The following is a 223,585-nucleotide window of genomic DNA, read 5'->3' on the forward strand; positions in this document are numbered from 1 at the left end:
CAGTGATCTACAACCGCGATGTGCCGCTCAACGAGCGCGTAATCTCCGGCATCGCCATCGAAATGGTCGACGGGGGCTGGGTGGACGGCGTCACCGTCAGCGACATCCGGATGCGCAACACCCGCACCCCTGTCTTCATTCGGCTCGGCAACCGGGGGTGGGGGCAGCCGGACCCGGTACCGGGCCGGCTGCGCAGGGTCCGCATCTCAGGGATCGACGCCACCGGAGCGATCCTCACCTCCTCGATCACCGGGCTCGCAGAGCAGCCCGTCGAGGACGTCGTCCTCTCGGGGATTCGCATCGACACCGACGAGGGTGGCCGGCGCGAGTGGGTGGAGCGGGACATCCCCGAGGAGATTGCCGAGTATCCGGAAGCCCGGATGTTCGGCCGCCTGCCCGCCTACGGCCTCTACGTCCGTCACGCCCGCGGGATACGGCTCTCCGGGACCGAGATCCGCTCCACGGTGCTCGATCCGCGTCCGCTGCTGGTCGCGGACGACGTGGTGGGTCTTTCGGTGGACACGCTGGACGGTACGGGCCCCGGCCCCGGTACCTCCCTGCTGGATCTGCGGGACACCCGGGACGCCTTCCTCAGCGGCTCGCGGGCGCCGCACGGCACCGATGTCTACCTCAAGGTCAGTGGGGTCCGCTCCGCGGACATCGCCCTGGCGGGCAACGAGCTGTCGCGGGCCACATCTGCGGTCGAGACCACCGGTGGGGCGGCACCGGACAGCGTGATCTCGGACGGCAACCCCGTTGGCCGGTGACCTGCGCAGCCGGTACCTGGGCGGCAGCCGCCGCCGGCGTCTGCCGCTTGACAACCGGTCGCGCCGCCGGCGTCACCGAGGAGCATGACTCGTCTGTCCCATGGGCGAGGACGAGCGGCGCAGTGAGGTGATCGCATACGAAATCTTGCCGTCATGTCAATCTTGCACATTCGGCAAGTTTTGCTACGAGCATCGATTGCCGGGGAGCTCGCTCAGTGGCACGACCAGGTGGACATCGTCATCGCACAACCCCGGTCCCCCGCTGTGGCCACTGCGCTACTGCTTCGCCCGGACTGCTATGTGGCATGGGCATCAGCCTCACCCCGTCCTGACCCGGCCGACCTGGACGCCCTGCGGACCGCCACGCAGCGGTGGTTCGGTGCTGCCGAACCCGCCCGAAACGGTTCGGGAAACCTGCGAACGACGTGAGGGGCGTTGAGCGCACAACCAACCGAGAAGTCTGAGCGCCCCCGGGGAAAGCCACACCACAGATCCTCATCAAGGTCGGACGGTCGCCGTGTCGCCGCGGACGGTGATTTCGGCGGCATTGACGCTGTCCGGCTCGGGGTTCGCGCTCAAGAGGTGTGGCCGGTGGGCGCACGGGTGCGCCGGGCGAACCGCCTTGGGTCGTTATCGCCGGATGAGGCCGAGTTCGGTGGCGGTGGCGACGGCAGCGGTGCGGGAGTCGACGCCGAGTTTGACGTAGATACGGGCCAGGTGAGACTTGACCGTTCCTTCGGTGAGGTGGAGCCGGTTGCCGATGGCCTGGTTGGACAGGCCCGCGGCGACCAGTGCGAGAACCTCGGTCTCGCGCCGGGTCAGGGTGGTACCGGGAGTACGCAGCCGGTTCATCAGCCGATCCGCAACGGTGGGTGCCAGCGTGGTGCGGCCTGCCGCGGCGGTGCGTACGCCGGCGGCCAAGTCCTCGGGTGGCGCGTCCTTGAGGAGGTAGCCGGTGGCGCCGGCTTCGATGGCGCGGAGGGTGTCGGCGTCGGTGTCGTAAGTGGTGACGATCAGCACGCGAGGGGCTTGGGGGCGTGCGGTGATGGCGGCCGTGGCCTCGGCACCGTTCATTCCCTTGCCGAACTGAAGGTCCATGAGGACTACGTCGATGTCGCCCTGGGCGGCGCGGGCGACGGCGTCCTCACCGGTTGGGGCTTCGGCCACCACTTCGATGCCGGCTTCGGTCTCCAGCACGGCGCGCAGCCCTGCCCGCACGACGGGGTGGTCGTCAGCCAGGAGCAGGCGGATGGGGGTGTCGGTCACGGGCGGGCCTCGGACTCGGTCTCGACGGAGGGGGTCAAGGGGAGCTGGGCGGCCAGGGCGGTGCCGTGGCCTGGCGTGGACTCGATGATGAGGGTGCCACTCAGAGCGTGGACGCGGGTGCGCATGGCGGCCAGCCCGAACCCGCCGGTCTCCGGGTCGGGGACGGGCAGGTGGTAGGGGTCGAAGCCGCGCCCGTCGTCGACGATGTCCACGGCGACGTGATCGCCGAGGTAGCTGAGGGTGACCTCGGCTGCGGTGGCCTTGGCGTGGCGAACGGTGTTCCCGAGGGCCGACTGCGTGATGCGCAGTAGTGCGACCTCGTGCGCGGTCGGCAGCGGTAGCGGGTCGCCGGTGAGGTGGAAGCGGGCGGCGATCCGATGGCGGGCACTGGTGGTGGCGCACAGGCGCTCCAGAGCATCGGCCAGGGTGGCGCCTTCCAGGGCGGGCGGGGCGAGGGCGGCGACGAAGCGGCGGGCCTCGGCGAGGTTGTCGACGGCGGCCTGGCGCGCCTGGTCGACGTAGCGGGCGGCGCTTTCAGGGGTGCCGGGCAGGGCTCGTTCGGCAGCGCGCAGCAGCAGCTGGATGCTGGTGAGACCCTGGGCCAGGGTGTCGTGGATCTCGCGGGCCAGACGTTCGCGCTCGGACAGCACGCCGGCGGTGTGCTGGGCGGCAGCCAAATCGGCGCGGGTGGCAGTGAGCTCCTCGATCAGGTGCCGGCGTTGTTCGCTCTCCAGGTACAAGGCCTGATACCCCCACACCACCGCCACCGCCACGGCGGCGCCGAGGGCCGGACCGATCGCCATCGCAGCGCTGAAAGTGCCTTGATGGGCGGCGAAGCCTGCGACAGCGGCCAGTCCGGTGGCCGCCACGGCGGCCAGTGCGGCGCGGCGGGCCAGCAGGTGGAGCTGGAGAAAGTACAGCGGGAAGGCCACCCACACCCCGTCGGCGGACAGCGCCAGCAGCACCAACCAGACGGTGCCTACGGCGCCCAGCCACAGGGCGGCGGCCGGCCGCGAGCGGCTGACGCGTGGCAGGAGCGGGCCGGCCGCGTAGACGAGGCCGCATGCCGCGGCCGCGGCGACGATCCATCCGGCGTGCGGGCGGTCATCGGCCACGGCCCGGCCGGCGGCCAGGGCGAGCAAGCCGATGACCAGCAGGTGCAGGCACCAGGCCAGGGCTCTGGTGGTGGGGGTCAATGCGGGGGCGGTGGTGTTCACAGTCCTTCCACCCTAAGGAGAAACCCTCTGCGCGGCTTCCATCGAAAGTTACAACCGGTCTGCCGCCTTTCGATGCGCCAAGTGCTGTCCTGGGCCGGATGCCCCTGGGGAGGGTTGGCAGCGACGGTGGGGACCTACCGATTCCGCCCATGAAAGAGCAGGTCCAAGCCGTGTTCGTCGCCTGGAGAGACCTGAAATTCGCCAAAGGGCGCTTCGCCCTGATGGGCACCGTCATCGTGCTGATCACCCTGCTGGTCGGGCTGCTGTCCGGACTGACCGCCGGACTGGGTCAGCAGAACATCTCCGCGATCACGTCCCTGCCCGCTGACAAGATCGCCTTCGGCACGCCGGGCGAGGACCCGTCGTACTCGAACTCCACCGTCACCGAGAAGCAGTGGCAACAGTGGGCCAGGACGCCCGGCGTGAGCAGCGCCGAACCGCTGGGCATCACCACCACGAAGGCGACCGCCGGGAACAAGAGCACAGGCGTATCCGCCTTCGGCGTGAAGCCCAGCTCCACACTCGCCCCCGACAGCAACAAGATCGACCGTCACGCGGTGGTCCTCTCGACCGCAGCCGCTGACGACCTGGGCGTCGCCGCGGGCGACACCATCACGCTGTCCGGTCAGAAACTGACCGTCGCCGCGGTGACCGGTGACGCCTCCTTCAGCCACACCCCCGTCATCTGGACCAGCCTCGACACCTGGCAGAGGAGCGCACCTCCCACGGGCGACGCAGACGGGCCCACCGCCACCGTCATCGCCCTGAACACCACCCCCGGCACCGACCTCAAGGCCGCCGACCAGGCGGCGGGCACCAAGACGGTCTCCAAGGACGACTCGCTGTCCGCGATCGGCTCCTACACCTCCGAAAACGGTTCCCTGCAACTGATACGTGGCTTCCTCTACGCGATCTCCGCCCTGGTCATCGGCGCCTTCTTCACCGTGTGGACCATCCAGCGAAGCGGCGACGTCGCCGTCCTCAAGGCTCTGGGCGCCTCCACCGCGAACCTGCTCACGGACGCGCTCGGCCAGGCCGTCGTCCTGCTGGCCGGCGGCACCCTGATCGGCACCGGCACCGCCGCGGGCCTCGGCGCCCTCGTCGCCGGCAGCGCGACACCGTTCCTCCTCACCCCCACTACCGTCCTCGTCCCGGCCGCCGTGACAATCGCGCTCGGCGCTCTCGGGGCCGGCCTGTCCATCCGCCGCATCACCTCTGTCGACCCACTGACCGCCCTGGGGAGCACCCGTTGAGCCTCGACCTGACCGACATCACCCTCACCTACCCCGACGGCGTATCCCGCCTGACCGCACTGGACCAGGTCACCCTTCAGGTGCCCGAGGGCAACCTGACCGCCGTCGTCGGCCCCTCCGGCTCCGGCAAGTCCAGCCTTCTCGCCGTCGCCGCCACCCTCATGGCCCCCGATTCCGGTACCGTCACCATCGACGGCACGCCCACCACCGGCCTGACCCGCGGTGAACTCACCGACCTGCGCCGCCACAAGATCGGCCTCGTCTTTCAGCAGCCCAACCTGCTGCCCTCCCTCACCGCCGCCGAACAGCTCCAGGTCATGGCACAGATCGACGGCCGCAACCCGCGCACCGCCCACAACCGGGCCATGGAACTGCTCGAAGCCGTCGGCCTGGCCGACCAGGCCGGCCGGCGCCCCCACCAGCTCTCCGGCGGCCAGCGCCAGCGCATCAACATCGCCCGCGCCCTGATGAACGACCCCACCGTTCTCCTGGTCGACGAACCCACCAGCTCCCTCGATCACGAACTTGGCGCCGCCGTCATCGACCTGATCACCCGCCTCACTCACCAACAGGCCACCGCGACTGTCCTGGTCACTCACGACCGCACCCACCTCACCGCCGTCGACCAGGTCGCCGAAGTCCAAGACGGGCGTCTCCTCCTTCCCTCCCCCGCCCGATAGCCGCCCTCCACGCGCCCTCCACGACCAGCACGCAACCTCAGGCGGGAGGTCGGCGCAGGCCCCGACAGCGTCGGTCCCCCTCGGTACCGGGCTCCCAGCGCGGGAAGATCGCTCTGTCCGCCCGCCGGGAAACAGCCGCCGTCGCCGACGAACGGCGCTGCGCTCCGAGTGGCTCGGCATCGACGCCGGGGAGTGCTCGCCATGCTCCGTCCGAGGGAATCGGCGGAGCCGCCCGTCGCGCCGCTCGCATGTAAAAATCGAACACGCGTACCATTCGCGTGTGCCCACGTACGACTTCCCCCAGGACCTGCGCGACGCCCAGCTTGCGCTGCACGAAACCCGTGCTCGGTACGAGCAGTACGCCCGGACGCTGCCGTGGTCGGCTGAGCCGATGCCCGGCTGGGAGAGCGAGAAGCAGCCCTACACCAGCTTCCGCTCCGGAAAATCGGACAGCCCTGGCTACACCGACGAGCAGGCCGCGGAGATCGCCCATCTCAAGGCCCGCATCCTCGAACTCGGCATCTTCGTGTCCACGCACCCGTTCTGGAGCAGCGTGGAGAGTGGCCTCGTCGATGCCCGTATGGCGCTGAAGCACGTCCACGAACAGCCGACGGAGGCGTAGCGGTGTCCGACTCCGGCGGCATATCCGACCTGGACAAGAACCGGGCTCTGGCCGACTGGCTGGAGTGGCAGCTGGGTCGGACCCGGAACCGGATCCGTGAGCTGGAGGTCAAAGAACGGCAGGAGCAGCGTGCCCACGAGCGGGCACAGGCGGAGCAGTCGTGGAAGATCCAACCGAAGCGCTCCAGGGACACGGCGAAGCTGCACCGCGGGGGCTGCTCCCTGTCACCCCAGCTCGGGTTCATCAACCGCGAAGAGGCGATCATCGCGTTGAACGAACCCGACATCGAGGCATGCCGGATCTGCCATCCGGAAACGGGCCTGAGGGCCGCATAGGGCTCGTTCGGACCGCCCGTGGCGCGGCAGCACACCGGCGACGGCACCGCCCTGCCGGCCTCTCGCCCCCGCCTTCCAGTCACCAGTACGACCGGGAATACGAACGAAAGGGGCCGGCCGGGCCGGCCGGGCGGGGTCAGTCGTCCAGGCCCCAGCTGTGAACGGTACGGGGGTGGATGCAGATCACCTCGGGGCTGAAGCCCGGGCCCAGGGCGTCGGAGCTGGTGAGTAGCTCAGCTGTTCCGCGGATCTCCACGAAGCGGGGCTTCCATGGCGTCACGCTCGCGAGGTCGTCGACGACCAGAGAGATCTTCGGGTTGGCCTGCAGGTTGCGCCATTTCTTCGAGGCGCCCATGCGGTGTCCGCCGATGAGAACGGTGTCGTCGTCCTGGAGAAAGAATCCGACCGGGTTGGCTTGCGGCTGGCCGCTGGGGTCGACGGTGGCCATGCGACCCAGCCGCTGGCCGGCCAGGTAGACGCGCTGAGCATCGGTGAAGGCAGTCATATCTGCAACTTTCCGCTGAGTTACGGATGCCGGCTTGTGGCACTGCCCGGCCGTAACTCGGGCAGGCCCGGAAGTCGAAGCCCAATGCGTGGGACAGCAGCTTGGAGACCGTGGAGACAGAGGAAAGTATGTGACCGGGCTTCGTCAGCAGTTGTAGTCGCCGTAACCCGAACGACCACGTACAGCTCGGAGCCTCCGGGCTCGCCGTCCTCGAACAGGGCACCGGCACAACGGAACTCGAAGCGGGCCCGCACGGCAGCCAGTTCCTCATCTGCGCCGGCCGCCCCTGCGCACAGCCGCGACCGCTCCGGAGCCATGTTGAGACGCTGTACCGCCGCAGGAGCGTGTGACCGCCCGAGGTCAATGCGTGCACACCCGTGGTCGCTGGGGATGAATGGTACGAGACGCCTTAGCAATACCGCTTCTCGGCCCGTCCGAAGCCACTGCTATGCCCACTGCCGTAACCAACCGCGTAGCCCTGGCTGTAGAGACTGGGAGTGGTCCTCAGGTACTGCCCGTAGCCTTGTTGGCCTGTCCCAGCCCGGCAGTCGGCCGCCACGGTGCCTTCTCGTCCGCCTCTTCCAGCCTGCGCGCCCGCTCAGGCGATGTCATGTCGACCGGGCGTTGAACCGCGTGCCTGAGGGGCTTGCGGAGCGCGGCTTGTGCCCTCGCGCACCTCGCTGTCGGCGTGTTCGCCCGCAGCGTCCCGAAGACCCGGCCGTCGGCCCCCCGGGCGGTCAGCCGCATCTCCGGTGCCATGATGATCGTCATCGGTGGTTTCCTGCTGATGGAACGCCTGGCCGGCTGAGGAACCCGCCCCCGCCCGGTTCACAGACCGTGATGTCCGTCGAAGGAGAGCACGTGGAAGACCAGACACAGCAGGAACAGGCGAGCCCCGAGGTGCAAAAGCGCATCCAGGACAGCTTCGACCGCCAGGGGCTGATGGCCCACCTCGGTGCACGGATGACCCACATCGCACCGGGACGCGTGCACATCGTGCTCCCAAGTCGGCCCGAAGTGACCCAGCAGCACGGCTACTTCCACGCCGGCGCCACCAGCGCCATCGCCGACACCGCCGGCGGCTACGCCGCCTACACGCTGTTCCCCGAGGACACCGAGGTGCTCACCGTCGAGTACAAGATCAACCTCCTCGCGCCCGCAGTCGGTGAGTACATCGAGGCGGTCGGGACGGTCCTGAAGGCCGGACGCACGCTGACCGTCTGCCAGTCGGCGGTTCCCATGCAGGTGGGCCCGGGTGACGCACACCCCCGATAGGGACGTCTCCCGCATCACGTCGGACCACATCGCATCGAGGATCAGCCTTTGACCCCGTACTCCCTGGCGTTCTACATGGACGTCGTCACCACCGGCACCGTGCTCGGCGTGGGCCCCGCGGCCTCCCCCGACCGCGTCACCCGGGCCCTGGGGTCGGACTTCGGTGAGAACACCTTCGGCAACCGCAGCATGTGCCGTGACTACGGCCTCGCCGAGTTCTTCTGGGACCGCGAATCCGCCCACCACCCTTGGTCGGGCCACCACTTCACACTGCAGGTGCACAGGCTCGCGTACCGGGACCGCACCCTCGTCAACGAGACACTTCGCGCCCGGTACGGACGATTCACTCCCAGGCTTCGGTTCGGAAAGCTGCAACGCCTACTGGAGCGGCGCGGGGTCCCCTTGCTGGAGATCCCGGAAATCCCGGCAAACGCCCCCTACTTCCGTACTTTCTGGCAGCCCGATTCCCATGTGGCCGTCTCCGTCATAGGCACCTACGGCGAGTACAGCACGCCGGACAATCTGCGGGTCGGCGACGTGTACCAGATCCAGGCCCCCATGGCCGCCGAGGAAGTGGAGTGGCGGAGGAGGCGGGTCGGGTAGCACGGGGGCGGCCGGGGGCTTGTCGATTTCGCGCGACTTTCTGGAGCCCTGTCCAATCGCACGGCCCGAGTCCCGACAGCAGGACTCGCTTTCGGGCGCAGGGCGGCCCCGCCCAGCAGTTCCAACACCATGGTCTGGGCGCGCCATTGGTGGGCTGGACGCTGCCGGGCTCGCCCATGCGCAGCTCCTACGGGGCAGGGGCTCGTCGAGCGTCACGGAGCCGTGGGCTCGACAGGTCAACCGGTGGTGGTGCCTGAGCCGGCGTCTGCCGTTCTTTCGTGCCGCCGGCGGACGCGGTTGGTGACGATCAGAAGGGCGGTACCCAGTAGGAGGATCCCCGCGACCAGCCCCTTGAGTGCGCCACCGCCGGACGCTTCGGCGTCCACCGCGGCCGCCGGGGTCATGCCCTGGGTGTGCGGGAATCTGATCTTCGCGTGGAACTTCTTGACGAGCAGCCCGCTTCTCAGTTCAAGGGTGGCGCGCCAAGGGCCGTCGGCCACTTCGTCGGTTACGGGAATGATCACCGGCTCGGACTGATGGGGTGCCAGGCTCGTACCCAGCTGTACCTGGTAGGGGCCCGCGCTCAGGCTTCCCGACACCGAGGCGAGCTTCAGGGTCCCGGACAGGTCCAGAGCGCGGCCCCCCGTGTTGATGATCTGGGCGCGCACGATCGCGCGCCCGTCCCGGCCGCGTTGAGCCGTCATCGTGCGCGCGGTGAAGTTCGGGGCCGGGGGGTTGTGGCCGCCGACTGAGAGATACATCCGGATGCCGGTGCGGCTCACCAGGGCGATACCGCCACCTCGCCCGCCCCTGACCTGCGCCCAGATCACGGCATAGCTCTCGCCGGGCGCCGCGTCCCTGGGCACCGCGATCGTCACGGTGTCGCGGAGGGTGTCGTGGGCGGGAACATCCAATGTCCTGCGTCGCAGCCTTGTCCAGGACGAAAGTTCGTTCCGCTTCCTGCCGGCTGCCCCCACGAACGAGCCGTGGGTGATCCTGGCGGCGGCCGGGTACACCTCGACGTGCAGGGTGGAATCAGTGGTGTTCAGTACTTCGATGCGGCGGTGCACGGTCGTGCCCGGTCTCAGGTTGTCGATGATGTAGTGCCGTGCTCGTGGATCGTCGGCAAGGTCGACCGGGATGTCGACGAGGCGTACGCCGACGCTTCCCTGGCCGGAGTCCGACGAACGTGGCGCCGCTGCTGCATTGGTCGCAGGTGAGGCGGCGCCGGTGACCGCGATGAGTGCCGCGGCCACCAGAGCCAGAACGGGAACGAAACTCCGCAAGGTGGAGAACCCCCCAGTGATTTCGGTGTGCTGGTCAGGCCACGGAATGGGTGATCGTCGAGCTGTAAGTGCCGGCCAGGGCGTCTGCCGGGACGGTGACGGAGATGGTCGGGTTCCACACAGCGCTGTTGATCCCGGACACGCTGGTGGCGGTCTGGACAGGACCTGGCGGGTACAGGGGTGACAGGTTGCTGGCGGTGACGATGGCGTTGCCGGTGACCGTGGCGGAGGGCGTGTTGTAGCTGCTGGAGCCAGGGGCGGAGACCGAGATGTTCTGCGGTCCCGTGAAGTCGGTCCCGTTCGCGGTGACGACCCAGCCGGTCGTACCACCCCGGTTGTCTGCCACGGTGACGTTCCCCAGCTGCGCGCTGACCGTCTGGGGGGTACTGCTGGCGGCTACGGTGCCCAGGCTCACCGGCCCCGTCGGCACAGTGATGTCGATGGTGCCGGTGGTGATCGAGAGCGTCACCGGCGTTGTCCCGCTCTGATCGGCCGAAGCCGGCAGGGGGACGGACAGAGCCGCCACCAGGCCGACAACGAGCGAAGCGGCCGCGATACTTCTGCGCATCTTGATCCTCAAATCGGGGGTCACAGGTGCAGGTGTAAGTCACCTCCCGCCTGCTATCGGCAGAAGACCGCATTCATGATCGCTTTCTTGGCCTTTTCCACCGGATCGGACCATTTGCTCGTTAGAATGGTTTTTATGAGACCCCGTTGCTTCGCCCAGGGGGCCGTGCCGTTGGCTGACCGCGAGGAGGGGCTGATTGATGCGTGAGCGTGCGGCAGCCGACGTTGTACGGACGCGACCGAAGCGGGTTGCCGGCAAGTCCGTTCGCTGACGGGCTTTGGCGTTCCGTCGGAGGCCGGAGAGGCGGCATGCCTCGCCGATCAGCGGCGGGCTGCGTCGAGCTGGGGTTGAACACGTCCAGCCGACTACGACCAGGACTGCGAACCGGCATCTGCCGCACAAACTCGCGGACTACCGGCGAGGCGTGCGCAGTTGCCCATCGGATCTCCTGGTCACCGGCCGTGGCGTCATCGCCCAGTTCAGCGGACGTGAAGGCGTCCTGCCATGAGTGTGGGATCAGCGCGTTCTGCGGGCTTCGCTCGCGGAAGTTCACGCTTCCGAATGGGGTCGTACGAGTGCCTGACCGACGCTGTGCTGTGCTGGGCTGTGCACGGAAGTGCGGTCGATTCCGGTCCCTCGTCGATCTCGCCTCGGCTCCTCAACACTGCTGATTTCATGGCTCGTTGCGGGGCGCCCTCGACGAAGGCCATATCGACGTCGACCCGCTCCGCCGGACCCTGGCCGGGCTGCCGTTGCCGGGGGTGGGTGACGGCCGCTTGGTCCTGACGGTGGATCTCACGGCGGCGATGGCCGGACACGGCGACTGGCCCCGTCGCGCGTAACGGGCGGAACGCCGCCGGGTGGGCCGCCGGCTGCGGCCCCACCCGGTAGGTGCTCCGTCGATGACGTCAGCGCAGACCGAAGGCCCGGGTGATCGTCTGGGAGACGCTGTTGTCGGCGCTGTCCCGGGCAGTGACCCGAAGCGTGACGAAGTCCGCGGACTTCGGCGCCTTCAGGGCCGTCCGCCATGCGTCACCCTGCCGGTTCAACTCGGACCGCTGCCAGGTCGCCCCGTCGTCGTACGAAACTTCGAGAGAGGGCTTCCGGATGCTCGCCGTCGTACCGGGCAGGTGGGATGCCGCCACCGTCAGCTCGGCACGCCGGTCCGCCCGGCCCGCCTTGTCGGTGTCCACGCCGTAGTCGAGCTGGATCAGAGGCAGGGACTCGGCCGCGTCGGCTCCGGTGGCCGCGGAGGTGAAGTTCCACTCGGTGAGGGTGTGCGTCGAGTACGGGTTGGACCAGGCTGCCCGGTCGTTGTCGACCACCAGCCGGTAGGGCAGCCGCTCCGCCGCGAGCCCCGGAACCGGCAGAAATTCCGCGTTGCCCCAGTTGAGCTGCCGGTCACCTTGGTACAGCGACATCCAGTCCTTGACGTCGAAGTTGCCGTGGGCTTCTCCGACATGGCCGGCGCCGGAGTCGCCCCAGCCGGGTGCGGGAATGTAGACGGTGTCGAGATAGCGCACCGGCTGGTAGCCGATCGGACCCATCCGGGGCCGCTGGATCGGCCCGAACCAGCTGACCTTGCCGGTCTTCCCTGCCCGGTAGCGAAGGGCATCGATCGAGTGCTGCCCGGTCTCGCCGACGATGAAGGCATCGTCCAGCCAGTCGGCGTCGGGGGTGACCCAGTCGGTCCGCTCGCCCTGCGCGGGAGCGGTGAGCTGGTTACCGACAGCCCAGCCCCGCCAGACATCGGAGCGGTACTCCAGCGCCTTGCCCGGCCGGTAGTTGCGGAACGAGACGTCCACCCGGGCCAGATCGCTCGGCTTCACCTGCCAGGTCGGGTCCGCCGGGACGGCGCCGGACCAGTGACGCACCACGTCGTAGAGGTAGTCGGTCGTGGGGTGGGAGGTGACCTTCAGCTCGACGCTGCCCCGCTGGAGCGAGTCGATCAGGTCACCGCCCTGGTCGGCGTTGAGTGTGGCCACCGTCAGCGGGGCCGGGCTCTGCGGGCTCCAGGGAGTCTCGTCCCACGGCCGCAGTCGGCCGATGCCGTCGTTGGCGATCACGAGTACCCGCGCGCCAGCTGCTGCGGCGGCTTTCGCCTGTTCCTCGATCGCCACGGTGTCGCTACGCCGTACCACCACGGCCTTGCCGCGGACGTTCTGCTGCGCCAGCGCGTCGGCGGAACCCTCGCCGGCGAAGACCGCTGTCAGCTTCCGTGACCCCGCAGGCAGCGGCGTGGCCGCGCGCTTGACCAGCAGGTCGTAGGTTTCCGACTTCGTGCCCACAGTCAGCGCCGGCTCCTCGAGACGGAAGCGGGCACCGAACTCGAACTCGCCGTCGGTGACCTTCTTGCCGGTCGGGAGCGCCCAGATGCTGTCGTACGTCTCGTTGGGCAGCATCGAGCTCTCGACGAGGCTGTCCGTGAACGACCGGTGGACGTCCAGCCGCGGCGCGACCGCCGTGGTCTGCTGCGGTACGTGCGCCAGGATCTGGCGGGTCTTGCGGCCGTCCAGGGTCACGGTGCGGTCCTGGTCCAACTGAACGTCGTTGAAGCTCATCAGCGCCATGCCGAGCGAGTGCGGCCCGTTGGCCCCCCGCACATCGGCGGTGAGCCATCCGCTGTAGCTACCGACGGGCAGCCGCCCGGTGCCGGTGCCGGACTCGTCGAGCTCGATCGTCGTGAAGAGGTTCTCCGCGGTGAGCACGACCCGCCCGGAGAGCGGCTTGCCCGACCGGTCCTTCGCTACGACGGTCAGATTCTGCCTACGCCCTTCCTTGGCGACGCCGATCAGAGTCCGGGCCCGCACCACTTCGGCGCTGTCCGAGCCGGTGATCACGCCGCTGATCTGCCGGTCGCCGGGGAGCAGGTCCAGTGCCGCGGTCAGGGTGACCGAGGTGGTGCCGTGCGCGGGAACGGTGACCCGGTCGGCGGAGAGTGTGAACAAGCCCGCCGGGGCGTCGGCATCGATCGCAAGGTCCAGGCTGACCGGAGCGTCGCCGACGTTGGTGTATGTCACCTTCCGGACGTCGGTCTCTCCCGGCTTCGCGGGCCACGTGTGGAAGCCGGAGAAGGCGCTGGCGGTCGCAAAGACCGACGCGTGCACGGCCGCCGAGGCGTCGAGCCGCCCACTGCCCGCCTCGTACGGGGTGTACGACGGGGTGGCCTTGGTGCTGCTAACCAGTGCCTCCTTCAGCTGCGGACCGCTCCAGTCGGGGTGCGTGGCGGCGAGCAGTGCGACGGCGCCGGCGACGTGCGGTGTCGCCATCGACGTGCCGCTCATCGTGGTGTAGTAGCCCGAGCCGCCCCGCCGGTAGTGGGAGCGGGCCGCGAGGATGTCGACACCGGGCGCGGTGAGTTCCGGCTTCAGCCCGGCGTCGCCGTCCCGCGGGCCCTGGCTGGAGAACTCGGCGAGCTTGTCCGCGGCGTCGACGGCACCGACGGTCAGCGCGGAATCCGCGGCCCCGGGACTGCTGATGCTGCGCGGCCCGCCGTTACCGGCCGCCACCACGAACAACGCACCGGTTTCGGCGCTGAGCCGGTCGACCGCCTGGCTCATCGGGTCGGTCGCGTCGCCGCCACCGCCCAGGCTCATGCTGATGACCTTTGCCTGTGCGTCCCGGGCGGCCCATTCCATGCCCGCGATGATCCAGGACTCCTGTCCCCCGCCCTCGCTGTCGAGCACCTTGCCGATCTCCAGCCGGGCCCCGGGCGCGACACCCCGCTCCTTCGCGTCGGAGGCGCTGCCGGTGCCGGCAATGGTCGAGGCGACGTGGGTGCCATGGCCGTTGAAGTCGGCGATGTCCTCCTCGTACGGAACGAAGCTGGTACTGGCGTCGATCTGTCCGACGAGGTCAGGGTGTTCGGTGTCCACCCCGGTGTCGAGGACAGCGACCTTCACGCCCTTGGCGGTGTTGCCCTCCGCCCAGACCTGCTGCGCGCCGATCTGTGCGGTGGACTCGGCCAGGTCGGCTTTCACCTTGCCGTCGAGCCAGACTTTGGCGATGCCGCCCGCCAAGGTGGGGCGTGCAGATCCGCGGCGTGTCTTTGCTGCCGTGGAACCGCCGGTGAGCGCGGACCAGAACGCCGGGGCCTTGTCGCGCTTCTGCGCGACCGCCGCGCCCTGCATGCTGTCCAGCCGACGGACGACGGTCGAGCCGGTCACATTCGGCGCGGTCCGCAACTTGGCGGCGGCGTCGGTGTAACGGACGATGAGCGGCAACCGTTTGGCGTGCGCGTCGTCGTACCCGTCGGCGATCAGCCGGGTCACGTTGAACAACTGCTTGTCCAGCAACCCCGCGCCGACATAGGGCAGGGCCGCATCGGGGTAGACGTACGTCGAACCGTCCATGACTGCGCGGTGGAAGCCGGCGGCGGTTCCGTTCGGGCTTTCGACGGACCGGATGACGGTGCCGTCGGCGGCGGTGCCGATCGTGACCTTGTCACCGGTGATCAGGGTGACGCTGTGGGTGCCGCCGCTTGTGGGTGGCTGCGACGCGGCACCGACGGGCGGCACCGCGTCGGGCGGGTCCGCGGGTGCCGCGGCGATGGCTGGTATGACCCCGATTGCCAGTGCGGCGACCACGCCGAGCGCGATCGGCGCAAGCCTGGGGTTGGGAACAATGGACAAGGAGACCCCTAAAGGGCTGCGAAGAGTGGGAGACCATCCGGAGCATGCGGTTGACCTTCTGCCCTGAGCAATAGGCTCAGGCTGGCGCCGTTTGGCCATGGCGCAGTTATGACATGTCGCCACCGGGATGGATCGCCCGGAAACCGCACGTCAGGTCGGCGGCGGGCAGTCCCCGCCCGGCCGCGGGAGTCGGACCGGCCCGGGACCCACCGCTTCGCCGTGAACGGTCCGACGTGGGCGGGCGACAGCAACGGCGCACCGGACAGGCTTGCCACAAGTTCTGCTGCAGAAGGTCGCCGCAATGCGGACCCGCCCGGACTCGGGAGGCCGCAGTTTCAATCACCGTTCTGTTGGCACGACTTGGTCCGGTGGGGCCACACACCGACCCATTGCGCAGCGTTCGAGGGATTCGTAAGGACAAGCGCTGCGTGACACCTCACCCGGCTCTGGCAGCTGCTCGTCGGCCGCACCGCCGCAGCTGACACGACGGTGGCCGTCGTCGGCAAGGACGGATACGTCAAAGGGGAGTTCCTGGCGAGGGAGATGCTCGCCCCCGCGTGTGGGCGCATCGACAGCACCGGGCTGTCACACCGGCAGACCGCCGCTCCCGAGACTGATCACCACCACCCAGCTTCGCCGACCGGCCGCCGGCAGAAGGCAGCACGTACCGCCGCGCCCGTTGTGCCGGGCGCGGCGGGTGTGCGTGGTGCGGTGGAGAAGAAGGTCAGAAGGTGAGGCTCCAGCTGTCGAGGTAGCCGGGGTCGACGGTGAAGATGCCGGGGGTATTGTCCTGGACCCGGAGCTTCCAGGTGCCGTTGGCGGGGACCGCCGACGCGTCGACGGTGTAGGTGGTGTGCAGCTGGCCTTCGCCGGTGTCCCAGTACCAGTTCTTGACCGGAATCTCCGTGCCGTTCTCGCTGACCAGGCTGACCACCTGACCGCCGATCCACGGGTGGTACAGGTCGATCGTGACCTTGAGGTCACCGGAGGCGTTGCCCTTGCGGCCGCTGACGATGAGCGGGGACTCGATGGTCTTCCAGTTGGGGATGTCGAACCGGGCCGGGTTGACGAAGAAGTCACCACCGGAGGCCAGGACGGTCCACACGAAGCGCACCGTGCGCTTGACCTTCGGGGAGTTCTTGATGGTGATGGCGGCCTTGAAGTCGCCTGCCTTCTTCGGAGTGCCGCTGATCAGGCCCGTTTGCGCGTTGATGGACAGGCCCTTGGGCAGCCCGTGCGCGGAATACGACAGGGGGCCCGGCCGGGAACTCGTCGCCTCGATCTGCCGGCTGGTCGGCTGGCCGACCGCCGACTTCCGCGTGGAGGGGCCGATCACGGCGATGTGGTTCACATAGCGGGCGCCGACGTTGACAGCCGCCCAGGCGTTGCCGACGGCCTCGTAGGCGTCGCTGGTCGGACCGAACAGGTCGGCGGCGGCCCGGAGAGTTGCGGCGCGGGCGCCCGCGTAGTCGGTGCTGGTGGTCATGTAGACAGTCAGCGCCCGGTACCAGACGGCGGTCGCGTCGCGCCGGCCGAGACCGACGACCGGCAGGCCGTCGTATGTGGGGCTGTCGTACGCGACGCCGTTGATGGTCTTCTTCCCGCTGCCCTCGGAGAGGAGGTAGAAGAAGTGGTTGGCCACGCCCGAGCTGAAGTGCGGGTCGAGCTTCCTGGTCTCGGGGGTCCAGTAGTCCTGAGAGGTGCCCTTGGCGGAGGCGTCCTTCGAGGGCTGGTCCATGTAGCGCAGCGGCTTGCCGGTGCCCCGGACGTCGGCGAGTTCGCCGATCATGTAGTCGGGGACATCTGCGGGGTTGTTCGCGGAGAACTCCACGGAGGTGCCCATGATGTCGCTGGTGGCCTCGTTCAGGCCGCCGGACTCACCGGAGTAGTTCAGGTTCGCGGTGGCATAGGTGACGCCGTGGGTCATCTCGTGCGCGGCGATGTCGAGTTCGGTGAGCGGCCTGGCGTTGTTCAGGCCGTCGCCGTAGGTCATGCAGAAGCAGCCGTTGTCCCAGAAGGCATTGGCATACCCGTCGCCGTAGTGGACCCGGGAGTAGGCGCCGACGCCGTCGTCAGCGATGCCGTTGCGGCCGAACCGGTCGTGGTAGAAGTCCCACGTCTGCCGCTGGCCGTAGGCGGCGTCCACGGCCGCGGTCTGGAGGTTGGCCGCCGTTCCGTCGCCCCAGACGTCGTCGTCGTCGGTGACCAGGACACCGTTGCCGCCGACGCCGGTCAGGTCGTACGTCTTGTGGCCGCCGCGCTCGGGGTCGGTCAGCTCATAGAGGCTGCCGTTGCGCGTGGTGCCGATCTGCACCTGACCGCTGTACTGGCTGTGGCCGGTGCCTGAGTGGACCTGTTCGACGCTCTGGAGCTGCTTGCCGGTCGTGGCGTCGGTCACCACGCTCAGGCTGCTCGGGGTTCCGTCCTCCTGCACACCGCTGACGACGGTCTGCCAGGCGAGCGTGGGCTTCCCGCCCCCGAGCCAGACGACCAGCTTCGGCGATGCGTCCGTGGCCGCGTCGACGGTCTTCTCGGTCTTCGCGGCGGCCAGGGCGGACTTCTTCGCCGTCGCGGCCGTGACAGCGGCCTTGGTGGTCGGCAGCGACACCTTGGCGTCCGAAGCCTCGGTGACGGTACGGGACGCGCCCCGCTCGTGGACCACCAGGTCGCCGCCGATGACGGGCAGGCCGGCGTAGGTGCGCTCGTAGCGGGTGTGCACGGTGCCGTCCGCGTCCTTGACGACATCCTTGGGTATCAGCTTCTCCCGATCGCTCAGCTTCAGCGAACGGGCGGTGGTGGCGCGTGTTTCGGTCGCGGCCTCGAGCAGTTCCTTGCGCTGCCCGGTGGAGAGCGGGACGGCCCTGGCACCGGGTCTGGGTTCCGCCGCCATCTGCCGTGGTGCTTGATCCGTGCCGACCGGGGCAGAGACAGCGCCCGAGGCGGGGAGGACCGAAACGAAGAGCGTGGCCATGGCGACGGCCGCAATTGCCGCGACGCGCCCGTAACCGGAGACTCCGTGATCGGATCGATGGGGTTTGTGAGGCGACGTGGCCTTGTTGGTACGAAAGTTGTTGGGCACTGCTGTAACTCCTTCTGTCCGGACGTGCGGTGACGACCGGTGGGGTGGGGAACCGGAGGCTGGGTGTGCCTCCGGCGAGAAGGGGTGCGATGCGGCGCGAGTCGTGGGTTCACGTGGTCGCGCCTGCGGTGGTGCGGCCCCGCCTCTCACCGCCCTCTGCGAGGGCCGCGAGAGGCGGGGCCGCGGCCGGCTGTCGGCTGAAGCGGCTCCAGCTGCCCCAGGACATCGCCGACGCTGTCGGCCTTCCGGCCTTCCTGCTGTCGGACGAGGCTGCGTGCGGCCTCTTGGCGATGCGGCGAAAGACATGGACTCTTGTGTCGCTGTGGCACCCACCCACTTGTTCCGACGAAAGGTCGGACGGTCGAAGTCGGGGGCGGCCGACGGGGGGGAGATCCGGCGGCCGCCGTAGGTGGTGCGGCTCAGCCGCAGTTCCCGGCGGCGCGGGACCGTGTCACCGGATCGGTGGCTGCGGCAAGCATTGCGACTACCCCGGAGGTCCGTCTCCCGCGCAGCGGTGCGGGGTTGAGCTGTGGCATGAACGTCTCCAACGTGCCGACATGTCTCGACTGGGTCCTGAGTGACCGAACGGGTTTCGACGCACTTCGCGTCGGCGGCTCGTGATCACCCTGTCCGGGGCGCGATCCGCCGGGCAAGGAGGTCCGGAGTGCGGGTCCGCGCAACTGCGCAGATGTGAACAGGAACAGACAGGAACGGAACGGGTCCGCCCCGGCCGTACGGGGATGTAACGAGCACGTGATCGCTCCGGCCGACTCCACCGCGTACGATCGGCCTCGCCAGCGCGCCGAAAGGGGGACAGTTGTGGCGGTGCCGTCGGATTTGCCGTGGGCCGGGACCGGTCTGGGCCTCTTGGCCGGCCGGGTACTCGAATGCCTGGTCACGCAGCCGGAGCTGAGCAGCGAGGCGGTCGCCGAAGCGCTCGGGGTCACCTCGGCAGCCGCCGAACGCGCCCTGCAGGCCCTGGAGAACGAACACCTGGTCGTCCGCGTAGGTGACCGGCCCACGCGCTGGAGCGCGGGCCCGCCCCGCTCCACCCTCGGTTCGCTGCTGGCCCAGAGGCGGCAGGAACTGGCGCGGGCGGAGCTGTACATGGAGCAGTTGCATGAGGCATACCGCTCGGCGTCGCATCGTCGGGTCACCTCCGACCTGTTCGAGGTGGTGGAGAGCGCCGAGCAGGTCGGGCTGCGTTACGCGCAGTTGCTCGCGTCCAGCCGGCAGGAGGTGCTCCACCTCGCCAAACCTCCGTACATCACCCGGTCCGCGCGGCTCGAGGACACCTCGGTTCCGACTGTCCCCGCAGCCGTTGCGGACGCACCGACTCCGGAGGTGCCCGTGCCCGACGGAGTGCGGCTCCGGTCGGTGTACGACACCGATGGGATGACCGACACCGTTTCGCTGCGCACCGCCGTGAGCGGCACGGCCCGGGGCGGGGAGCTGCGGCTGTTGGCCGGGCTCCCGATGAAACTGGTGGTGTTCGATGCGACGGTCGGCATCATGCCGCTGCGACAGGAGGACCCGTCTGCGGGTTCGCTCATCGTGCACTCGACCACACTTCTCGGAGTACTCACCGCGCTCTTCGAAAGCGTCTGGGAACGGGCGACCCCGGTGTCGCTGAACAGCGGCCCCGGTCGACCGCCGATCACTGCGGCGGAACCGGATGGCCAGCCTCCGGGGCGGATGCGCGACATCCTCACTCTGTTGCGCGCGGGTCTGACGGACGACGCGATCGCCCGGGTCCTGGGGCTGAGCCGACGGACGATCCAGAAACACATCAGCGAGACCGCAGAACTCCTCGGCGCGCGGACCCGCTTCCAGATCGCGCTGATGGCACGCGAACGAGGCTGGCTCGGGGACGCCCCGGGCGTGGTGGTGGCGGCCTCCGCCGAACGAACGGCCGGGTGACCGAGGCAGAAGCTCGGTCTGCCATTCGGCCGTCCCGGTTCGTCTGCTCGGACACGCTCGCGTGGTCGACCTCGGACAGGTGCGCGGAGATGTCGTCGTGCGTCAGTCCCCGCGCGAACAGGAAAGGGACATCTCGTCGACGCCGGTCAGTCGGTACTGCCGCTCCTTGACGGTCTACGGCTCGGCATCCCCACCGCGATCCCGGTGGGGTGTCGAAGCAGCAGCTTCGCGCGACTCCCGATGAGCCGATTGGGAGGCTGTGCCTCCCAGCAGGTAGTAAGCCGATCCTGGCTTCGGTACGGATCACGCGCGCATGATGAGCACACGGAATTCCGACGCAGGGGCTCTGATCCTCTGGGGCGCAGTCGCTGATCAGCGCATCGAGGGTCGGTTACAGCCCTTGGACCAGGGTCCTGCAGCCCGCGGCACCCATCAGGACACTCCGTGCCGCGTTCTGCAGGGACGTTCGACAGTGCGCACCGGGCAATCGAGGTCAAGCACTTCGGCACTCGGGCCATTCGTTCGTCTCGACCCTGAGGCGAAGTGGCGGCGGCACGCAGTCGCCGGCATTCCATCGATCCAGTGTCCGCACCATGCACGGCCCGGAGGTATCCGATGAAGCGCAAGCACCCTGGTACGGGTCCGCACACTGTGACGGTGTTCGTCTTTCCGGGGGTGCGGCTGCTCGATGTGACCGGTCCCATCGAGGTGTTCTCGACGGCGAACGAGTTCGGCGGGCGCTATCGGGTACAGATCGCGTCCGAGGACGGCACGGAGGTGATCACCTCCGCCGGGACCCGACTCAGCGCTGACCTTTCCGTCGACGATGTGCAGGAGCCGTGCGACGTTCTGGTGATCCCGGGCGGTCCGGAATGGGAATCGCTGATCAAGGACGACGCTCTTCTGGATGTCGTCCGGCAACTGAACGAGAAGAGCCGCTGCACCGCATCGGTGTGCACGGGAGCGTTTCTGCTGGCCGCGGCGGGACTTCTGAATGGCCGTCGCGCTGCGACGCACTGGCGGCATTCACGGGAACTGGCATCTCGTTTCCCGTCCGTGCGGGTCGATCCGGACGCCATCTTCGTGCGGGACGGGCAGATGATGACTTCGGCGGGTGTCAGCGCCGGTATCGACCTGTCCTTGGCCCTGGTCGAAGATCACTACGGTGCGGAGGTCGCTCGATCGGTTGCCAAGGACATGGTCGTCTTCATGCAGCGGCCGGGTGGCCAGTCCCAATTCAGCGTCCGCTCCCGGGCGCCGCACACCCACCAGCAGATGCTCCGCCGGGTCCTCGATGCCGTCGCCGAGAACCCCGGGGCCAACCACACGCTCACGGCCATGGCTCGCAGGGCCGGCATCAGCGTCCGTCACGTGACCCGGCTCTTCTACGAAGAGGTGGGAACCACGCCGGCCCGGTACGTCGAACAGGTCAGGCTGGAAGCTGCCCAGGGGCTGCTGGAGACGGGTGATGACCCCATGCCGGTCGTAGCGCGGCGCACAGGGTTCGGCTCACCCGAGTCGCTCCGCAGAGCGTTCGTGCGACACGTGGGTGTGACACCTGGTGCCTTCAGGGCCAGTTTCCGGACGGCCGGACGTGGACACGAGGGATCTGGTGTTCCCGGCGGTGCCGTGGTCGAGGCACAGCCCGATGACGATGAGCTGTCCGCTGCCTGAGGTCCGCTCGTCGGCGAGATCCCGTACATGGGATACAGACAGCGTTGCATCCGCATGCTCATGCCCTCGGCGCGATCGCGGGTCTGCACCCCTGACCGAACTGGGAGACCAGAGACAGGCCGCGACCGCCCTCACCGCGTAGTCCGAGCACAGCTGAGACGGGGGCGGGTATTACGGTCTCGGGGGAAATTGAGCTTCGGGCGTGCTGGCCTGGCAGCTCGGCTGGTGGGTGATCAGCGGGCGGTATCGCGGACGAGGGCCAGTTCGGTGCTTGTGCGGCGGTGGGTGGCCCGCTGCGCGGATCGGTCGGAGACGAGTGAGGCGATCGCGAGATGAGTCTCAGCATAGGTATCGCGGCGTCCGTACAGCCCTTCTCATGTCACGGCCCGAACGGGACGATCACGATGTCCGCCAAGGCCGTAAAGCGGTGGACAGCTCTCCGGCGCTGGGCGACCATCTCCGCGATGAATAGCGAACCTGTCCCCATTCCCATCCCCAATCGTGTCCGCTTCGTCGAGCTCAACGCAAAGGCGCTGCGGGCTCTTGCCGACGGTGACCTCGCTGGCGGCAGTGCCGAGGCCGGGGTCGACCTTGACGAACACTTCGTCTGCGACCGGGCCCGCTGGATCTTCGGCCATCGCGCTGACCAGCTCGCCGAGGACCCGTCTGCCGCGCCCTGGATCACGCGGGCCGTGGTGTCCGAGCCGGACGGGGCCGTCGTCGGCGACGCCGGGTTCCACGGGCCGCCGGATGAGGCTGGCATGGTCGAGGTCGGCTACACCGTCGTGCCCGGGTACCGCCGCCAGGGCTATGCCCGCGCCATACTGACGGCGTTGCTTACCAGGGCCGCCGCCGAACCCGGTGTCAGGACCGTGCGAGCTCGTATCGGATCCGACAACAGCGCCTCCTTGGCAACCATCGCGGGCTTCGGATTCACGCGCGTCGGCGAGCAGGGGAACGAGCGCGACGGGCTCACGGTCGTCTTCGAGGTCCCGGCAGGCGCGCTTCAGGCCGAGTAGTTTTGCGGCCTTGGCGGACATGGTGATCGTTCCGTTCGGGCCGTGACATGAGAAGAGCCGCACGGGTTGGGTGAGTTGTGAAGCTGACCTGGGCACGTGCGGCCTGTTCCCATCCTGCCCTGACGGGTGTCTCACGCGCACATTTCGGTGAGTTGTTCGCCGGTCTCGCCGGTGCGTGGGAGGCCGCCCGGCAGTCCGCGCTCCGCGAGGCCCGGGGCGGGAAACGTCGGCGGGCGGAGGGTGCCGGCCGAAAGCCCAAGCTGGTCTTCCTCGATCGGCTGCTGGTCACCCTGGTCCATCTGCGTCATCAGTTGCCGCACGTGGTGCTCGCCGAGCTCTTCGAGGTGGATCGCTCCACCGTCTCCGCGGCCATCCGGCAGGTCCGCCCGCTGCTGGCGGCCCGTGGTTTCGCCGTGCCCGACCGGCCGGGCCTGCGGCTGAAGACGCTGGAGGACGTCTTCGCCTATGCCGAGGCGGAGGGCGTTGAGCTGCGGATCGATGGGGTCGAGACCCAGGTCCGCCGCCCGCAGGCCGGCCGCCCCGGGCGCCGGGCATTCGTTTCCGGAAAACGTAAGCAGAACACCGTCAAGACCACCACGTTCAGCGACGGCCAGGGCCGCCTGCTGCTGTCCGGCCTGGTCCGCCCAGGCCGGATGCACGACCAGACCGCCCGGCGCACCGAGGGCATCGCCGAGCAGTTCCGTACCCGTCCCGGTGTGAAGGCGAAGGTCGATTCCGGCTACCTCGGGCTGGCCAAGGAGTTCCCCGGCCAGGTCAGCGCCCCGCCGAAGAAGCCCAAGGACGAGGCGTGCGACGGTGACAAGCGCGCCTGGCGCGAGACACGGCGGCGGCAGTCCTCGGCGAGGATCTGTGTGGAGCACACCAACGCCGAGCTCCGCCAGTGGGCGCCCTTGCGCCGATTCACCGGACGCCGCGATACCTATGCTGAGACTCATCTCGCGATCGCCTCACTCGTCTCCGACCGATCCGCGCAGCGGGCCACCCACCGCCGCACAAGCACCGAACTGGCCCTCGTCCGCGATACCGCCCGCTGATCACCCACCAGCCGAGCTGCCAGGCCAGCACGCCCGAAGCTCAATTTCCCCCGAGACCGTTACTCCCGTCGAACGCCTCGGACGCCGGTTCGTGGTCCCGGATCGGGCGCAGCCGGACAGGTTCCTTGCCGTACTGGATCGCGCTCGTGATCAGATCGCTCACCACTGACTCGGGGCGTTCCTCGGTCGTCTGCCGTACTTGGCCGGCTTCGCGATGCTGCGGTCTTTTCCGACAGCCCGAACCTCTGGACATCCGTCAACGGGGCGCGCTGCACAGGTTTTTCCATGTCCTCATGAGCAGTCGACGCCTGCAGGGAGGGACATCGAGGCGCCGCGTCGTGTGCTGTCCTCCCTCTTTGCCCTGCACCCCGGTGCGCCGCAGGGGGCTCGCGTACACCGGACTGCGAGCCGTCCTCGGACGAGGCCACCGTCGAAGGGCTGAATCTGCGCCTTTGCTGTCCGTAGCTGCGGCCATGCGTAGGCGGACCATGCCGGTTGAACGGGTCAGGAAATGTCCGACCCCCGGGCCGGCCTGAAGCCTCGCCTCGTACGAAGGCGTTTGAGGCGCACGGCGGCGGCCCCACCCGAACAGAAGGCGATCAACAATGGCTTCGATCGGTTCCACTCTCGAACCCGATCCGCGCAGGTGGCGCGCGCTCGGCATCATCTGCCTGGTGCAGGTGATGCTGCTGCTCGACGTGACCGTGGTCAATGTCGCGCTTCCCCCCATCCAAAAGGATCTCGGCTTTACGAGCACCGGCCTGGCGTGGGTCGTCAACAGTTACACCGTCACCTACGGCGGCCTGCTGATGCTTGGTGGGCGCCTGGGCGATCTGGTGGGCCGCAGACGCCTGTTCCTCATCGGTCTGGCGATCTTCGCGCTTTCGTCGGCGAGCGCCGGAGTGGCCCAGCAGGCCGGTGTGCTCGTCGCCAGTCGCTTCGTGCAGGGCATCGGCGCGGCACTCGTCAGTCCGGCAGCCCTGTCCCTGGTGACGCTGCTGTTCACCCGGCCGCAGGAAAGGGCGCGGGCGATGGCCATCTGGAGCGGCCTGGCCGGAGTTGGCGTGGCCCTGGGCGTCGTGCTCTCAGGCATCCTCACCGACCTCGTCTCCTGGCGCTGGATATTTTTCATCAACCTGCCCGTTGCCGCCTTCGCGTTTCTCGCCACCCCCCACCTCGTCTCCGAGAGCCGGGCCGTCAAGCGTGGCCGGCCTGACGTCCTCGGAGCGATCCTGGTCACCCTCGGCCTGCTGCTGGTCGTATTCGGCTTGTTGGAGAAGAGCGATCGCGCGTGGCTCTCGTTCCCCGTCCTCGGTCGCGTGGGGATCGGCGTTCTCCTCCTGATCGGCTTCGTGCTGGTGGAGGCCCGGGTGGCACAGCCCTTGATGCCCCTCGCGTTCCTACGCTCGCGCAACCGGAGCATCGCCAACGTGGTCCGCGTCTGCTACTACGTCGGATTCGCCACCTTCTTCTTCTCGCTGAGCCTGTACGTGCAGCACACACTGCATTTCTCCGCGCTGGCGACCGGATTCGCCTTCGTACCGTTCGGGTTGGTCATTCTGTTCAGCGCCACTGTGATCGCGCCGCGTCTCCTCCCCCGGTTCGGGCTGCGGACATTGAATGGAGGAGGACTTGCGATCTCCACGGTCGGCTACGTTCTCCTTGCCGGACTGAGCGCCCACGGCACGTATATGGCCGATGTGCTGCCCGGGCTGATCCTCGTGCCGCTGGGAGGCGGGCTGGTCCTCGTCGGATCCACCGTTGCCGGAGTGGACGGCGCCACGGGTGAGGACGCAGGCATCGCCACCAGCATGAACAATGCGTCCATGCAGATCGGCAGCGCCTTCGGCCTGGCCGCCCTGGTCTCCATGGGCACCAGCCACGCCACCGTCCTGCAACACGCAGGCGTCGACCCGATGACCGCCACCGCGCGCGGCTACGCCTTCAGCTTCGCCGTCGCCGCCGGTGTGACGGCCTTCGGCGCGTTGGTCGGCTTCCTTGGGATTCACCGTACGGCAGCCGAGGCCCGGGAAGTACGGGAGAACACCGGGCAGCGCGCGGCCTGACTCGCCGCCACCGGCGAAAGACCGAGCCTGCGGCCGGGGCATGTCGACGGTCGGCGGAGGCCCATCTCTCATGGGAGTGTCCGGCCTCGATCCTGCGTGACGGCCCGCCGGTTCTTCCGGCGGGCCGTTTCGGCTTGTTGTGCGCGTGATGGGCAGGACCATGGGCCCGGCTCCCGCATGGATCAAGGACCTCACACGCACCACCCCTCCCTCCTTGCAGCCGCGGCCGGACGTCTTGACGGCCGTCGGGCGCCCAGGCAGTGGTGCTGTGCCGGCATGGTGCTGACGTACAGGCCCCATGCAGCCGGACACCCCTCGGATCCGGTCCGAGGGGTGTCCGGGACAAAAGGGCCGTGGTGCGTGGGGCCCGTCTTCGGCGCTGTTGTAGGCGGCAGCGTCAGTGGAAGGCTGACTTCACGAGGTCCTTCTGTTCCCCGGCATGCCGCCGGGCAGACCCCACGGCGGGGGCCGGTGCCTGCGGTCGGCTGACGCATTCGACGGGACGACCCGCCAGCCGGTGCACGTAGGGCCCCACGAAGGACCATGCTCCTTGGTTCTCCGGCTCCTCTTGCACCCATCGCACCTCGGCTGCGGCGGGGAAACCGGCGAGTACCGCGCTGATCTCCTCCTCCGGGAACGGGTAGAGCCGCTCCAGGCGGACGATCGCCGTGTCCGACAGGTCAGCGCTTCGCCGATAGGCATCCAGGTCGTAGAAGACCTTGCCCGAGCACACCAGCACACGCCTGATCCGAGCGGTGTCCACCGTCTCGTCCGGTATGACTGGACGGAACGCGCCCGTGGTGAGCTCCGTCAGCCTGGAGGTTGCTGCCTTCGACCGCAGCATCGACTTCGGAGTGAAGACGACCAGTGGCCTTCTGTGCTCGCCGAGCGCTTGCTGCCTGAGCAGATGGAAGTAGTTGCCCGGCAGGGAGGGCATGGCGACGGTCATGTTCCCCTGCGCGCAGAGTTGAAGGAATCGCTCGATCCTGCCGGAGGAGTGGTCGGGCCCCTGCCCTTCCAAGCCGTGCGGCAGCAGCAGAGTCACACCGGAGCGCTGACCCCATTTCTGTTCGGACGACGAGATGTACTCGTCGATGACTGTCTGGGCCCCGTTGGCGAAGTCGCCGAACTGGGCCTCCCACAGCACCAGAGCGTCGGGCCGCGCCAGTGAGTAGCCGTACTCGAAGGCCAGCGCTCCCAGTTCGGACAACATCGAGTCGTAGGGTGCAAAGCTCGCGGCCCGCGAGCCGAGGGAGCTCAGCGGCGTGTGTTCCACGCCGGTGCGCCGGTCGATGAGCACGGCGTGCCGTTGGCCGAACGTGCCGCGGCGGGAATCCTGCCCGGCGAGCCGCACGGGGACTCCGTCCAGCAGCAGGGACCCGATGGACAGTGTTTCCGCGGTGGCCCAGTCGATCGTTCCCGCATCCAGCATCGTGGTACGCCTCCGGAGCTGCGGAAGAACACGCGCGTGCACGGTGAACCCTCCCGGCATACCGGTCTGGGAAGCGATGACGTGCCGGGCGGTCGCCTCCGTGATCGCGGTCGCCACCTGGGGGGCGGCTGCATTCTGAGCGTCCACGGGGTTCGCAGGCTTCGGGGAGTGGGGCACCGCCGGCGCCCGGGTCTCGGTGAAGGCGCGCTCGAGGTGTCCCTGATAGTCCCGCAATGCGCCTTCCACCTGCCGCTCGCCGATGTCCCCTCGGTGGACCAGTGCCTCGGCGTACAGCTTGCGGACCGAAGCCCTGACGTCGATGCGGTCGTACATCGCCGGCTGAGTGATGGATGGATCATCGACCTCGCTGTGCCCGTGGCGCCGGTAGCAGATCAGATCGACGACGACGTCCTTGTGGAACGTCCGGCGATAGTCGAAGGCCAGGCGTGCGACCCGGACAACGGCCTCGGGGTCGTCTCCGTTGACGTGGAAGATCGGGGCCTCGACCGACCTTGCCACGTCGGTGGCGTAGGTGCTCGAACGGCCGCTGGCGGGTGAGGTCGTGAAGCCGACCTGGTTGTTGATGACGATGTGGACCGTCCCGCCGGTGCGGTAGCCGGGCAGCTGTGACATGTTCAGCGTCTCGGAGACCACGCCCTGGCCGGCGAATGCGGCATCGCCGTGGACGACGATCGGCAATACGGGGAAGGCTTCGCCACCTTCGGCGGCCGACTCCTGCTTGGCGCGCACCACCCCCTGGGCCACCGGCCCTACGATCTCCAGATGCGAGGGGTTCGCCACGACGGAGACGGCGATGGTGCCGCCGTCCAGGGCACGGTAGGTCCCTTCCGCACCGAGGTGGTACTTCACGTCGCCGGTTCCCTGGACCGAGCGAATGTCCACTGCATCCTCGAACTCATGGAAGATCTCTGCGTAGGACTTGCCGATGGTGTTGGCCAGAACATTGAGCCGGCCTCGGTGAGCCATACCGATGACAGCTTCCCTCACCCCTTGCCTGATGGAGCGGAGCAGTAGGGCGTCGAGCAGCACGATCGCCGACTCGCCGCCTTCGAGCGAATACCGTTTGTGGCCCACATACTTGGTCTGCAGGAACGTCTCGAAGGCCTCCGCCGCGCCCAACCGGTAGAGAATCTGCAATTGTTCGGCGACGTCCGGCCGGGGCTGAGGCGACTCGATCCGCTGCTGGAGCCAGCAACGTTCCTGGGAGCTTTGGATGTGCATGTACTCGGTGCCGACGGTACGGCAGTAGAATTCCTGCAGGGCATTCAGCACGTTGCGAAGAGTCATGGTGGTCTGCCCGGTAAATCCGTCGACGACGAACTCTCTTTGCAGGTCGTCGTCTCGGAGCCCGAATGCCATGATGTCGAGCTCCGGGTGGCCGACCATCTGCCGTGTCGTGAGCGGGTCGGTATCGGCCACCAGGTGTCCACGGACTCGATACGCCTCGATGAGCGCGGCAACGCGGACCGCCTTGATCGCCGACTCGTCCGTACTGTCATGCGTGGTCGTCGCGCCGTTGCGTGCCTGTCGGCCGACCACGGGGACCTGGGAGCCGAAGAACTCCCTCCAGGTCGGGTCGACCGAGCCGGGGTCGTGCAGGTATCGCTCGTACTGCTCGTCCACGAGCCATTCGTTGATGCCGAAGCGTGATTGCGACGCCACTGTGTGGATCGCCTTCTTTCCTCATTCAGAACTACCGATGTGGACACGCCCGGACTTCCCGGTCATCGCTCATCGTGCCCGCGGACTTCGCTTCCACTGAGCATCCGTCGTGAAGGCGAAACCATCCGAAACCATCCGACCTTGTCGGACCACCGACGCTATGCCATCGCGGGAGCTGAAGGAGATACCCAGGAATGCCATAACGGCGTCACATCAGGACATTGCAGCAGCGAGGTGCCCTCCGTGTGGAATGCCGCCGGCGCACAGCTGAGGCCTTATTGCCGAGCGTCCTGATCCGAGGGCTTGTAGTCCGCGCGACCCGACATCACTGCGGTCCAGAGCCTGGTTGTTAGTGATGAGTCGCGACCTCACGGCGCCGCCCGGTCGACCCCACTGCCGGTCTCGCATGCCCGGTCCCCGGTCGGCAATCCGGCGACGCCGGCCTCGGATGGGACTCGTACCGGGTGAGTACAGCACGAGTACCGCTCACGTCACACGCGAACAGGCAGGACGACAGGCATGACAGCGAACGACCATCTCGACTGCTTCAAACCAGAACTCGTCGTCATCCCGTGCGGTAGCCGCAAACTGGGCCGGCGCACACGAGCGGCAGACATGTATGTCGGCTCCTATCACCGTGCGTGCCGTAAGGCGGCTGATGCACTGCAGCCCGACCAGCTGCTCATCCTCTCTGCACGCTACGGCCTGCTCGACCTCGACGACGTCATCGAGCCGTACGACACAGCCCATGGCGCTGCCGACGCCATAACGGACCAAGTCCTCCTGAAGCAGGCGACTCTGCGTGACATCGTGCGCCTCGACCCCGTTGTGGCACTCGGTGGCGCACGACATGTCAGCCTCGTCCGCAGCATCTGGCCGCACGCCCGCACGCCGCTGGCCGGGACACGCGGCATGGGTGAGCAGATGGCCCGACTCGCAGTGTTGCGCAATGGGCGGGATCAGCAGCTGATGTGACGCCGCATACGGCTGCTGGAACGTGGCTCGCCCCCGGCGGATATGGCTGTGTGGCCATACGAACACGTGCGCAGCGCCTGGCAGGCGGCGTGCTGGTGGCTGTGGAGCCTCGTGTTGGTGAGCAGGTTCCGCGACGCGCTCGGCGCTGGCCGTGAGCGCGTCGCGGAACAGCGCCCTCTTGGTGGCGAACGGCAGATGCCGGGGCGGGTGACCTCGCCAAAGCCACTGCGCCGGTGATCAGGCGAAAGCCACGACGGGGTCCGCCTCAAACGCCCTGTCAGTGACAGGAGTTGTTCATCCCTCGCCGTGTGCCGGTCTCGGATCGAAGGCGTCCTGGCCGGTCGACGGGCCGCCGGCGCTCGTGCCCGGCGACAGGCCGGCGGCGCACATGTTTGGCGGCGTGGCGCAGGGAGTGGCCGGCCACCACCACCCAGGCGATGACGAGCAGCGCATAGAGCACGACGGCCGTCCAGATGAACGGCTCCGAGCCGGTCCGCGCAGCAAGGGCGCCGGTAGCAGTCACGCAGGCGCCGACCGGGAAGATGAAAGACCACCAAGTGGGCGCGAAGGACAGCCCGGCACGGATTGTCCGCGCAGTCAGCCCTATGGCGAGCGCCAGCCACAGCATGGCGAAGCCCCACACCACGATTCCGCCGAGCAGTGCGAAAACCGCGGTGCCCCGCGCGTAGGGCGCGGGCAGCGCGCTCGGCGCCACCACGGCCAGCGCGCCGAGCGCCGTCACCGACTGACCCAACGCCCCTAGGCCGATCCACACCGTGGGCACCACCGTTCCGGTGGGTGCGTCATGGTGCACCAGGCGGCTGTAGATCATGGCCAGCACCAGCAGCGTCGCAACGAGGCCGAGCCCGAGCATCGCGTAGCAGCCCAGTAGCAGGGCGAGCCGCAGCTGCCCGGTGGGTGTGTACGGGACGAGCAGCGCGCCCGTCGCCGCGGAGACCATCGGCGGCACCACCGGCATCAGCCAGCCGCCGAACGCCGCGTCCGGCGCAAAGCGGTGGCGGGTGACCATCCGATAAGGCACCGCACAGGCAGTGACAAGACCGAGCACGGTACCGAGCGACCAGAGAACCCAGTCCACAGCCAGCGCTGCCTCGAGCCCGATCACCCATCGGCCGAGCAGCAGCGCCCCGGCACCCACCGTGAGCAGCGCCATCGGCGGTGCGCCGAAGAACTGGACCACCATCGGATCAGCCGCGTGTACGCGCAGTGTCCGTTGCCTGAGGTAGCGGACGGCCAGCAGCATCAGCAGGAGCGCTGCGCCCAGCCAGACCACCGTGGCCGCAGTCCGCAGTCCGTCGAAGCTCCGGGGCAGGGTGACCGCCGCGTTTGCGACGATGCCAGTGCCCATAACGGCCGCGAACCAACTCGGGCCAATTACCGGACGCGTCGTTCTGTTCGCCGTAGGAGACGAAGGACTGGCGGACGAGGAGGAATTCATGACCCGAACCCTATGACCGGGTTGGGTCAGCACTGTCGATCATGTCCAGATGTGAGGGGCTCAGAGCACATATCGAGCTACCTCGGATACCGACCATCAGATCGGTGGTCCGGTCTGTCGTCGACTGCCGCGCAGAGGGCGCGGACAGAGTTGTCGCCGGACGAGACAGCTGAGCGGGGCGGGCGGTGGCGCGACAGCCGTTACAACGAGTAACCGACCTGTCGGCTGTCGCAGAGTGACGACTGAAGCCGCCGAGAAAGGGGCTCCACTCATCGCACCTGGCAGCCCGGCGTGCTCAGCAAAGAGTGGTGACTGCGGTGTGGCGAAGGAAATCCTCGGCCCGGTCCCATGACCAGCCGTTTTCCACCACGATCGTGCGCCAGCCCGTCGGGCCGAACCAGAACCACAGGAGGTCGGCCGTCTCCTCCACCGGGCAAGGAGGCGGCGGCGTCAGGGTGTGCAGATGGCGGGCGGCGGTGCGGAGCGCGTCCCGGTAAGCCGCCGTGGCGCGCTCCCACAGCACCTCGCCGTCCTCATGGACGGGCAGAGCCTTGCGGATCGCCTCGTGCACTGTGAACTGCCCCTCGTTGCCCGCCCGCGTGCCGCGCGCCAGCGCTTCCAGGACCGACTTCGGTGTCCGCAGGGCGAGCACCTGTCGCATGGCCTGCTCGTAACCGGACGCGGCCACGCCCTGCCCAACGATCCGGTCCAGGATGTCGCCCTTGCTTCCGACACTCGCGAAGACGGTCTTCGGCGCGACGCCGGCCGCCGCCGCGATGTCCGCGACGGTCACCCGGCCATAGCCGCGGTCGGCGAACAGTTCGGCCGCCCGCTGGAGGATCAGTGCGCGGGTCTGCGCGGCGGCCTGCTCACGCAAGGGGGAGACGTAGACACGCTTGGACGACATGACGTCATCGTAATCAACATGGCCACATGGACGCACTATTCATTAGGTCGCTTGTAACCCTAATATGTGTTCCGACGGATCACACAGCGAGCGAAGGCGATGGACGTCATGGGAATGGACACCACGGAACTGGCCCACGGGCTTTTCCGGATACTCGAGACAGGGGATCCGGTCCTGGCCGCCGACGTGGTGGGCGAAGACTTCCGCAACCGCGAAGCGGCCGTTTCGCCCCCGGCCTGCGCGATCCCCGGCCCCGCAGGCGTTCTGGCATCGGGCGCGTGGATGCGGTCGGCCTTCAGCGACCTACGGTTTCCCATCCTCGGCCTCGCCCGCAACGACCACCAGATCTGGGTGCGGCTGCGCATGCAAGGACGGCACACCGGCCCGTTCGTACGCTTCAAGGACGAATCCCTCGACCAGGCCATCCCTCCCACCGGACGCAGAATCGATTTCGAGCAGATACACGTACTCGACCTCCGCGACGGCAAGGTGATCAGGCACGAAGCAGTACGCGACGACATCACCATGCTCGGCCAACTCGGCGTGTTCCCCCCGGCCCCGGCCACCGCCCTGCGCATGCTCGCATGGCGGATGACCGGGCGAGCCGCTCGCGCAGCCGCCCAGGTCGCGACCCAGGCAGCCGACGCGGCCGCCCTGCTCCGCGACACGGCTCACCCGAACCGCTGAAGTCTCCAAGAATCCGTCAACGGCGACCGCTGAGCCCTGCTGGACAGCAACGGCCACCACCCGGCGGCGCAGGCCACATCGCAGGGAGGCCCCCTGTCGGTACGCAGACCGCGGCCACGCCGCTCAGAGGACCTTGAGCAGCCGTTCGGCCAGGACGGCTGCCGAGGCGGGGTTCTGCCCGGTGAACAGGTTGCGGTCAACAACCGTGTAGGGCTTCCACATCTCTCCCTTGGTGAAGTCGACTCCCAGGTCGATGAGCTCGTCCTCCAACAACCAGCGCGCTTTCGGGCCGAGCCCGACCGCGTTCTCCTCCTCGTTGGTGAACGCCGTGACCCGGTAGCCGGCAAAGGGCGATGCGCCGTGGATCCTGGTCGCCAGCATCGCGGCCGGGGCGTGGCAGACGATGGCGAGGGGCTTGCCGGCGGCTAGGGCCTCGGTCAGCAACCGCCCGGCGTCCGCGTCGACGCACAGGTCTTCCATGGGGCCGTGGCCGCCCGGGAAGTAGACGGCGTCGTAGTCTTCCAGGCGGACGTCCGCCAATTGGAGCGGCCGCCGCATCACCTCTGCAGAGCGGATGATCGCCTCCAGATCGAGAGCGATCTGAGCGCTTCCGGCCATCTCGGGGCGCAGGCTCATCATGTCCACGGTCGGGACCACCCCGTTGGGGGTGGCAACCACAACCTGGTGGCCGGCCTCGGTGAGCGCCTTGTACGGGGCCGCGAATTCCTCGGCCCAGTAACCCGTCGCGTGCCTGGTCCCATCCTTGAGCGTCCAGTACGCCGCGCCGGTCATCACGAAAAGTAGCTTCGCCATCGGACAATCGACCCCTTGTCAGCATTTGATCTTATTGGCGGAGGTTCATTACAGGCGCACCTTATGTCTAATTATGATCCTTGCCGCATATCGCAACCGATCTATCGGGCTGCGCGCGCCGAGAATGTTGGGTTCATAACAAGATCTTGTAGGGATGGCCCGGTTGGGTGGGTGAGGGGTTCCGGCGCCGGTCCGTCGCCCGTGATGGCAGAGTCGTCTCACATGATCGATGATTTCGCGAAAGAGTACCTGCACGGCGATCTGCGAGAGATGCGCGAGGCGGTCCTCTGGAAGCTCGATGGGCTCGTTGAGTACGACATCCGACGCCCCCTGACCTCGACTGGAACCAATCTTCTCGGCCTGGTCAAGCACTTGTCGATCTGGGAGTCCAGGTACTTCGGCGAGGTCTTCGGCCGACCGTTCCCGGAACCCCTGCCCCAGTGGGACAACACCGGAGAACGTGGCGCCGACATGTGGGCGACCGAACAGGAGACGAGGAACGAGATCATCGACCGCTACCGTCGCGTGTGGGAGCACTCAGACGCGACAATCACCGCCCTCGCCATCGACTCCCCCGGCTACGTGCCCTGGTGGCCACGCCCCAACGTGAAGCTGTTCAACATCCTGGTCCACATGCTCACCGAGACCAGCCGGCACGCCGGGCACGCCGACATCCTGCGCGAACAGCTCGACAACTCGACAGGGACAACAGCCGAATATGCGACTCAGCAGCACGACGCAGCCTTCTGGGATGCCCACCGAGCGAAGATCGAGCGAGCTGCCAGAGCAGCCGTCGCCGAGCCTGATCACGCTAGTTCTACCAAGAGCTCGTAGCACGGGGCTCTGTAGAACTCGTCACACGATCACGATCCGGCCTTCTTGAGGCGCCTCCAGCAGATGTGGCTGCAGGCCAACGAACAGTGCGGTGCGCCAGAGCCTGCCCTGGATGAAGCGCCAGCGGAAGAACTGGCCGGATTCGGCACGGAGTTCGTCCAGGCCGATGCCCTGCACAACGACGGAGACGACATCCGGCCCCTCACGGCGTACATCGAGGACGCGCAGGCTGTGGCGCAACGCCTGGCGTACGGGCACGACGCCTCGGTACCAGAGCGCAACACGGCGACGGTGGCGTGCAGCATCGCCCACACCCAGACGGCGACGACACTGCCCGCGATGTCGGGTCCCACGAGCTGATGCGCGAAGGCGAGCGCGGCCGCCGAATAAGCGAGCAGGTGCACGGCCCGCCAGATCTCATGCCTGACCCGCCCGCGCACGGCAGGCGCGGAGGTGACTCCGACGGCGACCAGGAGTGCGGTGCCGAGAGCGGCTGCAGCGATCGCGCCGTATCCGAGAAGGTCCCTGGCGGCGGAGAAGAGATCGGTGCCGGTGTGGGCGGCGTATCCGCACAGAGCGAAAACCATGTGTGCCAGGCACAGCGTGAGGACATGCCGTCCGCCGCGACCGTGCCACCTCGCGAGCCGGTCGGCGCCGATGCCGTGTTCGATAGCGGGCACGCGCGCCATGAGCAGCAGCATGGCGAGCACGCCGTACCGGTCAGATGGGCGGCGGTCGCGAAGAGTGCGTCGAGCCGCGCCGACGGCCTTACTTGGGCGCCCCAGAGCGCGACGACGCCCGCGGCACCGCTGCCGAGCGTCGCCTTCAGACCGCGTGGCGACAGGCGCGCGGGTCCGGCACGCTGATGCGCGCCGGAACCTGTTCCTTCGGTTGCTGCGTCGCCAGATACGCCGCGAGCGCCGGGTGGCCCGCAAGCCGGGGATCGTCAGTGGCTTCGATCGTCACGCGGCGAGACTAGAGGCGCAGGGCGAGGAAAAGGGCTGTTCAGAGGCATATCCGTGATCCTTAAGGTCCCCTTGAGGATCCTCTGACCGCCGATTAAGCCGCTGGTTCGGCGGACCTCGTTCCGATCACGACGGCGGCGTACAAGTCCTCCGCAACAACCACCCCTCTGATCAGTCCGCTGCTACTGACAGCCGGTCTGACAATTGGCATGCCGTCGTGGTTGGGGTGCAGGCTTCGTGGTGCCGCCTGGCGCTTGATGCGATGTACGGCCTGCATGGCAGGAGCCGAGCAGCGGAGCGGTCGACCGGGTAGCTGAGGGCGGGGCACCGAAGTTGACCGACGGCTCCGGTGAAGCTGCTGCCGTTCAATGTGACGCCGCCTGCCACCACCCATTCCGACCGGGCCGAGAGAACGCTCGCGGTCGGGTCGGGGCGACTGGTCAGGAGGGTCGGGACCCCGGCCCGGGATGACTTCCGGACCGGGGGCCAGGGAGACGGGCGCGGTACCAGTGTGGTCAGCGCGTCCGCTCCGGGGTGGGACGACGGTCACCGGCGGTGGCCGACCCCTGAGGGGCGGTCAGATACCAGGTCCTGCGATGTAGGTGTAACCGTCGACGGCAGTCGCGCTGCCCGCATCGTTGGTCACGACGACGTCGACGGCACCGGCCGTTCCAGGGGGCGTGACGGCCGACACCGCGGTGTCGGAGAGCACGGTGAAGGGCGCCGGGTTCCCGTCGAAGGTGACCTCGCTCGTACTGGTGAGACCGGTACCGGCCACGGTCACGGTCGTGCCGCCCGTCGCCGGCCCCGACGCGGGGGTGACCGTCGTCACCGTCGGGGCGGCGACGTAGGTGTACGAGAGCCCGTTGTTGGTGCCGCCCGCAGTGGTGACGCTGACTCCCACGGAGCCCGCGGCACCGGCCGGTGCGGTAACCGTGATCTGGCCGTCGGACACGATCGTCGGCACCGCCGTGTTGGCGCCGAAGGCGACGCTGCTGGCAGTGGACAGGCCGGTGCCGTTGATGGTCACGGTCCCGCCGCCTGCCGTGGACCCGGATGCCGGGCTGAGGGACTGCTTGAACGGCGCTCCGACGTAGTAGAAGGGGATGGGGTTGCTCGTCCCTCCCGGGGTGATCACGGTGACGCCGACCGACCCGTTGCCGGACGGGGAGACTGCGGTGACCTGAGTGGGCGAGACGTTGGTGACGGCGGTGGCGGACCGGGTACCGAAGCGCACCGCGGTGGTGCCGCTGAGACCGGTGCCGGTGATGGTGACGAGTGTGCCGCCGCCACTTGATCCTTGATTCGGGCTGATTGGCATGAGAGGTTCCTCCTCGCTCGCAATGCGGTACATTGCGAGCAGTGATGGGACGTTCGGGTTCGCGTACGTCTCGAGTGGTTGCGACTCGGCTCTCGTGTCCACTGGCCAGGTCGTAGTTCGATGGCCCTGCACAGCTGTTTGCTTGGCGGTATGGGCCGCCTGCCTGATGCGCAGGGCCATCGACGAACACCGTTGATCCGGCGCCGGATCAACAACCTGCTCGCACCCGCTCGAAGAGTCATACATCCGTCGAAACGGACACTTCGAGTAACCCATTCGGGTGGCATGGCCACAAGGTCTGCGACAAGATGCCAGCCATTCAGTCGAGCGCTCAGAGGTGATATACGGAGCGTTAGCGGCGCTCGTACGAATAGCTGTTAGTACTATCCGTGGGATTGGGATTGACCGGCCCGCTCCATGGCGCAGCAGCTCCGCGACCTCGACAATGTCCACCCCAGACACTCACGCTCAACAGCCTCCAACCACCCACTCCCCCCTTTCGGGTGAAATGGCGCCCTGACCCTAGCCAGGGCCTCTCGCCAGTGGGCTACTCCGCGTAACGAACAGCTGTGATGGTCGATGGGACGGGGCGACCCGAAGTACTCCGGGACCGTCGACGCGATGAACCCCGCCCGGCGCGACCACGAGATCGAGATCGTCGGGCTCGTCCAGGGCACCGCGGCCTGGCAAAGCAGAAGTCCGCCCTGGCCATGGTCTTCACGGCCGCCGAATCCGCCCGGACTCGCTTGCGGGCCGTGAACACACCCCGCCTCGTCGCTCCCGTCCGCGCCCGGAGCCCGCTTCGAACACGGCTATGGAGTCGAACGCCCCGAAGCCCACGCAACCTGAACTACCCGACAATCCAGCGAACTTGACTACCGATCTCGCATCTCTCGAGGATCAGGCCGGGGCGGAGAGGAACCCTAGGGTCGTGGCAACGTTCGCCGACAGACCGGTCATCGTATCCAGCACCAACCGGTGATCGGTCCATGAGGCGAACTCCTCCCGCAGACGTTCCACCACCTCCCACGTCGGCTCAGCGAAGCCCTCGATCCCCCGGGACCGGCGCTCAAGCCGACGGCGGTGCACCACCGGATCCGAACACACCACCTCGACGAACACCGCCGGCACACCATGACGATCCGCCAGCGACCGCCACTGTCCCCGCGCCGCCGCCACGGCGTTGACCGCATCGACGATCACGGTTTGGTCCATGCCGAGCACACCATCGGCCACGGCCTCGGCCACGACATACGCCGCCAGGCCCGTTGGCTGGTCACGAGTCACCCCCGCACGCCACATCGCCGCCTCGATCGGGTCCACGGACACGACCGGAGCATTGAGCTTGCGCCCCAATGCCTCGGCGACCGAACTCTTCCCCGCACCGGGCAGCCCCACCATCGCGATCAGCATGACGACACCCTCGCACGATCCGCCGATCCGCCGACCAGCAACGCCGGAACGGCGCAGGCATCCACATCCCCAGTCATCAAGCCATGTGACGACATCCAACTGGACCGTCCGTCGACCGGAGCCGGCGCTGCAGTCGCCCTGGAACCACAGGGCCTAGAACGTCGCCCTCGACGAAGGGCTCAGCACTGTGCTCTTCGAGTCGTCAAAGCGTCCGGGCCTCGGGCATGGCCGCACTCAACAGGATCAACATCCCCCCGCGCGTTGAAGTGATGCGGGGCAGCCGCTGACGGATGCTGGAAGTTGTCCGACTGGTGTGGCCAACCGTTCGTTGTGGCCGAAGTGGGGCACGAAGGACGATGAGCAACGGCGTTTGGGTGAAAGGTGCGTGTGTATGAGCATCATTGCGTGGATCCTGATCGGCCTGCTGGCCGGTGCGATCGCCAAGGCGTTGATGCCGGGTAGGGACCCGGGAGGCTGCCTGATCACGATGCTGATCGGCATCGCCGGCGGTCTTCTGGGCGGCTGGCTGGGCAAAGTCATCTTCGGCGTGCACTCGATCAAGGGCTTCTTCCATCTCTCCACCTGGATCGCCGCCGTAGTCGGATCCGTCATCGTTCTGGCCATCTACCGACTCATCGCAGGACGACGCACCCACTGAGGCGCCGGGCCGACGGCGTCGCCGCAGACCCCTGGACCGGCGCGGACGGCGTCGGCAGTTCCGGCACCAGCGGGACGCCTCGGACCACCGGATCGTCCAGCATGCGGTGATCGGCATCGCCCTCCTGCACAACCTCCGTCAACCCCTGTCGGCGTACGAGGTTCTCTCCCCAGATGTGTACGGGCGAACGTCCCCAGGTGTTAGGCCACTTGGTTCTCGCGCTCGCTGGAGTGTCATGACGGATGAGGGGATGCTGGAGCGGATCGCCACGCGACGTGCCGAGCTGGACCTGCTGGAAGAGGAGCTGGTCAAGCAGCTGGCCGATGTGCGGGTCGAGCGTGATGAGCTGGTGGTGGCCGGGCGGGTCGTGCAGCGGATCAGCGAGCAGGGCTTCGGGGAGTACCTGTCGCTCGCGCCGCCGGCGCCGGAGGTCCAGGTGGACGGCCGGTCGGTGCTGCTGATCCCGGCCCGCGCCGCCGGTATCGACCCCGACGTGCTGCCGCAGGACTATCAGCGGCTGGTGGCCATCGTGCGGGAGGCGGCCGGGCCGGTCACGGTCCGGGCCGCCGGCGAGGTGCTCGGTCTGCCGGTCGAGGCGCGGGGCAAGCTGGAGCCGCTGCGGGCGAAGCTGAACCGGCTGGCCGACCATTTCCATAAACTATGAATATAAAAATGCTATGCTTCGAGCATGAGTCGTCAAGACACCGCTCCTGGCGCGTCCGCCGCCATCGGGGCAGCCCTCTACGGCCTGGCCACCAGAGCCGCGAGACGCCTGCCCCGGGACATGAGCCTGACGTCCGCCGCCACCCTGGCCACCCTGGACCGGACCGGCCCGCGGCGCATCACCGATCTGGCCGCGGTCGAGGGCGTCACCCAGCCCGCGATGACCGCCCTGGTCCGGGTGATGGAGGAGTCCGGCCTGGTCGAGCGGCGGGGCGACGCGTCCGACAAGCGGGTCACGCTGGTGTGCCTGACCGAGGCCGGCGCCTCCTATGCCCGGACGCGGCGCCAGGCGGGCGTCCACGCGTTCGAGCGGTTGATCGGCGAGCTCACCGGCGACGAGGTCGAGGCGCTGGTAGCGGCCCTTCCGGCGCTGAAGCATCTGGCAGAGCTCGAAAGCCAGGACCGCGAAGGGCCGAAGCAGTGACCGGGCAGCCGGTCGGCGGGGTCGCGGTGAAGGCGTTCCCGGTGGCGCGTTCCGAGGCGCGGCTGCTGGTCCCCGCCCTGACGTTCATCGCTCTGGTCGTGGCGGCGGTCGCCAGCCTCGGGACGCCGCTCATCACCAGCGTGGCGACCTCGTTCCACGTCTCGCTCGGCAGCGCGCAGTGGACGCTGACCGTCGCGCTGCTCAGCGGCGCCGTCGCCACGCCGGTCCTGGGCCGGCTCGGAGCCGGCCCGCGCCGGCGGGCCACGATCCTCGCCACGCTGGCGGTCGTCGTCGCCGGCAGCGCGCTCACCGTGCTGCCGCTGCCGTTCGCGTGGCTGCTGGCCGGCAGGGCGGCCCAGGGCGTCGGGCTCGGGCTGACGGCGCTGATGATGGGCGTGGCCCGGGACCACCTCCCCGAGGAGCGCAGCGCGGCCGTGATCGCCCTGATCTCGGTGGTCTCGATCATCGGGGCCGGCGTCGGCTACCCGCTGGCCGCACTGCTCGCCGAGCTCGGCGGGGTACGGGCCGCCTACGGCCTCGGCCTGGTCGTCACCGCCGCCGCCCTCCTGACCGCGTGGCGCTCCATGCCCGAAGCCCCCGAAGGCCGCTCCGCCCACGTGGACGTGGCAGGCGCGGTCGTCCTGGCCGCTGCGCTGCTCCTGGTGCTGTTCCTCGCCGGCGAACGGAATCTATGGAGCCGGCACCTCGCCGTGGCGGCGGGACTCGCCGTCGTCGCGGTGGTGCTGCTCTGCGTCTGGGCCGTCATCGAGCTGCGCAGCACGACGCCCCTGGTCGATGTGCGGGCGGTGCGGCACCCGGCGGTCGCCGGGGCGAACCTCGCCATGTTCGTCGGCGGGATCGGCATGTACCTCCTGCTCACGCTCATCACCCGGTACGCGCAGACGCCGCACGGCGCCGGCTACGGCTTCGGGCTGACGACCTTCGTCGCCGGGCTGGTCCTCATCCCGTTCTCGGTGCTGGGGTTCGTCGCCGGCAAGCTCACGCCGCGGGTCCGGACGCGGATCGCCGACCCCCTGCTCCTGGCCGGCAGCGCCGTCGTGGTCGGCGGCGGGTTCGCCCTGTTCGCGGCGGCCCGGTCGGACCTGGCCGAACTGTTCGCGGCGATGGGCGTGCTCGGCTTCGGCGTCGGCGGCTTCTCGGCCGCGATGCCCGGCGTCATCCTGGCCGTCACCCCCAAGAGCGAGACGTCGAGCGCCATGAGCTTCAACTACGTCGTCCGCAGCGTCGGGTACTCCCTGGGCAGCGCCATCGGCGGCCTGATCCTCGCCGCGGGCTCCGGCCCCGGCCACCTCTTCCCCGACGACAGCGCCTACACCACCGCGGCGCTGGTCGGCATCGGCGCCATGGCGATCACGACGCTGACAAGCCTCGCTCTCGCCCGCCGACGCTCGTCCGAGACCAACCCGTAAGTCAGATGCACTCATCCCAACACTGGAGGTTCCATGCCCAAGGGCTACTGGGTCAGCGCCTACCGCACCATTTCAGACCCTGAGAAGCTGGCTGCTTACAACAAGCTGGCCGGTCCGGCCGTCGAGGCCGGGGGCGGTCGGATCCTCGCCCGTGGCAGTCGGGTCGTGGCGCATGACGCCGGAATCGCCGAGCGCACCGTCCTGATCGAGTTCGACAGCTTCGAGCAGGCCGTCGCGGCGCACGAGAGTGCGGCCTACCAGGAGGCGCTGGTCGCCCTCTCCGACGGCGTCGAGCGCGACTTCCGCATCGTCGAAGGCATCGACTGACCGAGGTCCAGTCGGATCTTCACTGAAGATCCACCATCTTGGTTTTCGCTGGTGCGGCTGCTGGTGTGGCGGGGTTCGTGGGTGCTCGTGCTGGTCGTGGGCGGCTGTCTTCGGTCTTGATCGTCTGTCAGCGGTCGAGTTCGAGGTTCGTCAGGACGAGCAGGGCGCGGAGCAGGTTGGTGGCGCGGGCGGGGCTCGTGCGGAGTTTGGTGAGGATGCGCCAGGTCTTCAGGTGCGCGAAGCCGTGCTCGACGGGGGCGCGGCCGGCGGCTTTCAGGTGCTCGACGATGTGGTCGTGGCGGGCGGCGGTGATGTCGTGGGTGCGCCCGGGCCTCGCGGCGGAGATCCAGATCAGGCGTCCGCGTTCGTCGGTGAGCGCGAGGAAGTGCAGGCCGTGGCGCTTGTGCTTCCCCGAATAGTTCTTGCGGTTGTCCTTGCCGGTGCGGCGGCGGGTGGGGATGAGGGTGCCGTCGATCAGCACGGCCTCCCCGCCGCGTCTGGCGGCCTTGGCCAGGGCGCGGTCCAGGCGCGGTGCCCCGGCTGTCGGCGTACGAGGTTCTCTCCCCAGATGTGTACGGGCGAACGTCGTCAGCTGTTAGGCCACTTGGTTCTCGCGCTCGATGGCCTGGAGACGGTTCTTGAGCCGGTAGCTCGGGCGATCTCCGACAGGCTCATTGCCCCGGACTCCAACAGCCCCCGAAATCGCCGTAGTTCCGACCAGCGACGCGGATCCAAGACCATCGCCGACCACCCCCTGCCGCAGCACACCGACTACGCAGCAGAGTGCCGACCAGCCCTCCTCAACGCATCAGGAAGTGGCCGCGTTCGCCCGTACGTGGGTGGGGACGTTCAGGTGTACGCCGACAACCCCGGCCGAGCAAGCCGGATCGGGCTCGAGCGGGAGCGCGACGCTATGGGAGTGATTCCCGCGGGGCGGTCGGGTCTCTGTCCACGCGCCGCCAGAGGGCCGGGGGCGCTTTCTCGCTAGTGTCCAGGACGCCGCGCCTTCACGGGTAAAGAGGCGACGCCCCAGCTCTTCGATTCAGCAGCAGGAAGGACCGTCCATGGCCGTGTGCGAGGTATGCCACAACGACTACGAGCTGGCGTTCGAGGTGCGTGTCGCGGGAGGGGCGGTCCACGTCTTCGACAGCATCGAGTGCGCCGCCCAGAAGATGGCACCGACGTGTGTCAACTGCCAGTGCCGCATCCTCGGCCACGGCATGCAGGCTGATGGACAGTTCTTCTGCTGCGCCCACTGCGCGCGTGAGAAGGGCTTGTCCCGGTCCCAGCTCGTGGATCACGCCTGAACCACTCGGCCGGCAAGGTCGAGGTGCCCTGCTCCCCACACCGGCCCAGGGCACGGGGCATCGAGCCTGGGTGATCCACACCGTAGCGATAAGGCACAGGCCGCCTTCCGCAGACTCGGACGCCAACGCGTGTCATCGCGAGCAGATGGGCGGCTACTACAGGGTCCTGCATCCCTGACCGGCCTCCTCGGTTTCGTTCATCAGCCGCCGGACGCCGCTGCCGGAGCCATGGGCGTCGCCACTTCGGTGAGGGCAGAGTTCAACTGCTGCTCTGCCACAGTGAGGGCCGCAGCCGGCGTGTGCGTGCCTGTGGAGACACACAGCGTGTAGGTGATGTCTTCCAGCCGGCGTCGCGTCTCGACCGATCCCTGTTCCGCGTGCAGGACCTGCAGCGTCTCGTACTGTTCGACAAGATCCCGCAGTATCGCGGGGTGGGCCAGCAGCACAACAGTCCTTCTCTCGGATATGTCTGTCCATTTTCTTCCCGCACGGGCGGGCCTCCCTGCGGTCTCTGACGGTCGGTTCAGTCGTCAGTGAGCATCCCGGTGCGGAGCTTGGTCAGGGTGCGGGCCAGGAGCCGGGATACGTGCATCTGGGAAACGCCCAGTTCCGCGCCTATCTGGGACTGGGTCATCTCCTGGCCGAAGCGCATCTCGACGATGTGGCGCTCCCGGTCGTCGAGCTCTTCCAGGAGCGGAGCCAGAGCATGGAGGTCTTCCACGAGGTCCATGGCGGGATCGCGGTCGCCGAGGATCTCGGCATAGGTGGGGCCGGCGGCGGGTCCGTCGTCGTTCCCGCCGGGGGTGTCGAGCGAGCCGGCCGTGTAGCCGTTGGACGCCACCAGGCCCTCGATGACCTCTTCGTCACTCAGGTCGAGGTACTCGGCCAGCTCGTGAACGCTGGGCTGACAGCCCAGCACTACGGCCAGCCGCTCTTTGGCCTTGGCCAGTTCCAAGCGGAGTTCCTGCAGACGGCGGGGGACATGGACGGCCCAGCTGGTGTCACGGAAGAACCGCTTGATCTCCCCGACGATGTAGGGGATGGCGAAGGAGGTGAATTCGACCTCACGTGACAGGTCGAAGCGGTCGATGGCCTTGATCAGGCCGACCGTGCCGACCTGAAGAATGTCCTCCATCTCGCCGCTGCCGCGGTTACGGAACCTGCGCGCGGCGAAGACGACCAAGCTCTGGTTCATCTCGATCAGAGTGTTGCGGGCGTACTGGTATTCGCGTGTGCCTTCTTCGAGGACCTGAAGCTGGTCCAAGAACAACTTGGACAAGGCCCGGGCATCCTTCGGCGCCACTTTGCCCGCGTCCTCGACCCACGGCAGGTCACCCACGATCCGCTCGCTGCGCGCCGACGATGTCGCCTGCTCCAGTGCTACGGACACTTCTTGGGCCTGGATGGATCTCGTCACGTCGCCACCAATCCTCGATTGACTGCCACACGTCACCTGCCCCGGAAGCCCGTGACAAACCCCCTCCCCGAACGACGCAGGGCGGTCCACCGCCGTCCACAGCCGGCCGCGGTCAGGCACCGAAGGCCGCCGAGCGCGCCCGGAAGTGCACGCTCCAAAACGAGTCAGAGATACGGGAGTTGAGCTCGAACCCCCAGGTGGTCCGGCGTTTCACGGTGCTTTCTCTCCTTGGTCCACCGGTCCATTTCGTGGGGACACCGCGAGGGAGAAGGAGTGCCCCGCGGGGTCGGAGTAGAGGCGTACGCCGCGTGGCCCACTGCTGTCCTTGGTCTCTATCGGCATTGCGCCGAGGCTCACCGCCTCGCGTTCCGCCTCATCCAAATCACCGAGCGCAACAAGTATCCGAAGATGCGCCTGCTGGGCGTCTTCCGGCCGCGGCCAGCTGGGAGGGGCGTAGCCGTGATCCCTACGGATCGCCAGGTGTACGCCTTTGTGGCCGACGAGTTCCACGAAATCAGGATCGCTCATCACCTGGATTTCCGCATCGAGCAGTGAGGCGTAGAACTCCGCAAGGGCTTCGGGTTCCGCGCAATCCAGAACGAGAAAGCTTGTCTTTGCAACAGTCATGTGATTTCTGGTACCCGCCGGCGCTCGGAACACACAGGGGACGACCAGTGTTCACAGCCGGCAGGCTCGGCCTGTCCCCGTTTCAGGACGCTCCCCCCAGCCGCACAGAAGGCCTCAAGCTGCACGGGCATGTGCTGCCGGGGTGCCGCGCGACCGGCTGCTCCCTGACGTCGTACGGGTCTGACAGCTCCCAGCAGCGGGGGCTGCGTGGCCAAACGGTTGGGATTCCCGTACCTGGCCGAGACACCGGACGATGATGTGACTCCTCCCCCTCGTGAACGAGGGGGCTTCTCGCTATGCCGGTACGGCTTCGCGACGGACCAGCCCGGCCCGTAGAACGTTCAGGGCGCCCACCGTGTCCGCGTGCGCGCTGTGGTCGCACGAGACGCAGTGGAACTTCTCCTGTGTGGGCCGGTTCTCCGCTGCGACGTGCCCGCATTCGGGGCAGGTCCGGGAGGTGTTGCGGGGGTCCACAGCGATCACGTCTCGTCCGGCACTTTCAGCCTTGGCGTGCAGGATCGTCAGGAACACCCCCCATCCGGCATCCGAGATCGAGTGGTTGAGTCCGGCCTTTGCGGCGGCCCTGTTGGGCAGGAAGCTGGTCGGGGTCGGGCCTCGGTGCGGGGGCCTTGACCATGTTGCGGATCTTAAGGTCTTCGTGCGCGATGAAGTCGTGTTCGCGGACCAGGCCCAACGCGGTCTTGTGTGCGTGATCGAGGCGCTGACGGCGGACCTTGCGGTGTAGGTCAGCAACCTTCTGGACGGCCTTCTTACGCCGGTTGCTGCGGCGCTTGCACCGAGCGAGCCCCTGCTGTGCTGCTTCGAGCTTCGCGGCGGCCTTCCGCCCGTGCCGGGGATTCTCGATGAACTCGCCGCCCGAGTCGGCAAGAAAGTTCGCTATGCCCATGTCGATGCCGACCACTGAGCCGGTCGCGGGAAGCGGCTTGGGCGCGGTCTGCTCGGCGGTCAGGATCACGTACCAGCGCTTGCCCTCACGCTTGAGGGACACGGTCTTAACCTTGCCGACCACCGGCCGGTGCTGGTTGACCTTGACGTGCCCGACACCTTGGAAGCGGACGCGGGTGACCGGGTCGTGCGGGGTGGAGTCCCAGCGGCAGCCGTCCCCGTCCTTGGGGAAGTCGACCGTGTCGAACCAGTTCACGCCACGAAAGCGCGGGTAGCCCGGCCTTGACGCGGCGGAAGAACGCGGCGAATGCCTTGTCGAGCCGGCGCAGCGTCGCCTGCTGGGAGGAGAAGGACCACCGGCCCTGCCGCTCCGGGTCGTGCGCCCGGATCTCCTTGAGCTGCGCGGACTGCATCGCGTACTTGATGCTCGTCTTCGACACGTGCCGGTAGGCGTCACGGCGCTCCTGCAAGGCACCGTTGTAGAGGGAGCAGTGATCGCGCACCATCTCGCCCAGTGCGATCGTCTGACCTACGGTGGGCCGCATAAGGAACTTATACGCACGAATCATCCGACCCACCCCCTTCCACGTCGGCTCGCTTGATCATACTACCCTTGGCGTATGTCACCACGCTGGAAGCCAAACCCCGATATCCGCACCGGACGCCACGTCACCTACGACCTCCACGCACACTTGGTGTTTGTCACCAAGTATCGGCGTGACGTTTTCGATGACGCCATGCTCAAACGGTGCGAGGAGATCATGCGAGAGGTCTGCGCCAGCTTCGAGACAGAGCTACGCGAGTTCCACGGCGAGGCGGATCACGTGCACCTGTTGGTGCACTACCCGCCAAAAGTCGCTCTGTCCAAACTGATCAACTCCCTCAAAGGCGTCAGCTCCCGGTACCTGCGGGCCGAGTACACCGGCCGCATCAACCGGATCCGCATGGGGTCAGTGTTCTGGTCCCGCTCCTACTTCGCAGGATCATGCGGCGGTGCACCGCTGACCGTGATCCGCCAGTACATCGAAGGCCAGAAGCGGCCTATCTGACCGTAACGACAGAGGCGGAGCGAACTCCGGCGCTTCGCGCCTCCGGGCTTAGGATGCGTTTCCCTCCCCGGCTGAAGCCGGGGATACCCACGCAAGAACAGGGATGGAAACGCACCCCGTACGCGTTCAACTGGGCAACGACAACGCCCTGTTCGGACGCATGAGGTCGGTCACTGGGCTCCAGCCAGGTGGAATACCAGCCGTTGAAGCCCCGTCTGTGGGTTCAGGGCGACCCATTCGCGGGTGTCGAACCAGACCTGCACACCGGGGCGATTGTCTGGAAGAGGCAGAAAAATGCGGGGCGGCTCCAGATCTGAATGTCTGGAGCCGCCCCGCATTACCGGGCGAGGACTGCATCTCTACCAGCGGTACCAGCGGCCACGACGACCACCGGCTCCGACGGAACGCATGGCAAATCCGAGCAGCCAGACAGCCAGCACGATTACGGCGACGATCCACAAGGCCTTCAGTGCGAAGCCGGCACCGAAGAGAAGCAGGGCGAGCAGGAGAACGAGAAGCAGGGGAACCATAGTTATCAACCTCCAGAACATCGTGTGCCCTGGCACGACCCGGCCATGCATCCAATCTTTATGTGTTTCTTATTCATCGATATGGGCATGCGGTACTGTCCCCCGCGCCTCACACACCTCGAACGAAAGACAGACAACGGGCCGCATCCGCTGTCCCTCGCGCCCCGCTCCACTACGAGGCGACGGTCGCCCACCTGCCGTGCGGCACCGCCGAGGAACTCACCCGCTTCGTCGCGAGGCCCGGATCACTTTGCCCACAGCGATCGTCAACTCACCTATGGGCCACTGGCGATGGCGATGGCGATGGCGATGAAGCGTTCGAGTTCGCCGGGGATGTCGGGGCCGGTGAGCTGGTAGACGATTTCGGTGATGCCGTCTCGTGCGTAGACGCTGAGCTGCTCGCGGATACGGTGAGGGGTTCCGGTGACGGTGGTGGAGGTGATTGCCTGCCAGCTTCCCGCGTTCCAGGCAGCGGAGTCGGCCACGTTGAGGTCGGTGAGGTGCTGGTCGTGTACGGCGAGGTGTCGCTGGGTGCGGGGGTGGGCGGTGATGGCGTCCAGCCAGGTTTGGCCGCCGGGCAGGGCGGTGGGGTCGCCGCCGAATTCGTAGGCGGCGTGGTAGGCCAGAGCACTGCCGGGCCCGGCGGCGGCGCGGACGCGCGGGGAGTCGAGTGGTTCGTCCTCTCCCAGGACGGTGCCGTGGATGCCCAGGGCGGCCCAGGTGAATTCGTGGGCGTGAGCGGTTTCGCCGTTGACGCTGAACAGGCCGTCAGCGATCTCGTGGGTGACGGCGAGACCTTTGGGGCCAAGGGCGGATACCAGCACCGGCATATCGACGGGTCGCTGCGGCGCGTTCGTGCCGGGATGCATCATGCGCATGGGGGCGCCGTCCCATTCCACAGTGTCACCGCGCAGCAGACCGCGTAGCGTCCGGACGTAGGCGCTGAGGTACGACCAGGTTGCCGGGGGTGCGCGTGCCATTGAACCCGGTACCGAAGGCGAGGGCCACTCGGCCGGGTGCGAGAGCGGCGAGGGTTGCGGCGCCGGAGGCGTTGACCATCGGATGGCGCAGCGTCGGGACGAGGACACCGGGCGCCAGGCCGATGCGGTGGGTGCGTTGGGCGGCCAGCGCAAGCATCGCCCAGACGTCTGGGCTCTGGGCGGGGGTGTCGTGGAGCCAGGCGCGACAGTAGCCCAGCTGCTCAGCGACGGCGATGTGTTCGGGAGAGTGCAGCGATGTGGCGAACTGGCAGGACACGTCCAATGGTCAGGCTCCTTGGAGAGGAGAAATGGGTCTGTCTGATGCTCTACGCTGGCATGTGATCACCACGGACCTCGTGAACTGAACAACACTGTCGGATGCGCCGTAGGATTATTAGATTTGCGCTCTGCCACCGTCGACGAACAATTCGATTCCGGTGACGAAGCTGGAGTCGTCCGAGGCCAGAAAGAGCGCCGCCTTGGCGATTTCGTCGGGCTCCCCCATGCGGCCCATTGGAATGGTGGACGCAATCCGCGCGATGGCGTCCTGAGGTTGCGTCGCCACAAGTGGCGTTTCGACCGGGCCAGGGCTGAGGACATTGGACCGGATACGGCGGTCCTTCAGCTCCACCGTCCATCCTCGAACGAAGTTCCGGATCGCGGCCTTGCTCGCGCCGTAGACCGAGAACGCAGGGGTTCCCTTGACGCTCGCAACGGAGCCCGTGAGGATGATGGACGCGCCATCATTCAATAGCGGCAGGGCCTTTTGTACCGTGAACAGCGCCCCCTTCACGTTGATGTTGAAAACTTTGTCGAAGTGCTCCTCCGTGACATCTTCCAGTGAAGCGAACTCGGCTAGACCAGCATTGGCGAAAACGACATCGATTCGCCCCTTGGTCTTTACGGTCTCGTAGAGACGGTCAAGGTCGGCCAGCTCGGTCACGTCACCCTGAATGCCGGATACGTTGACGCCGATTTCCTTCACGCCTTCATCGAGTTCTTTCTGCCGGCGACCCGTGATGAAGACATAGGCACCCTCTCTGGCGAAGAGCTTCGCTGTGGCCAGCCCGATCCCCGTGGTGCCGCCGGTAATGACCGCTACTTTTCCCTGCAACTTACCCATGGTCACTGCTCCCGATAGTGGCAAACACGGTAGGCCGGGCCCGGATTCATCTCGGAGGCCGCTAACAGCCTAGTTCGGACAGATCAGGTCGACCCGATATATCCACGCCCAATGGCGGATTGAATCGCGACACACCTGGTCACGGCATGAGCGCCGGGATCGTTGGCTTGCTGCGTCCACCGGAGGTGGACAACAAGCACCTGGACGCGTTACGCAGCGGTTCGTGAGCGCGCCGAATTGGAACCGCTCGCTGCGAAGCATGCCGACGCTGCGCTTGGCACTGCTCCCGTTGCCGATGTCCCTGCCAGAGGCGTAAGTGCATCGGCCACCACGGCGCGCAGGCAGGTCCTGCGAGCAGCTCGGCGCGGGCTGCGTGACCGGTCCCGGACCCCAGCAGGCGCCACGGACCCATCGATGGCCCGTCGCCGAACTCGCCGGAGTCAACTATTGCTGCACGGTACACGTTTGTGCATAATAGGCTTATGAATAAGCGCGTTATGGATATCGATGCCCCGGTCGAGAGCTTGATGATCGCCGTGGAGCAGGTGGTTCGCTACGTGCGCCAGAACGCCATCACGGGTGGTCTGAGCACGGCGGCCTCTTCCGCGCTGGCCCGGCTGGGCCGCGAGGGCGCGCACCGTCTGACCGAACTGGCGCGGGCCGAAGGCGTCTCCCAGCCGAACATGACCCAGCTGGTCACCCGCATGGAGCGCGCGCGCCTCGTACGTCGCGTCGCCGACCGCCACGACGGCCGGGCCGTTCTGGTGGAAGCCACAGGCACCGGGCTGGAAGTCTTCCGGCAGCGACGCGCCGAACGCGCTCAAGCCCTCGACCGGCTCGTCGAGGAGCTCACCGATCCGGAGCAGCAGGCCGTGAGGATCGCGCTGCCCGCCCTGGCACGCGCCATCCAGGACAGCCAGGCCCGCTCCTGACCCGCCCGCAAGCCTGTCCGCTCTCCCCCATCACCTCTTCCTCGACCCTTTGGAGAGACCCGCACATGAGTGCATCGCTTGGAAAGGCCGCCAGTCCCTTCAAGCAGCCCAAGGCCGTCTGGGCCGTGGCGTTCGCCTGCGTGATCTCGTTCATGGGCATCGGTCTGGTCGACCCGATCCTGCCCGCCCTGGCCGACAGCCTGCACGCCTCACCGAGCCAGGTCTCCCTGCTGTTCAGCAGCTACCTCATCGTGACCGCGGTCGCCATGCTGTTCGTCGGCTGGGTCTCCAGCCATCTCGGCGCCAAGCGCACTTTGGTCATAGGTCTGGCCATCATCGTCGTCTTCGCGGCCCTCGCGGGCACGAGCGGCTCCATCAACGGCATCGTCGGCTTCCGCGCCGGCTGGGGTCTGGGCAACGCGCTGTTCATCGCGACCTCGCTGGCCGTCATCGTCGCCTCCGCCAGCGGCGGCTTCGGTGGCGCGATCATCCTGTACGAGACCGCGCTCGGACTCGGCATCGCCGTCGGCCCGCTGCTGGGCGGCGAGTTGGGCGGCATCAGCTGGCGCGGTCCGTTCTTCGGCGTCGCCGTGCTGATGGCCGTCGCGCTGGTCGCCACACTCGCCTTCGTGCCCTCGCTCCCCAAGCCGAAGCGCCCCGTCTCGCCCATCGCTCCGCTCAAGGCGCTCCGTCACCGCGGGCTGCTGACCATGGGCATCATGGCCCTGCTGTACAACTGGGGCTTCTTCACCATGCTTGGCTACGCCCCCTACCCCATGGAACTCAACGCCCATGAGCTCGGCCTGGTGTTCACCGGCTGGGGCCTGCTCGTGGCCGCCTTCAGCGTATTCTTCGCCCCGCGTCTGCAGGCGCGGTTCGGCACCGCTCCGGTGCTGTACGCCAACCTGCTCGGCCTCGGCATCGTGATGGCCATCATTGCCGCCGGCGTCAGCACGCCCACCGTGGTGATCGTCGCCGTCATCGTCAGCGGCGCCTTCATAGGCATCAACAACACCCTCACCACCCAGGCCGTCATGCTCGTCTCCCCCGTCGAGCGTCCCGTCGCCTCCTCCGCCTACGGCTTCCTGCGCTTCATCGGCGGCGGCCTGGCCCCCTTCGCCGCCGGAAAGCTCGCCGACGCCACCGATCTGAGCGTCCCCTTCTGGCTCGGCGCTGCCACCTTCCTCGTCGCGATCCCGGTCCTGGCCAGTGGCCACGGCCTGCTGCGCCAGGCCGAGGCGCACACCGGCGACGCCGAGGCCGCGACGCCGTCGCTCATCCCCGTGGGCATCCCGGCCCCCGCGAGCGAGGCGCCTCCCGTCATCGTCGCCGTGAGCTCCCACGACAAGGCCCCTGCCATCGTCGACGCCGCTGCCCGGCTCGCTCGCGACACGGGCAGCCCTCTCGAGGTCGTCCACGTCCAGCAGACCGCCGTGGTCGAGGAACTGGCCGTCGACACCGAGACCACCGACCAGGCACGCGCCGCCGTCACCGCGCACCTCGACCGGCTCGCCGCCCACGGCATCGCCGCCACCGGCCTGGTCCTCACCAGCATCGGCAACCACGCCGCCGCCGGCCGCGTCCTCGCCCAGCACGCCGCAGACGTTCACGCCCGCGCCGTCGCAGTCGGACACTCACCACGCGGCCCGCTCACCCAGTTCGCCGACGGCAGCTTCACCAGTGCCCTCACCCACGCCGCCACCTGTACGGTCGCCCTCATCGGGCCCGACCAAACGCCCCGGCACCTGACCATGGACACCCTGGCAGAACTGCGCAACAGCGCCGTCTGAGGGAGTTGAAGGTTGAGAGAGGGCGGGTGCACAGCACCGTGGCGGCCCGCCGACCGTGAGGTAGGCGGGCCGGCAGGGTGCCTATGCCGACGCTCAGGGAACAAGGGCATGCATGGTCAGGCGGTCAGCAGCAGCGACGACCGTGCGGCAACCTTGGCGCCCCGCCTGCGACGGTGCCGCCGCGACCGTTGTCCACGGTGCCCTCCGCGCGCTCGGGCCGGGGCGGTCCCGCGTCTCAGGGCAGCGTCGTCGGCAGGCAACCGCGCGGGATGAAGTACCAGCTCTGCAGCCCCGTGCCGTCGGTGCCGCCGGCGCGCGGATCACGGACCATCACGTAGTTGCCGTCCCTGGTCACATACCGCCACAGCACGGTCTGGCCGATGGCAACCTGGCTGTTCAGCGGCGCACTCGGGGTGGCGGGCACCTCCCACGGGCGGACGTTGCCGTACGCGGTGATGTGACTGCCGTCGTACGTGGCACAGCCGGAGCCGGCGACCGTCGTCACCGTCGCGCCGTCCGACGTGCCGCCACCGATCTGCCCGTTCGTGAACTCGGAGGTCGGCATCGTCACCGGGTCACCGCAGCTGGCGGCGATCGCTTCGTCGCCGGAGACGGCTCCGCTGTAGATCCACAGGCACTTGTTGAGGTTGCCGTAGACCCGGGCCCAGCGGTAGCCGTCCTGCTGGTCGCCGTGGATGTCGGCGGTCCAGTCGCGGTAGGCGGTGCCGATGACGTACGAGGCGGGGGCGCGGCGCAGGAGGGTGTAGTCGGTGTCGACGTGCTTGCGCACGGCGGCGTGCGCGGTAGGGGTGCCGCCGGTGGCCGGGACGGCGAGTCCCGCGGCCACCGCCGCCAGCACGGCTGTCAGTGCCCTTCTGCGGCGTGACCGGGTGTTCCGTGTCGTTCCCATGAGTTCTCCTGCGTATGTGGGGGCGTCAGGGCCGACTCGCCGAGGTCACGACGGCGGCTTCGCCGGCGGCCAGGGTGAGCGTCGTTCGATGTCCAGAAGCGTGGACGATGCTGGGGCGGAACCCCGGCCAGCCGCCGTCGGCGGCGACCTGGCGGCCGTCGATGCGGACTTGAGGGGCGTCGAGGGTGCGGCTGCCGTCCGGGTCGTACGGGGTCATGCGGTCGACGGACACCGTCGTCCCCTGAACGGGCACGGTGACGGTTGCCGGGCGATCGGCCTTGTTGATGACGAAGAGGCGGTGCTCACGGCCCTTCGCCTCGACCTGCCAAGCCTCGGGTTTGCGCTCGGCGTCCGTGGTGACGTACGCCGGGCGCAGGCCGTCGGTGTTCTGGGCGAAGCGGGCGAACAGGAGCAGCGCGTAGTAGAGCGGGGCGGCGGCCGGGGAGCCCATGGCCTCGGTGGGGTCGTAGTCGACCGCGTTGTAGTACGCGTTGCCCTCCTCGGGTGAGAAGAATGCACGGACTTCGGCGTTGTGGAAGTTCAGTCCCTGGGCGCCGGTGGTGCAGGCCGTGTTGGCGCCGGGCCGGTCCGGGGGCTGCGGGCAGGCGGTGTGGAACATGGCGGACAGTGCGTACGTGGCGGACGCGGCCACATTGCTGACGCCGTCCGCTCCGCGGTTGGCCGCGGTGCTGGTCTCCTCCAGCCGGTAGCCCAGCTTGTGCCGAGCGGCCTCGGTGGCGTGGGTGTAGACCTCGTAGTCGAGGCTCGCCAGGTGCTCGTCGGAGAGCAGGGCGGTGGTGCTGGCACAGCGGTAGGGCTTGTTCACGCAGGTGCGGGCCAGCGGGTAGAAGTGGTCGGAGGCGTACGCGCCGAACTCGCCGGCGCGGGGCCTCATGTACGGGGCGCCGGTGTTCAGGATCAGCGGCCAGTCGTGGAAGTAGCGGGTGGCGGCCGTCGGATCGGCGAGGGTGGTCCAGGGGAGGATGTCCTCGCTGGTGTTGGGCGCGATGACCGGGAACGAGCCGGTCACGGCCGGATCCGCGTACGCGGCCAGGTCGCCGAGGTAGCGGTCGAGGTTCGATCCGTACGACAGGTCCGGCTCGTTGCCGAGTTCGATGCCCGCGATCTGCTTCGCGGCCTGGCCCGGGAAGGCAGGCTCGACTCCCTGCGTGACGAAGGTTTTTGCGTGCTGCGGACCGACCCAGGGCTTGGTGTCGCCGGGCGGGGACATGGCGGTGCCTAGGACGGCGCCCCAGCGGGGCTTGCCACGCTCGTCGGCGTCCCCGGCCTCGTCGAGGGTGGCACGGATGTACGCCAGGTCCTCCGGCGTGATCACGCGGTTGGTGTTGGGCGCCGTCGCGTCGAACGGCATCTGGTCCTGGGACGATCCACCGATGCGTAGCACGCCTGTTTGCAGATTGCGCAGCAGGTTGACGAAGGCCGGCCGGGCGGAGGGATTCATGTACCGCTCGACCAGCGACCACTCGATGCTGAGGCCGACGAAGTGGCGCGGAATTCGGCCGCCTTGGACGTGGGGTGCGGACTGCTCGGGCGGTCCGACGGTGGCGTCGGCGGCGCTCGGGGGCACTGTGGCGAAGGTGGCGGACAGGGCGAGAGCGCAGGCGAGAGCGCGTGCGCTGAGGCGTTTCATGAGGGCTCCTTCCGGATGGGGCCGAGTCGGAGGCGTGGTGCGCACGAGCACGTGGGCGAGAGCACGGCAGCGGGCGACGTTAACCGGCCCGTGCGGGCATCGGCGCGGGCCGGCTGCGCCGCCGCGGGTCCCGGGAAGCGACCCGGGCCCGGGCGAGCCCGTGTCAGTCGGAAGCCACCGGTACGGCCGCCGGAGTCGCCCCACTCCGCGGCCCGTCCGAGCCGACCGCCGCGACGATTGCGTCCGCCTCGCCGGACGGCTCCGGCTTCAGCAGGCCGACGGCCACGTAGACGACGAGCGACGTCACCAGCGGTGTGGCCACCAGCCAGGTCTGGCTCGGCGGCTCGATGCCGTACTTCAGCAGGAAGTAGGCCCCGAGTCCCAGCGCCCACGAGCCGAGCGCCGCGACCGGTCCGCAGCGTCGGAAGGCCGGCAGCAGGCCGAGCAGCATCGGGATGGAGATCGGCCCCATCACGGCGGCGACCAGCGCAACGATGATCCCGAGGACGCCGCCGAAGTGATCGGCCTCGACCGCCACGATCATGCTGACCGCGATGAACAGGACCGTGCACACCCGTGCCGCCATCAGCCCCGCCTCGGTGCTCCATGTGCGCGCGTTGCGCCACACCACCGGCATGATGTCCCGAGTGACCACCGCCGAGATCGCGTTGGCGTCGGACGAGGCCATCGCCATGGTGTGCGAGAACATCCCGGCGAGCGTGAGGCCGATGAGCCCGGCGGGCAGGTACTTCTCCGCCATAAGCGCGTACACCTGCTGCGCGTCCACGACGTGCGGCATCAGCACACCGGCGGCGACGGACGGGAAGAGCAGCACGGGCGGCCAGATCAGGTAGAGCACCGCGGACAGCAGGGCCGAGCGGCGGGCGGAGTGCGCGGAGTCGGTGGCCATGTAGCGCTGGGCCAGGTTCCACATGCCGCCGTTGTACTCGAAGAGCTTGATGACGATGTACGCGGTCAGGAAGCCCGCGGTGTACGGGCCGACCAGCGGCTGCCCATGGTCCTCGGGCAGCTTGTCCCACATCGTGGCGAGCCCGGAGAAGCCGCCCAGCTTGACGATCACGGCGATGAGCATGGCCAGCGCCGCGACGCCTTGGATCACGAACTGCCCGAAGTCCGTGAGCGCGTCCGCCCACAGCCCGCCCACGGTGCAGTACAGCAGAGTGACGACGCCCGTGATGACGATGCCGGTGTTCATCGACATGCCGGTGAAGACGTTGAGCAGGATCGCCACCGACGCCCACTTCGCCGCGACATCGAAGACCTTGAGCAGTGCCCCGCTCCAGGCGAGCGCCTGCTGGGTCGGGACGTTGTAGCGCTTCGCCAGATACTCCAGCGGCGAGATCACGTTGAAGCGGGAGCGCAGGCGGTTCCAGCGCGGGGCGAACAGGAAGGCGCCCACGCCAGTGCCCAGGGCGAGCGGCACGAAGGCCCAGAAGTACACCGTCACGCCGTAGCTGTAGGCGACGGCCGCGTACGCCACGAACACAGCAGCGCTGTACCCGGACATGTGGTGGGAGATGCCGGACAGCCACCACGGCATCTTGCCGCCGCCGGTGAAGTAGTCGCCGACGCTGCTCACCCGGCGGTGGGACCACAGGCCTATCAGCAGCATCACCAGGAAGTAGCCGCCGAGGGCTACCCAGTCGAGCCAGGCCATGAGAACTCCTTACGAGGGGACTCAGTTGAGGGGGGCCGCCTACCAGCGCGGGGAGCGGAGCCAGTATTCGGGGTGGGGGCGTTGCAGGTATCCGGTGTCGTCCCGGTTGCGCAGCCCGCACGTCAGCAGCGGCGGGTCGCGCAACGCGACCGGGTTGACCGTGACGTGGTTGATCCGGAGCGCTTCCGTCATCGCGGCGCACCCGCTTCTGCGCACACGGCGAGGCCGGCTTCGGTGATCCGGTCCAGCTCGTCGAGGTGCTCCGGCGTCGGGTCGACGAGCGGCGGCCGCACCCCACCGACGTCCAGTCCGCGCCGGCGTACGGCGGCCTTGATGAGCGCGACCGCGTAGCCCGGCACCTGCTCGCGCAGGGCGACGAGGGGGTGGAAGAACCGGGTCAGCAGCGCGTCGACGAGGCCGTCGTTCCCTTCGCGTACGGCCGTGTGGAAGGCCAGGGAGATCTCCGGCACGAAGCAGAAGACCGCCGAGGAGTACAGCTCGACTCCGATACCGCGGTACGCCGGGACAGTGGTCTCCGCCGTCGGCAGCCCGTTGAAGAACTGGAACGGTTCCCCGTCCAGCGCCCCGCGGACCGCACTGACGACCCGGGATAGCAGGTCGAGGTCGCCGATGCCGTCCTTGAGGCCGGTGACCTGGGGCAGGCGGGCGACGGCAGCGGCCGATGCGGGGTCGAAGCGGGCGTTGTCCCGGTGGTAGACGACCAGCGGCAGGTCGGTGACGGCCGCCACCGCCTCGACGTAGGCCACCAGGCCCGCGGCGGGGGTGCGCACCAGGTACGGCGGCAGCAGGAGCAGCCCGTCCGCACCCGCGTCCCGGGCCGCGCGGGCGAACTGCCGGGCAAGCGGCAGGGGTCCGCCGGTTCCGGCGTAGACGGGTACGCGACCGGCGGTGACCTCGACGGTGGTGCGAACGACGTCGGCGTACTCACCGGGCTCCAGAGCGTGGAACTCGCCGGTCCCGCAGGCGCTGAACACGCCGCCGGGGCCCGCCGCGACGCCGGCGTCGACGTGCTTGGCGAGCACGGCCGTATCGACCGCACCGACGGCATCGAAGGGCGTCACAGGGAAGAACAGCACACCGTCGAGATTCTGCACGTCAGAGCTCCTCGGACTCAGCAGAACAGATATGTGAACGCAAATTATGTCCGCGAACTGAGCGTGGACTGTAGGGACTTGTTCCCGACCGGGTCAACCCCCTTGCACGTGCCTTAAGGTCCTCGCCATGTACGAGGTGATACGCAAGCCGACCATCGTCGATGTGGCGCGCGCGGCACGGGTGTCGACCGCGACCGTCTCCCGAGTGCTCAACGGCCGCCGTGTGGACCCCGAACTCGTCCGCCGGGTGCGGGCGGCCGCGGCGGAGCTGCACTACCGGCCCAATGGCACCGCACGCAACCTGCAGGCCGGCACCACCCGGCTCATCGGCGTCCTCGTGCCCGACCTGGGCAACCCGTCCTTCTCCGAGCTGCTGCGCGGGCTCGCCGACGCCACCGGCGCACACGGCCACCGGCTGCTGGTGGCCGACTCCAAGGAGAGCCAGGAAGAGGAGCGGGCCCTGATCCACGAACTCGCCCTGCACTGCGACGGTTTGGTCCTCTGCTCGCCGCGGTTGCCGCTGGAGGAGCTGGCGCGGTTCGCCGTCGGCCCGCTGGTGTGCACCAACCGCGAGGTCGGCGGCCTGTCGATGAGCTCGGCCGGGGTCGACTCATACGCCGGGATGACCGAGGTCGTCCGCCACCTCGCCACGCTGGGCCACCGCCACATCGGCTACCTCGCCGGTCCGCCCGACTCCTGGTCGAACGCGGAGCGCCAGCGGGCCCTGGGCGACTCGGCGGCGGCGCTGCGGCTCCAAGTGACGGTCGTGCAGGCCGGATCCACCAGTGACGACGGCCACCGGGCGCTGCCCGCGCTGCTGGCAGCCGGGGTGAGTGCGGTCGTGGCCTTCAACGACCTGGTGGCCATCGGCTTGCTGGCCGGGCTGCGCGAGCAGGGGCTCGACGTGCCGGGGGACGTCTCATTGGCCGGGTTCGACGACATCCCCGTCGCACAGTTCCTCGCCCCGCCGCTGACCACCGTACGGCTCCCGACCGAAGAGGTCGGGCGGCAGGCGTGGGAGCTGCTGCGCGAGCAGCTGCAGCGGGCCGGCCGGCACGGCACGGTGCGCCTGCCGACCGAGCTCGTGGTGCGCGGGTCGACAGGGCCCGCGCCCGCCACACCGTGACCGCGCATTTCTGTCACGGGCGTTGACAAGCACCGCTGTGGCGCTGCAGTGTCCACCGATCGAGAAAACGTTTACCACATCGATCTTGCTCATCGAGGCGTACTCAGCCCCGCTCAAGGAGCCCAGCCATGCGTACTCGCCCCAAGTCCGCAAGAATCGCCACACCCGCCGCCCTCGCCACCGCCGTCGCCTTGCTCGCCTGCAGCGGCGTTGCGCTCGCCGAGCCCGCGACCGGCGAGACGGCCCGGGCACAGACCGCCTTCACACTCGACGCCCACGGCTCCCCGGCCGGCGCCAAGCTCGACCCCGGCATGCAGGGCTTCTCCGTCGAGTCCGCGGACTTCGGCCACGGCTACTTGACCAAGGAGCTGCTCGCCGAGCGCCTGAAGGCCCTCGGCCCGCACGGCGTGCTGCGTCTTGGCGGCTACTCCATGGACCTGGTCTGGCCGGCTTTCGGACCGTACGCCGACGCCCCCGCACCGGCCCAGGCCATCGGCGGCACCGTGGACCAGGCGGACCTGGACGGCCTCAAGAAGCTGCTCGACGCGACCGGCTGGAAGGTCACCCTCGGCGTGCCGCTGAAGTCCCTCATCGACCAGGCGAAGTTGAAGAACCCGGCCAAGGACCCGGCACCACAGGTCACCATGGACCAAGTGGTCGAAGAGGTGAAGGCCGCGCACGACACCCTCGGCAACGACCTGCTCTCTGTCGAGGTCGGCAACGAGTACGACAACGTCACCACCCTCACCCCGGCCGAAATGTGGAACACCGTCAAGCGCTACCAGGCAGCCGTCGACGACGCGCTTCCGCACGCCCATCTGAAGATGACCGGCCCCTCGGCCAACACCGCGCTCACCAATTCCGTCATCGACGGCTTCGCCGACGCCGCCCTCGCCGACGGCGCCAACGCCCCCAAGCGCACCCTCGCCGAGATGGCCTCGCACCTGTACGCGGGCAGCCACTGCGGCACCTCGAACGCCACGATGCCCCAGCTGCTGTCGCCGGACACGTACATCAAGGCCCGCACCAAACTGCAGGGCATCAGGGCGGTCGGCGACAAGCTGCGCCACACCGTGCCGATGACCCTCAACGAGTCCAACAGCGCCTCGTGCAGCGGCCAGCCGGGCGTGAGCGACGCCTACGGTTCCTCCCTGTGGGCGCTCGACCACCTGCTGGAGACCGCCCAGAACGGCGTCAGCCGCCTGCTGTTCCACACCAACACCGCTGCGATCTGCGGCGACTTCAAGCCCCGCGACTCGGTCGACTACCCGATCTCCTACCGCTACTACGGCGCCTTCTGCGCCGCCGATCAGTCACAGCTCGACTCGCACCAGCTCTCCGCCGCCCCGCTCTACTACGGCCTGTGGGCCTTCCGCCAGTTGCCCGAGGGTCGCTTCGTCGACCTCGGCCTGCCGGACGAGGCCCTGGGCAAGCTGCGCGCGTACGGCATCCGGGGCGAGGACGGGAACCTGCATGTGGTGCTCATCAACATCCAGGACCCCGCGGCCGCGGACGCCACCGACGACACCGTCACTCTCAAACTTCCCCATGGCTTCCGAGGCGGCCGGCAGACAACCCTCGCCTCCTCGGCGGCGGGTGGTCTGTCCTCACTGGACGCTTCGGCCATCACCCTCGGCGGGGCCTCGGTCACCCCGGCGGGCACCGCCGACCGGGCCCCGCAGAGCACCCGCCTGCCCTCCGATGCGCCCATCACGGTGGCACCCGGCACTGCGCAGATCATCACCGTACGACCGTGATCCGTATGTGATCAGCGCCTCGTACTCTCCATGCCCAGGGGATTCGCGGGATGAGCGGTCAAGGCGGGGACAGTGATGACATACCGGCGCGCGGCGATACCGGCACTGGTCGGAGGGCTGCTGCTCACGGCGCTTCTGTGGTGGGCAGGGGCGAGTACGCAGGCACTGCACCTGCCGGGCACCACCGGCGTGATCGGCAGCCAGGCCGCTGCTGACCTCGAACGCTGGCTCACCCCCTGGTCGTACGACCCTCCGGCGTCGGTTCAGGTCGGCGCCGAAGTGCCCGGCGGGATCGGGGACACGGCCGAGGCCGACAGCACCCGCTACCTCGCGCTGTACGCCACCGCGCTGCAGATCCGGTTCTTCGCGGTCTTCGCCTTCTTCGTGCCCGTTGCGCTGCTCCTGGTCCGCAGGCTGCCGCCGGTGCACGGCCGGACGACGGCCGCGCTGCTCGCGGTGTGGGCCTGGGGCCTTGTCGCGGGGACCCTGGCGGTGACCGTCTCAGCGCCGTGGCTGATCGCCTCGCACGGGCGCGGCGGTTATCGCTTCCTGCCGCAGCTGGCGAGCACGATCTCCTCCGGGCGACAGGTTCTGGTGGCGACCGCGCTGGTCGCGGCGGCAGGGACAGTGCTCGCAGCGCGGGTCACCGCCAAGGGCGCCGGTCCGCTCCCGCAGGCCGTCGTCCCGGCTCGCGCCGCCCGCCTGGCAGCCACCGCCGGGACCGCGACGATCGCGCTGTCCCTGGTGGTCCTCTCGTACCAGCCGGTCGCCGCCGCCCTCCAGACGGTCTCGTCGGACGGCGGGCTGTTCGCCGAACCTGGCGAACTCCTGCGCCAGTGGCTGCTGCTCGGCGCCTGGGCGGGCCCGGCGGGCGCGCCGCTCGGCGGCTGGCTCCTGCATCGAGCCGGCGACGTGCTGCTGCTCGCCATCGTGTGGTGGGCACTGCGGCGGTTGCCCGGACTCCTCACGCGAGCCACTGTCCCGACGATGGCGATCGGCGCAGTCTGCGCGACCGTCCTCGGTCTGCTGGCGAGCCAACTGCTGAGGGTCACGCTGGATGGGGCGGACCCGCGCTGGGGACTGCCGTCCCTGTTCGCCGGCATTGGTGACGGCGTCCCGGCCGCCCTGACCTGCGGCCTGGTGGCAGGAGTCGCGACTGCCATCACGCTCCGAGTGGCCGTGGGCCGCGCGGAGACCACCGCGGCCACGGCCTCCGTCCAGGTCGCCGCCAGCCCCTGAGGCCACGTGCGATTTTCCGCAGCGTCCGCGCGCTGCCACGTATTGTCGCCCGGAGCACATCGAGCGAAGGACGGCGCACGTGGTGGACAGCAGCAAGGATCACGGCCGCACGTTCCCCGGCCGTTCGGGTGTGGAGGCGCCGGAGCGCATCTCGCTCGGCGTCCGGGCGCGGGATGCCGTCCGGCAGCGGATCGTCGACGGTCGCTACCCGCAGGGGGCGCGCCTCGTGGAGCGTGAAGTCGCCGAGGAGCTGCGCATGTCCCGGGTCCCCGTGCGTGAGGCCTTGCGCGCACTCGTCACCGAGGGTCTGCTCGAGCTGCTGCCGCACAGCGGTGTGCGGGTACGTCGGTTGGAGCGAGTCGACGTGGAGCACCTGTACGAGGTGTGGGAGCCGCTCGCGGTACAGGCGTCGCGTCTCGCGGCCCGCCGCGTGGCCCGGGCCGTGCCGGGTGAGCTGTCACCCCTGGCCCCGCTGCAGGCGTCCCTTGACCGGGCCGAGCGGGCTGCCGGCGACGGCGACGGAGCGCGCGAGGTGGCGGCTCACACCGCTTTCCACGAGGACATCGTGACACTGACCGGCAACCCACTGCTCGCCCGCACCATGGAGCAGCTGAGCTGGCAGCTTCAGCTGTTGTTCGGGATGCGCAAGGAGCCCGAGCACATGCGGGCACAGCACGAGGTGATGTTCCGGCACATCGCGCAGGGCGACGAGGAGGCGGCAGCGGCGAGCACGCTGCTGCATGTGCGCGACAGCCGGGCAGTGGCCATCAAAGCGCTGTTCGAAGACTGAGATTGGTATACAAACCTCCTTCTTGAGCATTATCGCTCTGTCTCCGTCGCGCATTTCGTGACGAATTGAGAGCATTTTTCGGAAAGAGAATCACCCCTTCCCTGCCATCCGCGTGTTCTGGTATACAAAAGGCTCCACGGTCGCTGAAACTTGATCCAAGGAGCCCCCATGTGCGTAGAGCCCGCCCCTCCCCCATCGAGCCGGCTGACCCGGCGAGGCGTCATCGCGGGAGCCGCAGCGCTGGCGGGGACCTCGGCTCTCCTTGCCACGGCAACGCCTGATGCGGCGGCTGCGCGCCGGGACCTGTCGTCGGGCGGCGACCTGGTCGTAGATGGCGGCGCCCTGCTCGACCCAGCCACCGGCGACGTCATCGAGGACGCGGTCGTCGTCATCAAGGGAGGCGTCGTCCGCGCAGCCGGGTCCCGGGAGCAGGTCGCCGCGCATGTCCCCGCCGACGCACCCGTCCTGCAGGCGCACGGCCGATGGATCCTGCCTGGCCTGGTCGACGCGCACATCCACCTCAACACGGCGGCCGAAGCCCGCGACGCGGTGCTCAGAGGTGCGACCACCGCGCGCAGCGGCTCGACGAACTTCTACCAGGACATCGCGGTACGGGAGTTGGCCCGACAGATGCCACAGCAGGCGCCCCGTCTCCGGGCCGCGGGCATCTTCGTGACGCCGGACCTGGGCGACACCATTCTCGCCGACCCGGACCTGGCTCCCCTTGCCCGGCTGCGGGACGGTGTGCGCTCGGCGGAGGCCCTGCGCCGCGTGGTCGAGGTGAATCTGGCGCGCGGCGTCGACACCATAAAGACCCGGGTGAACGAGCGCGCCGGGCTGCCCGAGCAGGACCCGCTGGTCCAGGTGTACACCCACGAGCAACTGTCCACGATCGTCGCGGCCGCCCGGCGCGGCGGCAAGAGCGTGCTGTGTCACAGCTACAGCGAGAAGGGCTGCCACGACGCGGTGAGGGCCGGAATCCGCTCGCTGGAACACGGAGCATTCGTCGGCGAGCACACGCTGCACGAAATGCGGCGCCGGGGAACATACTTCACGCCGACGCTCACCGCCATCGCCGGACTCATCGAATCCTCGGACCCGATTCTGGCTGAGCGTGGCCGTACGTACCTTCCTGTGCTCAAGCGGGCGGTGCTGGCCGCGCACGGACTGGGAGTTCAGCTTGCGGCCGGCACGGATTCCTCGGGCGGCAAGGTGCAGCCCATCGGCCGTGAAGTGGAGTTGATGCGTGCTGCGGGGCTGCCCGCCCTGGACGCGATCCGCACGGCGACGACCGGCGCGGCCAAGCTGCTCGGCCTTGAAGGAACGGTTGGCCGCCTGCGGCCCGGCTTCACCGGAGACATGCTGGTACTGGATGGCGATCCGCTCGCCGACGTCACTGTTCTCAAGAAGCCGGCGTGCGTGGTGCGGGCGGGCCTTGCGCTGCAGTGAAGGCCGTTCAAGGTCCGCGCTGCCTCTTCTCAGGGCGTGCATGCCCTGCGCGCCGCTCTACCTTCCTCCGATCACAGCTCTGAAGGAGCATTCGATGCATGCCGAGTCCTCCCCATCCACTTCCGGCAGCCTCTCCCGGCGGGGCGTGCTGGCCGGTGCCGCCGCCCTCGGCGGCAGCGTCGCCGCGCTGTCCGTGAGCGCTCCTGAGCCCGCCGCCGCAGTCCCGCACCCGGGAGCCGCGCCCCGTGCCGCCGACCGGATCTCCGAGCACGCGGGACAGCATGCGAAGGCCACGGTCTTCAAGAACGTGAAGCCGTACGGCGCGAAGACCCCCGTCGACCTCACTGTCGTGGACGGCCTCGTCGTGAGCGGTCCGGCGCCGAAGGACGCGACGGTCGTCGACTGCAAGGGCCGGATAGCCCTGCCCACCCTGGTCAACTCTCACGTCCACCCGGACAAGACGACGTGGGGCGAGCCGTGGGTGACGCGCAACCCCGCACACTCCATCGCGGAGTACACCGCCGAGGACGTGAAGCTGTACCACGCGCTGCGCACACCGCTGAAGGATCGTGCCCAGCATCTGATGGCGCACGCGGCAGCCCAGGGAACCCGGGCCATGCGCGCGCATGCCGACGTCGCCCCCGCGTACGACCTGGCGGGTGTCGAAGGCGTCGGGGCCGCCCGCAAGGCTCTGCGGCACGCCCTCGACGTAGAGATCGTGGCGTTCCCGCAGCACGGGGTCATTCGCACCCCTGGCACGAAGGAACTCCTGGAAGAGGCAGCGCGCACCGGTGCCATCGACCGGGTCGGCGGCATCGACCCGATCGAGTTCGACGAGGCGCTCGACGAGCAGCTCGACGTGGTCTTCGGCATCGCCGACCGGCACGGCGTCGGCCTCGACATCCACCTTCACGAGCGGGGCGGAAATGGTCTGAAGTCGCTCCGCGAGATCATCGCGCGCACCCGCGCGCTGTCGCTTCAGGGCAAGGTCACCGTCAGCCATGTCTTCTGCCTGCCGCAGCTGACGGCCCTCGAACTCGGCCGGATCGCAGATGACTTGGCCGAGGCGGGTATCTCCCTGACGACGGTGGCGCCCGACTCGAAGCTGGTCCTTCCCCTCGACCGGCTGCGGGACCACGGAGTCCACGTCGGCCTCGGTACCGACGGCGTACGCGACGCGTGGAGCCCCTTCGGCAACGCGGACATGCTGCACCGTTCCCACCTGCTGGCCTGGGTCCAGGACGTGCGCCTGGACGAAGAGCTGGAAGCCGCCTTCCAGGCGGGCGCCGACGGCGGCGCCCAGCTCCTTGGCCTGCCCCGGGTCGACTTCAAGCCCGGCTCCCCGGCCGACTTCTTCCTCGTGCGCGGCGAGTGCCTGCCCCAGGTCGTGGTGGACCTGCCCGCGCGAGACATGGTGGTGCGCGCCGGACGGATCATCGCCAAGGACGGCGAACTGACCCACTAGCGAGTCCCCCGGACGCAAGCCCGCTCCCGCCTCGGTCGCCGCGCTGCGGCCCGGGGCGGGAGCGTAGGAGATCACCGCGGCGCAGGATGCGTTCGGTATGGCGGTCCCGGCGCCTCCGGAGGTGGGTCGGCTTGTGCATGCGGGCGTCCGGGGTGGTGGTCCCGTGTCTCCGTAACCAGTGCCTCTCGTTCGGATCATGCTGGGCGAACTGAGTCGCAGCGCTCTGAGAGTGACTGTGAACGTGCCGGCCCGACGTGGCCCGTGCAGGCTCGGCAGAGGGCGCCCCCTGCCGCGATGAGTTCCGGCCGGATCGCGAGTCTGTTCTGGTGAGCGTCGTACGACGCTGTCCGGCACGAGACACCACGGAGGACACCATGACGACCACGCCTGACAACGCGAGCAGCAACTTCCCCGGCAAGCCGCCAGTCGTCGACCTGGCCACCTGGCAGGCGGCACGCGACAAGCTGCTGGTCCGCGAGAAGGCGCACACCCGTGAGGGCGACGCGATCGCCGCGGCCCGGCGGCGGCTGCCGATGGTCGAGCTCGACGGCGCGGTCGAGGTCACCGGTGTTGACGGTCCGGTCCCCTTCTTCGACCTGTTCCAGGGCCGCGACGAGCTCGTGGTCTACAAGCACATGTGGTACGACGGCGCGCCGCACCAGGGGCAGTGCGAGGGCTGCACCACCACGGCCTGGCACGTGAAGGACGCCGTCTACCTCAACGCCCGGGGTGTCTCGTTCGCCGTCCTGACCTCGGGCCCGTGGGACGAGGTGGCTCCCTACGTCGAGTTCATGGGTTACACCCAGCCCTGGTACTCGGTGCGGGGCGTGGAGGCGCCGGTCGGCGGGGACATGGGGCACATCGTCTGCTTCCTGCGCGACGGTGACCGCGTGTTCCTCACCTACTCCACGACGGGCCGTGGCAACGAGCCGGTCAACGGGTCCCTCAGCCTGCTCGACATGACGCCCTACGGCCGCGGCGAGGCGTGGGAGGACAACCCCGAGGGCCGGCCCGTGATCGGCGATGTCCGTGAGGGGCACCCGGCCGAGGGCCGCCAGGCCTGCTGGTACTGGCGCTCGGACGCCGACGGCGTCGCCACCTGGGGGCCGACCAGCCGGCCCGTGCCGCAGTGGACCCGCCCCGGCGCGACCCCTGTGGAGACCCTCGGCCGCCATGGCCACCACCACTGACGCGCCTTCGTCGACGGCGTCGGCAAAAGGTGTCGGGTGCCGGGCGGAAACTCCGGACGATGTGAACGGCCCCCGCGCGCTCGATCGGTGGGCGGTTCGCCCGGAAGGTGAAGGACGCCTGGCTGACTTCCCGCCACAGCGGACCGTCTACGCCCTGTTCCGCCGGTGGACCCGCACGTGAGGCTCGACGGGGCGTGGCCTTCCCTATGATGGTGCGCTGACCTACGCCGCCGCCGAATACCCGATCCGGCCCGGCATCGCCGCGTTCATCCATGCAGAGGACCTGCCCATGCCCATCCGCCGGATCGCCACTCTGGCCGCGATGCCCGCGACCCTACTGCTCCTGGTTGCATGTGGGAGCAGCAAGGTGCACGGCACCATAACCGAGAAGGAGTACAAGCCCGCCCGCACCACGTGGACCACCGAGTCGGTCACGAAGAAGCAGTGCACCACGTCTCGTAGCGGGGGCAAGACCAAGAGGTCGTGCCACACGGTGCAGACCGGTACCCATCGCGTCCCGCACCGCCATCCCGCGTGCTGGCAGATCGAACTGGACGACGACGCACACGAGCTGTGCATCGCCAAGGCCCGGTGGGACAAGGTGCGTGTCGGCGACCGGTGGTGAGCCGCCGCGATCGGTACCGGATGGCCGGCACGGTCCGCTTGCGACCTCCCCGTGGTCGTTTGCGCAATTGGGGCATGGCCACGCGGGCCTGACCAAGGTTCATGCCTCGACAACCTCGTCGGTCACCAGCACGTCACCGTGACGCGGTCACGCGGGTTGCCACAGCTCGACCCGATTGCCCTCAGGATCGGTGACCCAGCCGAATCGACCGACACCGTCCATGTCCTGCGTCTCTTCGGCCACGTCCGCTCCCTTGGCGCGCAATTGCGCGAGCATCGCATCCAGGTCGCGGACCCGGAAGTTGAGCATGGTCTGCTGGGCGCGGGACCCGAAGTAGTCGGTCTCGGACTCGAACGTCGCGAACACCGTCGGCCCGGCCCCCTGACGCCACAGACCGTTCTCATCGGCGTCCAGGCCGAGGCAATCGCGATACCACGCGCCCAGGGACACCGGGTCGGCCGCCCGCATGAAGTACCCACCGATTCCAAGCACACGTTCCATGCCGCTATCTTGCCAGGACGGCGATCGGGCGAGCCGGCACCACACCATCGCCAGCTTCACACCCCCTCCCGATCGCGGGGGAGCTCGTCAGCACTCCCCGCTCCAGGGATTCCGTGAGGCGGCCCAGCAGCCGGGCGATGTCTTGATCTGGGTCGGGAAAATCGTTCGCAACCTCTCGGCGCGGGTGGCTAACGTTCGTCGACGTGGACTTCGAAGATCCCAAAGACCTGGTCCGGCGCGGGTACGACGCGCTCTCGCTCCGCTATGACCAGGCGTACGGCTCCGAGACGAAATACCAGCCGTGGATCAGCGAACTGATCGGTCGGATCCCGGCTGGAGGCACGGTGCTGGATCTGGGGTGCGGGAGTGGGGTACCCGTCGCCCGGACCCTGACGACCGCAGGTCATCGCGTTACGGGCATCGATATCAGCGAGGTGCAGATCCGCAGGGCACAAGAGCTCGTGCCACAGGCCGATTTCATCCGCGCCGATGCTACGGCCGTGGACTTCGAACCGTCCTCGTTCGACGCGATCGTCTCCTTCTACGCACTGATCCACATCCCCCTTGATGAACAGCTACCGCTGCTGGAGAAGATCGCCGGATGGTTGCGTCCCGGCGGTTGGTTCCTGGGCACCACCGGCAACCAGGCCTGGACCGGCATCGACGAGGACTGGCTGGGTGCCGGCACGGCCATGTGGTGGAGCCACGCGGACGCCGCCACCAACCGAGCCTGGATCACTCAAGCCGGCCTGGTCGTCGAGCAGGAAGAGTTCGTACCTGAAGGCGATGGCGGGCACGCTCTGTTCTGGGCCCGCCGCCGCCACTGAGGTTGAATGCGGGGCGTCGTAGGGGCTGACGGCTCCAGCCGGGGGGCGAACCGCTGCTCGCTCGATCGCGGCGGCCGCAGGAACCACTCGGGCTCCCGATCCGGTTCTGTCACCGCCTGTGACGATCAAGGCGGCGACCGGACTGCTCGTCCGCAGCAGCAGGCGGCGGGGCAGTGCTGTCGCGGACCACGAGTTTCGTGGGTACGAGCGTTGTGCCGTGTTCCACCCCGTCATGGCGCATCCGCCGCAGGACACCCTCGACACACAGGCGCCCCACTTCGGCGAAGTCCTGGTGAACCGTGGTCAGGGGAGGCAGGAAGGAGCCGGCCTCGGGGATGTCGTCGAAGCCGATGACGCTGACGTCGTCGGGAATCTTCCGTCCTCGCTCGTGCAAGGCCCGCAAAAGCCCCAGCGCCATCTGGTCGTTGGCGGCGAACACAGCCGTACAGTCCTTCTCGTCGGCAAGTTGCACACCTGCCCGATAGCCGGACTCCGCCGACCAGTCGCCTCGCACGACGCGCGGCAGGACGCAGCCCGCCCCGGCGAGTTCGGCGCGCCAGGCATCGGCACGGCGTTGTGCCGCAAAGGACTCCTCGGGACCGGCCAGATGCCAGACCGTGCGATGGCCGAGATCCAGCAGGTGCCGCACAGCAGCACGGGCTCCCCCGGCCTGGTCGGTGTCGACCACGGTGTAACGGTCGCCCGCGTCCGAGTCGGCGACGACGACCTGGACATGAGGGGGCAGGGAGATGGTCGCCGCATCGAGCAGATGCACTTCCATGATGACGATGACTGCGTCGACGGCGAGCTCTCCCAGCCGGGAGAAGGCGCCACGCACCTCGTCCTGGGTGGGAACGGCGACGGGCAGGAGCGTGACGGCGTAGCCCTCCTGCGCCGCGGACGTGGCGATCGCCTCCAGGGTGCGCATATTGCCCGTGGTGGAGAGGTTGAAGGTGATGACTCCGATGGTGCGGAATTCACCGCGCTTGAGGGCCCGGGCGGCGCTGTTGGGCCGGTAGCCCAGTTCGTTCATGGCCGCCAGCACCTGCTGCCGGGTCTCCTCGGTGACGCCTTCGTATCCGTTGGACACCCGGGAGACGGTCTGCGAAGAGACGCCGGCCAGGCGGGCGACGTCCGCCATGGACGCGCGCTGTGTGCGACGCGCGGTCCGCTTGCCCGTTCGCGTGCGTGCCCGATCCTCGCCCGTCGAGGCGCTGTCCGCCGTGTCCACCCGTCTCCTTCATTACCTGAGTCGCAGTTTCAGCAGGCGACCCTTGACCACCAACATTGGCGCAGTGTAGACATGCCGCCATCGGATGTTTACGTAAACATAACAGCCCGGGGCCCTCTCCGGCGCGGCATGTTTACGTAAACATCGCGGCGGCGGGCGACGCCGGTTCCGAGAAGGACGAGCGAGGAACGACATGACGACGCTACAACCCCCTGCGGCCACACCCGGGCATCCGGCCCGGCCTGCGGCGAAACGGGACCGCCGTTCCTGGACAGGGTGGGGGTTCATCGGGCCCTTCGCGGCGGTCTTCGCCTTCGTCTTCCTGGCTCCGATCGCCTATTCGATCCACCTCAGCCTCTTCCGCAGCAAGCTCATCGGCGGCACGTCCTTCGTGGGCCTGGACAACTACCAACAGGCCCTGCACGACAGCCAGTTCTGGGACTCCCTGGGGCGGGTGTCGCTGTTCCTGCTGATTCAGGTGCCGATCATGCTGGGCATCGCCCTGCTCGTGGCGCTCGCCCTGGACAGCGGGCGGCTGTACGGCAGGGACTTCTTCCGGATCTCGATCTTCCTGCCGTATGCGGTGCCCGCCGTGGTCGCCACGCTCATGTGGGGCTTCATGTACGGCACCCGCTTCGGTCTGGTGAGCGACATCAACAACGCCCTCGGCGTATCGCTGCCCAACCCGCTCGGGCCCAATCTGATCCTGGCGTCGATCGGCAACATCGTGACCTGGGAGTTCGTCGGCTACAACATGCTGATCTTCTACTCCGCGCTCCGCGTCATCCCGGCATCGCTGTACGAGGCCGCGCAGATCGACGGCGCCGGGCAGATCCGCGTGATCACCGCCATCAAGCTCCCCGCCATCCGCGGTGCCCTGGTCATCGCGACGATCTTCTCGATCATCGGCACCTTCCAGCTGTTCAACGAGCCGAGCATCCTGCAGAAGCTGGCGCCGAATTCCATCACCACCGACTACACCCCGAACTACTACACGTACTCGCTGTCCTTCTCGGGCCAGCAGCACAACTACTCCGCGACGGTCGCCATCGTCATGGGCCTGATCACCATGGTCATCGCCTACGTCGTCCAGCTGCGCGGCATGCGCAAGGGAGCGTGAAGCGATGAGCAGCCCCGTCACCACCCTCGCCCAGCCATCAGTTGCTTCGGCCGGCTCCGCGCCCCGCCTGCGCACGCCGCGCCGGCACGGCCCCGGGCGCCCCCGGCGCAGCGTGCTGCTGACCGTGCTCACCGGCCTGGTCCTCCTCTACTCCCTGGTGCCGCTGGCATGGCTGATCATCAGCGCCACCAAGACCCAGGAGGGGCTGGCCCATTCCTTCGGGCTGTGGTTCAACGGCGACTTCGCCCTGTGGGACAACGTCCGTGAGACGTTCACCTACAGCGACGGCGTCTTCACCCGCTGGCTGCTGAACACCGTGCTGTACGTCGTGGTCGGGGCCGGTGGCGCCACCTTGCTGGCGGTCCTGGGCGGCTACGCCCTGGCGAAGTTCCAGTTCCCCGGCAAACGCGCCGTCTTCGCCGTCGTCATCGGTGCCGTCGCGGTGCCGGGCACCGCACTGGCCGTCCCCACCTTCCTGATGTTCAGCAAGATGGGGCTGACCGACACCCCGTGGTCGGTGATCATCCCGTCCCTCATCTCGCCGTTCGGCCTCTATCTGATGTGGGTCTTCGCCTCCGAGGCAGTCCCCGACGAACTGCTGGAGGCCGCCCGCATCGACGGCGCGGGCGAACTGCGCACCTTCTTCCAGGTCGTCCTGCCGCTGCTCGCACCCGGCATCGTGACCGTCTCGCTGTTCACGATGGTCGCGACCTGGAACAACTACTTCCTGCCGCTGATCATGCTCAAGGACCCGGACTGGTATCCGCTGACCCTGGGCCTGAACAGCTGGAACGCCCAGGCCGCAACCGCCGGCGGCACGCCCGTCTTCAACCTGGTGATCACTGGCTCGCTGATCACCATCCTGCCGCTGATCGCCGCGTTCCTCCTGCTGCAGAAGTACTGGCAGTCCGGGCTCGCCGCCGGAAGCGTCAAGGAGTAACCCCGGGCCCCGCACCGCAGCACCTCCCCCACACCTGGTCTCTCCCCCAGATTTTCAACCCTCATCAGGCACGGTTTCGGCCACGACGAAGTGGAAGCACTCCCATGCACATGAACCCCCGCCGCCTGCTGCGCGGCCTCGCCCTGGTCTCGGCCCTCGCCTTGGGGGCGACCGCCTGCGGCGGCTCCGAGGAGAACAGCTCCAGCACGAAGCCGGTCTCCTCCAAGGACATCGACGCGGCTCTGAAGAAGGGCGGCACCCTCACGGTGTGGGCCTGGGAGCCCACGCTGAAGCAGGTCGCCGCCGACTTCCAGAAGGAACACCCGGCCGTCCGCGTCAAGCTCGTCAACTCGGGCACCGGCAACGACCAGTACAAGGCCCTGCAGAATGCCATCTCCGCGAAGAAGGGCGTCCCCGACGTCGCGCAGATCGAGTACTACGCACTGGGGCAGTACGCGCTGACGAAGGGGCTGGACGACCTGACCCCGTACGGCGCCGACAAGCTCGCGAGCAAGTACTCCCCCGGCCCGTGGAACTCCGTGAAGTCCGGCAGCAAGAACGTCTACGCGCTGCCGATGGACTCCGGGCCCATGGCCCTCTTCTACAACAAGAAGGTCTTCGACAAGTACAAGATCAAGGTGCCGACGACGTGGGACGAGTACCTCACGGCGGCCCGCACCCTGCACAAGGCCGACCCCAAGGCGTACATCGCCAATGACACCGGCGACGCCGGTGAGACCACCAGCCTGCTGTGGCAGGCCGGTTCGCGCCCGTACAAGGTCGACGGCACGAACGTGAAGATCGATTTCTCCGACGCCGGCGCCCAGAAGTACACCGCCGTCTGGCAGAAGCTCCTCGCCGAGAAGCTCCTCGCGCCCATCACGGGCTGGAGCGACGACTGGTACAAGGGGCTGGGCGACGGCACCATCGCGACCCTGGCCACCGGAGCCTGGATGCCCGCCAACTTCGCCACGGGCGTGCAGGGTGCCTCCGGCGACTGGCGCGCCGCACCGCTGCCCGCGTGGACCGCCGGTGACAAGGCCAGCGCGGAGAACGGCGGCAGCTCCCTGGCCCTGCCCACACTGGGCAAGAACAAGGAACTCGCGTACGCCTTCACCGAGTACGCGAACGCCGGCAAGGGCGTGCAGACCCGGCTCGAGGCGGGCGCCTTCCCGGCGACCACCGCCGATCTCCGGTCCAGCTCCTTCCAGAACACCGCGTTCCCGTACTTCGGCGGACAGCAGGCCAACAAGATATTCGCCGAGTCGGCCGCGAACGTCGCCCCCGACTGGTCGTACCTGCCGTACCAGGTCTACGCCAACTCGATCTTCAACGACACCGTCGGCAAGGCCTACATATCCGGCACCAAGCTGACCGACGGTCTCAAGAACTGGCAGGACGCCTCCGTCAAGTACGGAAACGAGCAGGGCTTCACCGTCCAGAAGTAACCGCTCGGAAGCAGCCGCCCGGAGGCTGCCGCTGAGGAGCGAGCTCGCAGCGGCGGCCTCCCGGAAGCAACCACGCACCACCTCGCACCACCCCGTGCGGTACACCGGAAGGACCACCATGATCTCCACCCTCCTGTCCCAGTTGCAGCACGGGCCGGACGGTGATCCCACTCCGCGCCTCGCCTACGGAGCCGACTACAACCCGGAGCAGTGGCCACGCGAGGTGTGGGAGGAGGACGTACGGCTGATGCGTGAGGCCGGCGTCAACATCGTCTCCGTGGGGATCTTCTCCTGGGCCCGTATCCAGCCGGCCGAGCACGAGTGGAACTTCTCCTGGCTCGACGAGGTCATGGACCTCCTGCACACGGGAGGCATCGGAGTCGACCTGGCCACCGCCACCGCGTCTCCGCCGCCCTGGCTCACCACGGCACACCCGGAGATCCTCCCGGTGACCGCATCCGGTGAGACGGTGTGGCCGGGGGCGCGGCAGCACTGGCGTCCCACCTCGCCCGTATTCCGCAAGCACGCGCTGCGCCTGGTGCGGACGATGGCCGAGCGGTACGCGAACCATCCCGCGCTGGTGGCCTGGCACGTCTCCAACGAGCTGGGCTGCCACAACATCTACGACTACTCCGACGACGCCGCCCACGCCTTCCGCGACTGGCTGCGCACCCGGTACACCACGCTCGACGGACTCAACCACGCCTGGGGCACCGCGTTCTGGTCCCAGAGGTACACCGACTGGGAGCAGATCCTGCCGCCCCGGCTGGCCGCTTCGCACCCGAACCCGACGCAGCAGCTGGACTTCAAGCGCTTCTCCTCCGATGCGCTGAAGGAGTATCTGCGCGCCGAGCGGGACGTGCTGCGGGAGATCACGCCCGATGTTCCCGTCACCACGAACTTCATGGTCATGGGCGGCACCAAGGGGATGAACTACGCCGATTGGGCTGACGAGATCGACTTCGTCTCCAACGACCACTACGTCACGCCAGGCCCCCAGGACCGCGACGAACTGTCCTTCTCCGCCAACCTCGTCAGCGGCATCTCAGGCGGACGCCCGTGGTTCCTCATGGAGCACTCCACCAGCGCAGTCAACTGGCAAGCCGTCAACCTGGCCAAACGTCCGGGCGACCTCGCCCGGGACTCGCTGCTGCACGTCGCGCACGGCGCCGACGCCGTGTGCTTCTTCCAGTGGCGACAGTCGGCGGCCGGCGCCGAAAAATACCACTCGGCGATGCTGCCGCACGCCGGGCCCGACAGTGACGCCTTCCGCGCGGTGACCGACCTCGGCCAAACCCTCAGGACGCTGGCTCCGGTCGCCGGGTCCGAGCGCGAAACAGCACGCGTCGGGATCGTCTTCGACTGGGAGTCGTGGTGGGCGAGTGAGCAGGACTCCCACCCCACTTCCCTCCTCGATTACCGCAAGGAGGCGCTCGACTGGTACTCCGCCCTCCTCACCCTCGGCGTACGGGCAGACGTCGTCACCGCACAGGCCGACCTCGGCCGATACCAGCTCCTGATCGCGCCGGTGCTGCACGTCGTCCCCGCCGCGCTGGCCAAGGAACTCACCCGGTACGCCGAGAACGGCGGCCACCTGGTCACCACGTATTTCTCCGGCGTCGTCGACGAGAACGACCACATCTGGCTCGGCGGCTACCCGGGAGCCCTGCGCGATCTGCTCGGTATCCGCATCGAGGAGTTCGGCCCCCTGCTCGACGGCGACACGGTCGAAGTGGCCCTGGACGGAACCAGGTTGGGCACCCTGTGGACCGATCGGATCACCGTCACCGACCACGAGGTGGAGGTACTGGCCGAGTACCTCAGCGGTGCGTACGCCGGCCGCCCCGCCGTCACCCGCCGCGCCGTGGGCCCGGGTTCAGCCGCGTACGTCTCCACCCGGCTGGGGGCTGAGGGTCTCACCGCTCTGCTGCCGAGGCTTCTCGCCTCTGCCGATGTCAGCAGTGAACTGCCCGACGAGGCAAGGGGAAGTATCGAGTTGGTCGTACGCCGCGACGGCGACAGCCGCTACCTCTTCCTGGTCAACCGGACCGACGAGACGGTGCCGGTGACGGGACTCGCCGGGGATCTCCTGATCGGTCGGTCAGACGATGACGGCGCCCTCGTTCTGTCTCCCAGGGACGTCGCCGTACTGCGGCAGCCCGCGACCTGACGACAGGGTTCGTCACATACAGCACAGCCCCCTGACGCCCCTTGAACGGCCGGGCAACCCGTTCGAGGGTCACTCCGTCGCGCCCCCCGGCGGCTTGCTTCGCGGACGATGCGATCGGCGGTCTGGTCGGGGGTGAGGCCCGCTGTGTCGAACCACCAGCCGACATCGCCGAAATCGCGCTTCATGTCGGCGTCGAGGGCCTCGTAGCCGTCGAAGCCGAACCGGTCACGTGGATCCCTGATGGTGTTGCGGTACTGGCAGACCTCGATGCCCGGTGTAAGGACGACGAACAAGACCTGGCGAGGCGTGAGGAGATCGAGGAAGAGTTCCATTCGTCCTCCAGCGGTCGGCCCAGGGCTGAGCATCGTGCAGGCGCGGCCGGCGCGTGGCCGGGCGGCGAGGTGGACCGCTCAGCTGCCGCTGCTGCTCGGTTTACGGCGCAGCCACTCCGAGAGCTTCCGTCGCGGGGGTCGAGCGATGATGTCGCCTCCGCGGGACCGTCCGGTCAGTTGCACACGGAGGAGAGTGGCGGTGTCCGGGCCGGATGCGGGCCGGATCTTGATGTCGCCGCTGCCGCGCTCCAGGTCGTCCGTGTCGACGACGATTCCTGGCCTGGTCACCAGGGTGAGGTTTCCTCCGATACGCAGGTCCACATCGATGTGAAGGGTGTGGTGAGTGATCACCGCGTGGGTGAAGTCGAGCTTCGCTTCGCCGAACATCAGGCGGATTTCCATGCGCCGTGGAACCAGCCAACGGTCGGTGCGTGTGATGTCGCCGAAACGGTGGTCGATCCGGATCACATCTCTGGCTTGTGGGGGCATTCCATCCGACGGCAGGTCGGCGGTCAGTCGAGCCAGGTCGCCGGTGGTGCGCGCGGACAACGCGGCGTCCAAGCGCTCGTCCAGTTCGGCCGCGGTGAGCCGGCCGTCGCCTGCGGCAACCTGCAGAATCTCCACGACTTGGTCCCGTTCCCGGTCGGAGGCCCTGAACTCGGGCGTTGGACCATGCCCGGAAGAGTCGTCAGCCGGACTGAGTTCACCCGTCATGCCCGCATTCTGGTGGACAGCCGAGAGTCCCGCAACGACCGGTGATCGCGCGTGCAGACCGCCCGGGCGTAGGCTTCGCTCAGCATGGACGCGGCGGGGGGCGGAGCGCATGACGGCTGAGACAACACCGAGGTGGGGGTCGACCCTCGATTCGGTCGTGGTGTACGCACAGGGCGCGGTCTGCCGACGCCTGGCCCGGGGCAGCGTGTCGCCTGACGGCCGGGTGCGGGTGACGGGACTGCCCCGCTCGCTGGACCCGGGCTCGCTGCGGGCCCGTGTCCTGGGTGCCCCCGGGGTACGCGTCACCGAGGCCCGGGTGGAGGTCGAGGCCGAGCCGCTCGGCACGGGCACGCCCGACGAGTTGCGGCGCGAGGTCGAGCGGCTGCGCGACGAGTACGCGGCGGCGCAGGGACGCCGGGACCGACAGCTGATGCTGATCGAGGAGGTCGGGGCTCTCCACCCGGTCCCACCTGCCCGCAGGCGCGAGGACCCGCACCGCCGCACTCCGGTCGACGCGTGGCTGGAGCTCGCCGACTTCGTCGACGAGCGGCTGACGGGACTGCACAACCGCCTCGTCGAGCTGGAGGAGGCGCTGCGCAACGTCGAGCACGAGCTCACCGTCGCCACCGACAGGCTCGCCCGCGCCTCCACCGACGCGCCGTCAGCGCACGTGGAGACCACGGTCTGCGCGGTCCTGGCCCTCGACGGCACCGGTGATGCGGAGGTGGAGCTGGAGCTGGAATACGGGGTGCCGGGCGCCGTCTGGGTACCGGCCTACCGTCTCACTCACCGTCAGGGCGACGGCAGCGGCCGTCTGGTGCTGCGCGCCTCGGTCGCGCAGCGGACCGGCGAGGACTGGACCGGCGTGCGTATCGCCCTGGCCACCGCCGATCTTCGTCGCCGCGCCGACCTGCCGAGGCTCCGCTCGATCCGGATCGGACGCAGCCAGCCCGCCCCCGCGCCTTCTGGCTGGCGCGAGCCCCCGGCCGGGCTCGTCGACCTGTTCTTCGGATACGACGCGGCGGGCCCCGGCCCAGCCACGACCGTCGCACCCATGGGTGTCGCGGGCGGCTCCGCATCCGGGCCGGTTCCGCCACCCCCGCCTCCCCCGCCCCCTGCACCGCAGAGCTACGGCGGTCCGCCGGCCGCGCTCCCGGCGCCCGGTGGCGCTCCCCCGGAAGTCCTCGGTGGCGGGATGCCCGCCCTCGCGCAGCCGGCCGGGTCGGTACCGGGCAACAGGCCGCGTGCCGGCGGCAGGTCCTTCGCGGGTGAACCCATGGCGCCCGCGGCTCCTGGCCGGGCTGCGCCGCCACCCCCTCCGGCACCGGTGGCCGGTCCGCCGCAGCCGAGCGGCGCCGAGCTCGACTATGCCGCCCTGGTCCTCTGCGGCCCCGACGAACAGGCCGGTCGCAGAGGCCGGTTGTTTCCCGGCTCTCCGTTCGACCCGGTGGCGGCCGAGTACCGGCGCCGCGCCGAGGCGGTGGCCGCGCTGCCGTTGCCCGGACAGGCCGTGCGGCCCCGCGAGTCGGCGGGTTCCTTCGACCACCGCTTCGATGCCACTGCCCGCGCCGACATTCCGTCGGACGGCACCTGGCACACCGTCACCGTCGGCGAGATCCCGGTCGGCCTGCGTACCGAGTACCTCTGCGTGCCGTCCGTGGAGCAGACCGTGTACGCGACATTGGTGCTCTCCAATGCCACCGACCAGGCACTGCTGGCCGGCCCGGTGGAGGTCACCGTCGACGACGACTTCCTGCTGACCGCCGCACTGCCCACGCTTGCCCCCGGCGGTGTCCGCCGGGTGGGGCTCGGGCCGGCCGAGGGCATCCGGGTCACCCGCCGTACGAACCTGCACGAGTCGACCTCGGGCCTGCGCAACAACACCACCGTGCTCGACCACCGCGTCCACGTGGAGCTGGCCAACCGGCTCGCGAGGCCCGTCGCCGTGGAAGTCCGTGAGCGGGTGCCGGTCACTTCCGATCCGGACGTCCGGATCGAGGAACGGGCCGACTGGACAGCACCCGAGGAAGGCGCGGGGCCCGATCGCCATGCGCCGGGAACCCGCGTGTGGCGACTGGAACTGCCCGCAGGCGACACCGCCGCCCTCGACGGCGGCTACGAGATCCGCATCCCGACCGGCAAGGCCCTGGTCGGCGGCAACCGCAGGAGCTGACACACGCCATGTCCACGGCCCCGAAGGCGATCGCCCTCCCCGTCACCGCCGTCACGTGCCTCGAGGATCGCGCCCACATCGAGCGCGCCGTCGTGCTCGACCTGGAGGCCGGGGTCCAGCGGCTGCGTCTCGGTCCGGTCAGTGCGCTGGCCGTCGACCGGACTCTCCATGCCGAGCTGACCGCCGATCACCCCGCGACCGTGCTCGACGCGCGGATCGTCCGCAGCTGGACACCGCGCGGGCCACAGCCGTCCACCGGCGACGACTCCGCCCTGCGCCACCGCGTACACACCCTCGAAGACGAGCAGTCGGCCCTGGGGCAGCGACGTGACCGGCTGCAAGCGCGCCTTGACCTGCTCGGCCGCCTCGCCGCCGATCTGCTGCGGGAGATCGGCGAAGGCGCCGGCTCCGGGGAGACCGAGCGGTCCCGGTGGGCCCGCGAACTGGACCGGGTGGACGACGAGCGCGACGCGCACGGCGAGCAACTCCGCGCAGTCGACGCCCGGCTGGCTGCCCTCGCTGCCGAACTCGGCGAAGCCCAGCGGGCCATGTATCTCTCCGAGGAGGAGCCCGCCGAGCTGGTCGGCCACGTCGAGTTGACCGTGGAGGCCGCGGCCGCCGGGCCGGTCGGGCTGCGCCTGAGCCACCTCACCCCGTGTGCACTGTGGCGGCCCGCCTACCGGGCCGTGCTCGACGGGGACTCCTTGACACTGGAAACCGACGCGATGGTCTGGCAGCGCACCGGTGAGGACTGGTCGGACGTACGGCTGACATTGTCGACGGCCCGCTCGGCGCTGGCCACCGATCCGCCACGGCTGGGCGAGGACCGGCTGACGCTCAAGGACCGCTCCGCAGCGGAGCGCCGCACGGTCGACGTCGAGCTGCGCGAGGAGGAGATCGAGGCCCTCGGCCCGGTCCCGGTGCTGGGCCTGCCGGGGGTGGACGACGGCGGCGAGGCGCGGGTGTTGAGATCCTCCGCGTCGGTCTCGGTGCCCGGTGACGGCCGCGCCCACCGAGTGCTGCTCTCCGCATTCACCACGGCCGCGCGCAGTGAGTACGCCTGCTCACCGGAGTTGTCCCCCCTGGTCACCCAGGTGGTGCGGTTCGACAATCTGTCCGGCCACGCGCTGCTCGCCGGGCCCGTGGACCTGGTCCGCGGCAGCGGATTCAGCGGCCGCGGCACGCTGGACTTCACCGCCCCCGGCGCCCCCGTCGAGCTCGCCTTCGGCAGCTGCGACGACTACAGGGTGGTCCGGCATGCCGAGGAGTCACGCGACTCCGCCGGTATCACTCAGCGGACCGTGGTCACCCGCACGGTCCGGCTGCACCTGTCCCGGTTCTCCGCCCCCGGGGAGCACGGCGATCGGGTGGTCGTCCTTCGGGAGCGGATCCCGGTCTCCGAGGTCTCGGCGGTGGAGATACGCCTGCATAAGGATTCGTGCTCCCCGGCGCCCGACGTGGTCGACGCCGAGGGCATCGCCCGCTGGGACGTCACCCTCCCGCCCGGCAGCCGCCGCACGGTCACCCTGGTCTACGAGCTGTCGGCGAGCGCCAAAGTCACCGGGCTCTGAGTTCGGCAGAGGGGCGCTGGACCGGACCGGCCTCGCTGCACCTCACCGGCATCATCCGGGCCGCATGTCGATGCCCGGCTATGACCACCGACCGAGATCACACTCGCGGCCGATCGGCGACACAGGAGGGGCACCGCCCACGGTAGGTGATCTGGACCTCGGACACCGTGAAGCCGAACCGCTCCTCCGCCGGGAAGTCGGCCAACGGGTCGCCGGCCGGGTGGACATCGCGGATGGTGCCGCAGTCGGAGCACACCAAGTGCTGGTGGGGGCGGTGAGCGTTGGGGTCGTAGCGTTTGGCACGGCCGTCGGTGGAGAGCTCCATGACCTCGCCGAGGGAGACCAGTTCGCCCAGGGTGTTGTAGACGGTGGCCCGGGAGATCTCGGGCAACCGCTCCGCCGCGCGGACGAGCACCTCGTCGGCCGTGAGATGCACATGATCACCATCGAGGACCTCCGCAACGACACGCCGCTGGGACGTCATCCGCCAACCACGCCCTCGCAGTCGCTCCAGTAGGCCACTCATATCGGTTCACCTATTCGGGTTCGGTGGGACAACGGAAGTTCACCCGCCGATGTCCGGCTCTTGTCGGGAAGCGGATGAGGTGACCTTCTGGACCGGGCCTTCGACCTTAACGGCGATGGTGCCGGCCGTGCCAGCGTCACACGCGTTGCGGCGAGGGCGCCTCTCCCTCACTTGTCAGGCCGTCATATGACCTTCCCATTCCGCTCGTCACGTCGGCGGAGTGAGCAGGATGATAAGAAAAGGCCGCCTCTCTCACATTTCCCAAAGGCCGGGACAGCCATTAGCCGTTGATCGGACCCGACGAATTGGGTTTTCGATTTCTTGTTGCCAGGGATGCTCTGCGTGTTCTCGTAGCAGTGCGGTCCGCGGTGCGCGACCATACGGACGCCGAATCCACACAATCATCGGCGTCATACACGAGAAAAGATTCTTGTCGGCCGAAAGCCCACGTGGCCGGCCGCGGGCCCGGCAGGCGTCCGGTGGGCGGGCGTCACCAGCAGATGGAACACCGAGACAGGAAGAAGGACGGACGTGTCCGGCAGCGAAAGCGAGAACCCAGCGATCCCCTCCCCGGCCCCCACGCGGACCGGCCCCAGGACGAACCGGGACTGGTGGCCGAATCAGCTGGATCTTCAAGTGCTCCACCAGCACTCACCTCAATCCAATCCACTGGATGAGGATTTCGACTACGCAGAAGAGTTCGCGACCCTCGACCCCGACGCGCTCAAGCAGGACGTCTTCGAGGTGATGACGACGTCGCAGGACTGGTGGCCCGCCGACTACGGCCACTACGGCCCGCTCTTCATCCGGATGAGTTGGCATGCCGCGGGCACGTACCGGATCGCCGATGGCCGGGGCGGCGGCGGCTCCGGGGCTCAGCGCTTCGCCCCCCTCAACAGCTGGCCCGACAACGCGAGCCTCGACAAGGCGCGCCGTTTGCTCTGGCCGATCAAGCAGAAGTACGGACGGAAAATCTCCTGGGCCGACCTTCTGGTCTTCGCCGGCAACTGCGCCATGGAATCGATGGGGTTCAAGACGTTCGGGTTCGGCTTCGGACGAGAGGACATCTGGGAACCCGAGGAAATCTTCTGGGGCCCCGAGGACACCTGGCTCGGAGATGAGCGCTACACCGACGACAGGGAACTCACCGGTCCTTTCGGTGCCGTGCAGATGGGACTGATCTACGTCAATCCGGAGGGGCCCAACGGCAACCCGGATCCGATGGCTGCCGCCAGAGACATTCGCGAGACGTTCGGGCGTATGGCGATGAATGATGAGGAGACGGTCGCGCTCATCATCGGCGGCCACACGTTCGGCAAGTGTCACGGTGCGGTCGATCCCGAGTACATCGGCCCGGAACCCGAGGCCGCCCCGATCGAGCAGCAGGGCCTCGGCTGGAGGAACACTTACGGCAGCGGCAAAGGCGCAGACGCGCTCACCAGTGGACTTGAAGGTGCATGGACCTCCGAGCCGACGAAGTGGGACAACGGATACCTGGACAACTTGTTCGGGTACGAATGGGAGCTGACGACGAGCCCCGCCGGTGCGAAGCAGTGGACTCCCACGGATCCCTCGGCCAAGGACAGTGTGCCTGATGCCCACGATCCGTCGAAGAGGCACGCTCCCATGATGCTGACGACGGACCTGTCGCTGAAGTTGGACCCCATCTACGGCCCGATCTCGAAGAGCTTCCACGAGAACCCGGAGAAGCTCGCAGTAGCGTTCGCCAAGGCGTGGTACAAGCTGCTGCACCGCGACATGGGCCCCCGCTCGCGCTACCTCGGCCCGTGGATTCCCGAGCCGCAACTGTGGCAGGACCCCGTCCCCGAGGTCGATCACGACCTGGTCGGGGACGAGGACAGCGCCGCCCTCAAGGACAGGATCCTCGCCTCGGGACTGTCCGTCTCCCAGCTGGTCACCACCGCTTGGGCATCGGCGGCGAGCTTCCGCGGCACCGACAAGCGTGGCGGGGCCAACGGGGCACGGATTCGGCTCGCGCCGCAAAGGGACTGGGAGGTCAACGACCTGCCCGAGGTGGCTGAGGCGCTGCAGACCCTTGAGCAGATCCAGCAGGACTTCAATCGCTCGCAGGCCGGCGGAAGGAAGATTTCACTCGCCGACCTGATCGTCCTGGGCGGGTGCGCGGCTGTCGAGCAAGCCGCGAAGAACGCCGGGTACGACATCTCGGTTCCGTTCGCACCGGGGCGCACGGATGCCTCGCAGGAGCAGACGGACGTGGAGGCGTTCGCCGTGCTCGAACCCAGGGCGGATGGGTTCCGCAACTACCTCCCGGCGGGCGAGAAGCTGTCGCCGGAAACTCTCCTCCTGGACCGCGCCAACCTGTTGAATCTGACCGCTCCGGAGATGACGGTCCTGATCGGCGGCATGCGGGCCTTGAACACCGGTTTCGGGCGATCCCGACATGGCGTCTTCACAGACCGGCCGGAGGCGCTGACCAACGACTTCTTCGTCAACCTGCTCGACATGGGCACGGAGTGGAAGGCGTCGACTTCGGACGCGAACGTCTTCGAAGGTCGGGATCACGCCACGGGCGAAGTCAAGTGGACCGCCACCGCTGTCGACCTCGTCTTCGGTTCAGACTCCCAGCTCCGGGCCGTGTCGGAAGTCTACGGATCCGGGGACGCGGGAGAGAAGTTCGTCCGTGATTTCGTGGCAGCGTGGGACAAGGTGATGAACCTCGATCGGTTCGACCTGCGCTGAGCCTGAGGTCCCGGTCGGCCGCGCATCGCCGGCCGGGACATCCTCGGGATCCGGGCAGCATTGATGAGGGAAACTGCGTCGTCCACTCACAGGCACTGTTGGACAGCCTCCTGGACGTCGGCTCAGACCACCCGCTGTTCTCCGTCGATCACCCGTGCGATTCGATGATGAACTCTCCCCCTGGTTCGCCGAGTGCCCGAGCAGCGAGACCGATCGTGTGAAGATTGACTGCACTCTGCCACTCTCACGACGAGCGCGGGTCGTGCTCCCCGCGGCCGTCGCCGTCCGCCGCGGCGGGGACGCCGTAGTCGAAGTCGGGGAACGTGCTGTGTATCTCCACGACCCGGCCTTCCTCCGACGACCGCTTGGCGGCCAGCATCACTTCGAGTGCGTGGAAGGCGTGTTCGGGCCGGGTGACGGTCCGGATGCCCTTCTCCACGCACTCGACGAGGTGCCTCAGGCCGTCGGTCCACGGCCACTGCGGGTCCGTCTCACCGACGATCTCCCACGAACCCCGGTCGTTGGTCCACTGCTCGAAGCCGTTGGGAGCCCAGTCGTCGCCCATCAACTGCATCGTGCCGGCACTGCCGTACAGTTCCACCGCCGGCGAGCGGTACTTCTGCATCGTGAAGCCCGTGGCGATGGAGGCGTAGCGGGAGTTGCCGAAGTCGAGCACGATGTGCGCGTTGTCGTCGGCTCGGACCGTGACCTGTTCGCCCTCGGACTCGCGCTTGGGAACGGCGACGCCGACCATCGCGGTGACCCGCTCGACGGACCCGAAGAAGCCGCACAGGCTGGTCAGGTTGTAGACGCCGAGGTCGAACAGCGCGCCGCCGCCCTGCTCGTAGAACCAGCGGCCCCACCAGGGGCCCGACCAGCCGTAGCGCGACCGGGCCAGGTGGAGCTCGCCGATCTCCCCCTCGCGCACCCGCTTGTGCATCTCCCGGTACGTCGGCGACAGCGCGACGTGCGGCGCGCAGACCAGTTCCCCCGGCGCGACGGCGGCTGCCTCGAGGAGTTCGGTCGCCTCCTGCACCGACGTCGCCATCGGCTTCTCGACGAGCACGTGCCTGCCGGCTTCAAGGGCCGCACGGGCGAGGGAGCCGTGCTCGTTCATGCTGGTGAGGACCAGCACGATGTCGAGACCGTCGCGGTCGATCAGGTCTTGGGCACGCTCGAAGGACGTATCGATCCCGAATCGCTCCGCGGCTGCTGACCGCTTGCCGGGGTCCGGGTCGTAGCCGGCGGCCAGCTTGACGCGTCCTTCTTGTTCGAGCCGGGTGATCAGTGCGGCGTACGGGCCGGAGAACACACTGCCGAGTCCCAGGACACCGATGTTCAACGTCATCGTTTCAGATTCCTTCCGTAAGAAGATCCGTAGGAGAACGGTCGACGGCTATGCCTGTCAGGGCCTTTCGGGACGCTGCCAGGGAAACCGGCGCGGTACGGCGAGGGGTCTTGAAGGGCATGCGAAGGACATGACCAGGGCCCGCCGTGGTTCGCTCGTGGTGTTCGGCCCGGCGTAGTGCAGCGTCCGGGACCCGTGCACCGTCGCGCCGCCGGCGGGCAGTGGGCAGGCCACACTGCCGGAGACTGCGCCCGTGTCGGCCAGGACCAGACCCTGCGCGGCCGGGTTGATCCGCCGGTGCGGCAGCACCGGAAGCAGCTGGCTGCCGGGCTGGAACTCCATGCAGCCGTTGGCCGTTGTGGCCGCCTGCAGGGGCATCCAGATGCTGATCGCCCGGTGCTCATGGTCCGGGTTCCAGTACGCCTCGTCCTGGTGCCAGGGTGTCTCGGCGCCGTGGTGGGCAGGCTTGCGGATCGCGTGCATCCCTGTCGGGACGACCTCGGGGCCGAGCAGCCGGCGGGCGACGACGCCCGCATTGCGGTAGGCCTCGGTGTCGCGCAGTTCGGGCGCGTAGTGGTCCGGGTTCAGGATCTGGGGCAGCAGCGGCTCGCCGTCCAGCTCACCGGCCAGTTCGAGCCTGTCCTGCTCGGCGATGTCCGCATCGTCCTCGAAGAGACGGTCGTAGACCGCCTGCAGCTCCTCCACCTCCTCGGCGGACGTCAGCCGGTCCAGGGCCACAAAGCCCCGGCGGTAGAACTCCTCCCGCTGTGCGTCGGTCAACACCTCGGCATCACTCGGATTCATGGGCCGCTCCTTGTCAGTACCGGGTGTCCGCCGGGATCTCATCGTCGTCGTTCGAAGGCCTCGCGGCCTTGTCCCGGAGGCTCATCCCGTTGCCCACAGGTGCGGAGCCTGCCGCTCGCCCGGGTCGGAGCCCGCTCCCCCGCCGGACGCGGCCGACAGTCGACGGAACGACGTGGGCGTCAGACCGTAAGTGCGCTTGAACGCACGGGAGAAGTGGGCGGCGTCGGCGAAACCGTGCTCGACGGCGATCGCCAGGGCCGTACGCCGTGTGGTGGCGAGGGCCACGCGAGCCCTGCCCAGCCGGAGCGCCTGCAGATACGTCATCGGCGGCACCCCGACGACATCCTTGAAGCAGCGCGCGAAGTGCTTGGGCGAGAGGTTCGCCGTGCGCGCCAGGGTCGCGACATCGAGGGCGCCGGCGAGGTCACGCTCCATCAGTCCGAGCGCCGCCTCGATCTCCGGGCGACGGTCGCTGCCGCCTGCACCGGCGAGTGCGCCGACGGTGCCGTGCCGCTCGACCAGTTCGGCCGTGGCGAGCTCGGCGTAGCCACGGGCCCGCAGCGCGGCCCCCGGGCTCGTCGGTCTGCCGCTGCTCACCGCCTGAGTGACGAGCCCGAGCGTCGTCGGGTCGGGCGTGGGCAGGTGGAGCGGCAGCCCGAGCAGTCCGGACAGCTCGACCGCGCCGTGGAGTTCGACGCGGAAGCCGAATCCGGTGAACCTCAAGGGGCCCCCGCCGACGGCCTGGGTGGACCGGTCCTGCCCGGGCAGCAGGATGCCCAGGCCGCCCGGTCCGACGTCGGCGGTCCTGTCCCCCTGGACGAACCGGCAGCAGCCGGAGAGAACGTGCACGATCTCGCCGTACGGCTGGTGGTCGAGGTCGATCCGCCACTGCGCGTCGACGGTCACGTCATAGGTCTCGACGAGCCGGAACGACGCCTCGTGCCAGGTGCCCCCGTGGTCAATGTGCGTCACAGCACCGCTCCTTCACCTCTTCCACCGCTTCGGCGCCCCGCCTCTGTCAGACGATCCGCAGCCGGAGGCACTCACCGCCCGCACCGCCCGGCCAGGTCACCAGCACGCCGCCGCCTTCCGTGCGGACCACCTCGGCGTCACCGTCCACGACAACCTCCCGGTCGGTGTCGATGAGCGCCCTTCCCGGCCCGTCGCCGCGCCGCAGCACCACGGCCGAGCCGTCTGCGGGGCCGTCGAGTTCGGTCGTCGCCCAGCGCAGTACGGCACCGTCCAGGCGAATGTCCGCCGGCAGCATCAGCCCGCTGCGCGCGGTCAGTTCGACGGAAGCGCCGTCGGCGAACGGCTCGCCCGCCACCTCAAGGGTGAACTTCTGCGGCACCGGCGCCACATTGACCAGATGGACGAGTCGCTGGCCCGTGGCGTCCGCCGTGGTCGTGGTGACCAGGCCGGGTGAGCCACCGTGCGCGACGATGCGGCGGTGCACCCCGATGCGGGCGAACAGCGCGCGCCAGAAATCGAGGTGGCACGGGTAGTCGCAGGCCATCACGATCGCCCGGCCGCCACCTTCCACGGTGACGTCGACCGCGACGGGCGAGCCGTCGGCGACGTCCAGGGCGAGCGGTTCGGCCCGGGTGCCCGGCGCGCCCGTGGTGCGCAGGCGTTCCAGGTACCCCACCCGGACCTCGGGCTGTTCTCCCGCCCAGCCGGTGGCGCGCACCGAGGTGAAGTGGTCGGGGGCGCTCTCCACACGCGTATCGACGGCGAGCCCAAGGGTGTCGGCGAGCACCGTGCACGGGGTGCCGTCGTCGTCCAGGACCGGGAGTCGACCGTGCAGCAGCAGCCGCCCGCCGCCCCGCACGTACGCGGCGAGCCGCTCCTGGACCGCGCGTCCCAGAACGGGGGGTGTGCCCAGGGCGAGCGCGGGGCCCGCCGGATCGAGCTCGGCACCGGCCGACGTCGGTGCCCCGGACAGGTCGAGAGCCGCGAAGGAGTGGCCGCCGAGCAGCAGGGCGCGGGCGAGGATGTCTCGCGGGCCCATGCCCCGGAACCATTCCGTGTCACGCACCAGTTCGCGCCTGCGGGCGGCGTCAGGGTGGGCGTACTCGGTCAGGTAGTGGTCCGGTACGAAGCCGAGCGCGACGTCGTCGTGTTCCTCGTCCATGGCTGCCAGCAGGTGCTCACTGCCACGGACCGCCCGCACTGTGCTGCACAGTGCCGGATAGCCCTCGCTCAGCCCGCCCTCCGGGTCGACCGGGGCCGCGAAACCGTGCCGCTCACCGGTGAAGGCGATCCGGTCGTTGCCGTCGCCGGCAGGCGCGTCCAGCGGCGGGTTGTGTCCGCCGCTGAACAGGTAGTAGTTGATCAGGCGGTTGCCCTGGGCGACACAGAGCCGCGTCTTGAGCTCCAGCGCTTCCGGGGTGACCTGCCGGCTCATGTCCTCTCCGTAGTCGCCGGTGCCCGACTCGAACTCCAGCGAGGTGAGGGGTTGATCGGCGTCATGGACAGCCGCCATGAACGCGTTGATGACGTACAGGTCCGGGACGTTCTCGACGGTCAGCTCACCGAGATAGTGGTCGGAGCCGGAGGTGGTCTGCGGGATGCCCGCGTACGACCGGGACAGCTGGCTGATGCCGATCGGGAACGAACGGCCGCGGCCCTGCTCCGTGCCGTGCACGTTGACGAAGAAGGGCACGTCGATGCCATGACCTTGGGCGATCTCGCGCAGGTGCAGCAGATACGTCGCGTAGCGGTCGCGGTGGTGGTCTCCGAGGTCGTGATGGAGCGCCAGCTGCTGGGGCTCGGTACCTGCCCGGGTGCCGCCGGATCGCCACTGGGCCGCCCACGCCTCGGTGTCCTTCGGGTCGGCACCGTAGCGCAGGATGGCTCCCTCACGGCCCCACCGCTGCGTGGCTCCCCTCGCCAGGTCGGCGAGCGTACGGTCCGTCAGCTCGGGGGAGCCGGTGACCCACGACAGCATCCCGACCTCGTTGTCCAGTTGTACCGCTGCGACGTTGCCGCCGCGCGTGACCTGGTGGTCCGCCAGTTCCGGCATGATCGCGGAGTACCAGCGCTCGGCCTGGGCGAGGTATCCGGGCTCCAGGTAGTCGAGGGTCCGTGTGGGCGTCTGTACGCCGTCCCAGCCGGCCGGTACTGCCTCCGGGTGGTCGCGGTAGATACGGAACGGAATGCCCTCGTTCTTGAGCTCGGCCATCACGAAGGGGCCCGGACGGGCGATCACCAACAGGTCTCGCTCAGCGGCGAGTTGCAAGAAACCGACCAGGTCTCGGTACTCGCTCGTGGCGCCGGTCAGATCGGTCTCGCCGGAGGCGGTCTCGTGCACGAGCCACGGCATGTAACTGGCCACGGCCGTGCATCCGGCGGCCACGAGCTTGTCGAGCCGGTCGGCCCAGTCCTCGCGGCGCAGCCGGAAGTAATGCACCTCGCCGGCCATCAGGATCCGCGGGACACCTCCTACGAGGAGGCGGCGCCGCTCCAACCTGACGGTCGTGCCTTGCTGTTCGGGCTGTGCGGCATGCTGCACACCACGGGCCGGTGCCATGGAATCTGATGTGTCTGGAGTGCTCACGAATACGTCCTCACCGGGTGATCGTCGGGGTCTGAGGTCCGAACTCCGGGCACTCGCCACGGGTATTGCCATCCTGGCGAGGCCCTGGTTAAGGTCGTGAAATCGCTCTGAAACCGGTTTCTGGAAACCGGTTTCTCGAACTTATCGGGAGACGAGCAGATGGGCAACAGCCGTGTGAGTTTGCGATGGGTGGCGCAGCAGGCGGGCGTCTCGCCCGCGACTGTCTCACGTGTCTCGCGGGGCTCCACCCAGGTCTCCCCCGAACTGCGTGACCGGGTCCTTCGGGTCATCGAGGAGTCCGGCTACCGGCCGAGCTATCTGGGGCGTGCGCTGGCCGAGACCCGGCACGGCTCACTCGGTCTGGTCTTTCCCGGACTGTCCGGGCCCTACTTCTCCGGACTGCTCCAGGGCTTCGAGGCGGAGGCGCTGGAGACCGGGGACAGTGTGCTCCTGCTCGCCTCGCACTACCTCGCCGGCACGGACGCGAAGGTGATCGACCTCGCCGGCCGCGTCGACGGGATGGCGATCCACGCAGGGACCGTCTCCGACGCGGTCGTGGAGCAGGTGGCACAGCAGGTGCGCGTCGTGGTGATGTGCGGTCAGCCGAGCCCCACACACGCTTCGGTCAGCACCGACAACACCACGATGGGCGTCCTCACCCGGCATCTGCTCGTCGACCACGCGTACCGCCGGCTTGTGTTCGTCGGGCACCCGGAGGGTTCACCGGATGTGACGTCACGCTGGGAGGCCTTCCTCGCCGCGCACCACGCGGCGGGCGCGATCCCGCCCGAACAGCCGGTCCGCGTCGGGCTCCAGCAGTCCGACGGGGTGATCGCCGCCGGCCGGATTCTCGACGGAGGCGACCGGCCCGATGCCGTGGTCTGCGCCAACGACGAGACCGCTCTGGGCGTGATACTCAGCGCACTCGGCCGCGGCCTGCGGGTACCGGAAGACCTCGCGGTCACCGGCTTCGACGACATGGACATGGCCTCCCTTGTCCAGCCCGGCCTGACCACGGTGCGGCAGCCCGTACGCGAGCTGGCCACGACCACGGCCCGGCTGCTCGTCGACCCGGAGAGACGGCCGAGCGGCAACATCACCCTGGCCACCGAACTGGTGCTGCGCGGGTCGTGCGGCTGCAGCGCGGGCGGCGCGGGCCGGGCCGCAACCTGAACCGCTTCTACGAACCCGGGACCCCCGCCGTGCGCTTCCCGTACGCACCCGGCGCGCGTGCCCGGCCACCGAACACCGACAGGCACAGCGGATGAATTCGACGGAGGTTTCTCAATGACGAGGCGACCACGCAACATCACCGCGCTCATGGCAACGCTGACGAGCTCCTGCCTCCTTCTCGCCGGGTGCACGGGCACCGAGGAGTCCGGCGGCAGCGTCAGCACGGATGGCATGATCAGCCATATCAGCTACGCGGGCATCGGCGGCGGCAGTGCGCCGCAGGCCAATTACAACCCGTTCCTGGACGCCTCCCAACTGGTGGCGACGAACTTCGTGTACGAAACCCTGTACGTCATCGAGCAGAACAGCTGCAAGGAGGTCCCCTGGCTGGCGAAGTCCTACAGCTGGCGGGACTCCAGGACGCTTGTCTTCGACATCCGTGACGGTGTCCAGTGGAACGACGGCCAGGCCTTCACCGCGAAGGACGTCGCCTTCACCTTCAACATGATCAAGAAGCACGACGTTCTGGACACCAAGGGGGTCTGGCCCCTGCTCGACTCGGTGAAGGCCACCGGTGACGACCAAGTCACCTTCTCCCTCAAGGAACCCGGCGCCTCACCGTTCACGATCATCAACTCCGTGCGCATCGTCCCCGAGCACATCTGGTCGAAGGTCAAGGACCCGACGAAGTTCGCCAACGCCAAGAACCCGGTGGGCACCGGCCCGATGAGAGTGAAGTCGTTCAACCCCCAGCAGGTGGTGACCGAGCGCAACCCGCGCTACTGGCAGGCCGACAAGGTCAAGGTCAAGGAGGTCTGGTTCAAGGCGAACACCGGTACCCCCGAGATCGAGCAGCTCAAGATGGGCCGGGGCGAGTACGACACCAACGGAATGTTCATACCGAACGTCCAGAAGTCGTACGTGGACCGCGATCCGAAGCACCACCACTACTGGTACGCGCCGGGCATGGTGATGAGCGTCTACATGAACCTCACCAAGGCCCCCTTCGAGGACGTCGCATTCCGGCGCGCGCTGACCAGCGCCTTCGACCGAGGGTCGGTGGCAAGGAAGGCCCAGCTCGGCTATGTCAAGACGGCCAGCCAGACGGGTCTGGTGCTCCCCGGCCAGAGCGACTGGCTGCCGCCGGGCACCAAGGACGGCGGCCGTGTCGGCTTCGACCCGAAGGCCGCCGAGAAGGCGCTCACCGAGGCCGGGTACAAGAAGGACTCCCAGGGGCGGCGGCTCGGCAAGGACGGCAAGCCGATCTCGTTCAAGTTCAAGGTCCCCACCGCGTACACGGACTGGGTGGCGGCGGCGGAGATCCTCGTCAAGAACCTCAAGGCGCTCGGACTGCAGGTCGAGCTGGACCGCACGTCGCCCGAAGCCCACGACGAGGACCGTGCGTACGGCCGCTACGACATGATGTTCGGAGCGCACGGCGGCGACTGCAACATGTCCCTCGGTTTCGGCCACCCGCTCGGCAGTGACGGCACGGCCCCCATCGGCAAGCGGGCCTTCAGCAACGAGGTGCGCTGGAAGGACAAGAAGACCGACGACCTGCTTGCCGATCTGCGGACCGCCAGCAGCAAGAGGGACCAGAAGAAGGCCGTCGCCGGCCTCGTCGAGATCATGCAGACCGAGGTTCCGATGATCCCGATCTGGTACGGAGCCAAGTGGTTCCAGTACGACACCACCAGGGCCGTCGGCTGGCCGAACGCGAAGAATCCGTACGCCGCCGGGGGCGACAACCTCATCCTGCTGACGCATCTGCGTCCGGCCAGGGGCTGACCGGGATGATCTACTTCATCCGCCGTGCCGGCTTCCTCCTGGCCACCCTCTGGGCCGCGGTGACGCTGAACTTCCTGATCCCCCGGCTCCAGCCGGGGGATCCGGCCCAGGCGCTTCTGTCCCGTCTGGTGGGCAAGACCGGCGTGATCGATCCGGACCAGCTGGCAGCCGTCCGCAAGATGCTCGGCGCCCCGGACGGAAACCTGCTCGCGCAGTACTGGGACTACCTCGGGGCGCTCGCTCACGGGCAGTTCGGTATCTCGTACACCTATTACCCGTACAGCGTGGGCGACGTCGTCGCCCAGGCCGTGCCCTGGACCCTGATGCTGGTCGGCGTGACGCAGATCCTGTCGTTCGTGATCGGCACGCTGCTCGGAGCCTGGGCCGCGTACCGGCGCAACAGCCGGGTCGACACGGTGATCACGCTGGGCTCGACCTTCGTGGGCACGCTGCCGTTCTTCTGGATCGCGCTGCTGCTGGTGTTCGTCTTCGCGATCAGTCTCAACTGGTTTCCCGAGGGCGGTGGTTACGGTGGCGGCAGCAGTCCGGGCTGGACCTGGCTGTTCTTCTCCGACGCCTTCCAGCACAGTGTGCTGCCCGCGGTCGCCCTGCTGATCACCGGACCGATCGGCTGGATCATCGGCATGCGCAACAACATGGTGCAGACCCTCGGCGAGGACTACGCGCGCCTCGCCCGCGCCAAGGGGCTGCCGCGGCGCCGGATCGCCCTGACATACGGCGCGCGGATCGCCATCCTGCCGAACGTCACGGGCTTCGCGATCGCGCTCGGCAGCATCCTCGGTGGCACCGTTCTCGTGGAAAGCATCTTCAGCTATCCGGGCCTGGGGCGGCTTCTCCTCGAAGCGGTCACCAACAAGGACTTCCCGCTCATGCAGGCGCTGTTCCTGTTCACCACCGTCGGGGTGCTGATCGCCAACTTCCTCGCCGATATGGCGTACGGGCTCCTGGACCCGCGGGTCCGGCGGACGGAGGCGGCATGACCATCGCGAACACCCCGAGCGCCACGACAGCGGCCACCGCCGGGGACACCGAAGGCGTACAGATCGCCGCGATCACCGCGGGCAGATCACGGCGGCTGCCCGGCTGGTTCCTCATCCTGTGGCGCAACGGCAAGTGCCGCATCGGTCTGCTGCTCCTTGCCGCCTTCGTCCTGGTCGCGCTGTGTGCTCCGGTCATCGCCCCGTTCGCACCCCGCACGGACACCTTTGCCCTCTCCGAGGGACCGACAGCCGCCCACTGGCTGGGAACCACGGCACGCGGCGAGGACGTCTTCTCGCAGCTCGTCTACGGAGCACGGACCTCACTGATCGTCGGCGTGGTGGCGGGCACGCTGTCCACCCTGATCGCGGTCGTCGTCGGGCTCACCGCCGGCTATCTGCAGGGCGTGGTGGACGAGGTGCTGTCGTTCTTCATCAACCTCGGCCTCGTCGTGCCGGTGCTGCCCCTGATGATCACTCTGGCGGCCTACGCGCCGGTCAAGGGCCTCGGGCTCATCATCATCGTGATCACCATCACCGGCTGGGCGTTCGGCGCCCGCGTCAAGCGCGCCCAGATCGTCACACTACGGACCCGCGACTACGTGACTGCCGCCAAGTTCGCAGGCGACAGTACCGCTCGGATCATCGCGTTCGAGATCGCGCCCAACATGATCTCGCTGATCGTGGTCGACTTCATGGGATCGGCCCTCGGCGCGATCGGTGCCGAGGCCGGACTCGCCTTTCTCGGCCTGGGCGATCCCTCGACGACGAGCTGGGGCACCATGCTCAACCAGGCGAGCATGGGCGGCGCGATGACAACGGGCCAGTGGGCGTGGCTGATCGCGCCGGGGCTGGTACTCGCCCTCCTCGTCACCTCGTTCTCACTCATCAACTTCGGCGTCGACGCACTGAGCAACCCCCACCTGAGGGAGGACTGAGATGGCTCTGCTCCAGGTCAAAGACCTCACCGTCACCTACAGTCCGCGCGGCGCCCGCGCCGTACGGGCCGTCAACCGGGTCGGTTTCGAGGTCGCCGAGGGCGAGTTCGTCGGCCTGCTCGGCGAGTCGGGCTGCGGCAAGTCGACCCTCGGCAACGCGATCCTGCGGCTCCTGGAGAAGCCCGCCTCGATCACCAGCGGCAGCATCACGTTCGACGGACGCGACATCACGCACGCGGGCGAGGACGAGCTGCGGCCGCTGCGCTGGGCCGACCTGTCGACCGTCTTCCAGTCCAGCATGAACTCGCTCAACCCGGTGATCACTGTGCGAGAGCAGTTCGCCGACACCTTTGCCGCGCACCCCGAGGCTGCGGGCGAGAACCTGGACGTGGACGAACGCGCGGGCGAGCTGATGGAGTTGGTGTCGCTCGAGCGAGGCGTGCTGAAGCGCTACCCGCACGAGTTGTCCGGCGGTATGAAGCAGCGTGTCGCTCTCGCGCTCGCCCTCGCGCTCCGGCCCCGGTTCGTGCTTCTCGACGAGCCGACCACCGGCCTCGACGTGGTCGTCCAGCGCGACATCCTCGACCGGCTCCGGGAGCTGCAGCGACAGCTCGGCTTCGCCGTGCTGTTCATCAGCCACGACCTCGGTACGGTCATGGAGATGGCCGACCGCGTGATGGTGATGTACGCGGGCGAGATCGTCGAGAACCAACCCGCCGCCGACATGGTCGCCGCCCAACTGCACCCCTACAGCACCGGCCTGCTCGGCTCGTACGCCGATCCCCGCGACGAGGTCGTCCACGTCGCCTTCATACCCGGCCGGCCGCCGGACCTGTCCCGCGAGCACGCGGGCTGTCTGTTCGAGCCGCGCTGCGCAGTCGCCGTCGACGCCTGCCGCACCCGGCACCCCGAGCTGCTGCCCGCCGCACACGGCCAGGCCCGCTGCCTGCTCGTCGAAGAGTCCGCGGGCGCCGGGGCGCCGCCGGGGCAGGCAGCCTCGGCCGATCGCCCCACCTCGGTGTTCTCCGCCCCCGCGGGTGCCCGCGACCGGGGCGCCGTCGACGCCGAGCCGGTGCTGGTCGTGGAGCACGCTAGCAAGACGTACAGGACGAAACGCGGCCTGCGGACCACGACCGTCCAGGCCGTGGACGACGTGTCGTTCGCACTGCGGCCGGGGCGCGTCAGCGCCCTCGTCGGCCAGAGCGGCTCGGGCAAGACCACCATCGCCCGGCTTATCACCGGGGTGGAGCGGCCCACCACCGGAGCCGTCCGCTTCAAGGACGAGCGCGTGGACAAGCTGCGGCGTCGGGCCCTACGCGGCTACCGACGGCATGTGCAGCTGGTCTTTCAGGACCCGTTCTCCGCGCTCAACCCCACCCGTACGGTCGCCTACTCGCTCAGCCGGCCGCTGCGGAACCACCTGGGCATGGACCGGCAACAGGCCCGTACCCGCGCCGCGGAACTCCTCGAGACTGTCGGTATGAGCCCCGCCGAACAGTATCTGGACAAGCTCCCCAATCAGCTCTCGGGCGGGCAGCGGCAGCGGGTCGTCATCGCGCGGGCACTCGCACCGGAGCCGGAGGTGCTCGTCGCCGACGAGCCGATCTCGATGCTGGACGTGTCCATCCGCGCCGAGATCGTCGAACTTCTCGACCGGCTCGTACGCGACCGGGGCATCGCGATGCTCTACATAACGCACGACCTGCTCAGCGCCCGGCTCCTCGCCGACGAGGTACTCGTGCTCAACAAGGGCATCCTGGTCGAGCACGGGCCCACGCTCACCGTGATCGGCGAGGCCAAGGATCCGTATACGCGCAAGCTGCTTGCGGCGATTCCCCGGCCGGGCAGAACGCGAACGGAGACCGTCGGGGCGTGACAAGGGGGGCTCACCGCGTGAAACGGTGAGCCCCCCTTGTGGCGCTTGCGGCAGGGCACGAGCGGCGCAGCCGGTACCCGGGGAGAGCGGTGACGGCCGACCGCGTCAGCGTGGCCCCCTCGTCGCCCCGCCGGCCCCGTGCGCACGGACCGGCGGGACCGGAGCGGAGACCACGACCGTCAAGGACTCACCTGCACGAGGACCGCGGACGGCTGAGGCAGTTCGAGCGTGAGGAATACCGCGTCCCTGGTGTGCTTCAGCGCTGCGGGCTCGGCCACCAGCGCGTCCGCTGAACGCAGTTGGGCCCATTGCTCGTCGGTGGGCCAGTCGCTCACCCCGAGGCGCCCGGCCAGCGTGGTGACATCGCCGTGCTCCGCGTCGAGGCGGGTGATCCGCGCGGTGGCACCCTCGCCGAGGCCGTCGAGGCGCAGTCGGACCGTACGTGCCAGGGCGGCGTCGCCCTGGGCCTTCTGCTGGTCGAGTGTGTGGTTCCAGAGCAGGATACCGAGCGAGCCGTCGTCGTGCCGCGAAGCCCACGACTGTACGAGTCCGTCGGCGCCGTCGCCCTGTGCGGTCACCGGAAGCTGCGTGCGGCCGAGGCGGGAGAGCAGCCACAGTGCGTGGTAGCGCGCCTTGGCGATTCCGCCCACCGTGATCAGGCCGAACCCGCCGTGCAACAGCCTGGGCGGCCGGCCGAGCTCCTCGAAGTGATCACTGGCCACCCAGTACGAGAGCGCCTCCATCCGTCCCGCCGCGGAACGCATCCCGTGCAGCAGGAACGTAGCCGATGAGACGGTGTCGTTGACCGGGTTGAAGTGGGATGGCGTGACGCCCCACTCGGTCCACACGATGCGCGCCGTACTGCCGTATCGCTCCAGCGTGGGGCGCAGGTCCAGCGGCGCGTTGCCGTAGGTGTGGGTGGTGACGAAGTCGACCGGTGAACCGGAGCGGGCGGTGTGCTCCAGGAGCTCGTCCACCCAGGCCGCGGCCGCCGAGGACGGGCCGCCCACGGCAAGTCGCGGGTCGACCGACTTCACTGCGGATGCGGTCACGTCGTACAGGTGCATCCACATGTCGCGCGTACTGGACCAGAAAACCCCAAGGTTGGCTTCGTTCCACACCTCGAAGTCCCAGCCGAGCACCTCGTCCTCGCCGTAACGGTCCATCAGATGCCGTACCAGGGCGCTGATCAGGTCGTGCCAGCGGTCCCAGCTCTTGGGCGGCGAGACGATGGCGCCGTACTCGAACACGGTCTTCCCGTTGTCGCTCGCCAAGTCCTGCGGCATGAATCCGAGTTCGACACAGGGTCGCAGGCCGATCGCCGTGATCCGGTCGTAGACCTCGTCGACCAGGGTGAAGTCGTACACGGGTTCGCCGTCGACCTCGCGATAGACGCCCAGGTCGTCATGGAGGATCGCGTGCGCCCGCACCGCATGGACGCCGATCTCGTCGTGCACCCGGCGCAGCGCGGCCTCCAGCTCGGTGCCGATCGTCCTGCCGCCGGAGGTCTCGGTGCACAACAGCTGGCTCAGCCGCTCGCTTCCGATCATCGGCTGCCATGGTCGGGACAGCGGCTCACCGGCAGCCGCGGCGTCCACCGCCAACGCGACCTGGGGAACTGCGCCTTCGGGCTTCGCCGAGCCGCCGGTCACCACGTCGCCCGGCCGGCCGCATTCGGTCACGGTCGGAACGGATGCGACCGCGTAGTCGTAGACGACTCCCGGCTCGCCGGTGGTGTCGACGTACCAGACGTCCGGAATGGCCAGTACGTCGCGGCCGAGGTGGTCCACCGGCTTGAGTTCGTCCCGCGGTGCCCCGGCCGGGGCCCGGTGCACCAGGTAGCCGATGGCTTGCTCGACGGGCTGCCAGCGCAGCAGCACGTGTCCGGTGCCCTGCGTGAGGGTGAGTCCGGCCGGGGGCGGCAGATCGGGGGCGGGGGCCGTCACACGGGTGTCGGACCGGGTGGTGATCCGCTGTTCCCAGTCCTGGCGAGCCGTGAGATCGCGGCCCGCGCCGCTCTCGCAGCCGCTCTCCGCAACGCGCTCGATGCCGGTGCTCATCAGTCCTCCAGGCCGTCGTTCGCAGACATGTCCCTGGTCCCGGACGCTCACGGGACGGGTGGGTGTCCGGTCGTGAAACCGGTTTCAGGATCAGCTCACAGCACCCCAGGCCGCATGTCAAGACCGTGATCCCTTGGGGCCGTCGGACCGTACGGGGCTTATGAGCAACTGCAGTTGGGGTTCCCGTGAGCCCCGAGCCCGGATCCCACCGGAGCGTCTCCGCTCACGACGCCCGGTACGCGCGCGGCGGCATGCCGAAGTGCGCGCGGAACCGTCGGGAGAAGTGAAACTCGTCGGCGAAGCCCAGTGTCCTGGCGATCTCACGATGGGTCATGTCGGTGAGTCGCAGCAGCGTCGCCGCTGCCTGCAGACGCCGCACGCTGCGGAAGGCGGACGGTGTCTGACCGACCTCCGTGGTGAATCGGCGGCGGAACGTGTCGTACGTCAGGCCCGACTCCGCCGCGACGGTCTCCAGATCCACGCTGCCCGTGAGGTCGTCGGACAGCCGGCTCACGCCCTGGGCGACCTCTGGACTGAGGTCGGGTGCGGAACCGTCGGGCGCTCCGCCCGAGTCCGCGGCGTCGTGCAACCAGTCAACCAGCGCGAACAGTTGGTGCTCCGCGGCACGCTGCGAGCGCGGCGGCGTCCGCAGCACACTGCGTAGCGCCTCGATCGAGGGCACGGGGCGCGGGTAGCGGGGCCCGGCGACCGTGAGACCGCTCAGCTCGGCCACGGAGTCGAACAGCGGACCCGTGAAGACGACGAAGAGCTCCGTCCAGCGCCGCCCCGGGTCGGTTCCGTACCAGTGCGGGACGCCGGGCGGCACGATCGTGTGCGCGCCGGGCAGGAGCCGCTCCTCGCGCCCTTCGGCGTCTCGATAGGTACCCTCGCCCTCAAGGACGACTGAGAGAACGTACTGGTCCATGACTCGCAGGGTCGAGGGCATGATCGGTTCGTCGTCGACCACCTCGCCCGCGAGTACCACCTGACCGAGCCGTGTCACGGGCCCCTCCGCGACCGCGACGACCGTACGCACACCCATGCGAGCGACTGTACCGGCGCCAAAACGTTCATGTCCGTGCCGCCCACGTACATTCCACGGCCCTCGCCCGTCGCCCTAGCGTCGAGGGCGTAGGGATCACTCCCGTCCGAAGCACTCCCGTCCCGCATGGTCCAGGAGGCCCCCATGACAGCGACCCCCACCGTACGCAGCGGTCTGGTGACGCCCGAACTGCGCGAACAATACGAGAACGAGGGCTACTTCGTCCTTGAGAAGGCGCTCACCGACGAGCAGCTCCAGCTGTTGCGTAGCGGCGCGCAGTACTCGATCGACCGGCTCGATGCCGAGATGGACGCAGCCGGCGTCGACCGGATCGGCATCAACCATCGAGGCAAGCGCTACTTCAGCAACATGATCTACCAGCAACGACCGGAGCTTCGGCAGTTCCTGTTCAGCGACACCGTCGCCGAGATCTGCAGGGCCACCCTTGGCGAGGACGCCTACCTCTTCTGGGAGCAGTACGTCATCAAGGCGGGCGATCCGGCGACGGCGTTCGCCTGGCACCAGGACTCCGGCTACGTGCATGAGGATCACGAGCCCTACGTGACCGTGTGGATCGCGCTCGACGACGTCACCGAGGACAACGGCCCGGTCTATCTGCTGCCGTACTCGCGCTCCGGAATCAAGTCGTACGTGAAGCACATCACGGACCCTTCGACCAACGACCGGGTCTGCTACTTCGGCTCCGACCCCGGCATCCCGATGACCGCACCGGCGGGCTCCATCGTGGTGTTCTCGAGCGTCGTGATGCACCGCAGCGGCCCCAACTTCACCGACCGCAACCGGCGGGTGTACATCGCGCAGTACTCCAAGGAGATCATCACCGCCAAGGACGACGCGGCCACGCCGCAGGGAGCCGTCGAACGTTTCCTCGACGGCGGCGAGGTCGTGGCGGACATCTGAAACGGGAGGGAGCGGGAAGATGAGGAAAGATGCGATGAGCGAAGCCGTCCGACGACCGACACCGCGCCCCACCTACGACCACCCCACCGTCATCCGGCAGCAGGACGCGGTGCGCCATCTGTGGGGCGACCCGAACGGTTCGGGCCATGTCAGCGACCAGGTGTACGTGTCCTCAGCGGACCTGCATGTACTGCAGTTCACGCTCACCCCGCGCGGACGGTATGTGCACTCGGCGATGAACCCCACCGTGTTCGGCGCCGACGTGGCGTACGTCGTGCTCGAGGGGGAACTCGTCCTGATCGATCCGGAGCACGGCGAGGTTCGTCCGCTCACGGCGGGGGACGTCGGATTCTTCCGCCGCGACACCTGGAACCACGCGGTGAACCCCCGCCACGAGCCCGTACGCGTACTGGAGTTCTTCTCCCCGCCGCCGTCACGCAACACCGCTTCGCCCTATGCGCGCAGCAAGCCGCTCCTGGCGGAAACGCACTATCGCGACGCCCGTTGGGACAGGCGGTGGCCGGCCGCGCAGGCCGAGCGGGACGCTGCCGCCCGTCTTCACGTCGTACGCGACGAGGACCAGTTGCACTGGCTTCCCGAGGAGGACGGCGGCCATCTGGCGGGGACTGCGGTCGACACCGAGTATCTGACCGTCACGCGCGGGCGGCTCTCACCCGGGCACACGGGAGAGGTGCACACCACGCTCGACGAGACCGTGCTGTACGTCACGGACGGCACGCTGTATGTCCATCTTCCCGCGCACGACGGCCCGGCATGGCATCGCGTCGAACCGGACGACGCCGCCTACCTGCCGAAGGGGACCGCGTACCGGCTGGTGGACGTCGACGGCAGCGGGGCCCGCTACTGGGCGGGCGCCGGGCGCGTACCGGAGGGATGGCAGCCGTGAGCACGCTGCTGACCGGCTCCGAGGCCGAAGGCGCGCGCGTGGTGGTGGCCCTCGACATCGGGGGCACCACGCTCGTCTCCGGTCTGGTGACCGCCGACGGCACCGTGCTGCACTCGGCCGCACGCCCTGCCGTGCGGGACGGAAGGCGGGATCCGGATCTCGTCGGCACCGTCACCGTGGCGCGGGAGATGACCGAGGCGGCCGCAGCCATCCGCGCGCAAGTGGTCGGCATCGGTGCCGGTTTTCCCGAATATGTGGATGCGACAGGGAAGTTGACCAGTCGCGAGGTCCTCGACCGGGCCGTCCAGCCCGCAGACCTGCTCGACCCGCTGATACCCGGACGGCCGGTGGTCGTGGAGTCGGACGTGCGCTGTGGGGCACTGGCCGAGGCCCGGTTCGGCCGCGGCCGCGGGCTCGGCTCGTTCCTGTACGTCTCCCTGGGCACCGGACTGTCCGCCGCATTCACACAGGGCGGACGGGTGTGGGAGGGGCATCGCGGGGAGGCGGTGGCATTGGGCAACTGGGAAGTGCCCGCGTCCGTCGACCCGGAATTCTCCGCTGCCGTACGCGACGGTCGTACGCCGAACCTCGAGGAGTACGTTTCCGGCGCCGGCATCGCCGCCCGGTACGCGGCGGCCACCGGAGCCGACGTCACCGAGGCCCGCCAGGTCGTGCTGCGGGCCGCGGCCGGTGACGGCGCGGCGGCCGCGCTGCTCACCACGGCAGGCAGGGCCCTGGGCGCCGCACTGGGGTGGGCGGTGTCGCTGCTCGACCCCGAGGCGATCGTCATCGGCGGCGGACTCGGCACCGCCGGAGGGCTGCTCCACGAGGCGGCGTGGGACACCTACGCCGAGCGCTCCCCGCGCCCGGGCCGGCCCCCGATGCGCTACGCCGAGCTCGGCGAGCGGTCCGGGCTCCTCGGCGCAGCGCTGGGCGTGTGGGACCATCCGGCCGTGAACGGTAGCGCCCGGTGCGCCTCCCGCTCCCGGCCGCTCGCCCCGCACCGGACCCCGTGACCGTACGCGCCGCACGGGACGCCGTGACCGTGCGCGCCACATCCTCCACGACTTGGTGGCGCGCACGGCCGACAAACCCGTCACGTCCGCCCGTTCAGGTGCGTGATCTCACCCGTCCCAGCCCCCCTTCCCCCGTGCGGCGTCCGCCCCTAGGCTGAGCGCGCTTTCGGGCAGGTCAAACGGCTTGCCGGATGCGCAGGTCAAGGGATGCAGGAGAGGCAAGGCAGCACCATGAGTACTCCGACGGTGTACGACGTCGCCGAGCAGTCCGGCGTCTCCATCGCGACGGTGTCGCGCGTGTACCGCAATCCCGACTCCGTACGCGCCTCCACCCGGGAACGAGTGCTGGCCGCCGGTCGCGAGCTGGGATACGTGCCCAGCGGTAGCGCTCGGGGACTGGCCAGCCGTACGACGGGAGTCCTCGGCCTCTACTTCCCCGACATCCACGACGCCGTCGCGGAGAGCGTCCCGACGGTGGACGACACCGAGCTGATGCTCTATTCCGACCAGGTGATCCGTGGCATGGAACGCGCCGCCCGGCAGCACGGCTACGCGCTCCTGATCGCCGCGGCGCACGCGGAACGCGCGAGTGAGCAACTCGCCGAGGTCGCGGGGCGGGTGGACGGGCTCGCCCTGCTGGCCCAGACCGGGATAGCGAGCGAGGACCTGGAGGTCATTTCGAGACGGCTGCCCGTCGTCATGCTCGCCGGGGACCGGGACGCCGACCACGACCACATCGAAGTGGCCAACTTCGACGGGCAGTTGGAGCTCACCCGACATCTGATCGCCGACCATCGCCTGCGCAGACTGGCTTTCATCGGCGGCCCGGCGGACTCCCCCGACGGCGAGGCGCGCTTCCGCGGATTCCAGGCGGCCCACCTCGAGGCGGGGCTACCGCTTCCGCAACAGCCCGATGCGCGGGGCGATCTGACCCAGGATGCCGGCCGCCGTGCCGTCGAGGGGCTCCTCGACCTACCGGGGCAACGCCCCCAGGGGCTGGTGCTCGCCAATGACCAGATGGCTGTGGGTGCGCTGCATGCGCTGGCGTCGCACGGCATCGGCGTGCCGGGCGACATGACCGTGACCGGCTTCGACGGGATCCCGCTGAGCCGCGTGGTGCGGCCCGCGCTGACGACCGTACGACAGCCGATGGGCCGGCTCGGACAGGAAGCGGTCGAGCTGCTCGTCGCCAGGATCGCGGACCGTCAACGGGTCTCCGTAGCACGGGTGTTGCCGGTGACGCTGATGCGGCGGGCCAGTTGCGGCTGCGCGACGCAGTGAGCGCCGCAGCCGGCCGCACAGCGAGCGGTGCAGAACACCCTTGCAGCACACGGAATTCCGCACGTTTACGAAAGTGTTACCGACGCGCCCCTTGAGGCCACCCGAGGCATGCTGCAGGGTCATCCGTGCGCCAATCTGTAAGCGCATACATGAAGCGCATACATGAAACGCACACATGCACTCGAGGAGGAGTCACATGTCACGCATCGCCAAGTCCGTCGGCCTGGCCATGACAGTGGTCTCGGCCATCGGTCTGACCGCCTGCGGCAGCAGCGGCGGCAACGGGGTCGCGGCCGACGCCAAGCAGACCGTCACCGTTTGGGCCATGGGCGAGGAAGGTGCGCGACTCCAGTCCGTCACCAAGGAGTTCACCAAGGAGCACCCCAACATCACTGTCAAGGTGACCCCCGTCGGCTGGGACGTCGTCCACCAGAAGCTGGTGGCGGCCGCGGCTGCCGGCAAGCTGCCCGACATGGCGCAGATGGGCTCCACGATGATGGGCGAGTTCATCTCCCTAGACGCCCTCGAGCCGGTGGACACCCAGACCTTCGACAAGGACGACTTCTTCCCTGCCGCCTGGAACGGCAACGTCCAGGACGGCAAGGTCTACGGAGTGCCGTGGTACGCCGACACCCGGGCGCTCTACTACCGCACCGACCTCGCCGACAAGGCCGGCGTCACCAAGGCCCCGACCACCTGGAAGGAACAGAGCGACCTCGCCTCCGCGTACCAGCGCAAGGCCGGGGCCGACTGGGGCACGGCCCTCCAGCCCGGCAGTACCGGCGCCTGGCAGGGCTGGCTGCAGTACCTCTACTCGGCGGGCGGCGAGCTGCTCGGCAAGGACGGCAAGCCCGCCCTCGACTCCCCCGAGGCCATCAAGTCGTTCACGGAGTTCGGCCACTACTTCGACGCCGGGCTCGCCAAGAAGAACTTCGTGCCGGGTGAGGACGTCCTCAAGGGCTTCGCCTCGGGCAAGACGCCGATGTTCCAGTCCGGCCCCTGGATGGTGCAGAACATCGCGGACCAGGCGCCCCAGCTGAAGGGGAAGTGGAAGGTGGTGCCGGTGCCGGCCGACAAGACCTCCACGTCCTGGGTCGGCGGCGCCTCACTGGTCACCTTCAAGGACAGCGAACACAAGGCGGCCGCGGAGGAGTTCACCAAGTTCCTCAGCACGCCGAAGATGCAGGCGCACTGGTACGAGATAGCCAAGTCGCTCCCCGCGAACAAGGCCGCATGGAACGAGCCCGCCCTCAAGAGCGGCGGAGAGTCCCTCAGCGCCTTCAAGCAGTCCCTCGACACGGCCGAGGCGGTCCCGCCGATGGCCAAGTGGAACGAATTCGCCGCCCAGATCGAGAGCGCCCTCGAGAAGATCGCGCGTGGTGCCGACCCGGCCGCAACGGCGAAGCAGCTCCAGAAGTCCACCGAGGGCCTGGTGGGCTGACCTCATGAACAGCACCGCCGCCGAGGCCGGCGCGCCGGAACGGGCACCGGGATCCGCACAGCACCCGGCCGTCCAGGGCGCGCCGGCCGAGGAGCCAGGGGCGGCCCGGCCCCGCCGGGACCGGCTGTCCCGGCAGAATCTGGCCGGCTGGCTCTTCTCCACGCCGTTCCTGTCGCTCTTCCTCACCTTCATGGCGTTTCCCATCGTCGCCACGCTGGTGATGAGCTTCACGGACTTCGGCCTCCGCAATGTCACGGACCCGCTCTCGGTGAATTTCATCGGCTTCGACAACTACACGAAGCTCTTCGAGGACGAGAAGTTCGTCCGGGCACTGCTCAACACCGGCTACTTCGTGGTGCTCGGCGTGCCGCTGACCATCGGCAGCGGACTCCTGGCGGCGGTGCTGCTCAACTCCGGCATCGACCGGATGCGCACCTTCTTCCGTGTCGGCTTCTATGCGCCCGTCGTCACCGCCATCGTCGCGGTCGCCGTCATCTGGCGCTTCGTCCTGGACCCCGGCGAAGGACTGATCGCAGGGCTCGGACACCAGATCGGCCTGGACACACCGGACTTCCTCGGCTCCGAGGCGCTTGCCATGCCCTCCCTGATCGTGATGGCGGTCTGGCGCAACATGGGCACCGCAATGGTCCTCTTCCTCGCCGGGCTGCAAGCCATCCCGACCGACGTCCGGGAGGCGGCAAGGATCGACGGTGCGGGGGTCTTCCAGGAGTTCCGCAGGATCACGGTCCCCCTTCTGCGGCCGACCATGCTCTACGTCGCGGTGATGACCTCCATCGGCTTCCTCAACGTCTTCGAGGAGCCGTTCGTGATGACCGACGGCGGCCCGTCGGACAGCACGCTGACGATCTCCCTGCACATGTACCGGGAGGGCTTCAACTTCTTCCACATGGGTTACGCCAGCGCCATGGCGTACGTCCTGTTCGTGATCGTCCTGGCGGTCACGCTGCTCCAGCTCCGTCTGCTGAAGGACAAGACCGCATGAGCGCCACCGAGACCCGAGCCCATTCCGCACCCACGGTCCGCGCCGCGCCGCAGTCCTCGGGCGCCCGCGGCCGCAAGGCGCTCGTCTACGTCCTGCTCAGTGCCGGTCTGCTGGCCATGGCCGCGCCGTTCCTGTGGATGGCGCTGTCGGCCTTCAAGACTCCCCAGGAGCTGGGGGCCAGCCCGCCGGCGTGGATTCCGACCGAGTGGACTCTGCAGAACTTCAGGGATCTGCTGGCGAAGATGGACGTCGGCCGGGCCCTCTTCAGCTCGGTGCTGGTGGCGGTACTCGTCACGGTCTGCAATCTGCTGTTCTGCTCGATGCTGGGTTATGCCCTGGCCAAGCTGAACTTCGTCGGGAGGAAGCCGGTGTTCGGCGTCGTCCTCGGCGCACTCATGGTGCCGGGCAACCTCATGCTGCTCCCGCAGTTCGTGATGATGAGCCAGATGCGGCTGCTCGACACCTACACGGCGCTGATCCTGCCGTTCGCGGCAGGTGCCTTCGGGGTCTTCCTGATGCGGCAGTTCATGATGGCCATTCCGGACGAGCTTCTCGAGGCGGCCCGCATCGACGGAGCCCGCGAGTGGTTCATCTTCTGGCGGATCGTGCTGCCTCTGGTCAAGCCGGCCCTGGCGACGCTGACGATCTTCGTGTTCCTCGGCTCCTGGAACAACTTCCTGTGGCCGCTGATCGCCACCAACGACCCGGACAAGTACACGCTGCCGGTGGCCCTGGCCACCTTCGCCACCGATCCGACCAAGGCGGACGGCTCCAACGGCGTCCTGATGGCGGGGGCCTTCCTGGTGGTGCTGCCGGTGCTGCTCGTCTTCGTCCTCCTTCAGCGTTTCTTCACGCAGGGCATCGCCACGGCGGGTCTCAAGTAGTCCCCGGGCCACGATGCCCTGCCTCCCCTGAGCCCGTGCGGGGCCGGCCCTTCCTGACGACGGCCGGCCCCGCACGGCACCCACAGTCGTATCCACGCCTTTCGCCCCAGGAGTCGCCCCCGCACGGACCACCGCTCATGCCCCGCACTCGCACGTGGCGCAGGCCCCGCGCCGGCCTCCCCTGCAGGCCGCTGACCATCAAAAAGTGCTCCGGGCCGGGACCACGAACCCTGGCCATGACCGACAACCATGCGGTCCCGGCCATCGGCGCGTACGGCAGTGTCATCAACAGGACTCCGGCCGTCGGCCGCCTCGCCGCCGAGGCATGCGATTCGACAACGCCTTCTGCACCAACTCGACCTGCTCACCGGCCCGTGCGACCCTGCTCACCGGCACATACAGCCACATCAACGGAATGACCACGCTGGAACAGCCCGGGCAGCTCGGCGACGCGGCGGTGGTGGTGGCCGTCGAGGGCCGGGCGCACGGTGCTGAGCGTGCGGCGCGCGGAGTTCACCGTCCGCAAGGGCTGAGGCCTGCCCCACGACGACGGGCCCCTCCGCCGGATACGGAGAGCCCGTCGTCGTGCGAGGAGCCTCGGTCAGGGGTACGAGGATGCCCTGCGTGAGGAGCCGCGTTCAGAGCTCGAATATGCCGTATCCGAAGCCTTCGGCCCGGATCCGGTCGCCGGCCACAGTGACGCCGTGGGCCTCCAGAGGGGCGGCCCCGCCCGCGGGAGCAGCAGTCTCGGCGGCGTCGCGGCGCGGGTTGACCACCACGAGGTAGCGGCCGCCGCGGATGTACACCAGTGGATAGTCGGCGTGCAGGATCTCCGTGCTGCCGACGGCGCCCAGCTCTCGGATGTCCTTGCGCAGTGCGATGAGGCGGCGCACCAGGTGCAGGAGGGAGCCGTCGTCGGCGCGCTGGGCCGCGACCGTCGGACGGCCCGGGTCCGGGTCGACGGGGAGGTAGAGGCGGTCGGCCGGGGCGGTGGAGAAGCCCGCGTTCGGCGAGTCGTCCCACTGCATGGGGGTGCGGGAGCCGGCGCGGTTGTAGCGGGGGCCCAGCCGGCTGCCTTCGTGTCCGGGCAGGCCGGGCACGTAGCGCATGCCGATCTCGTCGCCGTAGTAGATCGCCGGCAGCGTGGGCCAGGTGAGCTGGAAGACGAAGGCGGCGGGCAGCTGTTCGGCGGTGCGCGGACCGCAGGCCAGGCGGGAGAAGTCGTGGTTGGCCGTGGGCAGGGAGATGAAGCCGGCGTCACCGACGGCGTCTGTCGCGTCGCGCCAGTCGGCGAGGAAGGTGCGCGGGGAGCCCTTGCCCTCGGCGTCGAAGTAGGGCGCCTGCGGCTCCCATTGCTCGCTGACGGTGCCCTCGAAGTTGTTCCACAAGGAGCGCAGTGCGAGCCCGTCGTCCTTGGGGCCGAACTGCAGGAAGAAGTCGGCGTGGAAGCCGGCCGGGACGGACGTTGCGGGGTCCCCCCATTCGGAGAGCAGCGCCGCCTGCGGGTGCTTGCCATCGAGCCAGCTGCGAAGTTCCCGCCAGACCGCGGCGGACTGTGCCTGGCCGGGGTCGTCCTTGACGAGGGAGGCCGCCATGTCGACGCGGAATCCGGACAGGCCGAGGGTCAGCCAGTGGTCCATGATCTCGCGCAGAGCCTGGCGGTTGGCGCGCGGCCCCTCGGCGTCGACGGGCAGGCGCCAGGGTTCCGCCTCGTTCATGCGGGCGTAGCCGAAGTTGAGGGCGGGCTGGGATTCGAAGAAGTTCGGCAGGTAGTAGCCGGGCCGGGTACCCGGCGAGGCCACGAATCCGTCCGGCAGTGCGGCAGGGTCCGTCGGGTCGGCCCAGATGTAGCGGTCGTCGGACGGGTCGTCGGCCGAAGCGGTGAACCAGGGGTGCTGGTCCGAGGTGTGGCCTGCGACCAGGTCGAGCAGTACGCGGATGCCACGGCGCGCCGCGGCATCGGTGAGCCGGGCGAGGTCGTCGTTGGTGCCGTAGCGCGGCGCGACGGTGAGGTAGTCGCTGACGTCGTAGCCCGCGTCGAGGAACGGCGAGGCGAAGCACGGGTTGAACCAGACGGTGTTGACGCCCAGCCAGGCGAGATGGTCCAGCCTGGCCTCGATTCCGGCGAAGTCTCCGATGCCGTCGCCGTTGGAGTCGGCGAAGCTCTGCGGATAGATCTGGTACAGGATGGCGTCGGCGAGCCATTCGGTGGCGGGGCGGGGGGACATCATGACGGTGGCGTCCTTCGCGGGTCGGGGTGACGGGGGGGGTTGGGGATCAGCGTGCAGTGCGCAGGATTGCCTGTACGGGCAGATGGTCGCTGGGGTAACGGCCGTTCGGTGCGAAGTCGTTGAGCATCGCCCGGCGCACGCGGGTGCCCCGGGACGCGAGGATCCAGTCGATGCGGTCGCCGCCGGGGACCGGCGGCCGGTAGTCGTGGAAGGTGCCGTGGGCCGGGCCGCGTTCGTCTGCGGCTTCCCAGGTGTCCACGAGATCCGCCTGGGTCAGGAGCGCCGCGTGGACGGTGCTGTCGCCCGCGGGAGTGTTGAAGTCACCGGTGACGATGCGCGGAACGTCGGGCGCGAGCGTGTTGAGTCGCTCGGCGAGGAGTTCGGCGGAGCGCTCCCGAGCGTGTGCGCTCGCGTCGTCGAAGTGGGTGTTGGCGGCGAAGAGCTCGCCGCCGCCGGACAGGTCATGGAAGCGCACCCATGTGACCATCCGGGTCCAGCCGCCGCCCCAGGTGTTGGAGCCGGGCTCCTGCGGGGTGCCGGAGAGCCAGAAGTGGTCGTACTCCAGAGGTCGGAGCCGTGTGCGGTCGTAGCCGATGGCCATGAACTCTCCGCGGCTGCCGCCCTCCCTGCCCTGGCCGATCCAGCCGTAGTGCTCCGGCCCCAGGTCGGCTTCGAGATCCCGCAGGGGTCCGTGGAGCCCCTCCTGAGTGCCGATCAGATGGGGCCGCTCCATCCGCAGCAGGTGAGCCACCACGTCCCGCCGTTCGCGCCAGGGTCGGGGCGACGCGGGCCAGTCGACATGCAGATTGAAACTCATGACCCGCAGCCAGGGCGGATCGTTGTCCGTCATGCGTTCGCCTCCGAAGCGACTTCGGGGTGGAGTCCGGCAATTCCCTCGGTATCCGCGAAACAGCTCTGCCCGGGGGCTTGTCCGCAGTTGATGAATGCGCTTTCATTCATGCCGCGCAAAACGTTAACTTCACAGGTAGCGATACGGCAACAGGTAAAGAGGTCACGACGTGCTTCGAGCGTACGAGGACAAGGTGAAGGACCTGCTCGGCCGGATGACGGTCCAGGAGAAGCTGGGGCAGATCCAGCAGTTGACCTGGACCGGTGACACCGGCCCGGGCGGCGGTCAGACCGAGCAGACGGAGGCCGCGGCCCGTGCGGGACTGCTCGGTTCGGTGCTCAACATCCACGGCGCCCGCAGCAGCAACTCCCTCCAGCGCATCGCTGTCGAGGAGTCCCGGCTCGGCATCCCGCTGCTCTTCGGCCTGGACGTCATCCACGGCTTCTGGACCGCCTTCCCGATCCCGCTGGCCCAGGCGTCCAGCTTCGACCCGGAGGTGGCGCGACGGGACGCCGAGGTGTCGGCGAAGGAGGCCCGGTCCGAGGGTGTGCGCTGGACCTTCTCCCCCATGATGGACGTCACCCACGAACCGCGCTGGGGCCGGATCGCGGAGAGCTGCGGCGAAGACCCCTGTCTCAGCGCAGCCTTCGCGGTGGCCAAGGTGCAGGGTTACCAGGGCCCGGCCGACGGCAGCGAACTGTCGCGCATGGATCGGATCGCGGCCTGCGCCAAGCACTTCGTCGCCTACGGGGGAGCCGAGGGCGGCCGCGACTACAACACGGTCGACGTCTCCGAGCAGCGACTGCGCAACCTCTACCTGCCACCCTTCAAGGCGGCGGTCGACGCCGGGGTGGCCACCGTCATGGCCGCGTTCAACACCATCGGCGGGGTACCCGCGCACGGCAACGCGCACACGATGAACTCCGTCCTCAAGGAGGAGTGGGGCTTCAAGGGCTTCGTGGTCAGTGACTACACAGGCGTCGAGGAGCTGATCGCGCACGGCTTCGCCGAGGACGGCGCCGAGGCGGCCAGGCTCGCGCTGACCTCCGGCCTCGACATGGAGATGGTCTCCACGAACGTCGCCGTCCACGGCGAGGCACTTCTGTCCGACGGCCTGATCACGATGGAGCGCCTCGACGATGCGGTGACGCGCATCCTGCAGCTGAAATTCGACCTGGGACTGTTCGACGACCCGTACTCCGACGAGTCGGCGGCTGTCGCCGAACCCACCGCCGCAGCACGGGCCGCATCCCGTGAGAGCGCCGCCCGGTCGATGGTCCTGCTCAGGAACGAGGGTTCCGTCCTCCCGCTGAACCCGGCCGCCGGCTCGATCGCGGTCGTCGGCCCCTTCGCCGACTCCACCCGCCTGCACGGCACCTGGGCGGGACCCGGTGCGTCCAGGTTCCCGTCCGTCAGCGTTCTGGACGCCGTGCGCGAGGCGGCGCCCGGCGCGAAGGTCACGCACGCCGGTCAGGACCTGACCCAGGCGGTCGCCGCCGCCGCGGCCGCCGAGGTCACCGTCGTGGTGGTCGGCGAGGACCCCGAGCTCAGCGGTGAGGCGGCCGTGCGAAGCGACATCGGTCTGCCCGCGGGCCAGGAGGAACTCATCGCGGCTGTCGCCGCGACCGGCAAGCCCTTCGTGGTGGTACTGGTCAACGGCAGGCCACTGGTGCTGGGCGACTGGCTGGACTCCGCGACCGCGGTACTGGAGGCCTGGCACCCCGGCATCGAGGCCGGTCACGCGGTGGCGGATGTGCTCTTCGGCGCGGTCAACCCGGGGGGCAAGTTGCCCGTCACCTTCCCGCGGGCCGTGGGTCAGATCCCCCTCTACTACAACCACGAGAGCACGGGCCGTCCGTACAACCCGGCACGGCCGGAGGAGAAGTTCGTCTCGAAGTACCTGGACCTGGCCGACGGACCGCGCTTCCCCTTCGGATACGGCCTCAGTTATACGACCTTCGCCGTCTCACAACCGCAGTTGAGCCAGGAGAGCATCGCAAGGGAAGCCCTGGAGCGAGGCGAGACGGTCGAGGTGTCGCTGACGGTCACCAACACCGGCGAGCGGGCGGGCGACGAGGTCGTCCAGCTCTACGTCCACGATGTGGCGGCCAGCATCGCCCAACCGGTGCGCCGACTGCGTAGCTTCGAGCGGGTCACCCTCGAGCCGGGCCGGAGCACCACCGTGTCCTTCCGTCTCGGTGCGCAGGACCTCGGGTTCTGGACCAACGACCCGGCGGGGACATTCACCATCGAACGCGGCCGCACCGACGTCTACACGGGTACGAGTTCGACGACGCGGGACTACTGCCCGCTGACCGTGGTCTGACCTGTGTCCGTGCACCGCCGCCGCACCGATCTGTACGGCGGCGGTCGCCCCTCCCCCTCTCAGCCCACCGGAGGCGCCCCCGAAGCCCACCCCGTCCCCTGGCCGCTCCCGCCCGAGGACCGCGCGGCGAGCCCGTACACCGGCTGGTCCCGAGCCCACTGGGAGGCCACGGCGGACGGACTGCTCGACTCGGTCGACCGCCACGCGTCGCCGGGCCGCGGGCTCATCCTGCTGCCCGGCAGGCACAGTTGGTCGGGGGCGCGCTCCGACGGCCTCGAAGGCAATGCCCGCACCTTCCTGCTCGCCGGCTTCCGCATCGCCGGAGCCGCGGGCGACGACCCGCACGGCATCCTGCAGCGGTACGCGGACGGCCTCGCCGCGGGCACGCGTACCGTTCCTGACAAGTGCCCGTAAGTGAGTCTTGGACCCACTGCTGCGTGCTGGGCGCATCCCGAACGGTTTTGGATGCGCTGGTCCCACGCTTTCGCTTCCCGTTCGGCGCTGGCCCTTCAGGGGGCCGGTCCGTTGTGGGTGGGCGGGTTCCCTCACGCCCCCGGGTGCCCGGTAGGTCCTGGACGTTCCGATGCCCGCACGATCACTCCGTTCGTGTGGGGGCGGTGCCGTCCTTCCTCGAGCTCTCAACTCCGTTCGAGCAAGGGAGACCCCATCCCGGATCAGCTGCAATCCCGATCTGTCAGACCTCAAGGGCAAGATCGAGCCATGGATCACAATGGCAAGGCGAGAACGCTGACAGGCCCGGCGGAGCTACAGAACGTCCTCTCACTGCTCCTTGATCAGGTCGATCCGGACGCCCTGGGGCTTGATTATCGGTTGGTCGGCACCGGCGCGGCTCTAGCGCAGGGCGTCCAGCTTCCTGTCAACGATGTGGACATCCTGATGATCCGGCGCGGCGATGTCGACAGGGCTGCGGCTGCTTTGTCTGGATTCCCGTGTCGGGATTCGCCGGTCTGGCTTCCCGACGCTCGGCAGTATTTTGCACGGTTCGAGGTTGCGGGCATCGAGGTGGAGATCAGCACCGTCGAGAGATCGGCCGACGCCGACACGCTCGAATGCGTGGGGCGTGGCCCCTGGGAGCACTTCGTCGGCGTCGGGGTGGGCAGGCACCTCGTTCCCGCGGTCGGCCTCGAGCTGCGGTTGGTCACTGAGCTTGTCCGGGACCGACCCGATCGGTATGAGCCGTTGATGGAGCATATGCGGCTGCACGGCGCCGATCTTCCCCTACTGCGGAAGGCTATGGGTGAGCGCGCAGTGGACCCGGCGTGGCGAGAGCACATCCTTGAGCAGCTGCAGCCGCACTGAGCCCTGTCCTCTCAGGCGGACGTGGCGAGATGGAGGGCCAGGACGACTTGGCCGATGCCGGTGATGAGGGTGGTGCTGCAGCGGAGTTTGCGTAGGAGGCGCCAGGTTTTGAGGGTGGCCATGGCCTGCTCGCCGAGGGCTCGGATCTTGTGTGGGAGACGTTGACGGCGCGCTGGCCATGGCCTGCCTCCCCGGCGGCCCTGCGCGACCCCCTACTGCGAACGGCGGTCGAAGAGGACCGGGTTGCGCGGGGTGTCGGGAATGGCGCCGACCTCCGCACCCGGCATCCACCCGCGGTCCGCCACCTGGTGGTCGTTGACAGGATCGGCGACCCTGATGTCCGCGTCCATGTAGATCACCGTCATGACGCGGCGCGGCACGGAGCCTCTGTTGGGCCCGGCGTGGTGGAAGGTCCACCCTCGATGGAAGCTGGCGTCTCCCAGTGCGAACGGCTCCACAACGTCCTCGAAGTCATGCTCGGCCAGCGCCTGCGCGACGCGGGCCTCCGACTCGTCGCTGATCGGCAGGTCGCGGCCGAGCGAGAAGGTATGGCTGCCCCGCGCGAAGGCCAGCGGCCCCATCTCCATCGGGGTCTCCTGCAGCGGCAGCCACAGCGTGCCCACCCGATCCGTCGACAGCGGCCAGTAGTACTGGTCCGCGTGCCAGGGCGTGATCCCGCCGCTCGGCTCCTTGTACAGCGCCTGGTCGTGGTACAGGCGTACCGACGCCACGCCGAGCAGGCCGGCGGCGATGGAGGCGAGCCGTCGGGAGAAGACGAGTTCCCTCACCTGCGCGCTGTGTTCCCACAAATTGCCCACCTGCAGGAACGCCTTGCCATAGGTGTCGCGCTCCGCCAGCGGACGGTGCTGCCTGTTCAGCCGGATGACTTCGCTGGTGACCGCCGGCTCGTACGTGGCAACCGTCTCCGCCGTCAGCACCGCCGGCAGTTGGACGAAGCCGTCACGTGCGAAGTCGTCGACGGCGCGCCGCGGGAGCGGGTAGGGCCGGTCCAGTTCGGTGACGGCCGTTTCGGACGTGGGGCTCATGGGACTGCTCCTTCGAAAGGGGAAGTCAGTTCGACGCCTCCCAGCCTCACAGGGCGATCAGTCGACAACTACCGTTCAGCCGGCTCCGTCAGGCGACCGAGGATCTGAGCCGTGCGCCGAGGGAGCGGGAGATGCCGCGCGCCGCGACCTGCACCAGAGGGGCGAGGGCGTGCGGGTTCACGGCATCCGCGTGGGCGACCACCGATACCGCGGCGACGACGGTGTTCTCCGGCCCGTACACGGGGGCGGCGACCGACACGGCATCCATCGTCACCTGCCGGTCGCTGACGGCGACTCCGGTACGGCGCACCTCGGCGAGGGCGCGGCGGACCTCGGCCGGGGCGCAGAGAGTCTTCTCCGTGTGCCGGACAAACGGTCGGGAGAGCACCTGTTCCTGGACATCCTGGCCGGCGTGGGCGAGGAGGACGAGGCCGACGCCGGTGGGCGCGAGGTCGAATCGCCCGCCGACGCGGGTGAGGACCCGGACCGCGTCGCGGCCCGCGAGGCGCTCCACATACACGACGGACAGCTCCTCGCGGACGGCGAGCTGCACGTTCTCGCGGGTGATGTGGCCGAGGTCGGAGAGGTGCGGCAGGGCCGCCTCGCGCAGGCCGAGGCCGCGCGGGGCGAGGGAGGCGATCTCCCACAGCCTCAGCCCGATGCGATATCCGCCGCCCGGCTCGCGTTCGAGCGCGCCCCAGTCGGCCAGTTCCTTCACCAGCCGGTGGGCGGTGGTGAGGGGCAGGCCGGTGTGGCGGGAGATCTCGGCGAGCCGCAGCACGGGCCGAGCCGGAGCGAAGGCTTCCAACACCTGGAGAGCCCTGGCTGTCACCGAACAGTTGCCGGTCGAGGCTTTGCGCTGCATGCCGGCCTCCTCGCCGTACGCCCTGCGCTCCACCGTGGACCCGGGCACTTCACCGAGAAGCTAGGCAGACATCTCCCGGCCGTCAACACTCTGTCAACGATTCGCCGTGGCGTGCCCTGCGGGAACCGGAGGCTTCGGGCGACTGCGGACATTCACCGGCGTCCGGACGCCGACATGCCCTGCCGTCGCCGATCCCAGCAGCCGTCACAGATCCAGGACGAGCCTTGGGCATGATGCCCGGGAAACGCAGATCATCATCGTGTCATGGCTGCTCTGCTCGGCGGGGGTGAGGAGCGAGTCGCGGTGGTCGACCGTGCCGTCCAGCACCGCGGTCTCGCAGGTGCCACAGGTGCCCTCCTGACAGGAGGAGAGGACCTGTACACCGGCCTCCTCGACCGCCTGGAGCACGGACTTGTCCGGCGGAACGGTCACCGTGATGCCGGACTGCGCCAGTTCGACAGCGAACGCCGCGTCCCGCAGGGGCGCCTGCAGCTCCTTGGGCGTGAACCGTTCGAGGTGCAGGGCGCCGTCGGGCCAGTCGGCGCACCGCTCCTCGACGGCCTTGAGCAACGGCTCCGGGCCGCAGCAGTAGATGAGTGTGCCCGGCTGCGGGGTAGCCAGGAGCGCGTCCAGGTCGAGGAGGCCGTACTCGTCCTCGGGGCGGACCCGCACCCGCTCGTCGTACCGCTTGACGAGTTCGTCACGGAAGGCCATCGACGCCAGGGTCCGCCCTCCGTACACCATCTCCCATGCGGATCCGAGCCGTTCGGCCTCAGCCAGCATCGGGATGATCGGTGTGACGCCGATCCCGCCCGCGATGAAGAGGTACCGTTCGGCGCGCTCCAGGGGGAAGTGGTTGCGCGGACCGCGCACCCTGACCGCGTCGCCTTCGGCCAGCGTGTCGTGCACGTGGAGTGAACCGCCGCGGCCGTCCTTCTCCAGGAGGACGGCGACGCGCCACACCTCCGCTTCTTCCGGCGAGGAACACAGCGAGTACTGCCGCACAAGGTTCGGTGCCGGCAGGAGGTCGATGTGCGCGCCGGGCGTCCAGGCGGGCAGGGAGGCGCCGTCGGGCCGCCGCAGGTCGAGCGAGACGACGCCGTCCGCCTCGTCGGTACGGCGGGCCACGACGAGTTCGAGTTCGGCCTCGGGCGCGGTGGTGTTTCTGGTCATCAGAGGATCCTTGAGTACGCGAGGTCAGGCGCCGACGAGTCGGCGGGGGTGGGGAGTTACTTCTGGGGGCGGGGCGGCCCCCTGGCCCGGGTGCCCGTCGGGGTGGGCGAGCAGCCACTCCCACAACTCCACCGGGTCCTCGGACTCCCGGTCCTCACCGCACCAGCACCAGCCGCGCAGCCGGTCCGTGCCGGGGACCCACACGATCCGGTAGACCGTCTCCCCGTCGAGCATCGTCGTGGGCTGCGTGCTCATCGGACGCCCACCGTGGAGCCGGCGGTGCCGGCCTCGACCATCCGCTTGAGGATGCGCCGGGCGGCCAGGCCACCGGTGTCGATGTTGATGCTGAGCTCCTGCGTCCCGGCCGGCTCGGAGGCGATGACCCGCTCCAGTTTGTCGAGTGCGACGACGTCCTGGAGGACGACGGTGCGGTTGTTCTCCAGCAGGAAGTCGGAGACCTTCTGGTCCTGCAGGGCGAAGTCGCGTGCCACGGCCCAGAAGTCGTGGGTGCTGTGCTCGGTCTCGGGGGTGATGGCGTAGACGACCTCGACGTGGAAGGCGTCCGGATCGCTGCCGTCGACGTGCGGGCCCGGCGTTCCGACCGGGGCGATGCGGGAGTGCAGAAGGTAGAGGCAGGGAGCGTGGTACTCGATGTCCTGCCATCGCGTGATGCGGCCGGTGATGCCGGTGGACTCGGAGTAGAACGGCGGGCAGGCCGCGTCGTCCATGTGCCGACTGACGTGGACGACGCCCGCCTTGTCGTCGACCTCGGTGGTGATCGGGGTCTCGGCGACCTCGGGCGTGCCGATGTAGCCGCCGTGCAGGTACGTCTCGTGGGACAGGTCGAGCAGGTTGTCGACGAGAAGACCGTAGCGGGCCGCGAGCGGCTCCATGCCGCAGACGGTGGTGTAGTCGGACGAGTCCAGCCAGGGGGCACGCGGGATCAGGGTCTTGTCGGCCTGGTCGTGGTCGCCGATCCACACCCACACGAAGGAGTCCTGCTCCGTGACGGGGTAGGAGGTGAGCCGGGCGGTGCGCGGCACGCGCTTCTGTCCGGGCACGCTCACGCAGACACCGTCCGCACCGTAGGTGAAGCCGTGGTAGCCGCAGACGACCGTGTCGCCGTCCAGTCGGCTCGGCTTCTCGGAGAGCGGGAAACGGCGGTGCACGCAGCGATCCGCCATGGCGGTGACCTCGCCCGCCTCGGTGCGCCAGAAAAGGATCGACTCGCCACAGATGGTGCGGGTGAACAGCTCCCGCCCGATCTCGCTGCCGTAGGCGGCCACGTACCACTGGTTGCGCGCGAATGACGTCGTCGTCATCGTCATCTCCCCTGCGTTCGGGCGGGCCCGAACGCGTAGACGGATTGCGGGATTTGGATACCGTTGCCCTGCTGCCTGCGGGCCGGGGCGGAGCGCTTCCCAGAGTGCTGCAGGCACGCGCCTGCGAACAGGGCGCCTTCCGTTGAACGGAAGTCCGGCGCCGGGTGGTTCGGGGCCTTCGCGGCCGCGATGACGTCCGTCCGCCCCCGCGATCGGCAGGCCGCCGGTCAGCGGGTCGGACCCCACCGGGCCGGCCGGGAGCGCAGCCCATGGCGCTTCGGCGCCCGACCCCGGCCAGGGAGAACGGACTTGCGGTCAGGTCTGGACCGCCGGCCTTGCCGTCGTCACGCCGGTCGCGGGCAGCTCCGCGGACAGTGCGCCCTCGGCCTCGGCCGGCAGCCTGCGCTGGACCCGGCCGAGCGCGAACAGCACGAGCACCATCACCGCCGGACAGACCGAGAACACGGTGAACGCCCCGCGTGCCCCGAGACCGGCGTCGAGGATGACGCCGCCGAGCCAGGGTCCGGCCATGGCACCGACCTTGGCGACGGAGGACGCCCAGGCGGCACCGTTGGCTCGGATCGCCGTGGGGTAGAAGGTGCCGGCGATGCTGGTGATGCCACCATGGCCGCTGTTGATGAACATCTTGGCGCCGATGACGAAGGCGACGTAGACGGCCGGACCGAGCACACCGGTGCCCAGAACCAGCATGCAGACGACGGCTGCGAGCGGCATCCACAGGATGGTGCCCGCGCCCTTGCGATCGACGAACCGGCTGATGAACAGCTGCCCGACGGCGCCCGCGACGCTCGCGCACGCGGCGATGGTGGCGGCGGCGCTCACGCTGAAGCCCATCCGCTCGTTGATCATCGGGGTCCAGAAGACCATGAAGTAGATCAGCGCCGAGGAGAGCAGGTAGACCAACCACAGCAGTGGTGTGATGCCCATGAGGTGGCCGCGGAAGAGCTGGGCAGGGGTGAACCGCTTGCCGTGATCGGCCTGTTGCGGATCGCCGGTGGTGAAGCGGGTCCCGGGCTCGATGGCCAGGTCCGGCTGGAGGCGGGCCAGGATGCGGGCGATGCGCTCATCGCTGCCGGGGCGGGCCTTCAGCGCCAGGAACTTCACCGACTCGGGCAACAGCGCCAGCATCGCAAAGACGGTGAGCAGGGAGCAGACACCGCCGACGACGAACACCGAGCGCCAGCCGTGTTCCGGAATCAGCCAGTTGGAGACGGGGCCGCCCGCGGCGCCGCCGAGGGTGTAGCCGGCCATGATGATCGACACAGCGGTCACCCGGAACCGCTTCGGCGCGTACTCGGCCGCCAGGGCCCAGGTCAGTGGTAGCACCCCGCCGAGGAAGAGCCCGGAGACGAACCGCAGGGCGACCAGGTGTCCGTACGTGCCCGCATAGGCGAAGCCGAGCATGAAGAGGCCGAAGCCGACGACCGAGACAGCGATGATGGGACGGCGGCCGATCCGGTCGGCCAGATAGCCCATGATCAAAGCACCGATCATGGTGCCGAACAGGCCGACCGTACCGAGGGTGCCGAGCTGGGTCTCGGTGAGCGCGAAATCCTTCCGGATGTAGGTGGCGGCGAACGACAGGATCTGGAAGTCGAAGCCGTCGAGGAAGGTGATCAAGCAGCAGACGGCGTACATCAGCAGCCATGAGCGGCTCGCGCGCTGCCGCTCGACGATCGGGGCCAGTTCCACAACGGGCGGTGCGGCGCTCATGGACAGCTCCTCGTCGCTGAGGTGTGCGGGATCGGTGCGGGGTGCACGGTGACGGTGCCGTGGTCGGCGTCGATGCGGACCCGGTCGCCTGTGCGGATGACGGTCAGCGGGTCCTGGTCCAGGCCGGTCACGGTGGGTACGCGGGTGACGACCGCGCCGAGGGCGGCCTTGGTGGTCGTCGTCACGAAGATCATGCCGAGGGGGGCGGTGCCGGCGAGCCGGGTCGCCTGGAAGAAGCCCGCCCAGCCGGAGGAACCCTTGGCGCCCGGGAACACCAGGATCTTCCCGGCGAAGGACTGGCCGTACAGCGGGTGGCGGCGTTCGATGACGACGCCGCGGGCCGGGTCGATGCCGCCCCATCCGGAGACGGTCTCGGCCGATACGAGTGCCTCGCCCTCCACTAGGCCGGGGACGACGGTCCGCCCCCGCAGGACCACGGCGTCGCTCATCGCAGGTCTCCTTTCCAGATGCCGGTGACAGCGGCATCGATGCAGTCGGCGAGCGTGCCGAACCAGGCCTCGATGCCGAGGATCGCGGGCAGGTAGTGGGCCTGCTTCGCCGAGTCGGTGGCGAAGACCTTCGTGCCGGGTGGCGCGGAGCGGGACATGGCGGGGCAGGAGTCGGTGAGCACGCGGCCGCCGGCGCGCTCGATGGTCTGCGTCCAGCCGTTGCGGTCCGCGGTCGTGCGCAGTGCTCGTGGCACCATCAGCCACAATTGGGTGCCGGAGTTGAGCCGCCGCCCCTCCAGCAGCCGCGCGGTGTCGCGGACCTGGTCGAGCGAGGCGTGCGGGCAGCCGAGCAGGACGAAGTCCACGTCCGGGCTTGTGCCCTGGGAGTTGAGGTCCTCATAGACGGCACGGCGCTCGCGTTCCCCGTACGGCACGGCCTCGGGGATCCGCCGGCCGCCAAAGGCTGCCTCGAGACTCGGGGCTTCGGGGGTGATGCCGGGAAGGTGGTAGATCTCGACCCCGCCGGAGGATGCGGCGGCCGCCCCGAAGTGCTTGAGGTCGAGCAGGTCGGGCTGGGCCAGCGCGCCGGTGACGACCGGGCGTTCCTCCTGGACGAGGCCTCCGGCGAAGTAGCCGAGCATGCCCCAGTCGAGTGGCCCCGCCACCGGTGTGCGGACGTCGACGTGGTGGGTGCCGATCCGGTTCTCGGTGCGGTGGTTGCCCCAGCAGGGGATGCGGCCGGTGAGCGAGGCCGCTCCGGTGGAGGCCGTGCCTTCGCAGTTGGTGCGTGCGCCCACCACCGAGTTGGCGTAGACGACCGCCGAGGACTCCATCCAGGCCAGATGTTCGCCACGTACGGGGATGTTGCCCACTTGGTACGGCGTGCAGGTGGCGAGGATGTTGACGCCCTTGCGGCTGTAGAACGCCTCGGCGTCGGACTGCAGCGCGACGAGCTCCTTCGGGTAGGGGGCGACGCCCTCGGCGTCGGGACCGAAGCTCTGCTGGAGCTGGCAGGTGGGTACCTTCATGTCGGGGATGGTGAAGTCGCCGTCGCTGTCGAGGTTGAGCACGGCGTACGCCTTGTGCCAGCCACCTTCCCGTGCGAGCTGTGCTTTGGCGGGCGACGGCTGGGTCATGGTCCCCGCCACGTTCCGCACGTCGCACAGCTCCTCGGCGTCCAACGCTTGCCCGTAGCGGACGAGGAGGTCCATAGCTGCCGCGACCGCGGGTCCTTCGGCGCCGTCGAGCATGGCCTTGTCGGTGTCGTTGAGCTTCATGCGCTCGTGGTTCCTTCCCTGGGCGTGCGCGGGGTGAGTACCGCGCCTTCCTGGAGCGGGCGGACCGTCCGCAGGTAGACGGACAGCCATCCGCGCTCGGCCTCCGCGCACGGGGTCCAGGGGATGCGGGTGGCCAGTTCCTCGTCCGGTACGAGGAGGTCGGCGCGCCGGGTCGTGAGGTCGATGGAGATCGTGTCGCCGTCCCGGACCAGGGCCAGCGGCCCGCCGTCGGCGGCCTCCGGGGAGACCTCGCCGACGACGATGCCCTTGTTGACCAGGCCGGAGAGTTGTCCGTCGGTGACGACGGCGACCTTGCCGGTCAGCCCGGCCCCGTCGAGCGCGAAGACGGGCCGCGAGGCCATGCCCATGCCGGGAGTGCCCTTGGGCCCGAGACCGCGCAGCACCAGCACCTGTCCCGGCAGCACATCTCCGGCACGCAACCCGTCAAGCGCGTCCTGCGGACTGTCGTACACCTTGGCCGGTCCGGTGAACGACGGCGGGCGCTCCTCGTCGACCGCCAGCTTGACGATTCCGGTGGCCGGCGCGAGCGAGCCGCGGACCAGGACGATCGTGGGCCTGCGGCCGAGCGCTCGCTCCGGCGGCCGGATCACCTCGGGGTCCTTGGGCTGTCGTTCCCTGAGCTCCTCACCGAGAGTGCGGCCCGTGATGGTCAGGGCCTCGGTATGCAGCAGCTCGCGCAGCTGCCACAGCACTCCCGACGCTCCGCCGGCCGCCTCGAACTCGTCGATGGAGTACGGTCCGTTCGGCCGTACGGCGGCCAGCAGCGGGACCTGGTCGGCGAGCCGCTCGTACATGCCGTACACGTCGATGCCGGTGTGCGCCTCCTCGGCGATCGCCTGCAGGTGCTTGACGGAATTGATGGACGCGCTGACGGCGAGCATGACCGTCACCGCGTTCTCGAAGGCCTCGCGGGTGAGCAGGGCGCGGGGGCGCAGGTCCTCGCGGACGACGTCGACGATCCGGCGCCCCGCAGCCCGCACATCGGCCCACATCCTCGGGCTGTTGGCGAGCACCGGTGTGGAGCCGGGCAGCGCCATACCGAGCGCCTCGCAGGCGATGTGCATGGAGTTGGCGGTGCCCATGCCGGCGCATACGCCCGGTCCCGCGACGGCGTTCTCGCTCATACCGGTCAGTTCGTCCAGGCTGATGCGGCCCTGTGCGTGGTGGCCCGCGGCGAGGAAGACGTCCTCGATGTCGCAGTGGCGCCCGGCGAAGGTGCCGCAGGCCTGATAGCCGCAGCCGACGACGACGGTCGGCAGATCGAGCCGCGCTGCCGCCATCAGCTGCCCTGGGGCGGTCTTGTCGCAGGAGGCGAGCGTGAGCATGCCGTCGAGCTGGGCGCCTTCGACGGCGGCCTCGATGTCATGGGTGATCAGGTCGCGAGCGGAGAGAATGTAGCCACCGCGGCCGCCCGCGCTGTGGATGAAGTCGCTCGGGGCAACGGTGCGGATTTCGAAGCCGATGCCGCCGGACTCGGCGATCGCCTCCTTGGCGGCCCTCGCGATGTCGTCGAGGTGGCTGTAGCAGGTGGCGAGCTGGGACGAGGAGTTGACGATGGCGATCTTCGGCTTGGCCATGTCCTCGTCGGTGAGGCCGAGGGCTCGCCACTGTGCGCGCCGGACGGCCCACGGAGACGTTCCGGGGGTGTAGTTGCTGCGGAGTGCGGTCATGAATCGGCTCCTCAGTCGTCGACGTTTGCGGCGAGGCGGGCGCGGAGGGCTGCGAGGTCGATCCCGTGCACGCTGCCATCGCGTCCGGCGAGATCCAGGGCGTGGGCGGCGCCCGCCCCCATGGCCGCGCAGGGACCCATGACGCGCACGCTGGAGAGGGCCGCCGCATCGCCGTCGGCGCAGCGTCCGGCGGCCACGAGGTTGTCGCAGTCCGGGGAGAGCAGGGAGCGCAGTGGTACGTAGTGGACGTGGTCGGCGTCGAAGGTCTCCCAGACGTACCCGTCCGCACGGTCGTGCAGCTCGATGGGCCAGGCGGTGCGGGCGACCGCGTCCTCGAAGCGGGTTCCGGCCCTCACCTCGTCGAGCGACAGCTGGTGGCTGCCCTTGATCCAGCGGGTCTGCCGCCTTCCCGGGAGACCGTACGAGCGGACTTTCGCCTCGCCGAAGGCCTTCGGGAATTCCGCACGCAGGAACTCGACCACCCGGTCGGCCTGTTCACGGCCGTCGAGCTGGGCGGCAGACGCCTCGACCGGGTCGAGCGGGGCCGGTATGTGGGTCATGTTGAGGACGGCGGTGTTCCGTCCGGGGAAGAAGAAGGCGAGCCCGTCGCGGCGGACCAGTCCCCATTCGGGCGCCTTGGCGTGGACCTGCTCGGCAAGCTCCTCACGGCCCGGCTGATGCTCCTCGTGCAGGTGCTCCAGGACGATCTGCTGCGATCCGTAGATGGTTCGTTCCGGCACGCGGCAGGCCAGCCCAGCCTCCCAGGCAAGCGCCGCGTCGCCGGTGGCGTCGACGAAGCCGGGCGCGGTGACCCGCACGGTTCCGTGCCGGGTGGCGAAGGACACCGCCGCGATGCGCCGACCGTCCCGCTCCACACCGGTGATCGAGGCCCCGAGGACGACACGGATGCCCAGTTCCCGGATCCGCCGCTCCACCCACCGGCCCAGCGCCACCTCGTCATAGGTGACGGTGATGGTGTGGCCACGGTTGGTGTGCAGATCGCCGGAAGCATCCAGGTCGGCGAAGATTCCGTCGAAGATGCCGTGGGTGAGCTGCCGGTAGCCGGGCCCGTTTCCGTACACCCCGCAGAACAGTCCGATCAGCGAGTTCACCATCTGCCCACCGAGCACGGGCAGACTGTCCACGAGGACGACGTCCCGCCCGAGCTGCGCGCTCTCGATCGCGGCGGAGATTCCGGAGACCCCCGCCCCCACCACGCAGACATCGGCGTCGAGTTGATGGCTCGCCGTACCGGTCTGCTTGGTGACGGTATGGACTTTCAGCTCGGTCAGGGCATGGGGCATGGAGATCTCCTGTGCGAGGGGGCTGTGCCGCAGTCGGCTCACTGCTTGCCCGGCACACTAGGAAGCCCTGTTCCGCGGAGGGAATGCCCAGGTCGATAGAGCGTTCGGCTGGGTGGCATCAATGGCGTTTATGGTCCGAGGCTGTCCGCTGCCCGGGCCACCAGTTCACGCAGCCAGCTGTGCGCCGGGTCCTCGTCGTGGCTCGCGTCCCACCACAGGTGCTCCTCGAGCGAATCGAGCGGTACCGGACAGTCGAGCGTGCGCAGTCCGTGAGCCGACGGCAGCCGCGCGGTGAGCCGCTCCGGGATGAGCGCCACCCTCCGCGTGCCGGCGATGAAGTCGGGTACGGCCCGATAGCTCTCCACGCGTACGGCGATCCGCGGCCGGATGCCCAGTGCGGTCAGCTGCCGGGTCGCCGGAGCGGCCGAGGGGTAGCCGTCGTCCCGGTGGTAGGGCACCACCCACGGCAGCCGTGCCAGGTCCTCGATGCCGAATGCCCCGGCCTCGCACAGCGGATGACCGGTGGACACCAGGCAGACCCACCGGTCGCGGAAGAGCGGAACCGACCCGACCCCCGGGGTGCGAAAGTGGCCGAGAGACGGGGACACCAGACCGTCGACGAGGCGAATCGTGTCGCCCGCACCGCTGCCCAGAGTCTCCCGGACGAGCTGGAGATGAAGCGCCGCGTGCGGTGCGTCGCTGTCGAACAGCCGCGAGAGCGCGGGGCCGAGAACGGTTGCCGGATAGTCGGCCATCAGCAGCGTGAACTCCCGCTGTGTGGTGGCCGGATCGAACGCCGTGCCCGTCGCGAAGAGCCGCTCCGCCGCAGCGCACACCGTCTCGACCTGACCGGCGAGCTGCGCGGCGAGCGGCGTCAGCACGTAGGTGCCCTGGACCCTGACGAGCAACTCGTCCGCGAAGTGCCGGCGCAGCCGGGACAGCGAGGCGCTGACGGCCGGCTGGGTGACGCCGAGGTTGCGGGCGGCACGGGTGACGTTCCGCTCGCGCAGCAGTGCGCGGAGCGTGACCAGGAGGTTGAGGTCGAGGTTGGCGAGGTGTGTGGGACGGGACTGCCGTGGGGTCATGAGCTCGGGATCCTGCCGCATACGCATCGCCAGGGCCAGCCATGATTCCGTTGGCCGGAATCCCGCGTCGACCGCCCGGCTGGAGTCACTGCGATCGAAGGCGAGAAGCCTGGTCGCGCGACTGACTGGCCGAGCCATCGTCGCCACATTCGCCGTCGGCATTCCCCGGTCGACGAGAACACCACACAGTTCGCCGTCACCGAAGTCTGCGACCAGGGCCTGCCCGATGGATCGCGTCACGACCCGACGTTCAGATCGTTCCGGCCGGTGTGGGGCGGGACGGTCACGCAAGATCGACAATGGCACAAGTAACTTTCATCCGACCGATTACTTCGCCTGTCGCTTCCGGTCATACAAGCAAAGCAGATCAGCACCTCAAGATCATTTTTCGCCGAGAGATGGGACACTGCGATATGACTGAAGCCGTGAAGGGCCCTGCCAGCTACTTCCCTTCGATCGAGAAGAAGTACGGCCGTCCGATAGCCGAGTGGAAGGACATCATCCGCTCCTCACCCTTGACCAGGCATATGGAACTCGTCTCCTGGCTCAAAACCGGGCACGGGCTCGGGCACGGTCACGCAAACGCCCTTGTCGCGCACACCCTTGCCGAGGACGCCGGGAAGTGAGCCGCTCCATCCTGGAAACATGAGAGCGCATCGCCACCGGTCGTGATCCCGGTGCTGAGCCTGTCTCAGCTCCGATGGGCCAGCGGGCCGGCCTGCCGGAACGGGCCTTCGAGGGCTGCCCATTGGAGCAGCATGATGGTTTTGGCGTCGACGATCGTGCCGTCGCGCACCATCGAGTGCATCGGCGAAGGGGAGTTCGACGGTGGAGAGGCCTTCGCCCTCGGCCGCGATTCCGGTCCTCCCGGTGGGGTTGTCCGCCGGATCGTAGTGGGCGGCGTAGAAGTGCAGACGCTCAGTGACGGAGCCGCCGGGGTGGCGTGATGCGTCAGGTACCGGACGCGACGGGTGGGATCAGCGGCCCGTGGGCGGTCTCCGCGGCCATCGGGGCGCCGAGCAGGAGATCCTCGCTGCGGTGAGGCGGATCGAATGGTGCGGCGGCCCGGTCCACCGGCACGAAGCGGCATGACGCCGGGGGTGCCCCGACCCTCCCGTGGGGAGGTCGGGAGGGGCGGTGGGTCCCGCCAAGTACGCAGCGCGCGGCGGGCCCCGAAACGAGGCCTCGGCCCAGGGGCTTCGGGGTCCCGCGCGATCAACGATGCACCTGAATCAGCCACTACGGAAGAGACCTGACCAGAAAACGTTGGAGCATGAGCGGTTCCGTTCCTCTAGCCCCGCACCGTTCAACAGAGCACGCGGGTCGGACGGTTGGCGCCCTACCCCGCCCGCACCACTCCACCCGCCCCGCACCATTTAGTCACAGCTTCGTCACTGCCGGAACAACCCACTCCCTCGTCACATCCCGCCCGCATACGGTCATTCCTTCATGAACCGCACCTTGGGGGGACAACTTGAACACCCGCACACTTACGGCCGCGCTCGGCTGTCTGGCCGCTGTGACCCTGGTCGGCTGTGACCCGGCCACCACAAGCCAGCAGCCCGCCGCTCCGACTCCTTCTGTCACCGCGGCGGAAACGACACCGTCGGCGAAGGACGACAAGCCTGCAGAGCGCAAGGCGGTAGCGAACTTCGTCGGCATGGGCCTGCAGTCCGCTCAGGACAAGGCCCAGGCTGACGGCTTCTACAGCCTGCGGTCCCACGACAGTGCAGGCCGGGATCGGCTGCAGGCGTTCGACCGGAACTGGAAGGTCTGCTCGCAGAACTACCCGCCGGGGAGGACCGTCCCGGTCGACACCGAGCTGGACTTCGGCACAGTGAAACTCGAAGAGTCCTGTCCCTCGAAGGATCAGAAGGAGCCGAGGGTCGAGGGCGGCAAGATGCCGAATCTGGTCGGCAAGTCCCTGAAGGCCGCGCGTGGGGCCCTCGACTCGGGTACCTCAATCACGGTGACCGATGCGGCAGGTGACCGCATGGTGCTGCTGGAGAGCAACTGGCAGGTCTGCACACAGTCCCCCAGTCCCGGAGTCGCCCTTCGCGGCCAGCCGGTCAAGTTCACCGCAGTCAAGTTCGAGGAGACCTGCCCGTAGAGACGCGGTAGCTCTGGCCTCGGACGCAACGATGCCGCCGCCGCCCAGGACGGGCAGCGGCGACATCGTTGCTCAGGGGGGTGCCCTCTGTGACGGGAGATAAGCCGGGTAGGTGCAAGAGTCCCTCGTACCGCGGGAACAGCTGTTTCTCGGCGGCTCCGAGGTCAACGAGCGTGCCCGCGCCTGCGGCGCCGCTGTCCCTGCCGCAGCGGAAAGTCAGCCATCGAAGCTCCTGTACGCCGAAGTTGCCGTGAAGGAGCCGAGCCCGAGCAGCTCGGCAGAAGGGCATGTCCCGACCTGCGAGGAATGGCACCCGGTGCATCAGAACGTTTGGGCAGGCACCCAAAGGAAACGCGAGAACCATGACTGAAGAGGCCAAGAATTCCGAGAAGGCAACAGGCACGTCCAACTCCGCGTCGTCTGCCACCGGACCTGGTGCGGGTCGCACGTCCCAGGCAGCCGGCAAGAAGACCACCGCGGCCGCTGGACGTGCGACAGAGGGAGACATCCACACCGCCGAAGCCGCGAAGTCGTCGGCCTCCGACGCTCAGGAGGCGACCGCCGCCGGCACGAGGTCCATCTCAACGGCCACTCAGCAGGTGAGCCGGGCCGCGACCGCTGGGGTGGAAAGCGGCAAGCGCGCCGCCGCATCCGTCGGCGGCAAGGTCACTTCAGGGGCGCTCACGATATGGACCGCGGTCAAGCATCGCAACGCCGTTGTAGCGGGCGCCGGTGCCACCGTCGTAGGCGTCGCCTTCGCCGCGGGGCGCCACACGGCCAAGCGGAAATTGGGGCCGGTGACTCGCCTCACCGGAGGCCGCATCTGAATGGCGCCTTGTGCGAAACGGGGGCTGTCCAAATGGTTGCTGCGCGGCTCGACTTGGCGAGCCGCGCCGAGGGAGCGGCGTACGCCGACGCGATGTCGGAGTACGCCGCTCCCTCTGGCAGGACGAGCCGCGGGAGGCCGTTCGCGCAGTCGTCGCGGCTACTTCGAATCGCGGTTGAAGACCGCCTTCGACCAGAAGTAGCCGAGCACCGCGAGACCCAGGCACCAGGCCACCGCGAGCCACCCATTGTTGCCGATCTCGCTACCGAGCAGCAGCCCGCGCAGGGTCTCGATGGCCGGGGTGAAGGGCTGGTACTCGGCGATCGGCTGGAACCAGCCCGGCATCGCGTCGACCGGGACGAAGGCGCTGGAGATGAGCGGGAGGAAGATCAGCGGCATCGCGTTGTTGCTGGCCGCCTCGGCGTTCGGGCTGACCATGCCCATCCCGACCGCGATCCAGGTGAGCGCCAGGGCGAAGAGCACGAGCAGCCCGAAAGCCGCGAGCCACTCCAAGGCCGTGGCGTCCGTGGAGCGGAAGCCGATGGCCACGCCGACAGCGCCCACGAGCACCACGCTCACGACCGACTGCAGCACGCTGCCGATGACGTGCCCGATGATCACCGACCCGCGGTGGATCGCCATCGTGCGGAAGCGGGCGATGATGCCCTCGGTCATGTCGTTGGAGACGGACACCGCGGTCCCGATCGTGGTACTGCCGATGGTCATCAGCAGGAGGCCCGGCACGAGGTAGGCGATGTACGCGGAGCGGTCGGCGCCGCCGATGCCCGCGCTCATCACATCGCCGAAGATGTAGACGAAGAGCAGCAGCAGCACGATCGGCGTGAGCAGCAGGTTCAGCGTCAGGGACGGGTAGCGGCGCGCGTGCAGGAGGTTGCGGCGCAGCATCGTGGACGAGTCGCGCACGGTGAGGGACAGGGAGCTCATCGGACAGCCTCCTTGGGCTGGCTGGGCAGGCTGGACTGGCCGGGCTGTGGGTCGGTGCCGCCGGTCAGGGCGAAGAACACGTCGTCGAGGTCGGGGGTGTGCACGGTCAGCTCGTCCGCCTCGATTCCGGCCGCGTCCAGCCAGTCGAGGATGGAGCGCAGTTCGCGCTGGCTGCCGCCGCTGGGGATCTGCAGCGCGAGCGCCTCGTCGTCCCTGGTGGCCTCGCGCAGCGCGGCGGCGGCGGACTGGTACGCGGTCGGGTCGGTGAACCGGAGTCGCACGTGGCCGCCGGGGACGATCCGCTTGAGCTCCTCGGCGGTGCCCTCGGCGGCGATCCTGCCGTTGTTGAGGACCGCGATACGATCGGCGAGCTCGTCGGCCTCCTCCAGGTACTGGGTGGTGAGGAAGACCGTGACGCCGTCGGAGACCAGCTCACGGATGATCCCCCACATGTTGTGGCGGCTGCGCGGGTCGAGGCCGGTGGTCGGCTCGTCGAGGAAGATGATCCGCGGGTTGCCGACCAGCGTCATCGCGATGTCCAGGCGGCGCTTCATGCCGCCGGAGTAGGTGGAGGCGGGCTTCTTCGCCGCCTCCACCAGGTCGAAGCGCTCGAGGAGTTCGGCGGCGGTGCGCCGCCCCTCGCTCTTGGACAGGTGGTGCAGGTCCGCCATCAGGAGCATGTTCTCCTCGCCGGTGATCAGCCCGTCGACGGCGGAGAACTGTCCGGTGACGCCGATCGCGGCGCGGACCGCCTGGGGGTCGGCGGTGAGGTCGTGGCCGCCGACGCGGATCTCGCCGGAGCCGGCGTCGGCGCTGATCAGAGTGGAGAGGATCTTGACGGCGGTGGTCTTGCCGGCGCCGTTCGGGCCGAGCAGGGAGAAGATCGTTCCTTCGGGGACGGTCAGGTCGATGCCGTCGAGCACGACCTTGTCGCCGTAGGACTTGCGCAGCCCGTTCGCCGTGATGGCCGGGTTGGTCATGGGGGTTGCTCCTCTTTAGAGGCTGCGGGCGACGATGTCGCCGTGGGCGGTGGTCGCGCGGATGTGCAGGCCGGCGGCGGCGCCGTCGGTGTTCTCGAGCGCGTTGTGAATTCGGCCGTAGGCGGTGCCGGCATCGAGGGAGGCGGAGACTCCGTGGGCGGCACCGACCGAGATCTCGCCGACCTCGGTGTGCAGCACGACCGTGCCGCCCACGGCCTCGGCGATCCGGATGTCGCCCTTCTTGGTGCTGATCTCAGCGGGGCCGCCCAGGCGGCCGATGGATACGTCACCGGCGGCGGCAGTCAGGCGGACTCTCGCGGCCTCGTCGATCTTGACCGAGCCGTGGGCGCCCTCAAAGGCGATATCGCCGAACCGTCCGACAGCCCGCAGTTCGGCGCCGGCCGCCTTCGCCTCGACGCGGGAACCGGCGGGCAGCTGGATAGCCACCGCGACGGATCCGGAGGGGCCGAGTATCTGGTTCTTCGCCGAGGCCGCGATCCGCAGCACGCCGTCGCCGTATTCGACCGTGGTCTGCTCCGCCGCCTTCACGTCGCGGCCCTTCGAGGCATCCGCAGGCAGCACCTCGACCACGGTGTCGGCCCGATCGGCGGCGATGAGCCGGATGCGTCCCGCAGGGATGTCCAGGACGGCTGAGATCGGGGTGGGGGTGTCGAACTTCTGCATCGTGCTCTCCTCCTGTGCTCGTTGTTTCTGACACTCGCTGGCCACAGCGCAGACGTTCATCGGGGCTCAGGGGAACTCACGGGGTGTCGCGCACTGCTCCAGCACGTCGAATGCCTCGGTGCGGAAATTCACCGCATATCCGCTCGGCTCACGGCGCCGGCGCCCGCTCCGCCACGGTGACCGCACAGCCGTTCCGGGCCGACCGGTACGCCAGCACCGGACCGGCCCGCTCGCGCCCGAGGTCAACTCCCGCTTGGTCATGCCCACTTCCCGTCCCACGCCGCAGCCGTGCCTGCGGCGCGGCTGGCAACAGCGTGAACGGTCGCCGATCGATGATCAACGGCGAAGTCGGCAAGGCTGCGTTACCCGCTGGGTCATCGATACGCATTGTGTCAACGCAGCGATGACCGATAGGTTCACGATCAGGAGGGGACATGGAACTGCGCGACATCGGGATATTCCTGACGCTGGCGGAGGAACCGCACTTCGGACGCACCGCCGAGCGACTGCACGTCACCCCGTCCCGGGTCAGCCACGCCATCAAGAAGCAAGAACGCCGCATCGGCGCCCCGCTCTTCGAGCGGACCTCACGCACGGTCCGCCTCACCCCGCTCGGCCAGCAGCTCCGGGACGACCTGCTGCCTGCCCACCAGCGGATCCAGCAGGCCGTCGACCGGGCCGCGGCCGAAGCGCGGACCGGCTCCGGCACGCTGCGCGCCGGCTGCACCACCCCCTGGTGCGCCGACCTGCTGCTGCGGGCCGCCGATATCTTCCGCGGCCGGCATGCCGGATGGACCGTGGGTGTCCGGGAGATTCAGTTCAACGACCTGTACGGCTCGCTGCACCGCGACGAACTCGACCTGCAGCTCATTGAATTCCCCGTGCACGAAGCCGGCACCGCGGCCGGGCCCGTGCTGTTCCGCGAGCGCCGGGCGCTGATGGTCCCGGCCCCCCACCCCCTGGCCCGCCGCGAGAGCGTGTCGCTGGAGGACCTGGCCGACGTGCCGCTGATCACCCTGGACCACAAGCTCCCGAAACCCGTGGCGGACATCCACTTTCCCCCTCGTACGCCGATGGGCCGCCCCGTCCCTCGCGGCCCGTCCTACACCTTCTGGCCCGAGGTCCCCGCCCTGGTCGCCGCGGGTCTCGGTGCCTCCATCGTGGCGGCCCGTGCCGCCCGCTACCACAACCGGCCCGGCATCGCCTTCATCCCCTTCCGGGACGGGCCGACCTTGGACTACGGCGTGCTGTTGCACGCCGACAAGCAGGCGCCGCTCGTTCCGGCGTTCGTCGACCTGCTCCGCGAGCTCGCCGACTCGGACGGCGGTGAGTGAGCATGGAACTGCGTGATATCGAGATCTTCCTGACGCTGGCGGAGGAGCTGCACTTCGGGCGCACCGCCGAGCGGCTGCACGTCACCCCGTCCCGGGTCAGCCACGCCATCAAGAAGCAAGAACGCCGCATCGGCGCCCCTCTGTTCGAGCGGACCTCCCGCACGGTCCGCCTCACCCCGGCCGGTGAGCAACTCTCCCTGGCCCTCCGGCCTGCCTATCGGCTGCTTATCGACGGGATCGAGGAGGTGTCGGTGTCCGTCCGGGGCTCGGGCGGCACGCTCACGCTCGGTACCATGGGCCCGCAGAGCTGGATGATCCGCGAGATCATCGAACACTTCCAGACCCGTCATCCGGCCGTGCGGCTGGTCCACAGAGAGCTGAGCACCGTCGATCCGCTCACGCCGCTGCGATCGGGCGAGATCGACGTGGCGCACGTGTGGCTGCCGGTGCGCGAGCCCGACATCACCGTCGGCCCGATCACCCACACCTCGCCGATCATGCTGTTCATGGCCGCCACCCACCCGTACGCCGACCGCGAGTCGGTCTGCCTGGAGGACTACGGTGAGCTGACCTTCCTGGCCCACCGGTCGCCGATCCCGGCCTCCATGGAGGAGGTCTTCCAGCCCTTCCGCACCCCCTCGGGACGCCCCATCGCCCGCGGCCCGGAGGTCGCCGAATGGGACGACATACTCAAGGTGGTCAGCGCCGGGCAGGCCGTCGCCGCCACCGCCGCCGAGGCCGCCCGCTTCTACCCCTGGCCCAACCTGGTCTACCTCCCCGTCCGCGATGCGACGCCCTGCCGCTGGGCGTTCGCCTGGCGCACCGACGACCACAACCCCCTGATTCGTGCCCTCGCCGATGCCGCCACCGAGGAATGACCACGGACTTGCACGTCGCTCCCACCGCCGAGCGGCTACAGCCGACCGCGCAGTAAGGACAGATGGAAGGAACCACCCGTTCGGCCGTGTCGGTGCGCGGCCTGAGCCGCTGTGTGTGTGCGGAGACGGCAGCCCGGCCACGCCCCAGCGGGTCGGTTCCGGTCAGCTGTCGGTAGACGGGCCAGTCGCTGACCCAGGTGCGCACACCCATCACGTGTCCTCTCGGGCGGCCGGACTCCTGCCGGCAGTCGCGGGCGTTCCTCCCAGCGTCACCCGCCGGGCCTCCTGCTGCGCGCGGAGCTTCAGGCGGACGGTTCGTCGGGCACGGGATGTCCGGGACGGTTGCCGGAGCGCGGGGCGCCCCTCCGCCCGGTGCCGGCCTCGTCCGTATCGGGAATCTTCGGGTCGGGCTGCTCGTCGGCGGTGGAGTGAATCGAGGCGCCTGGGACGTCCCAGGGGTCCTCGTCAGCGGTGACCTGCTGATCGGGCAGGTCCCTCGGTATCGGCTTCGGTGTCGGCCCCCCGCTGTTCCCAGGGGCTTCCGGGCGGTGCTCGCTCACTGCGTTCTCGCTTCCTCACAGGGGGTGGCGTGTGGCGCGAGTACCCGGGCGGCCCGCGAGTATGCCGGCGATCGGAGCCCCTACGCCGAGACTGGTCAGCTGCGCAACGTCGAGGGGCTCCCCCTCGGTCGTGCGCGACCGCCCTCGCCCCCGACCCTCTCTACGCCTCTGCGGGGAGGTCGTCCTCGGTGCGCTCCTCCTGCGCGCCTACCTGGCCGGCCCGGCGGCGACCGCACCTGTCAGGAAGCCGTCGCGCTGTTGGCGATCCTGGCCGCCTTCTCCTCGCTGCGCAGGGCCAGACAGGTCTTTTCATCCCCGATCCGAGGCGTGGGCACGGGCGTTCCTCCGCTCCCCTCCGCCTGGAACTGCTTTGCTTCCAGTTGATTCCCCCTGCGGCCGGGGAATGTGTGCAGCCCCACCGGGCACCGGATGAACACGAGCCATGCACGACCACCACGAGGAGGCACCTTGCGCATCACAGAGTTTCCTGCGGCGGCCCGCCCTCCGGCCCTCGCATGACGGGAAGACGGCTGGGTGGCCTGGTCGCCGAAATCCTCGTGTGGCAAGTGTCGCTGTCGGCACTTTGGTTGGTGCTCATCAGCACGCTCGAACCGCTGGAGGTGTTCGCCGGTCTGGGATGCGCACTGCTGGGGGCCGTCGCCGCCGTCGCTGCACGCAGGGCTGTGAGCGGCCGGTGAACGCATGGCTCGCGTGCGCATCCGTACTCCTGGTAGCAGGTCTCTTCCCTGTCGTGTGGGGTGTGGCGACCGGATCGCTCGGGCGCAGGGTCGTCGCCCAGAACTTCGGCACCTCGGTGGTCTGTCTGGTCATGCTGCTGCTCGCCCAGGGATACGACCGCCCCGCCTACACAGATCTCGCTCTGGTCCTCGCCGTGCTGGGCCCCGTCGGCACGCTCGTGTACGCACGGCTGCTCGCCGACGAACTGGGCGAGTCCCCGCCAAAGGCACAGCTGCCGACCGTGCTGGCGGCCGCAGCGACCGTGCCGGTCGTGATCGCGTCGTGCGTGGCCGCCGGCCCGGGGCGGGCGGCGGTGAAACTCGTGGTCGTGGGAGTTCTGCTCGTCGCCGGAAACGTGATTTCCTCACGGACACTGTCCGGCGCCTACGTGGAGCCGAGCGAGGCCCGACGTGACTGACGGCCTCATCGTGATCTCCCTGTTCCTGGTCGCGACCACCGCGACGGCCGCCGTGGCGGTCCGTGATCCGGCCCGTCAGGCTCTGGTTCTCTCGGTGCTCGGTCTGGCGCTCGCGGTGCTGTTCACCGTCCTCCAGGCGCCGGACGTCGCCCTGTCACAGCTGGCGGTGGGCTCGGCACTGACCCCGTTGCTGATCCTTCTGTCCGTCCGGAAAGTACGCCGCCGTGGCCAGCGCGACGAAGGCGGCCGATGAGCCGCAGACTACGGATGTGGATCCTGGCCGTGGGCTGCCTGGGCTTCGCCGCCATGTTCGGGGCGGCCTGCCTGCGGCTGCCGGGCTTCGGCGGTGACAGCCACCCCTACGGCGAGCGTGCCGTCCGGGCCGCGCTCGCCCACCGCACCGCCAATGTGATCTCGGCTGTCAACTTCGACCAGCGGGCCTTCGACACCCTGGGCGAGGAGACCATCCTCTTCGCGGCAGTGCTCGGAACCGTTGTGCTGCTGCGACAGACCCGCGAGGAGCGTCAGGTGCCTCCCGCGCCGGTCCATGTTGCGCTCCCCGTGAGGCGGTACGCATTGATCCTGCTGCCCGTCGCCCTCGTCGTCGGTCTCTATGTCGTCGCGCACGGCCAGCTCAGCCCGGGCGGCGGGTTCCAGGGCGGGGTCGTCGTGGCGACCGCGGTCCACCTGCTCTACATCGGGGCCGACTACCGCGCGCTGGAGCGGGTCCGCCCGGTCGGCGTGTACGAGGTCGGCGACGCGGTGGGCGAAGCGACGTATCTCGTGCTGGGCCTGGCGGGTCTCGTCGCGGGTTCTTCGTTTCTGGCCAACACTCTGCTGCCGTACGGAACGTTCAACACGCTCGCCTCGGGCGGATCCGTGCCCTTGTTGAACATGGCCGTCGGCATGGAAGTGGCGTGCGCCGTGGTGGTGCTGCTCGCCCGCTTCCTCGACCAGGCCGTGGAGATCGAGGAGGAAGGCGAGAATTGAGTAGGGGGACGAGCTCGTCATGATGTCGGTATTGCCGTATCTGGTAGCCGGCTGGATCTTCCTGGCCGGGTGTTACGGACTCGCCACCAGCCGCCACCTCGTTCATGCGGTGGGCTGCCTGGCGGTCTGCCAGTCATCCACCTATGTGCTGCTGCTCGCCGTGGGCTATCGCGATGGCGGCACCGCACCCGTCTTCTCCGACCTCAAGCCTGGATCGAGACCGCTCGTAGACCCCGTCGTGCAGGCACTGGCTCTGACCGACGTGGTGGTCGGCGCCACCGTGACCGCTCTGCTGCTGGCCCTGGTGATACAGGTCGCCAAACGCCACGGCACGGTGAACCCCGACGAATTGACCGAGCTGCGCGGATGAGCAATCTGCTGCCCCTGGTCGTCGCACTGCCGCTGATGGGAGCCGCCGTGCTGGTGGCCGCCGGACGGCGTCTGCCGCGCATCGCCGCCGAGTCGATCGGCTGCAGCGTGGCCGTGGCCACCGCCGGCCTGGCCATGGCGCTCCTCATCAGCGCCTCGCCGAATGCTGTCGAATGGGTCGGCGGCTGGCGCCCGAGCGGCGGCGAAGGTGTTGGCATCGTCCTGGTCGGCGACGTTCCCGGGGTGGGCCTGGCGGCACTGGTCTCTCTCCTGGTCGTCGCGGTACTCGTCTACTCCTGGCGCTACTTCGACGAGCCACCGCATCGGCACGCGGGCTCCTTTCCGGCTCTCGTGCTGCTCTTCCAGGCGGGCATGTGCGGCTTCGCGCTCACGGGTGACCTCTTCAACGCCTTCGTCTTCTTCGAGCTCATGAGCGTCGTGGCGTACGCACTGACCGGCTACCGCGTGGAGGAAGCGAAGGCCGTGCAGGGCGCGCTCACATTCGGGGTGATCAACTCCCTCGGCGCGTACACCACGTTGACCGGGATCGTCCTGCTGTACGCCCGCACCGGTGAGCTCGGCATGCGGCAGATCGGACAGCGGCTCGACGCACAGGGTGCGCCCGACGCACTGACCCTGTGCGCATTCGTCCTGGTGCTGACGGGTCTCCTCACCAAGGCGGCCGCCGTCCCGTTCCACTTCTGGCTGCCCGATGCACACGCCGTCGCGCCGACCCCGGTCTGCATGCTGCTGTCCGGAGTCATGGTCGAACTCGGCGCGTACGGCGTGTGGCGGGTGTACCACACGATCTTCGCCGGGCCCGGCGGCATCCCCGCACCGGACGCTGAACGCGCCCTGGTGACGCTCGGCGTGCTGACCGCGCTGATCGGCGCGGTGATGTGCTGGCAGCAACGGCACGTGAAGCGGCTCCTCGCCTATTCGACGGTCGCCCACACCGGACTCTTCCTCATCGGAATCGGCCTCCTGCGCCCCGAGGCAACCGGTGGGATCGCGGTCTACATCCTGGGCCACGCAGGGGCGAAGGCCGCCCTGTTCGCTTGCGTGGGCATCCTCCTCGACCGGTACGGGAGTGTCGACGAACACGAACTGTTCGGTCGGGCAAAGGAGTTGCGATGGGTCGGCGTCCTGTTCGCGACCGGTGCGCTGGCTCTGTCCGGGCTGCCCCCATTTGCCATGGCTCTCGGCAAAGCGGTCACGGAAGAAGCTGCGGGCGGACTCCTCGCCGTGGTGTTCGTGGTGGTATCCGCGGTCACCGCGGGAGCGGTGCTCCGGGTCGCCGCACGGGTGTTCCTCGGCGCCGGGAAGCGACCCGAGGCCGAACCGGCACACGAGACGAAGGGTGAGGACGAGGAGCCGGAGACCAAGGGACGTATCCACCGCGTGCCCATGACGATGACCGCGGTCCCCACCGCGCTGCTCATCGGAGCCGTCGCGGCCGGCCTGGCCCCATGGCTTGCCACGTCCGTGGGCGACGCGTTCGGCGCCCATCATGCACCTCACTGGACTCCGGCCGGGACGATCCTCGGGTTCCTCTCTGCCGCACTCGCCGTGGGCTTGGCCGCAGCGGCCGTACATGGCCCCGCCCGTCAGGAAGCTCAGAGCTGGACGACGCCGCTTCGGCGCATGCACTCGGGACACATCGGTGACTACGTGGTCTGGCTCCTGGCCGGCACCACCCTCATCGGCGCGCTCTCGCTTCCCGGCATCCTTACGGGGTGACCCAAGTCCAGCGGCATGTCGGCACAGCTCGGCGCGGCCGTCATCGAGGGCAGCGGACGCGCATTCATGAACGGCGTGCACAGCGTCGTACTCATCACGGGCGCGCTCTGTGTCGTAGGCGCGGCACTGGCCACGGTCGGCGTCCGGAGCACTCAGTCATCCCGCACCCGAACGGGAGGCACATCATGGGGTTCGGCCCGTCACCATCGAGACGCAGGCGCCCCGGAAGAACCGCGGCAGCCACACCTTCATCGTGGAAGTTGCACACGCGGGACGATCGATCCCGTCAGTGGCCGTGGCCACCGCCGTGGTCGCCACCGCCGTGGTCGCCGTGATCGAGGATCGTCCACGGGCGCATCAGGTCGTCGTCTTCGTGTTCGAGAATGTGGCAGTGGTGGATGTATGTCGCCGGGAACTCGGTGCCACTGCCCGGAATCGACGCGATCGTACTCGTCGGCGGAGTGAATTCCTGAATGATGATCCTGGTCACCGTCTCCGGATAGGACTTGAACGTGTCCTTGTTGGACCGTGCTTCGTCCGGGTCCGGCGGAATCGGTGGACCGGTGAAATAGTTCTCCAGCACCGGCAGATCCTCCGGTTTGCGGCCATCGTCAATCCATTTTTCGTAATCCGCCTGGTATTCGACCGCGTCGATCGGCTGCCTGTCCAGCACCTGGAAGTTGACGAGGTGAACATGCATCGGGTGGGCGTCATGGTTGGGATTGATGTACTCCCAGATCTCGGACGAACCCTCCTCGATGAAGTCCTGGGACGGCGCCTCGAACGGCATCGCGTTGAACGTCATGGTCCTGAAGAGCTTGTGCTGGTACGTAACCCATTGCCGCCGACGGGTGTGCGGTTTCGGCTTGACAGGCGCGACCGTCGGCAGCCTGAGTTCCTTGGGCGGCCTCGTCGTGTCCGTGCCTCCGGGTTCGGTGACCCGGAACTCCATGATTTCCCGGATTTCCGGTCCTTCGCCGGGCATACCGGGGTAGTGGACCGGCGCATGATAGTTCGTCAGTCTGACGTTCGTACCCACGGGCATCTGACTGAAGTCGACGATCAGGTCGTACCGCTCGGCCGGCGAGATCAGGAAGTTCAGCATTTGCAACGGAGCACGGAAGCCGCCGTCGGTGCCGATCAGCCAGAACGGCAGTGTCGGCTGAGGCAGTACGTCCCTGGGATAGACGTCGAACCTCAGCCGCCAGAAACGCTCGTTCGAAGCGTTGAGAACGCGCAGCCGGTAGCGTCGCTGCTCGACGTCCAGGAAAGGGTACGCCTTCCCGTTGACGACCGGGGTGTCCTCGCCTTCCCTCAGGGTCATGGTGTAGGCGAGCGAGCCGTCCGGGTTGAAGGTCCGGTCCTGCAGGATGAGGGGGACCTCGAATTCGCCTCGCGGCAGCCCGAGCCGCTCGTCGGCGGGGTCACTAACCCGCCAGAGACCGGCAAGGCCCGCATAGACGTTGAGGCTGGTCATCCCCATGCCGTGATCGTGATACCAGAGCATGCACGAACGGTCGTGGTTCGTGTAGCCGTAGATCGCTTCGTTCCGTTCGACCCGGCCCGGTTCCAGAGTGGTGTAGTGCTCGGCGTGGATGCCGTCCGGGCTAAACGACTGCATCGGCATGCCGTCGGACTGTGGCGCTGTGAAACCGCCGTGCTGGTGTACGACGTTCCACACGTTGACATTCGGGGGAAAGGGCAGAACCGGCTTGTAGGGAGGTGGAGGGGTCGGCGTGAGCTCGGAGCACCCGTTGCGAATGGCGTCGATCACGAACTGGAAGAGGTGGGTGGTCGGCAGCTCGTTGCGGTACTTGACGACCGTCGGGCGGTCCGTGGTCACGCTGACGGTCGGCCCGAGGTAACCCATGCCGGTCGGCTTGTCAGGATCGTGCGGGTTATTGGCCCAGTAACCCCACACGGTTGCCGGCTCGAGATCCTGGTGGAAGCTCCACGAGCCCTGCCGCATCGTGATCTCGTAGTAGTCGGCGCCCGGATAGACGGAAGGATCCGAGACGGCTGTCAACGGCGTGGGGAGCGGGTCGACATACCTCTTCAGCGGAGGGGTGTGCGTGACCGGGATGTCCGGACACCCTGTCTCTTGAGTCGTCGCCGCATACGCCCGCGCTCCCAGAACACCCTGTGGAAGCATGACCGCACCTCCCACAGCACCGGCCTTGAGAAATTTCCTTCGCCCGAACATCGTCTCCAGCCTTCCATCGCCTCACGTGACGTTGAACAGATACAGGGCCGGTTCGGAACGTTGCCGCAGCACACCGGTTGGGTCCGGGAAAGCCACTCATTGAGCCGATCTCAGCAGCAATTCGGCAGATATCTGAATTGGAATCGAATTACTACCATCAGTCTGAATGCCTGTAAACCGTCCTACCTGGTGCGGTCGAGCTCGTCCACCCCGTCCGCAGCCGCTCCCGCCGAACGGCGACTTCCATCCCTCCGTGAACCAGTACGACGGCGCACCATTTGTCAGCACCCTGAATGAGTCGACAATCCACCGAACATTCTTCTGGCGCGTCACATTCGACTGCGCGGCGGGCTGTGAGTCTAATTTTCACCGCTTCTCTGTGCGCCAATTCAATACGGCGGCGCTTTCGGGATACCGGCACAACCTGTTACCTCTCAAGTGGAGGGCGGGGCCGGCCGCCAGGGCACGGCGGTCCCCCGGCAGGCGTCGTGATGGCCGCATCAGGAACCGCTGAGCTGGTCTCCTTCATGGTCGCGCGCAGAGCCTGACTGTGTCGCGTCCGTCGCCGTGACCGTCGTGAACGGCAGCACGAGCCGGGAGGGCTGCGCGGCGTCGCGGTAGATCTTGTGGGTAACCGAGCGGCCCACCGGCAGGTGGAAGGCATCCGGCGGCAGCAGCGCGTTGTGCGCGTCGGCCAGCGGCTCGTTGTTCGACAACTCCACCACCAGGCGGTGACCGGGCTGGAAGGTGGCTGCGAACGGGTAGAGCCGCAGTACGTACTCCTCGATCTTCCCGGGCTCCACCGGCACCGTGTGGGTGTGCGGGCGGTAGGGGTTCCCCTCGCCGCGTCCGACCAGAAAGTCGATCTTGACCCCGTGGTCGCGGTCGATCCCCTTCAGCTTCCCGGCGGAAATGACCGTGCCTCCGAGCCGCTGAATCTCTACGCCGAGCGAGGAGATCCACGTATCGCTGGACCGCCCGCACCACCGCACCGGTAGTGCGGGCGGTCCATGGAGGGCGAACGACTGGCAAGTCGCCGCGTCAGTCGAGCCAGAAGCATGCCTTCTGCTTCGAGCCCTTGAACTGGGTACAGACCGTCGCCTTGGTCAGCTTCGGCCCGCCCGCCCGTCCGCTATGGCCCCACAGGGTCTCCACTGCAACCCCGGGTGCCCCGCCGTTGTCGCCGGTCCAGCTGGACTTCTTCCAACCGCTGACCTTCGAGCCCCCTCTGGACTTCCTGTACGTCCACCGGGCCCAGTAGGCGTGCCCCTTCTTGCCCGACACCTTGTGGGCGATGATCAGCGGTACCCGGTGGGGCGACGCCTCGGTGTATTTGATGACGATGCAGTAGTCCTTGCTCCGGGTACATCGGTGAGTTTCAACGGAACTGGCCTTGCTGTTGGCCTCCGCGAACGTCGGGGCCGACACGAGTAGTACGACACCGACTCACACCGCGGAGACCAGAGGCAGGGACCTGCACAAGCAGCAGCAGGCCGCTGCATCCGTGCGGCACGAGCCCGGCTACCAGCCGCCGGCACCGAGCCGCTCTGGACCGTCCCGAGGGCTATGACACCGCCAGCTCCGTGAAAGGCACCTCATGCTCAGTGCGGAGAAGGCCGACGAAGACGAACGCTGGGAATACTCCGCCACCGACGGCATCCGTCTCTGACAGCAGCAACCGGCCCCGGGAGAGCACTCGTCCCCCCGGGGCTACCGCGTGCCCGGCTGCTGTCCTGGGCCGAGCACTTCCCTGTAGCGCGGAATGGGTGATGGGTTAGTCGAGGGACGCGGGCAATCCCTTCCTGGACGGACCGCCGCTACGGCAGGATGTCTGACGGGTGGTACCTGCACACCGCGCGCCTGCGGGCCACGATCCAAGGCGCACAGACCGACGGACGGCTGCCCGCCATCGTCCGGGCAGGCGCAACGATGCTGACCTCCCGAGTTGGCCGAGGCATTCCCCGCACCCGCGCAGCCACGCGGCCAGCACTCCGGTAACTGCGGCCCCTCGGCCGCCTGCCGGGTCTCGCGTCCGGCAGGCCGAATCCGCGAGACCACAAACCGCTCGAAGCCACTGCGGCCGGTGCCGGGCCGGGAGCCCTCACGCCATTGCACCGGCTTTGCTGCCTTCCGGCCGGCCGTGGTGACCAGCTGCTTGACCAATTGCGGCTTGTCCGAGTACTCCGCCACCGGCGGGCTTCAGCCTACGAAGAGGCGCGGACAGCTGTCCCGTCTCACGCCAGCTACTCCGGTGCCGGTGAGGCCCTTGAGGCGTAATCTCACTGAATCCGCTCTGCGGCCTGCTCGGCCTCCCAGTCGGGCGCGCCTACGTCTCAGTGAACCTGCCTCGTTCGGGACGAAAAGTCATTGGCTTCCCGTTCCATCTGGCGAGGAGACTTCCGACGTGACGCTTCACGAGAATGAGATCCCAGTCGATGAGACGCTAGTCCGAGCACTACGGCGCTGCACGCCGTGGTGATGCGTTCCATCAGCCTGGTGGAGCGGCAGATCTCTACCGTGGACGCCTCGGTGACGTCGTCGGCGAGCCAGATGCGTCCGGCCAGGCCACCCGTCTCGGTGACGACCTCCACCAGGGCGCCGAGCAGCGCGACCGGCGCCGACACGGGCGTCACCAGCCGGTACCAGGCGGAGCCCTCGGACAGCCAGTCTTGGCCAAGGACCTGCCCGAGGACGATCTGGCAATGCGTGGCCAGCACCGCACCCGGCCCGTCGTACACCACGGTGGTCGGGGTCTGGCCGGGCTCTCCGGTCACCGGGTCCAGAACGGGCTGCCCGGCGGTACGGGAGATCCGCACCGTGTCGGTCAGCTGCGCCTCCAGGTCAGCCCTGGCCTGCAAAGATCAAGCGGCACCGGCTCACGCCCCGGTCGTCTGGGTGACCTCGTCCAGCCACGTCGTACGGACGACGGCGAGGCTGTTGGCGTCGGAGATGTCCATGACCCGCCACACCCTGTTGATCAGGCCCAGGTCCTGTGTGGCCACGGTGACGCGCACCCGGTCCTCACGCGACGCGAGCGGGACGTCCAGGGGAGTCAGGAGCCGGTAGCGGTTACGGGTGTCGTCGGCGTACGCCTGTCCTTCCAGAGACAGGACCAGGCCGGGACCACGGCAGAGAAGATCGCACCGGCCCCCGTGTAGAGGATCTGATCCGGGCCGGGGTGGTACTCGCCGGAGTCCGGGTCAAGAACCGGCTCCCCGGCACGGAAGATCTCGACAGTGTCCACGAGGATGCGCGTCTCGACGATGGGAGCGACGGCAGCAAGCGAAAGCCCCTCAGAGGGCGGAGGAGTGCTCATACGTTCGAGCGTAGGGCGGTGCACGGACAGCTCCCCCGGCCCGAGGTGCCCGTGGACGCATCCGAGTCGCCCAGGTGCACGACTCTCGGTCCGGCGTGACCATCGGTGCAGTGGTGATGGTGCGGCTTGCAGGGGTGATGGTGCGGGGGTCGGGGACGGTGCACTGTCACGGTCAGGGTGGCGGTCTGGGTGGTGGTGGTGCCGGCGGTGTTCGTGAAGACGGCCCGGAACTGGCTGCCGTTGTCGGCCGCGGTGGCTTTGGTCAGGGTGTAGGTGATGGTGGTGGCGCCGGGGATGTCGACCCACGCCGCGTTGTCGCTGGTTCGGCGCTGCCACTGCACCGTCGGGGCGGGGTCACCGGACGTGGTGGCGGTGAACGTGGCGTCCTGGCCGGGGTTGACCGTCTGATCCTTCGGCTGTCCGGTGATGACCGGTGGTGTGTTGACGGTGTAGGAGATCGTGACTGAGCCGTTGCCGGTGTTCGTAGCGATGGTGAACGATGTGCCGGCCGGGCCGAAACTCGAACCGCCACCACCACCCGTTGACGCCGCTTGTGCGGTGAACAACGGATTGCTGCTCGCGCCGCCGCCACCGCCTGTGAATCCGCCGCCGCCACCGCCGGCACCGCCGAGGCTGATCGGATCACCGTTGGCGCCCGTGCCGCCCGCGCCGGGCGTCCCGGCTGTCCCGCTGCTGCTTAGGCAACCGGGTGCGCTGTTGTTGAGTACCTGGCCGGCGGCTCCGCCGCCGCCGCCGGTCTGGCCGGTGCCGCCGGGACTGGCCGTGCCTGCCTGGCAGTCGATGTCGCCACCCGCGCCCGCGCCGGTGGTGGCCGATCCGCCCGAGGGCCCGCCGGCGCTGATCACCTGGTTGTCGGACCCGGCACCGCCGCCGCCTCCGCCCGCGACCACCAGGCGCGGGTCTCCAGGACCGGCGGTCAGGCCGCCGCCGGACGCGGTCTGGGTGCGCACGTCGGACGCACCGCCGCCGGCTCCCCCACCCCCGACCCCACAGCGGGCGCCTCCGCCGGGGCCACCACCGTTGACGCCGGCGCTCCCGCCCGCGCAGTTAGGGCCGTTGGTCCCGTTGCCGCCGGCGCCTCCGACCTCCACGTACAGCGTGCCGTGGCCCCCGACCGGGACCGTGGGTGCGGTCACGACCGCTCCGGCCCCGCCGGGCGCACCGGGCTGTCCTCCGCCGTAGTCGCCGCCTTTGCCTCCGGGTGCCCCGATAGCCGTCACGCTCACGCCGCTGACCCCGGGGGGCACCGTGAAGGTGTCCTCACCCGCAGCTGTATAGGAGCAGGACACGGTGGAGCCGGACTGCGAGAACACGCCGTTTGCTCCGCACGGTCCAGCGGCGATCGTGGTGACCGTCTTGCCAGTCAGCGACGCCGGCACGTTCGTCTGCCCCTCGCCGTTGTAGCCCCAGGCGATGACCCGGCCCCCCACACCCGATGCCGGCACCCCGACCGGATCCGCCACCGCGGGGCCCGCCGTGGCCGCAAATAGGGCCATAAGACCGGTCGACAGACCACCCACCACCCTCGCCGACCGCCACGCCGCAGCTGCCCTGTCCGCACGCAGACCCATCACGACCGGACCACCCAATCACTGGTGTTCGACTCTCCCACCGACGATTACGGAACGTAGCACTCTGGAAATGCTCTATAACTCACCGTGACGGTCGGCGTGGCGGATCCGGCGAGCTCTTCCAGGTTCGTCGGTAGAGCCCGAGCCGGACGGTCCGTCAGTGGGAACTGCGGGGACGGCTGGCGGCCGCCGTGCGGTGTCCTCAACAGCGGCGATGGTGGTGGTGATTGTGCCGGTGGCAGCGTCCGCTGCGGTTGATGGTGGTGGGGTCGGTGGCAGTGTGGGTAGTGCTGTCGCCGCCCCCGGTGACCGTGGCGGTGTTGGTGCGATGGGCAGAGGCGTTGCAGGAGACGTTGACCTTCAGTGTGATGGGCGGATAACTGTCCCGGCGGGCAGGGCGTGGCTGCGGGTGCAGGTGAGGGTGGCCAGCGTGCAGCTCCACCCGATGCCGGTGATGCTGGCGGCAGTGAGTCCTGCCGGGAGGGGTCGTGCACGTTGACCGTGGTGCCATCGGTTGCGCCGGGCCCGGTGTTGTCGACCGTGATGGTGTAGGTGCCCTGCAGGCCTTGGGTGAACTTCCCGGTGTGGCTCTTGCTGATGGTCAAGGAAGGTGCCGGGCAGATCGGGCTGATCGCGACACCATTCGGCTGGGTGCCGACGGTGACGGTGGCGGTGACCATGTTGCTGGCGGTGGCGATCACCGACACATTGCCTGAGCCTAAGTTGGTGACGTAGGTGTGCAAGCCGTCCGGGGTGATCGCCACACCGAACGGGATGCTGCCGACGGTGACCATGTTGGTGGCGGTGTCGATCACCGACACATTGTTCGAACCCAGGTTGGCGACGTAGGCGTTCGAGTCTGAGGCGGCCCAGGCGGGGGACGGGGCGATGGCCGGCAAGGCCAGCCCCGCCAAGATGGCCAGCCCCGCCATACAGACCCGCACCCACACCCATGGCCGATGTCAACTTTTCTCGGGCCCCGGACCGCGATGCGATCCAGTCTGCTTGCTCATGCGCCTGATCACCGACACCTCCGCCCTCCAGGCTGGCCCACGGTGACGTCAGGCGCAGGCCGACCGAGCTGCGGAGAGTCCGGCCCTCGAAAACGATCAATGTAGGTGGTGGTTCTGAGGTTTCCCGACCGGCGGCCTGGACCGCCACCGCTCATACGTTCGAGTGGGGGCGGCGCGCGGACAGGTCCCGGCCCGAGGAAACGGCGGACGCATCCGACTCGCCCAGCTGCACGGGTCTCGGTCCGGCGTGAGGATCGTTGTACCGGTGGTGGCTCAGATGTCCCTTCGACTGGACCGCCGCCGGACTCACCTGGGGGCGACGTAGTGTGTCCAGGGCCCGGGATAGTGGCAGGCGTGCCTTCCCGGCCCCGCCCCACTTTGGGCGCCCAGGGCCGGCGCCGAGCGGCTCGACGGCAGCCATCGGTGCGCGCTCTGCGGCAAGCTCGCCAGAGGGACCGTGAGCGTCGGCACACCCTGCCTCATCGCCACCACCCCACGCGGTAGTCCCCGCGCGCCGCTCGCGGACACGCTGGCCGTTCTGCGGGAGGCAGCCCGAGAGGCGGGCGCCACCGTGACCATCAGGACCGACGAGTCGTGGCGGCCCTGATCCAGTTGCGTGAAACACGAGCGGCCGCCGTTGCACCTTCGTTCGGTGCAACGGCGGCCGCGTCGGCGGGGGCCGCTACTACAGCTGCCGCTGGATCTGCTTCTCCTGGACCAGCTCTTCTTGCTGGTTCTTCTCGTTCTTGACGGTGTACTTAGCCTGTGACCCCTGGCCCTCGGCGCGCTCGATCCGGCCCTGCGCCTGCTCGCCTTGCTGGGTCTGGTACTCGACGCGCTGTCCCTTGGTATACGGCATGAACTCTCCAAGTCTCGTCGGTGGGAGGCTGGCCCCGCTCATTCGGCGAGGGACGCCCCTCCTTGCGCCCGTGACTATCGCTAGGCGCACTGACAGCTCACCCCCACCTCCACACCACAGCAACCACTACGGGCCGAATAGAGGACGTCGTAGTCTGCCGCCGTGGACCGCTATCGCGTGACCCTATCGATCGGAGCCCGCATCATCATGCGCGGCTGGTGGTCCGACGAGGCGGCGGCCGAGCGGAAATACACGCGCTGGATAGGCGAACGTGGCGGCGTCGACGGCGCCCGGATCACGCTGACCGACGAGGCGGACGGCGGGCGCGTGCTGCAGTCCTGGCCGCCCGAGAACCCCTGATGCTGCCCGGCCCGGTCGTCCTGCCGGCCCGCTACCGTTGAACCGTCCTTATCCCCGGGGCGCACGCTTTCCAACTCTGCACGGCCCTGTTCACCCTGGTTCGCGGTCGTCCGGAGGCCAGGCCACAGATGGGGTCGCTGGGAAGCCGAACGGCCACGAACTGCGACGAACGAGAATGTGGATGAGACTGAGCAGATGGCGTCCGGCCGGCGGAACAACGGTCTCTCGCGGCGTCTACCGCTTCTTGCGGATTTGGCGCTTCTTCGCCTTGGCCTCCTTCTCCTTGCGCTGTGCGACCCCGTAGGACGACCAGGAGCCTTGGTGCTTGGCGCAACGAGAAGTGCCGATCACTGCGAGGCTTCGGCACGCTGTTCCAGCCTTGGTGCGAGCGCCGCACTTGGACTGAGATGCCATTGCATACCTCCTACCGAAAACCTTGGTACCTCCGGACCTCACGCACACTCCCACTCGTCGCCCAGGGGCGGGAGGCGCATACGCGATGCACGGGCGCACACTCGCGCTGACTGTCTTTCCGCGGAAGCACAACAGAGAGTCGGCTGACCATCTGAGCTTGGGAATCACCGGCCGATCAAGCTCGACCAGGGACCTGACCTGCGCGTAAGCGCGCCTCTGCTCTTGTCGGTCATGATTGCGACTGACCCTGAGTGGGAGCGGCTTGAGCCGTTGCTGCCGGTGAGGTTCTCGGGCCGGTGTAGGCGGCGTTGGGCGCGGGCCAGTCCAGGCACAGGACGGTGGCGTCGTCGCGGGGGTCGTGGTTCGAGAATTCGAGGACGGCTTCGGTGAAGACGCGTACAGCGTCGCGTGGGTGCCACTCGCTGGTTTGTCGGATCAGGTCGCACAGGTCGGCTTCGGGCCCGTGGGGCTCCAGCATTCCGTCGGTGAGCAGGATCAGTCGGTCGCCCTGACGCAGGTCAAGGCTCTGGATGCGGTATCCCGGGTTCGGGGTGATACCGAAGGGCAGGTCGACCAGGGGAGCGATTTCCTCGACCTGCCCGTCGCGCAGGCGCAATGGCCAGACGTGGCCGGCGTTGACGAAGGTGGTCTGGCCGGTGTCGAGACTGACACGCAGCAGTTGACCGGTTGCCATGGCCTGTCCGCCGTGCTGGGCGACGGCCTGATGTACCTGGTCCGATTGGTTGGCGTACGCCTGATGTGCTTGGTGGGCGTAGTCGACGACGGCCTGATGGGCATCGTTTGCCTGGTCGAGGAGGCTGCCGCTCCCTCGGCGGGCATTGCGCAAGGCTCCGACGATCACGGTCGCCAGCAGTGCCGCCTGTACGTCGTGGCCCATGGCGTCGGTGAGGGACAGGTGCAGGGCGTGACGGTCGAGCGTGTAGTCGAACGTGTCCCCGCCAATGTCGGCAGCTGGTTCCAGTGCTCCCGCGACGATGAACCGGCCGGTGTCGCAGGTGAAGGAGTCGGGGAGCAGACGGTGCTGGATCTCGGCGGCCAGCGACAGCCGTGTGGTGCGCCGGCCCCATTCGTACAGATCGGTGAAGCGCCGGTTGACGATCACCACGTATGCCAGCGCGTGGGCGGCCTCCACGATGAGTTGCATCGTCTGGCGGTCGGGGCGGGCGGGCAGAGTCAGCTCCAGCAGGCCGATCGCATCCCCGCGGTCGGATACCGGCGCGATGACCTTGACCAGGCCCGGTCCGGTCTCTCCCGCCCGCTCGCCACTCGCCACGTGCGCTTGCTGGGAGCGGACCACTCCGTCGTAGATCGAGCCGCGCAACTCGATCCGCTGCGGCTGCTCCGGCCCACCCTCCCCCGGGGCCCCGGTGAGCCGTACGACGGCCTTGCCGCCAAGGTCCGTGATCAGAAAGGACACCTCGGTCGCGGCAAGCCTCCTCGTCAGCAGCTCGGCCAGTACGGCGACAGCCACCTCCGGGGGTGCTGACTCCACTGCTGCCAACAACTCGCCCAACCATGCCCGTTCATCAGCCACTCGGCACACCTCCTTGGCGACATCAACCGACCAGTCGACCGGTTGCCCTGGCCGGGACCGCTCGGACGAGTCATGAGGGAACAACGAACCACGTGATCAGACAGACACGCCCCTAGGCGTAAGGCCATGCGGCAGCCCGCAGTCCACGCCGGTGCTGTGGGTGACTTACAGCCGCCCCGCGCGTTGGACTTCCTATGACAACGCTGCCGATTACGCCGCAGCTCCTACCGATAGTGCCAGCCACCGCTGGGCATCTCGTGACGGGTGCCACCGACCGCGGGCAGGCTCGCCCGACCGGGCTACTCCGACGGGTCAGCCGGTGACCGGCGAGCCGTACGGGCCTTCACCGCCTCCAGCGACCCCCAACCACCTCGGCACGCTGATCGACCAGATCGTGGAAGCCGTGCAGACCGGAAACGACGCCGAGGTCCGCAGACAGCTCGCGCGCCTGACCGACGACGTTGCCCACACCCAGGCGCTCCTTGTGCTGCGCCAGCGCCTCAACGACGATCTGCACCCCTGACCACTCCGGCTACGCAAACTCGGCATCCCCGGCGAAAGAGAACTCTCCGGCCGCGGGCTGCCCTGGGGTGCCACCTGCAACGGATTCATCTTCCGCGACCGGACATCGTCGTGGTCGGAAGCGGCGACTCTGCCATGGAGGAAGCCACCTTCCTCACCTGCTCGCCAAGTCCGTGACCGTCGCCTACGGCCGCTCCGCCCTACGCGCCTCGAAGGTCCGGCAGAACCGGGCCTTCGCCGACGACAAAATCTCCTTCGCATTCGACACCGAGGTCGCCGAACTCAAGCAGGACGGTCTCATGCTCAGCGGCGTCGTACTGCGGGACGGTTTCCCCGGAGCCACGCGCGAACTCGCGGCCACCGGCCTGTTCATCGCGATCGGCCACGACCCGCGCACCGAGCTCTTCCACGGCCAGCTCGACCTGGACGAATCCGGGTACCTAAAGGTCGCCTCACCCACCACCCGGACGAACATCCCCGGCGTCTTCGGCGCGGGCGACGTCGCCGACCACACTTACCGCCAGGCCATCACCGCCGCCGGCAGCGGCGCTTCGGCGGCCCTGGTCGCCGAGCCCAACCTGACCGCACTCATTAGTCGTCGGTGGCGTCCAGGGCGCGCAGGGGCCGCAGGCCGCCGGGCAGGGCGGGGAGCTGAAAGGAGTAGCGGCCTAGCATGCTGATGTGACGGCGGACGAACGGGGATAGGCGGGCCACGTCCTCGTCGCGGACCTCGAACCCGTCCTCGCGCAGCTGCGTAATGGCGGCGTCCATGTACCTCGTGTTGAACAGCACGAGCGCATTCAGGACCAAGCCCAGCGCGCCGATCTGGTCCTCCATGCCGTCCTGGTAACGCTGGTAGAGCTGTCCGGCCTTGCCGTGGAAGATCTTCCGGGCGAGCGCGTGGCGGCCCTCCTGGAGGTTGGCCTGCACCTTGATCGTCCGCCGGTCGGCCGGTTCGTCGGCAGTGTCCTGCGCCAGTAGTTGATCGTTAGTTGGTGTGTGACTTCTGCTGCTGGTGCGTCCGTTCCTCGTCGGGTCCGAAGCTGGAGCCGTTGCTGCTGTCTGATGACGAGCGGGCTGAGTTGGAGCGGTGGACGCGTCGGGCGACATCGGCCCAGGCCCTGGCTCTGCGGGCGCCGGATCGTGCTGGCGTGTGCGGGGCCGAAAGTACCGCCGATTGTCGCGGTTGCCCGGGATCTGCGGGTGACCGCGGACATCGTCCGCAAGTGGCAGCGGCGCTTCCTGGCGGACTCGGCGCTACTCCCCTTCCGGTCGGGTGAGAATTTCGGCTCCGCTGTCGGTGATGGCGATGGTGTGCTCGCTGTGCGCGGTCCGGCAGCCTGTCGCGCTGCGCAGCGTCCAACCGTCGGCGTCGGTCACGAGTGTGGCAGTGTCGGCCATGACCCAGGGCTCCAGGGCGAGCAGCAGTCCGGGGCGCAGCTTGTATCCGCGGCCTGGCCGTCCGGTGTTCGCGACGTGTGGGTCCTGGTGCATGGTCGAGCCGATGCCGTGGCCTCCGAACTCGGTGTTGATCGGGTAGCCCGCCTTGCTGAGGACCGTGCCGATGGCGTGGGAGAGGTCGCCGATGCGCGCCCCAGGCTTGGCGGCGGCGATGCCGGCGGCGAGTGCACGTTCGGTCGTCTCGATCATCGCGACGCTCTCCGCTGGCCTGGCCTTGCCCACCAGAAAGCTGATCGCGGCGTCCGCGGCCACCCCGCCCCTGGCTACGGCGAGGTCGAGAGTCAGCAGATCCCCGTCTGCCAGCGTGTAGTTGTGAGGCCGCCCATGGAGCACTCCGTCGTTGACGGCCGTGCAGATGTAGTGCCCGAACGGGCCGCGCCCGAAGGAAGGCGCGTAGTCGACGTAGCAGGACTGCGCTCCCGCCTCGGTGATCATCTCCTTGGCCCACTGGTCGATGTCTAGCAGGTTCGTCCCGACCGTGCTGCGCTGCTTCAGCGTGTGCAGGATGTTTCCGACCAGGGCGCCGGTGTCCCTCGCCCGCTCAAGCCGCGCGGAGTTCAGGATCTCAATCATGGGGGCCTCTCACGTATGTCCAATAACTATCCCGGTCTAACTGTACCGGTATTAGAATGGGGTCATGGTCAGGTTGCCGCTCACCCCCGCCGAGGTAGAACGCGGACAGCGCCTTGGCGCCCTGCTCCGCCGAGCCCGGGGCTGCCGCTCGATGCTGGACGTGGCGCTCGCTTCGCACATCTCGCCGGAAACTCTGCGGAAGATCGAATCCGGCCGTGTGGCTACCCCCGCCTTCCCGACCATCGCAGCGATCGCCGACACCCTCGGCCTGTCTCTCGACGCCGTCTGGGCCGAGATTAGCCAGGCGGAGCGAACCGTCGAGGATCAGTCGGTCCTGCCTGTCACACGGCAGGCATTGCTGGTTTCGTAACGCCGCACTCAGAGAGTCAGCGGTTCACTGACCGTGCTGTGCCGGTACGCCTGCGCGCACGCTGATGACCTCGTCGACCAGCCCGAGCACCACCTCGGCGGCTACACCGACCTGACCGCCTGTCGGCTCCGTCGCTTCCTGCCCGAAGGGCGCGAGCGCCCGCACCCTCGCGGTGTGCCCGCACGCGGGGAAGGTGTGGGAGACCCAGTAGCCGACGCACTCGCGTCAGGCGGCGACATCGCCGTTCTTCCTACTTCGGCATCGCGGTGCGGTTGGAGATCCGCTCCTCCCGCTCGTGCCCGGCCGCACACCGCCACCACACCGCGACCTGCATCTTCGGCGTCGCCTTCTGCGGCGTCAGCCCGCCGTTGCGCTCCTGAAGCCACATCGCGGCGACCTGCGGATACGTTTCGACCAGCGAGACCCCTAACGCGCCATGGTCCCCTTCCTCTGCTCGGTCAGGTCGCCTGACCGAAGCCCTCGCTGGTGAGGTTCTCCTCCCGCAGTCGTGTGAAATCCATATTCAGCTTCGGGTCATACGCCTCCGGCTGGATGCCGAGCTCATGGGTGCTGTACTCGCCGAACCGCTTGATGTGCTCGGTCAGGTACTCCGAGATGTGAGCCAGGTCCTCGGGGTCGATGGCGTAGCCCTCCTCCTGGAGCTGGCGCACGATCTCGGCGATGTCCAGGGCATGGCGGAAGATCACCGCGTTCGTGAGCAGAGCGTAGAATTTCGCGCTCTTCTCCTGCTCGACGGGGTCGTTGTCGGTGATGACGCCGCCGTTGCCGAAGCCGATCCACTGGGAGAAGCCGTTGAACGCCTCGACCTTGTTCGTGGCGGCCACCCACCGGCGCAGCGGGGCGTCCGAGAGGTAGCGCAGCAGCTGAACGGTACGGATGACGCGGCCGACCTCGCGGAAGGCCGTGTACGTCGCGTTCTTGCGCGAGCCGGTTCCGCAGGCGCCGCAGCAGCAGCGTGGAGGAGATGACGCCCTCGCGCACGGAGACAGCCGCCCGCATCAGGTGCCGGAACTGGGACTCGATCAGGTCGAAGTCGATGCTGTTGCGGCCGCTCTCCCCGAACAGGGCGTCGATATGTACGTACTCGGTCCGCTTCGTGGCGGGCATCGCGGCGGCGGCCTTCCTGAGCCGCTCGTGCGCGGCGGGGAAGACGCCTTGGGCCCACGCGTCCTGTTCTCGGACCCGCTTGCTTCCCTCCTCCATGTTGATCTGCGTGATCGCCAGGGCCGGGCAGTCGGGGGTGTGCCAGGTCTCGCTGATCCCGCCGCCGGTCCTCACGTATGCGACGCGGGTGTTGTCGGGGCCCGGCAGGGCGAACCAGTCGGTGCAGTCGACGCGTTCCGTCTCAGTCATCGCGGAGCTCCCTTCAAGTGGAGGCAGAGCCTGCCGCGCGGTCACGGCAATAGCATGCTCGGATGCCTGCCGAACCTGCCCCCGCCGCGCTGGCGGACCTGGCCCGACGGCTGGTGCGCACGACCTTCGGGGTGCGCGCAACCGAACCGCAGCCGCTGGCGGCCGGCGCCTGGTCCCAGGCGTTCGAGCTGACCATCGACGGCATGGAGGTGGTACTGCGCATCGGCGCACATGGTACGGACTTCGCCAAGGACGAGATCGCCGCCCGCTTCGCCGGACCCCACCTGCCCGTCCCGCCGGTACTGGCGAGGGGCGTGGTCGACAACTGGCACTTTGCGATCTCGGCCCGCGCGCACGGGACCGGGTTCGACGACCTGTCCGCCGCCGACGTGGCGCTGACGCTGCCGAGCCTGCTGACCACGCTCGACGCCATCGGCAGCATCGACCTTGCCGGCACCGGCTACGGCATCTGGCCCCCGGACAGGCGGGCACCGTACGACTCCTGGGCAGATGCGCTGCTGGCCATCGGTACCGAGACGGCCCGGGTACCTGGCTGGCGAGCAGCGCTGACCGACTCCGAGATCGGGCTCGGGCCGGTGGAAGCCGGGCTGGCCGCACTCGCCACACTGGCGCCGTACCTGCCCAACGAGCGCCGCATGGTCCATGGGGATCTGCTCAGTCGCAACGTCCTCGCTGCTGGCGGCGATGACGGACCACGAACAGCAGCGCAGACGAGAGCAGTTCCTCCAGGGCAGCCGGGACGCGCAGGAGATGTGGGAGCGGGAGACCGCCTCCCCTGCCGGGCCACTGCCGGGCGCGGTGCTCGATGTGCTGGAGCACGGCAACGGCTGCTGGTCAGTGCCTGATCCTGAGCGGCAGGCCAGCCTCGGCCGCCCGGCGGAAGACGTCCCCACACGTGGGTAACCGTATCGGCGCGCGTTCGGCGAGGACGAGCAGTGCATGCCGCAGTTCCGTGCTCAGCTGGGTGAGTCGATGGCTGGACTGGCTGCCCCTGTATATGTGCAGGCGGAAGACGTTGACGGCGTGTCCGTCACGGTCGTCGGCGAAGGTTTTCGGGAGCCCGGCAAGCAGTTCGTAGTCACGCTTGCCGGTCGCCGCGTCGGCCACGGCTTTGAGGGACAGATCATCAAATTCTGCGGCGGACAATGAAGTGTCGACTGCGACAGCATGGGTCACCAGAGCCGCGAAGAGCTCGATCAGTCGCTCGCCTGCCGTCGTGTCGATGCCCCAGGCCTGCAGGTTCTCGTGGCGACGAGCCTGCCGCCATGGCTCCTGGTCTACCAACGGCAGCAGAACACGGCCCAGATGAGCGCAACGACGCCACAGCATGTCGTGGTCGGGGGGCACGGTCGATCCTCTCGACGGCGAGTGGAAGGCCTGGGGCCGAGGGGTGTATGCGGGACGTCAGGTCACGTCGAGTCCACAGCCGAGCCGGAGCCGCGGTTGTCCCGCCTCTTCTGCTGGGTGGCCACCACGATCCAACCGGCGGCTATCACGACGCCTACCGTGCTCGCCGCCGTCACCCAGGCCCCAAGCGGGAATCTTGTCGTCGCCGCCCGGATACCTCTGGCCGCACACCCGCACCGATTCCGGGTGCTCGGCAGAGACTTCGAGGCACACCGCAGTGCCAACCGTGGGAGTCGTTCGCCCGACCCCCTGCAGCACCGGCAGATCCTCGGTGGCGAACCGCTGACCGCCAACCTGATAGGACACCCGGATATCGGCCCCACCTTTGACCTGAACCACCCGGTCAACGACACCGTGGACCCGCACGGGCGAGGCGTCGATCTGCCAGCTTCTGAGATCTCGACAGCCAGAGAACAGCCTCCCGCCAGTGCCACCCCAGGCACCCCACGGCGACCGCAAGCGGCACCAACCTCTTCCACTCGAAAGCACCCCACCCCATACCGACGTGGTACCCGCCCACCTTCAGCCGAACCAGACGTCCTGCAAGGCCGGGGTGTTGCCGTAGTAGTGCGCGCCCCAGCCTGTGTGCAGGGTCAGGCTCAATCCGTGGCGGGCGGCGCGGGCGTCTGCTTTGCAGAGCTCGCGCAGCGGGACGTCGTAGGGGTACCAGACGCAGGCACGCGTTGAGCCAGCAGGAACAGCCCTGGCAGCCGGGCCCGCACGATCTGCCCTTCACCACCCACCTGATCAGCACGGCACCTGCGGCGTCCTCGCCCAGCCGCAGGGCGTTGAAGTCGCCGTGCGGTACCCGCAGCAGCTCGGCCTGGCCGCCCTGGTAGGGGCCCATCTCATCGAAGCCGTAGGCGGCGAGGGCGGCCTCGGGCTGCATCGTCAGGCAGTAGTTCGTCAGGCCCTGCTCGCACTGCTTGCTGAAACCGCACGCAATGTTGAACGGCAGGCGCACGTACTCGCCGACCTTGACACTGCGGAGCCGACCTCTACGACCTGCCCCAGGTTCTCGTGGCCCAGCGTGCGGCCGGTCTCGAACGACGTGCGGCCTTCGTACATGTGCAGGTCGGAGCCGCAGATGTTGGTGCTCGTGATCTTCACGAGGATGTCGCTGGGGTGCTCGATCTTCGCGTCCGGTACGTCCTTCACCCCAATTATGATGTGGCCTTCGTACACCGCTGCCTTCGTGATCAATCCCTCTTCGCCGCTACGCGCGAGCGCTATTGCTACTTGCGCTTGGCGACGGGTAGTCGACGGCACCATCGGCAGCCGTGCTCTGCCGTCCGGCGCGTTTTGAGCGGAGCGTCGGCGCGCCCCCTTCTCTTCCTCCACCTCCCACTCGCCCTGGCCGGGCGCGATTCTCCGACAGGCGCCGCAGCGAGGGCAGCGAGGCGGCCCCGCTCGTAGCGGGACTTCGAGCGGGCGCGGGTCAGCGGGCGCACCACGGCCTGGTCCTCGATCTCGCGCGGGTACAGCACTGCGGGCCATCTGCCAGGAGCAGGCACTCGCCCGCCGCTTTCAGCGACGGAGCCCCGGGAACGCGGCACCGCTCCCCGCTACGCGCGGCGGCGGGCGAGCAGGCGCAGACTCGCCCGTCGAACCTCTGCTGACGCTGAGTGCCGGGACGTCGACGGCCAGGAGACGGAGCGCCGCTCACGGTAGGGCTGCCGCAACAGCGCTCTACCCGAGACCTTCCGTCAGTCCATCGGAGGTAGACGGTTTGAGGAATCCCGGACTTGCACACTCGTCCGCAGCTCTACCCCTGTGGGCCGGGGCAGAGGGTGCACGGATGGTGACGATAGGCTCACGCGGTGGGCTGGAATCCCCGTCGCGCCGTCCATCGGGGCTCTCGGAAGATCGGGGAAGGAGCCGGTCCGGTCGAGGGCGGGGCCAGAGGAGGCGATGGGATGCGGCAGGCAGGTGTGCTCGATGTCGGGTGCCACAGTGCGTTGCTGACGGTGGTGCGACGGCGCCCGGGTACGGTGCTGGAGCCGGTGTTCTCCCGCAAGGTGCGGCTGAGACTGCACGAAACCCTCGACCGCAAGGGACGGATGGACAAGGCCGGCGTGAAGAGCATCGAACGGGCAGTGGCCGAGGCCGTCGCCACCGACCGGCGTCTGCGCAGGCCGGAAGTCTTCGCGTTCGCGACCTCCGTCATCCGGGACGCGCCCAACCGCGACGAGATCATCGCGCGCGTGGCACGCACCACCGGCACCCGCCTTCGCGTGCTGACCGGCGAGGAGGAGGCCCGGCTGGCCTACGTGGCCGCCCGCCAGTGGGCAGGCTCGACGCCCGGGCAGCTGCTGGTCCTGGATATCGGCGGGGGTACTGTAGAGATCGCTTCCGGCACCGGAGACCGGCCCCGCGTCGTCTACTCGCTGCCGCTGGGCGCCCGCAGGATCACCCGGGACTGGCTTCCCGGCGGCACCGCCCCATCCCCACGCCGACTGGCCGAGGTCCGGCAGCACCTCCGCCGGTCCCTGGAAGCCGTCCCCGGCCTGCCGCAGGCCGAACCGGGCGGGCGGGTGCTGGCCTGCTCCAAGACCTTCGAACAGCTCGCCCGGCTCGCCGCCGCTCAGGGCAAGACACCGCGAGCCGGACGGCAGCTCGCGCTACCCCAACTGCGCACGTCAGTATCCCTGCTGGGCGCCGCAGGACCGTCCCACCGTTCCAAACTGCCGGGCATCTCCCCGCACCGCGCCGAACAGTCCCTGGCCGGAGCCCTGATCGCACAGACCCTCATGGAAGCCTGCGGGGCCAAGAACGTCGAGATCTGCCCCTGGTCCACCCGAGAAGGACTGCTGCTCGAACGCCTCGGCGTGCCGCACACCACAACCACAACCGTGCACCCCCGCCTGGCCGGCTGAACCCAACGGACGTCGAAAGCGTCGACACCCGGACCATCACGGAGGCCAGCCATGAATGGGCATGAGTCAACGGAGATCGAGGCACGCCTCGCTTGGGCTGCCCGATTGGCCCCCGTGACAAGGACGAGATCACGGGCCGAGTCCGACCGAGAGCGGCACATCGGTCACCACGCTTGGATGACCACGCACGACGCCGCCGCCCCCTGCCTCGGCCGTAGCAGTGGCCAGAGACAGGGGGCGGAGTGCTCGGGGGCGAGTTCTAACCTTGCTTGAGTCCGCCCCCTCCCGAGTGTCGGGGGCGGATTCGTCGTCCGGCCGCGGGTGGGGTGAGGGTTCCGTGGACCGGACGACTCATCTACTCAACCAGCACACATCCCCCTGACTCGAACCCCATGTAGACCATCCGGCGGTACCGCAGTACGGCGAGGTCCGTCTGATCCCCGTCGGTGGCAGTCCAGGCCGCCGCCAGGAGACATCAAGACCACCGCCTACACCAGTTTTCCTACCGGCCCGGCCAGCCGGGTGCGCCCGGCGTCGCCGTCGGCCACTTTCGAGAGATGAGCGCCCCGATAGTTGTCCACGTCCTCTCCCTCACTGGCGGTCGGGCGGTCACATCAACGATGAGTCGTCGGTGTCATCTACGACGACCAGGGCTTGGTCGAACTTCTTCGGCGGGCCGGCTTGAGGGCCCGCACTGGATCGAGTGGCGCGGCGGCTGGCCTCATCGATACCGATGGGCATATTCCTAGGAGCTGCGCTCCCGTGGGGACATGAAGACGGTGTGTGATCCACGACCGCACCATGCTCGTCCCCAACAGTGCGCCGACTGCAGCTCAGGTTACGTACGGGGCACCGGAGTTGCACACCAGTGCCGTTGACGCGCCAGCCGCCATTCACGCGCTCCCCGATGCCCGTCAGCGCCGCCACACAGGTCACCCGCGCGTCAGGGTCTGCGCGTCCAATCCAGTCGCTGTGAGGGCTCGACTCCTTTCCTCGCGATGCGGTGCTGTATGCCGTGCTGGCATAACCGTCCCGGTGAGTGAGCCTCTCCTCACGCTGATCACCCCCCGGAGCATCGATTCTCTGGCGGAAGTTGGCCGTTGCAAGGCGGGGAACACGCCCTGCTCGATTTTGGGAAGGGTTTGTCGCGGGCTTCGGGGGCAGGCGACGCGTGGCAGTCAATCGAGGATTGGTGGCGATGTGACGATTTCCATCCAGGCCCAGGGAGTGTCCGTAGCACTGGAGCAGACGACATCATCGGTGCGCAGCGAGCGGATCGTGGTGACCTGCCGTGGGTCGAGGACGCGGGAAAGGTAGCGCCCAAGGATGCGCGGGCCTTGTCCAAGCTGTTCTTCGACCAGCTTCAGATCCTTGAAGAGGGGACACGCGAATACCAGTACGCCCGCAACACTTTGATCGAGATGAACCAGAGCCTGGTCGTCTTCGCCGCGCGCAGGTTTCGTACCCGCGGCAGCGGCGAGATGGAGGACATCATTCAGGTCGGCACGGTCGGCCTGATCAAGGCCATCGACCGCTTCGACCTGTCACGCGAGGTCGAATTCACCTCCTTCGCCATCCCCTACATCGTCGGCGAGATCAAGCGTTTTTTCCGTGACACGAGTTGGGCCGTCCACGTCCCGCGCCGTCTGCAGGAGCTCCGGGTGGAACTGGCCAAGGCCCAAGAGCGACTGACCGTCGTCCTGGGCCGCCAGCCCACCGTGCGCGAGTTGGCCGGGGACCTCGACCTGAGCGACGAGGAGATCATCGAGGGCTTGGTGGCGTCCAACGGCTACACGGTCAGCTCTCTCGACATCCCCGGCGGGAACGACGACCGATCCGACGGCGGCCTCACCTATGCCGAGATCCTCGGCGACCGCGATCCCGCCATGGACCTCGTGGAAGACCTCCACGCTCTGGCTCCGCTCCTGGAAGAGCTCGACGACCGGGAGCGCCACATCGTCGAGATGCGTTTCGGCCAGGAGATGACCCAGTGTCAGATCGGTGCGGAACTGGGCGTTTCCCAGATGCACGTATCCCGGCTCCTGGCCCGCACCGTGACCAAGCTCCGCACCGGCATGCTCACTGAGACCTGAACCGACCGCCAGAGGCTGTATGAGACCCCCAGACGTTGCAGGCTGCGGAGAGGTGTGTGCCCGCCACGGGGTGCTGGAACACGTCTTTCTGTTCCAGCTTCGGGCGCCGGAACACGTACACGTGTTCCCGGGCTCAACACGCTCCCTGGCCGCCACGTCACACCACCGAACGGAGGATCCGGTCCCCTATCCACCTGCGCGTTCTCGGATGAGAGGGCACGGACCGGTGTAGCGTCAAGGCCAGCTGTCATGGTTCCGAAGTATCCGTCGCCCGTGAGCGCGAGTTCACGGGCGGCCCTGCTGTTCACAGTCTCCGAGGGCCAGGGCGATCACCTCCGGTCCCCGCATGGTGCGGGCCGGCTTCGAGCCCCCTTGGAGGACAAAATGGCCAGCGGAACCGTCAAGTGGTTCAACGCGGAAAAGGGCTTCGGCTTCATCGAGCAGGACGGCGGCGGCCCGGACGTCTTCGCCCACTACTCGAACATCGCCGCCCAGGGTTTCCGTGAGCTCCAGGAAGGCCAAAGGGTGAAGTTCGACATCACCCAGGGCCAGAAGGGCCCCCAGGCCGAGAACATCACCTCCGCCTGAGCCCTGACGCACGACGCCCGCCCCGCGACAGGCTCGCTGGGGCGGGATTTGTGAGCCGCTTGCCTCCCGTTGCCCCCACAGCCGAGCTACACACCACGACGGCCTTCACGCTTCGTCGCCCTCTCCCGCACTGCGCTGCCTTCCCCGGTAGCCCGGCCCGCCCGGCCAGGCGAACCCACAGCGACTGCCGTCAGGTGCCCAGGCGCCGCGCTCGACCCTCGTCTCCCAATGGGCGCCGCGTCACGGTGAGCGCGGCTGATCACGAACGAATGGGGCGGCCCGGATGGTGACGTTCCGGGTGGCGCCGCTGCAGAGCGCTGTGCCGCTCACGACCACGAAGCGGCTGCCGGCGTACGTACGGCCGGCCCTACGTCAGGCCGATCTGGGGGTTACATGCCTGGCACGCCTCGATGTCCGGCTCGGCCAGCGCGATGATCGCTTCTTCGCGGTTGATGAACCCCAGGTCCGGGCACAGGGTGCAGCCGCCGCGGTGCAGCATCTCGGATGCGGCAGGAACCGCCGCGGGGCCTGGTGGCCCCCGGCTCGTGGGGAGTTGGATTGACCCGAGCCGTCCGGCTTGCGCTCGCCGGACGGGTAGCAGCGTGGACGGTGTCACTGTTCCCCCGCTCCGAGCACGGGCCGGGGAGCAGGGGTTTTGCGGGAGCCACGAACTGTCAGTCGTCGGCGAAGCGTGCTTCGTAAAGCATCTCTCGCGCTTCCCCCTTCGGCGATCGAGGAGCTTCGTTCGTAGTGGCAGACCAGGCACTGGCCAATGCCAATCTGCACGCTCAGCTCGTCGCCGCCCTCTGAGCTGAACGTCGTGTAGTTGCAGACCGGGCAGTCCTGCAGGTCCAGGATCGGCCGCTTCCTTGCCCAGACGTCTCAGTCTCTTGAGCGCTTATGCCCGAACGGCTCACCTATCACGTTCGAGCAGATGGCGGCTTTCAGGTCGTTTCTCTGTGCGCCGCACGGTTACCTGTTGTTCATGACTGAATCGCCAGATTTCGACGACCGTGGCCCTGCTGCTGGATCTGTGCGGCGGGCACTGAAACGCGTACTGCCGTCGGCGTCGGGACCCGGCAGGATCATCCAGGGTATGGACCGGCTGGAAAGTGCTGCCGCCCTGGACGGGCTCGTCGAGCACGTCCGCAGCACGGTTCGAGCGGTTCCCCTTGGCCGTGCGAGGGATGTGCTGCACGGCCGCTGGCTGGGCCATCCCGTTCACCCGCTGATGGTGCAGGTGCCGATCGGCACCTGGTTCTCGGCGGCCGTGCTCGACCTGCTCCCCGGACAGCGACGGGCAGCGAGCACGTTGATCGGCGTCGGGCTTGCTGCCGCCGTTCCGGCGGCCGCCGCGGGCTGGGCCGACTGGGCGGAGCTGCAGCACCGGCAGATGCGGGTGGGGCTGGTGCACGCGGCGGCAAACGTCACGGGAGCGGGACTGTACGCGGGATCTATCACTGCTCGGCTACGGGGGCGCACCGCCCTGGGAAAGGCGCTCGGGTTCGCCGGCCTGGCGGTCGTCGGTCTCGGCGGGGCGATCGGCGGTCACCTGGCCTACCGGCAGGCTTCTGGCGCCAATCACGCCGAGGTGGTGCCGGAGTTGGTAAAGCCGGGGTGGCACGATATCGGGGACGTCGCCGACTTCCCCGTCGACAGAGCAGTCCGGCGGCACGTCGACGATGTGCCCGTCCTAGTCGTGCGAGAGAGCGGCAACCGTGTGCACATTTTGGCGGACTCGTGCAGTCACATGGGTGGCCCCCTGTCCCAGGGCGCGATCGACGACGGCTGCGTACGCTGTCCCTGGCACGGCAGCGTCTTCCGCCTCCAGGACGGCTGGAACGTGCGAGGACCCGCGACCGCCCCTCAGCCCGCCTTCGAAACCCGTATCACCGGCGGCCATATCGAGGCGCGGCTGCTCAGCACGGAAGCGGCAGGCACAACCGACCCGTCGCACGACGCGGCTTGACGTACTGGAAGGCAAAGACCATCAATGCCATTCAGCGAAGGCAGCTGTGGATCACAGCGTGCGTGAAGCTCTTCTCAGGCATTGCGCACGGCCTGCTCGAGGTCGTTGCGATCAAGGGCCTCATTCTTCGCGTACTGCGTGATCGCTTCCTGCAGATCGCGCTCGAGATCACGCCAAGCCCGCCATGCCGTCTCGTAGGTCGTCGTCTGCGCCTCGCTCCACGGCTCAGTGGCCGGCGGCCCCAATCGCTCGCGCAGTTCCATGACGCGAACGTGCGCCTCGTCCGTCGCGCGCCGCATGCCGACCAGCTCTTCGATGGTGTCTGCCACGCCCGAACCCTAGAACGATACGGCCGGGCGCGCCCGCGCGGACCCGGACGGGCGGCCAGAGGAGTCACTCCGGTTCCCCCTGAGTGGCCGCCGTCTGCTGGTCGCCCCAGGGGCCCAGACGTCTGCGACTGGCGAAGGTCACCGTGTCCGCTTGGCCGAGGTCGCCTTCTTGGCTGCTCGCTTTGTGCCCGTGGTCTTCTTGCTCGTTGTCTTGCGTACGGGAGCCGTCGCTTCGGCTGCCTCTGCCTCGCTGCTCGCGCCAGCCTGAATCAGAGTGCCGGAGCCGTTCTCCAGATGTGCGCGGATGAACCACTGGAACTGCTCCAGGGAACGTAGGTGCCCGATGAGCAGATCCTCGGTGACGGGGTCGATGGAGGCGACTTTCGCGGCGGCACTCCGGTGGTCCTTGATGACGCCGGAGTAGACGAGGTCGAGTGCACCGAGGTGGGCCAATGCGTCCGCGCGACCGATGCTGTAGTCGTCCCAGGTGCGCTCGGATACGAGAGCTCCGGGGGTGCCGTGCGGTTCGCCTCCCAGCGCGGAGATGCGTTCGGCAGTGCCATCGGCCATGCTCCGCACTGCAGCGGTCTGCGGGTCGAGCATCTCGTGCACGGCGATGAAGTTGGGTCCGACCACGTTCCAGTGAATGTGCTTGAGGGTGAGGGCGAGATCGTTGAGCGCGTGCAGACGCGGCTGCAATAGTTCGATCGCCCGTCCGCCCTGTCTGACGCCGAGGCCGGGGACGCTATAGCGGGGGGTGGTGTCGCTGGGGGACATGAGGCTCCTGTGACTCAGTGAAGATCTATCCGCTCTCATGTGCACCACGTCGGGGGTCCTCCTACGCCCAACTGCGAAGACACCACCTGACTGGCCCTTCGCGAAGGCTCGGTCGGCCTATGCGTGCGGCCTTGCAGCCAGTGCCACACAACCGCCAGGACGCTGGGTACCACTGATCTGCTTCAGCCACCTTGCCCCGATCGCCGCCGGCGGATGACCGCCAGGTCGAGCACCGCTACGAGGAGGAGCACCCCGCAGACTGCCGCGAGCACGCCAAGGACGGTCGAGCTGGGAGAAGAGTCCCTGCTTGAGGAGGTCGCCCACCACGCGAACCCAGCGGTCGCCAGGGCGAAGACGACCAGTGCGGCTGTGGACAGGATCGTGCGCAGGACCAGGTCGCTGCGTGCGGTGAGGGGTTCGGTGCCCGCGCGACGGTGGCGTGTCGGGCTGCGGGATTGGCTGTCGTCCCTCGGTTCGCGCGGGGGCATCTGGGACATCGAGCTCACCTCTGACCTGCTGATGACTGACCGGACCGGGGGCAAATGCGGTACCCGGCTGGATTGTCGGGCCGCCGGGGTGCGGCCCGACAGGTTCGAAAAAGCTGCACTACCTCGTCCTAGCAATCACCTCTGCGCGGCATACAAGGGCGAGGCGGCGTCGCGAGCGCAGATCTGACTTGATGCGATGAGCAGTCACGCAGTTGACCGGAGTCAGGGCGGGCCAGCAGTTGACGATGCATTACGACCGTCTCCCGTCCGCCCTGACGGGCCCCACTGAGCGGGCTCGTCAGCGCCCACGGTCATCTCTGACCATCCTGCTCGATGGGCTCGACCGTATGCAGAACCTGGCAGCACTCCGGAGCTGGCGGCCGTCTGGGCCGGTCATGCGGCTGGATGAGTTCCACCCACTGGCATCCAGCGGGTTTTGGGCGGGACCGTGCGATCTGGTTAGCTTCCGCTGCCGTCCGGTCTACGCCCCCGTGACCGGGCGGCAATTTCCGCCCCCTCCGGGGAGGGGGCGGAAAAGCCAAGCGGGATCGCGGGGGCCGGCGGGTGGCCGTGTCAGCGGTCGCCGGGCATGGTGCGGTGCTCTCGTGCGCCGGGGCGGGTGCCGCGAGGGTTGTCGGTGCGGTCGCGGGCCGCGGAGGCAGCGGCGAGGGCGAGGAGGGTGGCGATGACGCCGGTGATGAGGTTGCTGGTGATGGATCGGGTGTGGGCGACGTCGCCTGCGACGACCCAGGGGGCGACGCAGGTCCAGATGCCGATGGCGGCGGCGGCCCAGGCCATGGAGTGGGTGCGCTCGTAGGAGGTGCCCAGGCCACCGAGGAGCAGCATGTAGGCGATGCCGGCGATGAGGTTGTTGACGGCGAGGGTGGTGAAGCCGTTGAAGCCGGCTATCCAGGGGGATGCCGCGAGGTAGAGGCCGGTGATGAGGGCCAGGGCCTCGATCATCTGGGCTCGTGGGGTGGCGGCGGCGCGCTCGTGCCGGGCACGCAGTTCCATCAGGTCGGGGTGCTCCTCGATGGGTGCGCGATGGGTTGACGCCATGATGGCCTCCGAATGAGAGCTGTTTAGCCACCATCTAGCCTAAAACTGACATAAAAAGAGGCAAACTGGGGCAGCCCCGGTTCCGGCCCTCGGGCCCGCCCGCGCCGGATGCGGCCGTCGGTGAACCCCGCCCCGGGCCAGGTCAGCTCTTGGCGATGGCCATGCCCAGGAAGATGCCGACGACCAGCCGCGGCGCGGCGGCCATCACGGACCAGGTGCCGCTGTGGGCGACGGCCTGCGTGGCCTGCGCGCCGGCAAGGCTGGCTCCCGGACGGCCAGGGCCGTCTCCAGCCCGTGAATCTCGCTCTTCAGCTCTGCTGTCTCCACGATCACGTAACTCACGTGCCTCATCCGAGTCCCCGAGCGGTGCCATCCACCCGTTCGTCGTAGACCTACCAGGCACTCTCCTTCGGGCAGACCTCGGCCAGGAGCTCCAGCAGGTGAGCGGAAACCGGATTGAGTTCGCCGCGCCGCACCCAGGTGTAGACGGCAGCCCGCGTCGGCGCGTCGACGTGCTGCAGCACATATCCGTCCACCAGGCCGTGGCCATCGGGGCACTGCCGGACCAGGATCTGCCGGGGCCTCCCGTCCTGTTCGGCCAGGACCTCGACGACCTCGCGCTCCGGGCCGTCACGGAACTGATACACCCAGCATTTCCGCATACCGACCATTCTCTCCACCACCCTCAGGAACCCGGCGCCGGACACGGCCACAGGCCCCTCATTGGATCACCACCCGTTCAGATGGCGACGCCGATCCGTCGTCCAGAGAGGCGCTCGTTGCGCCGGCACCCGCACGGCGTCGGGGGCGCGCACCCACACCCCTCAGGCCCTGTGCGCCGACCGCGTCGGGGGGTCATCGCGCGGCCGACCCCCAGGCCCCGCAAGCGCTCTCGGCGCCACCCAGGGCTCGACCCGTTCGGCATCGAATCCGGGGCCGACGCCACCACGCCCTGCCCCAACCCACCGCGCGACCGCCGACCCCCGGCGAGGGCGCCCGTCGTCGGCAACGGTGCACCGCAGACAACCAACGCGGCTGTGTCCGCGCAGTGGGGAAGCGATGGACGGTGATGCCGGAATCGGCCGGCACACCGTGAGAGAGGAACCGCACGATGGAACGGTCTGAGCTGGAGAGCAAGGTTCAGCAGCTGGAAACGGGTATGGCGCCCAGGAGGCGTTATGGCCGGGGCGCAGGCCACGCAAGCGGCGGCGGCGCAGGCCACGGTCAGCGGTGTCGGGGTGAACCTGACCGTCGCCTACGGCTCCAGCCTCGGCTCGTGCGAGGACCTGGCGCGCACCATCGCCGACCGCAGCGAGCGCTCGGCGGTTTCCAGGGCGGTGTGCGAGACAGGCCGGCGCGGAAGCAGCCCGCGTTGCAGTGCCGCGGCCACGGAGTGCTCTCGCGTGTAGCGGCGGGCGTTCTCGATGCACAGGGCCGTGTGGGCGGCCGCCGCGAGCACGACCTCTACGTCCGCCTCGTCGTACGGATCCGACTTCCCGGTGCGGTAGAGGCTCACCAGGCCGAGCACGGTGCCCTGCAGCGTCAGTGGCGCCGCAAGAAGAGAATGGGCGCCGGACGCGTGGATCGCGTCCGCGCGGGCCGGGTCGGTCTCCAGCCACGGCAAACCCGGATGCAGGGTGACCACCCGAGGGCGCAGATCCGACAGTGCCTGCGAGTATGGGGTCGGCGACGGCAGGCTGCGCACGCCCCCCGGCGGATACGCCTGCGGTGGATCGCCGTCGACGCTGCTACGGAAGGCGACACGGCGCAGCGGCACGTCAGCCGGCAGCGGAGCGAGCGGGGCGTCATCGCCCCGCACCGTCGAATCCACCACCTCCACGACCGCGATGTCCGCGAACCCCGGCACCAGGGTGTCAGCGAGGTCCCGACAGGTCACCATCACGTCGAGGGTCCGGCCCACCCGCTCGCGCACCGCACCGCACCGCACCGACTACGCCCACACGGGCACGTGCCTTTTCACGATCCGTGACTTCGACGCCCATCAGGGCAATACCGAGCACCTGCCCGCGCGGATCGTGCAGACGGAATGCAGAGACCTCGTAGGCACGCTCGCGCCCTGGATCGGCCGCGAGACGTCCCCACACGACGTGCCCCTGCGCGGGGACACCGCTGTCCCGCACCCTGCGGACGATGCGGGCGAGTTCCTCGGGATCCACGGGCCCCCGGACGGAATCGGGGAAGGGGCGCCCGACGAGGTCCCCCAGTGCCACGCCATGCTTGGAGGCTGCGTCGACCCGCACCACCCGCAGATCGGCGTCCAGCAGGCGCAACCCCACGGACGACTGGGTGAACAGGGCGTCGAGCATCGCCACCTCTGTCTCACTCAAACGCCTGGCCGCGTCACCCTGAGTCATAGAAATCGCCTCCACACAGTCAGCAGGCTCCCTCCACCCAGGATGGGAGTGACGGCGACAATGCACTACTCACGACCACAACCCCCAGACGTCCACAGCCCTCAGGAAAGATCGCACTGACGGCAACGATGGACGACAGCAGGACTCCCAGCCCCCTGCAGTCGGGGGCACGCCCCTCTGGCAGGGCTACATGGCTGTGCCCGCATCTTCTAGTGGGTTGAGAGGGTCGGACGCTGCGGATCGAAGCCGATGATTCGTGACCTGAACTGGTCTGCGGTGAGGTCGTCCGCACGGTAAAGGGCGGGACCCGGGGTGCGGAAACCGCCCGCTACCGCCGACTCGGCGAGGCGGGCATGACCGACCGCTCGTCCCGTCCGCACACCAGCCCGCGCCGCACCCCGACCCGCACCGAACGCCGGATCATCAAGGTCCGCGTCCTGCGCCGGTGGGGACCGGCCCGCATCGCCTACCTCCTGGGCCTGAACCCGGCGACCGTCCACCGGGTCCTGACCCGCTACCACCTGGCCCGCCTGACCCACCTGGACCGTGCCACCGGCCGCGTAATACGCCGCTACGAACGCGAACAACCGGGCGAACTCGTCCACGTCGACATCAAGAAACTCGGCAACATCCCCGACGGCGGCGGCCACAAAACCCTCGGGCGTCAGGCGGGCCGCAAAACCCGCTCCGGCGCCGGCTACAGCTACCTCCACAACGCCGTCGACGACCACTCCCGCCTCGTCTACAGCGAGATCCTCACCGACGAGGAGAAGGAGACCGCCGTCGCGTTCTGGCAGCGTGCCCACGCCTTCTTCACACAGGTCGGGATCACCATCGAACGCGTCCTGACCGACAACGGCGCCTGCTCCAAGAGCCACCTGTGGCGCAATTCCCTTGCCGATCAGGGCATCACACGCAAACGGACTCGCCCCTACCGGCCCCAGACCAACGGGAAGGTCGAGGGGTTCAACCGCACCCTCCTGGACGAATGGGCCTACGCGCGGCCCTACCGGACCGAGACCGACAGACGTGCCGCCTACCCGGCCTGGCTGCACACCTACAATCACCACCGCGGACACACCGCCCTCAAGGGCCAACCACCCGCCAGCCGCGTCCCCGACCTCACGGGTCAGTACACCTAGCCCGTCCCGACCCGTCTCAAGCCGTTTCAGCCTGCCCCCGTGCTCCCACGGGAGCACCACGGATGAGGCGCCCTGACCTGCGGGTATCCCTCCAGTGCCCCGTGAGACCGCTCCGGTCGCCAAATTGACCGAATGCGCCAGTGGCTGCCGGAACTACGAAAGGAGATCGGCAATGCCGCCCGCTGCGAGCAGCACAGCGATGAATAGGAGAAACCCGAAGCAGCTCGGCTGCGCGAGCACATGCAGGCACCCCGGCCGGTCGGTCACCAGGCAGTTGAGTACCCCGTCGGTGTCATGCTGATCCACTTTTGGCAGCGCCGTTCCTCGGTACCGCCGGGAGGCCCTGGCCCTCGGCCGGTATTCCGGGCGATGGATGGACCTTCCCGACCCGGGCCGCCGCCAGCCTCAGGTCGGGAAGGAATCTCAGGTGATCTTGCATCGGCCGGTGCCGTCGCTTGCGCCTTGAGAACCCGCCCGCGACCGATCGGCGAAACGGTCGCGGGCGGGAGTCGCGGGAGTCACTGAGAGCGCGCCGACACGTCAGCGAACTCGTCCAGGACGACGGTGCAGTCCGATAGGGCGCGGACCAGTTGACTGGCGAGCACCCACCGCCCAGCAGGGTCGCCGTACTCGACAACCGTCGCCGTCGGCGACGGGACGAGGTGCGGTCGGCCCGGTAGATAGCGGACTCCGTACACACCGCACACTTGTGACGCCCCGACTCGGACAGCGACATGCCCAGCAAGCAGGTTGGGACAGAAGCGGACAGCCTCACGGGCGCACGGCACACAGACAGGCGGGTGCGCCGTCAGCAAACCATTCGGCCAGCCGTCCCAGTCCGCGCGGTGATCTTCCAGCAGCCAGAGCGTGCCGCGCTCGTCCTTGTCTGCCGGCCCGCCACAGACCTGACACAGCAGACGGCGCATCACCCAACGCTGACGCAGAGGATGCACCCGGCCGAAGTCGGGGCGCCCGCCCCCCGTATTGATCAGCGTCCGAAGCCACAAAATGCCGTCGGCGTCCCGGTCGTACGGGGTCTCGTCCGGGTAGGCGATACCGCCGCGAGGCCCGACCACCAACCTCGTTGGTCTGCCCTGCTCTTCCGACCATGACGTGATGTGCGGAACGACAAGCGAGCGTGGGACGGTCATCGCCGGAAACGCCGCCATACCCGGCCGAGGACGCTCGCGGTCACACACGGCGCCCCGTCACGACAGGACGCACACCTGTAGGTATGGCCCACGAAAGCCTGGTAAGCCCACTGCCCGCGAGACAGGCGCTTGGCTCTCTGCAGCGTGATCACGTCGACTCCTTCGGACAGGTACGACAACGTCGCGGAAAGATGAAGACGGACGACCCCGGGTGCTCGGGACGGGCACCAAGGTCCACAGCCGTCGTGGCGGACAGCGAGACCGCGCACCACACGCAATTGGCACCGCGGCGCTGCGGCATCGAAAGGGATTCGAGGGGCGGCACCTGCGCCGCCAGAGGCGTGGTCAACAGAACGCCCCCGCCTGCAAGCGGTGACCGCCGGGTCCGAATGCCGCGCCCAGCGCTGCGGGGTCGGTGAGCCGGCCGGAGCCGTCCGGTTTCTCCAGCCATCCGAGGCCGTCGATGTACCGATCGGCCGGCGGGCACCGCAACATCCACCCCTTGGAACGGACAGTCAGCCGCGGAAGGTCGGCCAGCAGCTCCCCACCGCCAGGGGGCACGAGCCACCAAGCAAGTTCTGCTGACGGGTAGACGAGCACGGGGCCAAGACCGTCCGGCCCGATGCGCTGCATCGCGTCGACAGACCGCATGAGGCCGACCTCGACAGCCAGCCACAGCCGTCCCGACGGAATAGGGGCGAGTTGCTCCCGCGCCCATAACCGATGAATCTGCAACGGATCCGGGGCCGAGAGAGCCAGCCACTCCGAGCCCGGATTGCGTGTCCGTGGGGCCATGACCAGGACGGTAGGCGCCCCTGTTTCTCAAGACCCGCTGTGTTTCTCGCTGTTTCTCAAGAGGTCAGCCGCGTTGCTCAATGTTGCTTACGAGAGGTCGAGCGAAGCGCGGGCGCGGGCGATAATCCGGTGAGCCGACCGGCCGTCAACAGCTGCTGTCGCGAGGGCATCCCACACCTTCGCGTACAGGGCAATGTCCTCGGCGGAGTCCAGCCACATCTCCGTGTGCCACGTCTCGGCAATGACCATCCGGTCGTCATGTATCCAGAAGTCATCACCTGCCGCGATCCTGACATCGGCCGTGAGCGGAATGATCCCCAGCTCGACGGTCGACAGACCGTTGACGGACATCAGCCGGTCGAGCTGGTCGGCGAGTACAGACCGCGGGCAGATCCGAACATGCAGCGCAGACTCTGCCACCAACACCCGGTACCGCTTCCCGGGCGGTACAGCCCTTCCTGCCGGCGCATTCGGGACACCACCCCCGCCTCGACATCCCGTGTCACGCCATGCAGTTCCGCGTACCGGGAGAGGACACTCCGCGCGTACTCCGGCGTCTGGAAGATCCCGGGAACAACGGTCGCACTGAAGCCCCGGAACATCGCCGTCCTCTCGTGCTGCGCCCCAAGGGCGTCTTGCACGGCTCGGTGCCCGCCCGCTAGCTGGCGGCGCCAGGAACGGTAGGTGGATTCCAGCCCCGCGAGGCGCCCTTTCAGCTCGGCCGCGGTCTCAGGTCGGCCAACCCCGGCCGCCCACGCATCGAGGTCCGACGTGGTGGCAGTCTGCTTACCGTTCTCCAGCTTCGAGACCTTCGACGGCACCCAGCCGCACTCTGCCGCCAAGCCTCGGACAGTGAGTCCGGCCTCGGTGCGCAGCTCACGCAACCGCGCACCGAGGGCCGTCCTGGCCTGCTGGTAGTCGGTGCTCACATACGGGACGGTACCCGCGCACTGAACTCCGCGTGCCTGATGGCAAAATGCCAGGCCGCATCGCGGGCCTGGCACGCTCGGACAACCAGCTCTGGGGCAGTTGTCAGCTCCAGGCGGCGACTGCTGTCCTCCCAGTTGAACGTGGCGAGGACACGGGAGTCGAACAGCCAGAAGTCGAACCTCGGCAGCTTCAACTCCTCCGCGTCCGACCGCAACATGTACCGGATGTCCTCGCCAGCGGCCAGGTTGTCCGGCGTGGTGGCGAGGAGGTAGCGCTGATTGTCCGTCGCTGGCTCATCGACCAGGCGCACGCGCTCGATCCGCTTGCCCTGTGCGGTCTGTTCCCGCGCGTTGACGAACCACGGTCCGTCCTCGTCACGGGGCGGAACGATGCCGTTCAGGAACTGCTCGTACTCGTCCGTTTCCTGGTCGGCTGCGTAGCCGCGGCGCGTCTCCAACCGCCAGGCGGTGTGCTCGAACCCCTCCTGGAAGAAGTCGAGGATCTGCGAGGCGGGCACGGCATCCTGCATGTCACTCCTTGGGCGAGAAGTTGATCAGGAGAGCGCGATCGACGACGACCATCGTCTCGCCTGACAGCGGGTTGACCATCTGGGCGATGTCCTCGGGGTCAGCGAGCTTCCCTTGGACCAGGACTTCGCCAGTGTCCAGATCCTCGTACAAGGTCGGGCATTCGCCGGTCTTGCTGTTGGTGCCGAGCATCCGCAGCCTGCGGGCCATGGTGGTTCCCCTCTCGGTCGTGATCCGGCCTGGCGGCCGGCTGCTGTGACGGTAGCCCGGCGGGCGAGAAACACACGAGACCGCCCGAACGGACGAAAGCACCCTCCGTCCGGGGGATTTGGCGAAGGCTTGACCGCACGGGTGTGGTCCACGTACCAGCAGCAGGGCCGTCTGCATCACCAGGTGACCGGCCACCGCCCGGCCGTGTGGCGCCCCACGACGACCAGGGCTCAGCGCCGTACTATCCGGACCCGTGGCCATCGAACTGAGCGACGAACTGCGGCCCTGTCGTCGCTGGGGTCGCGAATCGCGGGCGCTGCGCAGCCTGCGCCTGTGCACCCTTCGCAGCCTGCACCTGTGCGCCCTTCGAGGGCCTGCGCGAGCGGCTGCGAGACATTCGACGCCCTCCTGGTGGGCGACGAGCCGGCGAGGAAGAGGTTGCGCGACCACCAGGGGAAGACGACTTCCAGCGAGATCGAGTCACAGAAGCTGTGGCGCTCGATCATGTCGGCGGCCTGGAGGGCGACGGCGGCGAACACCGGGGAGAGCGCACCGAACGTCGCGGGCAGGGTGACCGGGGTGGCCGACGCGATGGCTTGGGCGAACAGGACCTGTCGGAGCCGGATTTCGTGGGCGACCATGGAGTTGCGCAGGTACCAGGAGACGAGCTCGGGGAAGTGTCGCTGGGTCAGGATGCCTGCTTCGAGGCAGACGCCGACCGCGTCGCAGCGGACCTCGACCGGGTCCGGGCAGGGGATCCGGAAGCACGGCTTCGTGGCACCGGAGATGTCGTCGGCTTCGGTGTGGAGCCATGTCATCGCCGCGACGTCCAGGGACGGCGTCTTGTAGTAGCGCAGACCGCCGCGCGCCAGCTGAATCTCGGGGGCGTCCCACAGCATGTCCGGGCAGGACACGGACGTGAGCTCGTAGACCGTCTCGGAGGGGGCGCACCAGCCGCCGGAGGCAACGAGGTTGCCCTGCGGCAGGCGGTTCTGGTCCGACGCCCGCAACGCTACGTTCGTGCCCTCGGGTGCACTCGAGGAGTCCGTGACGATGAGGTCCTCGGGGTACGGGTGCCGGTAGCTGATCACCTGGCCGACACCGCCGCCGGCCGTCTTGAGGGCGTTGGCGCGGCTGATGATGCCCGCGGTGATCTCACCGAAGCCTAGCGGGCTGCCCGGGGTGTAGCCGGGCACGTCGACCGCCGCGGTGACGGACGTGGTCGGTGCGGGCGGCTCGGGCAGGACGCGCGGCTGGTGCCGACGCACGTTGGACAGGTTCAGGGCCGGCCGGGCGACCAGAGAGGCGGTGGCGGTGGCCGGCTGCGCCGGTGCCTCGACCAGGGGCTCGGGCTCCGGGTCGGCGGCCGCGGTCGGCTCTGCCGGGGGCTCCTCGACCGGCTCGGCAGCGGGGTCATCGCCACGTACCTGGGCGGCGAGCTGCTCGATCTCGGTGGCGGCCTGCTGCGCCGCCTGGAGGCGGTTGGCCTGCTCCTGCCGAATGTCCTGGACGCCGGTGGCCAGGGCGCGCATCCGCGTCATGCCCTGATCGTCGATCGTGTTCTCTGCGGAAAGCTGAGCGAACGCGGCACGAGCCTGGTCGAGAGTCTCGGCAAGCTCGTCGTCATTGAGGGATCGAATGTCCTCGGGAAGCTCAAACTCGGCCATGGGACGGATCTCCAGTGATCGATCTCGGAGTGTCCGGCCCAGAACCAGCGACGCTGCCCCAAAGCATAGCCAGATAGCAGCTTCACGGGTTCGTGGCTACGCCAGGTCTGCGGGTAGCCATGCGGTTCAGAAGGCGTCAGAGTGGGGTGCAGCTCACAAAGGTAAGTTCGAGCGTTTCGTCCACCGCCGAGGAAGCACCTGGCGCCAGGTCCGGGGCGCTCCAGCTCGAAGCACGGGCGCCATCGAACTGAAAGTGCCAGAACCCGAATTGCGGCAGCGCTGGCCAGTCTTCGGGCGCTGAGCGTTCCCAGGGTTCGGTCGGCGAACGGATGTGTCTGCCTCGCCGAAGTGCCGAAACGAGCGTGGCGGGGACGGCACTCGCGTCGCCTGCCCCAACCTCGACACGCAAACAACCAGACTCGGGCCTGGAGGCCCGTGGCCGGGACCCACCTGCGGTGAAACGGCGCATGTTGTGCCCGGCCGGTCTCGCCATCCGCTCTTCAGCGAAGTCCCACGTCAACGACCTGGTCCTACTCGGGTTCGGGCGTGGTGGCGATGAGGATCTGAGCGGCCTGGGTGATGTTGTCGGCGCGGACGGCGCGGGCCATCGCTTCGCGGGCGGCGTCGGCGGTGGTGTCCGGGGGAACCACCAGCAGGGCGAAGAGGTCGTTGTCGCCGCGGGTGATGAGGACGGTGTCGTCGCCGACCGGGTCGGAATCGAGGTGCACGACCTGGTCGTCGATGACCAGGCGGGTGGGGAGGCCGTTCCAGGCGGACGCGTCCAGACCCACCCGGGTGATCGGCCCGAGATGCCCGGTCAGCACGCTGATCAGCGCGGGCAGCTCGGTCTCGATGTCGCGCGTGCGCGGCCACCACGCGCCGTCCAGGAGCCCCTCCCGAGACCGCGTGGTCTCCAGCCGCAGCAGGGCCGTACCCGGTTTGACCGCCTGGTGGATCGCATCCGGCAGGAGTAGTGGGGGCGTGTGGGGGATGTCGGAGTCAGCCATGTGAGTCCGCCCGTCTACGGGGTGCGGCCGTGCGTCGTCGCAGGTCGGCGCCGACGCCGGTGCCCGGTCGGCGACGTGCGCGAGCCCGCCGTAGCTTCACGATACTCCCGCCGCCCGATCCAGCGCCCGCCGGAAAATGCCTGGTCACGGCGGTCAGAGTCCGCTGAACAGGCGTAGAATGAAAGCACTGGGAGTACTTCGCACACCGGCTTTCACGCGGGTGTCATTTCCGGCGACCACGAAAAACCGGGCTGCCGACGGGCAGTCCGGGGGCAGGTCCGCAGCATGAGCACCATCCTCGACCGGACCGCGCCCCGCGACTTCGCCGCAAAGTACCCGGCTCGCTTGTCCCTCACCCCGAAGACCACGCTCGCCGGCCAGCTGGACGGGGCCTGGTGGCCCTTCTCCCGCGACCTCGAAGCCGAGCTTCCACCGCTCGCCGCCGCCCTGGAGGAACCCTGGGGCCGCGTTACTCGCGTCACCGTGAACCCCACCCGCTGGCTCGTCGTACCGCACACGGTTGCCGTGGACGGGCGCATGCTGCACGTGGGCTGGTTCACCGAACAGGACCCCGACAAGCTGATCCTGCTCTCCTACACCGCCGGCCGCTGGGACCTCCTCGTCATCTCGCCCGAGACCGAACCCGCCGCTGCGGCCCGCCTGATGGCCGCCGCAGCGATCCCGGGCAGCGTCCTCACCGCAGGCGTCCTAATGACCAACGAATCCGTCATCGGGCGCGGCATCCGTGATGCCGTGCGCCGGGAAGCCACCTGGGAGGGCGAAGGCGGGGCCTGCATGCCCCCCTTCGGGAACCCGATGGGACGAAGCGCCCTGCCGCTGCCCGAAAACGGCTGGAGGTGAGCTCCGTGGAGACCTTCGTCCTCATTGCGGTGATCGTCCTCGCGATCGGCATCGGAATGCGACTGATCCACCTGCTCAACGCCCAGCACGACGCACGGATCGCGGCTCACCACTTCAGCGACCCCCTGCCGAGACCTCCCGGCCTGCCGGACGACACCAGTCGTCGAGCCCACCGCACGGATGTCGACCGGTGAGGAACAGACCTTCCTCCGACCGGGGGCAGCGGGCGGGGCGCCACGGCGCCCCGACCCGTCGGCTTCTCTCCCACCCCGAAGGGAACACGCCCACGTGAAGTACATCGAGACCCAGACACTACCGTCGCTCGGGCACGCCGAGGTACGGATCATCGCGCACACGCCCGAAGCCGCCCGAGCGGTCGCGGAAGCCCTTCGCGGCTGCTTCGCCGGCGCGGAACAGCGCAGCTATCCCGGCATCGACGGCGACACCCGCCTCCACCTCACCGTGGACACCGCAGCACCCGCCGGCCCCGCCCGCTCCTGGCTGGCCGCCAGCCGGACCCCCGTCGGCACCGGCGCCCACTCCGACGAGACCTAAGAGCCCCGACGGGCCCCGGAACCCACCCCCGCCCACGAGAGGACGCGGTCATGGCCACACTGCGCGAACGCAAGACCTACCGCGATCAGGTGCTCCGAGTCCTGTACGAAGCCGTCGAAGGCAACCGCCTCCTCGGCATCACCGGGGCACAGCTGCGGCGCGACCTCCACGTACCGGAACAGGACCTGGCCGCCGCCTGCACCTACCTGGCGGGCGAAGGCCTGATCACCGTCGACTGGGAACCGGGCAACACCCCCGCGATGGTCACCCTCACCCACGAGGGAATCCGGCGCATGGAGTCCGAGGAGGAAGAGCACTGCTGAATCCGCTTGCACACGTGAAGGGCCTGGCACCGTGGGTACCCGATGCTTCAGCTCCGCGTCCCCGACGCGGCCACAAGGCTCCACAACGTCAAACCCGACAGGCCCGTGCCCCATACATGCCCTTGGGGACGGCGAACATCGGTCAACACGAGTACGGCAGAGTCCCCGCGCCGAGTCGCTGGCACCCGATAGGCCCAGGTCAGACGCCACATTGAAGCCTGGCAGGAAAAGATTCTTCAGCTCCGCGTTCAGCCCCTTGCCGACCTTCCGCTCCGCCCGGGTATTGATCTTCAGAACGAGCTTTTCGAGTCCCCAAGACCAAGATCAAGTGCAGCGTTACTGGCTGTTCCCCTGGTCCCCACGGCCGGGTGAGGAGCACCCGTTTGCTCAGGAGACCATGCATATCAACGGTTCTGACGGGGTGTGACATGCCGTCTCTGGCGTAATCGGCTCATTGGGGCGGTTGGCGGTGCCAGGCTGTACGGGGCGACCACTGTCGTGGCCGGAGCCCCGTGTGTACGGGGCGTGTGAGCGCTCTTGGAGCGGATCGCCCTTGTGTGCCCGATGGATCCGGGTGCGTCGGGTCGGGGCACTGTGAGCCGGAATGCGTGGCCAGGGAGTTGAAGGCGCCGGCGTCGAGGGGCGGGAGAAGGTGATCTCCATCCTGGCCAGCACCACCTCGTACCGGCGCCTGGCCACCGAAAGTGAGCGCCAGGTCGCCTGGCGAACACCTCGGGCAGACAGCCGCCCGGTGTTTTTTTCCCCGAGGCCGCGGGATGAAGGGATGCAAGCAGCGATGACCGAAGGCGGGCGGAACCCGAGCAGCTTCGGGGTGGACCGGTCGGAGGGATTTGGTGAGCGGTTGCTGGGCGTGCTGCTGGACCGGACTCACGAGATGCCGCCGCAGCTGATCGCCCCACTCGTTGCGGAAGAGGTGGCCAGGGTCGGTGGCCGGGACCTCTCGATCCTCTTGCAGGACTACGAACAAATGCGGCTGGTACCGCTGCCGGGCCGGCGGCTGACGGTCGGTGACCCCGAACCGGTCGAGGACTCCCCCGCCGGCGAGGCGTTCTTGAGCCGCAAAGCGGTAGAGGTGCCCCAGGACGGCAGCGTGCGGATGTATCTGCCGCTACTGGACGGCAGCGACCAGATCGGCGCGATGGCCGTCACCCTGGACAGCGTCGATGACGACGACCGGCGGCTGCTGCGCAGACTCGCCGGGTTGGTCGCAGACATGATCGTCGCCAAGGACGCCTACACCGACCTGTTCTTCCAGACCCGACGCAGCGCCCCGATGAGCGTGGCCGCGGAGATCCAGTGGTCGTTGCTGCCCCCGCTCCGCCCGCGCGAGCCACAGCACCCGCGCCTCATGCAGTTCCTCCACCGCCCGCACCAGCGCGTCCGGGTCCCCCTCCAGCCGCCGGGGGATCGCGGCGCTGAGCGTGAGGTGGTGGTACGTCGCCCGGAAGCCGTACGGAGCAAAGAGGGTGATGCAGGTCCGCAGCGCACTGTGCCGGCGGCGGAGAGGAAGGCGGGCGTCGTGCACGTGCGCTCGATGGGTCAGGAAACTGGTCATTGTGTGGGCGCCAGGTCCAGTGCCCGTGCCAGGGCGGCAGTGACGGCCGCAGCGTGTGCCGGCAGGTGTTGTTCAGCCCAGCTTCCGCCAAGGCTGAGGAAGTCCTGCAGATCCTGCTGGGCGCCCGCGACGAGCCTGCGTACCTGGTCTACCGACAGCTCGATCACCGGGCTGCCATCCGTCCCATGGGCGTCGAGCGTCAGCCGGACGATGTCGCCGACACGTTCGGCCACCGAGAACGGGTCGTGGCCGAAGTAGGAGCAGCCGGTGCCGTCCAGCACCTCCAGCCAGTCCCGCCAGGTCTCCAGGCCGTTGCAGCAACCCGGCTCGACGAAAACGGTATCGGTGGCGTTGTCGGTCACCCGGAAGCCGCCGGCGGCGAACAGGTCAGGCATGGTGAGCAGCCCGTGCAGGAATGTGCCGAGTGGGTCGGTCGGGCACGGCCTGTGCTCCTCCTCCGGCTCGAAGTCGTTGCAGTCGGCGATTCGCATAACGGCCGTGCCGACCTCCGCCGGAGTCAGCTCCCCGTTCAGCACGAGGTGGCCATATGGCTCGTGCTCGCCAACCGGCCAGAGCTCGAAGTCGTCGGCAGCAGAGATCTCCAGAACGGGTTGCATCACAATCACATGGGGATGATGCCGGACCCACTGCTACGTCGCCACGGCTTTCAGCTGCGGCATTGGGCTAGGAGGGGGCCCGATACCTGGGCAGTTTCGCGGTGCGCTGACGACGAACTCCGGGGCGGGGGCGTGGCGGTCATGAGGTGTCCGGATGGCTGTCCGGACACCGGCCGGACCGTTGTCCGGCCGGTGTCCGCGTGCTGGCGTTCGTGCAGGTCGGCGCGCGTCCGGACGTGTCCGGACACGCTGTCCGGGGTCAGGCGGCTGCGAGTTCGGCGCCGAGGTCGGCGATGAACGCGGCGGCCGTGTCGCGGGTGGGCTGGGCGGTCTTGATGAGCTGCCAGATCTCGCCGGGGGTGATGTCGAACGGGACGGCCAGCTCGCTGAGGATCCGGCCGCCGTCGAACACGGTCAGGTGGCCCGGCAGGTGGGCGGCCGTGCGCGCGCCTTCGTGCGGCCGGTAGGTCGTCGGGGCCTGGTCGGCGCGGCCGTGGACTTCGACCTCGGCGGCCAGGTGGTCGTAGTCGCTGTGCAGGCGGATGAGGGCGACGAGCACGGCGTTGGCTACGTCTTCGTCGCGGCAGTCGAGGTGCCGGGAGAGGTCGAGGAAGCGGGCGCGCAGCTCGTTCTCCTGGCGGACGTGCTCGGGGTCGGCGGGGAGCAGGTCGGGCAGGTCGGGCGCGTAGCCGATGGCGGGCGCCGAGACGTAGTCGATGACCGCGGCCGGGATGCCGGTCACCGCGCGGGCGGCGGCCATGCGGGCGCGCCACAGCGCCTGGTCGGCCGCATCGGGGAGGCGGTCGGCGTCGGCGGCCTCGCGGAGCTCCTTCGCCGCGCGCGTCAGGTTCCGGGCGATGTTGCGAAGCGCGTTGCCCTCGGGGTGGTCCTGGGCGCGGCCTCGGACGATCTTCGCGAGGAGCTGGGCGCGGGTGGCGGCCGTCAGGTGCGTGTTCATCAGGGAGTCCTCTCTCGGTGGCTTCAGTGCTTGCGGGCGCGGCGGGCCCGGCGCTTATCGCGGCAGGCGATGCAGACGCGCCACCCGTTGCTGTCGCGGCCGGTGTTCTCGGCGGTGAACCTGTGTCCGTTACGGCAGTGCGTGCTGGACGGGGGCCGACCGCCGCGCCGCTCCTCGTTCCACGCCTCGTGGTTGGCGTTCACGCAGGTGACGCAGGTGCGATTGCCTCGGCTGTTGCGGGCGGTGTTCTCCGGGGTGAACTCGTGACCGTTGGAGCAGTGGGTCTTGCTGGCATTGGCGGCCACGACCGTCTCGCCGCGCAGGACGTTCGCGCCGTTGGTCACGACCTCCAGGTGGCCGACGTTCACGCACGGGTGGACCCGGCACCTGTGGTCGATGACGGCTCGCTGTCCGTCGATCTCGTCGGGGATCTCACCGTGAACGGCCTCGTAGGCCAGGCGATGGGCGAGGACCGACTCGCCTTGCCAGCTGAACTTGCCGTAGCCCGGCTTCTGGGTGGCGCGCGTCCAGATCAGGCAAGGGGTCTCGTAGCCGCGGTCCTCCTCGCGGGTCTTGGACCAGAACCGGGCGGGCAGTTCGAACGACATTGGGTGACTTCCTTTCAGCTCGCCAGTTCCAGGGCGATCACGGCGATTCGGTGCTTGCACATGTGCGCGGCCTTGAGGCCGGCCGGGCAGTTGCAGGCGGCTCGCGCGGTGCGGTAGTTGCTGCTGCCGTCGCTGCTGACCACGAGGAAGACCCGGTTCTTCTTGGTGGCGCGGAGGGGGATGACCGCGCCCTGCTCAAGGAGCTCGACGGCCTTTTCGACCAGGTGCGGCTTGTACTGGGTCAGCTCGGGGGCCTTGGTGGCGCGGCGGACCTTCCTGCCGCACTTCGGGCCGAGCCCGTCGGGCGAGGGGCGGCGGAGGATCCTGCGGCACTTGAGGCACCGGACGGGGTGAGTGGTGCCGACCGATGCGCTCATGCCTGCCTCTTTCTTGGTGGTTTGTGGTTACATCCACCATTCTTCCCCAAGACGATTTGGGAAAATCAGATTGGGCATCCGGAATAGGCGAGGGATTGGCAAAGTGTCCAGGTCGGAGGCATGCTTCGGATGCGTCCGGGCAGCAGGAAGCCCCGCCTCCCACCAGGGGAGAGCGGGGCTCGCCGCTGCGCCTGGACTACTTCCGGGCGGGCGCGACGGCCGGGCGCACGGGGCGGGGGCGCCTTCCGCGAATTCCCGCAGGCCAGAGCCACCAACTCCACACGGCTAACGGGTTTGCCCAACTCCTCTTGTGGAAGACTCGCCCGCATGACCACGCGAAAGAGCGCCGAGCCTCACGAGCCCAGCCAGAACCTCACCGACGCCCTCGAAGAGCTGGCCAAGGCCGAGGCGCTGCTGGAGGAGAAGCGGCAGACCGCGCGGAAGGCTGTCGCCGACGAACTGCGTACGTCCGGCCTGTCTCACGCCAAGATCGCGGCGCTGACGCCGTGGACTGAGGAGACCGTGCGTGGCATCGCCAAGGAGCATGGCGTCGCCCCGAAGCGGAAGCCGACTGTGCGTTCCATCAAGGACTGACGTCGGTCAGCTTCGCCGGGCCGATTCGCGGCCGCCGGTCTTCGCCTGAATGCGGGCGACGTCCACCTTGGCCCGGGCGACGACCGTGACGACTGCGACACCGCAGCCACCGAGGAGCACCCACACGAACGCTGTCGTACCCGCCATGCCGCCACCTTCCGAATTCACCGGCCGGGGAGCATACCTCCACAGAACGCACCAAGGGCCGCACAGGAGCTGACTGCCGTGTGCGGCCCTCGGCGCGTGCCTGTCCTGTGCCACTGATCCTTGACCGATTGCCACTGAAGTTGGACCACCGTGTGGTTCGTGCCATCGATTCCTTGACCAACTTGGTCAGGACGATTCCCTACCTGCCGATGGTCCGTCTCGCCAGACGGCTCGGATGGGTCTCAGGAACTGGGGCTGAACCGGGCGGCGATGTTGGGTCCGCGGGTGGTGCGCCGGTGGTGCTGCTTGACGCGAAGCGCCGAACGCGCGTGCGTTGCGGGCGACATGGGGTCCTTGAGCTATTGACACCGGGTTAGACCGGTGTGCTACTTGATGTATTCGCACCGCTATGTCGTCGGAGGAAGAGCTGGTTTGAGACGCGCCCCGTCCGTCGGCGATGGACTCAGGGGAGCTCCTATGCCAGTCTCGCCGAACCAAGGATCCACCGGCGGGGGCGACGCGGTGACCCTCACCGGCGGCCACTTCACCGGCACCACCGCCGTGCACTACGGCACCCGCCAGGCGACGAGCTTCACGGTCGTCAGCGACACCACGACCGACACCATCACCCCTTCCGGTCACGGCGCCGTCCCGGTCTCCGTCACAACCGCCGGCGGAACGGGGATTGTGGGCACCTTCTTCTACCTGCCGCCGCCCTCCTTCCGCATCGACCCGCCTCCCGCGGGCCCTCTGGGAGGCGGCAATACAGTGATCTTCACCGGTCTCGGCCTCTCCACCACGAGCGAGGTCAGATTCGGCACGCAGACCGCCGCGTTCACCGTCGACTCCGACGGCCAGCTCACCGTGACCGTCCCAGCGGCGGCCTCCGCGGGTCCGGTAGGGGTCACCGTCACCACCAGGGGCGGAATCGCCAGCGGAGTCGTCTATACCTATCTCAACTCGCCTTCCGTCACCGTCATCACCCTCGACTCGGGACCAGTGGACGGCGGCAATCTCGTCGTCATCACCGGGACCGCGTTCTCCTACACCACCAGCGTCACCTTCGACGGCACCCCCGTCCTCTCCTTCCGGGTCGCCTCCGACACCGAGATCGACGCCGTGGTGCCCGCCGGGGCGCTCGGGCAGGCCGATGTCTCCGTCACCACCCTCGGCGGCACCACCACCGCTTCGAACGCGTACACCTATCTGGGGCTCTTCGCGGTCCTGGGCGGAGCGTCGGTCACCAACACCAGCCTCTCCAACGTCACCGGAGATCTCGGAGTGAGCCCGGGAGTGTCCATCACCGGATTCCCGCCCGGCCAGGTCAACGGAAGCATCCACAACTCGGACGCCGTCGCCGTCGCAGGCCATGCCGACCTGGTCACGACGTACAACGACGCCCTCGGCCAGATCCCGGACGGCAGCATCACCGGAGACATCGGCGGCCTCACACTGACCCCCGGCGTCTACAACGCCGCCTCTTCCATCGCGCTCACCGGCACGCTCACGCTGGATGCCCAGGGAGACCGCAACGCCGACTGGATCTTCCAGATCGGATCGACCCTGACGACGGCAACCGCGAGCCACGTGCTCCTCATCAACGGCGCCACAGCCAGGAACGTCATCTGGCTGATCGGCAGTTCAGCCACTCTGGGCACCGGCACCGACTTTGCAGGAAGGGTCCTGGCCCAGACCTCGATCACCGTGACCACCGGCGTGACGGTCAACGGCCAGGTCCTGGCCATCGACGGCTCTGTCACTCTGGACACCAATACCGTCACTCGCCCGTGGTGAAGTTCGCCGTGCAACCGAGGCGCACGCCAGCCGCGTCCCCCAGAGACTCGAACACGCCGGCGGCAGCGAACGCGAGGATGCCGTTGGCCAGAACGAGCATCGGTCCGCGGCGCCGAGCCGGTCGGCCGGGCGGCCAGCGTGCCATCATCCGGTGCCGGATTTTGGTGGTGAGGGGCTGGCGGGTGCGTTTCTGGTACTGGTCGGCGAGTTCTGCCAGGCGCTGCATGGTCGCGGTGTTGCGGGTGGCGGCCCAGTCGATGAGCTTCTCGGAGATTCCCGCGAGTTCCGACGACTCGACCACTCATTGGGATGCGCGCGACAAGATCGCTCGGTAAGGACATGCTGGCGAAGTCGTCTGCTGGGACAAATACAGGCAACGATTTCGGAGGTGACCGTGCCTGAGCTTGGGCCGGTACGGACGCGGGCAAGGCCGAGCATCACTGCGTGGTGATCGACACCGACGCCGAGCGGAAGCTGTCGCGGCGGGTGGCCAACGACGAGGCCGCACTGCTCGAACTGATCGCGGACGTTCTCGCGTTGAGCGAGGGCGAGCCGGTGACCTGGGCGATCGATCTCAACGCCGGCGGGGCCGCTCTGATGATCGCGCTGCTCACCGACAACGGGCAGCGGGTCCTGTACGCGACTGGCGGGCTGTCGACTTCGTGGCCGACTGGGCAACTACCGACGCAGCAGCCAAGGAGCGGCTGGATGAGGCGTGGAGCCTGGCCAGCCGCCACGTGATGCATCTGAGCAAGGAGCGGACGCCCGACCTGGACGACGTCAACCAGGTGACCGCCGAGCAGTACCAGCAGGTCGCGCAGGACTGCAGGGCGGTCTACAACGAGTTCCTGGCGACGCTGGCCTGACGGTCGGCGCACCGTAGCCGGGCCCGGCGCCACCGGTCTGGCGCCGAGCCCACCAGCGATGCCACGCCGCCGATCAGTGTTGCCTAGCGCGGTAGATCCTTCAGGGCCGCCTCGTACTCGGCGGCCTGACCCGGAGTAAGTTCTCGGCTCACACGTACCACCATCGTGCCCCGCAGATAGTCATACTCGGCGAACATGCTGGACGCCTCCGCGATCGCCTTCACGTACTCGTGACGAGTCTTGGCCGCCTTCTCAGTGTCAAACACCTCGACGGACCCGCCACGGCGGATGTCGTCATCCTCAAGCCCCTGAAGGTCGCCCTTGGCGATACGCATGTCGTAGAACGCGGTCTTCGACGTGTAGCCGCCCGGCCGACCCATCAGCTTGTTAGGGTCGTCCCGCTCGGTGTACACGCGGAACGTCTTGAACGACGGGATAACCTTCGCAAGCTCGTCGCTGACCTGCTCCGCGGCGAGCACCGACTTGGCATCGGACGTGCCCTCTGACGGCGCCGTCTTGGACGTGGCCGCCTTGGACGCGGCCGCTGAGTCCTTCGCCGGCCCCTCGGCGCTGCACCCGGCAAGCATCAGGACGGCCAGAGCTGAGCAAGCAGGCCACTTCATGGAACGCATCGTTCCCCCCTTGGTTGAATCGGTGCCAGAGCCAACCTTGCTGGCATCCGCCACAGATAGATACCATCCGCTTCCTCCACAGACGATCGGTATGCCCTGAGAGGTGCCATGAATGCTGTGAAGGCCCGCGAGATCATAGATCGCACCGGCTGGCAGACGTGCACCAGCGCCAGGTGGCCCGGGCCGCCTCACCGGCGTGCCGCCGTCGTGACGCGGTACAGACTGGGCGGCGCCTCACTGCTGGGAGGCGCTGCGGTCGGGGAACAGTGGCACGGGCGGAATTCCCGGGTCGGCCTTAGCCAGCCCCAGGTACTTGCGGACTGCCGCGTTGTCGCCGGTGGCGTCGGCGAGGCGGGCGGCCTGGTCGAAGGAGCGTCGCTGGATGCGGTCGATCTCCTCAGTGATGTCCTCGATCGAATACCTGGCGTCCCTGAAGCACGCCGTCTCAAGGCTGAACACCGTGCGCGTCGTAGCCCGCCGTCACGTCCGTCAGGACCGCGGGACGGTCCATGGAAGGAAACCCCGCGCCACTTTCGTGCGTGCGATCACGGCCCCGACGCGGCGGCCTTGCGTTGCCCTTCGTCCATGTCGACGCGCCGCATCAGGAAGCTAGCAATCACCCGCATCTCCTCCGCCTTGTCGCGGGCGTCCTCCTCGTCCGGCCCGTGCATGCGAGGGTTACGCGGCGGTCCTACTTTCGATCAGGGAGCTGCTTGCCGTCTGAGAACAGAGCTGCCTCGACTTGATCCGGCTGAACTCCTCGGGCCTGCGCGTACTCGTGCACTCCGCCCACGTACTGCCGATATTGGTTCGTCGTCCAGCCGTTCTCCGGCCAGTTGGCGTTCGCAGCGTCCGTGGCCTTGAGGGCTCGTGAAACGACGCTGTCCAGGATGACTGGTCGGTAGACAGCTGAGCTTGCGCTGTTGTTGTGCCCGGCGAAGTAGAGCACCTTGGTGAAGAAGGCCGGCCCCAGGTGCGGGATCCTCTGGTCATTGTTGAAAGCCCAGTACCCGTCGGCAGCGCCTCGCTCCCGGAGCACGTTGAGTGCCTCGTCGAGTCGGGCGTCAATGTCTGCTGGTGAGGAGTGCTCAAAGATGCGTGCGCGCCGATTCACCGACTGAGCCTTGGTCCCGGTCCCCCAGACCAGGGCGGCTACGAGCAGGTGGCGTCTGCCTTCTGCGGTGTCGGCCTGGCTGGCGATGCGGAACACGGTCCGCCGGTCCATCCGCGGCCAGCGGCCCGCGTGTGGGCACTCGTCGAGAACGGTCGGCCACCAGCTGGAATCCGGGAGCAGGGGTATCCAGCGGGCTCGATCGAAGGGAATCGCCTGTCTGAGAACGGTGTCGCGGTCTGGGAGCTCCGCGTGTGGCCGGGCATGCGAGTGTCCTCCCCGTCTTAGGGCATGTCGTCAATGGCGAACAGATGCTTCGCGTGATCGACCCCGATACCGGGCGGCTGGTCGAGCGGCGGATTGGAGAGCTGCCGTGGGAACTGTTGTCCGGCGCCCCAGCCTGGGTGGGGATCTCCAAGGCGTCGGCCGCCGCCCTGCGTGAGCACGCCGCGCTTGCCCGGTCCGTCTGCGAAATCGCCAACGGGGTTGCCATTCCGGGGCAGGTACCTCGCTCACGGCCGAACACGGGCCTGCTCCTGGTGGCCTCGGTCGCCAGGACCGTCCCTTGGAAACGCCTCGACCACTTGGTGCGCGCGGTCGCCGATCCGCGCCTGTCCGCCGATGTGCGGCTCGACATCTACGGGGAGGCGGGCACCCACCACCAGGACCTGCAGGCGCTGGTGCGCAACCTCTCCGCACCCGTCAGGTTCATGGGCTACCACAGCGATCTGCCCCAGCGATTGGGCGGGTACGACCTGCTGGCGACTGCCGCACTGCAGGAAGGGTTCGGACGCGGCGTCATCGACGCCGCCGGTGCCGGCGTCCCCTCTCTGGTCCCCAACGCGGGAGCGACGCCTGAGCTTGTGGTGGATGGGCTCACGGGCATCGTTTACGACCCGGCGGACCCGGGCGGCCTTGTGAACGCACTCGTCGACGCGCTGGTGAACCGTGCCGAGTTACTCCGGATGGGGCGCGCTGCCCGAGCCCTGGCTGAGGCCTGGTACACCCCCGGACGCTGCGCGGCCCAGTACCTGTCCCTTGTGATGGAGCAGTCCCGTCCGCGGCCCCTGGCGGTGGCACTGTGAACGCCTCCGGCCGCCTGCTCGGCGACGTGACGCGCCTCGGCGACGACACCTTCCTCAAGGAGTGGGGTGCGGACGCACTCGACGGCAAGCCCATCGCCGCGATCGGTGACCTGTCCGGCGCCATCTACGACCTTGTATGCGCAGGGCTGGGCGACAGGCCTCGGATCCACCCCAGCGCCCGCGTATCGCCGCTGACCAACGTGGGTCGCGATGTGGTCATCGGGCCCGGCGCCGTGATCCACGAGTACTCAACTGTCCGCGCCCGGACCGTCATTTCCCAGAATGTCCAAGTCGGCTACGGCTGTGAGGTCTCCCGCAGCGTCATCGGCCAGAACAGCGAACTCGCCCACCGGGCGACGGTTTGCTGCTCCGTCATCGGCCGGGGGTCCTACTTCGCCGTCGGCCTGGTCACTGCCTGCTGTCTGCTGTCCAACCCCGACACTGCGCCCCTCGGTCCCCGTGCACTTCACTCTGCCGGACGGGCAGCGCATGAGTACGGGCCAGCCGAAGCGGGGCGCGCTGATCGGGGACGACGTACGCGGCGGCATCGGTGTGACGGTCGGGCCCGGCGCGATCGTCGGCGCCAGGACCGTGCTGCATGCCCAGGTGAACCGTGGCAACCGCCTGGATACCGCCCCACAGCATCCTCAACCAGCCGGCTACCGGCTACCGGCTACCGGCTACCGGCTACCGGATCGAACCGAGTCCCGAAGGAGTTCCCTCATGATGTACCAGAGCCATCGGCAGCACCTGCTCACGATCCTCAACGAGCTCAGGGCGTGGGGAGCGCTGAATCCGGCCGGGGGCGCAGTGTCTGTGCGCCTGCCGGACGGCAGGATCCTGATATCCACGACAGCGCTCGCCTTCAACCGCTGGCACGCCACGGTGCACGACTTCATCGTGCTGGATGCGGACGGCCGGATCATCGAGCAGACGGCAGGCCTCGGAGCCACCGGCACCCCCATGCACCTGGACCTGTACCGGATGCTGCCGCGCGCAGGCGCGATCGTTCACACCCACGCGCCCTACGCACGCCGACGACTGGGCGGTGAAGGCGGACTATCTTGCCGACCCGGTGGAGCTGGATATGCCGGAGGGCATGGTGCAGCGTCCGGAGGTAGCCGCGGTCACCCTCCTCCACTACCGGCCCCAGCTCGAGGAGCTCATCGCTCCCCGCGCTGAGGAGCTGGAGCGCAGCGGACTCGCCTTCACCCTCTACCGCCACGGCGCCTTCACCGTGGGGCGGGAGTTGAACGGGACGGCCGACGTGATGCTGCGGCTGGAAGAGACGGCACAGACGGCATACCTCCAGGCCGGTCTGACCAACGGCAGCGTCTACCCGAACCGGCTCTACCGGCCGAAAGAACGTCTGGACCTTGGAACTGCAACCGGCACCCCACCAGTATCGTTCCATTTCATGAGGCGGGTTTCTCCGTAGCGAATACGGCGGAATTGTCGCCAAAGCCCAAGACTTCAACACTGAGGAATACCACCAGATGACTATGTCCAGCCTGCAGGGGCAGTCCACGCCCATGGCCGCCGACCGGCACACCTACCGCATCACCGGTGGTGTGCCACTGAGCGGGGCGATCACAGCATCCGGTGCGAAAAACTCGGTGACCAAGCAACTCGTCGCCGGCCTGCTGACCGACGAACCCTGTGTCCTGCACGGAGTCCCGCGCATCGTTGAGGTCGATCTCGTCCTCGGCATGCTCGCCGAGCTGGGCACGGAAGTCGCCTGGATCGATGAGCACACGGTCAGCGTGCACACGCCCAAGGTGTTCGGCGCGTCCCTGTCCGCGATGTACTCAGGGGTCAACCGGATCCCGATCCTCATGATGGGGCCGCTGCTGCACAGGCGCGGAGAGACCATCGTCCCTCTGCCCGGTGGATGCACCATCGGCAAGCGCCCCATCGACTTCCACCTGGAAGGCCTGCGGCAGATGGGCGCTGACATCGTGGAGCGCCCCACCTCCGTCAAGGTGCACGCCGACCGTCTCATCGGCGCGCACATCGACCTGCCGTTCCCCAGTGTCGGCGCCACAGAGAACCTGCTCCTGGCGGCCGTACTCGCCAGCGGAACCACCGTGATCCGCAACGCGGCGGTGGAACCCGAAATCGTGGACACGATCCTGATGCTCCAAAAGATGGGAGCGCTCATCACCATCGACACCGACCGCACCATCACTATCGAGGGTGTCAGCACCCTGCGCGGAGTCGAGCACCACACGATCGCGGACCGCATCGAGATCGCATCCTTCGCCGCGGCGGCCGTCGCCACCGACGGACGCATCGAGGTAAAGGGAGCCCGGCAGGAACACCTGGTCACCTTCCTCAACACCCTCCGGCACATCGGCGGCGAGTTCGCCGAGACGAAGGACGGCCTGGAATTCTGGAGGGCCCGCCCGCTGACCGCCATCGACATCGAAACCGGAGTCCACCCCGGGTTCATGACCGACTGGCAGCAGCCCCTCGCGGTCCTGCTCACTCAGGCCGAGGGCACCTCCATCGTCCACGAGACGATCTACGAGGACAGGTTCGGCTACACCGAACAACTACGGAGCATGGGAGCTGCGGTCGAGCTCACGACCCGATGCCTGGGCGCGACCGGCTGCAGGTTCCACAACCGGGACTTCCTGCACACCGCCAAGATCAGCGGCCCCAACCACCTCACCGGCGCCGACCTCGAAATCCCGGACCTGCGGGCCGGCTTCGGGTACGTACTCGCGGCACTCGTCGCCGACGGTACGAGCACCATCAGCGGCACCCGCTACCTGGAACGCGGCTACGAGAACCCCGTCGAGAAGCTGACCGCAGTCGGTGCCCGCATCTCCACCCAGCCCCTCTAAGCACTACCCGCATCGCTGCGCCCCGGGCGAGGGCGAATTCCAGGGGTCGTTGCAACACAGTGATCAATTGGCTAGTGCCAGGAGCTTAGTGAGGCGCTCGGCTGGGGTTTCCCAGCCGAGCGTTTTGCGTGGTCGGCTGTTGAGTTCGGCGGCGACGGCGTCCAGGTGCTCCCTGGTGTGCTGGGACAGATCCGTGCCCTTGGGGAAGTACTGGCGCAACAGGCCGTTCGTGTTCTCGTTCGATCCGCGCTGCCAGGGGCGGGGGTTCGGCCCCGTTCATCGACCTCGGCGGCCAGCGCGGCGGAAGCCTGTGCTGCCAGGGCCGCGGAGTGGAACTTGGGGGTGCCGCCGAGGCTGGTGACGATGCGGTCGTAGAGGCCCCGCATGCCGACCTCGGGGTTGGGCTGGTAGTCACGGTGTATCGGGCCGGGTCGAGCATCGCGACGGCGCCCTTGAGAGCAACGGTCTTGCCGGCGCCGACCTCGCCGATGGCCCGGTTGTTGATGCACCAGGCGATGCGGGCGGCGGCCTCTTTGTGGGAATGGTGCTGGTGGAGCATCGAGGGGGCCAGACTGCGGCCGAACGGGATCCGCGTGAACCCGTCCGTACTCGGCCGGGAGGTGCACCCATTGCGACCCGGTCTGGAACTTCCAGGCGATGGCATCGATCATCTGCCGGTGATCACGCCACCGACCGCCTCGTCTCAGCGTCCGATCAGGTAACAACGGCTCTACCGCGCCCACTGCGCATCAGTCAACGGCACGGCCAGACCAACGATCCGATGATCGGAAGGAAACGCCCTAGGCATCCGCGAACCAGGAGCGGCCCTGGGTCCAGTGGGTCACCCACCCCGCGAAACCGGGCGTGCCCGGCATCAGGGAGGTGCCCGGCCGGGTACCGAAGGGCATCGCGCCGTTCTCGTCGATCAGCCAGACGTGACCGCGCTGCGGGCCGGTGACGATCAGGTGCCAGTACATGCCGCAGCCGTCGGTGCCCAGCAGCAGTGAGCCGTGGTCGAACACGGAGTCCATCCGGTCTTCGAACTCCTGCTCAGACAGCGCCGCCTCGTCGCCCTCCGCCTCCCACAGCCATGCCGCCGTGAGCGGAAAAGGCTCGGCAAGCAGGCGCTCGGGGCGGTCCGAGCCCCAGTCCGAGGGCGTTTGCGCGAGGGGCAGCAGACCGTAGTAGGGCGGCCCCGCGCGCAGTCCGTCGCAGATCTCTGCCACGAATGTGCGGTACGGCTCCGGGAGCACGATGCCGTGCTCCGCCTGGAAGGACCGCACCGCCTCCGAGCCGACTGGCGGCACCGCCTCGGGACGGGACGCGAAGATCTCGCGGAGGGCGGCCAACTCGGCTGGGTCGCAGGCTTCCGTGTTCATGCCTGCCGGTGGGTCAGTGCTGCAGCAGCCTGCGGTGACGATGCCACCGACCGAGGCACCGGTCTCGGCGAGTTCCCGCCCCGAACGTACGGTGATGATCCCTGTTCGTTTCATGATCGAAATTGGGAGAAGTACGAAGGGGGTTCCCTGTCCGGGAGCTCGGCACGCCAGCAACGCACAAGCACACAAGCGCTGCTGACGGGGCGACAGGGTATGGGTGGCCGGTGACTGCAGCGCAAGGCGATCCTGCGGGACTGCGACACCTACGACTACGCCTTCACCGAATGGATCTACGTCCCGACAGCGCCGACACCCGAGGAGGGGCCGCCGATGTTCTCGAAGATTCCGCTGGCCTCCCTCGATGTGTCCGACCTGACCGACAAGGCAGAGGTCTCCTCGGAGCTGGCGAGTGCCCGCTAGGTGTTCTGTCCATGGAGGTTGGTGACGGGGGTCACGCTTGAGTGATCTTGAAATGGGTGAGGGCCTTCTGGCCTGGTGTGGATTGCGACATCTGCACCGGCGACCGGAAAGGCCCTCGTGCCTCACCGTAATGCCCCCCTGACCGAGACTGGACGTCTGGTCTGGCCTGTTGTGTCGTCGAGGACGGCTGGCCTCTGCGGCGGGCGGCCGAGCGCTTCCAGGTCTCACCAACGACAGCCCAGCGTTGGGCGGACCGTTACTGGCTGTCCGGCGAGGCGAGCATGGCGGACCGGCCAGCCGTCCGCACACCAGCCCACGCCGGACCCCGACGCGGACCGAACGACGGATCATCAAGGTCCGGATCCTGCGACGGTGGGGCCTTGCCCGCATCGCCCACCTGCTCAGCCTTAACAGCCGCCCTGAAGCGAGCTGTTCGCGCAGTGTCCGGCGGCGCTCGGCGGGGGTCGCGCGGGTGTGCAGCGTCAGAACAGGCCCTTCGGGCGCTGTGCGTCGTACGCGGCGACCGCGGCAGTGTCGACGGCCGGACAGAGTTTCGCGAGCCAGGTGCGTCCACCTCAGTCAAACGGCCCGCCGCGTCCAGGAACGTGTCCTGCGCGGCGATGATGCCGCGCACAGGTCGGCACCCCGAAGCTACGGCGAAGTGACAAGTAGCTCTCCGATCACCAGCATGAACGCGCCTATGGAGCCATCCGAACTCCTCACGCCCTCGCCCGCGATTCTCACCGACGTCCGGATCGGGTACGCCCGGCTCTCGACCGGCGGGCAGAAGCTCGACCGCCAGGCTGACGCGCTCACCGCGGCGGGCTGCCGCCGCATCTTCGCCGACAAGAAGTCGAGCAAAAACAACCTCCGCGCCGAGCTCATGGCGTTCCACGCCTTCCTCACCCCTAGCGACACCCTGGTCGTCCCCCCTCGACCGCTACGGCCGGTCACTCCAGGACCTCGTCAACATGGTCGCCGAACTCCGTGAGCGCGGCATCGGCTTCCGGTCCCTGCACGAGGCGCTCGACACCACCACCCCGGGCGGGCGCCTGATCTTCCACGTCTTTGCCGCCCTGGCGGAGTTCATCCGCGCACTCATCGTCGCCGACACCCACGAGGGCCTGGCCGCCGCCCGCGCCCGCGGCCGTACGGGAGGGCGCCCCACCGTCGTCAACGAGGACCTCATCCGCGCGGCCCGCGACATGCTGCCCGACCCGGCCAACAGCGTCACCACCATCGCCAAGATCCTCGGTGTCTCCGTCGGCACGCTCTTTAACTAAGAGCGTCCGCCAGCAGGTCATCGGATGCGTGGGTTTCGGGGTCGGGTGTTCCAGCGGTAGAGCGGCCAAGAGCGTCGGATCAGGCAGCGGACGGTGAGGACGGCGGCGGCCAGGGCGAGGAAGAACTCGATGGCCGCTCTCCGACGTTCGGTGCAGCGTCGGAGTTTGCCGAAGTTGTTCATCCAGGAGTTCGTGCGCTCTACCACCCAACGGCCGCCGGTCTGGATCGGGGTCTTCGCGCCGCGCGCGGCGATGCGCGCGGCGATCCCGCGGGCGGCCAGGTCGTCGTGGAACATGTGGTAGTCGTATCCGGCATCCAGAGCAAGACGCGGGTGGTGCCTGGGCAACGGCCCGAGGGTCGGCTCCAGGGCGGTGAAGCGGTCGAGGGTAGCGGGCAGCAGGGTGTGGTCGCGGGTGTTGGCCGGTGCGGGCTCGGTGACCAGCGGTATGCCGGTACCGTCGGTCAACTGCGAGCGTTTCGTGCCGGGTTTGGCTCGGTCGACCGGGCTCCTGCCTGCGCACTCGCCACCAGAGGGCGCCTTGGTGATGCAGCCATCGGCGCTCAGGTGGTCGAGTTCGAGGCCGATCATGCGGTCGTAGGCGGCGAGCGCGATCAGCCGCAAGGTCTCCATCACACCAGCGGCGATCCACTCGTCGCGGCGCCGGCGCAAGGTGGTGGCCGAGCAGTGCTCGTCGGCGGCACGTTCGTATCCGCAGCCGAAGACCAGGACCTGCACCAGGCGGTCGAAGACGAGCGCATCGCTGATCCTCGGGTTGTGGCAGCAGCGGGTGCCGGTCCTCGCGCACAGGCACAGGCAGCAGCGCGAGGAACTGGTCGCGGATCGGGGCGAGAATGCATGATGGGAAAGCAGGCACGGATCCCCCGGTGATCATGAAGCGTAGAGAGCTCCATGATCGGGCGAACCGTATCTGCTCTGCTATCGCCTACTCGCGTACACCTTGGGGAAGTTGGCGCACTGTCGCTGGTTTGCGCCGAACCCGGGCTCAGGGTGCTCGGCAGCAGTGGGCCCCGGTTCATCCCCGCCGTCAGCGGTTGAGGAAGGAGTAGATGCGGCCGAGCTCGGTGAAACCGCGGCAGGAGTACCACTCGCGCGGCCAGTCGGTCACGTCCGCGATGAGGAAGAGCTGCGGGATCCCGGCAGCGGCGGCCAACGCCAGACCTGTGGCGAGCAGGGTGTCTCCGTGGCCCTGCTTACGGTGCGGCACGGCGGTGACGAGGTCCTCCAGCTGAGCCAGCCCGGCGGTTCGGTCGAGGTAGAGGTCGGCCCAGGCCGCGATCTCCCCATCCGGTGTCCGGGCGGCCAGGAAGAATACCTTCTCGGCGCCGCGCAGGCGGGCGGTGCGGCGCTCGGTGAGCTGTCGAGCGAGATCCTCGTCCAAGCCCCAGTCCAGCTGCTGGCGGAACACCGCTGCTCGCAGCTCGGCCAGCTCGACCGGGTGCGCGGCAGGTTCGGGCAGCGCGCAGCCTGCCGTGTCCCGGGCCAGTATCAGCTCGGTGTCCCGGTCGTAGCCGGCCGCCGCCAGCACCGGGGTGGCCCGCTCCCCGAGCGCCTCGTCCAGCACCGTGATCCGGTACTGCTGGCGCGGTCCGAGGCCCTGTGCAGCCAGTTCGGGCAGTGCCGCCGGGTCGGCGTCTGAGGCGTGGACGATCAGTTGGTTGTGCTCCTGGGATTGGGAGAAGTCCGAGTCGCGGACGGCGAAGGCCCCGGGCAACTCGACGGTCTCAGAGGCCTGGCGGCGGGCGAAGGCGGCGCGGAAGGCGGTCACGCGCTCAAGCAGATCCGACATCTTCGTCATGATCGTCCCGCCCACTGCCGCGGGCAACAACTTTTCCCTACCGGCGGACGCTCTAAATCCCGGAGCTGAAAGAGCTCCGGAACTCCCGCTTCCCGCGCCAGTTGGAGGGAACCAGCCAACCGACCCCCACCGCTCCTTGCGGTGGGGGTCGGAGGCACGAGCTCTGAACCTGACCTCCTATTCGGTGCGCAGGGCCGTGGCGGTTCGGGCTCTGGCGGCCCAGCCGGCGGGCAGGAGCGCACGCGAGGCCGCCCAGCCCACCGAGCAGACATAGGCCGAAGCCGAGACTTGGGATCAGCAGCCGGAACTGCGCTTGTCCCGGTAGTTCATGTGGGCGAAGGCGAAGCCGACGATCGAGGCGCCGTGCGTGTCGATGTACTGCCGGTCGATCTCCTCACGGTCAGGCCTGGAGGTGGGCCAGGACTGCGTCGTGGGCGGCTGCCACGGCGTGGCGGGAGTCGTCGGTGTGGTCGGCCGCGTCGAAGCCGTGGTGGCCGGCCGGGACGTCGATGGTCTCGATGCGGGCGTCGACGGCCTTGGCGGCGGCCAGGAACTCCTCGACGGTGGCCGCGAACTCGGCGTGTTCCAGGCCGGCCCGGGTGAGGACGATCGGCAGCTCCCCGGCCGTCCGCACCGCGGCCACGGGACTGAACCGCGCGTCCACCGCGCTCCAGCCGGGGAGCGGCGCGAGGACCGGGTAGTTCGCGGCGACGCAGCGCAGCCACGGTGGCGGCGCGGCGAGCCAGTCGGCGGAGAGCAGCCCACCGGCGGAGAAGAACCACAGGGCGATGCGGTCGGCGTCCACCCGCGGGTCGGCCCGCACGAGTTCGACGGCCGCGGCAATGTCCTCGGCGGCCTGCGCGTAGTCGGTGAGGGCGTACAGGCCGTGGTAGACGGTCACGCCGACGACGCCCCGGCTCGCCGCGTACCGGGCGTGGCCGGTGTAGACCGGCCAGTCCCGCGGCGTGGGCCGCAGCTCGGCAGCTACGGGGCCGCCGTGAACGAACACGACGGCGGGCCTGGGCCCGTCGGCGTCCGGCAGATGGAGGTCGACCGAACCGATCCGCTCGCGCGGCCGCTCAGGGACGTCCAGCACGAAGGGCTTGAGGTAGAAGGGCTGTTCGTCGCCGCTCGCGGTGATCCGGTGCCCCTCGCCGACGGCCGCCCGGAGCAGGACGGCGGCCAGCTCGTCGGGGGCGGAGAGCATCGGCCAGTGTCCCGTGGCGAGTTCGAAGAAGCTGACCCGGGGGTCGGCGAGCGCCCGGAACTGCGGCGGCCCACTCCGAACCAGCGTCTCGACCATGGCGATGGTCACCCCGCCGGCCGTGCAGAAGACGCCTGTGGTGGGCACTCCGGCGAGCGCCCCGGTCAGCCGCAGCGGCTGGACGAGGGTGCCGGACGGCTGCGGCGCGGCGTACCGGTCCAGCTGGGCCAGCGCCTCCGCCGGGAGGCCGGCGGTGCTGCCCCAGCGCTGCCACTCGTCGGGCTGCGGCACGGGGATCCGCCAGTCGTGCTCGGCCGGCCCGTCCCGGCGCTGCAGCCGCTCGCGAACCTCCTGGTCCGGGACAAGGGCGAGGGCGGCGTCGCCGTCCTGCGGCAGGCCTGCGTCCAGGTGAACGACCCGGCTGATCCGCTCCGGGCGGCGGTCGGCGGCACCCAGCACCGGATGGATGGCGTAGTCGTGGCCGACCAGCACCAGTTCCGGCGCGTCGAGGTGGTCGATCAGTTGCACCACGTCATCGATGTGCGTCTCCAGGTCGGTGTCCCGCCCGGCCAGGTGGCGGCGCTCCCCGAGGCCGGTGAGGGTCAGTGGGTGTACCTCCGCCCCGGAACCGCGCAGCCGTTCGGCGGTCTCCCGCCAGATCCAGCCACCGGTGAAAGGTCCGGAAACCAATACGAATGCCGACATGATCGCCTCCTTGCGTGCCGCGGTCCGCGCGGCCGGCCGTACCGGTCGTCCGCGCTCGCAGGTACGGTAGGAACTCCCCCTGAGGGAGGTTCAAGCCTTGTCCCCTGACGGAATGTGGAGCATCGGCGAGCTCGCCGAGCGGGCGGGCGTCACCGTGAAGACAGTCCGCTTCTACTCCGACTGCGGTCTGCTGCCCGAGGCCTCCCGCAGTTCCGGCGGGCACCGGCGGTACGGGCCCGACGCGTTGGAACGGCTGCGGCTGATCCGCTCGCTGCGCACCCTCGATCTGCCGGTGCCGGAGGTGGGCCGGGTGCTCGACCACGGCGACGGTCTGGCGGACGCTCTGGAGGACGCCATCGACGGACAGTTGCGCGAGCTCGGCTCCCAACTGACCGCGCTGCGCTGGCGGGAGGCGGCCCTGCAGGTGATCCGGGACTGCCCGGCCGAGGAGCGCGCAGACCGCCTGCGGCTGGTCGGCAGGGTTTCCACCCCGCCCAGTACGGCGCCGCTGGCACGCTTCTGGCGGGGGGCGCTGCCGGTCCGGCTGTCGTCCCGGCTGGTCTCCTCGATCCTCGAGTACGCGGTACCGCAGCCGCCGGCCGATCCGACGCCGGACCAGGTGCTGACCTTCGCCCGGCTGTACGCCATCGCCACCGCGCCCTGCCCGGCCGTCGACCCCCGCCGGCCGGCGGGCAACCGGACCGACGAGGTCCGCCGCCCCGACGTGCTGTACGACGGCCTCTTCGATGCGTACACGCTGGCCGCGGCTGAGCTGAAGACGAACCGGGCACCGGAGCGGGGGCAGGCACTCGACTGCTTCGTCGCGGCCCACGCCGACTCGCGCGGCCTGCGGGACAGCCCGGAGTTCCGCCGCAGGCTCAATGGGCTGCTGGCGCTGGCCGCCGATCCAATGGTCGACCGGTACTGGGAACTGACCGGCGAGCTGACCGGCTCGCCGGAGCCGACCCTCGGGGCCGCCCACGAGTGGATGCGGGCCTCGCTGGAGACCGACGTCGCCGCAGCCGCCGGCTGAGCGGGGCACGCCCGCTCGGCCGACCGCTCTGGGGGTCGACGTGGAGGCCGCCGCCCGGGTGAAGCCGACGAACATGCGCATCGACCGTGCCTGAGCGGGCCGGGCGGCAGCCTCCAATCACTTCACCGATTCACCGGGTCACCGAGTAGGAGTGGGCGCCGGTTCCGGCCAGGGCTCCTCCATCGACGATCTGGTACTCGTCACGGATCGGACGGCCCGCGAACCAGGACTCCAGGATCTCTCGGGTACCGGCCGCGTACCGGGCCTGCGCGGAGAGCGAGGACCCGGAGATGTGCGGGGTCATGCCGTGGTGCGGCATCGTGCGCCAGGGGTGGTCGGCGGGGGCCGGCTGCGGGTACCAGACGTCTCCCGCGTAACCCGCCAGCTGTCCACTGCGCAGCGCGCGTTCGACGGCGTCCCGGTCGACGATTCGCGCCCGGGCCGTGTTGATCAGATACGCGCCACGCTTCATCGTGGCCAACAGCTCGTCGCCGAACAGCCCTTCGGTCTCGGGGTGCAGCGGCGCGTTGACGGTGACTACGTCGCAGTGCGGCACCATGTCCGCCGCGCTCTCGTGGAAGACCAGCCCCAGCTCCCGCTCGACGTCCTCGGGCAGCCGGTAGCGGTCGGTGTAGTGCAGCTTGACGTCGAAGGGAGCGAGACGGCGCAGTACGGCCAGCCCGATGCGTCCGGCGGCGACCGTGCCGACATGCATGCCCTCCAGGTCGTACGACCGGGCCACGCAGTCCGCGATGTTCCACCCGCCGTCCAGGACCACCTGGTGGGAGGGCAAGTAGTTCCGCACGAGCGACAGCGTCATCATCACCACGTGCTCGGCGACGCTGATGCTGTTGCTGTACGTGACCTCGGCGACCGTCACGCCGTGCGCGATCGCCGCGTCGAGGTCGACGTGGTCGGAGCCGATGCCCGCGGTGATCGCGAGCTTGAGGTTCTTGGCGGCGGCGATGCGCTCCGGGGTCAGGTACGCGGGCCAGAACGGCTGCGAGATCACGACATCGGCGTCGGCCAACTCCCGGTCGAAGACCGAACCGTCGCCGTCCTTGTCCGAGGTGACGACAAGGGTGTGCCCGGCCTTCTCCAGAAAACCGCGCAGACCGAGTTCGCCGGAGACACTGCCGAGCAGACGACCCGGCGTGAAGTCGATCGCCTCGGGGGTCGGAGTGGTCTGGCCGCTCGGGTAGTTGTCGATGGCGGGGAGATCGTCACGGGCGTACGAGGTCGGATATCCGTCGGTGGGGTCGTCGTACAGGACACAGAGCACCTTGGCCATGGTCACGGCTCCTCAACTACGTTTCCAGTAGGTGAAGTTCACGATCCTCGGGGTCGAACACCCTAGTCAAAGCGAACCTCGCTATGCCCGTATAGCCGACAGCTATCACCGTCGGGCACCGGCCGGCCCGCCCGTCGTCATCCGTGTCCGCCGAGGTAGGTGCGCAGGAGCTCGTCCAGCGCCTGTCGTACGTCAGCCGCCCGGGCCACCGCCGGCAGGGCCGCGGCGAGAACCGAGGGCGGGTCGGGGCCGGTGACCAGCCCGACCCGTGGTCCGTACGCGGGCCCCTCCAGCGGAACCACTCGCATGCCGTCCGGTACGCCGAACATGTGCAGCCACGCGTGCGAGATCACGCTGGACCAGTGGCCACCGGGCAGGTGCGCGTACAGCCCGGCAACGCTGTCCGACTCGATCGCCGGAGCGGCGGTGGCACCGTCGGCGGCGAAGCACTCGTCGATGATGCGGCGGTTACGCATACGTGGGCCGAGCAGGCACAGCGGGAGCGCGGCGGCCTGCGCCCAGCGGGCCGTGGCCGCGGTGGCGAGCGGGCCGTCGACCGGAGTGAGCAGGACGTACCGCTCCTCGTACAGGGGCAGCCGGCGCAGACCGCCGCCCCGGGTGTCGTCGTCGAGGTATGTCATCGCCGCGTCCAGCTCGAACTCGGCCAGCCCGTGCCAGATCTCGGCCGAGGACAGCGACTCGATGCTCACCCTGGCCTGCGGGTGATGCTCGCAGAAGGGGTTCGTGAGCAGGGAGGCGGTGGGCAGGGCGGTCGGAACCACGCCCAGGCGGAGGGTGCCGGTCAGGCCGCCTCGTAACGCCGACAACTCCTGCTGCAGCCCGTCCCGTTCGGCGAGGATGCGGTGCGCCCACGCCAGGACCACCTCGCCCTCCGGTGTCAGCCCCTCGTACCGTCGCCCCCGGCGCACTATCGGCACCCCGAGTTCGTGTTCGAGACGGCGGATCGCGGCGGACAGCGACGGCTGGGAGACGTAGCAGGCGGCCGCCGCGCGGACGAAGTGGCGTTCGCGGGCGAGGGCGACCAGGTATTCCAGCTGACGCAGCAGCATGCACGACCTCCGAGGGGGCTGCGGGGTAGGGCCCAGGGTTTCCATATGCCGACCTACAGCATGGGGCAGGCCTCGCCGCCGGTCCCGGTGTCGGTCGGGCTGCGGCACATGCTGTTCCGGTTCGCGGAGGAGACCCGCAGGCGCGCCTGCTGGGGGTGGGCCCGGAGACCGCGCACCGGAGGGCGGATGGTGTCGCGGCAAACCCGGTTACGCCATCACTCGTGGTGAAGCGGCAGTCTGTGCATGTTGCCGTCGGCCATGGTTGCAGCGCACCTCGGTCGAGGAGAGACTTCTGATGAGTCCATTTTCTCCCATTTATTCTTGAAGCGGGTGAGAAAGGCGGCACTGGTCGTGGCATCCGTAACCGAATTCGACTACCTGGTCGTCGGGGCCGGATCTGCTGGATGCGTGGTCGCTGCGCGTCTGTCGGAGGACAGCGACGCGCAGGTGTTGCTGCTGGAGGCAGGCGGAAGACGGCCGCTGGAAGCCATGGCGGTTCCGCCTGCCTGGCCAACCCTGCTGGGGTCGTCGGCGGATTGGGCAGATGAGACGGTGCCGCAGACCACAACCGGCCTCAGAGTGCCGTGGCCCCGCGGTCGCGGCCTGGGTGGATCTTCGTCGATCAACGCGATGAACTTCCTGCGTGGTCACCACACCAGCTACGACAGCTGGAACGAGGCCGGTGTGGAGGGCTGGGGCTACGACGATCTTCTCCCGTACTTCAAGCGGAGCGAGGATCTCACGGGCGTCGCGGGCCGGGACGCCACGGTACGCGGGCTGGACGGTCCGTTAAGGGTGGGCCCCGCTGTCGAACGCCATCCGGTGGCCCAGGCATTTCTGGCAGCAACCCTGGAGGCCGGGTACACCGAGGCGGAGGACCTCTCCGGTGGACTGCAGGAGGGGTTCGGCTGGACCGATATGAGCATGCCGACGGCACGCGGCAGGACGGCGCCACGGCCTACCTCCGGCCGGTCATGGACCGCTCCAACCTCCACGTCGTGACCGGCGCCCTCGTGCACCGGGTGACGCTGGACGGCGACCGTTGTACGGGCGTGGAGTACAGCACGGAGGGCGACAGCGTGACCGTGCGGTGCTCCGGAGAAGTCGTTCTCTGCGCGGGAGCAGTGGGGTCACCTCAGTTGTTGATGCTGTCCGGCATCGGGCCGCAGGACCACCTCGACCAGGTCGGCATCGCCACCGCGGTGCACCTGGCCGGTGTCGGCACCAACCTTCAAGATCATGCGATCTCCGGCATCGTGTACCAGTCGGCGCGCCCCCTGCCCACCACGTTGAACAACCACGCCGAGATGCAGGGCCTGATCCGCAGCAGCTCACGGATCCCCGGCCCTGACCTGCAGCTCACGCTCGTGGATCTCCCCCTGCGGGAGAACCACCTGCCCGGTCCCGATGTCGGGCAGGGTTACACGATCATGGTCGCCCTCATGACCCCTTTCAGCCATGGCACGATACGCCTCGCGGGCCCCACGCCGGGCGCGTCCCCGATCATCAACCCCCGCTACTACAGCGACGACCGGGATACCGATCGCATGGTCCATGGCCTTCGCGTGGCCCGCGAGATCGGAAGCGCCCCCGCACTCGCCCACTGGCGGGGAAAAGAGGCCCTCCCAGGCCCGGACGTCCACGACGACGAAGGACTGCGCGCCTATCTCTTCAGGAATCTCCGCTCCTACAGCCACTACGCCGGCACATGCCGGATCGGTGTCGATGAGACGGCCGTGGTCGACCCCGCCCTGCGCGTACGCGGGGTGAGCGGACTGCGCGTGGCGGACGCCTCGGTGATGCCCTCGGTCATCTCCGCCAATACCAACGCCACTGTCTATGCGATCGCCGAACGAGCAGCAGAACTCCTGCGCACCCACCGATCCGGATCCCGTGGTTCACCGTGACACCCCGCCCCGTCGGGCACGGCTGCCGTCGGGTCGGTAGCTCCAGCCGGATCGGTCGATGACGGTCATGCCGGTCGCGTCACGGCCTTGGAATGGGAGACCGTCTACGAACGACACAGCCGCTGGTCCGCGAAAGGCATGTGGGACACGAACCTCCGGGCCGTCCAACGTCTTCCACGGCACCGTCGCCGCGATCCGGCTCGGCGGTGAGGCGCTCGAAAACCGGTGGAACAGAGCCGCTGTCCGCCATTACCGTGCTGCCGCACCGAGTCGTCTAGTCAAGGACCTGCCGTTGTACACCCTGTGAGACCTCCCGAGCGCTGAATCGTCGCGCGTCGCGCCTGTGCGCCGCGCTCCTTTTTGCTGCGGACTTCTCACTGAAACCGGTGTACTTCTGTGCTCAACAACTGGGTGGTCGCGCCCGCCTGCCTGCCGCTCGTTCTCCGCCGTTGCCACGCGTGCGCGTCCGAACGTTTCCGGGCAAGCGGCAAATTTCGCGTCAACGCAAACCACAAACTCCTCGACGCCTGGCTCCTCGTGCTCTGTACCGCTTGCGGGGTAACTGCAAAGCTCACGGTCCTGGAGCGGATGAATGTGCGCTCCGTACGACCTGAGCTGCTGGACCGGCTGCATGACAACGACCCTGGCCTGACAGCTGAGCTGCTCCAGGATCCGGTCGTGCGGCGCCGTAATCGCATCGCCCTCGACTGGGACAACGCCTGGCATCTCGATACCGGTGGATCGGATCACCTGCACCGCGAGGTGATCGACGTCTCGGTCCGTTTTGCGGCGCGGATCCCTGTTCGGCCGGTGCGATTGATCGCTGACGGTTGCGGTCTTTCGCGGGCCGAGGTCGAGAGACTCATCACGGAGGGGAATCTCGTTTCGGCAGTCCGGCTGACCGGCAAGCTCTCCGGCGACTTCACCTTCACGCTCAAGCGCTGAGCCCTCCTCGGGACCAGGGACCTGTCCGGCAAGATCCGCCGGACAGGCCCCATAACCTGAGTCCGGCTGATGCCGTACAACTCACTGGCGAACCAACGCTCGGTCGACCGGACCGGGTTGTCGCTCGAGCCGAGCCGGGGTTGGACGGCAGGGTGCTGCTTGCCTGCCACACTGGTCTCGTGCGCACTGCGGTGGACTGCCCGATCACCCTTGGTACACGAGGACATATATGTGGGCCTCGCTGAAGCCGTACCTCGATAGGAACGCCTCACGCCCTAAGGGCTGTCCCGTAATCCCTGGTGGATCAGCGCGCGGCGTCAGATGCGGTGCATCGCAAGGCGGAGGAGCGTCCTCATACTGGGCGTATTCGGGCGTTCCGACAACGCGGCGAGGTGCCCGTAGCTGTCGTCGCGCGCCCGCCAGGGATTACGGGACAGCCCTTACGACCTTGGGAGCGATACCAGCTCCGGATCTGCCTGGCGGTCTGGGCCCCTGCGCGATCAGGACGCCGCTGAGGAGGAGTGGTGCCGTCAGGCGGATCGCGGTCGCCGCTGTCTTGACCGGCGCGTCTTGGTCAGGGAGTGGACCGCAGCGGCGGCGCCTGCCACGTCATCCCCGGGGGCTGGAGTAGGGGCGAGGGCTCGGGGCCGGGGTCATCGGTGTCGACGACTCCGGCGGCCGTGTGGTCGAAGTCGGCGGGCCAGCGGGTGTGCTCGCTGGCCACGGCGCCGGTCAGGCGTGCTTCGACAAGGTTGGCGGTGCTCAAGTCGGTGCCGCGCAAGTCGGCCATGCGGAGATCGGCGCGTTGGAAGACCGCGCCGTGGGCGACGGCCTTGCGCAGGTTCGCCTCGCGCAGGTCGGTCTCAGTGAAGTCGGCGTCACGCAAGTCGGTTTCGACCAGCTTCGCGCCCCGTAGGTCGGCCAGAATGCAGCGAGCCCGACGGAGAATCGCAGTCGTGAGGTCGGCGTGCCGCAGGTTGACCGAGACCAGGGACGCCTGGGTCAGATTGGCGTGGTACAGGCCGGCGGCCTCCAGGCAAGCGCGGTCGAAGTTGACCTCGGGGAACCAGAGTCCGTCGCAGTCGGCCCGGCGCAAGTCGGTGATGCTGAGATTGACCCAGGACTGCTCCCGGTGCTGGCACAGCACGCCGAGCGCGGTCAGCGCCACCTGGGCGTCGGCGGCGCGAGTCTCCAGGGGTGCGATGTCATTGATGGGCACGTCTGCCGCCGGTGATTCCGGCCCGGCGGGTGGCCAGGGCAGGTGCGTACGCAGATACGCGGCCTGGATGGAGATGATGGCCTCCCGGTCGCGGGCGGACTGCTCCGCGATCCGCCACAGCGCGTGCAACCCGCCGATGCGCACATCCAGCTTGTCGCTGCCGAGCTGGTCGACGGCCCGGCTGAATCGGTCGGTGACGTAGCCCTCCTGGGTGGCGCGCAAACCGTCCTGACTCACCCGCAGTTGCCGCCAGGTGGCATACGCGCCGAAGAGCACGACCAGGCCGCCGACCACCTGCAGAAGCGTCGTACGGACATCGTTCACCGCCTTCAGTCGATCCTGTGCGGCGACGCTCGCCCCGGCGAGATCGTGGTCGACCACCACACCCGGCAGTAGGACGAACACTGTGCCTAGAACGACCAGCCCCGCCGCCCCGGCCAGCAGAGCCACGGCTGTACGACGCCTGACCAGCCCGTCGCGCCATGCCCGCCGCCCGCGGTCCGGTTCCCCCATCTCCATGGGCACAGGAGCTTAGGCTCCACTTAGTAAACGATCAAGAGTGCTGTGGCACTGGCCCGTGACATGAGAACGGCCGTATGGGTTGAGTGAGTTGTGAGGTTTACCTGGGCCCGTGCGGCCTGTTCCCATCCTGCCCTGTCCGGGGTCCCGCGCGCACACTTCGGCGAGTTACTCAAAGAACTCGCGCCCCGGTGGCAGGCCGCGCGGGAGTCGGCGCTACACGAGCGGCGTGGCGGAGACCGGAGGCGGGCGGCTGGCGCCGGGCCCAAGCAGCGCCTGGTCTTCGTCGACCGGCTCCTGGTCACGCTGGTCCACCTGCGGCTTGGGATCCCGCACGCCGCTCTGGCCGAGTTGTACGCAGTGGACCGCTCCACCGTCTCCGGAGCGATCCGCGAGGTCCGCCCGCTGCTGGCGGCCCGCGGCTTCGCCGTCCCGGACCGGCCGGGGGTCCGGCTGCGCACGCTGGAGGACCTGTTCGCCTACGCCGGCGCGGGGGGCGTTGACCTGCGCATCGACGGCACCGAAGTGCAGGTCCGACGCCCCCGCACCCACCGCCCCGGCCGCAAGGCGTTCGTCTCCGGCAAGAAGAAGCAGAACACCATCAAGACCACCACCTTCAGTGACCCGCAGGGTCGCACCCTGTTCAGCGGTGTGGTCCGGCCGGGCCGCATGCACGACCAGACTGCCGTGCGCACCGAGGGCATCGCCGAGCAGTTCCACCGGCACCCCAAGGTCAAGGCCGAGGTCGACGAGGGCTACCGGGGCCTGGCCAACGAGTTCCCCGGCCAGGTCAGCGCCCCGCCGAAGAATCCGAAGGACGACGCGCCGCTGGGCGAGCACCACGCCTGGCGCGAGCAGAGACGCCGCCAGTCCTCCGCGCGGATCTGCGTGGAGCACACCAATGCCGAGTACAAGCAGTGGCGGCCCCTGCAGCGGTTCACCGGCCGCCGCGAGACCTACGCCGAGACCCACCTCGCGATCGCCACCCTGGTCTCTGACCGCTCCGCCCGGCGGGCGACCCGCCGCAAGGCGAGCACCGAACTGGTGCTCAGCCGGCAGGCCGCCTGCTGATCACTCACCAGCCAACTCGCCAGGCCAGCACGCCCCGAACTCAATCGCTCCCAAGGTTGTTAGGTTCGATCACGGCCCGGAGACGACCGCGTCCTACCGCTGCTGTGCTTTGAACCAGCGGATCGCAGCGATGGCTAGCCCGACGACAGCGATGATCACAACAGCAGCGGCGATCTTGGCGCCCAGGGGCATCACTCCGAACACGTGCGTCTCCCTCGTTGAGTGGCTGCATTCGCCTGCAGATACGCGCTCGGACTCTCGCGTGGGATGACCATGCCATGCCGTTCAGTACTCGTAGCATCCAAGGCGAAAGCCTTGAGGATCTTCTGAGCTTGAGCTTGTTCCGCTCTGACGGACTCCCTTGGACCACCCGCGAACAATCCATCGAGTCCGCCTTCGCCACCGTCCGCCTGCTCACGAAGGTCACCAGGGGCGCCAGCTCCCGCGCCGCCGGACTGGCGGTGGCCTTCAAGTTGGTCGAGTCCGCTCGGGCCCACACTGGCGAGCGGTCGACGGCGCCCGCCTCGTCCCGTCGGTCCGTGCTGTGGCCGTCTTCGAACACGGCAGTTGGTCGAACGTTCCGGAGAACTCGCAGCGTGATGGACCCATTGACCTGCGGTTTCCGCTAGCGGGGCTGATCTGGATTACGCGTAACGGTCGAAGAGGGCCTGGATGTATTCCTCCAACCTATTCGTCAGCACGGTAGGGGTCAGATCAGCACGGCCCAGTTCACGCCAGGGGACGGCAACTTTCTGAGCGTCCGGAGCAAAGGCCAAGGCGTCCAACAACCGCCAATACAGATGTGCGGCCTGCTCGTCGGCCAAGGCCCCTCCCGCTGCGGCGTATCGGTCGGCGAAGGTCATGCCCGCAGGGACACCGTGCAGCAGAGCCAGGGCGGTCGAGCAGTGGGCCACATCCAGGTCGGCCGGCCCCCAAGAGGTTTCCACCCAGTCGACGACGCCGCTGATCCGCAGATCGCCGCTGGTGCCTTCGAAGAGGACGTTGCCGGGGTGGAAGTCCCGGTGCAGAAAGCAGGGCAGGTAGTCGGGCGGCTCACGTCGAATGACGTCCACGGCCCGCTGCCACAGCTCGGGTCGCTCGGTGGCTCCGGGCGGGCTTACCCGCTCGGGCCCTGTCCACGCCTGATAGGTGCGCGGCCGGGTCTCAGCAGTCACCTGCACCCGGTGGATTCGCGACAGTTGGCGAGCCAACAGGTCGACACGTCGGTCGGACTCCTGGTCGGCCAGGCGAACGGTCCCAGGCAGTAGGGACATGAGCAGGGACGGGTGGTCGCAGTACTCCGCCGCCGCGTCCACGTCGATGAGCGTGGCCGCGGGAACATCCGTGACGTCGAGCTGACGCAGAATGCGCGCCTCCCGCGTCAGCAGACCCTCCGCGTGCTGCACGAAGAACGACTTGACGAAGGACCGAAGGACCACCGACCGCCGGCCGCCCGGCCGGGAGATGTCCAGACGGCGCATCTCCGACGTCCACCCACCACGCAACCGCGTGACATCGTCGATGTGCTCCGACTCGAGCAGTCCCTTCTCGACCCAGGCACGCGTCGCGGCCCAACCATGGCCATCGACATCTCCACCGACGCGCCCTGCACCCTCACCCATAGCCATGAGAGACAGGCTATCGACCACCCACCGGACACACCCCGTGGGCTTCCCACCCACAGCTTTTGACAATCACTCACGCCGCAACGACGTGTGTTGACGCACCGATCCGGACAGCTGAGGCGGAGCGGCGCCTGGGCCGAAGCTTGCCGGCGCAGCTGACCGCGCTGCTGATGAAGACCGACGGGATGGTCGGTGAGTACGGGACTGGCGTCGTGTGGTCCCTGGATCGGATTCTGGAACAGAATTTGCTGTTCCGGGGCCCCGATACGTTCCCGGGCCTCTACATGCCATTTGATCCGCTGCCGTCCTGACGAGGGAGCAGCCATAGCCCACTCCACCCTGGAATGGGGAGCGAGACCCGGCCGGTCGCCAGCACCGCAAGCAACGCCCCCGGGCCCCGGCGAGGGGCGCCCGGGGGCGTGTGCTGATGCGGGTGCGGGGCACCGGCGGTCGTGGCCAGGCACTCCTGGTTATGCGAACTGGCCGGGCTGGTAGCCCCCGGCGGGCTGCTGGACGATGACGTTGCCGCGGTTGAAGGCGTTGATGAGGGCGATGGTGCACACCAGGGCGGCAAGCTGCTCCTCGTCGTAGTACTTGGCAGCATTCGCCCAGGCCTCGTCCGTGACGCCGCCGGCCGCGTCGGCGATGCGGGTGCCCTGCTCCGCCAGCTCCAGGGCGGCGCGCTCGGCGTCGGTGAACACCGTGGCCTCGCGCCAGGCCGCGACCAGGTTTAGTCGTGTCGAGGTCTCCCCTGCGTGCGCAGCGTCCTTGGTGTGCATGTCGGTGCAGAAGCCGCAGCCATTGATCTGGCTGGCGCGAAGCTTCACCAGCTCCTGCGTCGCGGCCGGCAACGTCGAGTCCGCCAGTGCCTTGCCCGCAGCGACGATGTGCTTCCCGAACTTGGCTGCGACCGGGCTGGCGAAGAGGTTCAACCGAGCTTCCATGGTGCACTCCTGTGTCGTTGTCGGTGGATACACCTCTTGGACGGAACAGCCCCGGCAAGTTGTGACATCGACGAATGTGACCTGTGTCTCCCCTCCCTCACCCCGGCAGGGATCCCCAGGAAGAGTGTTGGCCGGACCGCCGCGGCGCAGGTCCTGAGCCCGAGGCGGTCCAACACCGTCACGACCCGTGACGGGCGGCGGCGTTCCCGCCCGCGCCGCCGCCCGTCACATCACGCCCCTGCCGGAGCCGTTCCCGCTGGTCCGGAATCCACGGTACGTGCCGTACCCGGATTGGCCTCCGGCACCGTGGCCACGGGAGCCGTCACCGACTTCGTACGAATCCGGTCATTGCGCCCACCACCTCGCACCTTCAGAACGCTCAACGCGGCCAGGAAACCGACGACCGTCAGGCCCACCAGCCCTCCCTTGGTCGAACCCGTCGCGTCCTCGATCAGTCCGAAGGCGGTTGGCGCGACGAAGCCGCCGAGGTTGCCGATGGAGTTGATGAGCGCGATGCCGGGCGCCGCGGCCCGTGCGTCGAGGTAGCTCTGGGGGATCGTCCAGAAGATCGGCGAGGCCGGCTTGAAGCCGATGGCGGCGATGCACAGGGCGCCGAGCCCGACCCACGGCGACACGAACACGGCGAGCAGGGTGCCGCAGCCGCCGATGAACAGCAGCGTCACCAGGATCGGACGCCTCTTGCCGATGCGGTCCGAGATCCGCCCGCTCACGTACACGGCGACGATCGCGCACAGCCATGGCACCGCCGTCAGCAACCCGACCTGGAACTCGCTCAGCCCGCCGATGTCGTCCACGATCGACGGCAGCCAGAACGTCACCGCGTACAGGGCGACGTTGATCGCGAAGTAGATCCACAGGAACAGCAGCATCTGCGGGTCGGCGAGCAGCTTCCACCGGGACACCTGCGCGGTCGCGCGGTCCCCGGCTCGCTCCTCCTGCTCGACGTCGATGACGGCGACGAGCCCGCGCTTCTCCTCGTCCGTGAGCCAAGTGGCCTGCTCGATACCGGAGTCGAGGAACCGGTAGACGACAAATCCCAGCACCACGGAGAAGAGGCCCTCGATGAAGAACATCCACTGCCAGCCGGAGTGCCCCCACAGGCCGTGCATTTCGAGCAGTGCGCCGGAGATCGGACCGACGATGACGGTCGCCGTGCCGGAGCCCATCAGGAAGATGGATGTGGCCCGTCCTCGATGGGAGTCCGGCAGCCAGCGTGAGAAGTAGTAGATGACGGCCGGGAAGAATCCGGCCTCCGCGACGCCGAGCAGGAACCGCAACGCGTAGAACATCTCCGCGCTCGACACGAAGGCCATCGCGGTGGCCACGATGCCCCAGGTGATCATGATCCGGGTGAGCCAGATCTTCGCCCCGAAGCGCTCCATCATCATGTTGGAGGGCACTTCGAAGATTGCGTACGCGATGAAGAAGATCCCGGCGCCGAGCCCGAACGCTGCGGCGGACAGGCCGACGTCCGCGCGGAGTTGGTCCTGGGCGAAGCCGAGGTTCACGCGGTCCATGTAGTTCGCGACGAACATCACGAAGAAGAGAGGGACGACGCGCCGGAAGATCTTACGGATGGCGGACTGGACGGCGGGCGGGTGCTCGATGACGGGGACTTGTGCTGGTGGTACTGCGGACACGAGCGGCTCCGATCGTGGGCAGGGCGGGGAGAGAGGGGTGAGCGGGACCGGGTCGCATGAACTCCGGTCCCGCGAGTGCAGTTACCAGCGAGGGACGGTCGGCGTGACCCACTCCGGGTCGGCGATCCGCATCGCGGCCGCGTCGTCGCGGTCCCGCAGGCGGCCGTCGTCGTCGAGCCACCGCTGATGCAGGAACGCCAGCTTGTCGCGGTCCAGTTCGACGCCGAGGCCGGGCGCGTCGGACACCTTGACCGACCCGTCTTCGAAGGTGAGGCGTTCGGTGAGCACGTCCTCGGACTGCCAGGGGTAATGGGAGTCGCAGGCGTGGTGGAGATTCGGCACGGTCGACGCGACATGAGTCATCGCCGCAAGGCTGATTCCAAGGTGGGTGTTGGAGTGCATCGACACCCCGACCCCGAACGTGCGGCACATGGCGGCCAGTTCACGGGTGTTGCGCAGCCCGCCCCAGTAGTGGTGGTCGGACAGCACGACCTGTACGGCCCCCTGGGTGAAGGCCTCCTGGATCTCGGCGAAGGTGGTCACGCACATGTTGGTGGCGAGCGGCACGTCCGTCTTCGCGGCGACCTCGGCCATCGCCGACGTACCGAGCGCCGGGTCCTCCAGATATTCGAGTACGTCGCCAAGTTCCTGAGCGACCTTCAGCGAAGTCTCCACGGACCAGGCCCCATTGGGGTCGAGCCGCAACGGATGCCCGGGAAAGGCCTCGGCGAGTGCCCGTACGGCGGCGATCTCCTCCTCGGGTGCGAAGACTCCGCCCTTGAGCTTGAACGAGGTGAACCCGTACCTCTCGGTGAACTTCCGCGCCTGCTCGACGACGCCGGCCGGATCGACGGCGGCCCCCCAGTCATCCTTCTCGCAGGCGACCCCCGACGGGTGGTCGGCCCACTTGTAGAAGAGATAGGCGCTGTACTCCACCGCGTCCCGCAGCTTGCCGCCGAGCAGCGCGTGCACGGGCAGCCCGAGCGCCTTGCCGAGCGCGTCAAGACAGGCGACCTCGAAGCCGGACACCACGGACAACCGCAACTTGTCGGCGGTCTGCACTCCCCGCAGCCCACCCACGTCGACCTGGTTCTCGACCCGCCCCCGATCGACGGCAACCTCGTCCGCCACGACGAACAGTGCATTGAGATCGGAGACTTGACGCCCGACGAGCTTGTCGGCGAAGGGCCGGGCGAGCTCCAGATACTTGCTGTCGCCGTACGTCTCCCCCACCCCCGTCACACCACCCGCCGTGACGACCTCCACGATCAGTCGCGGAGTGTACGGCTGGTGCACTCCCTGGGTGTTGAGCAGTGGCGGGTCGGCGACCAGGATCGGGGTCAGCCGAACCTCGGTGATGGTCAGATCGCGAGTCACAGGGCGGCTCCTACGGGAGTGAGTGCGGATGCGAGGTCGAGGCCGGTGGCGAGCAGGCGCTCCAGGTCGGCGAGGTCGGCGGCCGAGGGATCGGTGAGCGGGGCGCGTACGGGCCCGACAGGACGCCCGCGCAGCCGGGCAGCTGCCTTCACGAGCGAGACGGCGTATCCGGGCTGACGGTCCCGGAGTTCGACGAGCGGGACGTAGAACTCCCGCAGCAACCGATCCATGACACCGTCGTCGCCCCGCCTACGGGCCTCGAAGAAGACGTCGGCGATCTCGGGTGCGAAGGCGTGAACGGCCGACGAATACGCGGGCACTCCGACCGTGGTGTACGCGCGGGCCTGGATCTCTGCGGTGGCAGCCCCGTTGAAGAACAGGAAACCGTCGGGCGCGGCGAGCGTGAGGCGCTGCAGCCGGTCGAGGTCACTGTGCCCGTCCTTGAGTCCGACGACCCCGGGAATCCGGGTGATCCTCCTCAACGACTCGACGGTGAAGGTGACTTGATCGCGCTGGTACGCGATGAGCGGCAGCCGGGTCCGCGCCGCCAGGTGCTCCAGCTGCGCGACGAGCCCGTCCTGCGGCGCGGCGACGAGGTAGTGCGGCAGCACGAGCAGGGCATCCGCCCCGGCTTCCTCGGCGATCCGCGCGAACCTGGCGGCCTGGGCCCATCCGTAGCCGACGCCGGCCACGACGGGCACCCTCCCCGCCACCACCTCCACCGCGGCGGTGACGACGTCCCGGTACTCGTCCTCGTCCAGGGAGAAGAACTCCCCCGTGCCGCAGGCGGGAAAGACGGCGCCGGGACCGGCGTCGATCTGCTCAGCCACGTATGCACGGAATCCATCGAGGTCGAGGGAGCCGTCGTCATGGAAGCTGGTCAGCGGGAACGACAGCACGCCGTTCGCCATCCCGCTCCGCAGCCGCCCGACGACGGCCTCCGTTTCCGTGTCCGTGCTCATTACTGCCACCATCTCCGTATGTAGATGCCATCTACGTATGAAGATGAAGGTTAGATACGCAGACCAGGGCCGTCAATGGTTCGGCGGCCCTCGCTTACGATCAGCACATGCCGGACCCCATGAACACGGACGAGGAGCGTGGAGTGCGCGAGGTGAAGTCCGCCGCGCGCACGGTCGAGCTGCTGGAAGTACTGGCGGAGCGCGGCGATCGCCCCGCCCGGCTCCAGGAACTCGCGGCCGAACTCCAGGTCCCCCGCAGCTCGATGTACGCCCTGCTCCAGACCCTGATCAGCCGGGGCTGGGTCCGCACGGACATGACAGGCTCCCTCTACGGCATCGGGATCCACGCCCTGCTCACGGGCACGAGCTACCTGGACACCGACCCCCGCGTCCGGGCCGTACGCCCGTACCTCGACGTGGCGTCCGAGGCACTCGGCGAGACGATCCACATGGGCCGCCTGGACGGCGGAGACGTGGCGTACCTGGCAACACGCGAATCACACGAGTACCCGCGCACGATCAGCCGGGTCGGCCGCCGCCTCCCGGCCCACGCGGGCGCGCTGGGCAAGGCACTCCTGGCCGAACGGCCGGACTCCACGCTCCCCGAGGGCCCGTACACCCCGGCCACCCCCAACACCCACACGGACCGCGACTCCCTGGCAGCCGACCTCGCGGAAACCCGCACCCGTGGCTACTCCATCGACCACGAGGAGGGCGTCCTCGGCATCATCGGCTTCGGCTTCGCCCTCCGTTACGACGCCCCCGCCCAGGACGCCATCAGCTGCTCGGTCCCCGTGGCCCGCCTCACCCCAGCCCATGAGTCCCAGATCATCAGCGTCATGCGCGAAATCCGCACAAAGATCGAGGCGACGACACCAGGCGGTGCGGGCGCCCCGCACTGGCGCTGACCTCGTCCCGGGGAGCGGCCCCCGAGGCTGTCCTATCGAGCCAAGCAGCTTGGAAAAGATCTCCGGGGACGGCGACGACCAGGAGCGCGGGCCGGCGCTCCGGGCGGGGGCCGTGACACGCCCCGCACGGAGCATTACGGGAGTCCGCGCGGAAGTGCCCCGGAGAGAGTGCTTCAGCGCGCTCCTGTCAGGACCTTCCTGCCCAGGCCAGGGCGTTGTCGGCCTGGGCGGCCAGTGCGGCGACGAGATCGGCTGCGGGTGGTAGGTCGTCGATGAGGTCGACACCCTCGCCGGCCCACACCGGCAGTGGTGGCACATCACCTCGTGCCACATCGATCTGGTAGTCACGGCGAGCCTGGGAATCCGCGGCAAGCTCAGCCTCCCGGCCCCGCCAGCGGTCGAGGTAAGGATGGCCGAGGGAACGAGCCGTGTACTTCGTCGTCTGCCATCGGGCCCCCCGGGCGATGTCAAGGACGCCGCTGCGTTCCGTATCCTCCCCGCGCCCCTGGACGATCGCCTCGGCGATCGAGCGATCGACCAGCGCCTCTGCCGTGGCCTGGAATCGGGTGCCGATGAGCGCCCCGGCGGCCCCCAGTGCCAAGGCGGCGGCCACGCCACGACCGTCGGCGATCCCACCGGCCGCCAGCACCGGCACCGGTGCCGCCAAGTCCACCACGACCGGTACGAACGGTAACGTGGCCCTCCCGCGCCGCGCCCCGTGCCCACCTCCCTCGCTCCCCTGCGCCACGATGACATCGGCCCCCAGATCCACCGCCGCCTGGGCCTCCTCCAGATCGGTGACCTGAACGATCACCGCAGCACCGGTTGCGCGGATTCGTTCAACGAACGGGCGCGGATCTCCGAAGGAGAGCATCACAGCCCTCGGGCCGTACTCCAGTGCCTGCTCGACCGCGCTGACACCGGCCGCCCAGCTGAGGAACCCAACTCCCCACGGTCTCCCGCCTCCAGCAACGATCGGTAGTTCGCGAGCCAGCCAATCCCGATCCCCGTACCCGCCGCCCAGCAACCCCAGCCCACCGCCGCGGGAGACCGCCGCAGCCAGCACGCCGCCGGCCGACCCGCCCATGGGCGCCAACGCAATCGGATGCTGCACCCCGAACAACTTCGTGAACGCCGTCGACAATGCCATGGCTGACATCATCGACTCTTCCGGCTCTCTGCGGGCATCAGTCAGGAATCCCTGTCACGCGGCGCACTCCGAACTGCCGTGGCAACGCAGGGCGGAAGCCCTCGCCCGGCATCACCGCTCCGGCATGGGCGGATTCCCTGCGGCAGCCCACCTCCGGCAGTCAGCCCTGAGCCAGTCGACGACGGCGACGGGAAGTCCGAAAGCAGCAGGCTCCACACATCAGAGCCCGCTTCCGGTGGTTGACGTGCACGAGCTGGTAGAAGCGGGTGTCTACGTGATCATCTCGGCATTGCGGGTCAGCCAATGCAGATCGTTCGCCCGGGCTTCGAGGCTCGTCTCCGGATCGAGGATGCGACTGAGGAACTCGGCGATGTCATCCAGGCTGCGCTCCTGGCGATAGAACGTCAGAAGCTCCTCGTTGATCTGGAGCGGCCCGTAGCCCTGACGCAAAAGCGCCTCCTGGCGAGGGTTGACCGGATGCTCACCGAAGCCCTGTCCGAGGACGAACACCAGGTCGCGCTCACGCGGCGCCATGATCGGCGCATCCCAGTCGACGACATGTAGCGGGCCGTCGCCGTCGGCGATCAGGTTGCCCGGATGGATGTCGGCGTGGCAGATGACATGCGGACCGGCCGTGGCCTTGGCGGCGAGCTCGTCGACCGTCTCGCACAGCCTTGTGATCGCGGCACCGTACCGCTGCCAGAAGGCGCCGAGCACGTTACTCACCGCCGCCTCGGCGCTGCGCGCGTGCACCCTCGCCGGTGCGGTCGTCGAGTAGTTCTCCACCGGCAGGATCGATTCGATCCGCGGGCTCGGCACAGTGCTGTGCAGCTTGCCCAGGAACGCCCCGTACTCGATCCACTGTCGGTCGGTCAGGATTCCCGCCGCCGTGAAACGGATACAGGAGCATTCGGTAGCCGCCCATGGCGTGCCCCGCTTCGCCGGACCGTGTGCCCCTCGGTGCCACCACGTGGGTCAGACCTTGCTCGCGCAGATATTGCGGCAGCGATACGGCCGCCGGCGCGAACTCCCCGCGCCGCACTTTCATGAAGTAGCCATCCTCACCGGCGGTGTTGATCCGGTACGCCCACGCCTGGCCGTCCAGACCGATCGGCAGGAAAACGAGTTCAACGCCGTCCAGGCCCCACGCCTGGGCTACTTCTGCGGTCAGTGTCCGCTCGTCGATGGGGGGCCTGTCGATCACGGCCATCAGCATTCCAGAGCCTCGTCCGGCCTGACCATCAGGTTTCGCTCGGGGGCGCCTTCGCGAGCCCGGCACACCGGCCACACCACCTGCGCACTGCATGGGAAGGAAGAAGCCGCACGCCTCCCGAGCCAGTCAGCTACCGGTTGCCCGATGCGGCGAAACGCGCCACGGCGGGCCCCACCGCGGCCGACGAGCCAGGCATGCTCGAGGCGACCCCGCACTCCCTTCGAGCCCGGGGTCGCCTTGAATCCGACTGGAAGCCTCGTCAGGGGGTGACGACCACCCGGCTGATCACCGGGAGGTGGTCCGAAGCCGTGGGGTCGGCGTGCAGAACGCGGGTGACCACCGGCTTGACCTGGTCGGTGGTGTAGATGTCGTCGATCCGCTCGGTCGGGCCCTCGGCCGGATAGGTCATCCCGTCCCCGTGACCGGCCTTGGTCCATGCGTCTGTGTAGCTGGCCTGCAACGGCTGGGACTCGGGCGCGGACGGGACCGCGTTGAAGTCGCCCACGAGGATCGACGGATCGGTGTCACCTATCAGGTCGACGAGCTGCGGGGCCTGGTGGAGACGGTCGGTCTGCGAGCTGGCGGCGAAGTGGGTGCAATAGAAGTGCACGGCCTTTCCACGGACATCGAGCGTGGCGTGCAGCAGACCGCGCTGCTCCTGACCGGGCGACTTGAACAGCCAGGTGTTGTCCCACTCGGTGATCGGGTATCGGGAGAGGATCGCGGTGCCGTACTGGATCCGGTGCCCGCCGACAGTCGGCGGGTTGTTGTCGATGTTGGCGCCGAACACCACGTGATATCCCAGCATGGCGGCCAGCTCGGCAGGCTGGTCCGCCCAATTGCTGCGTCCGGAGTAGTGGTTGTCGACCTCCTGCAGCCCGATCACGTCGGCGCCGCTCTCCTTGACGACGTCGGCGATCCGCTGGAGGTCGAGTGCATCATCGGTGCCCTGGGCGTGGTGGATGTTGAACGTCATCACATCCAGCACACGGGCACCGGTGCGTTCGGCGGCCGAGGCCTGGGCGATCCCCGTGGTGGCGAGCACGGAGACGACGGCGAGTGCGGACAAGGTACGACGCAACATGGTGTGGTCCTCCTGCGACAGGTATCAAAGACGATCACGATCATGATCCGGCCCCTTGGCGGATTCGTGGCCGGAGGGTGAAGAGCCGCCTCCCTCCCGATGTCGGGCATCGGACGCGCACCGGGGCCGGCCGAGGCCTGACGGTACGCCGGCGCCGTCCGGCGGGGCGCGCCCGCACGGCCGTGACGTCACCGGGTTCGGCCACCGGCCGATGACTGCGGGCCACCTCCGCGCGACATTCCCGACTCCTCAGAGCGGGGAATGTCGCGCGTGCGAGCAGGTCCGCACGGAGCGGTCACGATTGGGCGGGCCGACCTGAGAATGACCCCCGTTTCTGCCGACGGCACCCGCACGTGCACGACGGCCGCCGCTCACAACACGTCCTCGGAACACCGGTGTTGTTGGGGAGGCATTCCCTGTCAGGTTGGTCGGTCTTCGTTTGATGACCATGAGCACCGGCGAGGGTGTGGGTCATGCGTATACGTCAACTTGCACTCATCGGCGCGGCAGTTGTCCTCAGCCTTGGCACGCTCGCTTCGGGCGCGGACGCCAGCGACCACGCCCCGGTCCGGATGAACCAGATCCAATTGCTGGGCACGCACAACAGCTACCACCGCGAAGTATCCTTCGCAGAGAAGAAGATTCAGGGCGAATCCGACCCCGACAATCTGTGGTACTCGCACGCGTCGCTGCCGGTGCAGCTCGACCAGCAGCCGGTGCGCCAGCTCGAACTCGACGTGATGCCCGACAGCGACCAGGGTGGGCTCTACACCAACCCGCTGATCCGCCGGCAGGCCGGGCTCCCTCCGCTCGACGACCCCGACCTCGCGGGACCCGGCCTCAAAGTCATGCACTGGGCGGACCACGACTACAACACGACGTGCTCGACGCTGGTGAAGTGCCTGCGACAGGTGAAGACCTGGTCGGACGCGAATCCGAGGCATGTGCCGATCCCGATCCTGCTCGAGCTCAAGGCGACGGACCCGAAGATGGAGCAGCTCGGAGGCCCGAAAAGCCCGCCTTGGGATGCTAAGCAGTTCGACCGGCTCGACACCGAGATCCGCTCGGTGTTCGACGCCGACGAGCTCATCACACCGGACACTGTTCGTCACCGGGGGCTGACGCTCGAGGAGTCGGTACTGCGCCACGGCTGGCCGAGCCTGGCCCAGACGCGCGGCAAGTTCGTGTTCCTGATGGACAACAAGGACGCCAAGCTGCAGGCGCCGTACCTCAGCGGTCGGCCGAATCTGGAAGGGCGTGTGCTGTTCACCGACTCCGCGCCTGGGCGCGCTGACGCCGCTTTCCTCGAGGAGAACGACCCGACCGGCGCGAACACCGCGAAGATCCAGGACTGGGTGCGCAAGGGTTACTTCGTCCGGACACGCAGCGACGTTCCGTTCGGTGCGGCCAGGACTGGCGACACCAAGCAGCTCGAGGCTGCGCTGGCCAGCGGCGCGCAGATCGTCAGCACCGACTTCCCGGTGCCCGGGCTCGCCCCCCGCTACGGCAGCGACTACGTCGCACAGCTCCCCGGCGGCGGGCCTGCCAGGTGCAACCCCGTCGATGCACCGAGGTCCTGCCACACCGTCGAAGACTGACGGGCCGCGCCGACCTTCAGCAAGATGCGGACCCGGCGGCTCACCGATCTCGACGTTGACGTCCGGTGTAGCCGCCGGGCAGCCCTGGTGTCGGGTGCTACCAGCCTGCGCTTCGCCGGCCGCAACACCACATGGCGGCCGGCAGATACGCCGACGGCGGATCCAGCCCGGCCCGCGTCCGCCGGGCGCCCTCGCTCGAAGAAGTCCGAGCAAACGACCTGCGGGCTGCGCCACCCCGCCCATCCGGTCGGCCGGCTACGGGGTCGCCGCGCGGAAGAGGGCCAGGAGGGCCTGGGCCGACGGGGTGTCCGCGTCGAAGAACTGCGTGGCCGACTCGGGTGGCACGGCCGTTCCGTGCATGCGGACCTCGTGGCACCTGAAGCAGAACGCTGCCTCGAACAGCGCCAGGTCGAGCGAGTCCTCGTAAGCCCGGATGCTCCAGCCTGGCGAGAAGCCGCAGCGGTGCTGTTCGCTGCCGGGCAGCATCTCGATCAAGGTCAGGGCTTCGGCGGCCTCGCTCCCGGTCCAGTGGGCGACCACCCTGCCGGGGTATGGGACGCCCCGCTCGGTCGGGAGGGCGGAGATCCGTACGACCTCGATCAGCACGGTGGCGGCGACGGCTTCGGCGGGGAGCTGCATGTGCGCAGTCTGCCCGCCGGGTCGGCGCCCGGCTGATACTCCAGTGCAACATCAGGGAGAGGAAGACCGGAGCTTCAGGGAGAGGAAGACCGGAGCTATCGAGGGCCGAACCTGCCAGTATTGCCGCGTGGAGATCCGTCGCATCACTCAGGTCGAGGCCGTCATGGCGGCCGGGCACCTGTTCGATGACCCCCCTCGACAGGGAGCGACTGAGCGTTTCCTGGAGGACGAGCGTCACCACCTGCTGATCGCCTACGTGGACAACGTCCCGGCAGGCATGGTCACCGGTGTCGAGATGATGCATCCGGACAAGGGGACCGAGATGTTCCTGTACGAGCTGGGTGTGGACGAGGCGTTCCGCGGGCAGGGCGTCGGCCGGACTCTGGTGGCGGCACTCGCGGACGTGGCACGCGAACGCGACTGCTACGGCATGTGGGTGATCACGGACGCGGACAACGCGGCGGCACTGGCGACGTACAGACACGCCGGAGGCGTACCTGAAGAGGAGCAAGTGGTGCTCGTCTGGACATTCGATCAGACGTAGATCCACAAAACGGACCCGCTTGCCGCATCCGGCAGTTGGGACGCGCGGCCTGGGTCCCACACCTGGCGCACGTCCCCGCCGAACTTGGCCGGCTGAGGGCAGGCGGTGTCAGTAACCGTCGACAAAAGTGACCGTCTCTTCGAGCGGCGCCCGCCCCGTACGGGTGTAACCCACCGTGACGTCCTCGAACCCGATCGACATACCGCAGAAGAGGATGAGCCCGTCCGGGGGTGACAGGACCTCCGCGACGGTCTTGCGATACTTCGCCCATGCCATCTGCGCGCAACTGTGCAGCCCTTCGGCGCGGAGCAGCAGCATGACAGTCTGCAGATACATGCCGACGTCGGACCATTGGGCCGGGCCCAGGTCGCGGTCGATGTAGCAGAACAGGGCGGCGGGCGCGCCGAAACAGTCCCAGTTCGCGGAAGCGGCCCTCTGGCGCGCCTCCAGGTCCTCGCGCGGAATACCGAGTGCGCCGTAGCGCTGCTCTCCGAAGGCGGACCGGCGTTCGCGGTACGGGGACTTCAGTGCGGGCGGGTACTGCTCGTACTCCGGCTCGTCCCAGGGGTCGCCTGCGGCTATGCGCTCGCCGGCACGTTTCTTCAGTTCGGCCAGCGGCGCGCCGGTGAGCACGTAGACACGCCACGGCTGGAGGTTCGATGCGGACGGCGCCCAAGCCGCGGCGGACAGCACGCGCTCCAGCACCTCCTTCGGGACAGGCCGGTCGGTGAATCCGCGCACTGCCCGTCGGCTTGTGACCGCTTCATAGACGTCCATGAACGCGCATCTCCCTGCTCGACCTGGGCGGCTTCGTCATACTCACTATTGTATTACTCACGACAGTATCATTCAATACGATCTTGTGTTTGACTGTCGTCGAGTACGAATCCTCAGCCCCCGGCCCGCGCCTCGGGCACTGCTCTTTGGAGAACGTCCATGGCCACGCTGCTGCACATCGACTCGTCCGTGTTCCCAGGCGAGGCGTCCTCGTCCCGTTCGGTCGCGGACGCCTTCCGCAAGGCCTGGGAGGAGCAGCATCCGGAAGGCACGGTGATCTACCGCGACGTCGCCGCCGAGCCCGTCCCTCACATCACCGTCGAAGCCCACACCGCCGGTTTCGCCGACCCGTCCGAGCACACCCCGGAGCAGTCCGCCGCATTCGCCGCGCGAGTGAAGCTCATCGAAGAGCTGGAGCGTGCGGACGCCGTCCTGATCGGCGCCCCCATGTACAACTACTCGATCCCGTCGACCCTCAAGGCGTGGCTGGACAACGTGATCCTGCTCGGCCGCACCGCGGGTGAGACCCCCTCCGCCCAGGGCACCCCGGTCACCGTCGTCGCCAGCCGCGGCGGCTCCTACGCGCCGGGCACCCCGCGCGAGGGCTACGAGTTCGTAAAGAACTACCTGGAGGCCGTCCTCAAGGGCACCCTCGGCCTGGACCTCGACTTCATCGTCCCCGAACTCACCATGGCCCCCCGCAACCCGGCCATGTCGGAACTGATACCCCTCTACGAGGCCTCCCGCGAGCGCGCCTTCAAGGATGCGATCACCAAGGCCAAGGAACTCGCGGAGCGCATCGCGGCGTAACCCCCGGGCCATGGACGCCGTGTGACACCTCGACCCAGGACGTCACACGGCGTCCTCGTCGCTTGTGTCCGCTGCGCCGGTGACATCGGCGCTCCGTCCCTGGAGGCCGGTGGCCCGGGCTCGGGGCGGCCGGGAAGTTCGGCCTGCCGGCGGGCCGCACAACCGGTGCGCGGACCCGCTTACGCCTCTCCGCCTCCGGGATGGGCGAAACGGGTCAGCAGATCCGTCAGCTGCTCGGGCTCGCCGGGCCGCAGTCCGGCAACCAGGCGCTCAGCCAGCGGCACCGCCGCCACATGAGCTGCATCGAAAAGCTCGAGGCCCTGCGGCGTGATCTCCACCGCCCGCACCCGCCGGTCCCCCGGAACGGTCTTGCGTACGGCCAGCCCTCTACGCTCCAGGTCGTCCACGACGCGCATGATTCCCGCCTTGTCCGACCCCGTAGCCGCCACCAGGTCCCGCTGCACCGTGGGTCCGCGGTCGACCAGCACGATCAGCACAGCGAAATGCCGCAGCTCGATGCCGAGCGGTCGAAGCGCCCCCTCCATCACTGCGGCCGCGTGCCAGTGCGCCCGGCGCAGAAGCAGGCCGAGAGCGAAAGGCGAGGCATCCCCTGGGCGGTCGGTCACGCGCGAGGCGGTGGTTCCGGGAGGAACGTCGGCGGTCATGAGGCCACATTACAGCCATCGATTCGTTCAATACGGTCTCATTCGAAACTAAATGCGCCAATAGAGGCCGTCACCGGTCAGCAGTCCACCCCGGGACCGTCGGCAGCACCTTCTCGGCGACACGGAGCAGCACCGCGTCGTCCGGCACCACGCCGTCCGCGCGCCACAGGACCACCTCGAAGGAGCCGCCGCTGTCCTTTGCATCCCGGGCCACGGTGAGGGCTCGGGCCGGGACACCGGGCCCGCTGTCGGCGTCGCCCCCATCATGTCGGCTGTCCGCTACGAAGCCACGGTGCTGGTCGCTGCCATCGATGAATGGTTGTCAGTGCTTGAGCAACAGGCCTCCCGATGCGCCGCCGGCGACCCGCCGATATATACGCAGTCTTATTTGCGCAGTCCAGCCTGCGCAAGTTAGCCTGAACGTATGAACGAGGTCACCGGCACCACCGACGGCGTGTCCGAATCGGCCGCACGCGCGGCCCGCGAGGTCCGCGTGGTCTACAGCCGACTACGGCGCCGGATGCGCGAGACCTACGACCCCGGGGACCTCACGCCCTCCCAGACGTCCGTCCTCAGTCGACTCGACAAGGACGGCGAAGCATCGGTCAGCGACCTGGCGGCCGCCGAACGCGTCCGACACCAGTCGGTAGCCGCCACCGTCGGCGTCCTGGTCGAACGCGGTCTCGTCGCCCGCCGCCCGGACCCCGAGGACGGCCGACGCCAGCTGGTCTTCGTCACCGACAGCGGCCACGACTTCCTCGAGGACCGCCGCCGAGCCGGCGAGGGCTGGCTCACCCGCGCCCTGGAGGACAAATGCACGGAGGAGGAACGGCGCACCCTCCTCGATGCGACGGCCCTGCTGGAACGGATCGTCCGGTCGTGACCGGAAACCTGCCCCGCGTCCTGCGCCGACTACGCCCCGGCGGAGCCAAGCTCTCTGCGGACACCTTCGACCGGCGCCTGCTGGCCCCGATGATGCTGGGATCGGTACTCAACCCGGTCAACTCCTCCATCCTCTCCGTCTCGCTGGTACCGATCGGCGCCGCCTTCGGCGCACCGCCCTCCCAGACGGCCTGGCTCATCTCCGCCCTCTACCTGGCCACCTCCATCGGCCAACCCGTCGTGGGACGACTGATCGACCTCTTCGGGCCCCGTCGCCTGTTCCTGGCCGGGACGGCACTGACCGGCGTCGCCGGCATCGTCGGCATGCTCGCCCCCAACCTCGGCGTGCTCATCGCCGCACGCGTACTCCTCGGCTTCGGCACCTGCGCCGGCTATCCGGCCGCCATGTACCTCATCCGCAGCGAGGCCCGACGCACCGGGCAGAAGAGCCCCGCCGGCGTCCTCACCGCCCTCGCCGTCACCACCCAGACCATCGCCGTCATCGGTCCCAGCCTCGGCGGCCTGCTGATCGGTGTCGGCGGCTGGCGCGCCACCCTGGCCGTCAACATCCCCCTCGCCCTCGCCGGCCTGTACCTCGGCGCCCGTCGCCTCCCCGCGACCCCCACCCCCCGCCGCGACGACGGCCGCCACCCCGTGGGCGACCTGGACCTGCCGGGCATGGGCCTGTTCGCCGCGGCCCTCGTCTGCCTCCTGCTGTTCCTCATGAACCCCGGGGGCGGCACCTGGTACCTCCCGGTCCTGACCGTCGCCGCAGCAGCCGGCTTCACCTGGCGCGAACTACGCGCCCGACAGCCCTTCA

General features: G+C 68.6%; 212 protein-coding genes and 23 pseudogenes (2 of these 235 running past the window's edge). 107 read left to right on the forward strand and 128 right to left on the reverse strand.

Going from position 1 to position 223,585, the window contains the following annotated elements; genetic code table 11:
- Both OHB49_RS01580 and OHB49_RS01585 read left to right on the forward strand, forming a co-directional pair.
- A protein-coding gene (locus OHB49_RS01580) for a glycoside hydrolase family 28 protein (RefSeq protein WP_329157242.1) crosses the window boundary here: on the forward strand, positions 1 to 767 show its 3' portion. Its footprint begins 895 nt before the window's first position; only the last 767 of its 1,662 coding nucleotides appear in the window; the start codon falls outside the window, past its left edge; the stop codon is at positions 765 to 767.
- Positions 768 to 920: 153 nt separating this feature from the next.
- Positions 921 to 1,196 carry an aromatic-ring hydroxylase C-terminal domain-containing protein gene (locus OHB49_RS01585; RefSeq protein ID WP_329157244.1) on the forward strand — a complete coding sequence of 92 codons (276 nt, stop codon included), beginning with the start codon at positions 921 to 923 and terminating at the stop codon, positions 1,194 to 1,196.
- Positions 1,197 to 1,397: 201 nt separating this feature from the next.
- On the opposite strand, the gene OHB49_RS01590 is transcribed toward OHB49_RS01585, so the two are convergent.
- Both OHB49_RS01590 and OHB49_RS01595 read right to left on the reverse strand, forming a co-directional pair.
- A complete protein-coding gene (locus tag OHB49_RS01590) occupies positions 1,398 to 2,033 on the reverse strand; it encodes a response regulator transcription factor (RefSeq protein ID WP_329157246.1) in 636 nt (211 codons plus the stop codon).
- The gene (locus OHB49_RS01595) at positions 2,030 to 3,250 is read right to left on the reverse strand and encodes a sensor histidine kinase (protein ID WP_329157248.1); all 1,221 of its coding nucleotides are present in this window, start codon (positions 3,248 to 3,250) and stop codon (positions 2,030 to 2,032) included. Before OHB49_RS01595 ends, OHB49_RS01590 begins: the two co-directional genes overlap by 4 nt.
- A gap of 170 nt (positions 3,251 to 3,420) precedes the next feature.
- Between OHB49_RS01595 and OHB49_RS01600 the strand changes: the two genes are divergently transcribed.
- From OHB49_RS01600 to OHB49_RS01615, 4 genes are all read left to right on the forward strand, one after another.
- Positions 3,421 to 4,503, forward strand: a complete 1,083-nt coding sequence (locus OHB49_RS01600) for an ABC transporter permease (protein WP_329166314.1) — start codon at positions 3,421 to 3,423, stop codon at positions 4,501 to 4,503.
- Complete coding sequence (locus OHB49_RS01605; protein ID WP_329157250.1) at positions 4,500 to 5,183, forward strand: ABC transporter ATP-binding protein; 684 nt, start codon at positions 4,500 to 4,502, stop codon at positions 5,181 to 5,183. The genes OHB49_RS01600 and OHB49_RS01605 overlap by 4 nt, the downstream gene beginning before the upstream one ends.
- A 280-nt stretch (positions 5,184 to 5,463) precedes the next feature.
- On the forward strand, positions 5,464 to 5,805 hold the full coding sequence (locus OHB49_RS01610) for a hypothetical protein (protein ID WP_329157252.1): 342 nt from the start codon (positions 5,464 to 5,466) through the stop codon (positions 5,803 to 5,805).
- A 2-nt stretch (positions 5,806 to 5,807) separates the two neighbouring features.
- On the forward strand, positions 5,808 to 6,140 hold the full coding sequence (locus OHB49_RS01615) for a DUF6233 domain-containing protein (protein ID WP_329157254.1): 333 nt from the start codon (positions 5,808 to 5,810) through the stop codon (positions 6,138 to 6,140).
- 136 nt (positions 6,141 to 6,276) lie between these two features.
- Here the strand turns inward: OHB49_RS01615 and OHB49_RS01620 are convergent, their stop codons facing one another.
- Positions 6,277 to 6,645 carry a PPOX class F420-dependent oxidoreductase gene (locus tag OHB49_RS01620; protein WP_329157256.1) on the reverse strand — a complete coding sequence of 123 codons (369 nt, stop codon included), beginning with the start codon at positions 6,643 to 6,645 and terminating at the stop codon, positions 6,277 to 6,279.
- 861 nt (positions 6,646 to 7,506) lie between these two features.
- On the opposite strand from OHB49_RS01620, the gene OHB49_RS01625 reads away from it, so the two are divergent.
- Together OHB49_RS01625 and OHB49_RS01630 are read left to right on the forward strand one after the other, a co-directional pair.
- Positions 7,507 to 7,920, forward strand: a complete 414-nt coding sequence (locus OHB49_RS01625; RefSeq protein ID WP_329157257.1) for a PaaI family thioesterase — start codon at positions 7,507 to 7,509, stop codon at positions 7,918 to 7,920.
- 48 nt (positions 7,921 to 7,968) lie between these two features.
- The gene (locus OHB49_RS01630) at positions 7,969 to 8,523 is read left to right on the forward strand and encodes a hypothetical protein (RefSeq protein ID WP_329157259.1); all 555 of its coding nucleotides are present in this window, start codon (positions 7,969 to 7,971) and stop codon (positions 8,521 to 8,523) included.
- A gap of 236 nt (positions 8,524 to 8,759) precedes the next feature.
- Here the strand turns inward: OHB49_RS01630 and OHB49_RS01635 are convergent, their stop codons facing one another.
- Together OHB49_RS01635 and OHB49_RS01640 are read right to left on the reverse strand one after the other, a co-directional pair.
- Positions 8,760 to 9,809 carry a hypothetical protein gene (locus tag OHB49_RS01635; protein ID WP_329157261.1) on the reverse strand — a complete coding sequence of 350 codons (1,050 nt, stop codon included), beginning with the start codon at positions 9,807 to 9,809 and terminating at the stop codon, positions 8,760 to 8,762.
- A gap of 34 nt (positions 9,810 to 9,843) precedes the next feature.
- A complete protein-coding gene (locus tag OHB49_RS01640) occupies positions 9,844 to 10,377 on the reverse strand; it encodes a hypothetical protein (RefSeq protein ID WP_329157263.1) in 534 nt (177 codons plus the stop codon).
- 683 nt (positions 10,378 to 11,060) lie between these two features.
- Between OHB49_RS01640 and OHB49_RS01645 the strand changes: the two genes are divergently transcribed.
- Entirely contained in the window at positions 11,061 to 11,219 is a 159-nt protein-coding gene (locus OHB49_RS01645) for a hypothetical protein (RefSeq protein ID WP_329157264.1), read from the forward strand.
- Between the two features lie 66 nt (positions 11,220 to 11,285).
- Here OHB49_RS01645 and OHB49_RS01650 read toward each other — a convergent pair whose 3' ends face one another.
- Both OHB49_RS01650 and OHB49_RS01655 read right to left on the reverse strand, forming a co-directional pair.
- Positions 11,286 to 15,008 carry a S8 family serine peptidase gene (locus OHB49_RS01650; protein WP_329157266.1) on the reverse strand — a complete coding sequence of 1,241 codons (3,723 nt, stop codon included), beginning with the start codon at positions 15,006 to 15,008 and terminating at the stop codon, positions 11,286 to 11,288.
- A gap of 724 nt (positions 15,009 to 15,732) precedes the next feature.
- Entirely contained in the window at positions 15,733 to 17,979 is a 2,247-nt protein-coding gene (locus OHB49_RS01655) for a M4 family metallopeptidase (protein ID WP_443079630.1), read from the reverse strand.
- 933 nt (positions 17,980 to 18,912) lie between these two features.
- Here OHB49_RS01655 and OHB49_RS01660 point away from each other — a divergent pair.
- The 5 genes from OHB49_RS01660 (at position 18,913) to OHB49_RS01680 (ending at position 25,821) form a co-directional block, all read left to right on the forward strand.
- A complete protein-coding gene (locus OHB49_RS01660) occupies positions 18,913 to 20,007 on the forward strand; it encodes a helix-turn-helix transcriptional regulator (protein ID WP_329157270.1) in 1,095 nt (364 codons plus the stop codon).
- A 615-nt stretch (positions 20,008 to 20,622) separates the two neighbouring features.
- Positions 20,623 to 21,681 carry a GlxA family transcriptional regulator gene (locus OHB49_RS01665; protein ID WP_329157272.1) on the forward strand — a complete coding sequence of 353 codons (1,059 nt, stop codon included), beginning with the start codon at positions 20,623 to 20,625 and terminating at the stop codon, positions 21,679 to 21,681.
- Between the two features lie 464 nt (positions 21,682 to 22,145).
- Positions 22,146 to 22,700, forward strand: coding sequence for a GNAT family N-acetyltransferase (locus OHB49_RS01670; RefSeq protein ID WP_329157274.1), 555 nt, complete (start codon positions 22,146 to 22,148; stop codon positions 22,698 to 22,700).
- A 152-nt stretch (positions 22,701 to 22,852) separates the two neighbouring features.
- Positions 22,853 to 23,755, forward strand: coding sequence for a transposase family protein (locus OHB49_RS01675; protein ID WP_329157275.1), 903 nt, complete (start codon positions 22,853 to 22,855; stop codon positions 23,753 to 23,755).
- 605 nt (positions 23,756 to 24,360) lie between these two features.
- Positions 24,361 to 25,821 carry an MFS transporter gene (locus tag OHB49_RS01680; protein ID WP_329157276.1) on the forward strand — a complete coding sequence of 487 codons (1,461 nt, stop codon included), beginning with the start codon at positions 24,361 to 24,363 and terminating at the stop codon, positions 25,819 to 25,821.
- A 397-nt stretch (positions 25,822 to 26,218) separates the two neighbouring features.
- On the opposite strand, the gene OHB49_RS01685 is transcribed toward OHB49_RS01680, so the two are convergent.
- Entirely contained in the window at positions 26,219 to 28,936 is a 2,718-nt protein-coding gene (locus OHB49_RS01685; protein ID WP_329157278.1) for a multifunctional oxoglutarate decarboxylase/oxoglutarate dehydrogenase thiamine pyrophosphate-binding subunit/dihydrolipoyllysine-residue succinyltransferase subunit, read from the reverse strand.
- A gap of 519 nt (positions 28,937 to 29,455) precedes the next feature.
- Between OHB49_RS01685 and OHB49_RS01690 the strand changes: the two genes are divergently transcribed.
- Positions 29,456 to 29,911: a DUF6884 domain-containing protein gene (locus OHB49_RS01690; RefSeq protein ID WP_329157280.1), complete on the forward strand. Its 456-nt coding sequence runs from the start codon at positions 29,456 to 29,458 to the stop codon at positions 29,909 to 29,911.
- A 277-nt stretch (positions 29,912 to 30,188) separates the two neighbouring features.
- On the opposite strand, the gene OHB49_RS01695 is transcribed toward OHB49_RS01690, so the two are convergent.
- Complete coding sequence (locus OHB49_RS01695) at positions 30,189 to 31,370, reverse strand: TDT family transporter (protein WP_329157281.1); 1,182 nt, start codon at positions 31,368 to 31,370, stop codon at positions 30,189 to 30,191.
- 295 nt (positions 31,371 to 31,665) lie between these two features.
- Positions 31,666 to 32,277: a TetR/AcrR family transcriptional regulator gene (locus OHB49_RS01700; RefSeq protein ID WP_329157282.1), complete on the reverse strand. Its 612-nt coding sequence runs from the start codon at positions 32,275 to 32,277 to the stop codon at positions 31,666 to 31,668.
- Between the two features lie 108 nt (positions 32,278 to 32,385).
- Here OHB49_RS01700 and OHB49_RS01705 point away from each other — a divergent pair, with 108 nt between their 5' ends.
- The gene (locus tag OHB49_RS01705) at positions 32,386 to 32,964 is read left to right on the forward strand and encodes an ester cyclase (protein ID WP_329157284.1); all 579 of its coding nucleotides are present in this window, start codon (positions 32,386 to 32,388) and stop codon (positions 32,962 to 32,964) included.
- Between the two features lie 123 nt (positions 32,965 to 33,087).
- On the opposite strand, the gene OHB49_RS01710 is transcribed toward OHB49_RS01705, so the two are convergent.
- The gene (locus tag OHB49_RS01710; protein WP_329157286.1) at positions 33,088 to 33,777 is read right to left on the reverse strand and encodes a type 1 glutamine amidotransferase domain-containing protein; all 690 of its coding nucleotides are present in this window, start codon (positions 33,775 to 33,777) and stop codon (positions 33,088 to 33,090) included.
- Between the two features lie 222 nt (positions 33,778 to 33,999).
- On the opposite strand from OHB49_RS01710, the gene OHB49_RS01715 reads away from it, so the two are divergent.
- Positions 34,000 to 34,611, forward strand: a complete 612-nt coding sequence (locus OHB49_RS01715; RefSeq protein ID WP_329157288.1) for a DinB family protein — start codon at positions 34,000 to 34,002, stop codon at positions 34,609 to 34,611.
- A 21-nt stretch (positions 34,612 to 34,632) separates the two neighbouring features.
- Here OHB49_RS01715 and OHB49_RS01720 read toward each other — a convergent pair whose 3' ends face one another.
- The 5 genes and pseudogenes from OHB49_RS01720 to OHB49_RS01740 form a co-directional block, all read right to left on the reverse strand.
- Positions 34,633 to 34,869 (reverse strand): hypothetical protein, encoded by a 237-nt coding sequence (locus OHB49_RS01720; RefSeq protein ID WP_329166823.1) that lies wholly within the window; start codon positions 34,867 to 34,869, stop codon positions 34,633 to 34,635.
- A 170-nt stretch (positions 34,870 to 35,039) separates the two neighbouring features.
- Positions 35,040 to 35,312: pseudogene (locus OHB49_RS01725) on the reverse strand (ferric reductase-like transmembrane domain-containing protein); the annotation flags it as partial.
- 124 nt (positions 35,313 to 35,436) lie between these two features.
- Entirely contained in the window at positions 35,437 to 35,577 is a 141-nt protein-coding gene (locus OHB49_RS01730) for a hypothetical protein (RefSeq protein WP_329157289.1), read from the reverse strand.
- Between the two features lie 576 nt (positions 35,578 to 36,153).
- Positions 36,154 to 36,897 carry an IPT/TIG domain-containing protein gene (locus OHB49_RS01735; RefSeq protein ID WP_329157291.1) on the reverse strand — a complete coding sequence of 248 codons (744 nt, stop codon included), beginning with the start codon at positions 36,895 to 36,897 and terminating at the stop codon, positions 36,154 to 36,156.
- Positions 36,898 to 37,797: 900 nt separating this feature from the next.
- Positions 37,798 to 38,310 carry an AAA family ATPase gene (locus tag OHB49_RS01740; RefSeq protein WP_329157293.1) on the reverse strand — a complete coding sequence of 171 codons (513 nt, stop codon included), beginning with the start codon at positions 38,308 to 38,310 and terminating at the stop codon, positions 37,798 to 37,800.
- A gap of 391 nt (positions 38,311 to 38,701) precedes the next feature.
- On the opposite strand from OHB49_RS01740, the gene OHB49_RS01745 reads away from it, so the two are divergent.
- The 5 genes from OHB49_RS01745 to OHB49_RS01765 all read left to right on the forward strand — a co-directional run bounded on the left by OHB49_RS01745 (position 38,702) and on the right by OHB49_RS01765 (position 41,872).
- The gene (locus OHB49_RS01745; protein WP_329157295.1) at positions 38,702 to 38,968 is read left to right on the forward strand and encodes a GlsB/YeaQ/YmgE family stress response membrane protein; all 267 of its coding nucleotides are present in this window, start codon (positions 38,702 to 38,704) and stop codon (positions 38,966 to 38,968) included.
- Between the two features lie 250 nt (positions 38,969 to 39,218).
- Positions 39,219 to 39,632 (forward strand): hypothetical protein, encoded by a 414-nt coding sequence (locus tag OHB49_RS01750; protein ID WP_329157296.1) that lies wholly within the window; start codon positions 39,219 to 39,221, stop codon positions 39,630 to 39,632.
- Positions 39,633 to 39,752: 120 nt separating this feature from the next.
- Positions 39,753 to 40,115 (forward strand): MarR family winged helix-turn-helix transcriptional regulator, encoded by a 363-nt coding sequence (locus OHB49_RS01755; protein ID WP_100599479.1) that lies wholly within the window; start codon positions 39,753 to 39,755, stop codon positions 40,113 to 40,115.
- The gene (locus tag OHB49_RS01760; protein ID WP_329157297.1) at positions 40,112 to 41,545 is read left to right on the forward strand and encodes an MFS transporter; all 1,434 of its coding nucleotides are present in this window, start codon (positions 40,112 to 40,114) and stop codon (positions 41,543 to 41,545) included. Before OHB49_RS01755 ends, OHB49_RS01760 begins: the two co-directional genes overlap by 4 nt.
- 33 nt (positions 41,546 to 41,578) lie before the next feature.
- The gene (locus OHB49_RS01765; RefSeq protein ID WP_059130497.1) at positions 41,579 to 41,872 is read left to right on the forward strand and encodes a DUF1330 domain-containing protein; all 294 of its coding nucleotides are present in this window, start codon (positions 41,579 to 41,581) and stop codon (positions 41,870 to 41,872) included.
- Positions 41,873 to 41,999: 127 nt separating this feature from the next.
- On the opposite strand, the gene OHB49_RS01770 is transcribed toward OHB49_RS01765, so the two are convergent.
- Complete coding sequence (locus OHB49_RS01770; protein WP_329157304.1) at positions 42,000 to 42,353, reverse strand: transposase family protein; 354 nt, start codon at positions 42,351 to 42,353, stop codon at positions 42,000 to 42,002.
- A 583-nt stretch (positions 42,354 to 42,936) separates the two neighbouring features.
- Here OHB49_RS01770 and OHB49_RS01775 point away from each other — a divergent pair.
- Positions 42,937 to 43,179 (forward strand): hypothetical protein, encoded by a 243-nt coding sequence (locus OHB49_RS01775; RefSeq protein WP_329157306.1) that lies wholly within the window; start codon positions 42,937 to 42,939, stop codon positions 43,177 to 43,179.
- Between the two features lie 200 nt (positions 43,180 to 43,379).
- On the opposite strand, the gene OHB49_RS01780 is transcribed toward OHB49_RS01775, so the two are convergent.
- The 4 genes and pseudogenes from OHB49_RS01780 to OHB49_RS01795 all read right to left on the reverse strand — a co-directional run bounded on the left by OHB49_RS01780 (position 43,380) and on the right by OHB49_RS01795 (position 46,698).
- Entirely contained in the window at positions 43,380 to 43,625 is a 246-nt protein-coding gene (locus OHB49_RS01780) for a DUF5133 domain-containing protein (protein ID WP_329157308.1), read from the reverse strand.
- Positions 43,626 to 43,702: 77 nt separating this feature from the next.
- Positions 43,703 to 44,569 (reverse strand): RNA polymerase sigma factor SigF, encoded by an 867-nt coding sequence (locus OHB49_RS01785; protein WP_329166315.1) that lies wholly within the window; start codon positions 44,567 to 44,569, stop codon positions 43,703 to 43,705.
- A gap of 237 nt (positions 44,570 to 44,806) precedes the next feature.
- The gene (locus OHB49_RS01790; protein ID WP_329157309.1) at positions 44,807 to 45,223 is read right to left on the reverse strand and encodes a VOC family protein; all 417 of its coding nucleotides are present in this window, start codon (positions 45,221 to 45,223) and stop codon (positions 44,807 to 44,809) included.
- A gap of 294 nt (positions 45,224 to 45,517) precedes the next feature.
- A pseudogene (locus OHB49_RS01795) lies at positions 45,518 to 46,698 on the reverse strand (RNA-guided endonuclease InsQ/TnpB family protein).
- A 51-nt stretch (positions 46,699 to 46,749) separates the two neighbouring features.
- Between OHB49_RS01795 and tnpA the strand changes: the two are divergent.
- On the forward strand, positions 46,750 to 47,178 hold the full coding sequence (tnpA, locus tag OHB49_RS01800) for an IS200/IS605 family transposase (RefSeq protein ID WP_329157311.1): 429 nt from the start codon (positions 46,750 to 46,752) through the stop codon (positions 47,176 to 47,178).
- A 359-nt stretch (positions 47,179 to 47,537) separates the two neighbouring features.
- Here tnpA and OHB49_RS01805 read toward each other — a convergent pair whose 3' ends face one another.
- The 4 genes from OHB49_RS01805 to OHB49_RS01820 form a co-directional block, all read right to left on the reverse strand.
- A complete protein-coding gene (locus OHB49_RS01805) occupies positions 47,538 to 47,708 on the reverse strand; it encodes a hypothetical protein (protein ID WP_030932556.1) in 171 nt (56 codons plus the stop codon).
- A gap of 275 nt (positions 47,709 to 47,983) precedes the next feature.
- A complete protein-coding gene (locus OHB49_RS01810) occupies positions 47,984 to 48,688 on the reverse strand; it encodes an LLM class flavin-dependent oxidoreductase (protein WP_329157313.1) in 705 nt (234 codons plus the stop codon).
- A complete protein-coding gene (locus OHB49_RS01815; RefSeq protein ID WP_329166316.1) occupies positions 48,612 to 48,965 on the reverse strand; it encodes an LLM class flavin-dependent oxidoreductase in 354 nt (117 codons plus the stop codon). Before OHB49_RS01815 ends, OHB49_RS01810 begins: the two co-directional genes overlap by 77 nt.
- Positions 48,966 to 49,082: 117 nt before the next feature.
- Positions 49,083 to 49,811: a glucose 1-dehydrogenase gene (locus OHB49_RS01820; RefSeq protein WP_329157315.1), complete on the reverse strand. Its 729-nt coding sequence runs from the start codon at positions 49,809 to 49,811 to the stop codon at positions 49,083 to 49,085.
- Positions 49,812 to 50,293: 482 nt separating this feature from the next.
- Here OHB49_RS01820 and OHB49_RS01825 point away from each other — a divergent pair, with 482 nt between their 5' ends.
- Positions 50,294 to 50,743: a MarR family winged helix-turn-helix transcriptional regulator gene (locus OHB49_RS01825; protein WP_329157317.1), complete on the forward strand. Its 450-nt coding sequence runs from the start codon at positions 50,294 to 50,296 to the stop codon at positions 50,741 to 50,743.
- A gap of 65 nt (positions 50,744 to 50,808) precedes the next feature.
- Positions 50,809 to 52,533: an MFS transporter gene (locus tag OHB49_RS01830; RefSeq protein ID WP_329157318.1), complete on the forward strand. Its 1,725-nt coding sequence runs from the start codon at positions 50,809 to 50,811 to the stop codon at positions 52,531 to 52,533.
- A gap of 235 nt (positions 52,534 to 52,768) precedes the next feature.
- Here OHB49_RS01830 and OHB49_RS01835 read toward each other — a convergent pair whose 3' ends face one another.
- The 5 genes from OHB49_RS01835 to OHB49_RS01855 all read right to left on the reverse strand — a co-directional run bounded on the left by OHB49_RS01835 (position 52,769) and on the right by OHB49_RS01855 (position 57,887).
- A complete protein-coding gene (locus OHB49_RS01835) occupies positions 52,769 to 53,443 on the reverse strand; it encodes a hypothetical protein (RefSeq protein ID WP_329157320.1) in 675 nt (224 codons plus the stop codon).
- A 25-nt stretch (positions 53,444 to 53,468) separates the two neighbouring features.
- The gene (locus tag OHB49_RS01840; RefSeq protein ID WP_329157321.1) at positions 53,469 to 55,094 is read right to left on the reverse strand and encodes a hypothetical protein; all 1,626 of its coding nucleotides are present in this window, start codon (positions 55,092 to 55,094) and stop codon (positions 53,469 to 53,471) included.
- 163 nt (positions 55,095 to 55,257) lie between these two features.
- A complete protein-coding gene (locus OHB49_RS01845) occupies positions 55,258 to 56,772 on the reverse strand; it encodes a sodium:solute symporter family protein (protein WP_329157323.1) in 1,515 nt (504 codons plus the stop codon).
- A 39-nt stretch (positions 56,773 to 56,811) separates the two neighbouring features.
- Entirely contained in the window at positions 56,812 to 56,964 is a 153-nt protein-coding gene (locus tag OHB49_RS01850; RefSeq protein WP_329157325.1) for a hypothetical protein, read from the reverse strand.
- On the reverse strand, positions 56,961 to 57,887 hold the full coding sequence (locus OHB49_RS01855; protein WP_329157327.1) for a 5-dehydro-4-deoxyglucarate dehydratase: 927 nt from the start codon (positions 57,885 to 57,887) through the stop codon (positions 56,961 to 56,963). The genes OHB49_RS01850 and OHB49_RS01855 overlap by 4 nt, the downstream gene beginning before the upstream one ends.
- Positions 57,888 to 58,014: 127 nt before the next feature.
- Between OHB49_RS01855 and OHB49_RS01860 the strand changes: the two genes are divergently transcribed.
- The 8 genes from OHB49_RS01860 to OHB49_RS01895 all read left to right on the forward strand — a co-directional run bounded on the left by OHB49_RS01860 (position 58,015) and on the right by OHB49_RS01895 (position 67,528).
- Entirely contained in the window at positions 58,015 to 59,013 is a 999-nt protein-coding gene (locus OHB49_RS01860; RefSeq protein ID WP_329157328.1) for a LacI family DNA-binding transcriptional regulator, read from the forward strand.
- Positions 59,014 to 59,141: 128 nt separating this feature from the next.
- Positions 59,142 to 60,770 carry a hypothetical protein gene (locus tag OHB49_RS01865; protein WP_329157329.1) on the forward strand — a complete coding sequence of 543 codons (1,629 nt, stop codon included), beginning with the start codon at positions 59,142 to 59,144 and terminating at the stop codon, positions 60,768 to 60,770.
- A gap of 75 nt (positions 60,771 to 60,845) precedes the next feature.
- On the forward strand, positions 60,846 to 62,009 hold the full coding sequence (locus tag OHB49_RS01870) for a hypothetical protein (protein ID WP_329157330.1): 1,164 nt from the start codon (positions 60,846 to 60,848) through the stop codon (positions 62,007 to 62,009).
- Between the two features lie 79 nt (positions 62,010 to 62,088).
- Positions 62,089 to 62,799, forward strand: coding sequence for a GntR family transcriptional regulator (locus OHB49_RS01875; RefSeq protein WP_443079473.1), 711 nt, complete (start codon positions 62,089 to 62,091; stop codon positions 62,797 to 62,799).
- Positions 62,800 to 62,967: 168 nt separating this feature from the next.
- Positions 62,968 to 64,248: an amidohydrolase family protein gene (locus OHB49_RS01880; RefSeq protein WP_329157332.1), complete on the forward strand. Its 1,281-nt coding sequence runs from the start codon at positions 62,968 to 62,970 to the stop codon at positions 64,246 to 64,248.
- Between the two features lie 94 nt (positions 64,249 to 64,342).
- On the forward strand, positions 64,343 to 65,713 hold the full coding sequence (locus tag OHB49_RS01885) for an amidohydrolase (protein WP_329157334.1): 1,371 nt from the start codon (positions 64,343 to 64,345) through the stop codon (positions 65,711 to 65,713).
- Between the two features lie 374 nt (positions 65,714 to 66,087).
- Complete coding sequence (locus tag OHB49_RS01890) at positions 66,088 to 66,903, forward strand: DUF899 domain-containing protein (protein ID WP_329157336.1); 816 nt, start codon at positions 66,088 to 66,090, stop codon at positions 66,901 to 66,903.
- 289 nt (positions 66,904 to 67,192) lie between these two features.
- A complete protein-coding gene (locus tag OHB49_RS01895) occupies positions 67,193 to 67,528 on the forward strand; it encodes a hypothetical protein (RefSeq protein WP_329157338.1) in 336 nt (111 codons plus the stop codon).
- A gap of 147 nt (positions 67,529 to 67,675) precedes the next feature.
- On the opposite strand, the gene OHB49_RS01900 is transcribed toward OHB49_RS01895, so the two are convergent.
- Positions 67,676 to 68,029, reverse strand: a complete 354-nt coding sequence (locus tag OHB49_RS01900; protein WP_329166318.1) for a VOC family protein — start codon at positions 68,027 to 68,029, stop codon at positions 67,676 to 67,678.
- Positions 68,030 to 68,232: 203 nt separating this feature from the next.
- Here OHB49_RS01900 and OHB49_RS01905 point away from each other — a divergent pair, with 203 nt between their 5' ends.
- Positions 68,233 to 68,856, forward strand: coding sequence for a class I SAM-dependent methyltransferase (locus OHB49_RS01905; protein WP_329157340.1), 624 nt, complete (start codon positions 68,233 to 68,235; stop codon positions 68,854 to 68,856).
- Between the two features lie 109 nt (positions 68,857 to 68,965).
- Here OHB49_RS01905 and OHB49_RS01910 read toward each other — a convergent pair whose 3' ends face one another.
- On the reverse strand, positions 68,966 to 69,997 hold the full coding sequence (locus tag OHB49_RS01910) for a LacI family DNA-binding transcriptional regulator (RefSeq protein ID WP_329166319.1): 1,032 nt from the start codon (positions 69,995 to 69,997) through the stop codon (positions 68,966 to 68,968).
- Positions 69,998 to 70,280: 283 nt separating this feature from the next.
- Between OHB49_RS01910 and OHB49_RS01915 the strand changes: the two genes are divergently transcribed.
- The 4 genes from OHB49_RS01915 to OHB49_RS01930 all read left to right on the forward strand — a co-directional run bounded on the left by OHB49_RS01915 (position 70,281) and on the right by OHB49_RS01930 (position 75,765).
- A complete protein-coding gene (locus OHB49_RS01915; RefSeq protein ID WP_329157342.1) occupies positions 70,281 to 71,207 on the forward strand; it encodes a carbohydrate ABC transporter permease in 927 nt (308 codons plus the stop codon).
- Positions 71,208 to 71,211: 4 nt separating this feature from the next.
- Entirely contained in the window at positions 71,212 to 72,147 is a 936-nt protein-coding gene (locus tag OHB49_RS01920) for a carbohydrate ABC transporter permease (RefSeq protein WP_329157344.1), read from the forward strand.
- Positions 72,148 to 72,251: 104 nt separating this feature from the next.
- On the forward strand, positions 72,252 to 73,595 hold the full coding sequence (locus OHB49_RS01925) for an ABC transporter substrate-binding protein (RefSeq protein ID WP_329157346.1): 1,344 nt from the start codon (positions 72,252 to 72,254) through the stop codon (positions 73,593 to 73,595).
- Positions 73,596 to 73,713: 118 nt separating this feature from the next.
- Positions 73,714 to 75,765, forward strand: a complete 2,052-nt coding sequence (locus tag OHB49_RS01930; protein ID WP_329157348.1) for a beta-galactosidase — start codon at positions 73,714 to 73,716, stop codon at positions 75,763 to 75,765.
- A 410-nt stretch (positions 75,766 to 76,175) separates the two neighbouring features.
- Here OHB49_RS01930 and OHB49_RS01935 read toward each other — a convergent pair whose 3' ends face one another.
- Positions 76,176 to 76,811 carry a DUF1707 SHOCT-like domain-containing protein gene (locus OHB49_RS01935; RefSeq protein ID WP_329157350.1) on the reverse strand — a complete coding sequence of 212 codons (636 nt, stop codon included), beginning with the start codon at positions 76,809 to 76,811 and terminating at the stop codon, positions 76,176 to 76,178.
- 109 nt (positions 76,812 to 76,920) lie between these two features.
- On the opposite strand from OHB49_RS01935, the gene OHB49_RS01940 reads away from it, so the two are divergent.
- Complete coding sequence (locus tag OHB49_RS01940; RefSeq protein WP_329157352.1) at positions 76,921 to 78,984, forward strand: DUF4139 domain-containing protein; 2,064 nt, start codon at positions 76,921 to 76,923, stop codon at positions 78,982 to 78,984.
- An 8-nt stretch (positions 78,985 to 78,992) separates the two neighbouring features.
- Positions 78,993 to 80,555: a mucoidy inhibitor MuiA family protein gene (locus OHB49_RS01945; protein ID WP_329157354.1), complete on the forward strand. Its 1,563-nt coding sequence runs from the start codon at positions 78,993 to 78,995 to the stop codon at positions 80,553 to 80,555.
- Positions 80,556 to 80,652: 97 nt separating this feature from the next.
- On the opposite strand, the gene OHB49_RS01950 is transcribed toward OHB49_RS01945, so the two are convergent.
- Positions 80,653 to 81,081, reverse strand: coding sequence for a Fur family transcriptional regulator (locus OHB49_RS01950; RefSeq protein ID WP_329157356.1), 429 nt, complete (start codon positions 81,079 to 81,081; stop codon positions 80,653 to 80,655).
- 531 nt (positions 81,082 to 81,612) lie between these two features.
- Here OHB49_RS01950 and katG point away from each other — a divergent pair.
- Positions 81,613 to 83,802, forward strand: coding sequence for a catalase/peroxidase HPI (katG, locus tag OHB49_RS01955; protein WP_329157358.1), 2,190 nt, complete (start codon positions 81,613 to 81,615; stop codon positions 83,800 to 83,802).
- Between the two features lie 244 nt (positions 83,803 to 84,046).
- On the opposite strand, the gene OHB49_RS01960 is transcribed toward katG, so the two are convergent.
- The 4 genes from OHB49_RS01960 to OHB49_RS01975 all read right to left on the reverse strand — a co-directional run bounded on the left by OHB49_RS01960 (position 84,047) and on the right by OHB49_RS01975 (position 89,513).
- Complete coding sequence (locus OHB49_RS01960; protein WP_329157360.1) at positions 84,047 to 85,150, reverse strand: Gfo/Idh/MocA family protein; 1,104 nt, start codon at positions 85,148 to 85,150, stop codon at positions 84,047 to 84,049.
- Between the two features lie 57 nt (positions 85,151 to 85,207).
- Complete coding sequence (locus OHB49_RS01965) at positions 85,208 to 85,954, reverse strand: phytanoyl-CoA dioxygenase family protein (protein ID WP_329157362.1); 747 nt, start codon at positions 85,952 to 85,954, stop codon at positions 85,208 to 85,210.
- A gap of 81 nt (positions 85,955 to 86,035) precedes the next feature.
- Positions 86,036 to 86,926 (reverse strand): AraC family transcriptional regulator, encoded by an 891-nt coding sequence (locus tag OHB49_RS01970; RefSeq protein WP_329157364.1) that lies wholly within the window; start codon positions 86,924 to 86,926, stop codon positions 86,036 to 86,038.
- A gap of 46 nt (positions 86,927 to 86,972) precedes the next feature.
- On the reverse strand, positions 86,973 to 89,513 hold the full coding sequence (locus OHB49_RS01975) for a beta-galactosidase (protein WP_329157366.1): 2,541 nt from the start codon (positions 89,511 to 89,513) through the stop codon (positions 86,973 to 86,975).
- Between the two features lie 159 nt (positions 89,514 to 89,672).
- On the opposite strand from OHB49_RS01975, the gene OHB49_RS01980 reads away from it, so the two are divergent.
- From OHB49_RS01980 to OHB49_RS02000, 5 genes are all read left to right on the forward strand, one after another.
- Complete coding sequence (locus OHB49_RS01980) at positions 89,673 to 90,686, forward strand: LacI family DNA-binding transcriptional regulator (RefSeq protein WP_329157368.1); 1,014 nt, start codon at positions 89,673 to 89,675, stop codon at positions 90,684 to 90,686.
- Between the two features lie 114 nt (positions 90,687 to 90,800).
- Entirely contained in the window at positions 90,801 to 92,474 is a 1,674-nt protein-coding gene (locus OHB49_RS01985; protein WP_329157370.1) for an ABC transporter substrate-binding protein, read from the forward strand.
- A gap of 5 nt (positions 92,475 to 92,479) precedes the next feature.
- Positions 92,480 to 93,475 carry an ABC transporter permease gene (locus tag OHB49_RS01990; protein WP_329157372.1) on the forward strand — a complete coding sequence of 332 codons (996 nt, stop codon included), beginning with the start codon at positions 92,480 to 92,482 and terminating at the stop codon, positions 93,473 to 93,475.
- The gene (locus OHB49_RS01995; protein WP_329157374.1) at positions 93,472 to 94,410 is read left to right on the forward strand and encodes an ABC transporter permease; all 939 of its coding nucleotides are present in this window, start codon (positions 93,472 to 93,474) and stop codon (positions 94,408 to 94,410) included. The genes OHB49_RS01990 and OHB49_RS01995 overlap by 4 nt, the downstream gene beginning before the upstream one ends.
- 1 nt (position 94,411) lies before the next feature.
- Positions 94,412 to 96,286, forward strand: a complete 1,875-nt coding sequence (locus tag OHB49_RS02000) for an ABC transporter ATP-binding protein (protein ID WP_329157376.1) — start codon at positions 94,412 to 94,414, stop codon at positions 96,284 to 96,286.
- 179 nt (positions 96,287 to 96,465) lie between these two features.
- Here OHB49_RS02000 and OHB49_RS02005 read toward each other — a convergent pair whose 3' ends face one another.
- Both OHB49_RS02005 and OHB49_RS02010 read right to left on the reverse strand, forming a co-directional pair.
- Complete coding sequence (locus OHB49_RS02005; RefSeq protein WP_329157378.1) at positions 96,466 to 98,346, reverse strand: GH39 family glycosyl hydrolase; 1,881 nt, start codon at positions 98,344 to 98,346, stop codon at positions 96,466 to 96,468.
- Positions 98,347 to 98,569: 223 nt separating this feature from the next.
- Positions 98,570 to 99,388 (reverse strand): helix-turn-helix transcriptional regulator, encoded by an 819-nt coding sequence (locus OHB49_RS02010; protein ID WP_329157380.1) that lies wholly within the window; start codon positions 99,386 to 99,388, stop codon positions 98,570 to 98,572.
- Positions 99,389 to 99,532: 144 nt separating this feature from the next.
- Here OHB49_RS02010 and OHB49_RS02015 point away from each other — a divergent pair, with 144 nt between their 5' ends.
- The 7 genes from OHB49_RS02015 to OHB49_RS02045 all read left to right on the forward strand — a co-directional run bounded on the left by OHB49_RS02015 (position 99,533) and on the right by OHB49_RS02045 (position 106,841).
- Complete coding sequence (locus OHB49_RS02015) at positions 99,533 to 100,309, forward strand: phytanoyl-CoA dioxygenase family protein (RefSeq protein WP_329157382.1); 777 nt, start codon at positions 99,533 to 99,535, stop codon at positions 100,307 to 100,309.
- 34 nt (positions 100,310 to 100,343) lie between these two features.
- Positions 100,344 to 101,216 carry a hypothetical protein gene (locus OHB49_RS02020; protein WP_329157384.1) on the forward strand — a complete coding sequence of 291 codons (873 nt, stop codon included), beginning with the start codon at positions 100,344 to 100,346 and terminating at the stop codon, positions 101,214 to 101,216.
- On the forward strand, positions 101,213 to 102,232 hold the full coding sequence (locus tag OHB49_RS02025) for an ROK family protein (RefSeq protein WP_329157386.1): 1,020 nt from the start codon (positions 101,213 to 101,215) through the stop codon (positions 102,230 to 102,232). The genes OHB49_RS02020 and OHB49_RS02025 overlap by 4 nt, the downstream gene beginning before the upstream one ends.
- 231 nt (positions 102,233 to 102,463) lie before the next feature.
- A complete protein-coding gene (locus tag OHB49_RS02030) occupies positions 102,464 to 103,513 on the forward strand; it encodes a LacI family DNA-binding transcriptional regulator (RefSeq protein WP_329157388.1) in 1,050 nt (349 codons plus the stop codon).
- 196 nt (positions 103,514 to 103,709) lie between these two features.
- Complete coding sequence (locus tag OHB49_RS02035; protein WP_329157390.1) at positions 103,710 to 104,954, forward strand: extracellular solute-binding protein; 1,245 nt, start codon at positions 103,710 to 103,712, stop codon at positions 104,952 to 104,954.
- Positions 104,955 to 104,958: 4 nt separating this feature from the next.
- Positions 104,959 to 105,957 carry a carbohydrate ABC transporter permease gene (locus OHB49_RS02040; protein ID WP_329157392.1) on the forward strand — a complete coding sequence of 333 codons (999 nt, stop codon included), beginning with the start codon at positions 104,959 to 104,961 and terminating at the stop codon, positions 105,955 to 105,957.
- Positions 105,954 to 106,841, forward strand: coding sequence for a carbohydrate ABC transporter permease (locus tag OHB49_RS02045; protein ID WP_329157394.1), 888 nt, complete (start codon positions 105,954 to 105,956; stop codon positions 106,839 to 106,841). Before OHB49_RS02040 ends, OHB49_RS02045 begins: the two co-directional genes overlap by 4 nt.
- Positions 106,842 to 107,479: 638 nt before the next feature.
- Here OHB49_RS02045 and OHB49_RS02050 read toward each other — a convergent pair.
- The gene (locus tag OHB49_RS02050; protein ID WP_329157396.1) at positions 107,480 to 109,072 is read right to left on the reverse strand and encodes an alpha-amylase family glycosyl hydrolase; all 1,593 of its coding nucleotides are present in this window, start codon (positions 109,070 to 109,072) and stop codon (positions 107,480 to 107,482) included.
- Between the two features lie 46 nt (positions 109,073 to 109,118).
- Complete coding sequence (locus tag OHB49_RS02055; protein ID WP_329157397.1) at positions 109,119 to 109,922, reverse strand: endonuclease/exonuclease/phosphatase family protein; 804 nt, start codon at positions 109,920 to 109,922, stop codon at positions 109,119 to 109,121.
- 214 nt (positions 109,923 to 110,136) lie between these two features.
- Between OHB49_RS02055 and OHB49_RS02060 the strand changes: the two genes are divergently transcribed.
- The 3 genes and pseudogenes from OHB49_RS02060 (at position 110,137) to OHB49_RS02070 (ending at position 113,568) form a co-directional block, all read left to right on the forward strand.
- Complete coding sequence (locus tag OHB49_RS02060) at positions 110,137 to 112,248, forward strand: glycoside hydrolase family 3 N-terminal domain-containing protein (RefSeq protein ID WP_329166320.1); 2,112 nt, start codon at positions 110,137 to 110,139, stop codon at positions 112,246 to 112,248.
- Between the two features lie 30 nt (positions 112,249 to 112,278).
- Positions 112,279 to 112,641: pseudogene (locus OHB49_RS02065) on the forward strand (DUF2264 domain-containing protein); the annotation flags it as partial.
- Between the two features lie 327 nt (positions 112,642 to 112,968).
- Complete coding sequence (locus OHB49_RS02070; RefSeq protein WP_329157399.1) at positions 112,969 to 113,568, forward strand: hypothetical protein; 600 nt, start codon at positions 112,969 to 112,971, stop codon at positions 113,566 to 113,568.
- An 11-nt stretch (positions 113,569 to 113,579) separates the two neighbouring features.
- Here the strand turns inward: OHB49_RS02070 and OHB49_RS02075 are convergent.
- From OHB49_RS02075 to OHB49_RS02130, 12 genes and pseudogenes are all read right to left on the reverse strand, one after another.
- A pseudogene (locus OHB49_RS02075) lies at positions 113,580 to 113,746 on the reverse strand (IS5/IS1182 family transposase); the annotation flags it as partial.
- A gap of 34 nt (positions 113,747 to 113,780) precedes the next feature.
- A complete protein-coding gene (locus OHB49_RS02080; RefSeq protein WP_329157400.1) occupies positions 113,781 to 114,614 on the reverse strand; it encodes a phytanoyl-CoA dioxygenase family protein in 834 nt (277 codons plus the stop codon).
- An 88-nt stretch (positions 114,615 to 114,702) separates the two neighbouring features.
- Positions 114,703 to 115,479, reverse strand: coding sequence for an IclR family transcriptional regulator (locus OHB49_RS02085; RefSeq protein ID WP_329157401.1), 777 nt, complete (start codon positions 115,477 to 115,479; stop codon positions 114,703 to 114,705).
- Between the two features lie 204 nt (positions 115,480 to 115,683).
- Positions 115,684 to 116,652, reverse strand: a complete 969-nt coding sequence (locus OHB49_RS02090) for a PDR/VanB family oxidoreductase (protein WP_329157403.1) — start codon at positions 116,650 to 116,652, stop codon at positions 115,684 to 115,686.
- A gap of 24 nt (positions 116,653 to 116,676) precedes the next feature.
- Positions 116,677 to 116,907 carry a hypothetical protein gene (locus OHB49_RS02095; protein WP_329157405.1) on the reverse strand — a complete coding sequence of 77 codons (231 nt, stop codon included), beginning with the start codon at positions 116,905 to 116,907 and terminating at the stop codon, positions 116,677 to 116,679.
- Positions 116,904 to 117,974 carry an aromatic ring-hydroxylating dioxygenase subunit alpha gene (locus tag OHB49_RS02100; RefSeq protein ID WP_329157407.1) on the reverse strand — a complete coding sequence of 357 codons (1,071 nt, stop codon included), beginning with the start codon at positions 117,972 to 117,974 and terminating at the stop codon, positions 116,904 to 116,906. Before OHB49_RS02100 ends, OHB49_RS02095 begins: the two co-directional genes overlap by 4 nt.
- Positions 117,975 to 118,289: 315 nt before the next feature.
- Complete coding sequence (locus tag OHB49_RS02105) at positions 118,290 to 119,708, reverse strand: MFS transporter (protein WP_329157409.1); 1,419 nt, start codon at positions 119,706 to 119,708, stop codon at positions 118,290 to 118,292.
- Positions 119,705 to 120,157, reverse strand: coding sequence for an aconitase X swivel domain-containing protein (locus tag OHB49_RS02110; RefSeq protein WP_329157410.1), 453 nt, complete (start codon positions 120,155 to 120,157; stop codon positions 119,705 to 119,707). The genes OHB49_RS02105 and OHB49_RS02110 overlap by 4 nt, the downstream gene beginning before the upstream one ends.
- Positions 120,154 to 121,434 (reverse strand): aconitase X catalytic domain-containing protein, encoded by a 1,281-nt coding sequence (locus tag OHB49_RS02115; protein WP_329157412.1) that lies wholly within the window; start codon positions 121,432 to 121,434, stop codon positions 120,154 to 120,156. Before OHB49_RS02115 ends, OHB49_RS02110 begins: the two co-directional genes overlap by 4 nt.
- On the reverse strand, positions 121,431 to 123,125 hold the full coding sequence (gene ilvD, locus OHB49_RS02120) for a dihydroxy-acid dehydratase (RefSeq protein WP_329157413.1): 1,695 nt from the start codon (positions 123,123 to 123,125) through the stop codon (positions 121,431 to 121,433). The genes OHB49_RS02115 and ilvD overlap by 4 nt, the downstream gene beginning before the upstream one ends.
- An 11-nt stretch (positions 123,126 to 123,136) precedes the next feature.
- On the reverse strand, positions 123,137 to 124,429 hold the full coding sequence (locus OHB49_RS02125; protein WP_329157415.1) for an FAD-dependent oxidoreductase: 1,293 nt from the start codon (positions 124,427 to 124,429) through the stop codon (positions 123,137 to 123,139).
- Positions 124,430 to 124,557: 128 nt separating this feature from the next.
- On the reverse strand, positions 124,558 to 125,754 hold the full coding sequence (locus OHB49_RS02130) for a LysR family transcriptional regulator (RefSeq protein WP_329157416.1): 1,197 nt from the start codon (positions 125,752 to 125,754) through the stop codon (positions 124,558 to 124,560).
- Positions 125,755 to 125,927: 173 nt separating this feature from the next.
- Here OHB49_RS02130 and OHB49_RS02135 point away from each other — a divergent pair, with 173 nt between their 5' ends.
- Positions 125,928 to 126,140: a DUF4287 domain-containing protein gene (locus tag OHB49_RS02135; RefSeq protein ID WP_313941024.1), complete on the forward strand. Its 213-nt coding sequence runs from the start codon at positions 125,928 to 125,930 to the stop codon at positions 126,138 to 126,140.
- Positions 126,141 to 126,205: 65 nt separating this feature from the next.
- On the opposite strand, the pseudogene OHB49_RS02140 reads toward OHB49_RS02135, so the two are convergent.
- Positions 126,206 to 126,446: pseudogene (locus tag OHB49_RS02140) on the reverse strand (NUDIX domain-containing protein); the annotation flags it as partial.
- Positions 126,447 to 126,988: 542 nt separating this feature from the next.
- On the opposite strand from OHB49_RS02140, the gene OHB49_RS02145 reads away from it, so the two are divergent.
- Positions 126,989 to 127,624, forward strand: a complete 636-nt coding sequence (locus OHB49_RS02145) for a hypothetical protein (protein ID WP_329157418.1) — start codon at positions 126,989 to 126,991, stop codon at positions 127,622 to 127,624.
- Between the two features lie 362 nt (positions 127,625 to 127,986).
- Entirely contained in the window at positions 127,987 to 128,451 is a 465-nt protein-coding gene (locus OHB49_RS02150; RefSeq protein ID WP_329157420.1) for a hypothetical protein, read from the forward strand.
- Positions 128,452 to 128,609: 158 nt separating this feature from the next.
- Here the strand turns inward: OHB49_RS02150 and OHB49_RS02155 are convergent, their stop codons facing one another.
- From OHB49_RS02155 to OHB49_RS02165, 3 genes are read right to left on the reverse strand one after another with little or no spacing between them, the layout of a single operon-like run.
- Complete coding sequence (locus OHB49_RS02155) at positions 128,610 to 129,395, reverse strand: ABC transporter permease (RefSeq protein WP_329157422.1); 786 nt, start codon at positions 129,393 to 129,395, stop codon at positions 128,610 to 128,612.
- Positions 129,392 to 130,375, reverse strand: a complete 984-nt coding sequence (locus tag OHB49_RS02160) for an ATP-binding cassette domain-containing protein (protein ID WP_329157423.1) — start codon at positions 130,373 to 130,375, stop codon at positions 129,392 to 129,394. The genes OHB49_RS02155 and OHB49_RS02160 overlap by 4 nt, the downstream gene beginning before the upstream one ends.
- 15 nt (positions 130,376 to 130,390) lie before the next feature.
- The gene (locus tag OHB49_RS02165) at positions 130,391 to 131,059 is read right to left on the reverse strand and encodes a DUF4097 family beta strand repeat-containing protein (protein ID WP_329157425.1); all 669 of its coding nucleotides are present in this window, start codon (positions 131,057 to 131,059) and stop codon (positions 130,391 to 130,393) included.
- 434 nt (positions 131,060 to 131,493) lie between these two features.
- Between OHB49_RS02165 and OHB49_RS02170 the strand changes: the two genes are divergently transcribed.
- Positions 131,494 to 132,393 carry a LysR family transcriptional regulator gene (locus tag OHB49_RS02170; RefSeq protein WP_329157428.1) on the forward strand — a complete coding sequence of 300 codons (900 nt, stop codon included), beginning with the start codon at positions 131,494 to 131,496 and terminating at the stop codon, positions 132,391 to 132,393.
- Positions 132,394 to 132,395: 2 nt separating this feature from the next.
- Positions 132,396 to 133,271: a LysR family transcriptional regulator gene (locus OHB49_RS02175; protein WP_329157430.1), complete on the forward strand. Its 876-nt coding sequence runs from the start codon at positions 132,396 to 132,398 to the stop codon at positions 133,269 to 133,271.
- Positions 133,272 to 133,302: 31 nt separating this feature from the next.
- Here OHB49_RS02175 and OHB49_RS02180 read toward each other — a convergent pair.
- A pseudogene (locus tag OHB49_RS02180) lies at positions 133,303 to 133,482 on the reverse strand (hypothetical protein); the annotation flags it as partial.
- 91 nt (positions 133,483 to 133,573) lie between these two features.
- Positions 133,574 to 133,831, reverse strand: coding sequence for a hypothetical protein (locus OHB49_RS02185; protein ID WP_329157432.1), 258 nt, complete (start codon positions 133,829 to 133,831; stop codon positions 133,574 to 133,576).
- A gap of 515 nt (positions 133,832 to 134,346) precedes the next feature.
- Between OHB49_RS02185 and OHB49_RS02190 the strand changes: the two genes are divergently transcribed.
- The 6 genes from OHB49_RS02190 to OHB49_RS02215 are packed head-to-tail and all read left to right on the forward strand — an operon-like array spanning position 134,347 to position 138,086.
- The gene (locus OHB49_RS02190) at positions 134,347 to 134,529 is read left to right on the forward strand and encodes a hypothetical protein (protein WP_329157433.1); all 183 of its coding nucleotides are present in this window, start codon (positions 134,347 to 134,349) and stop codon (positions 134,527 to 134,529) included.
- Entirely contained in the window at positions 134,526 to 134,987 is a 462-nt protein-coding gene (locus OHB49_RS02195; RefSeq protein WP_329157434.1) for a monovalent cation/H+ antiporter complex subunit F, read from the forward strand. Before OHB49_RS02190 ends, OHB49_RS02195 begins: the two co-directional genes overlap by 4 nt.
- Positions 134,980 to 135,240, forward strand: coding sequence for a Na(+)/H(+) antiporter subunit B (locus tag OHB49_RS02200; protein WP_093771008.1), 261 nt, complete (start codon positions 134,980 to 134,982; stop codon positions 135,238 to 135,240). The genes OHB49_RS02195 and OHB49_RS02200 overlap by 8 nt, the downstream gene beginning before the upstream one ends.
- On the forward strand, positions 135,237 to 135,977 hold the full coding sequence (locus tag OHB49_RS02205) for an MnhB domain-containing protein (RefSeq protein WP_329157438.1): 741 nt from the start codon (positions 135,237 to 135,239) through the stop codon (positions 135,975 to 135,977). Before OHB49_RS02200 ends, OHB49_RS02205 begins: the two co-directional genes overlap by 4 nt.
- Positions 135,978 to 135,996: 19 nt before the next feature.
- Complete coding sequence (locus OHB49_RS02210) at positions 135,997 to 136,347, forward strand: sodium:proton antiporter (RefSeq protein WP_030932398.1); 351 nt, start codon at positions 135,997 to 135,999, stop codon at positions 136,345 to 136,347.
- On the forward strand, positions 136,344 to 138,086 hold the full coding sequence (locus tag OHB49_RS02215) for a complex I subunit 5 family protein (RefSeq protein WP_329157440.1): 1,743 nt from the start codon (positions 136,344 to 136,346) through the stop codon (positions 138,084 to 138,086). Before OHB49_RS02210 ends, OHB49_RS02215 begins: the two co-directional genes overlap by 4 nt.
- A gap of 286 nt (positions 138,087 to 138,372) precedes the next feature.
- Here the strand turns inward: OHB49_RS02215 and OHB49_RS02220 are convergent, their stop codons facing one another.
- The 10 genes and pseudogenes from OHB49_RS02220 to OHB49_RS02260 all read right to left on the reverse strand — a co-directional run bounded on the left by OHB49_RS02220 (position 138,373) and on the right by OHB49_RS02260 (position 147,069).
- Positions 138,373 to 140,238 carry a multicopper oxidase family protein gene (locus OHB49_RS02220; protein WP_329157442.1) on the reverse strand — a complete coding sequence of 622 codons (1,866 nt, stop codon included), beginning with the start codon at positions 140,236 to 140,238 and terminating at the stop codon, positions 138,373 to 138,375.
- Positions 140,239 to 140,789: 551 nt separating this feature from the next.
- A complete protein-coding gene (locus tag OHB49_RS02225) occupies positions 140,790 to 141,281 on the reverse strand; it encodes a CocE/NonD family hydrolase C-terminal non-catalytic domain-containing protein (protein WP_329157444.1) in 492 nt (163 codons plus the stop codon).
- A 49-nt stretch (positions 141,282 to 141,330) separates the two neighbouring features.
- Positions 141,331 to 141,717, reverse strand: a complete 387-nt coding sequence (locus OHB49_RS02230; protein WP_329157446.1) for a hypothetical protein — start codon at positions 141,715 to 141,717, stop codon at positions 141,331 to 141,333.
- Between the two features lie 555 nt (positions 141,718 to 142,272).
- A pseudogene (locus OHB49_RS45705) lies at positions 142,273 to 142,485 on the reverse strand (IS701 family transposase); the annotation flags it as partial.
- Between the two features lie 137 nt (positions 142,486 to 142,622).
- The gene (locus tag OHB49_RS02235; RefSeq protein ID WP_443079474.1) at positions 142,623 to 143,147 is read right to left on the reverse strand and encodes a DUF6093 family protein; all 525 of its coding nucleotides are present in this window, start codon (positions 143,145 to 143,147) and stop codon (positions 142,623 to 142,625) included.
- Between the two features lie 18 nt (positions 143,148 to 143,165).
- On the reverse strand, positions 143,166 to 143,405 hold the full coding sequence (locus OHB49_RS02240) for a DUF6093 family protein (protein ID WP_329166321.1): 240 nt from the start codon (positions 143,403 to 143,405) through the stop codon (positions 143,166 to 143,168).
- Complete coding sequence (locus OHB49_RS02245; RefSeq protein ID WP_329157451.1) at positions 143,342 to 143,605, reverse strand: DUF6093 family protein; 264 nt, start codon at positions 143,603 to 143,605, stop codon at positions 143,342 to 143,344. The genes OHB49_RS02240 and OHB49_RS02245 overlap by 64 nt, the downstream gene beginning before the upstream one ends.
- A complete protein-coding gene (locus OHB49_RS02250; protein WP_329157453.1) occupies positions 143,602 to 145,122 on the reverse strand; it encodes an immunoglobulin domain-containing protein in 1,521 nt (506 codons plus the stop codon). The genes OHB49_RS02245 and OHB49_RS02250 overlap by 4 nt, the downstream gene beginning before the upstream one ends.
- Before the next feature lie 122 nt (positions 145,123 to 145,244).
- Positions 145,245 to 146,129 (reverse strand): YncE family protein, encoded by an 885-nt coding sequence (locus OHB49_RS02255; RefSeq protein WP_329157456.1) that lies wholly within the window; start codon positions 146,127 to 146,129, stop codon positions 145,245 to 145,247.
- Positions 146,130 to 146,895: 766 nt separating this feature from the next.
- A complete protein-coding gene (locus OHB49_RS02260) occupies positions 146,896 to 147,069 on the reverse strand; it encodes a hypothetical protein (protein WP_329157458.1) in 174 nt (57 codons plus the stop codon).
- A gap of 162 nt (positions 147,070 to 147,231) precedes the next feature.
- Between OHB49_RS02260 and OHB49_RS02265 the strand changes: the two genes are divergently transcribed.
- Positions 147,232 to 147,429: a hypothetical protein gene (locus OHB49_RS02265; protein WP_329157460.1), complete on the forward strand. Its 198-nt coding sequence runs from the start codon at positions 147,232 to 147,234 to the stop codon at positions 147,427 to 147,429.
- A gap of 234 nt (positions 147,430 to 147,663) precedes the next feature.
- Here the strand turns inward: OHB49_RS02265 and OHB49_RS02270 are convergent, their stop codons facing one another.
- Positions 147,664 to 147,843: a hypothetical protein gene (locus OHB49_RS02270; protein ID WP_078853193.1), complete on the reverse strand. Its 180-nt coding sequence runs from the start codon at positions 147,841 to 147,843 to the stop codon at positions 147,664 to 147,666.
- A 229-nt stretch (positions 147,844 to 148,072) separates the two neighbouring features.
- Entirely contained in the window at positions 148,073 to 149,398 is a 1,326-nt protein-coding gene (locus OHB49_RS02275) for a PP2C family protein-serine/threonine phosphatase (protein ID WP_329157464.1), read from the reverse strand.
- Between the two features lie 319 nt (positions 149,399 to 149,717).
- On the opposite strand from OHB49_RS02275, the gene OHB49_RS02280 reads away from it, so the two are divergent.
- On the forward strand, positions 149,718 to 149,921 hold the full coding sequence (locus OHB49_RS02280) for a hypothetical protein (protein ID WP_329157465.1): 204 nt from the start codon (positions 149,718 to 149,720) through the stop codon (positions 149,919 to 149,921).
- Between the two features lie 12 nt (positions 149,922 to 149,933).
- A pseudogene (locus tag OHB49_RS02285) lies at positions 149,934 to 150,600 on the forward strand (NAD(P)/FAD-dependent oxidoreductase); the annotation flags it as partial.
- On the opposite strand, the pseudogene OHB49_RS02290 reads toward OHB49_RS02285, so the two are convergent.
- Together OHB49_RS02290 and map are read right to left on the reverse strand one after the other, a co-directional pair.
- A pseudogene (locus OHB49_RS02290) lies at positions 150,512 to 150,880 on the reverse strand (Tn3 family transposase); the annotation flags it as partial. The pseudogenes OHB49_RS02285 and OHB49_RS02290 overlap by 89 nt on opposite strands.
- A gap of 297 nt (positions 150,881 to 151,177) precedes the next feature.
- Positions 151,178 to 151,954: a type I methionyl aminopeptidase gene (map, locus tag OHB49_RS02295; protein ID WP_329157466.1), complete on the reverse strand. Its 777-nt coding sequence runs from the start codon at positions 151,952 to 151,954 to the stop codon at positions 151,178 to 151,180.
- A 64-nt stretch (positions 151,955 to 152,018) separates the two neighbouring features.
- On the opposite strand from map, the gene OHB49_RS02300 reads away from it, so the two are divergent.
- Positions 152,019 to 152,324, forward strand: coding sequence for a helix-turn-helix domain-containing protein (locus OHB49_RS02300; protein ID WP_329157468.1), 306 nt, complete (start codon positions 152,019 to 152,021; stop codon positions 152,322 to 152,324).
- A gap of 24 nt (positions 152,325 to 152,348) precedes the next feature.
- On the opposite strand, the gene OHB49_RS02305 is transcribed toward OHB49_RS02300, so the two are convergent.
- The 4 genes and pseudogenes from OHB49_RS02305 to OHB49_RS45715 all read right to left on the reverse strand — a co-directional run.
- Positions 152,349 to 152,489: a hypothetical protein gene (locus tag OHB49_RS02305; RefSeq protein WP_329157469.1), complete on the reverse strand. Its 141-nt coding sequence runs from the start codon at positions 152,487 to 152,489 to the stop codon at positions 152,349 to 152,351.
- 85 nt (positions 152,490 to 152,574) lie between these two features.
- Positions 152,575 to 152,712 carry a zinc-ribbon domain-containing protein gene (locus tag OHB49_RS45710; protein WP_443079475.1) on the reverse strand — a complete coding sequence of 46 codons (138 nt, stop codon included), beginning with the start codon at positions 152,710 to 152,712 and terminating at the stop codon, positions 152,575 to 152,577.
- A 70-nt stretch (positions 152,713 to 152,782) separates the two neighbouring features.
- Entirely contained in the window at positions 152,783 to 153,334 is a 552-nt protein-coding gene (locus OHB49_RS02315) for a Tn3 family transposase (protein ID WP_329166324.1), read from the reverse strand.
- Positions 153,276 to 153,698: pseudogene (locus OHB49_RS45715) on the reverse strand (Tn3 family transposase); the annotation flags it as partial. The gene OHB49_RS02315 and the pseudogene OHB49_RS45715, both read right to left, overlap by 59 nt.
- 62 nt (positions 153,699 to 153,760) lie before the next feature.
- Here OHB49_RS45715 and OHB49_RS02320 point away from each other — a divergent pair.
- Positions 153,761 to 154,564: a phosphotransferase gene (locus tag OHB49_RS02320; RefSeq protein ID WP_329157470.1), complete on the forward strand. Its 804-nt coding sequence runs from the start codon at positions 153,761 to 153,763 to the stop codon at positions 154,562 to 154,564.
- Here the strand turns inward: OHB49_RS02320 and OHB49_RS02325 are convergent.
- Positions 154,554 to 155,066 carry a hypothetical protein gene (locus OHB49_RS02325; protein ID WP_329157471.1) on the reverse strand — a complete coding sequence of 171 codons (513 nt, stop codon included), beginning with the start codon at positions 155,064 to 155,066 and terminating at the stop codon, positions 154,554 to 154,556. The two genes, OHB49_RS02320 and OHB49_RS02325, sit on opposite strands and share 11 nt — an antisense overlap.
- An 820-nt stretch (positions 155,067 to 155,886) precedes the next feature.
- Positions 155,887 to 156,284 (reverse strand): annotated as a pseudogene (locus OHB49_RS02330) (alcohol dehydrogenase catalytic domain-containing protein); the annotation flags it as partial.
- A 758-nt stretch (positions 156,285 to 157,042) separates the two neighbouring features.
- Between OHB49_RS02330 and OHB49_RS02335 the strand changes: the two are divergent.
- The 3 genes from OHB49_RS02335 (at position 157,043) to OHB49_RS02345 (ending at position 160,683) form a co-directional block, all read left to right on the forward strand.
- The gene (locus tag OHB49_RS02335; protein WP_329157472.1) at positions 157,043 to 158,002 is read left to right on the forward strand and encodes a Ppx/GppA phosphatase family protein; all 960 of its coding nucleotides are present in this window, start codon (positions 157,043 to 157,045) and stop codon (positions 158,000 to 158,002) included.
- A 1,253-nt stretch (positions 158,003 to 159,255) separates the two neighbouring features.
- Positions 159,256 to 160,095: a SigB/SigF/SigG family RNA polymerase sigma factor gene (locus OHB49_RS02340; protein ID WP_329166326.1), complete on the forward strand. Its 840-nt coding sequence runs from the start codon at positions 159,256 to 159,258 to the stop codon at positions 160,093 to 160,095.
- Between the two features lie 384 nt (positions 160,096 to 160,479).
- A complete protein-coding gene (locus OHB49_RS02345) occupies positions 160,480 to 160,683 on the forward strand; it encodes a cold-shock protein (RefSeq protein ID WP_329157474.1) in 204 nt (67 codons plus the stop codon).
- 367 nt (positions 160,684 to 161,050) lie between these two features.
- Here the strand turns inward: OHB49_RS02345 and OHB49_RS02350 are convergent, their stop codons facing one another.
- Positions 161,051 to 161,182: a DUF6233 domain-containing protein gene (locus OHB49_RS02350; protein ID WP_329157476.1), complete on the reverse strand. Its 132-nt coding sequence runs from the start codon at positions 161,180 to 161,182 to the stop codon at positions 161,051 to 161,053.
- Positions 161,183 to 161,779: 597 nt separating this feature from the next.
- On the opposite strand from OHB49_RS02350, the gene OHB49_RS02355 reads away from it, so the two are divergent.
- On the forward strand, positions 161,780 to 162,652 hold the full coding sequence (locus OHB49_RS02355) for a Rieske 2Fe-2S domain-containing protein (protein ID WP_329157478.1): 873 nt from the start codon (positions 161,780 to 161,782) through the stop codon (positions 162,650 to 162,652).
- 74 nt (positions 162,653 to 162,726) lie between these two features.
- Here the strand turns inward: OHB49_RS02355 and OHB49_RS02360 are convergent, their stop codons facing one another.
- The 7 genes from OHB49_RS02360 to OHB49_RS02390 form a co-directional block, all read right to left on the reverse strand.
- Positions 162,727 to 162,981: a hypothetical protein gene (locus OHB49_RS02360; protein WP_329157480.1), complete on the reverse strand. Its 255-nt coding sequence runs from the start codon at positions 162,979 to 162,981 to the stop codon at positions 162,727 to 162,729.
- A 138-nt stretch (positions 162,982 to 163,119) separates the two neighbouring features.
- Positions 163,120 to 163,758: a Dps family protein gene (locus OHB49_RS02365; protein ID WP_030980923.1), complete on the reverse strand. Its 639-nt coding sequence runs from the start codon at positions 163,756 to 163,758 to the stop codon at positions 163,120 to 163,122.
- Between the two features lie 182 nt (positions 163,759 to 163,940).
- Positions 163,941 to 164,255, reverse strand: a complete 315-nt coding sequence (locus OHB49_RS02370) for a DUF6343 family protein (protein WP_443079476.1) — start codon at positions 164,253 to 164,255, stop codon at positions 163,941 to 163,943.
- A gap of 564 nt (positions 164,256 to 164,819) precedes the next feature.
- On the reverse strand, positions 164,820 to 165,305 hold the full coding sequence (locus tag OHB49_RS02375; protein ID WP_329157484.1) for an SPW repeat protein: 486 nt from the start codon (positions 165,303 to 165,305) through the stop codon (positions 164,820 to 164,822).
- A 392-nt stretch (positions 165,306 to 165,697) separates the two neighbouring features.
- Complete coding sequence (locus OHB49_RS02380) at positions 165,698 to 165,952, reverse strand: hypothetical protein (RefSeq protein ID WP_329157486.1); 255 nt, start codon at positions 165,950 to 165,952, stop codon at positions 165,698 to 165,700.
- A gap of 608 nt (positions 165,953 to 166,560) precedes the next feature.
- Complete coding sequence (locus OHB49_RS02385; protein WP_329157488.1) at positions 166,561 to 167,205, reverse strand: GAF domain-containing protein; 645 nt, start codon at positions 167,203 to 167,205, stop codon at positions 166,561 to 166,563.
- Positions 167,180 to 167,653: a PAS domain-containing protein gene (locus OHB49_RS02390; RefSeq protein WP_329157490.1), complete on the reverse strand. Its 474-nt coding sequence runs from the start codon at positions 167,651 to 167,653 to the stop codon at positions 167,180 to 167,182. Before OHB49_RS02390 ends, OHB49_RS02385 begins: the two co-directional genes overlap by 26 nt.
- Before the next feature lie 353 nt (positions 167,654 to 168,006).
- Between OHB49_RS02390 and OHB49_RS02395 the strand changes: the two are divergent.
- Positions 168,007 to 168,822: pseudogene (locus OHB49_RS02395) on the forward strand (IS481 family transposase); the annotation flags it as partial.
- Positions 168,823 to 168,975: 153 nt separating this feature from the next.
- On the opposite strand, the gene OHB49_RS02400 reads toward OHB49_RS02395, so the two are convergent.
- The 8 genes and pseudogenes from OHB49_RS02400 to OHB49_RS02435 all read right to left on the reverse strand — a co-directional run bounded on the left by OHB49_RS02400 (position 168,976) and on the right by OHB49_RS02435 (position 175,109).
- Entirely contained in the window at positions 168,976 to 169,128 is a 153-nt protein-coding gene (locus OHB49_RS02400; protein ID WP_329157492.1) for a hypothetical protein, read from the reverse strand.
- A gap of 212 nt (positions 169,129 to 169,340) precedes the next feature.
- On the reverse strand, positions 169,341 to 169,898 hold the full coding sequence (locus tag OHB49_RS02405) for a hypothetical protein (RefSeq protein WP_329157494.1): 558 nt from the start codon (positions 169,896 to 169,898) through the stop codon (positions 169,341 to 169,343).
- Between the two features lie 420 nt (positions 169,899 to 170,318).
- Positions 170,319 to 170,768: a hypothetical protein gene (locus OHB49_RS02410; protein WP_329157495.1), complete on the reverse strand. Its 450-nt coding sequence runs from the start codon at positions 170,766 to 170,768 to the stop codon at positions 170,319 to 170,321.
- 87 nt (positions 170,769 to 170,855) lie between these two features.
- Positions 170,856 to 171,697 (reverse strand): annotated as a pseudogene (locus OHB49_RS02415) (helix-turn-helix domain-containing protein).
- Positions 171,694 to 172,227: a DUF6879 family protein gene (locus tag OHB49_RS02420; protein ID WP_329157497.1), complete on the reverse strand. Its 534-nt coding sequence runs from the start codon at positions 172,225 to 172,227 to the stop codon at positions 171,694 to 171,696. Before OHB49_RS02420 ends, OHB49_RS02415 begins: the two are co-directional and overlap by 4 nt.
- A 1-nt stretch (position 172,228) precedes the next feature.
- Complete coding sequence (locus OHB49_RS02425; RefSeq protein ID WP_329157499.1) at positions 172,229 to 172,435, reverse strand: hypothetical protein; 207 nt, start codon at positions 172,433 to 172,435, stop codon at positions 172,229 to 172,231.
- 230 nt (positions 172,436 to 172,665) lie between these two features.
- On the reverse strand, positions 172,666 to 174,102 hold the full coding sequence (locus tag OHB49_RS02430) for a major capsid protein (protein ID WP_329157501.1): 1,437 nt from the start codon (positions 174,100 to 174,102) through the stop codon (positions 172,666 to 172,668).
- A gap of 530 nt (positions 174,103 to 174,632) precedes the next feature.
- Entirely contained in the window at positions 174,633 to 175,109 is a 477-nt protein-coding gene (locus OHB49_RS02435) for a DUF5994 family protein (RefSeq protein WP_329157503.1), read from the reverse strand.
- A gap of 285 nt (positions 175,110 to 175,394) precedes the next feature.
- On the opposite strand from OHB49_RS02435, the gene OHB49_RS02440 reads away from it, so the two are divergent.
- The 5 genes and pseudogenes from OHB49_RS02440 to OHB49_RS02460 all read left to right on the forward strand — a co-directional run.
- Positions 175,395 to 175,970 (forward strand): DUF5994 family protein, encoded by a 576-nt coding sequence (locus OHB49_RS02440; protein ID WP_329157505.1) that lies wholly within the window; start codon positions 175,395 to 175,397, stop codon positions 175,968 to 175,970.
- A gap of 5 nt (positions 175,971 to 175,975) precedes the next feature.
- On the forward strand, positions 175,976 to 176,164 hold the full coding sequence (locus OHB49_RS02445) for a hypothetical protein (protein WP_329157507.1): 189 nt from the start codon (positions 175,976 to 175,978) through the stop codon (positions 176,162 to 176,164).
- Positions 176,165 to 176,258: 94 nt separating this feature from the next.
- Positions 176,259 to 176,525: a hypothetical protein gene (locus OHB49_RS02450; protein WP_329157509.1), complete on the forward strand. Its 267-nt coding sequence runs from the start codon at positions 176,259 to 176,261 to the stop codon at positions 176,523 to 176,525.
- A 50-nt stretch (positions 176,526 to 176,575) separates the two neighbouring features.
- Positions 176,576 to 176,848 (forward strand): hypothetical protein, encoded by a 273-nt coding sequence (locus tag OHB49_RS02455; RefSeq protein WP_329157511.1) that lies wholly within the window; start codon positions 176,576 to 176,578, stop codon positions 176,846 to 176,848.
- A 796-nt stretch (positions 176,849 to 177,644) separates the two neighbouring features.
- A pseudogene (locus OHB49_RS02460) lies at positions 177,645 to 178,205 on the forward strand (serine/threonine-protein phosphatase); the annotation flags it as partial.
- A 215-nt stretch (positions 178,206 to 178,420) separates the two neighbouring features.
- Here OHB49_RS02460 and OHB49_RS02465 read toward each other — a convergent pair.
- The 4 genes from OHB49_RS02465 to OHB49_RS02480 form a co-directional block, all read right to left on the reverse strand.
- Positions 178,421 to 179,041, reverse strand: coding sequence for a hypothetical protein (locus OHB49_RS02465; protein WP_329166329.1), 621 nt, complete (start codon positions 179,039 to 179,041; stop codon positions 178,421 to 178,423).
- A gap of 259 nt (positions 179,042 to 179,300) precedes the next feature.
- Positions 179,301 to 179,999, reverse strand: coding sequence for a hypothetical protein (locus OHB49_RS02470; RefSeq protein ID WP_329157513.1), 699 nt, complete (start codon positions 179,997 to 179,999; stop codon positions 179,301 to 179,303).
- A 23-nt stretch (positions 180,000 to 180,022) separates the two neighbouring features.
- Positions 180,023 to 180,607 (reverse strand): HNH endonuclease, encoded by a 585-nt coding sequence (locus OHB49_RS02475; protein ID WP_329157515.1) that lies wholly within the window; start codon positions 180,605 to 180,607, stop codon positions 180,023 to 180,025.
- A gap of 14 nt (positions 180,608 to 180,621) precedes the next feature.
- Complete coding sequence (locus OHB49_RS02480; protein ID WP_329157516.1) at positions 180,622 to 180,984, reverse strand: hypothetical protein; 363 nt, start codon at positions 180,982 to 180,984, stop codon at positions 180,622 to 180,624.
- 327 nt (positions 180,985 to 181,311) lie between these two features.
- Here OHB49_RS02480 and OHB49_RS02485 point away from each other — a divergent pair, with 327 nt between their 5' ends.
- Positions 181,312 to 181,578, forward strand: coding sequence for a hypothetical protein (locus OHB49_RS02485; RefSeq protein ID WP_329157518.1), 267 nt, complete (start codon positions 181,312 to 181,314; stop codon positions 181,576 to 181,578).
- 6 nt (positions 181,579 to 181,584) lie between these two features.
- Here the strand turns inward: OHB49_RS02485 and OHB49_RS02490 are convergent, their stop codons facing one another.
- Entirely contained in the window at positions 181,585 to 181,725 is a 141-nt protein-coding gene (locus OHB49_RS02490; RefSeq protein WP_329157519.1) for a hypothetical protein, read from the reverse strand.
- Positions 181,726 to 182,202: 477 nt separating this feature from the next.
- Between OHB49_RS02490 and OHB49_RS02495 the strand changes: the two genes are divergently transcribed.
- Positions 182,203 to 183,519 (forward strand): ice-binding family protein, encoded by a 1,317-nt coding sequence (locus OHB49_RS02495; RefSeq protein ID WP_329157520.1) that lies wholly within the window; start codon positions 182,203 to 182,205, stop codon positions 183,517 to 183,519.
- Here the strand turns inward: OHB49_RS02495 and OHB49_RS02500 are convergent.
- The gene (locus tag OHB49_RS02500; RefSeq protein WP_329157522.1) at positions 183,503 to 183,820 is read right to left on the reverse strand and encodes a hypothetical protein; all 318 of its coding nucleotides are present in this window, start codon (positions 183,818 to 183,820) and stop codon (positions 183,503 to 183,505) included. The genes OHB49_RS02495 and OHB49_RS02500 overlap by 17 nt on opposite strands.
- Before the next feature lie 104 nt (positions 183,821 to 183,924).
- Between OHB49_RS02500 and OHB49_RS02505 the strand changes: the two are divergent.
- Both OHB49_RS02505 and OHB49_RS02510 read left to right on the forward strand, forming a co-directional pair.
- A pseudogene (locus OHB49_RS02505) lies at positions 183,925 to 184,167 on the forward strand (IS110 family transposase); the annotation flags it as partial.
- Positions 184,168 to 184,259: 92 nt separating this feature from the next.
- Positions 184,260 to 184,385 (forward strand): hypothetical protein, encoded by a 126-nt coding sequence (locus tag OHB49_RS02510; protein ID WP_329157524.1) that lies wholly within the window; start codon positions 184,260 to 184,262, stop codon positions 184,383 to 184,385.
- Positions 184,386 to 184,468: 83 nt separating this feature from the next.
- Here OHB49_RS02510 and OHB49_RS02515 read toward each other — a convergent pair whose 3' ends face one another.
- From OHB49_RS02515 to OHB49_RS02530, 4 genes and pseudogenes are all read right to left on the reverse strand, one after another.
- Positions 184,469 to 185,017 carry a hypothetical protein gene (locus OHB49_RS02515; protein WP_329157526.1) on the reverse strand — a complete coding sequence of 183 codons (549 nt, stop codon included), beginning with the start codon at positions 185,015 to 185,017 and terminating at the stop codon, positions 184,469 to 184,471.
- Between the two features lie 234 nt (positions 185,018 to 185,251).
- Positions 185,252 to 185,476 (reverse strand): hypothetical protein, encoded by a 225-nt coding sequence (locus OHB49_RS02520; RefSeq protein ID WP_329157528.1) that lies wholly within the window; start codon positions 185,474 to 185,476, stop codon positions 185,252 to 185,254.
- A gap of 86 nt (positions 185,477 to 185,562) precedes the next feature.
- Complete coding sequence (locus OHB49_RS02525; protein ID WP_329157530.1) at positions 185,563 to 185,688, reverse strand: hypothetical protein; 126 nt, start codon at positions 185,686 to 185,688, stop codon at positions 185,563 to 185,565.
- A gap of 20 nt (positions 185,689 to 185,708) precedes the next feature.
- Positions 185,709 to 186,347 (reverse strand): annotated as a pseudogene (locus OHB49_RS02530) (8-oxoguanine DNA glycosylase OGG fold protein); the annotation flags it as partial.
- A gap of 101 nt (positions 186,348 to 186,448) precedes the next feature.
- Between OHB49_RS02530 and OHB49_RS02535 the strand changes: the two are divergent.
- The 4 genes and pseudogenes from OHB49_RS02535 to murA all read left to right on the forward strand — a co-directional run bounded on the left by OHB49_RS02535 (position 186,449) and on the right by murA (position 190,062).
- Entirely contained in the window at positions 186,449 to 187,213 is a 765-nt protein-coding gene (locus OHB49_RS02535; RefSeq protein WP_329157532.1) for a glycosyltransferase family 4 protein, read from the forward strand.
- A 726-nt stretch (positions 187,214 to 187,939) separates the two neighbouring features.
- Positions 187,940 to 188,233: pseudogene (locus tag OHB49_RS45720) on the forward strand (class II aldolase/adducin family protein); the annotation flags it as partial.
- A gap of 28 nt (positions 188,234 to 188,261) precedes the next feature.
- Complete coding sequence (locus OHB49_RS02540) at positions 188,262 to 188,651, forward strand: hypothetical protein (RefSeq protein WP_329157534.1); 390 nt, start codon at positions 188,262 to 188,264, stop codon at positions 188,649 to 188,651.
- A gap of 94 nt (positions 188,652 to 188,745) precedes the next feature.
- The gene (gene murA / locus OHB49_RS02545) at positions 188,746 to 190,062 is read left to right on the forward strand and encodes a UDP-N-acetylglucosamine 1-carboxyvinyltransferase (RefSeq protein ID WP_443079631.1); all 1,317 of its coding nucleotides are present in this window, start codon (positions 188,746 to 188,748) and stop codon (positions 190,060 to 190,062) included.
- A 63-nt stretch (positions 190,063 to 190,125) separates the two neighbouring features.
- On the opposite strand, the pseudogene OHB49_RS02550 reads toward murA, so the two are convergent.
- The 3 genes and pseudogenes from OHB49_RS02550 to OHB49_RS02555 form a co-directional block, all read right to left on the reverse strand.
- Positions 190,126 to 190,320, reverse strand: a pseudogene (locus OHB49_RS02550) (transposase); the annotation flags it as partial.
- A gap of 353 nt (positions 190,321 to 190,673) precedes the next feature.
- Positions 190,674 to 190,805, reverse strand: a pseudogene (locus tag OHB49_RS45725) (transposase); the annotation flags it as partial.
- A gap of 57 nt (positions 190,806 to 190,862) precedes the next feature.
- A complete protein-coding gene (locus OHB49_RS02555) occupies positions 190,863 to 191,441 on the reverse strand; it encodes an SMI1/KNR4 family protein (protein ID WP_329166333.1) in 579 nt (192 codons plus the stop codon).
- A 537-nt stretch (positions 191,442 to 191,978) separates the two neighbouring features.
- Here OHB49_RS02555 and OHB49_RS02560 point away from each other — a divergent pair.
- From OHB49_RS02560 to OHB49_RS45735, 3 genes and pseudogenes are all read left to right on the forward strand, one after another.
- Positions 191,979 to 192,273, forward strand: a pseudogene (locus tag OHB49_RS02560) (leucine zipper domain-containing protein); the annotation flags it as partial.
- Between the two features lie 276 nt (positions 192,274 to 192,549).
- Positions 192,550 to 192,852 (forward strand): recombinase family protein, encoded by a 303-nt coding sequence (locus OHB49_RS45730; RefSeq protein ID WP_443079632.1) that lies wholly within the window; start codon positions 192,550 to 192,552, stop codon positions 192,850 to 192,852.
- The gene (locus OHB49_RS45735) at positions 192,833 to 193,144 is read left to right on the forward strand and encodes a recombinase family protein (protein WP_443079477.1); all 312 of its coding nucleotides are present in this window, start codon (positions 192,833 to 192,835) and stop codon (positions 193,142 to 193,144) included. Before OHB49_RS45730 ends, OHB49_RS45735 begins: the two co-directional genes overlap by 20 nt.
- A gap of 17 nt (positions 193,145 to 193,161) precedes the next feature.
- On the opposite strand, the pseudogene OHB49_RS02570 reads toward OHB49_RS45735, so the two are convergent.
- From OHB49_RS02570 to OHB49_RS02580, 3 genes and pseudogenes are all read right to left on the reverse strand, one after another.
- Positions 193,162 to 194,020, reverse strand: a pseudogene (locus OHB49_RS02570) (IS5 family transposase).
- A 171-nt stretch (positions 194,021 to 194,191) separates the two neighbouring features.
- Entirely contained in the window at positions 194,192 to 194,953 is a 762-nt protein-coding gene (locus tag OHB49_RS02575; RefSeq protein ID WP_329157535.1) for a GNAT family N-acetyltransferase, read from the reverse strand.
- Positions 194,954 to 195,362: 409 nt separating this feature from the next.
- Positions 195,363 to 196,871 carry an alpha/beta hydrolase gene (locus OHB49_RS02580; RefSeq protein ID WP_329157537.1) on the reverse strand — a complete coding sequence of 503 codons (1,509 nt, stop codon included), beginning with the start codon at positions 196,869 to 196,871 and terminating at the stop codon, positions 195,363 to 195,365.
- Positions 196,872 to 196,968: 97 nt separating this feature from the next.
- Between OHB49_RS02580 and OHB49_RS02585 the strand changes: the two genes are divergently transcribed.
- Positions 196,969 to 197,904 carry a helix-turn-helix domain-containing protein gene (locus tag OHB49_RS02585; protein ID WP_329157538.1) on the forward strand — a complete coding sequence of 312 codons (936 nt, stop codon included), beginning with the start codon at positions 196,969 to 196,971 and terminating at the stop codon, positions 197,902 to 197,904.
- A gap of 130 nt (positions 197,905 to 198,034) precedes the next feature.
- Here OHB49_RS02585 and OHB49_RS02590 read toward each other — a convergent pair whose 3' ends face one another.
- On the reverse strand, positions 198,035 to 199,195 hold the full coding sequence (locus OHB49_RS02590; RefSeq protein ID WP_329157539.1) for an NAD-dependent formate dehydrogenase: 1,161 nt from the start codon (positions 199,193 to 199,195) through the stop codon (positions 198,035 to 198,037).
- Between the two features lie 137 nt (positions 199,196 to 199,332).
- Complete coding sequence (locus OHB49_RS02595; protein WP_329157540.1) at positions 199,333 to 200,265, reverse strand: LysR family transcriptional regulator; 933 nt, start codon at positions 200,263 to 200,265, stop codon at positions 199,333 to 199,335.
- 351 nt (positions 200,266 to 200,616) lie between these two features.
- Between OHB49_RS02595 and OHB49_RS02600 the strand changes: the two genes are divergently transcribed.
- The 3 genes from OHB49_RS02600 to OHB49_RS02610 all read left to right on the forward strand — a co-directional run bounded on the left by OHB49_RS02600 (position 200,617) and on the right by OHB49_RS02610 (position 203,117).
- Positions 200,617 to 201,267, forward strand: coding sequence for a GMC family oxidoreductase (locus OHB49_RS02600; RefSeq protein WP_329157541.1), 651 nt, complete (start codon positions 200,617 to 200,619; stop codon positions 201,265 to 201,267).
- On the forward strand, positions 201,240 to 202,172 hold the full coding sequence (locus tag OHB49_RS02605; RefSeq protein WP_329157542.1) for a GMC family oxidoreductase: 933 nt from the start codon (positions 201,240 to 201,242) through the stop codon (positions 202,170 to 202,172). Before OHB49_RS02600 ends, OHB49_RS02605 begins: the two co-directional genes overlap by 28 nt.
- Positions 202,173 to 202,568: 396 nt before the next feature.
- On the forward strand, positions 202,569 to 203,117 hold the full coding sequence (locus OHB49_RS02610; protein WP_329157544.1) for a DUF1062 domain-containing protein: 549 nt from the start codon (positions 202,569 to 202,571) through the stop codon (positions 203,115 to 203,117).
- 574 nt (positions 203,118 to 203,691) lie between these two features.
- Here OHB49_RS02610 and OHB49_RS02615 read toward each other — a convergent pair.
- A complete protein-coding gene (locus OHB49_RS02615) occupies positions 203,692 to 204,855 on the reverse strand; it encodes a pentapeptide repeat-containing protein (RefSeq protein ID WP_329157546.1) in 1,164 nt (387 codons plus the stop codon).
- Positions 204,856 to 204,948: 93 nt separating this feature from the next.
- On the opposite strand from OHB49_RS02615, the gene OHB49_RS02620 reads away from it, so the two are divergent.
- Complete coding sequence (locus tag OHB49_RS02620) at positions 204,949 to 205,926, forward strand: transposase family protein (protein ID WP_329157548.1); 978 nt, start codon at positions 204,949 to 204,951, stop codon at positions 205,924 to 205,926.
- A 383-nt stretch (positions 205,927 to 206,309) separates the two neighbouring features.
- Positions 206,310 to 206,526: pseudogene (locus tag OHB49_RS02625) on the forward strand (IS256 family transposase); the annotation flags it as partial.
- 44 nt (positions 206,527 to 206,570) lie between these two features.
- Here OHB49_RS02625 and OHB49_RS02630 read toward each other — a convergent pair.
- Complete coding sequence (locus tag OHB49_RS02630) at positions 206,571 to 207,554, reverse strand: phosphotransferase family protein (RefSeq protein ID WP_329157550.1); 984 nt, start codon at positions 207,552 to 207,554, stop codon at positions 206,571 to 206,573.
- Positions 207,555 to 207,613: 59 nt separating this feature from the next.
- Between OHB49_RS02630 and OHB49_RS02635 the strand changes: the two genes are divergently transcribed.
- Complete coding sequence (locus OHB49_RS02635; RefSeq protein ID WP_329157552.1) at positions 207,614 to 207,862, forward strand: SMI1/KNR4 family protein; 249 nt, start codon at positions 207,614 to 207,616, stop codon at positions 207,860 to 207,862.
- 159 nt (positions 207,863 to 208,021) lie between these two features.
- Here the strand turns inward: OHB49_RS02635 and OHB49_RS02640 are convergent, their stop codons facing one another.
- The 4 genes from OHB49_RS02640 to OHB49_RS02655 all read right to left on the reverse strand — a co-directional run bounded on the left by OHB49_RS02640 (position 208,022) and on the right by OHB49_RS02655 (position 212,495).
- Positions 208,022 to 208,495, reverse strand: coding sequence for a carboxymuconolactone decarboxylase family protein (locus OHB49_RS02640; RefSeq protein ID WP_329157554.1), 474 nt, complete (start codon positions 208,493 to 208,495; stop codon positions 208,022 to 208,024).
- 230 nt (positions 208,496 to 208,725) lie between these two features.
- Positions 208,726 to 210,156, reverse strand: coding sequence for an MFS transporter (locus OHB49_RS02645; RefSeq protein ID WP_443079478.1), 1,431 nt, complete (start codon positions 210,154 to 210,156; stop codon positions 208,726 to 208,728).
- Positions 210,157 to 210,237: 81 nt separating this feature from the next.
- Positions 210,238 to 211,533 (reverse strand): glucarate dehydratase family protein, encoded by a 1,296-nt coding sequence (locus tag OHB49_RS02650; protein WP_329157556.1) that lies wholly within the window; start codon positions 211,531 to 211,533, stop codon positions 210,238 to 210,240.
- Entirely contained in the window at positions 211,530 to 212,495 is a 966-nt protein-coding gene (locus tag OHB49_RS02655; RefSeq protein ID WP_329157558.1) for a 5-dehydro-4-deoxyglucarate dehydratase, read from the reverse strand. Before OHB49_RS02655 ends, OHB49_RS02650 begins: the two co-directional genes overlap by 4 nt.
- A gap of 107 nt (positions 212,496 to 212,602) precedes the next feature.
- On the opposite strand from OHB49_RS02655, the gene OHB49_RS02660 reads away from it, so the two are divergent.
- On the forward strand, positions 212,603 to 213,403 hold the full coding sequence (locus OHB49_RS02660) for an IclR family transcriptional regulator (RefSeq protein WP_329157559.1): 801 nt from the start codon (positions 212,603 to 212,605) through the stop codon (positions 213,401 to 213,403).
- A 187-nt stretch (positions 213,404 to 213,590) separates the two neighbouring features.
- Here OHB49_RS02660 and OHB49_RS02665 read toward each other — a convergent pair whose 3' ends face one another.
- The 4 genes from OHB49_RS02665 to OHB49_RS02680 form a co-directional block, all read right to left on the reverse strand.
- Positions 213,591 to 214,553, reverse strand: a complete 963-nt coding sequence (locus OHB49_RS02665; RefSeq protein ID WP_329157560.1) for an NAD(P)H-dependent flavin oxidoreductase — start codon at positions 214,551 to 214,553, stop codon at positions 213,591 to 213,593.
- Positions 214,554 to 214,823: 270 nt separating this feature from the next.
- The gene (locus OHB49_RS02670; protein ID WP_329157562.1) at positions 214,824 to 215,372 is read right to left on the reverse strand and encodes a phosphotransferase family protein; all 549 of its coding nucleotides are present in this window, start codon (positions 215,370 to 215,372) and stop codon (positions 214,824 to 214,826) included.
- Positions 215,272 to 215,763 carry a hypothetical protein gene (locus OHB49_RS02675; protein ID WP_329157563.1) on the reverse strand — a complete coding sequence of 164 codons (492 nt, stop codon included), beginning with the start codon at positions 215,761 to 215,763 and terminating at the stop codon, positions 215,272 to 215,274. Before OHB49_RS02675 ends, OHB49_RS02670 begins: the two co-directional genes overlap by 101 nt.
- A gap of 262 nt (positions 215,764 to 216,025) precedes the next feature.
- Positions 216,026 to 216,850 carry an endonuclease/exonuclease/phosphatase family protein gene (locus tag OHB49_RS02680; protein ID WP_329157565.1) on the reverse strand — a complete coding sequence of 275 codons (825 nt, stop codon included), beginning with the start codon at positions 216,848 to 216,850 and terminating at the stop codon, positions 216,026 to 216,028.
- A 473-nt stretch (positions 216,851 to 217,323) separates the two neighbouring features.
- Between OHB49_RS02680 and OHB49_RS02685 the strand changes: the two genes are divergently transcribed.
- Complete coding sequence (locus tag OHB49_RS02685; protein WP_443079479.1) at positions 217,324 to 218,448, forward strand: phosphatidylinositol-specific phospholipase C1-like protein; 1,125 nt, start codon at positions 217,324 to 217,326, stop codon at positions 218,446 to 218,448.
- 255 nt (positions 218,449 to 218,703) lie between these two features.
- On the opposite strand, the gene OHB49_RS02690 is transcribed toward OHB49_RS02685, so the two are convergent.
- On the reverse strand, positions 218,704 to 219,087 hold the full coding sequence (locus tag OHB49_RS02690) for a hypothetical protein (RefSeq protein ID WP_329157566.1): 384 nt from the start codon (positions 219,085 to 219,087) through the stop codon (positions 218,704 to 218,706).
- 127 nt (positions 219,088 to 219,214) lie between these two features.
- Here OHB49_RS02690 and OHB49_RS02695 point away from each other — a divergent pair, with 127 nt between their 5' ends.
- Entirely contained in the window at positions 219,215 to 219,631 is a 417-nt protein-coding gene (locus tag OHB49_RS02695; RefSeq protein WP_329157567.1) for a GNAT family N-acetyltransferase, read from the forward strand.
- 108 nt (positions 219,632 to 219,739) lie between these two features.
- Here OHB49_RS02695 and OHB49_RS02700 read toward each other — a convergent pair whose 3' ends face one another.
- Positions 219,740 to 220,408, reverse strand: coding sequence for a nitroreductase (locus tag OHB49_RS02700; RefSeq protein ID WP_030980369.1), 669 nt, complete (start codon positions 220,406 to 220,408; stop codon positions 219,740 to 219,742).
- 159 nt (positions 220,409 to 220,567) lie between these two features.
- Here OHB49_RS02700 and OHB49_RS02705 point away from each other — a divergent pair, with 159 nt between their 5' ends.
- Positions 220,568 to 221,218 (forward strand): FMN-dependent NADH-azoreductase, encoded by a 651-nt coding sequence (locus tag OHB49_RS02705; protein ID WP_329157571.1) that lies wholly within the window; start codon positions 220,568 to 220,570, stop codon positions 221,216 to 221,218.
- 179 nt (positions 221,219 to 221,397) lie between these two features.
- Here the strand turns inward: OHB49_RS02705 and OHB49_RS02710 are convergent, their stop codons facing one another.
- Both OHB49_RS02710 and OHB49_RS02715 read right to left on the reverse strand, forming a co-directional pair.
- The gene (locus OHB49_RS02710) at positions 221,398 to 221,883 is read right to left on the reverse strand and encodes a MarR family winged helix-turn-helix transcriptional regulator (protein ID WP_329157573.1); all 486 of its coding nucleotides are present in this window, start codon (positions 221,881 to 221,883) and stop codon (positions 221,398 to 221,400) included.
- Between the two features lie 70 nt (positions 221,884 to 221,953).
- A pseudogene (locus OHB49_RS02715) lies at positions 221,954 to 222,154 on the reverse strand (DUF6215 domain-containing protein); the annotation flags it as partial.
- A 153-nt stretch (positions 222,155 to 222,307) separates the two neighbouring features.
- Between OHB49_RS02715 and OHB49_RS02720 the strand changes: the two are divergent.
- Entirely contained in the window at positions 222,308 to 222,766 is a 459-nt protein-coding gene (locus OHB49_RS02720; protein WP_329157575.1) for a MarR family winged helix-turn-helix transcriptional regulator, read from the forward strand.
- Between the two features lie 8 nt (positions 222,767 to 222,774).
- Positions 222,775 to 223,585, forward strand: the 5' portion of a protein-coding gene (locus OHB49_RS02725) for an MFS transporter (protein ID WP_443079633.1). It continues 644 nt past the right edge of the window; 811 of the gene's 1,455 nt are visible here — the first part of the coding sequence; it begins with the start codon at positions 222,775 to 222,777; the stop codon falls past the right edge of the window.

Origin of the sequence: Streptomyces sp. NBC_01717 (assembly GCF_036248255.1) — a bacterium.
In the GTDB taxonomy this organism is placed as follows: domain Bacteria; phylum Actinomycetota; class Actinomycetes; order Streptomycetales; family Streptomycetaceae; genus Streptomyces.

Bases quoted from the DNA above. Each gene is read 5' to 3' on its own strand.
- OHB49_RS01995 (WP_329157374.1), top strand. From the start codon at position 93,472: ATGACCATCGCGAACACCCCGAGCGCCACGACAGCGGCCACCGCCGGG.
- OHB49_RS02100 (WP_329157407.1), bottom strand. From the start codon at position 117,974: ATGACGACGACGTCATTCGCGCGCAACCAGTGGTACGTGGCCGCCTAC.
- OHB49_RS02510 (WP_329157524.1), top strand. From the start codon at position 184,260: ATGCATCTGAGCAAGGAGCGGACGCCCGACCTGGACGACGTCAACCAG.
- OHB49_RS01935 (WP_329157350.1), bottom strand. From the start codon at position 76,811: ATGACGGGTGAACTCAGTCCGGCTGACGACTCTTCCGGGCATGGTCCA.
- OHB49_RS02435 (WP_329157503.1), bottom strand. From the start codon at position 175,109: ATGGCTGACTCCGACATCCCCCACACGCCCCCACTACTCCTGCCGGAT.
- map (WP_329157466.1), bottom strand. From the start codon at position 151,954: ATGATTGAGATCCTGAACTCCGCGCGGCTTGAGCGGGCGAGGGACACC.
- OHB49_RS02705 (WP_329157571.1), top strand. From the start codon at position 220,568: ATGGCCACGCTGCTGCACATCGACTCGTCCGTGTTCCCAGGCGAGGCG.
- OHB49_RS01835 (WP_329157320.1), bottom strand. From the start codon at position 53,443: ATGGGAACGACACGGAACACCCGGTCACGCCGCAGAAGGGCACTGACA.
- OHB49_RS02665 (WP_329157560.1), bottom strand. From the start codon at position 214,553: ATGGCATTGTCGACGGCGTTCACGAAGTTGTTCGGGGTGCAGCATCCG.
- OHB49_RS01830 (WP_329157318.1), top strand. From the start codon at position 50,809: ATGAGTGCATCGCTTGGAAAGGCCGCCAGTCCCTTCAAGCAGCCCAAG.
- OHB49_RS02085 (WP_329157401.1), bottom strand. From the start codon at position 115,479: ATGCAGCGCAAAGCCTCGACCGGCAACTGTTCGGTGACAGCCAGGGCT.
- OHB49_RS02555 (WP_329166333.1), bottom strand. From the start codon at position 191,441: ATGAACACGGAAGCCTGCGACCCAGCCGAGTTGGCCGCCCTCCGCGAG.
- OHB49_RS02350 (WP_329157476.1), bottom strand. From the start codon at position 161,182: ATGCTGCACCGCGGCGGCTGCACCCTGTGCCCGGACCTGGGGTTCATC.
- OHB49_RS02215 (WP_329157440.1), top strand. From the start codon at position 136,344: ATGAGCAATCTGCTGCCCCTGGTCGTCGCACTGCCGCTGATGGGAGCC.
- OHB49_RS02685 (WP_443079479.1), top strand. From the start codon at position 217,324: ATGCGTATACGTCAACTTGCACTCATCGGCGCGGCAGTTGTCCTCAGC.
- OHB49_RS02710 (WP_329157573.1), bottom strand. From the start codon at position 221,883: ATGACCGCCGACGTTCCTCCCGGAACCACCGCCTCGCGCGTGACCGAC.
- OHB49_RS02250 (WP_329157453.1), bottom strand. From the start codon at position 145,122: ATGGCCCTATTTGCGGCCACGGCGGGCCCCGCGGTGGCGGATCCGGTC.
- OHB49_RS01735 (WP_329157291.1), bottom strand. From the start codon at position 36,897: ATGCCAATCAGCCCGAATCAAGGATCAAGTGGCGGCGGCACACTCGTC.
- OHB49_RS01945 (WP_329157354.1), top strand. From the start codon at position 78,993: ATGTCCACGGCCCCGAAGGCGATCGCCCTCCCCGTCACCGCCGTCACG.
- OHB49_RS02660 (WP_329157559.1), top strand. From the start codon at position 212,603: ATGCCGGACCCCATGAACACGGACGAGGAGCGTGGAGTGCGCGAGGTG.
- OHB49_RS02090 (WP_329157403.1), bottom strand. From the start codon at position 116,652: ATGACCAGAAACACCACCGCGCCCGAGGCCGAACTCGAACTCGTCGTG.
- OHB49_RS02055 (WP_329157397.1), bottom strand. From the start codon at position 109,922: ATGACGGACAACGATCCGCCCTGGCTGCGGGTCATGAGTTTCAATCTG.
- OHB49_RS01765 (WP_059130497.1), top strand. From the start codon at position 41,579: ATGCCCAAGGGCTACTGGGTCAGCGCCTACCGCACCATTTCAGACCCT.
- OHB49_RS01930 (WP_329157348.1), top strand. From the start codon at position 73,714: ATGATCTCCACCCTCCTGTCCCAGTTGCAGCACGGGCCGGACGGTGAT.
- OHB49_RS02470 (WP_329157513.1), bottom strand. From the start codon at position 179,999: ATGAACACGCACCTGACGGCCGCCACCCGCGCCCAGCTCCTCGCGAAG.
- murA (WP_443079631.1), top strand. From the start codon at position 188,746: ATGGCCGCCGACCGGCACACCTACCGCATCACCGGTGGTGTGCCACTG.
- OHB49_RS02525 (WP_329157530.1), bottom strand. From the start codon at position 185,688: ATGCACGGGCCGGACGAGGAGGACGCCCGCGACAAGGCGGAGGAGATG.
- OHB49_RS02335 (WP_329157472.1), top strand. From the start codon at position 157,043: ATGCGGCAGGCAGGTGTGCTCGATGTCGGGTGCCACAGTGCGTTGCTG.
- ilvD (WP_329157413.1), bottom strand. From the start codon at position 123,125: ATGACCGCACTCCGCAGCAACTACACCCCCGGAACGTCTCCGTGGGCC.
- OHB49_RS02170 (WP_329157428.1), top strand. From the start codon at position 131,494: ATGGAACTGCGCGACATCGGGATATTCCTGACGCTGGCGGAGGAACCG.
- OHB49_RS02260 (WP_329157458.1), bottom strand. From the start codon at position 147,069: ATGCCGTATACCAAGGGACAGCGCGTCGAGTACCAGACCCAGCAAGGC.
- OHB49_RS01790 (WP_329157309.1), bottom strand. From the start codon at position 45,223: ATGACTGTTGCAAAGACAAGCTTTCTCGTTCTGGATTGCGCGGAACCC.
- OHB49_RS02150 (WP_329157420.1), top strand. From the start codon at position 127,987: ATGACTGAAGAGGCCAAGAATTCCGAGAAGGCAACAGGCACGTCCAAC.
- OHB49_RS01895 (WP_329157338.1), top strand. From the start codon at position 67,193: ATGCCCATCCGCCGGATCGCCACTCTGGCCGCGATGCCCGCGACCCTA.
- OHB49_RS01690 (WP_329157280.1), top strand. From the start codon at position 29,456: ATGACAGCGAACGACCATCTCGACTGCTTCAAACCAGAACTCGTCGTC.
- OHB49_RS02105 (WP_329157409.1), bottom strand. From the start codon at position 119,708: ATGAGCGCCGCACCGCCCGTTGTGGAACTGGCCCCGATCGTCGAGCGG.
- OHB49_RS01985 (WP_329157370.1), top strand. From the start codon at position 90,801: ATGACGAGGCGACCACGCAACATCACCGCGCTCATGGCAACGCTGACG.
- OHB49_RS02050 (WP_329157396.1), bottom strand. From the start codon at position 109,072: ATGATGTCCCCCCGCCCCGCCACCGAATGGCTCGCCGACGCCATCCTG.
- OHB49_RS01950 (WP_329157356.1), bottom strand. From the start codon at position 81,081: ATGAGTGGCCTACTGGAGCGACTGCGAGGGCGTGGTTGGCGGATGACG.
- OHB49_RS02595 (WP_329157540.1), bottom strand. From the start codon at position 200,265: ATGCTGCTGCGTCAGCTGGAATACCTGGTCGCCCTCGCCCGCGAACGC.
- OHB49_RS01670 (WP_329157274.1), top strand. From the start codon at position 22,146: ATGAATAGCGAACCTGTCCCCATTCCCATCCCCAATCGTGTCCGCTTC.
- OHB49_RS02605 (WP_329157542.1), top strand. From the start codon at position 201,240: ATGGACCGCTCCAACCTCCACGTCGTGACCGGCGCCCTCGTGCACCGG.
- OHB49_RS02420 (WP_329157497.1), bottom strand. From the start codon at position 172,227: ATGCAGGATGCCGTGCCCGCCTCGCAGATCCTCGACTTCTTCCAGGAG.
- OHB49_RS02410 (WP_329157495.1), bottom strand. From the start codon at position 170,768: ATGGCCCCACGGACACGCAATCCGGGCTCGGAGTGGCTGGCTCTCTCG.
- OHB49_RS02135 (WP_313941024.1), top strand. From the start codon at position 125,928: ATGACTGAAGCCGTGAAGGGCCCTGCCAGCTACTTCCCTTCGATCGAG.
- OHB49_RS01865 (WP_329157329.1), top strand. From the start codon at position 59,142: ATGCGTACTCGCCCCAAGTCCGCAAGAATCGCCACACCCGCCGCCCTC.
- OHB49_RS02165 (WP_329157425.1), bottom strand. From the start codon at position 131,059: ATGCAGAAGTTCGACACCCCCACCCCGATCTCAGCCGTCCTGGACATC.
- OHB49_RS02035 (WP_329157390.1), top strand. From the start codon at position 103,710: ATGTCACGCATCGCCAAGTCCGTCGGCCTGGCCATGACAGTGGTCTCG.
- OHB49_RS01880 (WP_329157332.1), top strand. From the start codon at position 62,968: ATGTGCGTAGAGCCCGCCCCTCCCCCATCGAGCCGGCTGACCCGGCGA.
- OHB49_RS01870 (WP_329157330.1), top strand. From the start codon at position 60,846: ATGACATACCGGCGCGCGGCGATACCGGCACTGGTCGGAGGGCTGCTG.
- OHB49_RS02615 (WP_329157546.1), bottom strand. From the start codon at position 204,855: ATGGAGATGGGGGAACCGGACCGCGGGCGGCGGGCATGGCGCGACGGG.
- OHB49_RS02190 (WP_329157433.1), top strand. From the start codon at position 134,347: ATGACGGGAAGACGGCTGGGTGGCCTGGTCGCCGAAATCCTCGTGTGG.
- OHB49_RS02095 (WP_329157405.1), bottom strand. From the start codon at position 116,907: ATGAGCACGCAGCCCACGACGATGCTCGACGGGGAGACGGTCTACCGG.
- OHB49_RS02205 (WP_329157438.1), top strand. From the start codon at position 135,237: ATGAGCCGCAGACTACGGATGTGGATCCTGGCCGTGGGCTGCCTGGGC.
- OHB49_RS01920 (WP_329157344.1), top strand. From the start codon at position 71,212: ATGAGCAGCCCCGTCACCACCCTCGCCCAGCCATCAGTTGCTTCGGCC.
- OHB49_RS02375 (WP_329157484.1), bottom strand. From the start codon at position 165,305: ATGGCGTCAACCCATCGCGCACCCATCGAGGAGCACCCCGACCTGATG.
- OHB49_RS02370 (WP_443079476.1), bottom strand. From the start codon at position 164,255: ATGTCCCAGATGCCCCCGCGCGAACCGAGGGACGACAGCCAATCCCGC.
- OHB49_RS02040 (WP_329157392.1), top strand. From the start codon at position 104,959: ATGAACAGCACCGCCGCCGAGGCCGGCGCGCCGGAACGGGCACCGGGA.
- OHB49_RS02690 (WP_329157566.1), bottom strand. From the start codon at position 219,087: ATGCAGCTCCCCGCCGAAGCCGTCGCCGCCACCGTGCTGATCGAGGTC.
- OHB49_RS02440 (WP_329157505.1), top strand. From the start codon at position 175,395: ATGAGCACCATCCTCGACCGGACCGCGCCCCGCGACTTCGCCGCAAAG.
- OHB49_RS01750 (WP_329157296.1), top strand. From the start codon at position 39,219: ATGCTGGAGCGGATCGCCACGCGACGTGCCGAGCTGGACCTGCTGGAA.
- OHB49_RS02000 (WP_329157376.1), top strand. From the start codon at position 94,412: ATGGCTCTGCTCCAGGTCAAAGACCTCACCGTCACCTACAGTCCGCGC.
- OHB49_RS02005 (WP_329157378.1), bottom strand. From the start codon at position 98,346: ATGAGCACCGGCATCGAGCGCGTTGCGGAGAGCGGCTGCGAGAGCGGC.
- tnpA (WP_329157311.1), top strand. From the start codon at position 46,750: ATGTCACCACGCTGGAAGCCAAACCCCGATATCCGCACCGGACGCCAC.
- OHB49_RS02320 (WP_329157470.1), top strand. From the start codon at position 153,761: ATGCCTGCCGAACCTGCCCCCGCCGCGCTGGCGGACCTGGCCCGACGG.
- OHB49_RS01740 (WP_329157293.1), bottom strand. From the start codon at position 38,310: ATGCTGATCGCGATGGTGGGGCTGCCCGGTGCGGGGAAGAGTTCGGTC.
- OHB49_RS01840 (WP_329157321.1), bottom strand. From the start codon at position 55,094: ATGAAACGCCTCAGCGCACGCGCTCTCGCCTGCGCTCTCGCCCTGTCC.
- OHB49_RS01710 (WP_329157286.1), bottom strand. From the start codon at position 33,777: ATGGCGAAGCTACTTTTCGTGATGACCGGCGCGGCGTACTGGACGCTC.
- OHB49_RS45735 (WP_443079477.1), top strand. From the start codon at position 192,833: ATGGTCGCCGAACTCCGTGAGCGCGGCATCGGCTTCCGGTCCCTGCAC.
- OHB49_RS02300 (WP_329157468.1), top strand. From the start codon at position 152,019: ATGGTCAGGTTGCCGCTCACCCCCGCCGAGGTAGAACGCGGACAGCGC.
- OHB49_RS02210 (WP_030932398.1), top strand. From the start codon at position 135,997: ATGATGTCGGTATTGCCGTATCTGGTAGCCGGCTGGATCTTCCTGGCC.
- OHB49_RS02125 (WP_329157415.1), bottom strand. From the start codon at position 124,429: ATGCCCCATGCCCTGACCGAGCTGAAAGTCCATACCGTCACCAAGCAG.
- OHB49_RS01820 (WP_329157315.1), bottom strand. From the start codon at position 49,811: ATGGGTAAGTTGCAGGGAAAAGTAGCGGTCATTACCGGCGGCACCACG.
- OHB49_RS02675 (WP_329157563.1), bottom strand. From the start codon at position 215,763: ATGGCCGTGATCGACAGGCCCCCCATCGACGAGCGGACACTGACCGCA.
- OHB49_RS01860 (WP_329157328.1), top strand. From the start codon at position 58,015: ATGTACGAGGTGATACGCAAGCCGACCATCGTCGATGTGGCGCGCGCG.
- OHB49_RS01980 (WP_329157368.1), top strand. From the start codon at position 89,673: ATGGGCAACAGCCGTGTGAGTTTGCGATGGGTGGCGCAGCAGGCGGGC.
- OHB49_RS02015 (WP_329157382.1), top strand. From the start codon at position 99,533: ATGACAGCGACCCCCACCGTACGCAGCGGTCTGGTGACGCCCGAACTG.
- OHB49_RS02030 (WP_329157388.1), top strand. From the start codon at position 102,464: ATGAGTACTCCGACGGTGTACGACGTCGCCGAGCAGTCCGGCGTCTCC.
- OHB49_RS02175 (WP_329157430.1), top strand. From the start codon at position 132,396: ATGGAACTGCGTGATATCGAGATCTTCCTGACGCTGGCGGAGGAGCTG.
- OHB49_RS02345 (WP_329157474.1), top strand. From the start codon at position 160,480: ATGGCCAGCGGAACCGTCAAGTGGTTCAACGCGGAAAAGGGCTTCGGC.
- OHB49_RS02070 (WP_329157399.1), top strand. From the start codon at position 112,969: ATGGATCACAATGGCAAGGCGAGAACGCTGACAGGCCCGGCGGAGCTA.
- OHB49_RS01745 (WP_329157295.1), top strand. From the start codon at position 38,702: ATGAGCATCATTGCGTGGATCCTGATCGGCCTGCTGGCCGGTGCGATC.
- OHB49_RS02680 (WP_329157565.1), bottom strand. From the start codon at position 216,850: ATGTTGCGTCGTACCTTGTCCGCACTCGCCGTCGTCTCCGTGCTCGCC.
- OHB49_RS02590 (WP_329157539.1), bottom strand. From the start codon at position 199,195: ATGGCCAAGGTGCTCTGTGTCCTGTACGACGACCCCACCGACGGATAT.
- OHB49_RS02575 (WP_329157535.1), bottom strand. From the start codon at position 194,953: ATGTCGGATCTGCTTGAGCGCGTGACCGCCTTCCGCGCCGCCTTCGCC.
- OHB49_RS01990 (WP_329157372.1), top strand. From the start codon at position 92,480: ATGATCTACTTCATCCGCCGTGCCGGCTTCCTCCTGGCCACCCTCTGG.
- OHB49_RS01885 (WP_329157334.1), top strand. From the start codon at position 64,343: ATGCATGCCGAGTCCTCCCCATCCACTTCCGGCAGCCTCTCCCGGCGG.
- OHB49_RS01965 (WP_329157362.1), bottom strand. From the start codon at position 85,954: ATGAATCCGAGTGATGCCGAGGTGTTGACCGACGCACAGCGGGAGGAG.
- OHB49_RS01960 (WP_329157360.1), bottom strand. From the start codon at position 85,150: ATGACGTTGAACATCGGTGTCCTGGGACTCGGCAGTGTGTTCTCCGGC.
- OHB49_RS02455 (WP_329157511.1), top strand. From the start codon at position 176,576: ATGGCCACACTGCGCGAACGCAAGACCTACCGCGATCAGGTGCTCCGA.
- OHB49_RS02080 (WP_329157400.1), bottom strand. From the start codon at position 114,614: ATGAGCCCCACGTCCGAAACGGCCGTCACCGAACTGGACCGGCCCTAC.
- OHB49_RS01910 (WP_329166319.1), bottom strand. From the start codon at position 69,997: ATGGCGGACGTCGCCCGCCTGGCCGGCGTCTCTTCGCAGACCGTCTCC.
- OHB49_RS01825 (WP_329157317.1), top strand. From the start codon at position 50,294: ATGAATAAGCGCGTTATGGATATCGATGCCCCGGTCGAGAGCTTGATG.
- OHB49_RS01925 (WP_329157346.1), top strand. From the start codon at position 72,252: ATGCACATGAACCCCCGCCGCCTGCTGCGCGGCCTCGCCCTGGTCTCG.
- OHB49_RS01890 (WP_329157336.1), top strand. From the start codon at position 66,088: ATGACGACCACGCCTGACAACGCGAGCAGCAACTTCCCCGGCAAGCCG.
- OHB49_RS02475 (WP_329157515.1), bottom strand. From the start codon at position 180,607: ATGTCGTTCGAACTGCCCGCCCGGTTCTGGTCCAAGACCCGCGAGGAG.
- OHB49_RS02385 (WP_329157488.1), bottom strand. From the start codon at position 167,205: ATGGTGACCTGTCGGGACCTCGCTGACACCCTGGTGCCGGGGTTCGCG.
- OHB49_RS02110 (WP_329157410.1), bottom strand. From the start codon at position 120,157: ATGAGCGACGCCGTGGTCCTGCGGGGGCGGACCGTCGTCCCCGGCCTA.
- OHB49_RS01695 (WP_329157281.1), bottom strand. From the start codon at position 31,370: ATGAATTCCTCCTCGTCCGCCAGTCCTTCGTCTCCTACGGCGAACAGA.
- OHB49_RS02640 (WP_329157554.1), bottom strand. From the start codon at position 208,495: ATGGAAGCTCGGTTGAACCTCTTCGCCAGCCCGGTCGCAGCCAAGTTC.
- OHB49_RS02425 (WP_329157499.1), bottom strand. From the start codon at position 172,435: ATGGCCCGCAGGCTGCGGATGCTCGGCACCAACAGCAAGACCGGCGAA.
- OHB49_RS01845 (WP_329157323.1), bottom strand. From the start codon at position 56,772: ATGGCCTGGCTCGACTGGGTAGCCCTCGGCGGCTACTTCCTGGTGATG.
- OHB49_RS02160 (WP_329157423.1), bottom strand. From the start codon at position 130,375: ATGACCAACCCGGCCATCACGGCGAACGGGCTGCGCAAGTCCTACGGC.
- OHB49_RS01680 (WP_329157276.1), top strand. From the start codon at position 24,361: ATGGCTTCGATCGGTTCCACTCTCGAACCCGATCCGCGCAGGTGGCGC.
- OHB49_RS02700 (WP_030980369.1), bottom strand. From the start codon at position 220,408: ATGGACGTCTATGAAGCGGTCACAAGCCGACGGGCAGTGCGCGGATTC.
- OHB49_RS02155 (WP_329157422.1), bottom strand. From the start codon at position 129,395: ATGAGCTCCCTGTCCCTCACCGTGCGCGACTCGTCCACGATGCTGCGC.
- OHB49_RS01620 (WP_329157256.1), bottom strand. From the start codon at position 6,645: ATGACTGCCTTCACCGATGCTCAGCGCGTCTACCTGGCCGGCCAGCGG.
- OHB49_RS01655 (WP_443079630.1), bottom strand. From the start codon at position 17,979: ATGGCCACGCTCTTCGTTTCGGTCCTCCCCGCCTCGGGCGCTGTCTCT.
- OHB49_RS02720 (WP_329157575.1), top strand. From the start codon at position 222,308: ATGAACGAGGTCACCGGCACCACCGACGGCGTGTCCGAATCGGCCGCA.
- OHB49_RS45730 (WP_443079632.1), top strand. From the start codon at position 192,550: ATGAACGCGCCTATGGAGCCATCCGAACTCCTCACGCCCTCGCCCGCG.
- OHB49_RS02485 (WP_329157518.1), top strand. From the start codon at position 181,312: ATGACCACGCGAAAGAGCGCCGAGCCTCACGAGCCCAGCCAGAACCTC.
- OHB49_RS02045 (WP_329157394.1), top strand. From the start codon at position 105,954: ATGAGCGCCACCGAGACCCGAGCCCATTCCGCACCCACGGTCCGCGCC.
- OHB49_RS02480 (WP_329157516.1), bottom strand. From the start codon at position 180,984: ATGAGCGCATCGGTCGGCACCACTCACCCCGTCCGGTGCCTCAAGTGC.
- OHB49_RS02355 (WP_329157478.1), top strand. From the start codon at position 161,780: ATGGACCGGCTGGAAAGTGCTGCCGCCCTGGACGGGCTCGTCGAGCAC.
- OHB49_RS02220 (WP_329157442.1), bottom strand. From the start codon at position 140,238: ATGCTTCCACAGGGTGTTCTGGGAGCGCGGGCGTATGCGGCGACGACT.
- OHB49_RS02495 (WP_329157520.1), top strand. From the start codon at position 182,203: ATGCCAGTCTCGCCGAACCAAGGATCCACCGGCGGGGGCGACGCGGTG.
- OHB49_RS02010 (WP_329157380.1), bottom strand. From the start codon at position 99,388: ATGGGTGTGCGTACGGTCGTCGCGGTCGCGGAGGGGCCCGTGACACGG.
- OHB49_RS02020 (WP_329157384.1), top strand. From the start codon at position 100,344: ATGAGCGAAGCCGTCCGACGACCGACACCGCGCCCCACCTACGACCAC.
- OHB49_RS01810 (WP_329157313.1), bottom strand. From the start codon at position 48,688: ATGGCACGCGCACCCCCGGCAACCTGGTCGTACCTCAGCGCCTACGTC.
- OHB49_RS02465 (WP_329166329.1), bottom strand. From the start codon at position 179,041: ATGCAACCCGTTCTGGAGATCTCTGCTGCCGACGACTTCGAGCTCTGG.
- OHB49_RS02255 (WP_329157456.1), bottom strand. From the start codon at position 146,129: ATGGCGGGGCTGGCCATCTTGGCGGGGCTGGCCTTGCCGGCCATCGCC.
- OHB49_RS45710 (WP_443079475.1), bottom strand. From the start codon at position 152,712: ATGTGGCTTCAGGAGCGCAACGGCGGGCTGACGCCGCAGAAGGCGACG.
- OHB49_RS01915 (WP_329157342.1), top strand. From the start codon at position 70,281: ATGACGACGCTACAACCCCCTGCGGCCACACCCGGGCATCCGGCCCGG.
- OHB49_RS02490 (WP_329157519.1), bottom strand. From the start codon at position 181,725: ATGGCGGGTACGACAGCGTTCGTGTGGGTGCTCCTCGGTGGCTGCGGT.
- OHB49_RS02245 (WP_329157451.1), bottom strand. From the start codon at position 143,605: ATGAGCACTCCTCCGCCCTCTGAGGGGCTTTCGCTTGCTGCCGTCGCT.
- OHB49_RS02655 (WP_329157558.1), bottom strand. From the start codon at position 212,495: ATGAGCACGGACACGGAAACGGAGGCCGTCGTCGGGCGGCTGCGGAGC.
- OHB49_RS01640 (WP_329157263.1), bottom strand. From the start codon at position 10,377: ATGCGCAGAAGTATCGCGGCCGCTTCGCTCGTTGTCGGCCTGGTGGCG.
- OHB49_RS02580 (WP_329157537.1), bottom strand. From the start codon at position 196,871: ATGTCGGCATTCGTATTGGTTTCCGGACCTTTCACCGGTGGCTGGATC.
- OHB49_RS01805 (WP_030932556.1), bottom strand. From the start codon at position 47,708: ATGGTTCCCCTGCTTCTCGTTCTCCTGCTCGCCCTGCTTCTCTTCGGT.
- OHB49_RS01775 (WP_329157306.1), top strand. From the start codon at position 42,937: ATGGCCGTGTGCGAGGTATGCCACAACGACTACGAGCTGGCGTTCGAG.
- OHB49_RS02060 (WP_329166320.1), top strand. From the start codon at position 110,137: ATGACGGTCCAGGAGAAGCTGGGGCAGATCCAGCAGTTGACCTGGACC.
- OHB49_RS01705 (WP_329157284.1), top strand. From the start codon at position 32,386: ATGGGAATGGACACCACGGAACTGGCCCACGGGCTTTTCCGGATACTC.
- OHB49_RS01755 (WP_100599479.1), top strand. From the start codon at position 39,753: ATGAGCCTGACGTCCGCCGCCACCCTGGCCACCCTGGACCGGACCGGC.
- OHB49_RS01850 (WP_329157325.1), bottom strand. From the start codon at position 56,964: ATGACGGAAGCGCTCCGGATCAACCACGTCACGGTCAACCCGGTCGCG.
- OHB49_RS02515 (WP_329157526.1), bottom strand. From the start codon at position 185,017: ATGCGTTCCATGAAGTGGCCTGCTTGCTCAGCTCTGGCCGTCCTGATG.
- OHB49_RS01940 (WP_329157352.1), top strand. From the start codon at position 76,921: ATGACGGCTGAGACAACACCGAGGTGGGGGTCGACCCTCGATTCGGTC.
- OHB49_RS02430 (WP_329157501.1), bottom strand. From the start codon at position 174,102: ATGGCCGAGTTTGAGCTTCCCGAGGACATTCGATCCCTCAATGACGAC.
- OHB49_RS02270 (WP_078853193.1), bottom strand. From the start codon at position 147,843: ATGGCATCTCAGTCCAAGTGCGGCGCTCGCACCAAGGCTGGAACAGCG.
- OHB49_RS01900 (WP_329166318.1), bottom strand. From the start codon at position 68,029: ATGGAACGTGTGCTTGGAATCGGTGGGTACTTCATGCGGGCGGCCGAC.
- OHB49_RS01665 (WP_329157272.1), top strand. From the start codon at position 20,623: ATGAAGCGCAAGCACCCTGGTACGGGTCCGCACACTGTGACGGTGTTC.
- OHB49_RS02115 (WP_329157412.1), bottom strand. From the start codon at position 121,434: ATGAAGCTCAACGACACCGACAAGGCCATGCTCGACGGCGCCGAAGGA.
- OHB49_RS01700 (WP_329157282.1), bottom strand. From the start codon at position 32,277: ATGTCGTCCAAGCGTGTCTACGTCTCCCCCTTGCGTGAGCAGGCCGCC.
- OHB49_RS02365 (WP_030980923.1), bottom strand. From the start codon at position 163,758: ATGTCCCCCAGCGACACCACCCCCCGCTATAGCGTCCCCGGCCTCGGC.
- OHB49_RS01715 (WP_329157288.1), top strand. From the start codon at position 34,000: ATGATCGATGATTTCGCGAAAGAGTACCTGCACGGCGATCTGCGAGAG.
- OHB49_RS01585 (WP_329157244.1), top strand. From the start codon at position 921: ATGTCAATCTTGCACATTCGGCAAGTTTTGCTACGAGCATCGATTGCC.
- OHB49_RS02630 (WP_329157550.1), bottom strand. From the start codon at position 207,554: ATGGCTATGGGTGAGGGTGCAGGGCGCGTCGGTGGAGATGTCGATGGC.